General features: G+C 59.0%; 216 protein-coding genes and 1 pseudogene (2 of these 217 only partly in view). 131 read left to right on the top strand and 86 right to left on the bottom strand.

Features of this window, described 5'->3' with window-relative positions:
- Positions 1-271: the end of a helix-turn-helix domain-containing GNAT family N-acetyltransferase gene (locus tag L085_RS21465; RefSeq protein WP_015377082.1), read on the top strand. It extends 659 nt beyond the left edge of the window; the window shows 271 of its 930 coding nt (coding positions 660-930); its start codon lies beyond the left edge, outside the window; the stop codon is at positions 269-271.
- Between the two features lie 84 nt (positions 272-355).
- Positions 356-1,654 (top strand): SLC13 family permease, encoded by a 1,299-nt coding sequence (locus L085_RS21460; RefSeq protein WP_044031687.1) that lies wholly within the window; start codon positions 356-358, stop codon positions 1,652-1,654.
- On the opposite strand, the gene dapF is transcribed toward L085_RS21460, so the two are convergent.
- From dapF to L085_RS21445, 3 genes are all read right to left on the bottom strand, one after another.
- Positions 1,629-2,504 carry a diaminopimelate epimerase gene (gene dapF / locus L085_RS21455; RefSeq protein ID WP_044031686.1) on the bottom strand — a complete coding sequence of 292 codons (876 nt, stop codon included), beginning with the start codon at positions 2,502-2,504 and terminating at the stop codon, positions 1,629-1,631. The two genes, L085_RS21460 and dapF, sit on opposite strands and share 26 nt — an antisense overlap.
- A gap of 113 nt (positions 2,505-2,617) precedes the next feature.
- The gene (locus tag L085_RS21450) at positions 2,618-2,875 is read right to left on the bottom strand and encodes a YdgH/BhsA/McbA-like domain containing protein (protein WP_004939517.1); all 258 of its coding nucleotides are present in this window, start codon (positions 2,873-2,875) and stop codon (positions 2,618-2,620) included.
- A 192-nt stretch (positions 2,876-3,067) separates the two neighbouring features.
- Complete coding sequence (locus L085_RS21445; protein WP_015377085.1) at positions 3,068-3,325, bottom strand: DUF1471 domain-containing protein; 258 nt, start codon at positions 3,323-3,325, stop codon at positions 3,068-3,070.
- Between the two features lie 175 nt (positions 3,326-3,500).
- On the opposite strand from L085_RS21445, the gene L085_RS21440 reads away from it, so the two are divergent.
- Positions 3,501-4,145 (top strand): TetR/AcrR family transcriptional regulator, encoded by a 645-nt coding sequence (locus L085_RS21440; protein ID WP_004939509.1) that lies wholly within the window; start codon positions 3,501-3,503, stop codon positions 4,143-4,145.
- Between the two features lie 35 nt (positions 4,146-4,180).
- On the opposite strand, the gene L085_RS21435 is transcribed toward L085_RS21440, so the two are convergent.
- The 4 genes from L085_RS21435 to L085_RS21420 form a co-directional block, all read right to left on the bottom strand.
- Positions 4,181-4,999, bottom strand: a complete 819-nt coding sequence (locus L085_RS21435) for a MetQ/NlpA family ABC transporter substrate-binding protein (RefSeq protein WP_004939506.1) — start codon at positions 4,997-4,999, stop codon at positions 4,181-4,183.
- Positions 5,000-5,018: 19 nt separating this feature from the next.
- Positions 5,019-5,687, bottom strand: a complete 669-nt coding sequence (locus L085_RS21430) for a methionine ABC transporter permease (protein WP_004939505.1) — start codon at positions 5,685-5,687, stop codon at positions 5,019-5,021.
- The gene (locus L085_RS21425; protein WP_021503958.1) at positions 5,680-6,705 is read right to left on the bottom strand and encodes a methionine ABC transporter ATP-binding protein; all 1,026 of its coding nucleotides are present in this window, start codon (positions 6,703-6,705) and stop codon (positions 5,680-5,682) included. The genes L085_RS21430 and L085_RS21425 overlap by 8 nt, the downstream gene beginning before the upstream one ends.
- 401 nt (positions 6,706-7,106) lie before the next feature.
- Complete coding sequence (locus L085_RS21420; protein WP_004939500.1) at positions 7,107-7,550, bottom strand: acetyltransferase; 444 nt, start codon at positions 7,548-7,550, stop codon at positions 7,107-7,109.
- A 242-nt stretch (positions 7,551-7,792) separates the two neighbouring features.
- Here L085_RS21420 and L085_RS21415 point away from each other — a divergent pair, with 242 nt between their 5' ends.
- The 3 genes from L085_RS21415 (at position 7,793) to L085_RS21405 (ending at position 10,487) form a co-directional block, all read left to right on the top strand.
- Entirely contained in the window at positions 7,793-8,665 is an 873-nt protein-coding gene (locus L085_RS21415; RefSeq protein WP_044032117.1) for an oxygenase MpaB family protein, read from the top strand.
- A gap of 162 nt (positions 8,666-8,827) precedes the next feature.
- Complete coding sequence (locus L085_RS21410) at positions 8,828-9,931, top strand: suppressor of fused domain protein (RefSeq protein WP_044031685.1); 1,104 nt, start codon at positions 8,828-8,830, stop codon at positions 9,929-9,931.
- A 28-nt stretch (positions 9,932-9,959) separates the two neighbouring features.
- Positions 9,960-10,487 (top strand): cysteine hydrolase family protein, encoded by a 528-nt coding sequence (locus tag L085_RS21405; protein WP_044031684.1) that lies wholly within the window; start codon positions 9,960-9,962, stop codon positions 10,485-10,487.
- A gap of 32 nt (positions 10,488-10,519) precedes the next feature.
- Here L085_RS21405 and L085_RS21400 read toward each other — a convergent pair whose 3' ends face one another.
- The gene (locus L085_RS21400) at positions 10,520-11,395 is read right to left on the bottom strand and encodes an NAD(P)-dependent oxidoreductase (protein ID WP_044031683.1); all 876 of its coding nucleotides are present in this window, start codon (positions 11,393-11,395) and stop codon (positions 10,520-10,522) included.
- 290 nt (positions 11,396-11,685) lie between these two features.
- Between L085_RS21400 and trpS the strand changes: the two genes are divergently transcribed.
- The 16 genes from trpS to L085_RS21320 all read left to right on the top strand — a co-directional run bounded on the left by trpS (position 11,686) and on the right by L085_RS21320 (position 32,337).
- Entirely contained in the window at positions 11,686-12,693 is a 1,008-nt protein-coding gene (trpS, locus tag L085_RS21395; protein ID WP_044031682.1) for a tryptophan--tRNA ligase, read from the top strand.
- A 117-nt stretch (positions 12,694-12,810) separates the two neighbouring features.
- Positions 12,811-13,644: a phosphonate ABC transporter ATP-binding protein gene (gene phnC, locus L085_RS21390; RefSeq protein ID WP_044031681.1), complete on the top strand. Its 834-nt coding sequence runs from the start codon at positions 12,811-12,813 to the stop codon at positions 13,642-13,644.
- Between the two features lie 41 nt (positions 13,645-13,685).
- Entirely contained in the window at positions 13,686-14,618 is a 933-nt protein-coding gene (phnD, locus tag L085_RS21385) for a phosphonate ABC transporter substrate-binding protein (protein WP_004939482.1), read from the top strand.
- A 78-nt stretch (positions 14,619-14,696) separates the two neighbouring features.
- On the top strand, positions 14,697-15,560 hold the full coding sequence (gene phnE, locus L085_RS21380; protein WP_021503954.1) for a phosphonate ABC transporter, permease protein PhnE: 864 nt from the start codon (positions 14,697-14,699) through the stop codon (positions 15,558-15,560).
- A complete protein-coding gene (phnE, locus tag L085_RS21375; protein WP_033633798.1) occupies positions 15,557-16,456 on the top strand; it encodes a phosphonate ABC transporter, permease protein PhnE in 900 nt (299 codons plus the stop codon). The genes phnE (L085_RS21380) and phnE (L085_RS21375) overlap by 4 nt, the downstream gene beginning before the upstream one ends.
- A 108-nt stretch (positions 16,457-16,564) precedes the next feature.
- Positions 16,565-17,029, top strand: a complete 465-nt coding sequence (locus tag L085_RS21370) for a DUF1456 family protein (RefSeq protein WP_004939471.1) — start codon at positions 16,565-16,567, stop codon at positions 17,027-17,029.
- 177 nt (positions 17,030-17,206) lie between these two features.
- On the top strand, positions 17,207-19,774 hold the full coding sequence (locus L085_RS21365; protein ID WP_015377096.1) for a putative mucin/carbohydrate-binding domain-containing protein: 2,568 nt from the start codon (positions 17,207-17,209) through the stop codon (positions 19,772-19,774).
- 223 nt (positions 19,775-19,997) lie between these two features.
- Entirely contained in the window at positions 19,998-21,827 is a 1,830-nt protein-coding gene (gene atzF, locus L085_RS21360) for an allophanate hydrolase (protein ID WP_044031680.1), read from the top strand.
- A gap of 2 nt (positions 21,828-21,829) precedes the next feature.
- Positions 21,830-25,450, top strand: a complete 3,621-nt coding sequence (gene uca, locus L085_RS21355; RefSeq protein ID WP_044032116.1) for an urea carboxylase — start codon at positions 21,830-21,832, stop codon at positions 25,448-25,450.
- Between the two features lie 14 nt (positions 25,451-25,464).
- Positions 25,465-26,175 carry a GntR family transcriptional regulator gene (locus L085_RS21350; RefSeq protein WP_044032115.1) on the top strand — a complete coding sequence of 237 codons (711 nt, stop codon included), beginning with the start codon at positions 25,465-25,467 and terminating at the stop codon, positions 26,173-26,175.
- Positions 26,176-26,210: 35 nt separating this feature from the next.
- Positions 26,211-27,479 carry an urea ABC transporter substrate-binding protein gene (gene urtA / locus L085_RS21345; RefSeq protein ID WP_044031679.1) on the top strand — a complete coding sequence of 423 codons (1,269 nt, stop codon included), beginning with the start codon at positions 26,211-26,213 and terminating at the stop codon, positions 27,477-27,479.
- Positions 27,480-27,535: 56 nt separating this feature from the next.
- Complete coding sequence (urtB, locus tag L085_RS21340; RefSeq protein ID WP_044031678.1) at positions 27,536-29,116, top strand: urea ABC transporter permease subunit UrtB; 1,581 nt, start codon at positions 27,536-27,538, stop codon at positions 29,114-29,116.
- Positions 29,116-30,192, top strand: coding sequence for an urea ABC transporter permease subunit UrtC (gene urtC, locus L085_RS21335; protein WP_031299706.1), 1,077 nt, complete (start codon positions 29,116-29,118; stop codon positions 30,190-30,192). The genes urtB and urtC overlap by 1 nt, the downstream gene beginning before the upstream one ends.
- Entirely contained in the window at positions 30,189-30,995 is an 807-nt protein-coding gene (urtD, locus tag L085_RS21330) for an urea ABC transporter ATP-binding protein UrtD (protein ID WP_015377102.1), read from the top strand. Before urtC ends, urtD begins: the two co-directional genes overlap by 4 nt.
- Positions 30,996-31,007: 12 nt before the next feature.
- Positions 31,008-31,706 (top strand): urea ABC transporter ATP-binding subunit UrtE, encoded by a 699-nt coding sequence (gene urtE / locus L085_RS21325; RefSeq protein ID WP_044031677.1) that lies wholly within the window; start codon positions 31,008-31,010, stop codon positions 31,704-31,706.
- Between the two features lie 118 nt (positions 31,707-31,824).
- Positions 31,825-32,337 (top strand): DUF2165 family protein, encoded by a 513-nt coding sequence (locus L085_RS21320; protein ID WP_044031676.1) that lies wholly within the window; start codon positions 31,825-31,827, stop codon positions 32,335-32,337.
- A 21-nt stretch (positions 32,338-32,358) separates the two neighbouring features.
- Here L085_RS21320 and L085_RS21315 read toward each other — a convergent pair whose 3' ends face one another.
- The 3 genes from L085_RS21315 to L085_RS21305 all read right to left on the bottom strand — a co-directional run bounded on the left by L085_RS21315 (position 32,359) and on the right by L085_RS21305 (position 34,776).
- Positions 32,359-32,871 carry a GNAT family N-acetyltransferase gene (locus tag L085_RS21315; RefSeq protein ID WP_044031675.1) on the bottom strand — a complete coding sequence of 171 codons (513 nt, stop codon included), beginning with the start codon at positions 32,869-32,871 and terminating at the stop codon, positions 32,359-32,361.
- Positions 32,872-32,912: 41 nt separating this feature from the next.
- Entirely contained in the window at positions 32,913-34,130 is a 1,218-nt protein-coding gene (locus L085_RS21310) for an FAD-dependent oxidoreductase (protein WP_044031674.1), read from the bottom strand.
- Between the two features lie 82 nt (positions 34,131-34,212).
- On the bottom strand, positions 34,213-34,776 hold the full coding sequence (locus L085_RS21305) for a DUF4865 family protein (protein WP_044031673.1): 564 nt from the start codon (positions 34,774-34,776) through the stop codon (positions 34,213-34,215).
- Positions 34,777-34,881: 105 nt separating this feature from the next.
- Here L085_RS21305 and L085_RS21300 point away from each other — a divergent pair, with 105 nt between their 5' ends.
- Positions 34,882-35,751, top strand: coding sequence for a LysR substrate-binding domain-containing protein (locus tag L085_RS21300; RefSeq protein WP_015377109.1), 870 nt, complete (start codon positions 34,882-34,884; stop codon positions 35,749-35,751).
- Here the strand turns inward: L085_RS21300 and sseA are convergent.
- Positions 35,748-36,593 carry a 3-mercaptopyruvate sulfurtransferase gene (gene sseA / locus L085_RS21295; protein WP_044031672.1) on the bottom strand — a complete coding sequence of 282 codons (846 nt, stop codon included), beginning with the start codon at positions 36,591-36,593 and terminating at the stop codon, positions 35,748-35,750. The two genes, L085_RS21300 and sseA, sit on opposite strands and share 4 nt — an antisense overlap.
- A 106-nt stretch (positions 36,594-36,699) precedes the next feature.
- On the opposite strand from sseA, the gene L085_RS21290 reads away from it, so the two are divergent.
- Positions 36,700-37,122, top strand: coding sequence for an NUDIX hydrolase (locus L085_RS21290; protein ID WP_044031671.1), 423 nt, complete (start codon positions 36,700-36,702; stop codon positions 37,120-37,122).
- 9 nt (positions 37,123-37,131) lie between these two features.
- Here the strand turns inward: L085_RS21290 and L085_RS21285 are convergent, their stop codons facing one another.
- The 4 genes from L085_RS21285 to L085_RS21270 form a co-directional block, all read right to left on the bottom strand.
- A complete protein-coding gene (locus L085_RS21285; protein ID WP_044031670.1) occupies positions 37,132-37,797 on the bottom strand; it encodes an epimerase in 666 nt (221 codons plus the stop codon).
- Positions 37,794-38,819, bottom strand: a complete 1,026-nt coding sequence (locus tag L085_RS21280) for an AraC family transcriptional regulator (protein ID WP_044031669.1) — start codon at positions 38,817-38,819, stop codon at positions 37,794-37,796. The genes L085_RS21285 and L085_RS21280 overlap by 4 nt, the downstream gene beginning before the upstream one ends.
- Before the next feature lie 10 nt (positions 38,820-38,829).
- On the bottom strand, positions 38,830-39,717 hold the full coding sequence (locus L085_RS21275) for an oxidoreductase (RefSeq protein ID WP_226988556.1): 888 nt from the start codon (positions 39,715-39,717) through the stop codon (positions 38,830-38,832).
- An 87-nt stretch (positions 39,718-39,804) separates the two neighbouring features.
- The gene (locus tag L085_RS21270; protein WP_044031668.1) at positions 39,805-41,232 is read right to left on the bottom strand and encodes a PLP-dependent aminotransferase family protein; all 1,428 of its coding nucleotides are present in this window, start codon (positions 41,230-41,232) and stop codon (positions 39,805-39,807) included.
- A gap of 181 nt (positions 41,233-41,413) precedes the next feature.
- Here L085_RS21270 and L085_RS24895 point away from each other — a divergent pair, with 181 nt between their 5' ends.
- The 3 genes from L085_RS24895 (at position 41,414) to L085_RS21260 (ending at position 43,588) form a co-directional block, all read left to right on the top strand.
- The gene (locus tag L085_RS24895; protein WP_004939404.1) at positions 41,414-41,596 is read left to right on the top strand and encodes a DUF1127 domain-containing protein; all 183 of its coding nucleotides are present in this window, start codon (positions 41,414-41,416) and stop codon (positions 41,594-41,596) included.
- A 9-nt stretch (positions 41,597-41,605) separates the two neighbouring features.
- On the top strand, positions 41,606-42,229 hold the full coding sequence (locus L085_RS21265; RefSeq protein ID WP_004939402.1) for a glutathione S-transferase: 624 nt from the start codon (positions 41,606-41,608) through the stop codon (positions 42,227-42,229).
- 228 nt (positions 42,230-42,457) lie between these two features.
- Positions 42,458-43,588, top strand: a complete 1,131-nt coding sequence (locus L085_RS21260) for a Gfo/Idh/MocA family oxidoreductase (protein WP_033640958.1) — start codon at positions 42,458-42,460, stop codon at positions 43,586-43,588.
- 102 nt (positions 43,589-43,690) lie between these two features.
- Here L085_RS21260 and L085_RS21255 read toward each other — a convergent pair whose 3' ends face one another.
- Genes L085_RS21255 through L085_RS21245 form a run of 3 tightly spaced genes read right to left on the bottom strand, consistent with a single transcriptional unit; the run spans position 43,691 to position 46,822 of the window.
- Entirely contained in the window at positions 43,691-45,562 is a 1,872-nt protein-coding gene (locus tag L085_RS21255) for an amidohydrolase (protein WP_015377117.1), read from the bottom strand.
- Between the two features lie 21 nt (positions 45,563-45,583).
- Positions 45,584-46,129, bottom strand: coding sequence for an antibiotic biosynthesis monooxygenase (locus tag L085_RS21250; RefSeq protein ID WP_004939393.1), 546 nt, complete (start codon positions 46,127-46,129; stop codon positions 45,584-45,586).
- 48 nt (positions 46,130-46,177) lie between these two features.
- Complete coding sequence (locus tag L085_RS21245) at positions 46,178-46,822, bottom strand: isochorismatase family protein (protein ID WP_004939390.1); 645 nt, start codon at positions 46,820-46,822, stop codon at positions 46,178-46,180.
- A gap of 140 nt (positions 46,823-46,962) precedes the next feature.
- Between L085_RS21245 and L085_RS21240 the strand changes: the two genes are divergently transcribed.
- From L085_RS21240 to L085_RS21200, 9 genes are all read left to right on the top strand, one after another.
- On the top strand, positions 46,963-47,874 hold the full coding sequence (locus tag L085_RS21240; protein WP_044031667.1) for a LysR substrate-binding domain-containing protein: 912 nt from the start codon (positions 46,963-46,965) through the stop codon (positions 47,872-47,874).
- Positions 47,875-47,917: 43 nt separating this feature from the next.
- Complete coding sequence (locus tag L085_RS21235; protein ID WP_021503935.1) at positions 47,918-48,280, top strand: cell envelope integrity TolA C-terminal domain-containing protein; 363 nt, start codon at positions 47,918-47,920, stop codon at positions 48,278-48,280.
- A gap of 140 nt (positions 48,281-48,420) precedes the next feature.
- Entirely contained in the window at positions 48,421-48,897 is a 477-nt protein-coding gene (locus L085_RS21230; protein ID WP_044031666.1) for an OsmC family protein, read from the top strand.
- A gap of 89 nt (positions 48,898-48,986) precedes the next feature.
- Complete coding sequence (locus L085_RS21225) at positions 48,987-50,045, top strand: fatty acid desaturase (protein ID WP_044031665.1); 1,059 nt, start codon at positions 48,987-48,989, stop codon at positions 50,043-50,045.
- Positions 50,046-50,058: 13 nt separating this feature from the next.
- The gene (locus L085_RS21220) at positions 50,059-50,988 is read left to right on the top strand and encodes an ABC transporter substrate-binding protein (protein ID WP_004939374.1); all 930 of its coding nucleotides are present in this window, start codon (positions 50,059-50,061) and stop codon (positions 50,986-50,988) included.
- Positions 50,989-51,049: 61 nt separating this feature from the next.
- The gene (locus L085_RS21215; protein WP_015377121.1) at positions 51,050-52,210 is read left to right on the top strand and encodes an ABC transporter permease; all 1,161 of its coding nucleotides are present in this window, start codon (positions 51,050-51,052) and stop codon (positions 52,208-52,210) included.
- Positions 52,207-53,142, top strand: coding sequence for an ABC transporter ATP-binding protein (locus L085_RS21210; protein ID WP_016928556.1), 936 nt, complete (start codon positions 52,207-52,209; stop codon positions 53,140-53,142). Before L085_RS21215 ends, L085_RS21210 begins: the two co-directional genes overlap by 4 nt.
- Positions 53,139-53,912, top strand: coding sequence for an ABC transporter permease (locus L085_RS21205; protein ID WP_044031664.1), 774 nt, complete (start codon positions 53,139-53,141; stop codon positions 53,910-53,912). Before L085_RS21210 ends, L085_RS21205 begins: the two co-directional genes overlap by 4 nt.
- 28 nt (positions 53,913-53,940) lie before the next feature.
- Positions 53,941-54,702, top strand: a complete 762-nt coding sequence (locus tag L085_RS21200; RefSeq protein WP_081835540.1) for a PhnD/SsuA/transferrin family substrate-binding protein — start codon at positions 53,941-53,943, stop codon at positions 54,700-54,702.
- 6 nt (positions 54,703-54,708) lie between these two features.
- Here L085_RS21200 and L085_RS21195 read toward each other — a convergent pair whose 3' ends face one another.
- A complete protein-coding gene (locus L085_RS21195) occupies positions 54,709-55,428 on the bottom strand; it encodes an SDR family oxidoreductase (protein ID WP_044031662.1) in 720 nt (239 codons plus the stop codon).
- A gap of 134 nt (positions 55,429-55,562) precedes the next feature.
- Between L085_RS21195 and L085_RS21190 the strand changes: the two genes are divergently transcribed.
- Positions 55,563-56,474: a LysR family transcriptional regulator gene (locus L085_RS21190; protein ID WP_044031661.1), complete on the top strand. Its 912-nt coding sequence runs from the start codon at positions 55,563-55,565 to the stop codon at positions 56,472-56,474.
- On the opposite strand, the gene L085_RS25640 is transcribed toward L085_RS21190, so the two are convergent.
- The 4 genes from L085_RS25640 to L085_RS21175 all read right to left on the bottom strand — a co-directional run bounded on the left by L085_RS25640 (position 56,462) and on the right by L085_RS21175 (position 59,097).
- Positions 56,462-56,638, bottom strand: a complete 177-nt coding sequence (locus tag L085_RS25640) for a hypothetical protein (RefSeq protein WP_193378774.1) — start codon at positions 56,636-56,638, stop codon at positions 56,462-56,464. The two genes, L085_RS21190 and L085_RS25640, sit on opposite strands and share 13 nt — an antisense overlap.
- Positions 56,639-56,741: 103 nt before the next feature.
- A complete protein-coding gene (gene yedA, locus L085_RS21185) occupies positions 56,742-57,665 on the bottom strand; it encodes a drug/metabolite exporter YedA (protein WP_044031660.1) in 924 nt (307 codons plus the stop codon).
- A gap of 108 nt (positions 57,666-57,773) precedes the next feature.
- Entirely contained in the window at positions 57,774-58,268 is a 495-nt protein-coding gene (locus L085_RS21180) for a DUF2878 domain-containing protein (RefSeq protein WP_015377128.1), read from the bottom strand.
- A gap of 175 nt (positions 58,269-58,443) precedes the next feature.
- Entirely contained in the window at positions 58,444-59,097 is a 654-nt protein-coding gene (locus L085_RS21175) for a metalloregulator ArsR/SmtB family transcription factor (RefSeq protein WP_015377129.1), read from the bottom strand.
- A 103-nt stretch (positions 59,098-59,200) separates the two neighbouring features.
- Here L085_RS21175 and L085_RS21170 point away from each other — a divergent pair, with 103 nt between their 5' ends.
- The 3 genes from L085_RS21170 to L085_RS21160 all read left to right on the top strand — a co-directional run bounded on the left by L085_RS21170 (position 59,201) and on the right by L085_RS21160 (position 61,881).
- Entirely contained in the window at positions 59,201-60,655 is a 1,455-nt protein-coding gene (locus L085_RS21170) for an MFS transporter (protein ID WP_044031659.1), read from the top strand.
- A 135-nt stretch (positions 60,656-60,790) separates the two neighbouring features.
- Positions 60,791-61,360, top strand: a complete 570-nt coding sequence (locus L085_RS21165) for an XRE family transcriptional regulator (protein ID WP_015377131.1) — start codon at positions 60,791-60,793, stop codon at positions 61,358-61,360.
- 2 nt (positions 61,361-61,362) lie between these two features.
- Positions 61,363-61,881 (top strand): GNAT family N-acetyltransferase, encoded by a 519-nt coding sequence (locus tag L085_RS21160; RefSeq protein ID WP_044031658.1) that lies wholly within the window; start codon positions 61,363-61,365, stop codon positions 61,879-61,881.
- Between the two features lie 3 nt (positions 61,882-61,884).
- On the opposite strand, the gene L085_RS21155 is transcribed toward L085_RS21160, so the two are convergent.
- The 3 genes from L085_RS21155 to ompC form a co-directional block, all read right to left on the bottom strand.
- Positions 61,885-62,715: a 5'-nucleotidase, lipoprotein e(P4) family gene (locus L085_RS21155; RefSeq protein WP_015377132.1), complete on the bottom strand. Its 831-nt coding sequence runs from the start codon at positions 62,713-62,715 to the stop codon at positions 61,885-61,887.
- Between the two features lie 17 nt (positions 62,716-62,732).
- Positions 62,733-63,584 carry a GNAT family N-acetyltransferase gene (locus L085_RS21150; protein ID WP_044031657.1) on the bottom strand — a complete coding sequence of 284 codons (852 nt, stop codon included), beginning with the start codon at positions 63,582-63,584 and terminating at the stop codon, positions 62,733-62,735.
- A gap of 177 nt (positions 63,585-63,761) precedes the next feature.
- Positions 63,762-64,859 (bottom strand): porin OmpC, encoded by a 1,098-nt coding sequence (gene ompC, locus L085_RS21145; protein ID WP_004939326.1) that lies wholly within the window; start codon positions 64,857-64,859, stop codon positions 63,762-63,764.
- A 241-nt stretch (positions 64,860-65,100) separates the two neighbouring features.
- Here ompC and L085_RS21140 point away from each other — a divergent pair, with 241 nt between their 5' ends.
- From L085_RS21140 to dinG, 4 genes are all read left to right on the top strand, one after another.
- Complete coding sequence (locus L085_RS21140) at positions 65,101-65,757, top strand: glutathione S-transferase family protein (RefSeq protein WP_015377134.1); 657 nt, start codon at positions 65,101-65,103, stop codon at positions 65,755-65,757.
- Between the two features lie 124 nt (positions 65,758-65,881).
- The gene (locus tag L085_RS21135; RefSeq protein WP_044031656.1) at positions 65,882-66,214 is read left to right on the top strand and encodes a carboxymuconolactone decarboxylase family protein; all 333 of its coding nucleotides are present in this window, start codon (positions 65,882-65,884) and stop codon (positions 66,212-66,214) included.
- The gene (locus L085_RS21130; RefSeq protein WP_021503923.1) at positions 66,204-66,596 is read left to right on the top strand and encodes a tautomerase family protein; all 393 of its coding nucleotides are present in this window, start codon (positions 66,204-66,206) and stop codon (positions 66,594-66,596) included. The genes L085_RS21135 and L085_RS21130 overlap by 11 nt, the downstream gene beginning before the upstream one ends.
- Before the next feature lie 66 nt (positions 66,597-66,662).
- The gene (dinG, locus tag L085_RS21125; RefSeq protein ID WP_033642371.1) at positions 66,663-68,861 is read left to right on the top strand and encodes an ATP-dependent DNA helicase DinG; all 2,199 of its coding nucleotides are present in this window, start codon (positions 66,663-66,665) and stop codon (positions 68,859-68,861) included.
- Here the strand turns inward: dinG and L085_RS21120 are convergent, their stop codons facing one another.
- A complete protein-coding gene (locus tag L085_RS21120) occupies positions 68,862-69,296 on the bottom strand; it encodes an Lrp/AsnC family transcriptional regulator (RefSeq protein WP_004939311.1) in 435 nt (144 codons plus the stop codon).
- A 136-nt stretch (positions 69,297-69,432) separates the two neighbouring features.
- Between L085_RS21120 and L085_RS21115 the strand changes: the two genes are divergently transcribed.
- Positions 69,433-70,341 (top strand): DMT family transporter, encoded by a 909-nt coding sequence (locus L085_RS21115; protein ID WP_044031655.1) that lies wholly within the window; start codon positions 69,433-69,435, stop codon positions 70,339-70,341.
- Between the two features lie 3 nt (positions 70,342-70,344).
- Here the strand turns inward: L085_RS21115 and prpR are convergent, their stop codons facing one another.
- Positions 70,345-71,931 (bottom strand): propionate catabolism operon regulatory protein PrpR, encoded by a 1,587-nt coding sequence (gene prpR, locus L085_RS21110; RefSeq protein WP_044031654.1) that lies wholly within the window; start codon positions 71,929-71,931, stop codon positions 70,345-70,347.
- A gap of 244 nt (positions 71,932-72,175) precedes the next feature.
- Between prpR and prpB the strand changes: the two genes are divergently transcribed.
- From prpB to L085_RS21090, 4 genes are all read left to right on the top strand, one after another.
- Positions 72,176-73,066, top strand: coding sequence for a methylisocitrate lyase (gene prpB, locus L085_RS21105; RefSeq protein WP_016928535.1), 891 nt, complete (start codon positions 72,176-72,178; stop codon positions 73,064-73,066).
- A 33-nt stretch (positions 73,067-73,099) separates the two neighbouring features.
- Positions 73,100-74,263, top strand: coding sequence for a 2-methylcitrate synthase (prpC, locus tag L085_RS21100; protein WP_044031653.1), 1,164 nt, complete (start codon positions 73,100-73,102; stop codon positions 74,261-74,263).
- 50 nt (positions 74,264-74,313) lie between these two features.
- Positions 74,314-75,765, top strand: a complete 1,452-nt coding sequence (locus L085_RS21095) for a bifunctional 2-methylcitrate dehydratase/aconitate hydratase (RefSeq protein WP_041922316.1) — start codon at positions 74,314-74,316, stop codon at positions 75,763-75,765.
- A gap of 79 nt (positions 75,766-75,844) precedes the next feature.
- Positions 75,845-76,474 (top strand): LysE family translocator, encoded by a 630-nt coding sequence (locus L085_RS21090; protein ID WP_025302070.1) that lies wholly within the window; start codon positions 75,845-75,847, stop codon positions 76,472-76,474.
- Here the strand turns inward: L085_RS21090 and L085_RS21085 are convergent.
- Positions 76,471-77,310 (bottom strand): helix-turn-helix transcriptional regulator, encoded by an 840-nt coding sequence (locus tag L085_RS21085; RefSeq protein WP_044031652.1) that lies wholly within the window; start codon positions 77,308-77,310, stop codon positions 76,471-76,473. The two genes, L085_RS21090 and L085_RS21085, sit on opposite strands and share 4 nt — an antisense overlap.
- Positions 77,311-77,409: 99 nt before the next feature.
- Between L085_RS21085 and L085_RS21080 the strand changes: the two genes are divergently transcribed.
- The 4 genes from L085_RS21080 to L085_RS21065 are packed head-to-tail and all read left to right on the top strand — an operon-like array spanning position 77,410 to position 82,422.
- Complete coding sequence (locus L085_RS21080) at positions 77,410-78,834, top strand: MFS transporter (RefSeq protein WP_044031651.1); 1,425 nt, start codon at positions 77,410-77,412, stop codon at positions 78,832-78,834.
- Positions 78,835-78,891: 57 nt separating this feature from the next.
- Positions 78,892-79,521, top strand: coding sequence for an FMN-binding negative transcriptional regulator (locus L085_RS21075; RefSeq protein WP_015377145.1), 630 nt, complete (start codon positions 78,892-78,894; stop codon positions 79,519-79,521).
- Positions 79,522-79,559: 38 nt separating this feature from the next.
- Positions 79,560-80,519, top strand: coding sequence for a DNA-binding protein YbiB (gene ybiB, locus L085_RS21070; protein WP_015377146.1), 960 nt, complete (start codon positions 79,560-79,562; stop codon positions 80,517-80,519).
- A gap of 46 nt (positions 80,520-80,565) precedes the next feature.
- Positions 80,566-82,422, top strand: a complete 1,857-nt coding sequence (locus L085_RS21065) for a M3 family metallopeptidase (protein ID WP_004939273.1) — start codon at positions 80,566-80,568, stop codon at positions 82,420-82,422.
- Positions 82,423-82,485: 63 nt separating this feature from the next.
- On the opposite strand, the gene L085_RS21060 is transcribed toward L085_RS21065, so the two are convergent.
- Positions 82,486-83,121, bottom strand: coding sequence for a carbonic anhydrase (locus tag L085_RS21060; protein WP_004939270.1), 636 nt, complete (start codon positions 83,119-83,121; stop codon positions 82,486-82,488).
- A 366-nt stretch (positions 83,122-83,487) separates the two neighbouring features.
- On the opposite strand from L085_RS21060, the gene L085_RS21055 reads away from it, so the two are divergent.
- Positions 83,488-84,027, top strand: a complete 540-nt coding sequence (locus tag L085_RS21055; RefSeq protein ID WP_044031650.1) for a hypothetical protein — start codon at positions 83,488-83,490, stop codon at positions 84,025-84,027.
- Positions 84,024-84,440 (top strand): putative T6SS immunity periplasmic lipoprotein, encoded by a 417-nt coding sequence (locus L085_RS21050; protein WP_044031649.1) that lies wholly within the window; start codon positions 84,024-84,026, stop codon positions 84,438-84,440. The genes L085_RS21055 and L085_RS21050 overlap by 4 nt, the downstream gene beginning before the upstream one ends.
- Before the next feature lie 68 nt (positions 84,441-84,508).
- Here L085_RS21050 and L085_RS21045 read toward each other — a convergent pair whose 3' ends face one another.
- Together L085_RS21045 and L085_RS21040 are read right to left on the bottom strand one after the other, a co-directional pair.
- Positions 84,509-84,769 (bottom strand): YdgH/BhsA/McbA-like domain containing protein, encoded by a 261-nt coding sequence (locus L085_RS21045; RefSeq protein WP_015377148.1) that lies wholly within the window; start codon positions 84,767-84,769, stop codon positions 84,509-84,511.
- A gap of 168 nt (positions 84,770-84,937) precedes the next feature.
- Positions 84,938-85,567 (bottom strand): flavin reductase family protein, encoded by a 630-nt coding sequence (locus L085_RS21040; RefSeq protein WP_044031648.1) that lies wholly within the window; start codon positions 85,565-85,567, stop codon positions 84,938-84,940.
- Between the two features lie 118 nt (positions 85,568-85,685).
- On the opposite strand from L085_RS21040, the gene rlmF reads away from it, so the two are divergent.
- The 6 genes from rlmF to L085_RS21010 all read left to right on the top strand — a co-directional run bounded on the left by rlmF (position 85,686) and on the right by L085_RS21010 (position 93,873).
- On the top strand, positions 85,686-86,651 hold the full coding sequence (gene rlmF / locus L085_RS21035) for a 23S rRNA (adenine(1618)-N(6))-methyltransferase RlmF (protein ID WP_175628150.1): 966 nt from the start codon (positions 85,686-85,688) through the stop codon (positions 86,649-86,651).
- A gap of 210 nt (positions 86,652-86,861) precedes the next feature.
- Positions 86,862-89,864, top strand: coding sequence for a DUF4214 domain-containing protein (locus L085_RS21030; protein ID WP_044031647.1), 3,003 nt, complete (start codon positions 86,862-86,864; stop codon positions 89,862-89,864).
- 308 nt (positions 89,865-90,172) lie between these two features.
- On the top strand, positions 90,173-91,477 hold the full coding sequence (locus tag L085_RS21025) for a PAS domain-containing methyl-accepting chemotaxis protein (RefSeq protein WP_044031646.1): 1,305 nt from the start codon (positions 90,173-90,175) through the stop codon (positions 91,475-91,477).
- Positions 91,478-91,658: 181 nt separating this feature from the next.
- Positions 91,659-92,228 (top strand): TetR/AcrR family transcriptional regulator, encoded by a 570-nt coding sequence (locus L085_RS21020; protein WP_004939249.1) that lies wholly within the window; start codon positions 91,659-91,661, stop codon positions 92,226-92,228.
- An 11-nt stretch (positions 92,229-92,239) separates the two neighbouring features.
- Positions 92,240-92,878, top strand: a complete 639-nt coding sequence (locus L085_RS21015) for a GNAT family N-acetyltransferase (protein ID WP_015377152.1) — start codon at positions 92,240-92,242, stop codon at positions 92,876-92,878.
- Positions 92,866-93,873: a CocE/NonD family hydrolase gene (locus L085_RS21010; protein WP_044031645.1), complete on the top strand. Its 1,008-nt coding sequence runs from the start codon at positions 92,866-92,868 to the stop codon at positions 93,871-93,873. The genes L085_RS21015 and L085_RS21010 overlap by 13 nt, the downstream gene beginning before the upstream one ends.
- 2 nt (positions 93,874-93,875) lie before the next feature.
- Here L085_RS21010 and ybiO read toward each other — a convergent pair whose 3' ends face one another.
- The 6 genes from ybiO to dps form a co-directional block, all read right to left on the bottom strand.
- On the bottom strand, positions 93,876-96,092 hold the full coding sequence (ybiO, locus tag L085_RS21005) for a mechanosensitive channel protein (protein ID WP_044031644.1): 2,217 nt from the start codon (positions 96,090-96,092) through the stop codon (positions 93,876-93,878).
- A 154-nt stretch (positions 96,093-96,246) separates the two neighbouring features.
- A complete protein-coding gene (gene glnQ / locus L085_RS21000) occupies positions 96,247-96,969 on the bottom strand; it encodes a glutamine ABC transporter ATP-binding protein GlnQ (RefSeq protein ID WP_044031642.1) in 723 nt (240 codons plus the stop codon).
- A complete protein-coding gene (glnP, locus tag L085_RS20995) occupies positions 96,966-97,625 on the bottom strand; it encodes a glutamine ABC transporter permease GlnP (protein WP_004939229.1) in 660 nt (219 codons plus the stop codon). Before glnP ends, glnQ begins: the two co-directional genes overlap by 4 nt.
- 102 nt (positions 97,626-97,727) lie before the next feature.
- A complete protein-coding gene (glnH, locus tag L085_RS20990) occupies positions 97,728-98,471 on the bottom strand; it encodes a glutamine ABC transporter substrate-binding protein GlnH (RefSeq protein ID WP_004939223.1) in 744 nt (247 codons plus the stop codon).
- A gap of 338 nt (positions 98,472-98,809) precedes the next feature.
- Positions 98,810-99,076 carry a DksA/TraR family C4-type zinc finger protein gene (locus tag L085_RS20985; protein ID WP_015377155.1) on the bottom strand — a complete coding sequence of 89 codons (267 nt, stop codon included), beginning with the start codon at positions 99,074-99,076 and terminating at the stop codon, positions 98,810-98,812.
- A 140-nt stretch (positions 99,077-99,216) separates the two neighbouring features.
- On the bottom strand, positions 99,217-99,720 hold the full coding sequence (gene dps, locus L085_RS20980; RefSeq protein WP_004939215.1) for a DNA starvation/stationary phase protection protein Dps: 504 nt from the start codon (positions 99,718-99,720) through the stop codon (positions 99,217-99,219).
- 355 nt (positions 99,721-100,075) lie between these two features.
- On the opposite strand from dps, the gene L085_RS20975 reads away from it, so the two are divergent.
- Positions 100,076-100,627 (top strand): shikimate kinase, encoded by a 552-nt coding sequence (locus L085_RS20975; RefSeq protein WP_044031641.1) that lies wholly within the window; start codon positions 100,076-100,078, stop codon positions 100,625-100,627.
- Here L085_RS20975 and nanQ read toward each other — a convergent pair.
- Entirely contained in the window at positions 100,609-101,076 is a 468-nt protein-coding gene (nanQ, locus tag L085_RS20970; RefSeq protein ID WP_044031639.1) for an N-acetylneuraminate anomerase, read from the bottom strand. The genes L085_RS20975 and nanQ overlap by 19 nt on opposite strands.
- Positions 101,077-101,208: 132 nt before the next feature.
- Positions 101,209-102,096: a threonine/homoserine exporter RhtA gene (gene rhtA / locus L085_RS20965; RefSeq protein WP_004939202.1), complete on the bottom strand. Its 888-nt coding sequence runs from the start codon at positions 102,094-102,096 to the stop codon at positions 101,209-101,211.
- Positions 102,097-102,496: 400 nt separating this feature from the next.
- Between rhtA and ompX the strand changes: the two genes are divergently transcribed.
- A complete protein-coding gene (gene ompX / locus L085_RS20960) occupies positions 102,497-103,015 on the top strand; it encodes an outer membrane protein OmpX (RefSeq protein WP_004939201.1) in 519 nt (172 codons plus the stop codon).
- 90 nt (positions 103,016-103,105) lie between these two features.
- Here the strand turns inward: ompX and L085_RS20955 are convergent, their stop codons facing one another.
- The gene (locus tag L085_RS20955) at positions 103,106-104,086 is read right to left on the bottom strand and encodes a nitrilase family protein (RefSeq protein WP_044031638.1); all 981 of its coding nucleotides are present in this window, start codon (positions 104,084-104,086) and stop codon (positions 103,106-103,108) included.
- 91 nt (positions 104,087-104,177) lie between these two features.
- Here L085_RS20955 and L085_RS20950 point away from each other — a divergent pair, with 91 nt between their 5' ends.
- Positions 104,178-105,050 (top strand): LysR family transcriptional regulator, encoded by an 873-nt coding sequence (locus tag L085_RS20950; RefSeq protein ID WP_044031637.1) that lies wholly within the window; start codon positions 104,178-104,180, stop codon positions 105,048-105,050.
- 4 nt (positions 105,051-105,054) lie between these two features.
- Here L085_RS20950 and L085_RS20945 read toward each other — a convergent pair whose 3' ends face one another.
- The 6 genes from L085_RS20945 to ltnD all read right to left on the bottom strand — a co-directional run bounded on the left by L085_RS20945 (position 105,055) and on the right by ltnD (position 110,708).
- Positions 105,055-105,585 (bottom strand): GNAT family N-acetyltransferase, encoded by a 531-nt coding sequence (locus L085_RS20945; RefSeq protein ID WP_004939196.1) that lies wholly within the window; start codon positions 105,583-105,585, stop codon positions 105,055-105,057.
- A gap of 63 nt (positions 105,586-105,648) precedes the next feature.
- Positions 105,649-107,019, bottom strand: a complete 1,371-nt coding sequence (locus L085_RS20940) for a GntP family transporter (RefSeq protein WP_033633751.1) — start codon at positions 107,017-107,019, stop codon at positions 105,649-105,651.
- A 106-nt stretch (positions 107,020-107,125) separates the two neighbouring features.
- Entirely contained in the window at positions 107,126-107,902 is a 777-nt protein-coding gene (gene otnI / locus L085_RS20935; RefSeq protein ID WP_044031636.1) for a 2-oxo-tetronate isomerase, read from the bottom strand.
- A 3-nt stretch (positions 107,903-107,905) separates the two neighbouring features.
- Positions 107,906-108,538, bottom strand: coding sequence for an aldolase (locus tag L085_RS20930; RefSeq protein ID WP_015377162.1), 633 nt, complete (start codon positions 108,536-108,538; stop codon positions 107,906-107,908).
- Positions 108,535-109,794 carry a 3-oxo-tetronate kinase gene (otnK, locus tag L085_RS20925; RefSeq protein ID WP_081835539.1) on the bottom strand — a complete coding sequence of 420 codons (1,260 nt, stop codon included), beginning with the start codon at positions 109,792-109,794 and terminating at the stop codon, positions 108,535-108,537. The genes L085_RS20930 and otnK overlap by 4 nt, the downstream gene beginning before the upstream one ends.
- Positions 109,794-110,708 (bottom strand): L-threonate dehydrogenase, encoded by a 915-nt coding sequence (gene ltnD / locus L085_RS20920; protein WP_044031634.1) that lies wholly within the window; start codon positions 110,706-110,708, stop codon positions 109,794-109,796. The genes otnK and ltnD overlap by 1 nt, the downstream gene beginning before the upstream one ends.
- 283 nt (positions 110,709-110,991) lie before the next feature.
- Here ltnD and ygbI point away from each other — a divergent pair, with 283 nt between their 5' ends.
- On the top strand, positions 110,992-111,762 hold the full coding sequence (gene ygbI, locus L085_RS20915; protein ID WP_044031633.1) for a DNA-binding transcriptional repressor YgbI: 771 nt from the start codon (positions 110,992-110,994) through the stop codon (positions 111,760-111,762).
- A gap of 155 nt (positions 111,763-111,917) precedes the next feature.
- Here ygbI and L085_RS20910 read toward each other — a convergent pair whose 3' ends face one another.
- The 4 genes from L085_RS20910 to L085_RS20895 all read right to left on the bottom strand — a co-directional run bounded on the left by L085_RS20910 (position 111,918) and on the right by L085_RS20895 (position 114,573).
- Entirely contained in the window at positions 111,918-112,445 is a 528-nt protein-coding gene (locus L085_RS20910; RefSeq protein ID WP_049870698.1) for a hypothetical protein, read from the bottom strand.
- Positions 112,446-112,567: 122 nt separating this feature from the next.
- Positions 112,568-113,335 carry a molybdopterin-dependent oxidoreductase gene (locus L085_RS20905; protein ID WP_025302099.1) on the bottom strand — a complete coding sequence of 256 codons (768 nt, stop codon included), beginning with the start codon at positions 113,333-113,335 and terminating at the stop codon, positions 112,568-112,570.
- A complete protein-coding gene (locus tag L085_RS20900) occupies positions 113,328-113,933 on the bottom strand; it encodes a cytochrome b/b6 domain-containing protein (RefSeq protein ID WP_044031632.1) in 606 nt (201 codons plus the stop codon). The genes L085_RS20905 and L085_RS20900 overlap by 8 nt, the downstream gene beginning before the upstream one ends.
- Positions 113,934-113,946: 13 nt before the next feature.
- Positions 113,947-114,573 carry a hypothetical protein gene (locus L085_RS20895; RefSeq protein WP_004939163.1) on the bottom strand — a complete coding sequence of 209 codons (627 nt, stop codon included), beginning with the start codon at positions 114,571-114,573 and terminating at the stop codon, positions 113,947-113,949.
- A 140-nt stretch (positions 114,574-114,713) separates the two neighbouring features.
- On the opposite strand from L085_RS20895, the gene L085_RS20890 reads away from it, so the two are divergent.
- Positions 114,714-115,385: a heavy metal response regulator transcription factor gene (locus tag L085_RS20890; protein WP_021504273.1), complete on the top strand. Its 672-nt coding sequence runs from the start codon at positions 114,714-114,716 to the stop codon at positions 115,383-115,385.
- Positions 115,382-116,800 carry a heavy metal sensor histidine kinase gene (locus L085_RS20885; RefSeq protein WP_044031631.1) on the top strand — a complete coding sequence of 473 codons (1,419 nt, stop codon included), beginning with the start codon at positions 115,382-115,384 and terminating at the stop codon, positions 116,798-116,800. The genes L085_RS20890 and L085_RS20885 overlap by 4 nt, the downstream gene beginning before the upstream one ends.
- A gap of 13 nt (positions 116,801-116,813) precedes the next feature.
- On the opposite strand, the gene L085_RS20880 is transcribed toward L085_RS20885, so the two are convergent.
- Entirely contained in the window at positions 116,814-118,280 is a 1,467-nt protein-coding gene (locus tag L085_RS20880; protein WP_044031630.1) for an ATP-binding protein, read from the bottom strand.
- Positions 118,281-118,283: 3 nt separating this feature from the next.
- A complete protein-coding gene (locus tag L085_RS20875; protein ID WP_044031629.1) occupies positions 118,284-118,997 on the bottom strand; it encodes a response regulator transcription factor in 714 nt (237 codons plus the stop codon).
- Positions 118,998-119,148: 151 nt separating this feature from the next.
- Between L085_RS20875 and L085_RS20870 the strand changes: the two genes are divergently transcribed.
- The 4 genes from L085_RS20870 (at position 119,149) to L085_RS20855 (ending at position 121,432) form a co-directional block, all read left to right on the top strand.
- Entirely contained in the window at positions 119,149-119,760 is a 612-nt protein-coding gene (locus L085_RS20870; protein WP_033633742.1) for a cytochrome b/b6 domain-containing protein, read from the top strand.
- Positions 119,761-119,770: 10 nt separating this feature from the next.
- The gene (locus L085_RS20865; RefSeq protein ID WP_044031628.1) at positions 119,771-120,547 is read left to right on the top strand and encodes a molybdopterin-dependent oxidoreductase; all 777 of its coding nucleotides are present in this window, start codon (positions 119,771-119,773) and stop codon (positions 120,545-120,547) included.
- Positions 120,548-120,606: 59 nt separating this feature from the next.
- On the top strand, positions 120,607-120,897 hold the full coding sequence (locus L085_RS20860) for a pentapeptide MXKDX repeat protein (protein ID WP_015377176.1): 291 nt from the start codon (positions 120,607-120,609) through the stop codon (positions 120,895-120,897).
- 64 nt (positions 120,898-120,961) lie between these two features.
- The gene (locus L085_RS20855) at positions 120,962-121,432 is read left to right on the top strand and encodes a DUF417 family protein (protein WP_033637683.1); all 471 of its coding nucleotides are present in this window, start codon (positions 120,962-120,964) and stop codon (positions 121,430-121,432) included.
- A 44-nt stretch (positions 121,433-121,476) separates the two neighbouring features.
- On the opposite strand, the gene L085_RS20850 is transcribed toward L085_RS20855, so the two are convergent.
- Positions 121,477-123,516: a choline transporter gene (locus tag L085_RS20850; RefSeq protein ID WP_044032110.1), complete on the bottom strand. Its 2,040-nt coding sequence runs from the start codon at positions 123,514-123,516 to the stop codon at positions 121,477-121,479.
- Here L085_RS20850 and L085_RS25570 point away from each other — a divergent pair.
- The 4 genes from L085_RS25570 (at position 123,507) to betA (ending at position 127,808) form a co-directional block, all read left to right on the top strand.
- Positions 123,507-123,824, top strand: coding sequence for a hypothetical protein (locus L085_RS25570; RefSeq protein WP_162472521.1), 318 nt, complete (start codon positions 123,507-123,509; stop codon positions 123,822-123,824). The genes L085_RS20850 and L085_RS25570 overlap by 10 nt on opposite strands.
- Positions 123,825-123,915: 91 nt before the next feature.
- A complete protein-coding gene (gene betI / locus L085_RS20845) occupies positions 123,916-124,518 on the top strand; it encodes a transcriptional regulator BetI (RefSeq protein ID WP_004939107.1) in 603 nt (200 codons plus the stop codon).
- Positions 124,519-124,532: 14 nt separating this feature from the next.
- Entirely contained in the window at positions 124,533-126,005 is a 1,473-nt protein-coding gene (gene betB, locus L085_RS20840) for a betaine-aldehyde dehydrogenase (RefSeq protein WP_004939102.1), read from the top strand.
- Positions 126,006-126,140: 135 nt separating this feature from the next.
- Positions 126,141-127,808 carry a choline dehydrogenase gene (gene betA / locus L085_RS20835; RefSeq protein ID WP_015377181.1) on the top strand — a complete coding sequence of 556 codons (1,668 nt, stop codon included), beginning with the start codon at positions 126,141-126,143 and terminating at the stop codon, positions 127,806-127,808.
- A gap of 108 nt (positions 127,809-127,916) precedes the next feature.
- On the opposite strand, the gene L085_RS20830 is transcribed toward betA, so the two are convergent.
- The 3 genes from L085_RS20830 to L085_RS20820 all read right to left on the bottom strand — a co-directional run bounded on the left by L085_RS20830 (position 127,917) and on the right by L085_RS20820 (position 131,054).
- On the bottom strand, positions 127,917-129,542 hold the full coding sequence (locus L085_RS20830; RefSeq protein WP_044031627.1) for an FMN-binding glutamate synthase family protein: 1,626 nt from the start codon (positions 129,540-129,542) through the stop codon (positions 127,917-127,919).
- A 183-nt stretch (positions 129,543-129,725) separates the two neighbouring features.
- Complete coding sequence (locus L085_RS20825) at positions 129,726-130,316, bottom strand: LuxR family transcriptional regulator (protein ID WP_004939094.1); 591 nt, start codon at positions 130,314-130,316, stop codon at positions 129,726-129,728.
- A 21-nt stretch (positions 130,317-130,337) separates the two neighbouring features.
- Positions 130,338-131,054 carry an EAL domain-containing protein gene (locus tag L085_RS20820; RefSeq protein WP_004939091.1) on the bottom strand — a complete coding sequence of 239 codons (717 nt, stop codon included), beginning with the start codon at positions 131,052-131,054 and terminating at the stop codon, positions 130,338-130,340.
- 514 nt (positions 131,055-131,568) lie between these two features.
- Here L085_RS20820 and L085_RS20815 point away from each other — a divergent pair.
- From L085_RS20815 to L085_RS20800, 4 genes are all read left to right on the top strand, one after another.
- On the top strand, positions 131,569-132,096 hold the full coding sequence (locus L085_RS20815) for a fimbrial protein (protein ID WP_004939088.1): 528 nt from the start codon (positions 131,569-131,571) through the stop codon (positions 132,094-132,096).
- 66 nt (positions 132,097-132,162) lie between these two features.
- On the top strand, positions 132,163-132,846 hold the full coding sequence (locus L085_RS20810) for a molecular chaperone (RefSeq protein ID WP_004939085.1): 684 nt from the start codon (positions 132,163-132,165) through the stop codon (positions 132,844-132,846).
- A gap of 27 nt (positions 132,847-132,873) precedes the next feature.
- Positions 132,874-135,489 carry a fimbria/pilus outer membrane usher protein gene (locus L085_RS20805; protein ID WP_015377184.1) on the top strand — a complete coding sequence of 872 codons (2,616 nt, stop codon included), beginning with the start codon at positions 132,874-132,876 and terminating at the stop codon, positions 135,487-135,489.
- Between the two features lie 11 nt (positions 135,490-135,500).
- Positions 135,501-136,538, top strand: a complete 1,038-nt coding sequence (locus L085_RS20800) for a fimbrial protein (RefSeq protein WP_015377185.1) — start codon at positions 135,501-135,503, stop codon at positions 136,536-136,538.
- A gap of 75 nt (positions 136,539-136,613) precedes the next feature.
- Here the strand turns inward: L085_RS20800 and L085_RS20795 are convergent, their stop codons facing one another.
- The 5 genes from L085_RS20795 to L085_RS20775 all read right to left on the bottom strand — a co-directional run bounded on the left by L085_RS20795 (position 136,614) and on the right by L085_RS20775 (position 142,342).
- The gene (locus tag L085_RS20795; RefSeq protein WP_004939075.1) at positions 136,614-137,072 is read right to left on the bottom strand and encodes a helix-turn-helix domain-containing protein; all 459 of its coding nucleotides are present in this window, start codon (positions 137,070-137,072) and stop codon (positions 136,614-136,616) included.
- Positions 137,073-137,277: 205 nt separating this feature from the next.
- Positions 137,278-138,858, bottom strand: coding sequence for a malate:quinone oxidoreductase (locus L085_RS20790; RefSeq protein WP_015377186.1), 1,581 nt, complete (start codon positions 138,856-138,858; stop codon positions 137,278-137,280).
- A 459-nt stretch (positions 138,859-139,317) separates the two neighbouring features.
- A complete protein-coding gene (gene phoA, locus L085_RS20785; RefSeq protein ID WP_044031625.1) occupies positions 139,318-140,745 on the bottom strand; it encodes an alkaline phosphatase in 1,428 nt (475 codons plus the stop codon).
- A 131-nt stretch (positions 140,746-140,876) separates the two neighbouring features.
- Positions 140,877-141,584 (bottom strand): glutathione S-transferase N-terminal domain-containing protein, encoded by a 708-nt coding sequence (locus L085_RS20780; RefSeq protein WP_044031623.1) that lies wholly within the window; start codon positions 141,582-141,584, stop codon positions 140,877-140,879.
- Between the two features lie 74 nt (positions 141,585-141,658).
- Positions 141,659-142,342: a metalloregulator ArsR/SmtB family transcription factor gene (locus L085_RS20775; RefSeq protein WP_044031621.1), complete on the bottom strand. Its 684-nt coding sequence runs from the start codon at positions 142,340-142,342 to the stop codon at positions 141,659-141,661.
- Between the two features lie 175 nt (positions 142,343-142,517).
- Here L085_RS20775 and L085_RS20770 point away from each other — a divergent pair, with 175 nt between their 5' ends.
- On the top strand, positions 142,518-142,865 hold the full coding sequence (locus L085_RS20770) for an antibiotic biosynthesis monooxygenase (RefSeq protein WP_004939060.1): 348 nt from the start codon (positions 142,518-142,520) through the stop codon (positions 142,863-142,865).
- Between the two features lie 29 nt (positions 142,866-142,894).
- Here the strand turns inward: L085_RS20770 and L085_RS20765 are convergent, their stop codons facing one another.
- Positions 142,895-143,626, bottom strand: coding sequence for an isochorismatase family protein (locus L085_RS20765; RefSeq protein ID WP_044031620.1), 732 nt, complete (start codon positions 143,624-143,626; stop codon positions 142,895-142,897).
- Between the two features lie 132 nt (positions 143,627-143,758).
- Here L085_RS20765 and L085_RS20760 point away from each other — a divergent pair, with 132 nt between their 5' ends.
- Together L085_RS20760 and L085_RS20755 are read left to right on the top strand one after the other, a co-directional pair.
- Positions 143,759-144,655 carry a LysR family transcriptional regulator gene (locus tag L085_RS20760; RefSeq protein WP_044031618.1) on the top strand — a complete coding sequence of 299 codons (897 nt, stop codon included), beginning with the start codon at positions 143,759-143,761 and terminating at the stop codon, positions 144,653-144,655.
- A gap of 168 nt (positions 144,656-144,823) precedes the next feature.
- On the top strand, positions 144,824-145,321 hold the full coding sequence (locus L085_RS20755) for an ATP-binding protein (protein WP_015377192.1): 498 nt from the start codon (positions 144,824-144,826) through the stop codon (positions 145,319-145,321).
- A 32-nt stretch (positions 145,322-145,353) separates the two neighbouring features.
- On the opposite strand, the gene L085_RS20750 is transcribed toward L085_RS20755, so the two are convergent.
- The 4 genes from L085_RS20750 to L085_RS20735 form a co-directional block, all read right to left on the bottom strand.
- The gene (locus L085_RS20750; protein WP_044031617.1) at positions 145,354-145,860 is read right to left on the bottom strand and encodes an N-acetyltransferase; all 507 of its coding nucleotides are present in this window, start codon (positions 145,858-145,860) and stop codon (positions 145,354-145,356) included.
- Positions 145,861-145,922: 62 nt separating this feature from the next.
- Entirely contained in the window at positions 145,923-146,180 is a 258-nt protein-coding gene (locus tag L085_RS20745) for a YjhX family toxin (RefSeq protein ID WP_004939031.1), read from the bottom strand.
- Between the two features lie 233 nt (positions 146,181-146,413).
- Entirely contained in the window at positions 146,414-146,884 is a 471-nt protein-coding gene (gene cynS, locus L085_RS20740) for a cyanase (RefSeq protein WP_044031616.1), read from the bottom strand.
- 19 nt (positions 146,885-146,903) lie between these two features.
- Positions 146,904-147,557, bottom strand: coding sequence for a carbonic anhydrase (locus tag L085_RS20735; protein ID WP_044031615.1), 654 nt, complete (start codon positions 147,555-147,557; stop codon positions 146,904-146,906).
- A gap of 111 nt (positions 147,558-147,668) precedes the next feature.
- Between L085_RS20735 and cynR the strand changes: the two genes are divergently transcribed.
- Positions 147,669-148,619 carry a transcriptional regulator CynR gene (cynR, locus tag L085_RS20730; protein ID WP_044031614.1) on the top strand — a complete coding sequence of 317 codons (951 nt, stop codon included), beginning with the start codon at positions 147,669-147,671 and terminating at the stop codon, positions 148,617-148,619.
- Here the strand turns inward: cynR and L085_RS20725 are convergent.
- Both L085_RS20725 and L085_RS20720 read right to left on the bottom strand, forming a co-directional pair.
- Positions 148,543-148,974: a hypothetical protein gene (locus tag L085_RS20725; protein WP_044031613.1), complete on the bottom strand. Its 432-nt coding sequence runs from the start codon at positions 148,972-148,974 to the stop codon at positions 148,543-148,545. The genes cynR and L085_RS20725 overlap by 77 nt on opposite strands.
- Before the next feature lie 58 nt (positions 148,975-149,032).
- A complete protein-coding gene (locus L085_RS20720; RefSeq protein WP_004939017.1) occupies positions 149,033-149,500 on the bottom strand; it encodes a helix-turn-helix domain-containing protein in 468 nt (155 codons plus the stop codon).
- Between the two features lie 63 nt (positions 149,501-149,563).
- On the opposite strand from L085_RS20720, the gene L085_RS20715 reads away from it, so the two are divergent.
- Positions 149,564-149,791 (top strand): tautomerase family protein, encoded by a 228-nt coding sequence (locus tag L085_RS20715; RefSeq protein WP_004939015.1) that lies wholly within the window; start codon positions 149,564-149,566, stop codon positions 149,789-149,791.
- Between the two features lie 136 nt (positions 149,792-149,927).
- The gene (locus L085_RS20710; RefSeq protein WP_004939011.1) at positions 149,928-151,520 is read left to right on the top strand and encodes an ABC-F family ATPase; all 1,593 of its coding nucleotides are present in this window, start codon (positions 149,928-149,930) and stop codon (positions 151,518-151,520) included.
- A gap of 51 nt (positions 151,521-151,571) precedes the next feature.
- Here L085_RS20710 and moeB read toward each other — a convergent pair whose 3' ends face one another.
- On the bottom strand, positions 151,572-152,327 hold the full coding sequence (moeB, locus tag L085_RS20705; RefSeq protein ID WP_044031612.1) for a molybdopterin-synthase adenylyltransferase MoeB: 756 nt from the start codon (positions 152,325-152,327) through the stop codon (positions 151,572-151,574).
- Between the two features lie 2 nt (positions 152,328-152,329).
- Complete coding sequence (gene moeA, locus L085_RS20700; protein WP_044031611.1) at positions 152,330-153,568, bottom strand: molybdopterin molybdotransferase MoeA; 1,239 nt, start codon at positions 153,566-153,568, stop codon at positions 152,330-152,332.
- Positions 153,569-153,725: 157 nt separating this feature from the next.
- On the opposite strand from moeA, the gene L085_RS20695 reads away from it, so the two are divergent.
- The 8 genes from L085_RS20695 (at position 153,726) to L085_RS20660 (ending at position 161,585) form a co-directional block, all read left to right on the top strand.
- Entirely contained in the window at positions 153,726-154,262 is a 537-nt protein-coding gene (locus L085_RS20695) for a DUF924 family protein (protein WP_044031610.1), read from the top strand.
- Positions 154,263-154,620: 358 nt separating this feature from the next.
- On the top strand, positions 154,621-155,577 hold the full coding sequence (locus tag L085_RS20690; protein ID WP_044031609.1) for an isoaspartyl peptidase/L-asparaginase: 957 nt from the start codon (positions 154,621-154,623) through the stop codon (positions 155,575-155,577).
- 19 nt (positions 155,578-155,596) lie between these two features.
- Positions 155,597-157,474 (top strand): dipeptide ABC transporter ATP-binding protein, encoded by a 1,878-nt coding sequence (locus tag L085_RS20685; protein ID WP_044031608.1) that lies wholly within the window; start codon positions 155,597-155,599, stop codon positions 157,472-157,474.
- Positions 157,475-157,497: 23 nt separating this feature from the next.
- Complete coding sequence (gene gsiB, locus L085_RS20680) at positions 157,498-159,033, top strand: glutathione ABC transporter substrate-binding protein GsiB (protein WP_004938996.1); 1,536 nt, start codon at positions 157,498-157,500, stop codon at positions 159,031-159,033.
- Positions 159,034-159,085: 52 nt separating this feature from the next.
- Entirely contained in the window at positions 159,086-160,006 is a 921-nt protein-coding gene (gene gsiC, locus L085_RS20675; protein ID WP_004938995.1) for a glutathione ABC transporter permease GsiC, read from the top strand.
- 9 nt (positions 160,007-160,015) lie between these two features.
- Complete coding sequence (gene gsiD / locus L085_RS20670) at positions 160,016-160,924, top strand: glutathione ABC transporter permease GsiD (RefSeq protein WP_193378773.1); 909 nt, start codon at positions 160,016-160,018, stop codon at positions 160,922-160,924.
- A 107-nt stretch (positions 160,925-161,031) separates the two neighbouring features.
- Positions 161,032-161,268 (top strand): type II toxin-antitoxin system CcdA family antitoxin, encoded by a 237-nt coding sequence (locus tag L085_RS20665; RefSeq protein ID WP_044031607.1) that lies wholly within the window; start codon positions 161,032-161,034, stop codon positions 161,266-161,268.
- A 2-nt stretch (positions 161,269-161,270) separates the two neighbouring features.
- Positions 161,271-161,585 carry a CcdB family protein gene (locus L085_RS20660; protein WP_015377213.1) on the top strand — a complete coding sequence of 105 codons (315 nt, stop codon included), beginning with the start codon at positions 161,271-161,273 and terminating at the stop codon, positions 161,583-161,585.
- Positions 161,586-161,621: 36 nt separating this feature from the next.
- Here the strand turns inward: L085_RS20660 and fghA are convergent, their stop codons facing one another.
- Genes fghA through L085_RS20645 form a run of 3 tightly spaced genes read right to left on the bottom strand, consistent with a single transcriptional unit; the run spans position 161,622 to position 164,553 of the window.
- Positions 161,622-162,464: an S-formylglutathione hydrolase gene (gene fghA / locus L085_RS20655; protein ID WP_015377214.1), complete on the bottom strand. Its 843-nt coding sequence runs from the start codon at positions 162,462-162,464 to the stop codon at positions 161,622-161,624.
- A gap of 14 nt (positions 162,465-162,478) precedes the next feature.
- Entirely contained in the window at positions 162,479-163,603 is a 1,125-nt protein-coding gene (locus tag L085_RS20650; RefSeq protein ID WP_044031606.1) for an S-(hydroxymethyl)glutathione dehydrogenase/class III alcohol dehydrogenase, read from the bottom strand.
- A 29-nt stretch (positions 163,604-163,632) separates the two neighbouring features.
- Positions 163,633-164,553, bottom strand: a complete 921-nt coding sequence (locus tag L085_RS20645) for a LysR family transcriptional regulator (RefSeq protein WP_004938975.1) — start codon at positions 164,551-164,553, stop codon at positions 163,633-163,635.
- A gap of 105 nt (positions 164,554-164,658) precedes the next feature.
- Between L085_RS20645 and L085_RS20640 the strand changes: the two genes are divergently transcribed.
- From L085_RS20640 to mglC, 7 genes are all read left to right on the top strand, one after another.
- Positions 164,659-165,816, top strand: coding sequence for a YbfB/YjiJ family MFS transporter (locus L085_RS20640; RefSeq protein WP_044032108.1), 1,158 nt, complete (start codon positions 164,659-164,661; stop codon positions 165,814-165,816).
- Between the two features lie 244 nt (positions 165,817-166,060).
- The gene (gene folE / locus L085_RS20635) at positions 166,061-166,726 is read left to right on the top strand and encodes a GTP cyclohydrolase I FolE (RefSeq protein ID WP_004938969.1); all 666 of its coding nucleotides are present in this window, start codon (positions 166,061-166,063) and stop codon (positions 166,724-166,726) included.
- Positions 166,727-166,805: 79 nt separating this feature from the next.
- Positions 166,806-167,978, top strand: a complete 1,173-nt coding sequence (yeiB, locus tag L085_RS20630; RefSeq protein WP_044031605.1) for a DUF418 domain-containing protein YeiB — start codon at positions 166,806-166,808, stop codon at positions 167,976-167,978.
- Positions 167,979-168,105: 127 nt separating this feature from the next.
- A complete protein-coding gene (galS, locus tag L085_RS20625) occupies positions 168,106-169,143 on the top strand; it encodes an HTH-type transcriptional regulator GalS (RefSeq protein WP_044031604.1) in 1,038 nt (345 codons plus the stop codon).
- A gap of 264 nt (positions 169,144-169,407) precedes the next feature.
- Positions 169,408-170,400, top strand: coding sequence for a galactose/glucose ABC transporter substrate-binding protein MglB (mglB, locus tag L085_RS20620; protein WP_004938962.1), 993 nt, complete (start codon positions 169,408-169,410; stop codon positions 170,398-170,400).
- A 99-nt stretch (positions 170,401-170,499) separates the two neighbouring features.
- Positions 170,500-172,008, top strand: coding sequence for a galactose/methyl galactoside ABC transporter ATP-binding protein MglA (gene mglA / locus L085_RS20615; protein WP_004938959.1), 1,509 nt, complete (start codon positions 170,500-170,502; stop codon positions 172,006-172,008).
- Between the two features lie 67 nt (positions 172,009-172,075).
- Positions 172,076-173,029, top strand: coding sequence for a galactose/methyl galactoside ABC transporter permease MglC (gene mglC / locus L085_RS20610; RefSeq protein ID WP_044031602.1), 954 nt, complete (start codon positions 172,076-172,078; stop codon positions 173,027-173,029).
- Positions 173,030-173,096: 67 nt separating this feature from the next.
- Here mglC and sanA read toward each other — a convergent pair whose 3' ends face one another.
- The 8 genes from sanA to metG form a co-directional block, all read right to left on the bottom strand.
- On the bottom strand, positions 173,097-173,840 hold the full coding sequence (gene sanA, locus L085_RS20605) for an outer membrane permeability protein SanA (RefSeq protein WP_004938948.1): 744 nt from the start codon (positions 173,838-173,840) through the stop codon (positions 173,097-173,099).
- A gap of 169 nt (positions 173,841-174,009) precedes the next feature.
- Positions 174,010-175,707 (bottom strand): NAD-dependent malic enzyme, encoded by a 1,698-nt coding sequence (locus L085_RS20600; protein WP_004938945.1) that lies wholly within the window; start codon positions 175,705-175,707, stop codon positions 174,010-174,012.
- A gap of 219 nt (positions 175,708-175,926) precedes the next feature.
- On the bottom strand, positions 175,927-176,811 hold the full coding sequence (gene cdd, locus L085_RS20595) for a cytidine deaminase (protein ID WP_044031601.1): 885 nt from the start codon (positions 176,809-176,811) through the stop codon (positions 175,927-175,929).
- A 137-nt stretch (positions 176,812-176,948) separates the two neighbouring features.
- Positions 176,949-177,644, bottom strand: a complete 696-nt coding sequence (locus tag L085_RS20590; RefSeq protein WP_004938941.1) for a CidB/LrgB family autolysis modulator — start codon at positions 177,642-177,644, stop codon at positions 176,949-176,951.
- A complete protein-coding gene (locus tag L085_RS20585) occupies positions 177,641-178,048 on the bottom strand; it encodes a CidA/LrgA family protein (RefSeq protein ID WP_004938939.1) in 408 nt (135 codons plus the stop codon). Before L085_RS20585 ends, L085_RS20590 begins: the two co-directional genes overlap by 4 nt.
- A 138-nt stretch (positions 178,049-178,186) precedes the next feature.
- Positions 178,187-179,401, bottom strand: coding sequence for an MFS transporter (locus L085_RS20580; protein ID WP_044031600.1), 1,215 nt, complete (start codon positions 179,399-179,401; stop codon positions 178,187-178,189).
- Between the two features lie 131 nt (positions 179,402-179,532).
- Entirely contained in the window at positions 179,533-180,600 is a 1,068-nt protein-coding gene (locus L085_RS20575; RefSeq protein ID WP_044031599.1) for a sugar ABC transporter substrate-binding protein, read from the bottom strand.
- A 224-nt stretch (positions 180,601-180,824) separates the two neighbouring features.
- On the bottom strand, positions 180,825-182,852 hold the full coding sequence (metG, locus tag L085_RS20570; protein WP_044031598.1) for a methionine--tRNA ligase: 2,028 nt from the start codon (positions 182,850-182,852) through the stop codon (positions 180,825-180,827).
- A gap of 159 nt (positions 182,853-183,011) precedes the next feature.
- Between metG and apbC the strand changes: the two genes are divergently transcribed.
- A complete protein-coding gene (gene apbC / locus L085_RS20565) occupies positions 183,012-184,124 on the top strand; it encodes an iron-sulfur cluster carrier protein ApbC (RefSeq protein ID WP_033633709.1) in 1,113 nt (370 codons plus the stop codon).
- Between the two features lie 45 nt (positions 184,125-184,169).
- On the opposite strand, the gene L085_RS20560 is transcribed toward apbC, so the two are convergent.
- Complete coding sequence (locus L085_RS20560) at positions 184,170-184,799, bottom strand: phosphatase PAP2 family protein (protein WP_044031597.1); 630 nt, start codon at positions 184,797-184,799, stop codon at positions 184,170-184,172.
- A 237-nt stretch (positions 184,800-185,036) separates the two neighbouring features.
- Here L085_RS20560 and udk point away from each other — a divergent pair, with 237 nt between their 5' ends.
- From udk to dcuC, 4 genes are all read left to right on the top strand, one after another.
- A complete protein-coding gene (gene udk, locus L085_RS20555) occupies positions 185,037-185,678 on the top strand; it encodes a uridine kinase (RefSeq protein WP_004938922.1) in 642 nt (213 codons plus the stop codon).
- A gap of 125 nt (positions 185,679-185,803) precedes the next feature.
- A complete protein-coding gene (dcd, locus tag L085_RS20550) occupies positions 185,804-186,385 on the top strand; it encodes a dCTP deaminase (protein ID WP_004938917.1) in 582 nt (193 codons plus the stop codon).
- A gap of 44 nt (positions 186,386-186,429) precedes the next feature.
- Positions 186,430-188,262 (top strand): outer membrane assembly protein AsmA, encoded by a 1,833-nt coding sequence (asmA, locus tag L085_RS20545; protein WP_015377221.1) that lies wholly within the window; start codon positions 186,430-186,432, stop codon positions 188,260-188,262.
- Between the two features lie 175 nt (positions 188,263-188,437).
- Entirely contained in the window at positions 188,438-189,790 is a 1,353-nt protein-coding gene (dcuC, locus tag L085_RS20540) for an anaerobic C4-dicarboxylate transporter DcuC (protein ID WP_044031596.1), read from the top strand.
- A gap of 31 nt (positions 189,791-189,821) precedes the next feature.
- Here the strand turns inward: dcuC and L085_RS20535 are convergent, their stop codons facing one another.
- A complete protein-coding gene (locus tag L085_RS20535; protein WP_015377223.1) occupies positions 189,822-191,405 on the bottom strand; it encodes a TerC family protein in 1,584 nt (527 codons plus the stop codon).
- Between the two features lie 609 nt (positions 191,406-192,014).
- Between L085_RS20535 and galU (L085_RS20530) the strand changes: the two genes are divergently transcribed.
- The 13 genes from galU (L085_RS20530) (at position 192,015) to L085_RS20475 (ending at position 206,612) form a co-directional block, all read left to right on the top strand.
- On the top strand, positions 192,015-192,911 hold the full coding sequence (galU, locus tag L085_RS20530; protein ID WP_044032107.1) for a UTP--glucose-1-phosphate uridylyltransferase GalU: 897 nt from the start codon (positions 192,015-192,017) through the stop codon (positions 192,909-192,911).
- Positions 192,912-192,964: 53 nt separating this feature from the next.
- Positions 192,965-193,858, top strand: coding sequence for a UTP--glucose-1-phosphate uridylyltransferase GalU (gene galU, locus L085_RS20525; protein WP_033633704.1), 894 nt, complete (start codon positions 192,965-192,967; stop codon positions 193,856-193,858).
- A gap of 280 nt (positions 193,859-194,138) precedes the next feature.
- A complete protein-coding gene (locus tag L085_RS20520) occupies positions 194,139-195,272 on the top strand; it encodes a polysaccharide export protein (protein WP_025302165.1) in 1,134 nt (377 codons plus the stop codon).
- Positions 195,273-195,287: 15 nt separating this feature from the next.
- Positions 195,288-195,722, top strand: a complete 435-nt coding sequence (locus tag L085_RS20515) for a protein-tyrosine-phosphatase (protein ID WP_044032106.1) — start codon at positions 195,288-195,290, stop codon at positions 195,720-195,722.
- Positions 195,723-195,734: 12 nt separating this feature from the next.
- A complete protein-coding gene (gene wzc, locus L085_RS20510) occupies positions 195,735-197,909 on the top strand; it encodes a tyrosine-protein kinase Wzc (protein ID WP_033633703.1) in 2,175 nt (724 codons plus the stop codon).
- 213 nt (positions 197,910-198,122) lie between these two features.
- Positions 198,123-199,244 carry a glycosyltransferase family 4 protein gene (locus tag L085_RS20505; RefSeq protein ID WP_044031595.1) on the top strand — a complete coding sequence of 374 codons (1,122 nt, stop codon included), beginning with the start codon at positions 198,123-198,125 and terminating at the stop codon, positions 199,242-199,244.
- A gap of 507 nt (positions 199,245-199,751) precedes the next feature.
- Positions 199,752-200,573, top strand: coding sequence for a hypothetical protein (locus L085_RS25115; protein WP_144240707.1), 822 nt, complete (start codon positions 199,752-199,754; stop codon positions 200,571-200,573).
- Positions 200,574-200,578: 5 nt separating this feature from the next.
- The gene (locus L085_RS24885) at positions 200,579-201,640 is read left to right on the top strand and encodes a glycosyltransferase family 1 protein (RefSeq protein ID WP_071841653.1); all 1,062 of its coding nucleotides are present in this window, start codon (positions 200,579-200,581) and stop codon (positions 201,638-201,640) included.
- Positions 201,640-202,725 (top strand): glycosyltransferase, encoded by a 1,086-nt coding sequence (locus tag L085_RS20495; protein WP_044031594.1) that lies wholly within the window; start codon positions 201,640-201,642, stop codon positions 202,723-202,725. Before L085_RS24885 ends, L085_RS20495 begins: the two co-directional genes overlap by 1 nt.
- A 105-nt stretch (positions 202,726-202,830) precedes the next feature.
- Positions 202,831-204,264 carry an undecaprenyl-phosphate galactose phosphotransferase WbaP gene (wbaP, locus tag L085_RS20490; protein ID WP_044031593.1) on the top strand — a complete coding sequence of 478 codons (1,434 nt, stop codon included), beginning with the start codon at positions 202,831-202,833 and terminating at the stop codon, positions 204,262-204,264.
- A gap of 32 nt (positions 204,265-204,296) precedes the next feature.
- The gene (locus L085_RS20485) at positions 204,297-205,427 is read left to right on the top strand and encodes a glycosyltransferase family 1 protein (protein ID WP_081835538.1); all 1,131 of its coding nucleotides are present in this window, start codon (positions 204,297-204,299) and stop codon (positions 205,425-205,427) included.
- A 1-nt stretch (position 205,428) separates the two neighbouring features.
- Complete coding sequence (locus tag L085_RS20480; protein WP_044031591.1) at positions 205,429-206,013, top strand: phosphoribosyltransferase; 585 nt, start codon at positions 205,429-205,431, stop codon at positions 206,011-206,013.
- On the top strand, positions 206,010-206,612 hold the full coding sequence (locus L085_RS20475; RefSeq protein ID WP_044031590.1) for a haloacid dehalogenase-like hydrolase: 603 nt from the start codon (positions 206,010-206,012) through the stop codon (positions 206,610-206,612). Before L085_RS20480 ends, L085_RS20475 begins: the two co-directional genes overlap by 4 nt.
- Before the next feature lie 119 nt (positions 206,613-206,731).
- Here the strand turns inward: L085_RS20475 and L085_RS20470 are convergent, their stop codons facing one another.
- A complete protein-coding gene (locus L085_RS20470) occupies positions 206,732-208,033 on the bottom strand; it encodes a cellulase family glycosylhydrolase (protein ID WP_081835537.1) in 1,302 nt (433 codons plus the stop codon).
- A gap of 365 nt (positions 208,034-208,398) precedes the next feature.
- On the opposite strand from L085_RS20470, the gene L085_RS20465 reads away from it, so the two are divergent.
- The 13 genes and pseudogenes from L085_RS20465 to L085_RS20405 all read left to right on the top strand — a co-directional run.
- A complete protein-coding gene (locus L085_RS20465) occupies positions 208,399-211,407 on the top strand; it encodes a DUF4214 domain-containing protein (RefSeq protein WP_044031589.1) in 3,009 nt (1,002 codons plus the stop codon).
- Positions 211,408-211,799: 392 nt separating this feature from the next.
- Positions 211,800-213,572 (top strand): type I secretion system permease/ATPase, encoded by a 1,773-nt coding sequence (locus L085_RS20460; RefSeq protein WP_031299834.1) that lies wholly within the window; start codon positions 211,800-211,802, stop codon positions 213,570-213,572.
- A 52-nt stretch (positions 213,573-213,624) separates the two neighbouring features.
- The gene (locus L085_RS20455; RefSeq protein ID WP_015377237.1) at positions 213,625-214,956 is read left to right on the top strand and encodes an HlyD family type I secretion periplasmic adaptor subunit; all 1,332 of its coding nucleotides are present in this window, start codon (positions 213,625-213,627) and stop codon (positions 214,954-214,956) included.
- Positions 214,957-214,958: 2 nt separating this feature from the next.
- The gene (locus L085_RS20450) at positions 214,959-216,335 is read left to right on the top strand and encodes a TolC family outer membrane protein (RefSeq protein WP_044031588.1); all 1,377 of its coding nucleotides are present in this window, start codon (positions 214,959-214,961) and stop codon (positions 216,333-216,335) included.
- 271 nt (positions 216,336-216,606) lie between these two features.
- Positions 216,607-218,031, top strand: coding sequence for a mannose-1-phosphate guanylyltransferase/mannose-6-phosphate isomerase (locus L085_RS25465; RefSeq protein ID WP_044031587.1), 1,425 nt, complete (start codon positions 216,607-216,609; stop codon positions 218,029-218,031).
- A 12-nt stretch (positions 218,032-218,043) separates the two neighbouring features.
- Positions 218,044-219,417 (top strand): phosphomannomutase CpsG, encoded by a 1,374-nt coding sequence (gene cpsG, locus L085_RS25460; RefSeq protein ID WP_015377240.1) that lies wholly within the window; start codon positions 218,044-218,046, stop codon positions 219,415-219,417.
- A 143-nt stretch (positions 219,418-219,560) separates the two neighbouring features.
- Positions 219,561-220,577, top strand: coding sequence for a UDP-glucose 4-epimerase GalE (gene galE / locus L085_RS20435; protein ID WP_015377241.1), 1,017 nt, complete (start codon positions 219,561-219,563; stop codon positions 220,575-220,577).
- A gap of 610 nt (positions 220,578-221,187) precedes the next feature.
- On the top strand, positions 221,188-222,600 hold the full coding sequence (locus L085_RS20430) for a mannose-1-phosphate guanylyltransferase/mannose-6-phosphate isomerase (RefSeq protein WP_015377242.1): 1,413 nt from the start codon (positions 221,188-221,190) through the stop codon (positions 222,598-222,600).
- 14 nt (positions 222,601-222,614) lie between these two features.
- Positions 222,615-223,988 (top strand): phosphomannomutase CpsG, encoded by a 1,374-nt coding sequence (gene cpsG, locus L085_RS20425; RefSeq protein ID WP_025302181.1) that lies wholly within the window; start codon positions 222,615-222,617, stop codon positions 223,986-223,988.
- Positions 223,989-223,990: 2 nt separating this feature from the next.
- Positions 223,991-224,785 carry an ABC transporter permease gene (locus L085_RS20420; RefSeq protein ID WP_015377244.1) on the top strand — a complete coding sequence of 265 codons (795 nt, stop codon included), beginning with the start codon at positions 223,991-223,993 and terminating at the stop codon, positions 224,783-224,785.
- Positions 224,785-226,002, top strand: coding sequence for an ABC transporter ATP-binding protein (locus L085_RS20415; RefSeq protein WP_015377245.1), 1,218 nt, complete (start codon positions 224,785-224,787; stop codon positions 226,000-226,002). Before L085_RS20420 ends, L085_RS20415 begins: the two co-directional genes overlap by 1 nt.
- Positions 225,999-227,336 (top strand): class I SAM-dependent methyltransferase, encoded by a 1,338-nt coding sequence (locus L085_RS20410; RefSeq protein WP_044031586.1) that lies wholly within the window; start codon positions 225,999-226,001, stop codon positions 227,334-227,336. The genes L085_RS20415 and L085_RS20410 overlap by 4 nt, the downstream gene beginning before the upstream one ends.
- Positions 227,336-228,564, top strand: a pseudogene (locus L085_RS20405) (glycosyltransferase) (it continues 2,412 nt past the right edge of the window). The gene L085_RS20410 and the pseudogene L085_RS20405 overlap by 1 nt, the downstream one beginning before the upstream one ends.

Genomic DNA, 228,564 nt, shown 5'->3' with positions numbered 1-228,564 from the left:
AGAGCCCGGCTATTGCGAGCTGCAAAAACTGTTTTTCAAACCCGGCGCGCGCGGGCTGGGCATGGCGCGCCATATGGTGGTGCAGGCGCTGAAGGCGGCGCGGGCGGCGGGGTATCGCTACTGCTACCTGGAAACCACCGAACAGTTGAAAGAGGCGATCGGGTTGTACTATGCGCTGGGGTTCACGCTGTTGACGGAACGGCGCGGCAATACCGGCCACCACGGCTGCAACGTATGCATGCTGAAAAATCTCCAGAGCGACGATATGTGAGCGGTTTCAAGGTTAGCGCCCGCGCCTTGTGTCACCCTGTTAACCGTTTGATAACAATCACAACGTTTTATCAGGGAGGAAACTATGTTGGGGGATCCGATGGCGCTGCCCGCGCTGGTCACGCTGGTGGTCATCGCGCTATGGGCCAGCGCCCGCTTGCCGGAGTATGTGGTCGCGCTGCTGTTCTTTACGGCGGTGATGGTATTGCAGCTGGCGCCCGCCGCGGTGACCTTTTCCGGTTTCGCGTCTTCCGCTTTCTGGCTGGTGCTCAGCGGTTTCGTGCTGGGCTCCGCCATCCGCAGCACCGGTTTGGCGGATCGCCTGGCCAACCGACTCTTGCCGCATCTGGCCGGTTCCTGGCCCCGGCTGGTGGGCGGCGTGGTGGCGATAAGCTACGCGCTGGCGTTTGTCATGCCTTCCAATATGGGGCGGATTACGCTGCTGATGCCGATCGTTATGGCGTTGGCCAATCGCGCCGGTCTGGCGGAAGGCTCGCGCGGCCGCATCGGTTTGGCGCTGGCGGTGGGGTTCGGCACCTTCCAGCTCTCCGCCAGCATCCTGCCGGCCAACGTGCCCAATCTGGTGATGAGCGGCGCGGCGGAAAGCGCCTATGGCAGCCATTTCGCTTATCTTTCTTACCTGCTGTTGCACGCCCCGGTGCTCGGGGTCGCCAAAGGCGCGCTGCTGACGCTGTGCATCTGCGGCCTGTTCCGTGCGCGGCCGCAGCCGGTGGCGGCCGAGGCGGCGCAAACCCCGCTCAGCGCCGCCGAATGGCGGCTGATCGCGCTGTTGGGCGCCACGGTGTTGCTGTGGATGACCGACAGCTGGCACGGCATCGCTCCCGCCTGGGTGGGGTTGGCGGCAGCGTGTTTCTGCCTGTTGCCGCGTATCGGGTTTCTCAACGGCGAGCAGTTCGCCGTCGGGGTTAACGTGCGCACCTGTATCTACGTGGCGGGGATCCTGGGGCTGACCGCATTGGTCAGCCACTCGGGGCTCGGCGATCGGTTGGGCGGTGCGCTGCTGGCGATGATGCCGGATCTGCATGACAAACCGTTCGCTGCGTTCGGTTCGCTGGTGGGGATCACCGCGTTGCTGAATTTCGTGGTGACCGCCAATGGCGTACCGGCGCTGTTTACCCCGCTGGCGGAGGCGCTGTCGGCGGGCAGCGGTTTACCGCTGCTGACGGTGCTGATGACTCAGGTGATCGGCTATGCCACGCCGCTGCTGCCGTATCAGGCTGCGCCGATCGTGGTGGCGATGGGGATGGGCAAAGTGCCGGCGCGCGAGGGGCTGAAGCTATGCCTGCTGTTGGCCGCGCTCAGCTTTGCGCTGCTGGTGCCGTTGGATTATCTGTGGTTCAGACTGCTGGGGTGGATCCCGTAAATAGCCCTGCGCCGCCGGCAAAACAATCTTCGTCCAGCGTCAGAGTGGCGATTTTATGCACCGGTCCGCGCATGCTGACCTGAAAATCGCCGCTGAAGGCGATCTGCAGCTCGCCGCCCGGCATCCGCACGCTAACCCGATCGCCGACTCGTCCCAACTTGCGCATCACGCTGGCGGCGGCGCAGCTGCTGCTGCCGGAGGCGAGGGTAAAACCGGCGCCGCGCTCCCAGATGCCGATGCGTAGCGTCTGGCGATCGACCACTTCCACCAGTTGTACATTGGTGCGTTTCGGGAACAGCGGATGGCGTTCAATCTGCGGTCCGAGCCGATGCACCTGCGCCAGATCCAGTTTTTCCACCGGCACCACGCAGTGCGGGTTGCCCATCGACACCAGCGAAACGCTTAACGTCTCCTCCCTCAGGGGCAGCGGATAGTTCAGCGCCTCCGGCAAATCGATCAACGTCGGCAGCGCCGCCGGGCTGAAATTGGCGCGCCCCATTTCCACCGTTATCTGATGCGCGTCTTGCGCCACCTGGCAGCGCACGTCGCCGCCGGCGGTGTGCACCAAAAACGGTTGATGCCCCACGCGGCCGCTGTCAAACAGATAGCGCGCGTAGATGCGCAGGCCGTTGCCGCTCTTCTCCGCTTCGGAACCGTCCGGGTTGATGATGCGCAGGGTGGGATTGACGGCGTCGCCGCTGTCGATCAGCAGGCCGTCGGAACCGATGCCGTAATGCGGGTGGCACAGCAGGCGGATCTGTTCATGGCTCAGCCGATCGGCGACCGAACGGTGGCATACCAGGTAGTCGTTGCCCAGACCGTGATATTTGTGGAACAGCAGGGGAGTCATGGCGTTGCTCGGCTCAGCGGAAAAAGGTCGCTACAGCTTACAACAGAACGTTGGCGTTAAAGCAAGCAAAAGGCGGCCTGAGCCGCCCTTTTGCACGATTGCCGATCCAGCCATTAATTGTAGATGATCGCGGTGCCGTGCAGTTTATTGTCACCGGTGGTGGCGATGATCTGGAAGGATTTTGCGCCCGCCGCATCGGCTTTGGCCGCCAGTTTGTTTTCCAGGCTGCTCAGGTCGGACGCGCCGCTGACAGTGACGACGCCGGCTTTTTGCAGGTCGGCGGGTTGTGCGTTAACCAGTTCGGCGGCGAAGCTGCCGAAGGAGACGGAAGCCAGTGCGATGGCGGCGATGGTCATTTTCAGGTTTTTCATGGTCTTATTTCCTATCTTTGTTCTTTACGATGTTTGTTTTGTAAGGTCGTTAAATTAATTAACGATCGATAATTTAATGTTAGATGCCGGTTTGACGGATTGCAAGTATTTTTTTAATGCTCGTTAATTAATTTTTTTGACGCCCTGGCGTCGGGAGCAAAACTTATCGCGATCCGCTGGTTTAATTCATTGTTATTGATATATTTCTGCGGTGCCGTGCAGCTGGTTGTTACCGCCGGCGCCGATGATACGGAAGGATTTTGCACCGGCCTGATCGGCTTTGGCGGCCAGGCTGCTTTCCAGCGAGGTCAGATCGGATGCGCCGCTGACGGTAATGACGCCCACTTTCTGCTGGTCAGCCGGTTGGTTCTGGACCAAATCAGCGGCGAAGCTGCCGAAGGAAATGCTGGCCAGAGTGAGGGCTGCTAAGGTTAATTTTAAGTTTTTCATAATGTTAATTCCTTTCCGATAACGGTGAATAGAGGGGTTTAATCCGCTTCGCTAAATTATCTTAACGATCGATAACTAAATGCTAATCGGTTCTCGACGAGGGCGCAATATTTTTTTATAATGATCGTTAAGTTATTTGTGCTAACCCTGCTGTGGAGCGGGACAGGAGAGAATGATGAGCATCAATGAAGAGGTCTGCGGCAAAAAGAGCCGTGGCAGGCCGAAACAATTTGATCGCGATCGGGCGCTGGAAAGCGCGCTCGATCTGTTCTGGCGGCACGGCTATGAAGCCACCTCGCTGGCCGATCTGGTGGAAGTGACCGGCGCCAAAGCGCCAACGCTGTATGCGGAATTCGGCAACAAGGAAGGGATGTTCCGCGCGGCGGTGGAACGCTATCTGCAAAAATACACCACCTGCACCAACCAACTGTTGGAACAGGCGTTGCCGGTAGCCGAGATCGTCGAGGCCTACGTGCGTTCTTCCGTCGAAGTGTTTACCGATCCCGATACGCCGTCAGGTTGTTTTATGGTGTGCGCCTCCGCCGCGCTGTCGTCCGCGTCCGACGACGTCGCCCAGATGCTGCGCAAAAAACATCATGCCCAGGAAGCGGCGCTGAAAGCCTGTTTCGATCGCAAGGTGCAGCAGGGGGAACTGCTGGCGAAGACCGACACCGCGCTGCTGGCGAAATACGTCATTTGCACCATTGAAGGCATGTCGGTGCAGGCGCGCGAAGGGGCAAGCCGCAGCGATCTGCTGCGGTTGCTGGAGGCGTTGATGCTGGTGTGGCCGCGGCTCAGCCAGATTGGCAATAAGGTGTGACAACCGGCCCGGCTTTTACCGGGCCGCGTAACCCATTACTGATTGACCGGGATCACCGCGCCCTGGTACTTCTCGCGGATAAAGTCCTGAATCGGTTTGGAGTGCAGCACTTTGACCAGCGCCACGATCTCCGGCTTGTTCACGTCGGCTTTGTGCACGGTGATGATGTTGGCGTACGGGTTGTTTTCGCCGCTTTCGACCGCGATCGGATCCTTGGTCGGATTCAGCCCGGCGTCGATGGCGTAGTTGGCGTTGATCACCACCGCGTCGCCTTCGTTGTTGTTATACATCTGCGGCAGCAGGGCGCCCTCAACGTTGGCCTGGAACTTCAGGTGTTTCGGGTTTTCCACCACGTCGGTGATGCGCGCGTCCACTTTGCTCACCCCCGGCTTCAGCTTGATCACGCCTTCCCGTTCAAAAATAGACAGGATGCGGCCTTCTTCCGCCACCGCGTCGCGCATGATGATTTTGCCGTTTTCCGGCAGATCTTTCAGGCTCTTGTACTTCTTCGAGTAGATACCGATAGGCTCAATATGGATCGCACCGGCGCTGACGAAGTCGTAGCTCTTGTCGTCGGCGTGGTCTTTCAGCACTGAGTTCAGGTAAGGCACATGCTGGAAATAGTTGGCGTCAATGTCATGGCTGGCCAGCGCAGTGTTCGGCAGGATGTAGTCCTGGAAGCGCTTGATCTGCAGATCGATGCCTTCCTTTGCCAGTATCGGTTTAGCCTGTTCGAGGATCTCGGCGTGCGGCACGTTGGAGGCGCCGACCACCAGCTTGGTCGCCGCGGCGGCGCCAAAAGAAGCCAGAGTGGCGACGGAGGCGAAAGCCAACATCAATAGGTGCTTTTTCATCATCATTTTCCTTGGTTAATTAACGTTTATCGAGCGTTCTTGTCAGGGTGTCGCCAATGAACTGAATGACGAAAACGATCAGCAGGATCGTCAGCGTCGCCACCAGCGTCACGTCACTGTGGTTGCGTTGGAAGCCTTCCAGATAGGCCAGATTGCCCAGGCCGCCGGCGCCGATCACCCCGGCCATCGCGGTGTAGCTCACCAGCGCGATCAGGGTGACGGTGATGCCGGAAACCAGCGCCGGCGAGCTTTCCGGCAGCAATACGCGGAAAATCAGGGTGCGGTTTTTGGCGCCCATCGAGCGCGCCGCTTCGATCACTCCTTTGTCGACCTCGCGCAGCGCGATCTCCACCAGCCGGGCATAGAACGGCGCCGCGCCGACGATCAGCGCCGGCAGGGCCGCATCTGCGCCGAGAATGGTGCCGATAAGCGACTTGGTGAACGGGATCAGCAGCACGATCAGAATGATGAACGGAATGGAGCGGAAGACGTTGACCAACACGGAGATCAGCGAGTAGACCGCCCGGTTCTGCAACAGCTGGCCCTTCGAGGTTAAAAACAGCAGCACGCCGAGCACGATGCCCAGCACCAGCGTGGCCAAACCGGCGATGCCGGTCATGTACAGCGTTTCCCAGGTGGCGTCCCACAGTTGGTCCAGACGCAGGTGGGGGAACAGGGATTCAATCATGTTGGATAACCTCGACGGCGATGTTTCTTTCGTTCAGCAACTTGAGCATGTCGGCGACTTGTTGTTCGTTGCCTTCGGCGTGGATGTACAGTTCGCCGAACGAACCGTTGAGGGTGTGGCTGATCTTGCCGTGCAGAATGTTGATGGTCAGGGCGTAGCGCCGGATCACTTCAGAAATCACCGCCTGATGGGTTTGCACGCCGACGAAGGTCAACTTGAAAATCGCCCCCGGCAGGTGGGCGGTGAGCTGCGGGTTGAAGCTCTCTTCGGTGTCCGCATACTGCGACACCTGTTTGACGAACTGCCGGGTGATCGGCTGCTGCGGCCGGGTGAACACGTCGAGCACCGGGCCCTCTTCGACGATGCGGCCGTTTTCCATCACCGCCACGCGGTGGCAGATTTTGCGCACCACGTGCATCTCGTGGGTGATCAGCACGATGGTCAATTTCAGCTGACGGTTGATGTCCAACAGCAGGTCGAGAATGGCGTCGGTGGTCTGCGGATCGAGCGCCGAGGTGGCCTCGTCGCACAGCAGCACGCTCGGGTTATTGGCCAGCGCGCGGGCGATGCCAACGCGCTGCTTTTGGCCGCCGCTGAGCTGCGACGGGTAGGCGTTTTCGCGCCCCTGCAGGCCGACCAGCGCGATCAGTTCCGCCACGCGCGGCGCAATCTGCGCCTTGGGCACGCCGGCGATCTGCATGGAAAACGCGATGTTCTGGCTGACGGTGCGCGACCACAGCAGATTGAAGTGCTGAAACACCATGCTGATTTTCAGCCGCGCCTGGCGCAGATGGCTGCCTTTGGCGCGGGCGATATCGAAGCCGCCGACGTCGATGCGGCCGCTGGTGGGCGTTTCCAGGCCGTTGAGCAGGCGGATGAGGGTGCTTTTGCCGGCGCCGCTGTAGCCGATGATGCCGTAAATTTGCCCGGCCTCTACCGCCAGGCTGACGTTGTCTACCGCTACGACGCGGCCCTGTGTGCTGTCAAAAGTTTTGCAAACGTTCGAAAGAACGATCATAGCGAAGCGGATCCTTATCGATACATCACAGCATTCCGTCCAGAGCGCGGTGCGCCGGACAGAGATCGTTCGGCTTTTCGGCTGACGGAACCTCTGTTGCGGGTGAATACCGGGCAATCCTACCGAGGGTTGATAGTGACAGGAAGAATGTAAAATCTATTACTTATTCTGATTTGATATATAAGGCGGCGGGGGAGGCGGGGGAAGAAAACCGGCCGCAGGGCGGCCGGCGAGATTGATGACAAACCTTATACCCTTGCCGGGTTGGCAGAGAGCACCGAATAAAAAACAAGGAAAATCAATTTATTGATTTTCGGCTGCTCACCACAAAGAGGGGAAAAACCACGCTTTTTCCCCTCTTTGTCAATAGACTGACCGGCCGCAGGGCGGCCGGCGGAGGGCTAGCGTTTGTCCAGCTTCATGTGCAGCAGCGGAAACGGGTTGCCCTGGCCGTCGAGCGGCGAGCGGCCGGTGATGACAAACCCGTAGTGGCGGTAGAAGCCGCTGGCCTGCGGATTTTGCTCGTTCACGTCCAGCTGCAGCTCATCGTGCAGCGTTTCCGCGTGGGTCAACAGCGCTTTGCCCACGCCTTGGCCGCGCTGATCGGCGTCGATAAACAGCATCTCCACCTTGTTGCCGTTCAGGCCGATAAAGCCGCAGGGATGCCCCGGTCGGTCTTCGGCCACCCAAACGTTGACCGCCGGCAGGTAGTCGTTCAGCACCAGCGGGAACAGCTGCGCGATGTTGTCTTCGGTTAAAAAATGGTGGGTGGCGCGCACCGAACGCAGCCAGATATCTGCCAATTGCGCGTTGTCTTCCGCCGCGCGTGCTCTGATGGTAATCATCGAACTCTCTGCTATCTAAGTTGAAGGAAAAGAAACTAGATAGAGGTTTTGTGGGGTTAGTGCCGAATTAACGTGGGTTAACGCCCTGCAAAGCGCCTCTGCAGTGGATCGAATAGGCCCGCCTTCTCGCAAGCGGTATAACAACTGTAATTCAGCAAGTTAATGCTTTCAACCGCCGCAGGGCGCAATGAGGCGTTCGTCGCGTGATACACTGGCCGCTGAACCAGCAAGAGGGCGGCAGGATGGAAGCGGTACGCGCAGCGATAGAAAAACAGGTGCTCAGCCTGACCGGGCTGGCGCTCGGCGGCGTTGATTTTGAGAACCCGCCGGGCGATCCGGGCTTGTTCGGCCCGCAGTCTGTCATCTGGCAGGTACATCGCGACTTCACCCCGATGCTGTGCGGCGGCGTCAGCGCCTTGCTGCTGCAAATGCTGCACCCGCTGGCGCTGGCTGGGGTGTGGGATCACTCCAATTTTCGCGAAGATATGATCGGCCGCCTGCGCCGCACCAGCCAGTTCGTTTCGGTCACCACCTTCGGCCCGACCGCCGAGGCGCAGCGGCTGATCGCCAAAGTCAAAGCCATCCATCTGCGGGTGACCGGCATCGGCAGCGACGGCACGCCTTATGCCGCCAGCGATCCGGCGCTGCTGACCTGGGTGCACGTGGCGGAGAGCAGCCGTTTTCTGGCCAGCCACCTGCGCTACCGCAACCCGCACCTTTCCCGCGATTTGCAGGATCAATACTATCGTGAAGCGGCGCGCGTGGCCGCCGCGCTGGGGGCGACGGCAATTCCTCAGTCCTGCGCGGAGGTCGAAGAATACCTGCAGGCGATGCGGCCGCAGCTGGTGTGTGATGAACGCACGCAAGAGGTGGCGCGCATTCTGCTGAAGGCGCCGGCGCCGAGCGCATTGGCGCGCCCCCTCGGCGGGGTGGTGATGCAGGCGGGCATCGATCTGTTACCCGATTGGGCGCAGCGGCAGTTCGGTTTTCATCCGGGCGCGCTGCGGCGGCGGCTGGTGCGAACGGGCGCCGCCGGTTTGGGCAAGGTGCTGGGCGCGTCGATGCGCAACGGTTCCTATCAGCGTGCGGTGCGGCGCATCACTCAGCCGTCATGAGCCGCAGCCGCTATAATTAGCCTTTGTTTATCTTCGTTTACGGCCGTTTTTGAGACTTTTACGGGTGATCCGGCCAGTAATGCGTTTTACACTTGGGGCAAAGCCACATTCCATTTTTGGCGCGCAGCCGATTCTGCCGCGCCCTGACCCTATTGAGGTGATATGAACGAGTCATACGTACTTGCTGAAGTCAGCAATGAGAACCAGACGCTGGTCGCGGTGGTTCAGCAAGATCACCGGGCAGCCTATTTTTACATCTATCCCGCCGAAGCCTACAGCGATCGCTATCAGGTGCGCGCCTGCTGGCTGCGCAACCTGGCCGCCGCGCCGCTGCAGGAAGATCGCGCCGCGCTGGAACAAGGGCAGCCGCCGATGCTGGCGGCGGAGTATTGCCGCAACCTGGAAGGCGAAGCGCCGCTGAACCCGGAAGGGCTGATGGTGGTGTGGAGCGAAAGCGACGACGGCGCGGCCCTGTGGTATTACGGCCAACTGTTGGCGGTGATCCCCGGCTGGAGCCTGTATATCGATCATTCGGTGTGCTATTCGGCCAGCTGCATCAAGGAGAGCCCACTGGCCTATCCGCTCGGTTCGGCCTCGACCAACACCCAATATGCGCTGGCGGAAAGCACCCGCCAGTTTTGGCGCAGCTGGCAGCGTGAAGAGGGCAATCCGTGGCCGAAGATGCAGCGCGATTTTCAGGCGCGCTATGAGCCGCATTTCGGCCCTTCGGTAAAATACTACGCCATCGATCAGGGCAAGTGGCCGCCGATGGCCATCACCCAGCACGAACGCGACGGCATCTATTACTTCCTCACCATGGGGGTCAGCATCCGGCCGATGCCGTGGGTGGAGATCCTGTTCAACGACGAGGCTTCGCGCTATCGCCGCATGGAGATGGCGATCGCCATCGACAGTCAATACATGACCGAAGACAACGCGGTGCAGATGGCCAGCGCGCTGGCCGGTTTCGCTCATGCGCCGTGGGCGCGGCTGACCTGGATCGGCGAAGGGCATACGCTGGAGTCCGACGTGGCGCCGCTGGGCTATGAGGGCTATATTTTATCGTCGTCCTTCTACCCGCATCACGCGCACCTGGCTCTGCCGCAGCAGTATGGCGATCCGGTTAACCTGTTCTGGGCCAGCCCGGTGTTTACCGCCGAGCGCCAATTGGCGCACGCCACGCCGAATGGCGGGCACGATCTGGTGAACAGGCTGCGCGAGCAGGGCGTCGACCATATTTTCCGCCCGCGTCAGCCGGTGTGCTGACGCGCTTATCTTTTCTTCAGGAGCCGCCATGACCACCGCGCTGTTGATTATCGATGTGCAGGAAGGGTTGTTTACGCCGCCGCCGGCGGATGCCGCGGGCACCGTTGCGCGCATCAATCAGCTGAGCGAGCGCGCCCGCCGGGCCGGTGCGCCGGTTGTCGTCATTCAGCACCATACGCCGGACGATGAGTTGTCGCACGGCAGCGCCGCCTGGCAAGTGCTCGCGGCGCTGACGGTGGCGCCGGGCGACCATCGGGTGGAGAAAACCACGCCGGACTCGTTCCTGCGCACCTCGCTCGGCGCGTTACTGATCGCCAACGGCGTATCGCAGCTGGTGGTGTGCGGCTACTCCACGCCGTTTTGCATCGATACCACGGTGCGCAGCGCGGCGGCGCGCGGCTATCCGGTGACGCTGGCGGCGGATGCGCATACCTGCCACGACAAATCCTATGCCGATGGCCTGCTGATCCGCACCCACCATAACGAGACGCTGTCGAACATCGACAGCTTCGGCGTGCCGATCCGCGCGGTGCCCGCGGCGGACATCGTGTTCTGAGAACGGAAAACGGGGGCCAACGCCCCCGTTCGTTATTTCAGGCCCGCCCGCCGCGCCGCCACCTTGGCCAGCGCCGCCCAGTCCAGATCCGCATCCCCCTGCGCCATCGCGTCGAGGAAGTTGTCTTTCAGCACCCCGGCGAACGGCATCGGCGTATGGCTGTCGGCGCCGGCGGTCAGCGCCAGCCCGACGTCCTTCAGCCCCAGCGCCAGCCGGAATCCGGCGGGTGAATATTTCTCGGCGGCGATCAGCGCGCCATAGCCCTGATAGGCCGGGGCGGCGAAGACGGTGCTGCTCAGCATCTGCAGGTAGTCGGCGCCGGACACGCCGTAGTTGCGCACCAGCGCGCTGCCTTCCGCCATCGCTTCAATGGCGCTGGCCAGCGTAAAGTTGGTGGCGATCTTGACCACGTTGGCCTGCGCCGGATCGGCGCCGAAGTGCCAGGTTTTCTGGCCAAGGGCATCGAACAGCGGCTGCGCTTGCTTCAGCCGCTCGCTATCACCGGCCGCCAGAATATTCAGCTTGCCGGCGGCGGCCACGTCGACCCGGCCCAGCACCGGCGCGGCGAGATAGCCGATGCCGTGTTCCGCATGCAGCGTCGTCAGGCGTTTGGCGAGTTCGACCGAGATGGTCGCCATATTGATATGCAGCGCGCCCGGTTTCATCCGCTGCAGCAATCCGCTGTTCACCACCACCTGTTGCGTGGCGGCATCGTCGGCCAGCATAGTGATCAGCACGTCGGCATCGGCCAACTGTTCCGGCCGTTCGGCCTGCCGCGCGCCGGCGCTCACCAGCGGCTGCGCCGCCTGCGGCGAGCGGTTCCATACCGTTAAGGCGAAGCCCGCCTGCAACAGGTTGGCCGCCATGGCGCTGCCCATCCCACCCAGTCCGGCAAATCCGATCTTCATCATGCGCTCCTTTTTCAGGTTGAAGGTTTTACCCTAGCGCGCCGGGCCAGGAACGCAAATGCCGGAGTGTAACGTCGTCTTACGCATCGGCGGCGGGTTATTGACGCGCTGCCGCAGCGGGTATACCTTGATGCCATGAATATATCGATGCACTCCACCCACAATCAGTCATGGTGGCGCCTCTTCTGAGGCGGCACGAGTATTCACATCTCTTTTTAATGCCGCCGGTTTGGCGGCATTATCTTTTGTGGCGTTGATCCGGCGGTCTACAGACCTTCAGGAGCACTGTCATGAGTTACACCATTCTTACCGGCGATCGCGCCACCGGCCCACTGCATTTAGGTCACTTCGTCGGCTCGCTGCGCCAGCGCGTGGAACTGCAGCACCAGCATAACCAAACGGTGATGGTGGCGGATCTGCAGGGCCTGACCGACAACGGCAACAACCCGCAAAAAATCAGCGCCAACGTGCTCAACGTGGTGGCCGACTATCTGGCGGTCGGCATCGATCAGCACAAGACCACCATTTGCCTGCAGTCGGCGCTGCCGGCGTTGGCCGAGCTGACGATGTACTACCTCAACCTGGTCAGCGTGGCGCGGCTGGAACGCAACCCGACGGTGAAAAGCGAAATCGCCGAGAAGGATTTCGCCCGCAGCCTGCCGGCCGGCTTTTTGATCTATCCGGTCAGCCAGGCGGCGGACATCACCGCCTTCGGCGCCACCCACGTGCCGGTCGGCGAGGATCAGCTGCCGATGCTGGAGCAAACCAACGAGATCGTGCGGCGCTTCAACCACATCGTCGGCCAACCGGTGCTGACGGAGTGCCAGCCGCTGCTGAGCAACGTCGGGCGTCTGCCGGGGCTGGACGGGCAGGGCAAAATGTCGAAATCGTGCGGCAACGCCATCCCGCTTGGCGCCGGCGCCGACGAGGTGCACAAGGCGGTGATGAGCATGTTCACCGATCCCGGCCATCTCAACGTCAGCGATCCCGGCCGGGTGGAGGGCAACATGGTGTTCACCTATCTGGACGCCTTCTGCGAAGACGCCGCGCTGGTGGCGGAGCTGAAGGCGCACTACCGGCGCGGCGGATTGGGGGACGTGAAAATCAAACGGCTGCTGGAGGATTGCCTGCAGAGCCTGCTCGAGCCGATCCGCACCCGCCGCGCCGAATTCATCGCCGATAAAGGCGAGCTGACGCGCATCCTGCAGCACGGCACCCGCCGCGCGCATCAGGTCAGCCGGCAGACGCTGCAGCAGGTCAAGGCGGCGCTGGGGCTGGACTTCTTTAGCCTGGAATGATGCGCACGCCGGGGCGGCACGCGTCACGCCCCGGCCATAAAACCATCATCCCACTGTCATAAACTTATCCGTTAATAGGTGCCCATAATGATTAGCCACTGAAACCAGAGAAATCATATGGCTCAGGCACTGTTAAAATTGGCGCAGCACGAGTTCCCAGGGCAGCACGCCGCCGCATCCCGCAAAGTGTTATCGGTAAAGGGGCTCGGTAAGGCCTACAAAGCGCAGCAGCGCGTGCTGGATGACATCAATTTCGATCTGCACGCCGGCGAGTTCGTGGCGGTGATCGGCCGCTCCGGCGCAGGCAAGTCCACGCTGTTGCACACCCTCAACGGCACCATTCCTTCCAGCTGCGGCGAGATGCTGCACTTCGAAGACGATGGCGCAGCGCAGGATATCGCCCAGCTTGCCGGCCGCCAGATGCGCCAATGGCGCGCGCGCTGCGGCATGATCTTCCAGGACTTCTGCCTGGTGCCGCGGCTGGACGTGATGACCAACGTGCTGCTGGGGCGCCTGAGCCACACCTCCACCCTGAAATCCTTCTTCAAACTGTTCGATGACGCCGACCGCGCTCGCGCCATCGAGCTGTTGCAGTGGCTTAACATGCTGCCGCACGCGCTGCAGCGCGCCGAGCACCTCTCCGGCGGCCAGATGCAGCGCGTCGCCATCTGCCGCGCGCTGATGCAAAACCCGCAAATCCTGCTGGCCGATGAGCCGGTGGCGTCGCTCGATCCGAAAAACACCCGCCGCATCATGGACGCGCTGCAGAAAATCAGCGAAGACGGCATCGCGGTGATGGTGAACCTGCACTCGGTCGAACTGGTGAAAGAGTATTGCTCGCGGGTGATCGGCATCGCCCACGGGAAGATCGTGTTTGACGGGCATCCTTCGCAACTGAACGAGCGGATCCTGCACCAGCTGTATGGCGAAGAAGCCAATCAGATCCATTGAAGCACTTTTGACCTTTACCCTTTACACACAAGGCACACCTAATGAAAAAAGTATTGAGTCTGACCACCCTGATGGCCGGCGCGATGATGGTATTTAATGCTGCCGCAGCGGATGCGCCGAAAGAGCTGAACCTGGGCATTCTCGGCGGCCAGAACGCCACCCAGCAGATCGGCGATAACCAGTGCGTGAAGCAGTTCCTGGATAAAGAGTTGAACGTCGATACCAAGCTGCGCAACTCGTCCGACTATTCCGGCGTGATCCAGGGCCTGCTGGGCGGCAAGATTGACCTGGTGCTGAGCATGTCGCCGTCGTCGTTCGCCTCGGTCTACATCAAGGATCCGAAAGCGGTGGACATCGTCGGCATCGCGGTCGACGACGTCGACCAGTCGCGCGGCTACCACTCGGTGGTGGTGGTGAAGGCCGGCAGCCCATACCAGAAACTGGAAGACCTGAAGGGCAAGGCCATCGGCTTCGCCGATCCGGACTCCACCTCCGGCTTCCTGATCCCGAACCAGGCGTTTAAAAAGCTGTTCGGCGGCACGGTCGACAACAAATACAACAACACCTTCTCCAGCGTCACCTTCTCCGGCGGCCACGAGCAGGACATCCTCGGCGTGCTGAACGGCCAGTTCGAAGGCGCAGTGACCTGGGCGTCGATGATCGGCGACTACAACACCGGCTATACCAGCGGCGCGTTCACCCGCATGATCCGCATGGATCATCCGGACCTGATGAAACAGATCCGCATCATCTGGCAGTCGCCGCTGATCCCGAACGGCCCGATCCTGGTGAGCAACTCGCTGCCGGCCGACTTCAAGGCCAAAGTGGTCACCGCCATCAAGAAGCTGGATAAAGACGATCACGCGTGCTTTATCAAAGCGATGGGCGGCAAACAGCACATCGGCGACACCACCCTGGCGGAATACCAGACCATCATCGATATGAAGCGCGAGCTGACCAAAGGCGACCGTTGATTCCCGGCTGCCTTGGCCGCCCGAATGAAGGGGTTCAGCATGCTGAACCCCTTGTTCCATAACGATGGAAGACCTGTTTTGAATACCGATTTCGCACACTATTACCAACGGATCCGCAGCAAGCAAAAGCGCGAAGCGCTGCTGTGGTCGCTCGGGCTGGTGGTGCTGTACCTGGGCGCCGGCAACCTCGCCGAGTTCAACCTGCACACCGTCTGGGTGTCTATTCCGCACTTCTTCGACTATCTGGCCGAAACCGTTCCGACGCTGCACTGGCACCTGCTGTTCGCCGACGGGCGCACCGAAGGCTCGCTGGCCTATTGGGGCTATCGCCTGAACATCCAGTTGCCGCTGATCTGGGAGACCCTGCAGCTGGCGCTGGCGGCGACCATTTTTTCGGTGCTGGTGGCGACCGTGCTGGCGTTTCTGGCGGCCGGCAACACCTATACCCCGGCCTCGGTGCGGCTGGCGATCCGCACGCTGGTGGCGTTTCTGCGCACCATGCCGGAGCTGGCGTGGGCGGTGATGTTCGTGATGGCGTTCGGCATCGGAGCCATTCCCGGCTTCCTGGCGCTGGCGCTGCACACCATCGGCAGCCTGACCAAGCTGTTCTACGAATCGATCGAAACCGCCTCCAACAAACCGGTGCGCGGGCTGGCGGCCTGCGGCGCCACGCCGCTGCAGCGCATGCGCTTTGGCCTGTGGCCGCAGGTGAAGCCGGTGTTTCTCTCCTACAGCTTCATGCGGCTGGAGATCAACTTTCGCCAGTCGACCATTTTGGGGCTGGTGGGGGCGGGCGGCATCGGCCAGGAGCTGATGACCAACATTAAACTCGACCGCTACGATCAGGTCAGCATGACGCTGCTGCTGATCATCGTGGTGGTTTCCGTGCTCGACTATGTGTCGGGCGAGCTGCGCAAGCGCGTGGTGGAGGGGGCAAAATGACAGCGGGCACTCCGGCGTCGGCGGAAACGCTGCGCCAGCTAAAACAGCAGCATCCGGCGATCTTCGCGCAGCAGGGGCGTTACCTGCGCACCGTCGGCCTGATCGCCTTGGCGATCGTGCTGTACTACGTGTTCTTCTTCCTGGTCTTCGGCATTAGCTGGCCGCAGTTTATCAACGGCTGCCAGCAACTGGGGCGCTATTTCCTGCGCATGTTCGTCTGGCATGACTTCGCCAACTGGCCGTTCATGTACTACTTCCAGCAGATTGGCATCACCATCGCCATCGTGTTCGCCGGCACCATCACCGCGTCGCTGATCGCGCTGCCGCTGTCGTTCTTCGCCGCGCGCAACGTGATGTCGACGCCGCTGCTGCGGCCGATCTCCGTGCTGGTGCGCCGCTTGCTGGACGTGCTGCGCGGCATCGATATGGCGATCTGGGGGCTGATCTTCGTGCGCGCCGTCGGCATGGGGCCGCTGGCCGGGGTGTTGGCTATCGTGATGCAGGACGTCGGGCTGCTGGGCAAACTGTACGCCGAAGGGCACGAGGCGGTGGACAAGTCCCCGAGCCGCGGCCTGACGGCGGTAGGCGCCAACGGGTTGCAGAAGCACCGCTACGGCATTTTCACCCAGTCGTTCCCCACTTTCCTGGCGCTCAGCCTGTACCAGATCGAGTCCAACACCCGCTCTGCGGCGGTGCTGGGCTTTGTCGGCGCCGGCGGCATCGGCCTGGTGTACGCGGAGAACATGCGGCTGTGGAACTGGGACGTGGTGATGTTCATCACCCTGATCCTGGTGGTGGTGGTGATGATCATGGACAAGGTCTCGTCGCTGCTGCGCAACAAGTACATCATCGGCGAAGACATCCCGCTGTATCAGCAAAAAAGCCAAATCGATTGAGAAACCCCTTGCCGATCCCTATACTGCCGCACATTCAAGGTGTGTGGCAGCCATTTCGTTTCGCAATGTGCGCACGTCCCCGTTAGACAAATAAGGCAATGCAATCCCATGATGAACAACGACGTGCTGCGCAGCGTGCGCTATATGCTGAGCATTAACAACGCCAAAATGGTCGAGATTATCAAACTGGACGATTTCGAGGTGGCGGTGTCGGCGATGGACGCTTACGTGATCAAAGAAGGCGAGCCGGGCTACGAGAAGTGCCCGGACGAAGTGATGGCGCACTTCCTCAATGGCCTGGTGTTCTTCAAGCGCGGCAAGGACGACAAGTTCCCGGCGCCGGCGGTTGAGCTGCCAATCACCAACAACCTGGTGCTGAAAAAGCTGCGCGTGGCGTTCGAGCTGAAAGACACCGACATGCACCAGATTTTCACCGCGGTGGACTTCCGCATCTCCAAGCCGGAGCTGAGCGCGCTGTTCCGCAAAGAGGGCACCAAGAACTACCGCCCATGCGGCGATCAGATGCTGCGCTACTTCCTCAAAGGGCTGGCGCAGCGCGTTCGCGGCGAGTAACGCGCAGCGTTCACCGAACATCAGGCGCAATCGCAAGGTTGCGCCTTTTTTATTGCCGCTCTCCCGCCCGCCGTTGTTGTACAGGCCCTCAGCCATCCGTCATCGATGGAGGGCGTGCCGCCTATCCGGTTACTTTTTCATGGTCAATTCAATCACCCAAACCATGAGGAAAGCAGGATGCCAACCATCACGAAAACCCAATCACTTTACACGTTGACCCGGCCCGTCTGGCTGGATGCGGCAGGCATGAGCAAAGGCATCGATCACGATCGCCAGCACCTGGGCATTATTCTCGCCGCCGGGCAGGTGCTGCGAGTGCGCCAGACCAACGCGGCGTTTACCGGCAAGCTCACGCTGCGCTTGCTGAATGACGACAGCAAAACGGAGGCGGAATTCAGCGTTGGCGCGAGCTGGGTCGAGGCCCAGGTCAATGCCGTCTCGGTGCCGTTCATCGATACGCCGTATGGGCAGGGCGAGCCGGTGCTGGAGTTCGAGTACCCGGACACGGCGAAAGCGCTGCCGGTTTATCGCCGTGGCGAAAACGAAGCCGCGTTCTTTGCCCGCTGGGACGATCGGGACGCCGAGTTTGCCCTGGTCGATGCGGAGTACGCAGTGTTGCTGGTGCCGAAAATCAGTAAACCGGCGCTGAAGTCGCTGGGCGACGCGAAAAACATCGACGGGCTGATCGCCTACTACGATCGCATTTTCACTTTCTACAATGCGCTGACCGGCGTCTCGTTCGAGGCTGAACACGAATCCGATCGCAATATTCGCAACCGCTATTTTATGAAGGCCGATAAGCACGGCGCCGGCGCCGCGTATTACGGCGGCCGCTGGACGGCGGAAACCAGCAACTCGGTCAGCAGCTTCTGGCTGACGCCGAAAGACAGCAACTGGGGCAGCCTGCATGAGATCGCGCACGGCTATCAGGGGCACTTTATGGGCGACAAATATTTCTCCACCGGTGAGATGTGGAACAATATTTATGCCGCTTGCTATCAGGACGTGATGCTGGGGGAACGCAAATACCAGGAGGGGTGGCTGTATAACTACGGCAACGCGGCCGGCGTCGAGAAGAAAATCATCGATCTGATCGCTCAGGGCACGCCGCTCAACCAGTGGGATCTGCGCTCCAAGCTGTTCTTCGCGATGCTGATGGTCGACAAGGCAGGCAAGAACGCCTTCACGCACTTTAATCAGCAATATCGTCAAAGCTGCAACACGCCGGGCTTCGTGCCGTCGGAACATGCCTTGCTGGATCTGCTGTCGGCAAGCTTCGCCGCGGCCGGTGAGCAGATCGACGTGACGCCGTTCGTCGAGCTGACCGGCGGCGTGATCACCCAAGCGCAGCGCGATCGCAACGCGTTCAGCCACGCCAAGGCGGTGTATCCGCTGTATCAACTGGTGGACGCGCAGAGTCTGCCGGCGGTGCAGGCGCAGCTGAAACTGGATTCCTCGCTGCGGCTGGTCGACTCCTGCCAGCTCAAGGCCAGCGGGCTGAAAGGCGACGTCACCCTGAGTCTGGATATCGATGACTTTGCGCAGATCTACGGTGAAGACCTGATCCTGATGGAAGGGGCGCGCTATGCCCACAAAGTCCGTATCGACACGCCGACCTTGGCGCTGACCGCGCTGCCGGTCGGCGTGTATACCTTGCGGTTGCCGACCGGTAAAGATCGTAAATATCGGCCGACGGCGGAATACCTGACGGTGAAACAGGGGAAAAACGCGGTGACGCTTCGCTTTGAGCGCAAAGCCGCTTCGCCGATCGTTTCTCAGGAGATCAATCTGTTGGGCCTGAGCGATGCGGTCTTTGCCACCGTGGTCGTCGATCGCGCCAAAGGAGCGGTGGTGGTTGACGTGACCAGCACCACGCCGCACGCCTACTTCCCGGGTGAAACCTATGCACGGGTGACGCTGCGCGATCGGCAGGGCGCGGTGCGCTTCAGCAAGGAGATTCAGGGCACTCAGGCTACCTTAAGTCATGACGAGCTGCCGTTTGCCGAGGGCGATGACATCGAGATTTACCATGTGGAGCCGAGTCGGGTGCGCCTGAATCCGGCGGCGACCGGGGTTATCGATAATAAAAACAAAACCAACGTGCTGCGTATCGAAAAAAGCGGACTGAAAAACCCGGCGCTGTCCGGCGATCCTGAACAAGCGCTGCTGGCGCGCCTGGAACAGGCGGCGCAGCGTTTGCGCCATCTGCTGCCGGCTTACTATGCGCCATCATCGTCGTTCAAAGATGATATTTATCTGGCGATCGGCGCCTTTGCCGAGCCGCAGCGCGAGTCACTGTTGGCGACCTATCGGGATTGCCTGCCGGCCGACAATACGCCGCCGGGTGCCAACGTCGGCAATGCGTTTACCGTGGCTGCCAAAGGGATCGGCGATCGCCAGTTCCTGACCGGCGCCATCGATCTGGTGAAGAAAACCGTTACTGTCACGCTGGCGGCGGGGATTGCTCACCACTACTTTGCCGACAGCTACGCCTTCCTCAGCGTGACGGATGCGGACGGCAATGTCTTGCTCAGTTACGACGTCATCGGCAGCCAGAATCAACCGGCCAAAACCTGGGTGTTGCCGCTGTCGGGTTACGGCGGTGAAGTGATTCAACTGCGGCATGAAGAGCCGGACAACCGCTTGGCGATCGTCAACGAAATGCAGCACCTGCGGCTGACGGAGAAGGGCAAGCAACAGACCTACTGCATTACGCCGGTCGGTTTGAAACGCATCAACGACTGATCCCCATCGGCCTGCGGGGCGGCGAGTGTCGCCGCCCCGTTTTTTCCTCTGCGTCATCCCGCCATTGCACTCTTTTTGTTCTCCCGCTGCGCGCCGCTGGTGCAGCCCGTTTGCCGCTGCTGTCATAAGTTTTAATTATAATTTATTGAAATCATGAGATTAAAAATTGGCACGACGGTTGCTCTGTTGGATCCCATCTTGTGTACCAGATGGAATTCAGCCGATGAGCGAACCTGTTGAAGCGTGCGGTTTTACCCTCAGTGAATGGCAGCACCATTATCAAACCCGTCCGGCGGGCGAGCGCCTTGCCTGCGTCAGTGTGACGATCGAAACGCTGGTCGCCAGCCTGAACCCGGACGATAACGCCTGGCTGTATCTCGCCACGCCGGCGCAGCGCGAGCAGCAGTATCGGCAGCTGGCACAGAGGCTTGAGGCGGTCGCCGGCGATCTCAGCCGCCTGCCGCTGTTCGGCGTGCCCTTTGCCATCAAAGACAATATCGACGTCGGCGGCTGGCCGACCAGCGCCGCCTGCCCGGCGTTCACCTATCAGGCCGCGGCGGACGCCACCGTGGTCGCCCACCTGCGCGCCGCCGGGGCGATCGCCCTCGGTAAAACCAACCTCGACCAGTTCGCTACCGGGTTGGTGGGCACCCGCTCACCTTATGGCGCGGTGGTCAACAGCTTCGACAGCCGCTACGTCAGCGGTGGTTCCAGTTCCGGCTCCGCTTCGGTGGTGGCGCGCGGCCTGGTGCCGTTCGCGCTGGGTACCGATACCGCCGGTTCGGGGCGCGTGCCTGCCGGGTTCAACAACATCGTCGGGCTGAAGCCGACCAAAGGGCGGTTGTCCAACCGCGGCGTGGTGCCGGCCTGCCGGTTGAACGATACGGTGTCGGTCTTCGCGTTGACGGTGGCCGATGCCGCGCAGGTGGCGGAACTGGCGAGCGGCTTTGACGCGGCAGACCCGTATTCTCGTGCCGATCCGCATACAGCGCCGGCGGATATCCCCGCCGCGCCGCGTTTCGCCGTTCCCGCCCAGCTGGAGTTTTTCGGCGACGTGCAGGCCGAGCGGGCGTTTCACCGAGCGCTGGCGCAGCTGCAGGCGGGCGGCGCCACGCTGGAACCCCTCGATTTCGCGCCGTTTCGCACTCTGGCGGAACAGCTGTATTACGGCCCCTGGGTAGCGGAGCGCACGGTGGCCATTGAGCAGGTGCTGGAAGCGAGCCCGCAGGCCATCGATCCGGTGGTGCGCGGCATCGTTGGTAACGGCCTCGGCTACAGCGCCTGCGACGCCTACAAGGCGGAATACCTGCGCGCCGAGCTGGCGCGGCAGATCGCCCAGCGGCTGGCGCCGTTCGACGCGCTGGTGGTGCCGACCGCGCCCACTATCCGCACCCTGGCGGAGATGGCGCAAGAGCCGGTGCTGTTCAACTCGCAATTCGGCACTTACACCAATTTCACCAACCTGGCCGATCTGAGCGCGCTGGCGCTGCCGGGGCCGCTGCGCGAAGACGGGCTGCCGGCGGGCATCACCCTGATTGCACCCGCCTGGCATGACCGGGCGCTGGCGGCGTTTGGCCTGCGCTGGCAACGGCAATGCGCCTTGCCGCTCGGCGCTATCGGCCGGGCATTGCCGCCGCAGCCGGCACCGGCCCCGTCTTCGGGACACGTACGTTTGGCGGTAGTGGGCGCTCACCTTAGCGGTATGCCGCTCAACGTCCAGCTGACGCAGCGCGACGCGGTGCAGGTGGAGCAAACCGTCACCGCCCCCTGTTATCGCCTCTACGCGCTGGCCGATACCGATCCGCCGAAGCCAGGGTTGGCGCGCGTGGCGCAGGGCGCGGCGATCCGTCTTGAGCTGTGGGACATCCCGCTGGCGCGTTTCGGCGAGTTTGTGGCGGAAATTCCGGCGCCATTGGGCATCGGCACGCTGCTGCTGGCGGACGGCCGGCGGGTGAAGGGGTTTATCTGCGAAGCCTGGGCGCTGGAAGACGCGACGGATATCACTGAGTTTGGCGGCTGGCGCGACTATCTCGCCAGCGTTAAGGGGGCATGAACATGTTTACTACCGTACTGATCGCTAACCGCGGCGAAATCGCCTGCCGCGCCATTCGCACCCTGAAACGCCTGGGCGTAACCAGCGTGGCGGTCTACTCCGACGCCGACCGCAATGCGCCGCACGTCACCGAGGCCGACAGGGCGGTGGCGCTCGGCGGCGACAAGGCCGCCGACAGCTACCTGCGCATCGACAAGATCCTCGCGGCGGCAGCGGCCACCGGCGCGCAGGCGATCTACCCCGGCTACGGCTTTTTGTCCGAGAGCGCCGAGTTTGCCGACGCCTGCGAAGCGGCGGGCATCGCCTTTATCGGCCCGACGGCGGCGCAGATGCGCGAGTTCGGCCTCAAGCACCGGGCGCGCGAGCTGGCGGCGTTGGCCGGGGTGCCGATGACGCCGGGCACCGGCTTGCTGGAGAGCGTTGAGCAGGCGGTCGCCGCCGCTGCGCGCATCGGCTACCCGGTGATGCTGAAAAGCACCGCCGGCGGCGGCGGCATCGGCCTGACGCGCTGTGACGACGAGGCGGCGCTGCGCGACGCGTACGACAGCGTCAAACGGCTGGGGGAGCAGTTCTTCCGCGACGCCGGCGCCTTTATCGAACGCTTCGTCGATCGGGCGCGCCACGTCGAGGTGCAGATTTTCGGCGATGGCCAGGGGCAGGTGGCGGCGCTCGGCGAGCGCGACTGTTCACTGCAGCGCCGCAACCAAAAGGTGGTGGAGGAAACCCCGGCGCCGCATCTGCCGGCGGCGACCCGCCAGGCGCTGCATCGGGCGGCGGTGGCGCTGGGCGAGTCGGTGAATTACCGCAGCGCCGGCACGGTGGAGTTCATTTACGACGCCGCGCGCGACGAGTTTTATTTCCTGGAAGTGAACACCCGCTTACAGGTAGAGCACCCGGTTACCGAGATGGTCACCGGCCTGGATCTGATCGCATGCATGCTGCAGGTGGCGGCGGGCGACGCGTTGGATTGGGCAGCGTTGCGCCGCGCGCCGCAGGGCGCGGCGATCGAGGTGCGCCTCTACGCCGAAGATCCGCTGAAAAACTTCCAGCCCAGCCCCGGCGTGTTGACCGAGGTGCATTTCCCTGACGACGTGCGCCTCGACGGCTGGGTGGCGACCGGCAGCGAAGTTTCGGCGTTTTACGACCCGATGATCGCCAAGCTGATCGTACACGGCGCGGATCGGGCGCAGGCGCTGGAAAAACTGCGCGTGGCGCTGGCGGCGACCCGTTTGCACGGCATCGCCACCAACCTCGACTATCTGCGGCAGGTGATCGCCACGCCGCAATTTCAGCGCGGCGACGTCTGGACGCGCCTGCTGGACGATTTGCGTTTCCAGCCGCACTGCCTCGAAGTGCTGCAACCCGGCACCTACAGCAGCGTGCAGGATTATCCCGGCCGCCTCGGCTATTGGGACATCGGCGTGCCGCCGTCCGGCCCGATGGACGACTTCGCGTTTCGGCTGGCCAACCGCATCGTCGGCAACCACCCGGCGGCGGCCGGGCTGGAGTTTACCCTGCAGGGGCCGACGCTGCGCTTTCACTGCGACGCCACCATCGCGCTGACGGGCGCCAGCTGCCCGGCCGATCTGGACGGCGAGGCGGTTGCGTATTGGCGGCCGATTACGGTGCGGGCCGGGCAGGTGCTGACGCTGGGGCGCGCTACGCACGGCTGCCGTACCTATCTGGCGGTGCGTAACGGCTTCGACGTGCCGGTATATCTCGGCAGCCGCTCTACCTTCGCGCTCGGGCAGTTCGGCGGCCACGCCGGGCGCACCTTGCGCGTGGCGGACATGCTGGCGATCGCCCAACCGGCGCTGGCGGCCAGCACCACCCCGGCGCCGATCGCCGCGCCGCAGGCGATGGACGACAGCCTGATCCCGCACTACGGCGATCAATGGCACATCGGCGTGCTGTACGGGCCGCACGGCGCGCCGGACTTTTTCACCGCTGAATCGATAGAGGCCTTCTTCGCCACCGACTGGCAGGTGCATTACAACTCCAACCGCCTCGGCGTGCGCCTGGCGGGGCCGAAGCCCGAGTGGGCGCGGGAGGACGGCGGCGAAGCCGGTTTGCACCCTTCCAACGTGCACGACTGCGAGTACGCCATCGGCGCGATCAACTTCACCGGCGACTTCCCGGTGATCCTGACCCGCGATGGGCCGAGCCTCGGCGGCTTCGTCTGCCCGGTGACCATTGCCAAGGCCGAACTGTGGAAAGTGGGGCAGGTGAAGCCGGGCGACCGCATCCGTTTCCATCCGATCGGCTTCCGGCAGGCGCAGTCGCTGGAGCAGGCGCAGCTTGGCAGCATCGAAGCGCTGGCGGCGGTGAAGGCCATCACCCTGCCGCCGCCGGATCTGGCCCCGGCGGAGACCGTTTCCGCCGCGGTGCTGGCAGCGCTGCCGGCGGCGGAGGGGCGCCCGGCGGTGGCGTATCGCCAGGCGGGGGACGGCTACATCCTGATGGAGTACGGCGACAACGTGCTCGATCTGGCGCTGCGGCTGCGCATTCATCTGCTGATGCAGTCGCTGCGTGAGGAGGCGATACCGGGCGTGGCGGAGCTGGCTCCGGGCGTGCGTTCGCTGCAGATCCGCTACGATAGTCGGCAGATTAGCCAGGCCGACCTGCTGCAGCGCCTGCTGGCGCGCGAACGGGCGCTGGGGGACGTCAGCCGCCTGAAGGTGCCGACGCGCACCGTGTGGCTGCCGATGGCGTTTGAGGATTCGGCCACGCTGGGGGCGGTGGATCGCTATCAACAGACGGTGCGCGCCTCGGCGCCCTGGCTGCCGAACAACGTCGATTTCATTCAGCGCATCAACGGCCTGAGCCGACGCGAGCAGGTGCGCGACATTCTGTTCGACGCCAGCTACCTGATCCTCGGGCTGGGGGACGTGTACCTCGGTGCGCCCTGCGCGGTGCCGCTCGATCCGCGCCATCGCCTGCTGAGCTCCAAATACAACCCGGCGCGCACCCACACCGCCGAAGGGACGGTTGGCATCGGCGGCATGTACATGTGCATCTACGGCATGGATTCGCCGGGCGGTTACCAGCTGGTGGGGCGCACGCTGCCGATCTGGAACAAATTCCTCAAAAACCCGCAGTTCACCGCCGGTGAACCCTGGCTGCTGCGCTTTTTCGATCAGGTGCGCTTCTACCCGGTCAGCGAGCAAGAGTTGGACGAGCAGCGCGAAGCGTTCCGCGAAGGGCGCATGCAGGTGCGAATCGAAGAGAGCGAGTTCGACTTCGCCGCCTACACCCGTTTCCTGGCCGACAACGCCGGGGCGATCGCCGATTTCCAGCATCGTCAGCAGCAGGCGTTCAGCGCCGAAGTGGCGCGCTGGCGCAGCGATGACGACGAGGCCGAGGCGCAGCTGTTGCCGCCGGAGGAAGAAGACGCCATCGACGGCGATCTGGTCAGCGCCGATCTGAACGGCAGCGTGTGGAAGATCCTGGTGGAACCGGGGCAGGCGGTGGCGGCCGGGCAGCCGCTGATCGTGGTCGAGGCGATGAAAATGGAGCTGGCGGTCACCGCGCCGCGCGCCGGGATCGTTAAGCGCATCAGCTGCCGGCAGGGGCGGCCGGTCGGGCCGGGCGACGCCCTGCTGTGGCTGGAAAAGGCGGTCTGAACGGAGGAGCGATGATGCAAATCACCAACGGAGAGCACAAGGCGCGCCCGGAGGGGCTGGCGGAGCGCATTTATCTGCAGCTCAAGGCCGACATCTTCGAGTTTCGCCTGCTGCCGGGCGATCGCTTCAGCGAAAGCGAGGTGGCACAGCGCATGGCGGCCAGCCGCACGCCGGTGCGCCAGGCGCTGTTTCGGCTGGAGCGCGAAGGCTATGTCGAGGTGCTGTTTCGCAGCGGCTGGCAGGTGCGGCCGTTCGATTTCGCCTACTTCGAAGAGCTGTACGACCTGCGCATCGTGCTGGAACAAGAGGCGGTGAAACGGCTGTGCGAACGCCCGGCCGGGGAAACGCCAGGCGCGCTGGCGGCGCTGAGCCGTTTTTGGGCCGAAGCGCCGCGACTGGCGGACGGCAAGGCGGTGTCGCAGCACGATGAGCAGTTTCATCAGGCGTTGGTGGCCGCGGCGGGCAACGGCGAAATGGCGCGCATTCACCGCGAACTGACCGAAAAGATCCGCATCATTCGCCGGCTGGATTTCACCCAGCAGGCGCGGGTGGACGCCACCTACCGCGAACACGCCGCCATTTTGCAGGCGATCCTGCGGCGGCAAAGCGGGGCGGCGCAAACGCTGCTCGGCGAGCACATCGCCGTCAGCAAGGCAGAGGTACGAAAAATAACGCTGCACATGTTGCACCAGGCGCGGGCTCAGCAGCCTGCGCGCTCGGCGTAACGATTTTGATTTCACACACATCAGGAGTTTGAACTATGCAACGTCGTCGTTTTATCAAAGCTTTTGCGCTGTCCGCCGCTGCGATCGGCCTGGGCCTGGCCTGGAGCGCGCAGGCCGCCGACACCATCAAGGTCGGCATTCTGAGTTCGCTCTCCGGCACCATGGCGATTTCCGAGACGCCGCTGAAGGATGTGGCGCTGATGACCATCGACGAGATCAACGCCAAAGGCGGGGTGCTCGGCAAAAAGCTGGAGCCGGTGGTGGTGGATCCGGCCTCCAACTGGCCGCTGTTCGCCGAAAAGGCGCGCCAGCTGCTGAGCCAGGACAAGGTGGCGGCGGTGTTCGGCTGCTGGACTTCGGTGTCGCGCAAGTCGGTGCTGCCGGTGTTTGAGGAGCTGAACGGACTGTTGTTCTATCCGGTGCAATACGAAGGCGAAGAGATGTCGCCGAACGTGTTCTACACCGGTGCGGCGCCGAACCAGCAGGCGATCCCGGCGGTGGAATACCTGCTGAGCGAGGACGGCGGCGGCGCCAAGCGCTTCTTCCTGTTGGGCACCGATTACGTCTATCCGCGCACCACCAACAAGATCCTACGCGCCTTCCTGCACAGCAAAGGCGTGCAGGACAAGGATATCGAAGAGGTCTATACGCCGTTCGGCTACAGCGATTACCAGACCATCGTCGCCAACATCAAGAAGTTCGCCGCCGGCGGCAACACCGCGGTGATCTCCACCATCAACGGCGATTCCAACGTGCCGTTCTACAAAGAACTCGCCAACCAGGGCGTCAAGGCCACCGACGTGCCGGTGATCGCCTTCTCGGTCGGCGAGGAAGAACTGCGCGGCATCGACACCAAACCGCTGGTGGGCAACCTGGCGGCCTGGAACTACTTCGAATCGCTGGATAACCCGACCAACAAACAGTTTGTCAGCCAGTGGAAAGCCTACGCCAAGGCGCACAACCTGCCGAATTACGCCACTGCGGTGACCAACGATCCGATGGAAGCCACTTACGTCGGCCTGCACATGTGGGCGCAGGCGGTGGAAAAGGCCGGCACCACCGACGTCGATAAGGTGCGCGCGGCGATGGCCGGGCAAACCTTCGCCGCGCCGTCGGGCTTCACGCTGACCATGGACCAGACCAATCACCACCTGCACAAACCGGTGATGATCGGCGAGATCGAGGGCAACGGCCAGTTCAACGTGGTGTGGCAGACCGAGGCGCCGGTGCGCGCGCAGCCGTGGAGTCCGTATATCGCCGGCAACGACAAAAAGCCGGATTACCCGGTGAAAGGCGGCAAGTAACGTCACTCAGCGCCGGCGCGGCTCGACGCGCGCCGGCCCAACAGAAGAGGCAGCTGATGCAATCTCCGTTTTTATCCTCTCTGCGCGCCGGGCTGTGGCTATTGTGTGCCTGGCCCCTGCTGGCGCAGGCCGGGCCGGCCGATGAGTTCGCGGCGGCCACTCGCGCGCAGCAGGCCAAACTGCTGCAGGCGTGGGCGGCCGAGCCGGACGCCGCGCGCCTGCCGTTGCTGCAGGGGCTGCAGCAGGAAACCGTGGCGCTCGACGGGGCGAAACGCGCCTTTATCCGCCAGGGCGATCGCTATTTGCCGCTTGAAGGTGAGGCGGCCCCGGTTGGTGAACCGAAGAAGGTGTGGCTGAACAACCGGCTGCGCATTCTGATCGCCAACGCGTTGTCGGCGCAGCGGCTGGTCAGCGCGGATGCGGCGGTGCGGCTGCAGGCGGCGACCGCGCTGCAGCGCGAGGCGCAGGGCGAGCAGTTGCCGCTGTTGACCCGGCGGCTGGCGCAGGAGCAAGACCCGCAGGTACGCGACGCGCTGAGCATTGCGCTGGCGAACCTGCAATTGGCCGACGCCAGCCCGCAGGTGCGCTTCAATGCAGTGCGGCTGCTGGGGGAATCGGGCGAGCCGGAAACCCGCGCGCGGCTGCAAGCGTTGACCGACGCGGCCAATGAGCCGGACGCCGCGGTGCGCGCCGAGGCGCAACGCAGCCTGCAGCGCGTGCAGCATCGCCTGATGATCGGCGATATGCTCGGCCAGGCGTTCAGCGGCCTGTCGCTCGGTTCGATCCTGCTGCTGGCGGCGCTCGGTCTGGCGATCACCTACGGCCTGCTCGGCGTCATCAATATGGCGCACGGCGAAATGCTGATGCTCGGCGCCTATTCGGCCTATCTGGTGCAGGGGCTGTTTCAACAGTTTGCGCCGCAGTGGCTGGCGCTCTATCCGCTGGCGGCGCTGCCGGTGGCGTTCGCCATCACCGCCGGGATCGGCATGACGCTTGAGCGTACGGTGATCCGCCACCTGTACGGCCGGCCGCTGGAAACCCTGCTGGCCACCTGGGGCATCAGCCTGGTGCTGATCCAGCTGGTGCGGGTGTTGTTCGGCGCGCAGAACGTCGAGGTCGCCAACCCGGCGTGGCTGTCGGGTGGCGTGCAGCTGTTGCCGAACCTGGTGTTGCCGTGGAACCGCATCGCGGTGATCGCGTTCGTGCTGCTGGTGCTGGCGTTGACCTGGCTGTTGCTGAACAAGACCCGGCTCGGCATGAACGTGCGCGCGGTGACGCAAAACCGCGCGATGGCCGCCTGCTGCGGCGTGCCCACCGGCCGGGTGGACATGCTGGCCTTCGGGCTGGGATCCGGCATCGCCGGGCTCGGCGGGGTGGCGCTGTCGCAGTTGGGCAACGTCGGGCCGGAGCTGGGGCAAGGTTACATTATCGACTCGTTCCTGGTGGTGGTGCTCGGCGGCGTCGGCCAGCTGGCGGGGACGGTGGCGGCGGCCTTTGGCCTCGGCATCGTCAATAAGATCCTCGAGCCGCAGATCGGCGCCGTGCTGGGCAAGATCCTGATCCTGGTGCTGATCGTTCTGTTTATTCAAAAGCGTCCGCAGGGGCTGTTCGCCCTCAAGGGCAGGGTGATTGACTGATGAGCCAACCATTGACCGTAACCGGCGTGCAGAAAGCGCCCCGGCTGGCGTTGAGCATCGGCGCGCTGGCGTTGCTGGCGCTGCTGGTGATGCCGTTCTTGACGCTGTTGCCGGCGGATCATCCGCTGGCGGTGTCCACCTATACCCTGACGCTGGCGGGCAAGATCCTGTGCTACGCGGTGGTGGCGGTGGCGCTCGATCTGGTGTGGGGCTATGCCGGGCTGCTGTCGCTCGGCCACGGGCTATTCTTCGCGCTCGGCGGCTACGCCATGGGCATGTACCTGATGCGGCAGGCGGCGGGCGACGGGCTGCCGGCATTTATGGCGTTCCTCTCCTGGAATGAGCTGCCGTGGTTCTGGAGCGGCACCCAGCATTTCGCCTGGGCGCTGTGCCTGATCGTGCTGGTGCCGGGCCTGCTGGCCTTCCTGTTCGGCTACTTCGCCTTCCGCTCGAAAATCAAAGGGGTGTATTTCTCGATCATGACCCAGGCGCTGACCTATGCCGGCATGCTGCTGTTCTTTCGCAACGAAACCGGCTTCGGAGGCAATAACGGCTTTACCGGTTTCACCACGCTGCTCGGCTTTCCCATCACCGCCGCCGGCACGCGGGTGGCGCTGTTCCTGGCGACGGTGCTGCTGCTGGCCGCCAGCCTGGCCATCGGCTTTGCCCTGGCGCGCAGCAAGTTCGGCCGGGTGCTGACCGCGGTGCGCGATGCGGAAAACCGCCTGACCTTCTGCGGCTACGACCCGAAGGGCTTCAAGCTGTTCGTCTGGACGCTGTCGGCGGTGCTGTGCGGGCTGGCCGGCGCGCTCTATGTGCCGCAGGTCGGCATCATCAACCCTGGCGAAATGTCGCCGACCAACTCGATCGAGGCTGCCATCTGGGTGGCGCTCGGCGGGCGCGGCACGCTGGTGGGGCCGCTGCTCGGCGCCGGCATCGTCAACGGCGCCAAGAGCTGGTTCACCATGGCCATTCCCGAATACTGGCAGTTCTTCCTCGGCCTGATGTTTATCGTCGTCACGCTGTTTCTGCCCAAAGGAGTGATCGGCCTGCTGCGGCGGAGGAAAACCTCATGAAGGCGATGCAAGTGACCGACGAACTGTTTACCCATCCGCTGCCGGCGGACAAATACCGGCAGCAAACCGATCCGGTGCTGCAGCTCGACAACGTCAACGTCAGCTTCGACGGTTTTCGCGCGCTGACCGATCTGTCGCTGCGCATTGGCGTCGGCGAACTGCGCTGCGTGATTGGCCCCAACGGCGCCGGCAAGACCACGCTAATGGATGTGATCACCGGCAAAACCCGGCCGGACAGCGGCAGGGTGTTTTACGACCAGACCGTCGATCTGACTCGGCTGGCGCCGATGCAGATCGCCCACGCCGGCATTGGCCGCAAGTTTCAAAAACCGACGGTGTTCGAGGCGCTGACGGTGTTCGAAAATCTGGAGATCGCCCAGAAAACCCGCAAGTCGGTGTGGGCCTGCCTGCGCGCTCGCCTGAGCAGCGAGCAGCGCGACCGCATCGACGAGATGCTGAAGACCCTGCGGCTGGGGCATGAGCGCCACCGGCCCGCCGGGTTGTTGTCCCACGGGCAGAAACAGTTTCTCGAGATCGGCATGCTGCTGGTGCAGGAACCGCACCTGCTGCTGCTCGACGAGCCGGCGGCCGGCATGACCGACGCTGAAACCGACTACACCGCCGAACTGTTCCGCGAGCTGGCGGGCAAGCATTCGCTGATGGTGGTGGAGCACGACATGGGGTTTGTGGAAACCATTGCCGATCGCGTGACGGTGCTGCATCAGGGACAGGTGCTGGCGGAAGGATCGCTGGCGCAGGTTCAGGCCGATGAACGGGTGATTGAGGTATATCTGGGGCGCTGAGGAGGCGTAATCATGCTGCAGGTAGAGGAATTGAATCAGTATTACGGCGGCAGCCACATTCTGCGCGGCCTGTCGTTCGAGGCGCGCATCGGCGAGGTGACCTGCCTGCTGGGGCGCAACGGCGTGGGCAAGACCACGCTGCTGAAATGCCTGATGGGGCTGATCCCGGCGCGCAGCGGCAGCGTCCGTTGGCAGGGCGAAACCATCACCGGTAAAAAGCCGCACCAGCGGGTGCAGGCGGGCATCGCCTATGTGCCGCAGGGGCGGGAGATTTTTCCGCGCCTGACGGTGGAGGAAAATCTGCTGATGGGGCTGGCGCGCTTTTCCGGCGCCGACGCGCGCGCGGTGCCGGATCCGATCTATGACCTGTTTCCGGTGCTGCGGCAGATGAAGGATCGGCGCGGCGGCGATCTCTCCGGCGGGCAGCAACAGCAGCTGGCGATCGGCCGGGCGCTGGCCTGCCGGCCGCAGCTGTTGATCCTCGACGAACCGACGGAAGGGATCCAGCCTTCGGTGATCAAGGAGATCGGTGCGGTGATCAAACAGCTGGCGGCGCGGGGCGATATGGCGATCCTGCTGGTGGAGCAGTTCTATGACTTCGCCGCCGACCTGGCGGACAGCTATCTGGTGATGTCGCGCGGCAGCATCGTGCAGCGCGGCGCCGGCAGCGCTATGGAACAGGACGGCGTCCGCGCGCTGGTGGCGATTTGAACGAAAAAATGGGAGCCGCATGTCTGAAAGTCGTGCCGTTGTTTTTCCTTGCTGATGTTATGGATTAATCTAAAAGGCGTTCTTTATTAATCCCTTGCCATGGATAGCTAACATCATCATGAACGAAATCACTGTGTCACGCCTCGGTTGCATCGTCCTGTCCCTGTTTCCGGCCCTGTGGGGGCTGTTCAGCCTGTTGAACAATACGGCGGATTTCGCCGGCACCGCGCGCAATGCGGTGGGGCCGCTGCTCGCCATGCAGGATACTTATCAAACGCCGGGGCTGATGTGGCGCGCGATCAGCGCCGACTGGGCCTGCATGTTGGGGTTGGCGGTCATCACCGCGCTGGAAACGCTGGCCGGCCTATTCGCGGCGGCGGGCGTGGCGCTGATGATCGGGCGATTGAAAGGCTCTTACGCCGCTTTCGCCAAGGGCAAAGCCTGGGCGATGCTGGGGGCGCTTTGCGCGATAACGGTGTGGGGCGTCGGCTTTATGGTGGTCGCCGGCGACTGGTTCATGGCCTGGCAGGCCAAAGAGAACCCGCTGGCGGTGCAGCTGGGGGCGCTGATCTACCTGGCGCCCAATGCGTTTGCCTTGCTGTTCCTGATGCTGCAGCGGGAGCCGCGCTAACGAAGGCGGAGTGGGGCGCGGTTACAGCGCCTTGCTCATATACCAGATGCCTATCGAGCCCTGGGCGCTGGTGTAGCAGGTCTTGCCACACATGCTCAATCCCTGGCGCTGATAAAAACGTTGGGCGCGGGTGTTGCGTTGCAGCACCTCCAGCCACAGCGTTTTTTGCCGACGGTCGATAGCCCGCTGCTGCACCTGTTCGAACAGGTGCTGGCCATAGCCGTTGCCGGCATGGCCCGGCAGGAAATAGATTTTCTGCAGCTCTGCGCCGATTTGTTCGGTTGGTGCCAGCAGGCTGTCGAAGTTCACCCGCGCATAGCCGACCAGGGCGTCATTCTCATAGGCCAACAGCCAGCACACGTCCGGCTGGCGCAGCGTCTGTTCCAGCGCGGAGACGGAAAAATCCTCCGCCAGAAAGGCCTCCAGCTCGTGCGGGTAGCGCCACAGCTCACCGAAGTGGGCGTGATAGGTGCGGATGCCGATATCGCGCACCAGGGTTAAATCTTCCAGCAATGCCTGACGGACGGTGAACATGAGTGAACCTCATCGAAGCGAGAACCGATGAGTATAGCGGGTTAATTTTCAAGATGCCGCGGCGTTTCGCGGCGAAAGCCCAGGCCGATGATGCGGCCGAACAGGCGCGGCAGCCAGCGGCTGTTGCCGACGCGGGCGATCAGGCGCGAGCCGCCGGCGGCGCGGCGCTGACCCGGCTTACGCTGACTCATTTTGATCTGCAAAAACTGGATGGCGCGAGTGGGGAATTCGCGCCGGCGCTGCACGCTCAGCAGATGCTTCAGCTGCAGCCGATGCTGGCGCAGCGGCGGGATCAGGGCGTTGGCGGCGGCCACCGCGTCCTGAATCGCCAGGTTGACGCCCACGCCGCCGATCGGCGACATGGCGTGCGCGGCGTCGCCGATGCACAGCACCCCCGGTTTGGCCCAGCGATCCAGACGATCGATGCGAATGCTCAGCAGTTTGACCTGATCCCACTCGACGATCTCCTGCAGGCGATCGTCCTGGAACGGCGCCACCTCGGCGAGGTGCAGTAAAAATTTCTCCAGCCCGCTGCGGCGGATCGCATCGAAGCTGCCTTTGTCGATCGAGTAACCGCACTGCCAGTAGTCGCCGCGATCGATCATGATGAAGTTCTGTTTCGGCCCGGTATGGCCCATCGACCAGGCCGGATCGCCCGGCTGCTTGCTGAGCTTCATCCACAAGACGTCGCGCGGCGCGCCGAAGGATCGGCTGCTGAGCGCCGCCTGTTCGCGCACCACCGAGTTGCGGCCGTCGGTGCCGACCACCAACTGGCTGCGCACGCGGATCGGGCCTTCCGACGTATCGGCCAGCACGCCGCACACCTGGCCGCGGTCGTACAGCAGCTGGTGAACCTGCGTTGAGGTCAGCAGCCTGAAGTTGGGGAAGGCGGCGGCCTGCTGGGCCAAAAAGTTGAGGAACTCCCACTGCGGCATAAAGGCGATAAATTTGCAGCGCGTCGGCAGGCGGGTGAAATCCGCCAGTTTGATGTCGCGGCCGGCGACTTCGGCGTGCAGAGATTCCGCGCGCTGATGCGGCAGCGTCAGCAGTTCGTCGAGCAGGCCCAGTTGATGCATGACTTCCAGCGTCGACGGGTGAATGGTGTCACCGCGAAAATCGCGCAGGAAATCGGCGTGCTTCTCCAGCACCGTTACGTCGATCCCCGCCCGCGCCAGCAGATAGCCGAGCATCAGCCCGGCGGGGCCGCCTCCCACGATGCAGCAGGTGGTGGCGTAAGGTGTGATTGGTGATGACGACATGACGGTTGACCCCGGAGAGCGGCCCGCATCCCGCGAGCCGCAAGTGAATGTTTAATGTTGATAATGATTATCAATATCAAGTTTAACTGTCAACCCGCGGCGCAGTGTGGTCAAAGGGGGCGGACAGATGGCCGACGCGGAACAGCTGGCCGTTTTGCGGCCGTGCCTGCGGCGGTTCACGCCATAAATCCAGCCGCACTAACCGCCACTCTGCGGGGTCGAACGCCACGATGGAGGCCAGCGCGCCGGGCGCCGCCTGATGTTGCCGACGCAGCGCAGGCAGATCGCTGTAGGGGATGATGGCCTGTTCCTGACAGGTTGCCCAGGCGGCCTCGGCCAGATGAGGGCGATCGAAATGCGTCAGCCACGGCAGCCAATGATTGACGCGCGGCCAGCCGAACGCCTGGCTGAGGCCTCTGAAACCTTCGCCGGCCAGGAAATCGTTCATGCCGGCGCTGCTGTTCCACAGGTAGAAGGGAGCGTAGAGATTTTCGGCGCTGCCTTCGCTGCGCTGTGCGTACAGATAGGCTTTGACGATCAGCTGCGGGCAGGCGTCGAGCCGATGGCCGAAATCGGCGATGCGGCGGCGGACGATCGCCATGTCGTAATCGGCGGGCAGGGTGAAACGGTATTGCATCGCGAGCATAAGGATTCTCCGCAAAGACATTGACCGGGAGAGCGTGACACGCCATCTTTATCAGTAAAATCGGTATTATTTTGATTGATGGTTCAGAAAATCAGGATGGTCAGCATGGGGCGAATCACGTTCGATCTCGAGGATTTGCGCAGCTTCGTCACCGGCGTCGAGCTGGGCAGCTTCGCCAAGGCCGCTGAACGGCTGGGGCGTTCGACGTCGGCGGTCAGCGCTCACCTGAAAAAGCTGGAGCAGCAGGTCGGCGCGCCGATCCTGCGCAAGGCCGGGCGCGGCATGGTAATGACCGAGGCGGGGGAAACTCTGCTCGGTTACGCGCGCCGCCTGCTGGAGCTCAATGACGAAGCCGCCGCCGCGGTGCGCGGATTGGATCTGCAGGGCACGGTGCGGCTGGGGCTGCAGGAAGATTTCGGCGAGACGTTTCTGCCGCAGGTGTTGGGCAGCTTCGCGCGCGCCAATCCGAAGGTGCGCATCGAGGCGCGCATCGCCCGCAATGCTGAGCTGATCGACTGGGTGCTGAAAGGCCAGCTGGATCTGTCGCTGGCGTGGGACGGCGGTTTGAGCACGCCGTTTCATCAGGCGCTGGGGCAGCGGCAGTTGCACTGGATCGCCTCGCCCGGCTTCGCGCTGGCGCCGTGGCGAGAAGGGGATGAGCCGTTGCCGTTGGTGATGTTCGACGCGCCCTGCCTGATGCGCAGCGCGGCGACGCAGGCGCTGGATCGCGCCGGCATTCCCTGGCGCATCGCCTTTACCAGCCGCAGCCTGAACGGCGTTTGGGCGGCGGTGAGCGCCGGGTTGGGCGTCACGGTGCGCACGGCGGCGGGCTTGCCGCCCGGCTTGTCACCGTTGGCGCCCGAACTGCTGCCCGTTCTCGGCCAGCTCGGCGTGGTGCTGCACCGCGCCGAGGATCAGCCCTCGGCGGCCGTGCAGCGGCTGGCACAGATCGTGGTCGAGCGGATCGAAACCTAATCTTTGGCGATGGGCTGTTTGCCGCTCAGTTGGCCCCATTCGCTCCAGGCGCCGTCATACAGTTTGACCTGCGGGGCGCCGAGCGACAGCAGGCCGAACGCCAGCACCGCCGCCGTCACGCCGGAGCCGCAGCTGGTGATGATCGGGCCGTTGATATCCACGCCCTTGTCGCTAAAGGTTTGGCGCAGCGCCTCCAGCGATTTGAAGCGGCCGTTTTCCAGCAGCTCGCCGTACGGAATGTTGATGCTGCCGGGAATGTGGCCGCGGTGCAGGCCGGGGCGCGGCTCCGGCGCTTCGGCATAAAAGCGCGGCGCGGCGCGCGCGTCGAGAATTTGCACCGGCGTGCCTAACGCCTGTTCCACTTGCCGCATATCCACCACCGCGTCGGCGTTGAACCGGGCGTTGAACACCTGTGGTTCAGGCTGCGCCGGGCCGGTGGCCAGCGCCTGGCCCTGCGCTGTCCAGCCGTTCAGCCCTTCGTCCAGTACGTAAACATGCTGGGCGCCGAAATTGCGGAAGGTCCACCAGCCGCGCGGCGCGGAGAACTGGTTACCCTCATCATAAATCACCAGGGTATCGCGCTCGCTGATGCCCAGCTTGCCCACCGCCGCGCCAAACTCCGCCGCCGTCGGCAGCATGTGCGGCAGCGCGGTGTTTTTGTCCGCCACTTCGTCAATGTCGAAATAGACCGCGCCGGGGATATGGCCGCGTTCGAACTCGGCAAGCATGTCCTTTTTCGGCGTTAGCCCCACCGGCGACATCCGGACGTCGATCACCACCAGATTTTCATCGTTGATATGTTGCGCAAGCCATTGAGGGGTCACCAGAAACGGAGAGTTCATCGTTATTGTTCGCCTGTTGTGAAAACGGATTTTCACTATACACCAGGCCGCGCGGGGATGAAGTATGATGTTCAGTCAAAGGCAATGGGCAGGGAGCGGAGAAATCATGACGGACGAGGCGTTTGGCGGGGCCAAGATCGCGCTGCTGTGCGATGGTTTCCTGTTGGTTTACCAACGGGACGATAAACCGGGCATTCCGTGGCCCGGCCTGTGGGATCTGCCCGGCGGCGGGCGGGAGTACGGCGAAACGCCGCTGCAGTGCGTGCAGCGGGAGACGCAGGAAGAGTTCGGCGTGGCGATCGCCGAACGTCAGGTTGTCTGGCGGCGGCGCTACGACGGCATTTTGCCCGGCTATCCGCCGACCTGGTTCATGGCCGGGATGATCACTCCGGCGCAGATCGCCGCCATACGTTTCGGCGACGAGGGGCAGCGTTGGCGGATGATGCCGGTGGAGCAGTTTATTCACCATCCGCAGGGTATCGAACACCTGCGCCGCCGGGTGGCGGAGTATTGGCGGCAGGGCGGTTAACTCCGTTGTTCAGGATGCCGCCAGCCGGTTGATCTGCGCCGGTTCGATGATGCGCAGCGCGCTTTCCCGTCGCGCCACCGCCAGCATCGCCCGCCCGATTCGTTCGGTGCTGCTTACCCGGGCGGGAAACAGCCGCAATGCGCCGAGCCACAGCGGCTTGAACAGCCGATAGGCCAGATCGTAGAGGCGGGTTTTGGAGCGAATGCCGTGCAGCGGCACAATGGCGCCGGGACGGAACATCACCGCGTGGAACGGCAGCGCCAGCAGCGCGTTTTCGGTGGCGCCCTTGACCCTGGCCCACATGCTGCGGCCGCGTTCGCTGCTGTCGGTGCCGAGGCCGGAGACGTAGACGAAGACCATCGACGGATTCAGCGTCGCCAACGGGCGGGCGGCGGCTAGCGTCAGATCGTAAGTCACCGCGCGATATTCAGCTTCACTCAGGCCGGAGGACGAAATCCCCAGGCAGAAGAAGCAGGCGTCGTAGCCCGCGAGCTGCGGCTCCAGCGCCGACAGATCACGCAGATCGGGCACAGAAAGCTGGCGCAGTTTGGCGTGGCTCTGGGCCAACGGGCTTCGGCCGATGCTGAGCACTTCGCTGACGCGCGGATCGTGCAGGCATTCCCGCAGTGCGCCCTGGCCCACCATGCCGCTGGCGCCGAAAATAATCACTTTCATGCTCTGTTCTCCCACTGGCCGGCGGCGCGCTGCGTGCGCCAGCGGCTGGGCGTCAGCGTTTCCCACTGAATAAAGGCGCGGCTGAACGAATTCAGCTCTTCGAATCCCAGCACAAAGGCGATTTCGCCCGGTTCAAGGTCGGTTTCCGCCAACAGCCGGCAGGCGGTGCGGTGGCGGGTTTTGTCCAACAATTGCTGGTAGCTGTAGCCGTGCTGTTGCAAGCGGCGCTGCAGCGTGCGCGGGCTGAGATAGAGTTCAGCGGCCACGCTGTTGACGCTGGGGCGCTGGCCGCGCATGCTGCGGCTGAGGATCGCCATCACCTGCGTGGGCAGATCGTGCGCCGGCTGCGATTTGGCCAGTTCCGCCTCCAGCCCCGGCAGCAATACGGCCAGCATGTCCTGATTGTAAGTGATGAACGGTTGGTCTATCAGCGCGCGGTCAAACACCAGCACGTCCTGCGGGGCGTTGAATGTCACCGGGCAGCCGAAATAGCGCGCCAGCGGCGAGGCGGCGTCCGGCCGCCGGGTCAATTCGATCGCCTGCGGCTGCAGGGGCAAGCCGGTGCCGCGCCGACACAGGGCCGTGATGGCGGCGAACATGGCGTCGATCAGCAGCGCCGGCGCAGGGGCTTCGCTCATGGTCCAGCGCGTATGCAAGCGGATGCTGTCGCCGTCTTCTTCCAGCATCAGCTCTTCCGGGCAAACCAGTCGTTTATAGCGCGCCACCTTTTGCAACGCTTCGCCCAGCGTGGCGGAATGCAACGCGGCGACCAACGCAATGTCATAGTGTTCCGGCGGGACCTCGCCGCCCAGGCGCAGGCCGAAGGCGGGATCGTCAGTCAGCTGCGGCAGACTGCGCCAAAGAGAGAAGAATTGTTGCGTGGTGAGTTTAATCTTGTCGCGCCGCGCGCCGAACAGGCCGGCAGGTAGCCCGGCCAGGTGGCCGAGCTGCTCGATATCGACGCCCTGCGCCGCCAGGTGTACCGCCAGCGCGCCGGAAACCGGGATTTGATCGCTGCTCAATGCGGGCTCCTTAGGGTTTTCCCGTCACGACTGCCGCGATGGCGGCGTGATCCGGCGAGCTGTCGTCGTGGTCGGTGCTGAGACTGAGGGCGCGAAACGCGGCGTCCTCCGCCTGGCGTTCTGCCAACACCTGCGCCGCCATATGCACCGCGTCGCTGCCGAGCAGCAGGCGTAGCGGAGGGGCTTCCAGCGCCGCCAACTGCAGGATCGCCTGCGCCGCCTTGGCCGGATCGCCGGTTTGGCTGCCGTTATGCTGCTGCAGGAAGGCCAGCATCGGCCCCAGCGTCGGCTGATAGGCTTCGCCGATCGGCGCAATGGTCATTGAAGAACCGGCCCAGTCGGTGCGGAAGCCGCCGGGTTCGACCATCGTCACCTTGACGCCGAAGGGGGCCATCTCTTTGGCCAATGATTCGGAGAACCCTTCGACCGCCCACTTGGCGGTATGGTAGGCGCTGAGGCCGGCAATGCCGAGGCGAGCGCCGATGGTGGCGATCTGGATGATATGGCCGCTGCCCTGCCGGCGTAATATCGGCAGCGCCGCGCGGGTGACGTTGAACACGCCGAAGAAGTTGGTTTCGAGCTGCGCGCGAAAATCGGCTTCATCGGCTTCCTCCACCGGCGCGATATTGCCGTAGCCGGCGTTGTTGACCAGCACGTCCAGCCGACCAAAGCGTTCAATCGTCGTGCGCACCGCGCGTTCGGCGGCGGCGGCGTCGGTGACGTCGAGCGCGATCGTGGCGACCCGATCGCCGTAGCGTTCCACCAGCGGCTGCAGCTGTTGCGGCTGACGGGCGGTGGCGACCAGACGGTGCCCGGCGGCCAACACCGCCTGCGCCAGCTGTTGGCCCAGGCCGCGGGAACTGCCGGTGATTAACCATACCTGTGACTGAGACATCATGACCTTCCTGATTGCGAGTGGGTGTGATGCCACTTTAGAGCGACGGGCAGCGCAGCGATAATCCGATCGCGTCAAGATTTAATCCGATTACGCCAAACTGTCGGCCGGCATCAGCCGCTGGATGGTGGCGCCGACCTTCTGTACTGCCAGCTCGATCTCTGTCGTCAGCGTCGGCGCATAGTTGATGCGCAGGCAGTTGCGGTACTTGCCGGCGGCGGAAAAGATGCTGCCGACGGCGATTTGTACGCCTTGCTGTTCAAGATGGCGGTTCAGCCGCAGGGTGTCGAACGCTTCGTCCAGTTCGATCCACAGCATAAAACCGCCGCGCGGCCGGCTGACGCGGGTGCCGGCCGGGAAGTGTTTCAGGATAAGATCGGTCATGCGGTCGCGGTTCTGCTGGTAGCGTGCGCGCATGCGCCGCAGGTGCTGCAGGTAATGCCCGCCGCGGATAAATTCGGCGATCGCCAGCTGCGGCTGGGTGGCGGTGGCGCCGGAGCCGATGAACTTCATGTGCAGCACCCGTTCCAGGTAGCGGCCGGGCGCGATCCAGCCCACGCGCAGCCCCGGCGCCAGCGTTTTGGAAAACGAGCTGCACAGCAGTACGCGGCCGTCGTCGTCGAATGACTTGATGGTGCGCGGCCGCGGGTAGTGATAGGCGATGTCGCCGTAGACATCGTCTTCGATGATCGCCGCGTCGTGACGCTGCGCCAGCGTCAGCAGCCGCTGTTTGTGGGCGTCGGGCATGATGTAGCCCAGCGGATTATTGCAGTTGGGCGTCAGCAGGATAGCCTTGACCGGCCACTGTTCCAGCGCCATCTCCAGCGCCGCCAGGCTGACGCCGGTGAGCGGATCGGTGGGGATTTCCAGCGCCTTGATGCCCAGCCCCTTCAGCGTCTGCATGGTGCCGTGGAAGCAGGGCGAATCGACCGCCACGATGTCGCCGGGTTGGCAAACGGCGCGCAGCCCGGCGGAGATTGCTTCCTGACAACCGGTGGTGATCAGCAGCTGATCGGGGCCGATTTGGCAGCCGGAGTCCAGCAGCAGACGGGCGACCTGTTCGCGCAGCGCGGCCACGCCCTGAATGCTGTCGTAATACAGGCTGCGTAGGTCGCCGTGGCGGGCGGCGTTGCGCAGGGCGACGATCAGCGGCTTCATCGTCGGTTCTGCGATATCCGGCATGCCGCGCCCCAGCTGGATCAGGCCTTCGCGCGGCCGGCTGCGCACCAGTTCCAGCACCTGCTCCCATTGCGAAATGTCCACCGGCCGCTGCACCGGCGCCGTCATGGCGGGCAGCTCGGCCTGCGCGCGCCGCGTATGCACGAAGTAGCCCGACTTCGGCCGCGCTTCCACCAGGCGCTGTTCCTCGAGCAACCGGTAGGCTTGCTGCACCGTGCTGATGCTGACGCCGTGCTCCTGGCTCAACGCGCGCACCGAAGGCAGGCGATGGCCGGCCGGATACAACCCTTGCTGAATGCGTTGGCTGAGAATGGCGGCCAGCGTGGCGTAGCGTGTCATACAGAGGCCTCTCATCGGGGGTCAGGATTAAAAAAACCGGTACAGATACGTTCAAAATAAACCATTCAGCGGGTTTTTTGGCGCAGCTGTATGAAAAAAATAGCGCCAGCGTGAATCTGTATTGTTTTTTGCCTGGCGCGCATCATCACTGCCAGGCGAAAACATCAGGGGGGATAATAAGATGGCTCTGTTTGATGGCATGACGATGTGGCGACGGGTAGGCTGGTCACGCTGGCGTTGGTATTTGTTGCGTCGCAGAACGCGCAGAGAGTTACTGCTGCTGAACGACAGGCAGCTGGCGGATATCGGCCTGACGCGGGCGGAAGCCTGGAGGGAAGGGTATAAACCGTTCTGGAGAGAATAAGGAAAGTCAATGCTGAAATTATTGGGTAAAGCCTCATCGATCAACGTGCGCAAGGTGTTATGGACCTGTCAGGAGTTGGGGCTGACGCTGGAACGGGAGGACTGGGGCAGCGGTTATCGCTCCACGCAGGAGCCGGCGTTTTTGGCGCTGAATCCCAACGGCCTGGTGCCGGTGCTGATCGACGGCGAGCGGGTGCTGTGGGAGTCGAATACCATTTGCCGCTATCTGGCGGGGCGGGAAGGGCGGCAAGATCTGCTGCCGCAGGCACCCGGCGCGCGCGCGGCGGTGGAGATGTGGATGGACTGGCAGGCTACCGATCTGAACGGCGCCTGGCGCTACGTGTTTATGTCGCGGGTGCGTGGGCATGCGGATTATCAGGATGCCGCCAGCCTGGCAGCCGCCGAGCGCGAATGGAACCGGCTGATGGGCTTGTTGGACGCACATCTGGCGCAGCACGGCCCTTATGCCGCCGGCGCCGCCTTCACGCTGGCGGACGTGGTGCTGGGGCTGTCGCTGAACCGCTGGCTGATGACGCCGTTCGAGCGGCCGCATTATGCGGCGCTGGCGGCCTATCAGCAGCGCCTGTTGCAACGCCCTGGCTACGTGCAGCACGGTGCTAACGGTTTACCGTGATATGAAATAAACGGTTCATTTCATCTTGTCCGGATACGCCCCGCCGTGTCCGGACTTTCCTCATTACATCATCCCGTCAACGTTTCATGAACGGCATCACGAATATGAACTTTATTTTCCTGTGTGCTTATTATTGAAATTTATATTCCATATAAACCCGTTATCAACCGGCGCGTTTCATTGAGCGACGCCTGGTTCTACGCAGAATTTCGGTCACGGGAGAAAATGATGAAACAGGTACGCGTTGGGTTAATCGGCACCGGTTATATCGGGCGTTGTCACGCTATCGCCTATGCGCAGGCCGCCACGGTCTTTCCTCTGAAAGGGGAACTGGTGCTGGAGATGCTGGCGGAAGTGACGCCCGAGCTGGCGGCGCAGCGCGCGGCCGAATTCGGCTTTGCGCGCTCGACCGGCGACTGGCGGCAACTGGTGGCCGATCCGGCGATCGATGTGGTGGACATCTGCGCCCCCAACTTTTTGCATAAAGAGATGGCGCTGGCGGCGATCCGCCACGGCAAGCACGTGTATTCGGAAAAGCCGCTGGCGCTGGACGCCGCCGACGCGGCGGAGATGGTGCAGGCCGCGCGCGCCAAGGGGGTGAAAACGCTGGTCGGTTTTAACTACATGAAAAACCCCACCAGCCAACTGGCGCGCGAAATTATCGCCAACGGCGAAATCGGCGAGGTGGTGCATTTTTACGGCACCCACAATGAGGATTATCTGGCCGATCCGCGCACGCCGATCGACTGGCACTGCCGCCGCGCCAGCGCCGGATTAGGCGCGCTCGGGGATCTGGCGGCGCACATCGTCAATATGGCGCACTACCTGGTGGGCGATATCGTGGCGGTTTCCGGCGATATGCAGACCGTGATCAAACAGCGCCCGGATCCGCAGGACCCGACGCGCCTGCACCCGGTGGAAAACGAAGATCAGGCCAGTGCGTTGCTGCGTTTCGCCGGCGGCGCGATGGGCACTATCGAAACGTCGCGCATCGCCTGCGGGCGCAAGATGGGGTTGACCTATGTGGTCACCGGCACCAAAGGCACGCTGAGCTATACCCAGGAGCGGATGGCGGAGCTGAAGCTGTATCGGCACGATGAACCGGCGGAGCGGCAGGGGTTCAAGACGTTGCTGGTGGGGCCGAAGCACCCGGACTATGCGGCGTTTTGCATCAGCGCCGGGCACGGCATTGGTTTTAACGATCAGAAGACGGTGGAGATCCGCGATCTGGTCAACGGCATCGCCGCGGGCGATCGCATGTGGCCGGACTTTGAAGAGGGCTGGAAGGTGTCGTGCGTGCTGGACGCGATAGCCGCCTCCGCCGAACAGCGGCGCTGGCTGGAGATCAACCGCGATTGAAAATGAAATGGCGCTCTCCCGTGGACAGCGCCATTAATTTATTACGTTGCCAGCTCAATAGCTTATTAAGTTAACTTTATAATAAGTTATTGGCTTGATAACTTAGAACGAGAAACACGAACAGCCGAACGCGCCCCAGAAGGCATTCTCGTCCGACACCGGGATGCTGGAGCGGCGCGCGATGTCATGCTGGTGTGCATGCACGCCGCACGGGCCGCAGCATTGATGCGCCTGGCTCACTACCCCGACGCGGGCCGCCGCCGACGGCGGTGCGGAGCGGTAATGGCCCGGCACCTGGGTGACCGGCGACCACTCCGGCAGCACCGGCAGCGGCGGCGGCGCCAGCGGTGAGAAGCTGCCGGCGGCGTAGACCACTTTGCCGTCCACCACCGTCATCACCGACTCGATGCCTTTGATCTGCTCTTCCGGCACGCTGAAATAGTCCTGCGACAGCACCGCCAAATCAGCCAGCTGACCGACCTTGATCTGGCCTTTCTTGCCCTGCTCGGTGGAGAACCAGGCGCTGCCCTGCGTCCACAGCATCAGCGCCGTTTCGCGATCCAGCCGCGCGCTGTCGTCGTACATCGCCATGCCGCCGACGGTGCGGCCGGAAACCAGCCAGTACAGCGCCGTCCACGGGTTGTAGCTGGCGACGCGGGTGGCGTCGGTGCCCAGCCCGACCGGCAGCTCGGCCGCCAGCATTTTCGCCACCGGCGGCGTATGTTTGGTGGCTTCGATGCCGTAACGGTCGGCGAAATACTCCCCCTGGAACGCCATGCGGTGCTGCACCGCAATGCCGCCGCCCAGCGCCTTGACGCGCTCGATATTGCGCTCGGTAATGGTTTCGGCGTGGTCGAACAGCCAGTGCAGGCCGTTGAACGGAATGTCGCGGTTCACCTTCTCGAACACGTCCAGCATGCGGCTGATGGATTCGTCATAGGTGGCGTGCAGGCGGAACGGCCAGCGGTGCTCGACCAGATGGCGAACCACTCGCTCCAGTTCGTCTTCGGTGCCCGGCGGCAGATCCGGGCGCGGCTGCAGGAAGTCTTCGAAGTCGGCGGCGGAAAACACCAGCATCTCGCCGGCGCCGTTGTGGCGATAGAAGTCGGTGCCCTGGCCCGGTTTGAGCATATCGGTCCACAGCTCGAAGTCTTCCAGCTCCTGTTTAGGCCGCTGGGTGAACAGGTTATAGGCGATGCGGATGGTCAGCTGCTTTTTCTCGTGCAGCTCGGCGATCACCTGATAATCCTCCGGGTAGTTCTGGAAGCCGCCGCCGGCGTCGATGGCGCTGGTGAGACCGAGGCGGTTCAGCTCACGCATGAACTGGCGGGTGGAGTTGACCTGCTGCTCCAGCGGCAGCTTCGGCCCTTTCGCCAGCGTGGCGTACAGGATCATGGCGTTGGGTTTGGCGATCAGCATGCCGGTCGGGTTGCCGTTGGCGTCGCGCTGGATCTCGCCGCCCGGCGGGTTCGGCGTGTCTTTGGTGTAGCCGACCACCTTCAACGCCGCGCGGTTGAGCAGCGCGCGATCGTAGAGATGCAGAATAAATACCGGCGTGTCCGGCGCCGCCTGGTTGATTTCGTCCAGCGTCGGCATGCGGCGCTCGGCGAACTGGAATTCGGTCCAGCCGCCGACCACCCGCACCCATTGCGGGCTCGGGGTGCGCAGCGCCTGTTCTTTTAACATGCGCAGCGCGTCGGCCAGCGAGGGCACGCCTTCCCAGCGCAGCTCCAGGTTATAGTTCAGGCCGCCGCGGATCAGGTGCAGGTGCGAGTCGTTCAGGCCCGGAATGGCGGTGTGGCCGTGCAGATCGATCACCTGGGTTTCCGGCCCGGCGTGCTGCATGACTTCGCTTTCGCTGCCGACCGCCAGAAACTTGCCGTCGCGGATGGCGACCGCTTGCGCGGTGGGGTGTTGGCGATCGACGGTGTGAAACTTGCCGTTGGTGATGATCAATGAAGCGTGGTGGTTCATAACATTCTCCCGGCGAACCGCCTAACGGCGGGTCAGCCATTGATGAAAAACGCGAGTCACGATAGGCATCCACAGGTACACCACCAGGGCGACCACGGTGGCGTCATTGAGAAAATGGCCGAGCAGCGAGCCGTCCAGCTGCGGCAGCACCCGTCCCCAAAACCAGGGCACCAGATTGGTGGATGGAAAGATCACCAGCAGGGTGATGATGAACTGCTTCCACTGGGGCGGCTGGCGCACGCTGGGGTTGGGCGGGGTAAACCAGAACTCTGCGCCGGGGCGGATCTCGATATGGTCGTTCTCCAGCAACAGCGGAGTGACTTCTTCGATGTATTGCTTGCGCTGCGGCGAGTTGAGCCAGCGGTAGAGATTGTCGAGATTGTCGAAGCGGACCAGCACCGTATAGGCCTGTTCGTCGCCGGAAGGGCGAATCACGTTGACGCCTAAATGGCCGGTGAAGCCCGCGGCGTCGGGCATGATGCGGTTCAGCCAGGCCTCATAGGCCTGTTCGTTCCCCGGCGCCAAACGGTGGGTGATCACCAGCGTGACATGCTGCGGATGGGCCATAAAACCGACTCCTGAAAATACCCCGGCGCGAGGCCGGGGCAAGGGGAATTATTTCACCGTGCGGGCCGGTGCGTGGTGCACCATGGTGTAAGCGTAGTCGACGCCCATGCCGTACGCGCCGCTGTGTTCGCGCACCAGCGCCATCACCGCGTCGTAGGTATCTTTGCGCGCCCAGTCGCGTTGGTACTCCAGCAGCACCTGCTGCCAGGTCACCGGTACGGCGCCGGCCTGCACCATGCGGTCGATCGAACGTTCGTGCGCATCGACGGAGGTGCCGCCGGAGGTGTCGGTCACCACATACACTTCATAGCCGGCTTCCAGCGCCATCAGCGCCGGGAAGGTCAGGCACACCTCGGTCCACAGCGCGGAGATCACCAGCTTTTTACGGCCGGTGGCTTCCACGGCTTTAACGAAGGCCGCGTCTTCCCAGGAGTTCATCGAGGTGCGTTCAATCGGGGTGATTTCAGGGTGTACCGCCAGCAGTTCCGGCCAGATATAGCCGCTGAAGCTTTCGGTTTCGACCGAGGTGAAAAGGGTGGGAACGTTGAAAATCTTGCCTGCCTTCGCCAAACCAACAACGTTGTTTTTCAGTTGCTGACGATCAATATTAGCCACGCCGAAGGCCATTTGTGGTTGATGATCGATAAAAATCAGTGCGGAATTGTCTTTATCAAGCAGTTGAAACTTGGACATAATTTACCTTCCCAGTGATATTTCGGTTGAACATCTGATGAGTGTAACGCCGATAAAACCCATGGTAGGCAGAGGGCGATTTCAAAGATACCGCAGAATTTTTGCCGACTTGTTGAGTTTTTTTATACACGGGAGAAAACATGAGATTAAACCTGGAAGCGCTGCTGATTTTGGATGCGCTGGACCGGCACGGATCTTTCGCCGCCGCGGCCGCCGCACTGTTTAAAACCCCTTCGGCACTGAGCTATATGGTGCAAAAGCTCGAGAACGATCTCGACATCACCCTGCTCGATCGCTCCGGCCATCGGGCGAAGTTCACCGATACCGGCAAGCTGATGCTGGAAAAGGGGCGGGTGCTGCTGCGCGCGGCGCAGGATCTGGAACAGCAGGCGCGCTATGTCGAAAACGGCTGGGAAAGCGAGATCACGCTCGGGATTGACGCCTCCTTCCCGTTTGCCCGCCTGTTGCCGCTGATAGAAGAGTTCTACCAACAGCATCACCATACCCGGCTGCGCTTCAGCCACGAGGTGCTGGCCGGCTCCTGGGAGTCGCTGGTTTACGGCTGCGCCGACATTATCATCGGCGCCATCTGCGAGCCGCCGTCGCGTGTGGGTTATGCGTTCAGCCGCCTGGGGCAGCTGGACTACGTGTTCGCCGTCGCGCCGCAGCATCCGCTGGCGGCATTGCCGGAACCCTTGCCGAAGGACGAAATCCGTCAGCACCGGGCGGTGGTGGTGCGCGATACTTCGCGCGTCAACGCGCCGCAGAGCCTGAATCTGCTGGAAGAGCAGGATACGCTGACGGTCTTCGGTTTCGACGCCAAGCTGCAGGCGCAGCTGGCTGGGCTGGGCTGCGGCTATCTGCCGCGTTCTTTGGCGGAACCTTACCTGAACAGCGGCGAACTGGTGGCGAAACGCGTTGAATCGGAACGCTGCAGTGACATCGCCTATTTCGGTTGGCGGGAAAGCGCCAGCGGCCTGGCGGCCAAATGGTGGCGCGAACGGCTGCAGCGCTACGCGGACGACGGCGAGGCCTACCCGGCGGCGCAGTGAGGGTCGCTCGATAAGGATAAATCCCCCAATAAGGACATCGGGAATGAAAAAGACACTAAGCCTGTTGGCGTTGTTGCTGCTGAGCGGCTGCGGCGCCGGGCGTGAGGCCGGCATACCATTGCCGCAGGCCCCGGCATTGGCCGCAACGCAGCTCAGTTACCCGGAGAGGGTGCATAACGCGGTGAGCCGCGAGCTGCGCTTGCCGGAACATGCGCACGGTCAGCGTTGCACCCTCGCTATCCGTTTGCAGCCGGACGGCAAGCTGGCGAGCAGCAAGATCGTAAGAGGCGATGCGCCCCTGTGCGCAGCGGCGAGCGCTGCGGTGCAGCGCGCGCAGTTTCCGCCGATGGCCAGCGCTACCGAATACGCGCTGTTCAACGCCGTGGTGCTCGATTTCGTTCCCTGAAAGCATGTGAGCGACGGGCCGCTTGCGCGGCCCGTTTTTTCTCGTTTCGCCGTTTACATCTTCGCGCTTTTCCGCCAATAGTGTTCTCCGGGCATGCAGCAAGGCGATTTTTCATTGGCCGGCCAACGGGAGAAAAAGGTATGAAAGGTGAGCATCATTATCAGGTGGCGGTCACCTGGCAGGGGAATTTGGGGGCAGGCACCGAGGATTACCGCACCTATGGGCGCGATCACCTGATCGGCGCGGTGGGCAAGGCAGACATCGCCGGTTCAGCCGATCCGGCCTTTCGCGGCGACGCGACGCGTTGGAACCCGGAGGATTTGCTGGTGGCTTCGCTCAGCGCCTGTCACAAATTATGGTATCTGCATTTATGCGCTACCTCGGGCATTTCCGTACTGGCCTATCAGGACAACGCCGTCGGGGTGATGCGCGAAGATGCGGCGCGCGGTGGCTTTTTCACCTCGGTGACGCTGCGGCCGCAGGTCACGGTGCGCGACGGCGACGATCTGCAGCTGGCGCAACAGCTGCACGAGCAGGCGCATCACCTGTGCTTTATCGCCAACTCGGTGAATTTCCCGGTGGCGTGCGAACCGCAGACCGAGTACGCAACCCGCTGAATTTTCACTTAGCTTTGCCATTTTCGTTATTTTGAACGTCACTGCGGCTCACCGATACTGGGGGAAAATCCCCAACCGCGAGCCGCAGCATGTCCCACGCCCACTATTTGCACCCTGAACAACGCGACCGCATCCGGCGGCTTCATCGGCGCTGGCACTGGCGGCTGGAGTTGCCCACCTGGGGGATCATGGCGGCAGTGTACGGCGGCTGGTTCGGCGTGGCGCATTATTGGCAGGCGCTGGGCCCGTGGCTTGGCGCGCCGCTGCTGATCCTGCTGACCACCGGGTATATGTCGCTGCAACACGAGCTGATCCACGGCCATCCGACGCGCTGGCCGCGCGTCAATCAGCTGTTCGGCCTGTTGCCGCTGGCGGTGTGGTATCCCTATGGGCTGTATCGGGATTCGCATCTGCGCCACCACCGCAACGACCACCTGACCGATCCGCATGAAGATCCCGAAAGTTACTACTTCAGCGCCGCGCAGTGGCGGCGTTATCCCCGCCTGCTGCCGCTGTTGGCCGCGGTGCGCAATACGCTGATCGGCCGGGTGCTCCTCGGCCCGGCGCTGGATATCGTCACCACGCTGTTCGGCGCAGTGAAGACGCTTGCAGCGGGCGATCTGTGCGCCTGGGCGATGTGGCTGGCGCATCTGTCGCTGTTGGCGGCGTTGCTGCACTGGCTGCAGATGCAGGGCATCGGCGCGGCGTTTTACCTGTTGGCCATCAGCTACCCGGCGCTGGCGCTGACCAAGGTAAGATCGTTTTTTGAGCATCGCGCCGTGGACGCACCGCAGGCACGTTCTATTATTAATGAGGCGGGCTGGCCGTGGCGGCTGCTGTTTCTCAATCTGAACTACCATTTAGTGCATCACGATTTGCCCGGCTTGCCCTGGTATGGCCTGCGCGAAGTCTATCTGGCGGAACGCGAGGCGTATCAGCGCCGCAGCCAGGGATTCGTCGCGCAGGGTTATGGCGAGTGGCTGCGCGATTACGCGCTGACGCCGATCGACGTCGGCGTGCATCCGCTGAGCGCCGGCGAACGGCGGGAGGAACGCGATGTCTTGCCGAAGAAAAAACTTATTGCGCGCTGGAAGCGCGTTTCTCAGGATTTTCCAACCGAACTGGCCCATGAGCCGGAAAACATATAACCAGAGGAAAAGTATGGCAATCACCTTATCACGCGGACGTTCCTTTGCCGTCGCGCTGGCTCTGCTGGCCGTCGGCGGTCTGGCGCAGGCGGCCGACTCGGTGCGCGTCGGCTCCAAGATCGATACCGAAGGTTCGCTGCTCGGCAACATCATCGTGCAGGTGCTGGAAGCCAACGGCATCAAGACCACCAACAAGCTGCAGCTCGGCACCACCAAGGTGCTGCGTGGCGCCATCACTTCCGGCGAGATCGACATCTACCCGGAATACACCGGCAACGGCGCGTTTTTCTTCTCCGATGAGAAAGATCCGGCGTGGAAGAACGCCCAGGCCGGCTTCGAGAAGGTGAAGCAGCTCGACTACGACAAAAACAAAATCGTCTGGCTCGATGCGGCGCCGGCCAACAACACCTGGACCATCGCCATTCGTCAGGACGTGGCGGACGCCAACCATCTCAAAACGCTGGCGGATCTCGGCAAGTGGATCAACGGCGGCGGCAAGTTCAAGCTGGCGGCCTCGGCGGAATTTATCGAGCGGCCGGATGCGCTGCCGGCGTTCCAGAATGCCTACGGCTTCAAGCTGAATCAGGATCAGCTGCTGTCCCTGGCCGGCGGCGATACGGCGGTGACCATCAAGGCGGCGGCGGAGCAGACCTCCGGCGTCAACGCGGCGATGGCCTACGGCACCGATGGCCCGGTGGCGGCGCTGGGGCTGCAGACGCTGGCGGATCCGAAAGGCGTACAGCCGATCTACGCGCCGGCGCCGATCGTGCGTGAAGCGGCGCTGAAGGCGCACGCCAATCTGCCTGAGCTGCTGAAGCCGGTGTTCGCCTCGCTGGACGGGCCGACGCTGCAAAAACTCAACGCGCAGATCGCTGTGGAAGGCCAGGACGCCAAACAGGTGGCGGCCGCTTACCTGAAAGAGAAAGGGTTTGTTAAGGGATAATGCCGAGGTGCCCCCTTTGCCGTCGGGAGAGGGGGTAAACCGAGGGAGCCGGAGCGTTTCTTTGACTATCGCCGTAAAACATCGCGTCTTGTTGACGCTGTTCATGCTGTTGCTGCTGGCCGCGTTCGGCCTGCCGTTCCTCAGTTATGCCCCCAATCGCCTGTTGTCAGGCAAAAGCCTCTCCTTGTTCTCCCTGCTGCACGGCCCGGCGCTGTGGCTGCTGTTGCCGCTGGCGGCATTGGCGATCCTCAGCCTGTTGCCGCCGACGCGGGGGCGGGCGCTGCTGGCGGCGCTGGCCGCCTGCGGGGTGCTGACGCTGGCGTTCTGGATCAGCGGCCAGGCCGCCGGGCGTCTGGCGCAGGAGGGATCGCGCCTGGCACGCACTTCCTGGGGCAGCGGCTGCTGGTTGACGATGGCGCTGAGCCTGCTGATCGCCGCCGACGCCATGGCGCGTCTCACCGCGTCGCACCTGCGGCGGATGCTCGGCAACGCGCTGGTGCTGGTGCCGCCGGCGCTGCTGCTGTTCGGCCATCAGCTCGATCAGCTGTCGCTGCTGAAGGAGTACCACAATCGGCAGGAGGTGTTTGACGCCGCGCTGTTGCAGCACCTGACCATTCTGCTGGCGACGATGGCGCCGGCGCTGGCGATCGGTGTGCCGCTCGGGGTGCTGTGCTTTCGTTCCGAGCGCTGGCAGCGGCCGATCTTCTCCGTGTTGAACATTATCCAGACCGTGCCGTCGATCGCGCTGTTCGGCCTGCTGATCGCGCCGCTGGCGGGGTTGGCGGTGGCGGTGCCCTGGCTGGCGGAACACGGCGTCAGCGGTATCGGCATGGCGCCGGCGATCGTGGCGCTGGTGCTGTACGCGCTGTTGCCGCTGGTGCGCAGCGTGGTGGCGGGGCTGCAAAGCGTGCCGGCCGGCGTGATTGAGTCCGCCACCGGCATGGGGTTGACGCGCGGGCAGATCTTCCTGCGCGTGCAGCTGCCGTTGGCGCTGCCGCTGTTCCTGACCGGCGTGCGCATTCTGGCGGTGCAGACCGTCGGCATGGCGGTGGTGGCGGCGCTGATCGGCGCCGGAGGTTTTGGCGCCATCGTATTTCAGGGTCTGCTCAGCAGCGCGCTGGATCTGGTTCTGCTGGGGGTGATCCCGGTGGTCATGATGGCGGTCATCGTCGATTCGCTGTTTAAATTTTGGGTTTCAATCCTGGACGTATCGCGCCGATGATTCACTTTGAGCAAGTCAGCAAAATTTTTCAGGGCAAGCCGGCGGTGGACGATCTCACGCTGCACATCGCCGAGGGCGAATTCACCGTGTTGATCGGCACCTCGGGTTCCGGTAAGTCCACGACGTTAAAAATGATCAATCGCCTGATCGAACACGATCGGGGCAAGATTCTCTTTGCCGGCGAAGAGATCCAGTCGTTCAAACCGCAGGATCTGCGGCGGCGCATGGGCTATGCGATCCAATCGATCGGCCTGTTTCCGCACTGGACGGTGGAGGAGAACATCGCCACCGTGCCGCAGCTGCTGAAATGGCCGCGCGCGCGCATTCGCGATCGGGTGACCGAACTGTTGGAGCTGCTGCATCTGGAGCCGGATCTGTTTCGCCGCCGCTATCCGCACCAGCTGTCCGGCGGGCAGCAGCAGCGGGTGGGGGTGGCGCGCGCACTGGCTGCCGATCCCGAGGTGTTGCTGATGGACGAACCGTTCGGCGCGCTGGATCCGGTCACCCGCGCGGCGCTGCAGGCGGAGATCGCGCGCATCCATCAGCTCTCCGGCCGCACTATCGTGCTGGTGACGCACGACATCGACGAAGCGCTGGGCCTGGCGGATCGTCTGGTGCTGCTCGATCAGGGGCGGGTGGTGCAGCAGGGCACGCCGCTGACGCTGTTGACCGCCCCGGCCAACGATTTCGTGCGTGATTTCTTCGGGCGCAGCGATCGCGGCATCAAGCTGCTGTCGCTGGGGACGGTGGCGGAGCGGGTGCGGCCCGGTGTCGCCGGGGGCGAGCCGATCGCCGCCGCCATGAGCCTGCGCGAGGCGCTGTCGGTGTTTGTGGCGCGCGGCAGCGACTGTCTGCCGGTGGTGGATGAACGGGGCGAAGCGTTGGGGGTGTTGCACTTCAACGATCTGATCGCCGGGCAGGCGCTGTCATGAGCGGGCGCATCGGGCGCCTGCTGCGCGATCCTTTGCCCTGGACGCTGGCGCTGCTGTTGGCGCTGGTGTTCGGCATGGATCATCTGCGCGGCCTGTTCGCCGCCTGGTTCCCCGATCTGGAGCGGCCCATTTATCAGCAGGACAGCTTTATCGCGCTGGTGGGGGCGCACCTGTCGCTGGTGGCGATCTCCAGCCTGATCGCGGTGGCTCTCGGCGTGGCGGCAGGCGTGGCCGTGACCCGACGCAGCGGCCGGGAGTTTCGTTCGCTGGTGGAAACGGTGGTGGCGGTGGGGCAGACCTTCCCACCGGTGGCGGTGCTGGCGGTAGCGGTGCCGGTGATGGGCTTCAGCGAACAGCCGGCGATCATTGCGCTGGTATTGTACGGCCTGCTGCCGATCTTGCAGGGCACGCTGGCGGGCATCGAATCGGTGCCGCCCGCCACGCGCGAGATCGCTCGCGGCGTGGGGATGAGCGCCTGGCAAATTCTGTGGCGGGTTGAACTGCCGCTGGCGGCGCCGGTGATCGTCGCCGGGATCCGCACCTCGGTGATCATCAACATCGGCACGGCGGCCATCGCTTCCACCGTCGGCACCAAGACGCTCGGCTCGCCGATCATTATCGGCCTGAGCGGGTTTAACACCGCCTATGTGATCCAGGGCGCGGCGGTTGTGGCGTTGTTGGCTATTATCACCGATATGCTGTTCGAACGTTGGGTGCGTTATCTCACCGCCTGGCGTCAGCAGACGCTGGCGCCCACTTCGGCGGGGTAAGGGGGAAATGATGCAGGTGTCTCTACCGATGTACGGCGTTGGCCGGGAGCAGGCCGAATCCTTCTGGCAGGTGTTGCGCGACAAGCTGCTGCGGCTGGGGTTGCCGGCGGCGCCGGAACGGCTCAGCTGGCCGGACGATCTGGCGCAGCACTGGCGACGCGAGGATCTCTTGCTCAGCCAAACCTGCGGTTATCCGTTGGTCAGCAGTCTGCCGCAGATACAGTTGATCGGCACCTATCATTATCGGGTGGAAGGGTGCGACGGGCCGAATTACCGCAGCTGGCTGGTGGTGCGCGCGGACGACCCCGGCGAGCGGCTGGCGGATTTTCGCGGCCGAACGGCGGCGTATAACAGCACCGATTCCCAGTCCGGCTACAACGGCCTGCGCGCGCTGATCGCGCCGCTGGCGCAGGACGGGAAATTCTTCGGTGCGGCTATCACCTCCGGCGCGCATTATCAGTCGCTGCAGCTGATCCGCAGCGGGCAGGCGGATATCGCCGCCATCGATTCGATCAGCATGGAACTGCTGCGCCGCGCGCAACCGCAGGCGCTGGAGGGGCTAAAAATCATCGGCCGCACGGCGGCGGTGCCGGGCCTGCCGTTGATCACCGCAGCCGGCACGCCGCCGGAACAGGTGGACATCCTGCGCGCCGGCGCCCGAGCGATGCTGGATGAGGCGGTCAGCGACCGCCTGCTGATCGGCGATTTCAGCCTGGTGCCGCGTTCGGCCTACCAGATTATCACCGTGCTGGAACAGCAGGCCGCCGCGCAGGGCGTGACGGCGCTCTAGCCGCCGTTACAGCAGGCCGCCGCCGTCGATGTCGATCACGCTGCCGGTGACGAAGCCATTCTCCATCGCCAGCAGATACCCCGCCGCGACGTCAGCCGCCTGCCCGACCCTGCCGACCGGCAGGCTGACGCCAACCCGTTCGAACAGCGCCTGACGCTGTGCGGCGCCCATGCCGTCGTAGGCTTCGGTGGCGGTGATGCCGGGGCTGACCACGTTCACCCGCCGCGGCGCCAGTTCCTTCGCCAGCTGTTTGCCGACCGCCTCCAGCGCGGCGTTGATGGCGGTTTTGACCAACTGACCGTTGAGGTATTTGCGCGACAGCTGGCCGGAGGTCAGGGTGATCGAGCCCTGCGGCGCCAGCGTCGGCAGCGCCGCCTGCACCGCGCGCAAACTTCCCCAGAATTTGACGTTGAAGTCGGCCTGCGCCTGTTCAAGGGCGGTCTCCGCCAGCGGCTTCGCGTCCACCAACGGCCCGGCGGTGATCACCAAATGGTCGAAAGCGCCGACGGCGGCGAACAGCGCATGCAGCGACGCTTCATCGGTCAGATCGGCCTGCATCAGGCGCAGCGCGTCGTTCTTCTCCCCGGCGTGAGGGAGACGACGCGAAGCCAGCACCACTTCAGCGCCGCGCGCCGCCGCCGCGTAGGCCACCGCGGCGCCAATGCCGCTGGTGCCGCCCAGGATCACCAGCTTTTGTCGTTTCAGGGGGGAGTCGGGAATCGTCATGTCAAGGCCTCTTTTTAGGTAAGTTTCAACGGGATCTATCTTTCCTGATTGAAAATGAGGAAAAAAGCCCGCCTAATAGCAAACACTTGTAAATTAATATTAATAATTGATTGGGCTAAAAAGAGGGGGAGCAGATGACCTCATTTGTCGATCTCGAGGTGTTTGTCCGCACGGTGGACGGCGGCAGTTTTTCCGCCGCGGCGCGCGCGCTGGATATCACGCCGGCGGCGGCCAGCATTGCGGTGAAAAGGCTGGAGCAGCAGTTGGGCGCGCGGCTGCTGGTGCGCTCCACCCGCAGCCTGAGGTTAACGGAGGAGGGCGCGCGCTATCTCGACAGCGCGCGCCTGGCGCTGGGCGCGTTGGCCGAAGGAGAGCAGGCAATCCGCGAGAAGCATCAGGGGCTGTCCGGGGTGTTGCAGATTTCCGCGCCGTCGGATTTCGGCCGCAATCTGCTGCTCGGCTGGCTGGATGAGTTCCGCCTGCAGCATCCCCACATTCAGCTGCAGCTTCTGATCAACGATCGACAGGCGGATCTGTTCCGCGAACCGGTGGATGTGGCGTTGCGCTTCGGGCCGCTGGCCGACTCTTCGCTGGTGGCGCTGCCGATCCTGCCGCAGCATCGGCGGCTGATCTGCGCCAGCCCGGATTATCTGCGGCGGCATGGCGCGCCGCAAACGCCGGCCGATCTGGTTCGGCACAGCATTCTGGTGTATCAGCCCAGCGGCAAACGGCAGGTGGAATGGCGGCTGTGGCGCGGTGAGGAGCTGGTCGAGCTGCCGCTGAACGGCAGCTATTTTACCGATGACGGTGAGGTCGCGCGGCGCTGGGCGCTGGCCGGGCACGGCGTGGTGCGCAAGTCGGCGATCGACGTGGCGGCGGATATTCGCGCCGGGCGGTTGGTGCAACTGTTGCCGGAATGGCGCAGCGACGCGGTGCCGATCAATCTGGTCTGCCCGCATCGTTCGCAGGTGTCGGAGCGCGTCAGGCAACTGCAGCGCTTTTTACAGCAGCGCTGCCAGCGCTGGATGGACGATCACTTGGCCTGAAGGGTTTCGGTTTGCGCCGGCGTGGCGGTGTTATCCCCGGCAGGCGCGCTTTCTTCGTGCGGGGTGGTGGAACGGGTGTAGATGTTCAGCCCGGCGAGGAATACGCCGCCCAGAGAACCGAAGGCGCATAGGGCGATGACGATGACGAACGCTTTTTTCAGCATAGGAATAATTTCGCAGGTTGCTTGGAACAGCGGGAATTATAGCCCCTTCGCCGGGTGAAACAAGAATCGTTTTTAACGGCGGCCCGCAGACCGCCCTTTGTGATCACCGCCGTTCGCAGTCGATGGCCTGTACGTTGGCCGGGCGGGCGAACAAGTATTTTCCCAGCGTCACCAGCACCACCGCCGCCACGATGATCACCAGCGCCAGCCACTCGCGCGGCGCCAGCGATTCGCCGGCAAAACCGATGCCGAGCAGCACCGCCACCACCGGGTTTACGTAGGCATAGCTGGTGGCGACCGCCGGGCGCACGTTCTTCAACAAGAACATATAGGCGCTGATCGCCAGCATCGAACCGAAGACGATCAGATAGCCCAGCGCCAGAAAGCCGCCGGTGCTCGGCATCTGAGTGAGGCGCTCGCCGCTCAGCTGGCTGGCTGCCAATAACACCACGCCGGCGACCAGCATCTCCGCCGCGCCGGCCATCGGCCCGGCCGGCAGCGAGATGCGCGATCCCAACACCGACCCAAAGGCCCAGCTGGCCGAAGCCAGCAAAATCAGCAGCGCGCCGGTCGGGTTGCCCACCAGGTTGTTGCCGGTGTTGAGCAGCACGATGCCCACCAACCCGAGCGCGATGCCGGCCCATTCCAGTTTGGTGTTGCGCATGCCCCACAGCAGGCTGAAGCAGAGGGTGAACAGCGGCACCGTCGCCACCATCACCGCGGCAATGCCGGAGGGCACATGTTGGTGTTCCGCCACCGTCACCAGGCCGTTGCCCACCGCCAGCAGCAGAATGCCGATGGCGCCGGCGGCCAGCCACTGCTTCAGCGTCGGCAGGGCGTGGCCGCGCCAGGCCAGGAAACTGAACAGCACGATACCGGCTGTCAGAAAGCGAATGCCGGCCATCATCAGCGGCGGCCACTGCTCGACGCCGAGGCGAATGACGAAATAGGTGGAACCCCAAACGATATATAACGTGAACAACGCCCCGATCAACGGCAGGACGCTACGGCTTTGTTGGCTAAGCATAGGATTGTATTTTGCGGGAATGATTATTATTAGAACGCTCAGTAAACCCGATCGGGCAACCGATAAGCAATGGCCTTCGGCATTATTTTTCCGGCGGCTGAAAGCCGTTCAATGGCCTTGCTGTTTCCACTGCAACCAGCTGACGGCCGGCAGGTAAATCGACCAGCCGACGGCCAGCAGCAGCAGCATGAACTCGGGCGGCACGCCGGGCAACAAGGCGTCCAGCTTCCAGGACACGGCGTAGGCGAAGGGGCCGACGGCGGCGCCCAACACCGCCAGCGGCCAGGGGGCCGCTCTGACCACGTCCAGCAACCAATACCACCAGCAGCCGAAGCCGATCCACAGCGCGATGGTCCAGAGCGGCAGGCCGTGTTGCCCGCTGTAGTGCAGCACGCCGCTGTAGCTCCACAGCCCATCCATGCCGATACCGCCCAGGGCGGCCAGGGCCGCGCCTTTGCGGCGGGCTGCAGGGGTAAAGATCAGCGCCAGCGCCGCGCCGGCCAGCAGTATGCCGTTGAGCCGATCGCGAGTCAGCAGCGCCAGCAGCCAGCAAACGCCCAGTCCCAGCGTCGCCAGCCAGAATCCGGCATGCGGCTTCTTCATCGTTCAACTCCCGTGGGGTTACTCTGCCGCTGCGCTAAGCGCCGACGGATTTGCCAGAGCGGGCGCGAGGCCCGCTGTTTGCCTGAATGTTCGTTAGTTCAACCTTAGAAGGGAAGGTGCGGGGTGCACAAGCAGAATAATCTGTACCGGTTGAAAACGTGGGCAAAAACCGGTGTTACAGGCGGGAAATCCGGTAGGCGCAGCGGCGCGAGCCGGCCAGAATGTGTTCGGCGCGCTCCACCTGCGCCTGCAGCACTTCGGTGAAGATGCTTAATTCCGCCCGGCAGAAGCCCTGGCAGACGGTGGCGGCGGCGCAGATCGGGCAGTGGTTTTCCACCAGCAGATAGGAACCGTCCTCCTCCTGGCGCCATTCGGCCATATACCCTTCGCGGCAGCGGATCTCGGTCAGGCGCGCCACGCGTTCGCGCAGCTCGGTGGCGCCGATCATCGCCTGCTTGTAGTTGATGCGGTTTTCCTGCTCGCGGGTCTCGATCAGCACGTCGATCGCTTGTTCGCCCAACTTGTCGCGCACGGTGCGCAGCAGCTGCACCGTCAGATCCGCATGGGTATCGGGAAAGCGCGCGTTCCCGGCAGAGGTCAAATGCCACAGCTGCACCGGGCGGCCAACGCCGCGCGTTTCCGCCACCGCTTCGACCAACCCCTCTTTCGCCAGCTTGACGAACTGCTGGCGGGCCGCCTCACCGGTGGTGCCGAGCACTTTTCCTGCGTCAGAAGCTAGCTGCGGGCCGCGGGTTTTCAATAACGTCAGCAAGCGGTCACTGACCGATTGTGCGGTGCTGCCGCTATTTTCCAAGTTTATTCTTGACATATTTCTCCGCCTCGCCCTAACTTATTCCAAGATAACTCTTGTTAAATTTAACGCAATCTTATGACCAACTCAATGCCATTCCTCTGAAAACAGGACGACAACCGTGATAACCCATGACGATAGCCGCTGGAGCGACCTTTTCTCCGGCAAAAATGCGGCCAGTGCGATTGCGCTTTCGCTCGGCGTGGCGCTGCATGCCATCAATATTCTGGTCGCTACCACCATTCTGCCCTCGGTGGTGCAGGATATCGGCGGGCTGGATCTCTATGCCTGGAACACCACGCTGTTCGTGGTGGCGTCGATCCTCGGCTCCGCGCTGTCGGCCCGATTGCTCAGCGGCTATGGCGCACGCAGCGCCTATCTGGTGGCTTCGCTGTTCTTTATCGTCGGGGCGGCGCTGTGCGCGCTGGCGCCGAGCATGCCGGTGATGCTGATCGGTCGCACGGTGCAGGGCTTCGGCGGCGGGCTGATCTTTGCGCTCTCCTACGCGATGATCAACCTGGTGTTCGAGCAGCGATTGTGGCCGCGCGCCATGGCGCTTATCTCGGCGATGTGGGGCATCGCCACCCTGGTGGGGCCGGCGGTGGGCGGCATTTTTGCCGAGCTGCACGCCTGGCGTTGGGCCTTCGGCATTCTGCTGCCGATCATGGCGCTGTACGGTGCGTTTACCTTCCTGATCCTGCCCAAGGGCAAGGCGCAGCAGGCGGCCGCGCCGTTGCCGACTGCGCAACTGCTGTTGCTGACCGTGGCGGTGCTGGTGGTGTCCGCCGGCAGCCTGGCGCACAGCGTCTGGATCAATTTGGCGGGCATCGCGCTTTCGCTGGTGCTGATGGCCTGGCTGATGAAGCGCGAGGCGCACGCACGCGCGCGCCTGTTGCCGCATGGCTCGCTGCGGCGCGGCTCATCGCTGGCGGCGCTCTATATTACGGTCTCGTTGCTGGTGATCGGCATGACCAGCGAAATCTTCGTGCCCTATTTCCTGCAGCTGTTGCACGGCCAGTCGCCGCTGATCTCCGGCTATATCGCCGCCACCATGGCCGCCGGTTGGACGTTGTCCGAAATCCTTAGCTCCGGCTGGCGCGGGGCGGGCATTCGTCGGGCGATCGTCAGCGGGCCGCTGTTCGTGCTGGTGGGGCTGCTGGCGCTGGCGAGCCTGATGCCGACGCCCTCCGGCGGTGACTGGCAGGCGCTGACGCCGATCGTCATCGCGTTGTCGCTGGTGGGGTTCGGCATCGGCTTCGGTTGGCCGCATCTGCTGACGCGCATTTTGCAGGTGGCGCCTGAAGCGGACAAAGATATCGCCGGCGCTTCAATTACCACGGTGCAGCTGTTCGCCACCGCATTCGGCGCGGCGCTGGCCGGGATGACCGCCAATCTGGCGGGGCTGAACGATCCGGGCGGCGCGGCGGGCGCGGCATCGGCGGCGCGTTGGCTGTTCCTGGCGTTCGCGCTGGCGCCGCTGCTGGCGGCATTCAGCGCCTGGCGCTGCGCCGCGATCGCGCCGCCGGGCGCAGAGACGGGCAATTTTGTACAAACTCCGCCCTCGCGCGAGTGCTAGAACGCTTCTCCTCATTCGGCGATGTTTGCGGTGATCCTGGCGTTCTTCCTGCGCGATATTTTTTAAAATCCGCTTGCTATATCTCTTATTTGAGATTATTTCTCTTATATGGGATTTTTAAGCGGAGTGTGAGCGGTGGATAACGGTTTGGAGACTGCCGACCTGAGGTTGGCGCAGCGGCTGGCGGATTTGCGCCAGCAGCGGGCGTGGTCGCTGGAGGAATTGGCGCAGCGCACCGGTCTTAGCCGGGCGACGCTCTCGCGGGTGGAGCGCGCCGAGACCAGCCCGACGGCGTCGTTGCTGAACCGGCTGTGCGCCGCCTACGGGTTGACCATGTCGCGCCTGTTGAGCGAAATCGAAGACGAGCCGCCGGAGCTGCTGCGGCCGCAGCAGCAACCGGTGTGGGTCGATCGCGCCAGCGGTTTTCACCGTCGCTCCGTTTCTCCCCCCGCCGCGCTGTATAAGGCCGAGTTTATCGAAGCCCGGCTTGATGCCGGCGCGCAGATCGATTACGACCTGCCGTCGATTCCGGCGCTGGAACATCACCTCTGGTTGCTGTCCGGGCAGTTGGAATTGACCCTGGAAGGGCGCGTTTTCCGGCTGTCGGCCGGCGACTGCCTACGCTACCGCCTGTTCGGTGCCTCCCGTTTCCATGTCCCCGGCGATGAGCCGGCTCATTACACGCTCGTTATCTGTAGGCCATAGCCATGATTGAATTGCAACAGTGGGATGCCGCTGCGGCGCAAAGCGCCATTGCCGACTTGGCCGAGATGCTGCACGCCAGCGTGGCGCACGGCGCCAGCATCGGTTTTGTCATGCCCTTTACGCAGGAACAGGCGCAGGCATTTTGGCAGGGGGTGCTGCCGGCTCTGGCGCGGGGAGAGCGTGCGATGCTGGTGGCGCTCGCGAACGGCCGACCGGTCGGCACCGTGCAACTGCTGCTGGCGATGCCGGACAACGGCCGCCACCGCGCGGAAGTGGTCAAGCTGATGGTGCACCCGCAGGCGCGGCGGCAGGGCGTTGCCCGGCTGTTGATGCAGGAAGTGCAGGCGCTGGCGGCGCGTCATCGCCGCAGCCTGTTGGTGCTGGACACCCTGAGCGGCAGCGCGGCGCAGGGGCTGTACCGCCAATTGGGGTTCGAGGTGGCGGGCGACATCCCGCAATACGCCCGCGCCAGCGACGGCGGGGCGTTGGAGGCCACCTGCTATATGTACAAACTGCTGTGAGGCTTAGCGCCCGCGCCAGGCCTTGAGCGCCTGTTGGCGCACCTGCAGCTTCTGTTGCGGCGTCAGCTTGTTGTAGTCGCGAGCCAGGCCGCTCTCCCAATCGCCGTACAGCGGGTTGGGCAGCACGATGAATTCGGTGCCGAATTTGTTCTGGTTCTCGCTGACAAACGCCCGGCGCTGCGCATTATCCTGGTGGTAGGTCGCGGCGCCGAAGTCGTTCAGGTTGTCGCCCGCGTACACCACGATGTCATAGCCGGCTTGTTTGATGGCGTCGAAGCGCGCCTGCTTATTGGACGTGTCGGTACTGAGCAAGACGGTTTTTTCCGACATGCCGGTGAAACCGAGCTTCTGCATGTTGGCCACCGTGGCGGCATATTCGCTCTGTTTGCGGTTCGAGACGTAGAACATCGTCCCCTGGTGGGCGTTAACGTAACGGGCGAACGACACTGCCCCCGGCACCGCGCCGGCCTGTTCGGCCTGCGTCCATTGGGCCCAGGTGGCGCCGTCATACGGCTGGCCCTGCTGCGCCTGCCAGGCGGAGTAGGCGCTGTTGTCCAGCATGGTTTCATCCAGATCGACCACCACCGCCTTTTTGCGGCCCGGCGCGGCCTTGGCCCGATCGAAGGCGCGTTGCGCGCTGTTGAACGCTTGGTGGGCCAGCGCCTGGTATTCGCCGGACTGTTGGAACCAGTTCACCGCCAGCACCGACTGATCCGCCAGCCGCTGCTGGGCCTGGGCGTCGGTGTGCGGCGGCTGCGCGCAACTGGCCAACGTCAGCAGCGCGACGCCAACCGCCGCGCCGAGGGTGAGTTTCCTTGCCTGTTTTCCTGCCATCGTTATCTCTCTCGGTTTTATTTTTGTGGGCTGTCCAGCAGCATATCCATCTCGAACTGGCGCAGGGGATCCTGCCGCCAGCCAAGATGCGTAAAGAAGGGGGCGGCCACCTCGGGCACAAAAACGTTGGCGGTCAGCGGCAAAGGGGAGAACTGCGCTTGCAGGGCGGCCAGCAAGGCGCGGGCATGCCCCTGGCCGCGGTGCTGCGGCGGCACGTAGATCAGGCGCAGCCAGCAGTGCTCGGCGCCGGGCATCACCACGGCGTAGGCCTGACGATTGAGCGTATAGGCTTGCGGTGTGCCTGGCAGCTTGAACAGCGATTCGGGAGCGATCAACCAGGGCAGATCGGTGGCGCCTTCCGCCGTCAGGCGATGGCTGACGGTCAGCGGATCGACCGCCTGCAGCGCCGCCGTGCCTGGCGGCACTTCTGCCGGCGCCTGATGGCCGGTCAGGGTGCGCACGATGCGCAGCCCGGCGCGGTGGTACAGCGCCAGCGCGGCGTCGTTGCCTTCGATCACCTCCAACGACAGCCGCCGATCGCCGCGCTGGCGGGCATCCGCCACCAGCCGCTGCATCAGCGCCTTGCCCAGCCCCTGGCCGCGCATCTCCGGGCGCACGGAAAAGGCCGCCACCCGGCTGTGCCGGCCGCGGCGGGCGATCAGCGCCACCGCCACCGGTTCATGGTGGTGGGTGACGATCAGGCTGTCGTTCAGGCTGAGATCTTCGGCGCCGAAGCGGGCGGCGAAGGTTGAACCGTCGAGCACGAAACGCACGATGTAGTTTTCAAAACAGTGGTTGAGGATGTTGGCCAGTTCGTCGCTGCTGTAGCGCAAGGCGTTGTGGTAGTCGAAGCGTCCGTCGTTATGCATGGCTGATTCCGCTCGGGGGAAAGCTATACATGTAGACCCGTTTGTTTTGCAAGGCAAGCGGAGGGATTTGCCGGCGGGGAAAATAAAACAAAAAGCCGGACGCAGCCGCCCGGCGAAATAAAACTCTGGGTATCAAGTGACGCTAAAGTTTGCAGTGGTGGTTATTCATTCATCACATCAGAACTGGTAGGTCAGGGCGACAACAACGACGTCGTCGTTTTTCAGACCCAGCTTGTTGTCGTCATCAAGCTGGTTGATTTTATATTCGACATAAGTGGACATGTTTTTGTTGAAGTAATAGGTCGCCGCCACGTCGAAATATTTCACCAGATCGACGTCGCCGATGCCTTCAATATCTTTGCCTTTCTGCTGAACGTAACCCAGCGATGGGCGCAGGCCGAAGTCGAATTGATATTGCGCGACCAGTTCAATCCCTTCCGCTTTATTGGCGAAGCCGCTGACGGAGGTCGAGTTATTATTGATGGTGGCGGTGCCGGAAATAGGCGCGATATTGCGGCTCTGCGAATAAGTCGCGGCCAGGTAGACATTGTTGTTGTCGTATTTCAGACCGCCGGCCCAGATATCGGCCTTGTCGCCTTTACCGAAGGTGCCTGCCTTTTGCGTGGCGGTGCGGTTGGAAGATGCATAGGCGGCGCCCACGCTCAGGCCGTCGATGATTTCATAGCTGGAGGAGAGACCCCAGCCGTCGCCGTTTGCCTTGCTGGCGGAGCGGCCGTCGTTTTCGTTCTTGCCCTGGTACTGCACGGCAAATTTCAGGCCGTCAACCAGACCGAAGAAGTTGTTATTACGGTAGGTGGCGACGCCATTGGTACGGCCGTTCATAAAGTTGTCGGTCTTGATATAAGCATCGTCGCCGAATTCAGGGATCATATCCGTCCAGGCGCCTACGTCGTAAATGATACCGTAGTTGCGACCGTAGTCGAAGGAGCCGAGGTCCTTATATTTCAGACCGGCGAAGCCCAGACGCGTTTTGGTGTCTTTGGTGCCGTCGGATTCAGAATGGTTGGCGGCGATCTGATATTCCCACTGGCCATAGCCGGTCAGCATATCGTTAATCTGAGTCGCGCCTTTAAAGCCGATACGGACGTAGGTTTTATCACCATCATTGCCGGCATCATCAGAGAAATAATGCAGGGCTTTCACACGGCCGTAAAAATCGAGTTTGTTGCCGTCTTTATTGTAGATTTCTGCTGCCTGTGCCGCTTGCGCAAGTAAAAGTGCCGGAATAATAACGGCCAGAAGATTACGTTTCATGGGTTACCCTGCTTTATTCGATTGAAAGACGCTTATCATCAGTTGCATTGCTGTTTTACTGTGCCGCCTGATTGTTGGCGGCGGAGAATTTTTACCGTAGTAATGTGATCTATTTATGACAAAAAATTCATTTTCATGTCGAACGATTAAAAAAGTCGCGCAAAGGGTGAATTTTTTCTTCAGCCGATGGTCTGCGGCTGGTCTACAGTTACCGATACCTTGTTCCGCTGCGGGAGGAATCATGCACGATACTTATACTTTGTTCGGTACGCAGGGCTGCGGTTCGACCATCGTGGCCGCCGCGTTGGCGTTGACCGCTTTCCCCTGGGGCTATGAGGAGGTGGATTACACGCAGGACGGCCCGGAACGCGATCGCCTGTTGGCGCTGAACCCGCTGGGTCAGGTGCCCACCTTAGTGCTGCCCAATGACGAAGTGATGACGGAGAGTGCGGCGATTATCCTGCTGCTGCACGATCGCGCGCCGCATGCCGAGCTGGCGCCGCCCGGCGGTTCGCCGCTGTTGCCGCGTTTTCTGCGCTGGCTGCTGTTCATCAACGCGGAGATTTACCCCACCTTCACCTATGCCGACCATCCGCAGCGCTGGCAGCCGCAGGCGGCAGGGGCGGAACAGCTGAAAAACGCAGTAATGGATTATCGTGAGCGTTTATTGCGGCAGTTGAACGCCGCCGCAGGGGCGTCTGGCCCGTGGTTTCTCGGCAAGAGCTTCAGCGCGTTGGATCTGTACGTGGCGGTAATGTGCAACTGGCGGCCGGGCCGCGCGTGGTTCCGGCAACACTGCCCGCGGCTTTACGCCATTGCCGAACGGGTGGAGCGGCGGCCGGAGCTGAATGCGCTGCTGAGCGCCCATTTCGACGGCGTTGCCTCGCTGGAACCGTGAAATCGCCCCGCCGTCTGGCGGGGAACCATCCCGTTTTTCTGAACTGAGAGTGCCGAAAATCCCGATTTTCACTCGCCTCGGCGGCGGGTAGCGTAAGGCTATCCGCAACTGACAGGAGAGTGTGATGCCATCAAAATCCCAGGCCGGGCAACAGGCGTTCGGCGATATCGCCCCCAAGCTGGCGCAGCTCAGCGACAGCGCCTTGTTTGACGATGTCTGGCAGCGGCCAGAGCTGAGCCCGCGCGAGCGCAGCCTGATCACCGTCGCCGCGCTGGTGGCGCTCAACCGCCTGGAGCAACTGCCGTTTCATCTGCAGCTGGCGCAGCGCAACGGCGTCGATCGCCCGCAATTGGCGGAGCTCATCACCCACCTGGCGTTTTACGCCGGCTGGCCCGCGGCGGCGTCGGCCGTGGCGCGCCTGCGCGAGCTGGAACCGGAGGCGCCCCATGCCGTTTAGCCGCATCGCCCTGCATCAGGGCAAGTCCGCCGACTATCTGCAAACCTTGTCCGACAGCCTGCATCAGGCACTGGTGGAGGCCTTCGAGGTGCCGCCGGCGGACAGGTTTCAGGCGATCGATCAATACCGCCCCGGTGAGCTTATCTACGATCGCGACTATCTCGGCGGGCCGCGCAGCGCGGATTTCGTGCTGTTTTACATCACCGCCGGGCGGCCGCGCGACAGCGACACCAAGCGGCGCTTCTACGGGCGGCTGGCGGCGCTGCTGGCGGAAAACCTGCGGCTGAACCCCGAGGATGTGATGGTGGTGATCGCCACCACCCAGCGGGACGAGTGGTCATTCGGCGGCGGGCGCGCCTCAATGATCGATCCGCAGACGTAACTCGGGCTGACGTCGTCGGCGGTCTGTGGGACAATAGCGCCATCATTTCGTTTAGATAAGAGTTGAATGGCGCTCTCCTCCGCAGTTAAAGATCAGATTGGCCAGTGGTACAAAGCCCTGCAGCAGCAAATACCGGATTTTATTTCCCGCGCGCCCCAGCGCCAGATGATCGCCGAGGTGGCCAAGACGCTGGCCGGCGACTACCCGCGCCATCTGGCGATCGAGGCGCCGACCGGCGTCGGCAAAACGCTGTCTTACCTGATCCCGGGCATCGCCGTCGGGCGGGCGGAGAGCAAGCCGCTGGTGGTGAGCACCGCCAACGTGGCGCTGCAGGATCAGATTTACAGCAAGGATTTGCCGCTGCTGAAGAAGATTATCCCCGATCTGAAATTTACCGGCGCCTTTGGCCGCGGGCGTTACGTCTGCCCGCGCAACCTGGCGGCGATGAGCACCGACGTCAGTCAACAGGGCGATCTGACGCTGTTCCTCGACGACGAGCTGGCGCCGTCCAGCGGCGAAGAGCAGGCGCTGTGCCAGAAACTGACCAAGGCGCTGGCCCGCTTTGAGTGGGATGGGCTGCGCGATCACTATCAGCAGAGCATCGACGATCCGCTGTGGGCCAAGCTGAGCACCGACAAGGCCAACTGCCTGGGGCGCAACTGTCACTACATTCGCGAATGCCCGTTCTATATCGCCCGCAAAGAGATCGAGAGCGCCGACGTGGTGGTGGCCAACCACGCGCTGGTGATGGCGGCGCTGGAGACGGAATCGGTGCTGCCGAACCCGAAAGAGTTGCTGCTGGTGCTGGACGAAGGCCACCATTTGCCGGAGGTGGCGCGCGACGCGCTGGAGATCGACGGGGAAATCACCGCGCTGTCGACCAACCTGCAGTTGGACATGATCGTGCGCCAGGTCGAACAGTGCATGACGCAGTACCGGCCGAAGAATCCGCCGGGGCTGGCCAACAGCGAACGGCTGAAAAACCATTGCGAGGAGCTGCGCGAACTGGTGCAGATCTTCGAGCATCAGGTCAGCGCCTACCTGCCCGGCGACAGCGTGGCCGCCGAGCACCGTTTTGAAATGGGCGAGCTGCCGGCGGAGATGGTGGAGAGTTGCGCGCGGCTGTTTAAACTGACCGATGCATTGCGCGGGCTGGCGGAGTTCGTGCTTAACGATCTTACTGAGCAGACCGGCAAGCACGACATCATGCGTCTGCACCGCTCGATCATTCAGATGAGCCGCACGCTGGGCTATCTGGAAGCGATGAGCAAGCTGTGGCGGCTGGCGGCGCTCGACAAGTCGTCCAATGCGCCGATCTCCAAATGGGTCACGCGCGAACTGCGCGATAACGTCACCCATCTGTATTTGCACTGCGTCGGCATTCGCGTCAGCGATCAGCTGGAAAAGCTGCTGTGGCGCAAGGTGCCGCACGTGGTGGTCACCTCGGCCACGCTGCGTTCACTGAACAGCTTCGCGCGTTTGCAGGAGATGAGCGGGCTGAGCGAGAAGGCCGGCGATCGCTTCGAAACGCTCTCATCGCCGTTCAATCACGTCGAACAGGGCAAGATTGTCATTCCGCAGATGCGCTATGAACCGGCGCTCGCCAATGAGGCGGAGCACCTTGAGGAAATGGCGCGGTTTTTCCGCGCCGAGCAGGCGAGCGGCAAGCACAAAGGCATGCTGATCCTGTTCAGCAGCCACCGGGCGATGCAGACTTTCCTCAGCTACGTGACCGATCTGCGGCTGATGCTGCTGGTGCAGGGTGACCAGCCGCGCTACCGGCTGGTGGAAGAGCACCGCAAGCGGGTGGAGAAGGGCGTCGCCAGCGTGCTGGTGGGGCTGCAATCGTTCGCCGAAGGGCTGGATTTGAAAGGCGAACTGTTGACCCAGGTGCACATTCACAAAATCGCGTTCCCGCCGATCGACAGCCCGGTGATCATCACCGAAGGCGAGTGGCTGAAATCGCTGAAGCGCTATCCGTTCGAAGTGCAGAGCCTGCCGAGCGCCTCGTTCAACCTGATCCAGCAGGTCGGCCGTCTGATCCGCAGCAACCAATGCTACGGCGAGATCGTGATCTACGATCGCCGGTTGCTGACCAAAAATTACGGTTCGCGGCTGTTGGCGTCGCTGCCGGTGTTCCCGATCGAGCAGCGCGCGGTGCCGGAGGCCGACAAGGCGCATCTGGCGGCGCTGAAATCCGCCGCCGACGCGGCCAAAAAAGAGAAGAAGCGCGGCAACCCGTTCGCCCGCAAGCGGCGGCGTTAATCAGAGCAGCGGCGGCAGGCGGCGCTTGACCGGCGTGGTTTTCACGATCGAGGTGTTGCTCTGCGCATGCTCGGCCAGCCGATCGAGGGTGTGGTCGAGCTGTTCCATCGAGTGCGCCACCAGCCGCACGATAAAGCAGTCTTCGCCGGTCACCTTATCGCATTCGACCACTTCCGGGATCGCCTGAATCAGCTGCTCGACCTTCTTCAGCATGCCCGGCAGCGGCTTGATGCGCACCAGCGACTCGAAGGCGTAGCCCACCGCCTGCAGATTGACGTTCAGGGTATAGCCCTGGATCACGCCGCTTTCCTCCAGCCGCCGCAGTCTTTCCGACGTGCTTGGCGACGACAGGCCCACCTGCGCGCTCAGCGTCTTCAACGATGCGCGCGCATCGTCCGCCAGAATGGTCAGGATTTGGCGATCGATATCATCCATAACGCCTCCGTTAGGTATTTTATTTATTATAGCTGCGAGAAAAAGGCAGTTAAGCATATCTGCCTTTTTTATGCTATGGAAAGCCGCCCGGCGAAGCCGCAAGCTATGTCTCTGGGCAAGCTTCGAGGAACGCAGAATGAATGCAGAGATAAAACGCGGATCGCTGGAGATGGCGGCGGCGATGTTGATTTCCGGCTCCATCGGCTGGTTTGTGTTGATGTCCGGCCAGCCGGTTATCAACGTGGTGTTTTGGCGCTGCGCGGTAGGCGCGCTGGCGCTGCTGGCGGTGTGCGGCGTATTGGGGCAGCTGCGACGCGATGCGCTGACGCGCGCCACGCTGCTGCTGGCGATCGCCGGCGGCGTCGCGCTGGTGATCAACTGGCTGCTACTGTTCGCCGCCTATTCCTATGCGTCTATCTCCATCGCCACCGCGGTGTACAACACCCAGCCGTTTATGCTGGTAGGGCTGGGGGCGCTGTTTCTGGGGGAACGGCTGACCGCCCGCAAGCTGCTGTGGCTGGGGCTGGCGTTCGGCGGCATGATGCTGGTGGTGCTGGCGCAACCGCGGCAGGCGGGGGAGCAGAGTCATTATCTGGCGGGCATCGCGCTGGCGCTCGGCGCGGCGTTTTTCTACGCCCTGATGGCGCTGGCGGCCAAGCGGCTGAAGGGCACGCCGCCGCATCTTATTGCGCTGATCCAGGTGACGGTGGGGGCGGTGATGCTGTTGCCGCTGGTGGATTTCCACGTTTCGGCCAGCGTTGGGCAGTGGGGGATGCTGGCGACGCTCGGCGTGCTGCACACCGGCCTGATGTACGTGTTGATGTACGGCGCCCTGCAGAAGCTGCCCACCAATCTGATCGGCTCGCTGTCGTTCATTTACCCGATCGCCGCCATGCTGGTGGATCGCCTGGCGTTTGGCCACCGGCTGTCTGTGTGGCAGCTGCTGGGCGCGGCGATCATCCTGCTGGCGGCGGCGGGCATGAACCTGCTGGGCGAGCGGCGAGCGCGACTGCTGCCGGCCTCGGACGGCCGGCGCGCCGGCTGATGCTCAGCGCGGTTTTTTCAGCCGGCGCCATAAAGTGGTGCGGCTGATCCCAAGCAACCGGGCGGCGGCGGCGTGGTCGCCTCCGCACCGCGCCAGGGCTTCGTGGGCGGAGATGGGCGCCGCCGGCGTCTCGGGCGGCGGCGCCACCGCCAGCTCCGGCAGCAGCCACTGCAGGGTCTCGCCGCTCGGCGCAGCGCCGGTGCTCAGCATCAGCGCCACCCGCTCCATCATGTTGCGCAGCTCGCGCAGGTTGCCGGGCCAGGCGTAATGACTGAGCGCGGCGTAACAGCCGGCCAGGGCGGTGCGCAGCGGCTCCGTCAGCGGCACGTCGAGCGCCGCCAGCGACTGTTTCAGAAAGTGTTCCGCCAGCATCGTGATATCGTCGCCGCGCGCCCGCAACGGCGGCAGCTGCAGCCGCAGGGCGCTCAGGCGGTAGAACAGATCGGCGCGAAAATCGCCCTGTTGAATCGCCTGCTCCAGGCGATTGTGGGTGGCGCTGATAACGCGAAAATCGACCGCCACCGGCTGTTGCCCACCGACTCGGGTGATGGTTTTTTCTTCCAGCGCCCGCAGCAGCCGGGTTTGCAGGTGCAGCGGCATTTCGCCGATCTCATCCAGAAACAGGGTGCCGCCGTTGGCGGTTTCCAACAGCCCGCGTCGGCCGCCGCGCCGTGAGCCGGTAAAGGCGCCTTCCTCATAGCCGAAAAGTTCCGCCTCCAGCAGCGATTCGGCGATGGCGCCGCAGTTGATGGCGACGAACGGCGGCGTCGCGCCGCGCCGGGAAAAGTATTCGCGGTGGATCGCCTGCGCCGCCAGCTCTTTGCCGGTGCCGGTTTCGCCTTCGATCAACACCGCCGCCGGCGATCGGGCGTACAGCATGATGGTGCGCCGCGTCTGTTCCATCTGCGGGGAATCGCCCTGTAAATCGCTCAGCCCATAGCGCGGCTGCAGGGTATTGCGCGCGGCGTAGTCGCCGCCGCGTTTGGCGCCGCCCAGCATCAGGCGCGTCACGTCCAGCGCGTCGCTGAAGGCGGCGCGCAGGGTGGCGGCGGAATAGAGAAAAATGGCGGTGAGCCCGGCCTCTTCCGCCAGATCGCTGATGAGGCCGGCGCCGACCACCGCCTGAATGCCGGCGGCTTTCAGCTCGGCGATCTGGCCGCGCGCGTCCTCTTCGGTGACGTAGCTGCGCTGCTCCAGCGGCAGATCGAAGGTTTGCTGGAACTCCAGCAGCGCGGGCAGGGGCGTTTTGTAGGTGATGACGCCGATTCGATCGGCGGTTCTGCGCGCCTTGCTCAGCGCCTGCAGCAGGTCGAAGCCGCCGGGTTTGACCAAAATGACCGGCACCGACAGGCGGCTTTTCAGGTAGGCGCCGTTGGAGCCGGCGGCGATGATGGCGTCGCAAGGCTCGGTCGCCAGGCGAGCGCGGATATGCTGCACCGCCTCCTCAAAGCCGAGGCGGATCGGGGTGATGACCGCCAGATGGTCGAACTCGAGGCTGATATCCCGGAACAGATCGAACAGGCGGGTGATGGAGACGGTCCAGATCACCGGTTTGTCCGGCGTGCGGGACGGCGTGATGTGATCGCTCATGGTGGGTTACCGAATGAAAGTGGCTGCATTAGGTGTAGCCTTGTTTCAGTCATGTTTCAAATATGCCGAATGAAACCGCGATTGAAACGTTAACTGAAACGTTTTTTATCGCTTGGTCTGCCCAATGGCGACGCGAATTTTATAACTCACTTATTTTTATCGCTTTTAATTTTTTCCCCGCCAAAGTGCAACCTGGCCCGCCCCTTGCTCTGTCTGTTCCATCTAGCTAATCGGAGAGAACGTCATGACGCTGCGCTCACCCGGGCTCGCCTTTCGTCAGGCCCTGAGTAAAGAGAAACCCCTGCAAATCGCCGGCGCGATCAACGCCAACCATGCCCTGCTGGCCCAGCGGGCGGGGTTCCAGGCCATCTATCTTTCCGGCGGCGGCGTGGCGGCCGGTTCGCTGGGGCTGCCGGACCTGGGCATTTCGACGCTGGACGATGTGTTGACCGATATTCGCCGCATCACCGACGTCTGCCCGCTGCCGCTGCTGGTGGATGTCGACAGCGGTTTCGGCGCATCGGCGTTCAACGTCGCCCGCACGGTGCGCTCGGTGAGCAAGGCCGGGGCGGCGGCGCTGCATATCGAAGATCAGGTCGGCGCCAAGCGCTGCGGCCATCGGCCCAATAAGGCCATCGTTTCCACCGAAGAGATGGTGGATCGCATCAAGGCGGCGGTGGATGCGCGCAGCGATCCGGACTTCGTGATCATGGCGCGCACCGACGCGCTGGCGGTGGAGGGGCTGGAGGCGGCCATCGAGCGCGCTCAGGCTTACGTGGCGGCCGGGGCCGACATGCTGTTCCCGGAAGCGATCACCGAACTGGGCATGTACCGCCGCTTCGCCGAAGCGACGCAGGTGCCGATCCTCGCCAACATCACCGAATTCGGCGCGACGCCGCTGTTCACCACCGACGAGCTGCGCAGCGCCCGGGTGGATATGGCGCTGTATCCGCTGTCGGCCTTTCGGGCGATGAACCGGGCGGCGGAGCGGGTGTACCGCGCCCTGCGCGAGGAGGGCACGCAGAAAAGCGTCATCGACACCATGCAGACCCGCAACGAGCTGTACGAAAGCATCAACTACTATTTGTTCGAAGAGAAACTCGACGCTCTGTTCGCTCGCCAGCGCGACGAATAAGCGCCATTCACGCAGAAGCCAAATGAGGACAGTATGAGCCAAGCGATCCCCCCGCAAAGCCCGACTGGCGTTAAGCCGAAAAAATCCGTGGCGTTATCCGGCGTGCCCGCCGGGAATACCGCGCTGTGTTCCGTAGGACGCAGCGGCAACGATCTGCACTACCGCGGTTACGACATTCTCGACCTCGCGCGCCACTGCGAGTTTGAAGAGGTCGCCCATCTGCTGATCCACGGCAAGTTGCCCAACCGCGACGAACTTCATGCCTACAAGCAGCGGCTCAAAGCGCTGCGCGGCCTGCCCGCCAGCGTGCGCACGGTGCTGGAGGCGCTGCCGGCGGCATCTCACCCGATGGACGTGATGCGCACCGGCGTTTCGGCCCTCGGCTGCACGCTGCCGGAAAAAGAGCAGCACGGCGCGGCCGGCGCGCGCGACATCGCCGACCGGCTGCTGGCGTCGTTGGGATCGATGCTGCTCTACTGGTATCACTACAGCCACAACGGCGAGCGCATTCAGCCGGAGACCGACGACGACTCCATCGGCGGCCACTTCCTGCACCTGCTGCACGGCGCAGCGCCTTCCACCAGCTGGGAGCAGGCGATGCACGCGTCATTGATCCTGTACGCCGAGCATGAGTTCAACGCCTCGACCTTCGCCGGCCGGGTGATCGCCGGCACCGGATCCGACGTCTATTCGGCGATCGTCGGCGCCATTGGCGCGCTGCGCGGGCCGAAGCACGGCGGCGCCAACGAGGTGTCGCTGGAGATCCAGCAACGCTATGAAACGCCGGACGAAGCGGAAGCCGACATTCGCCGCCGCATCGACAACAAAGAGGTGGTGATCGGCTTCGGGCACCCGGTGTACACCGTCTCCGATCCGCGCCATCAGGTGATCAAAGAGATCGCGCGGCGCCTGTCGCAGGAAGCGGGCGCGATGAAGCTGTATGACATCGCCGACCGGCTGGAAAGCGTGATGCGCGACACCAAAAACATGTTCCCCAACCTCGACTGGTTCTCGGCGGTGTCTTACCACCAGCTGGGGGTGCCTACCGAAATGTTCACGCCGCTGTTTGTCATGGCGCGGGTGAGCGGCTGGTCGGCGCACATCATCGAGCAACGGCAGGACAACAAAATCATTCGCCCGTCCGCCAACTATACCGGGCCGGAAGCGCGGGCGTTCGTACCGCTGGATCAGCGCTGAGCGCCGATCGTTATCGTGTCGTTTTCACTATGGAGCCTTTGGGGATCATGATGCTTGAGTCTGCCAACACCGGCCGTCCGCCGTTCGATCGCGAGATGGTCGATATCGTCGATTATGTGATGAAAGAGGCCGTCGATACCCCGGCGGCGTACCGCACCGCCCACTATTGCCTGCTCGATACCCTCGGCTGCGGGCTGGAGGCGCTGAGCTACCCGGCCTGCAAGAAACTGATGGGGCCGGTGGTGCCGGGCGCCGAGGTGCTGAACGGCAGTCGGGTGCCGGGCACCCGTTTCCAGCTGGATCCGGTGCAGGCGGCGTTCAATATCGGCGCCATGATCCGCTGGCTCGATTTCAACGACACCTGGCTGGCGGCGGAGTGGGGCCACCCGTCGGACAACCTGGGCGGGATCCTGGCGGTGGCCGACTGGCTCTCGCGTCAGGCGGTGGCGGCGGGCAAAGCGCCGCTGACCATGCGGCAGGTGCTGATCGCCATGATTAAGGCGCACGAGATCCAGGGCTGCCTGGCGCTGGAAAACGCCTTCAACCGGGTGGGGTTGGATCACGTGCTGCTGGTTAAGGTGGCGTCCACCGCGGTGGTGGCGCAGCTGCTCGGCCTGAGCCGCGAGGCGATCCTGAACGCGGTGTCGCTGGCGTGGGTGGACGGGCAGTCGCTGCGCACTTATCGCCATGCGCCGAACGCCGGCACCCGCAAATCCTGGGCGGCGGGGGATGCGACCGCGCGCGCAGTGCGGCTGGCGCTGATGGCCGCCACCGGCGAGATGGGCTATCCCTCGGCGCTCACGGCGCCGACCTGGGGGTTCTACGACGTCTCGTTCAACGGCGAACCTTTCCGCTTCCAGCGGCCGTACGGCGCGTATGTGATGGAGAATGTGCTGTTTAAAATTTCGTTCCCGGCGGAGTTCCATGCCCAGACCGCCGTGGAGGCGGCCATGACGCTGCACCGCCAGATGCAGGCCGCCGGCAAAACCGCCGCCGATATCGCCAGGGTGAGCATCCGCACCCACGAGGCCTGCCTGCGCATTATCGACAAGCAAGGGCCGCTGGATAACCCGGCGGATCGCGATCACTGCATTCAGTATATGGTGGCGATCCCGCTGCTGTTCGGCCGGCTGACGGCGGCCGATTACGAGGATCGGGTGGCCGAGGATCCGCGCATCGACGCATTGCGCGGCAAGATCCACTGCCATGAAGATCCCGCCTTCACGCGCGATTATCACGATCCGGAAAAACGCTCGATCGCCAATGCGCTGACGGTGGAGTTCGCCGACGGCAGCCGTCTGGATGAGGTGGCGGTGGAGTATCCTATCGGCCATGCGCGGCGGCGCGAAGAGGGCATCCCGCTGCTGATCGAGAAGTTCAAAACCAACCTGGCGCGCCAGTTCCCGGCCCTGCAGCAGCAGCGCATTCTCGAGGTGTCGCTGGATCGGCAGCGGCTGGCGCAGATGCCGGTCAACGAGTACCTCGATTTGTGGGTGATCTGACGCGAGCGGCGCTGACAAGCCACGTCGGCGTCGCTATGATGGAGGCTCCATCCCCGTCCGTCTTCTTATCAGGTGATTCATGATTGATGCCGCAACGCTGTTGTTGTTTTCCGGCGCCTGCGTGGCGCTGGCGCTGACCCCCGGCCCGGATATGCTGCTGATCGCTTCGCGCAGCGTCAGCCAGGGGCGGCGCGCCGGTTTCGCTTCGCTGGCGGGCATCCAGCTCGGCACGTACTGCCACGCGCTGGCGGCGGCGCTGGGGTTGTCGCAACTGTTCGTCGCCGTACCCCTGGCTTACGACGCGGTGAGAATGTTGGGCGCGGCCTATCTGCTCTATCTGGCGTGGAAAACGCTGCGATCCGGCAGCAGTCTGCAGGCTTCCGCCGGGTTGCAGGCGGTGCCGACGGCGCGCATTTTCCGTCAGGGATTGTTCACCAACATCCTCAACCCGAAGATGGCGCTGTTCGTGCTGGCGCTGTTCCCGCAGTTTATCGATCCGCGCGCCGGCTCGGTGGTGGTGCAGATGCTGGCGCTGGCGACGGTGCTGAATCTGGTCGGCTTGCTGATTAACGGCGGGGTGATCCTGGCGGTCAGCGGCATGAAAAGCCGTTTCGCCGGCCGCCGCTTCAGCGCCCGCTGGCCGAACTACCTGCTGAGCGGCGTATTCGCCGGGCTGGCCTGCAAACTCATTTTCGACAGCCGTCGTTAATCTTCGCGCAGCAGCGCTTCAAACGCCGCGCTGGCCGGTTCGTCCGGCAGCGCGCTGTACATCACCAGCCGCAGGTGGTTCTCTTCGTCGACGATGAAAGAGGCGTGGTCAAAGGTGACCGGGCCGATCTCCGGGAGGGTGAAGCTGCGCCGCCCCTGGCAACGGCCGTGAATATCATGCTGCCGCCAGAGCTGGCGGAACTGCGGCGATACCTGCTCCAGCGCCTGTACCCGTTGGCGCATCACCTCATCCTCCGGCGCACGGGCGTAGTCGCGGCGGAAGCTGGCCAGGATTTGCGGCGCCTGCGCCCGCCACTCCAGCAGGCGCGCATTGAGCTGCGGATCGGCAAACAGCATCCACAACATGTTGCGCTCTTGCGCCGGGCGCTCGCCGATGGCGAACAGCCGCTGCGCCGCCGGATTCCAGGCGATGATGTCCCAACTGAGGTTCATGACGTAGGCCGGCCGCAGCGTCAGGTCGTCCAGCAGGCGCCGCACCAACGGCGAAACCTGGCACCACTGATGGCCGACCGGCACCGGCGGGCGCTGATGCGCCAATAAAAACAGGTGGTAGCGGCCGGTGGCATCGAGCTGCAGCACCCGCGCCAGATTTTCCAAAAACGTCACCGACGCATTGATTTCCCTGCCTTGCTCCAGCCAGGTGTACCAGGTGAGGCCGACGCCGGCCAGCGCCGCCACCTCCTCGCGCCGCAAGCCCGGCGTGCGGCGGCGGCTGCCGCTCGGCAAGCCGACTGCCTCCGGCGACAGTTGTTCTCGCTTTTGCCGCAGAAAATCCCCCAGTTCGTGGCGGGTGCGTTCGAGGGTGCGTGGGGGCATGTCGGCCGTCCTGTTGCTGTCAGTAATAGTATAAATGGCTATATAGTAACAGTTTAAACTCTATTCCATACTGCGACCATCATAATCTCTGGAGGTGGTATGGAACATTCATTATCTGTTGAACGGCGGGGATTACCCGGCCTGCCGGTGCTGCTGTTGGGCGGTTTCGTCACGGTGTTCGATCTGTTTGTGGTCAACGTGGCGGCGCCGGTGATCCAGCGGCAGTTCGCCGCCGATTTCGCCGGGGTCGGTTTGATCGTCGCCGGTTATGAACTGGCGTTTGGGGTGCTGTTGATCGCCGGTGGGCGTCTGGGCGATCGCTTCGGGCGTCGGCGTCTGTTCAGCCTCGGCATGCTGGGATTCACGCTGAGTTCCCTGTTGTGCGGACTGGCGGGATCGCTCAGCCTGCTGATCGCCGCGCGTATCCTGCAGGGGGCGGCGGCGGCGCTGTTGTTCCCGCAAATTTACGCCTTGATGCGGGTGCTGTACGCGCCGCAACAGCGGCGGCGCGCTTTCGCCTGGCTGGGCATGACACTGGGGTTGGCGGCAATCTTCGGCCAGATCCTCGGCGGATTTATCATTGAGGCCAACCTGTTCGGCAGCGGCTGGCGCATGATCTTTTTGATCAATTTGCCTATCGGCGCGCTGGCGCTGTGGGCGGCGCGGCGCATTCCCGAATCGCGGGTGGCGCAGACGCAGCGGCTGGACGGCGTCGGCCTGTGGCTGGCGGCGGCCGGCCTGTCGCTGTTGCTGCTGCCGTTGCTGGAAGGCCCGGCGCGCGGTTGGCCGTGGTGGATCGCGCCGATGTTGGCATTGGCGCTGCTGACGCTGTGGGGCTTCCTGCGTTGGGAACGCCGCCTGGCGCAGCGCGGTGATGATGCGGTGCTCGATCCGGCGCTGTTCCGCCAGGCGGGCTTCGCGCCGGGTATGGCGGTGGTGCTGGCGATTTATGCCACCGCTTCCTCGTTTTTCTTGTGCTTCGCGCTGCTGCTGCAGGCGGGGGCGGGGCTGACGCCTTTTCAGGCGGGTAGCCTGTTCGCCCCGGCCAGCGCGGCCTTTATGCTGGCCTCGATGCTGGCGCCCCGGCTGACGCTGCGTTGGGGCAACGGCGTGTTGAGCGTGGGCGTGGCGATTTACGCCGCCGGGTTGGCGCTATTGATGGCGCAGGCGCTGTGGGGGGCGGCGCTGGCGCATCCGCTGCGGCTGCTGCCGGGGTTGGTGGTGTTGGGATTCGGCCAGGCGCTGAGCATGACGCCGCTGCTGAATCTGGTGCTGGGTTTGGCGCAGGAGCGGCAGGCGGGCATGGCGGCGGGTCTGGTGGCCACCGTGCAGCAGGTGGGGGGCGCGCTGGGTATCGTGGTCAGCGGCGTCGGTTTTGTGCCGCTGTTGGCGAGCGGCGGCGCGGCGGAACGCTATGCCCAGGCCTTTGCCGGTGCGATGCTCTGTAATTTGGTGGCGATGGGCGTCGCCCTGATCTTGTTAAACCGGATCACTCGAAATACTCAGAAAGCGGATCTTAAGTAGGCCGCCGGCGGGTGCTTTACTGTCGTCATCATGAGAGCGCGATAAGGAGCCACACTGATGTTTCAACCCGCCGCATTTCGCGAAGACGATCTGGATGCCCAACTGGCGTTGGTGCGCGCCCACCCGCTGGGGCTGTTGGTCAGCCACGGCGAGCAGGGATTGACGGCCGATCCGCTGCCGTTTCTGGCCGATGTCGAACAGGGGCAGATCCGGCTGCGGGCGCACCTGTCGCGCGCCAACGAGCACTGGCGACGTTTGCAACAGGCGGCGGAATGTCTGGTGATTTTTCAGGGCCAGGAGGGCTATGTGTCGCCCGGCTGGTACCCGAGCAAGCGCCAGACCGGCAAGGTGGTGCCGACCTGGAATTACAGCGTGGTGCAACTGCATGGCGTGCCGACGGTGACGGACGACCCGGCCTGGCTGCGCCGCCAACTGATCGATCTCACCGCGCAGCAGGAAGGGCGGCGTCCTGAACCCTGGCGGCTCGAGGATGCGCCGGCCAACTACATCGCCGCACAGCTTAAAGGCATCGTCGGTATTGAGATCGCCGTCACCCGGCGCGAAGGCAAATGGAAAATGAGCCAAAACCGCAGCGCCGAGGATGCCGGCGGGGTGATCGCCGGGCTGCGCGATGGCGATGAAGCGCAGCGGCGACTGGCGGCGGAGGTTGAGCGGCGGCGCGGATAGGGTATGCTAACCGAAGAGTGAGCTGAGGGAACCTTCGGATGGATTACACCAAAATTATCAAAGAAATAGGCCGCGGCAAAAACCATGCGCGCGACCTGGACCGACAGACCGCCTTTGAGCTGTATCAGGCGATGCTGGCCGGGGAGGTCCCCGAGCTGGAGCTGGGCGGCATTCTGATCGCGTTGCGCATCAAGGGCGAAGCCGAAGAGGAGATGCTGGGGTTCTACCAGGCGATGCAGCAGCAGGTATTGTCGCTGCAGGCGCCGCAGGGGAGGCCATTGCCGGTAGTGCTGCCGAGCTACAACGGCGCGCGCAAGCAGGCCAACCTGACGCCGCTGCTGGCGCTGCTGCTGGCGAAAGTGGGCCTGCCGGTGGTGGTGCACGGCGTGCTGGACGACAGCACCCGCGTGACCAGCGCCGAGATTTTCCGCGCGCTTGGGCTGCCGTGGTCGGAACAGGCCGCTCACGCCCAACAGCGTCTCGATAACGGCGAGGCGGTATTCATGCCGGTTTCCACGCTGTCGGCGCCGCTGGCGCGGCAGCTCGGGTTGCGTTGGCGCATGGGGGTGCGCAACAGCGCCCATACGCTGGCCAAGCTGGCGACGCCGTTCGGCGAACAGGATGCGCTGCGCCTCGCCAGCGTTTCACACCCGGAGTATGTCGGCCGGGTGGCGTCGTTTTTCCGCCAGATTGGCGCCCGCGGGCTGCTGATGCACGGCACGGAAGGCGAAGCTTACGCCAACCCGCTGCGCTGCCCGCAAATTCACCACATCGTCGGCGGCGAACAGCGCATATTGCTGGAGCGCACCTTGCCGGATGAAACGCCGGCATTGCCGGCGGCGAAAGACGCGGAAACCACCGCGCGCTGGACTGAACGCTGTCTGGCGGGCGAGGTGGCGATACCGCAGGCCATCCAGCGGCAGGTCGCCTGTTGCCTGGTGGCCGCCGGCGAGAGCGAGACGCTGGAGCAGGGGCTGAAACGCCTGCATCAGGCCTAAGCGCGACTATACTGGGATATTTCCTCATCGGCTGAGAAGGACGGTTATGCAACAGGCTCTCGATTACTTCAATCAATTGAACCAGGATTACCTCGACGTACACCGCGCCAAAGAAGAGCTGTTCTGGCAAAACTACATGGGCACCGGCGGTGAAGACGTCTCGGCGCGCTTTTCCGCCGCGGAAAGCGCCTATAAGCGCTTTATCGCCGAACCGCGCCGGCTGGCGGAGATCCGCACTCTGCTGGCCGGATTGGAAGCGTTGCCGCAGGAGGCGCAGCGCGATGCGCTGATCCACGGCCTGCAAGGTTGGCTGCGTTTCTTCGACTGCAACGCCATTGAAGACTCGCAGGCGCAGGCGCTGTTGGATCAAATCATCCACGCCGAGTCCGATCTCTACTCGCGCCGCAAGGGCTATCAGGTCACGCACCTGAACGCCGACGGGCGGCGGGTGGCGGCCTCGCTCGGCGAGCTGTTGACCAACCAGGCGACCAACCCGAACGAAGACTATCGCCGCAGCTCGCAGCAGGCGCTGCGCGATCTGGAGCAATGGCTGCTGCATAACGGCCTGCCGGAGCTGATCGGCCTGCGCAACCGCTTTGCGCGCCAGATGGGCTATCGCAACTATTTCGACTACAAGGTGAACAAAACCGAGCGCATGACGCCGGAGCAGCTGTTCGCCATTCTGGATCGCTTCGAGCGGGAAACCCGCGAGGCCAACGCGCGCAGCCTGCAGCAGCTGGCGGCCGACAAGGGCGACCAGGCGCTGGAGCCATGGAACGTGCGCTTCGCCAGCGCCGGCGACGTCACCCGCCAACTGGATCCTTATTTCCCGTTTTCCCGTTCGTTGGAACGCTGGGTCGACAGCTTCAAACGTCTGCACATCGGTTTTGGCGGCGCCGAGATGAATCTCGATCTGCTGGTGCGCAAAGGCAAGTATGAGAATGGCTTTATGCACGGCCCGGTGCCGCCGTTTGTGCGCCAGGGGGAATGGGTGCCGGCGCGCATCAACTTCACCAGCCTGGCGCAGCCGGGGCAGGTGGGCAGCGGCGCTTACGGGCTCAACACCCTGTTCCACGAGGGCGGCCACGCGGCGCACTTCGCCAATATTCGCCAGAATGCGCCGTGCTTCTCGCAGGAGTTCCCGCCGACCTCGATGGCCTATGCCGAAACCCAGTCGATGTTCTGCGACAGCCTGCTGGACGATGCCGACTGGTTGAAGCGCTATGCGAAAAACGCCGCCGGCGAAGCGGTGCCCGATGCGCTGATTGAGGCCGGCATCGCGGCGCGCCAGCCGATGCGCGCGTTCAACGAACGCCATATCCTGCTGGTGCCGTACTTCGAGTGGGCGTTGTATCAGTGGGATGACGAGCAGCGCACGCCGGAAGCCATCACCGCGCTGGCGCGCGAGGTCGAGCAGAAGATCCTCGGCATCAGCGGCAGCCCGCGCCCGACGCTGGCGATCCCTCATCTGCTGTCGCTGGAGTCCGCCTGTTCCTACCAGGGCTATCTGCTGGCGATGATGGCGGTGGAGCAAACCCGTCATTTCTTCCTGCAGCGCGACGGTTACCTGACGGACAACCCGGCCATCGGCCCGGATCTGGCGCAACACTACTGGTTGCCGGGCAACAGCGTCAGCCATGACGACACGCTGCGCAGCCTGACCGGCGAAGGGTTTAATCCGGACTATCTGGCGCAGGCCTGCAACCAGACGGTGGCGCAGGCGTGGCATGAGGCGCAGCAGACGATGGCCGCCGCCGCCGCCCGCCCGCAGCCGCCGGCGGATTTCGATTTGCAGGCGCATATTCGGGTGGTGGATGGCGAGACGGTATTGGCAGACAATGCCGACGGTGACGAACGGATGTGCCGCGACTTCGCTGCGGCGATAGAGGCGCGTTTGGTTTAAGGCTGACAATAAAATCCACGCGGAAGCGTGGATTTTATTTAATGGTTAAAACCAGGCGTGATTTTATTCGAAATAGACGTCGGGATTATCGGCCAGAGACACGAAGCTCTTGGTGTTTCTATCCAGCGTGCGAATTTCGCCGCTTTCGATGTCGTACACCCAGCCGTGCAGGCGCAGCCCGCTGTTGCGCAGACCCACCGCCACAGAAGGATGGGTTTTGATATTATTTAGCTGAGCAATAACGTTCTCTTCCACCATAGCGTTAACTTTGTCTGTTTCGCTATTCCAGGTTTTCTTCTCGACCACCGCTTTTGCCGCATCGGCATAGTGCAGCCAGTGAGCTACCGCAGGCATAGGGTCGAGGCACTGGCAAGACGCGATAGCCTTCATGGCGCCGCAGTTCGAGTGGCCACAAATCACGATATCGGTAACTCCCAACGCCACCACTGCATACTCGATGGTCGCAGAAACCCCGCCCGGCTCCGGGCCGAAGGAAGGGACGATGTTGCCGGCGTTACGGATAACGAACAGTTGCCCTGGTTCTTGCTGTGTGACCAGCTCAGGCACTAAACGGCTGTCAGAGCATGAGATAAACAGCGCTTTAGGATTTTGGCTGGAGGCAAGGCTGCGAAACAGTTCCTTACGCTGTGGGAAAATCTCTTTCTGGAAACTGAGGAAACCTTCAATGATATGTTGCATACAACGCTCTCTGCATCTGTAGTCTGCGTAACATGATAATCATCCTCTCCCGTTAGTCCAGCCATGGGCAGGTAAAAAAATGTGTGTGCAAGCCCCACTGAATACAGGGTTTCTGCCTGTTGGCGACAGAATTTTCCGGCTCGTTGGCGCGTGGGGGATAATGCGGACGGCAAAAAACTCTTTGTTTTAGTTATTTAAAGAATAAATAGATTTTAGTGAGTACATCATAAATTAGAATTGGTGTCGCAATAACGAGAGGATACCATCAATTTTTCCGGGAGAATTATCCCAAACTATCAGGGCATTCCCGCACAAGGTGGCTATTTATGCTAGGGTATTCTTTCACTTGTTAATGGAACTGACGATATGACTACGGCTAAAGGAATGGCGCGAAAGCTCACCGTCGGTGAGATAGGAATAGCCCAGATCATTTTTAAGAATGCTATCGATTACTCGAGAGTGAGTGTGCATAACGCGGGTTATTTCCCTTTAGGTTTGCAAAATGATAATACGGCCGTTACACCGAACGGCGAAATTTATTTCACTCCAAAGAATTTTCGTGAAGATTATTCAAGAGAGGGCGCGGGTTTTCAACATTGGTTTATCCATGAAATGGCGCATGTTTGGCAGTATCAAATGAAAATGAATGTGTTGCTCCGAGGTACCATGAGCTGGGCGGCAACTTATGAATACTCTCTTCCCAACTATAACACTCTCGCTGATTACGGAATGGAGCAGCAGGCTTCCATCCTTGCTGATTACTTTTTACTTATTCGTTTTAGTCGAGAAGAGTGGCGTCGTAACAAACGGATGACTGGCTTGGAAGGGCCAGATCTTAAAACTCGCTATGAAACCGTGTTACGGTTGTTCCTTCGAGAGCCGCGTAATCCTAAGGCAATGAAATGAAAAAACTGACTTTTTTATTGGCGCTGGCATTGCTGAGCGGCTGTGTGCAGGAACGTCCCTGGTTCTATCCGGCAAACGTCAGCGTTAAAAACAATCGCGTATGCATTAGCGTGCCGGACGATATTGACGGAAAACGCGAGCTGGTGGGCATCGGAATTTATCAACCGGGGGCCGGAGGGAAGGCTGAATGGTCCACTTCGGTTGCGCCGGGCCAGCAACCGATAGCGGTCATGCCAGGCGAATGCCTAACGGAGGCTTTCGACGGGTTCCAGATTGGGCATAGCTATTCGGTTGAGATTGCGACGGTCGGCAACGCGTCAAATGAGGCGCCGCGCAAATATTGGACTGAATTTACATTAGTTGCTGACAAAGCGGACGGCAAGAAATTCGCTGTCGTACCCATTCAGCGCTGACGCACGCGAACATAAAAAAAGCCCGCCGGGGTGATAGCCGGCGGGCTTTTTGACGTCTGGGGCGGCGATTATTTGTAGATAACCGCGGTGGCGTGCATCAGGTTATTGCCGCTGGTGGAGGTGATGGTGAAAGCCTTGGCGCCCGCCGCATCGGCTTTGGCGGCCAGCTGAGACTTCAGGCTGCTCAGGTCGGTTGCGCCGCTGGCGACGATCACGCCGGCTTTTTCGAATTGGGCGGCATCCTGCGCGCTGACGTGTTCAGCGGCGAAAGTGGTGAAAGAAACGGTAGCCAGGGCGATAGCGGCAGCAAAAGTTTTGATGGTTTTCATGTGGGTCATTCCTGTCAAAGTGAATTAGGGAGAAAGGGGTTTGCCTTTCGATGGGAGGATTATTGCGCAGTGACAGGCGGGATGAAATCGGAGAGTGTTGACAGTTTTGTTCAAATTTTTTGATTGTTAATTCCCCCGTTCATCTTCTGCATAAACAGGGGGAGACGATCAGCGCGTTGGGCGCGCCAGATCGAAACGGTGCTGTTCGGAAATGCCGTAGTAGGCGCTCGGGCCGCCGGCGCGCAGGATAGGTTCGGCAGCGGCGGTCTGGTAGACGCCGTGTTCGTCCAGCAGCGCCGGATCGAGGTGCACCGCCACCACTTCGCCCAATATCAGCCAGGTCTCCACCTGTTCGCCGGCGGCGGTTTGCAACTGAATGCATTGGGTCAGCCGGCATTCGAAGTTCACCGGGCTTTCGGCCACGCGCTCGGCTTTGACCCGGCGCCCGGGCAGCGGCGTGACGCCGGCGAAGGCGAATTCGTCCTCACCGCGCGGCAGGTTGATGGAACTGTTGTTCATCGCTTCCGCCAGCGGGCGTGTCGCCAGGTTCCAGACGAACTCACCGGTTTCCACGATATTCGCCACGCTGTCTTTCCAGCCGGTGCTGGCGAAACCGATGATCGGCGGGCGATAGTTGAAGCAGTTGAAAAAGCTGTAGGGCGCCAGATTACGCAAGCCGGCGGCGCTGCGGGAAGAGATCCAGCCGATGGGGCGCGGGCCGACGATGGCGTTCAGCGGATCGTGCGGCAGGCCGTGGCCGGCGGCGGGTTCATAATAATAACGAGATTCACGGCTCATGGGGGCCCCTGTGGCAATCGATGAAGCTTTCATTGTGCCGGGTTTCCCGCCGCTGCGCCATTGCGGGCCGGATGTGTTATCTTACGCGCCGGAAATCCCTTCAAGAGAGCCCGTCACGGTGGAAAAAAAGAAAACCTTCCCGCAGCAGAAAAGCGGCCTGCATCCGCGCAACCGTCATCGTTCGCGCTACGACTTCCCGGCGCTGATCGCCAGTTGCCCGGCGCTGGCGCCGTTCGTAAAACCGAACGCCTGGGGCGATGTCTCGGTGGACTTCGCCGATCCGGCGGCGGTGAAAATGCTCAATCGTGCGTTGCTGCAACACTTTTACGGCATCGAACACTGGGATATTCCGGCTGATTATCTGTGCCCGCCGATCCCCGGCCGCGCCGACTATCTGCATCACCTGGCGGATCTGCTGGCGACCAGCAACGGCGGCGAGATCCCGCGCGGCAAGGGCGTGGCGATCCTCGACGTCGGCGTCGGCGCCAACTGCATTTACCCGATCGTCGGCCTGCGCGAATACGGTTGGCGTTTCACCGGCTCCGAAATCGATCCGGTGTCGCTCAACTCGGCCAAGATGATCGTCGAGATGAACCCGACGCTGCGCAACAGCGTGCGCCTGCGGCTGCAAAAACAGCCTGAGCTGATTTTCAGCGGCATTATCGGCGCGGCCGAGAAATTCGACGCCACCCTGTGCAACCCGCCGTTCCACGCGTCCGAGCAGGAAGCGCGCGCCAGCACCCGCCGCAAGCTGCATAAACTGGGCAAAGGGGAAGTGGCCGACAAGCCGGTGCAAAACTTCGGCGGCAAGAACAACGAGCTGTGGTGCGAAGGCGGCGAAGAAGCCTTTGTGCGCAAGATGGTGGCAGAGAGCGTCGGCAAGGCCAACAACTGCCTGTGGTTCACCTCGCTCATCTCGAAAAACACCACGTTGCCGGCCATTTATCATGCGTTGAAAGTGGCGGGCGCGGCCGAGGTGCGCACCATCGAGATGGCGCAAGGGCAGAAGATCAGCCGCTTCGTCGCCTGGACCTTCCATAACGCCGAGCAACAGGCCGCCTGGGCAGCCGAACGCTGGCGCTAGGTCTTCAGGTGCCTCGGTATGGGAGCAAAGTCCCATACCGAGAATCGGTTCTCCCCGTTTTATTGACTTATCGCATCAGCATTTCTTAACTGTAGTCATACCTATAAAAACCCCTCCAGGCAGTGTGCAATGTCTCTCTTCGCGATGTAGGAGACAGGCCGCGGCGCAGCCATGCCGCGAACTTAGTCCATTACACTGACGGGATTTATTATGATTCCTTTAGCTACGCAACAAGAGGTCGGCGCCTTAATCATCGGCATTTTCGGGCGTTTGCCGACGGCGGCGGAAATCGATTACTACGACAGCGCATTTGATATCGGCAGCCAGCCGCCCGCCTATATGGCCAGTATTTTAATGAGCCAACCCGATGCCGGTTGGATGAGCGGCCAAAGCGAATACGACATTCTCAGCCAGGTTTATTTCTCCGTTTACAATACCGCTCCCGATCCGGATTACATCAATGCCTTACTGCAACAGGGGCATTTCAACAGCGCTGTCGCCAGCGTTGTTATCGACCTCTTCAACTATCTGGGGGACGACCCGGTGATGCTGGCGCAGCGTGATGCGCTCGATCAGCGCATTGCTGAAGGTTTGTACCCCGGCACGGCCGCCGATGCCGCCGGCGGAAGCGGCGACGCGCAGGCGATGTTTTATCTGCTGCGAGCGCCCTGGCAGACCGATGAAATTGCGCATGACGGCAAGCTGCTCAATCAGGGGGGCGATCTGGCTGCGTTGGCGCAGAGCAAGATTGCCACCCTGCCGCTTAACGACCTTTCCGATCATGACTTCATTTTGCATCTGTTCGCTCAGGGATTCGAACGGCCGCCGACGGCACCTGAACTGGCCGCTTACCAGCAACGGCTGGCGGAAGGCGCGACGCGTGGCGATCTGCTGGTGGATATGATCGCGCAGTTGCGCGGGGTGGTGGCGCCGGAAGATGCGGCGGCTCAACAGCATTTCAATGCGGCGGGCCAGGAATATTCGCCGGGCGAACTGCCGGCGACCGAGTATCTGGAGCAGATAGCGGCGCTGTTCCGTGCATTGCCCGAGCGGGCGGTGGACAGCGTCTCGCTGGACAATTGGAGCAAGACGCTGGCCTCCGGTACGTTGAGCTATACCGAATTGGTCTCGGCCCTTCTGGCTACGCCGGAATTTCAGGCGCAGCTCGGTGGTTTGCAGGGGGACGACTTTATTCAGCACGTCTATCAGGCGGTGCATGGCCGGGCGGCGGATGAACAGCAGTTGGAACACTATCGGGCGTTGGGCGGCGACAAGGCACTGGTCACGCAGGCGGTGATCGCCGATCTGATCAATGCGCCGCCGGCAGGTGACGTTCAGTATGAACAGTGGATGTTCGCGCGTGATGTCGGCGCCAGCCTGGCGTATAAAACGACTGCTTCTCTCGCCACCAGCGAGGGCGGCGGCAACGCGTCGGGTACGGTGAATACGCATGCTCACCATACGCTGAGCAATGCGGAAACTGCCGTGCTGTTCAGGGTATTCCTGGATGCTGACGCGGACGTTACGGTTGACCTGAGCTATGCCTCGCAGCTTTCTTACCTGATCGTCAATGGCGACGCTGCGGCGGATATCCGGCTGCATAATAACCCTGCGGCTCGGTATGGGGTGGAGATGACGGTAAACAATGCCAATGTGACAGTGCATGGCACCTATGGCGACGATCGGGTGCAGCTCACTTCGCAGGCCGATCTCGCCGCCGCCCAAGGGCACTTTTATCTGAACAACGGCAATGACAGCCTGCTGTGGGGAGGCAATGCCGATGGCGGCGCCAATCATGTGGGGTGGATATTCAGCGCCGATGGCGGTGACGGGCACGATATTTTGTCCGCCAACCTGATCGTCAAAATGACCTCGACGCTCGATCTTTTTGGCGTGCGCATCAGTACGGTGAGCAGCAATGCCGCCAATTTCAGTCATTTCGAACAGATAGATATGGCGGGTTACATCGGTCAGGCGGAGGCTACGCTGACGCAAATCGGTTGGAACGGTTACAGCACGAAAGCGCTGGCGACGAGTGCTCATGTGTTTGACTACGGGGTGCTGAGCGGCAACGCCACCGTAGAGGGAACGGACGGAGGGACGGTCGTGCAGAGCCGGGCGGCGCAGGCGCTTGGCCGTGAGGGATTGTTGCTGTCCGGCCGGGCGGATAACGTCAAGGTGATCAACGCCAATGCCGATGCGGCGCGCCTTGAAATCAGCGGCATCGGTGATCATGCGGACAGCCGGCTGGAGATAGCCTTCCTTGAGAATGCCACCGATCGTTTCGACCTGTTGTTCTCCGGGCGCGGTAATGCCGGCTCGTTGGCGCTTGACTCGCATGGCGATGAAAATCCATTGACATTGGTTGCCATTAACACCGGCGGCTGGGGAAATGGCGCCTTGACGCTGACGGGGCAAAATGATCAGGTGCAAGACATTACGTTGTCCGGCGGCGCGAATTTCAACCTGACGCTAACGGAGGGGTACACTCAGGTCCGCCAGGTTGACGCTTCGGCCTTTGCCGGTAATGGGTTCACCCTGACGTCCTCTCATGGCGGCAGCGGTGACGGCACGATCATTCAAATGTTGGACTTGCTGCCGTTAAGTGGTGGCGCGCAGGCCAAATTGGCGCCGCTGCTGGAAGATCTTGGGCTACAGGGCGAACAGCTGTTGGTCAAAGGCGGAGGAGGCAGCGATCAATTTAACGTGCAGGGAGACACGACGATCGTCGCCGGCGCAGGGAAAAGCCACGTTACGCTGCAGAGCAGCACGGCGGCGTCAGGCGTGACGTTAAAAGACTTTTCGCTGACACAGGGCAGCATCGATGATGTGCTTTCAGGTCTGCGGATCGTTCAGGGGGCCGGCGGTGGGAAGCTGGCGGATTATGGCGTCAGCGATGCGCAAGGCGTGGAGGCGAGAATCGGTGCCCTGACGGCCGAACAGGGCAGCAGCGCCAGCCAGCTGTTGGCCGCGTTGCTCGATCTCGGTCAGCCTGGAGCATTGAGCGCCAAGGTCGGGGTCAGCAGCGTTCTCGGCGAGCAAAACAGCAGCTACCTCATTGTCGATAACAATGATGACCACCGTCTGGATGCCGCGGACAGCGTCATCCTGCTCTTGGGGCAGAACCATCAAAGTTTGCTCAATGAACTGCGCTATGTGCCGGAAATCATGCTCAACGGTACGGTGGTTGAGCCGGAGCCGCTGGTCGCGTAAGAGGCGATGTGTTAGCTCAACGGCGCCGGTTATCCTGCCGGCGCCGACAAAAATCCGCATTTTACCTTTCAATTTTCATCACTTACGTTATTCTCATTACGCATTTAATAATAAAAATCTTAGGTTGTTGGTTTATTTAAATTCGAATAATTACTTTACTGAATAAATAAATTTAATCCGGTTAATAGCAATAACCAGAAGGTTCGGCGCTGCCCGTTCCTTCCGCGATGGCACGTCTGCGTGTGGGCGCGGCATGTGGCCAGACAAAATAAGAAAAGCGCCATCATCTGCCACAAGGACTACACCTTATGCTGTTACGATTCAGTCAGTTAACTACCCACAAAGGCGCCGAGCTGGGCGCGATAGAACACGCCGTTCCCATGATCGTATTCTCGCCCGACGGCACGGTCTTGCGCGCCAACGATCTCTTCCTCAACACGCTGGGATTTCAACGCGATGACGTGATTGGCCGGCATCACCGTATTTTCTGCGATCCGAACTATGTCGCCAGCCCGTTGTACCGCAAGCATTGGGAGACGCTGAATAAGGGGCAACCCATCACGGACACCCTAAAACGCATTGCGAAAAACGGCGAGACGGTATGGCTGCAGGGCACCTACGCGCCGGTGCTGAATAAACAGGGTAAGGTGGTGGAAATCGTCAAGATCGCCAGCGAAGTGACCGAGCGAGCGATCCAGGCGCAGGAACACCGCAGCCTGCTGGCGGCGCTGAATCGATCGATGGCGATGATTTCTTTCACGCCGCAGGGCGACATTGTCAGCGCCAACGACAATATGCTGGCGCTGATGGGCTATCGGCTGGATGAGGCGTGCGGGCAGTCGCATGCGGTGCTGTGCCCGCCGGCGTTCGCCGCTTCCGACGACTATCGGCGGCACTGGCAGCGTCTGGCGCGCGGCGAGTTCATCACCGGGCGTTTTGAGCGCGTCAACCGGCGCGGCGAACGGGTATGGCTGGAGGCCAGTTACAACCCGATCCTCGATAATGAAGGCCAGGTGGTGAAAGTGGTGAAAATTGCCCAGGACATCACCCGATTGATGCAACAGCAGCAGCACGAAGAAGAAATGGTGCGCAACGCGCATCATCTGTCGCTGGATACTGACCGGCAGGCGGCGCAGGGCGCGGTCATCGTGCAGCAGGCGGTGAAGGGCATGCAGCAGGTCGAAGCGGCGGCGCGCGAAACCTCGGACGTGGTCACCGAGCTCGGCAAGTGCTCTCAGCAGATCGGCACCATCGTCGAAGCCATTCGTAAAATCGCCTCCCAAACCAACCTGCTGGCGATTAACGCCTCCATCGAAGCTGCCCACGCCGGTGAGCACGGGCGCGGTTTTGCGGTGGTGGCCAACGAGGTGCGCACGCTGGCGGAACAGTCGCGCAAGGCGGCGACCGAGATCGAACGCATGACCAAGTCTATCCAGCAAGGCGTGGCGGCGGCGATCGCCGGCATGGCGACCTGCGTGGAACAGGCCGGCGGCGGTGTGGCATTGACCCATGACGCCGGAGAAGTGATTAACCAGGTCAATATCGGCATGCATGACGTCGTGAAGCTGATGCAGGCCTTTACCTCGGTGAAGCAGGGGGATGCGCTGCACTGAGTCTGCCGGACGCCGCCTCTGAAAACGAGGCGGCGTTTGCCTCCCCCACCGATTCCTGCGCCGTTGAGCTGCGGTTCAATTTTACCGGTCTATGCTAGACTTGATGTGAACGAACGTTCGTTCATTAATTAATATCAATTTATGGCGCCAGGCGCCCCCTTCACCGTTTCGGGAACTGACGATGGGAAACCGAGAAAAGATTGTCGAGGCCGCGCTGCACAGCTTTACCCATCAGGGATTTCACCAGACCAGCATGCGGGATATCGCGCAGGCGGCGGGCGTCAGCGTGGGCAACCTCTATAACCATTTTTCCGGCAAGGAGGCGCTGATCGGCGAGATCGCGCTGCTGGAAAACGGCGTATTCGCCGAGTTCGCCGCCGGATTATTGGCCGACAGAAAGCGGCCGAAACAGGCGCTGTCGATTTTTTTCACCGCCTATCATGCCTTTGTCGCCGAACCGGCCAATGTTCAGCTGTCGGCGGAGATCGTGGCGGAGGTGGCGCGCAACCCGGCGTTGGCCGAGCCGTTCAGCGCCAACCAGCGGCAGCTGATTGAGGCGCTGGCGACGGTGATCGCCGAGGCTCAGCAAACCGGTGAAATTGCGGCGGCGATAGCGCCGTTACCGCTCGCGCAGCTGGTGCTGGACGTGATCGAAAGCCAGGCCTGGCGGCAGGCGATCTTTGCGTCGCCTGCACCGGAGGAGACCACGCCGGTGCGGCTGTTGGAACAACTGCTCTACCGGCATCCCTAGTCGAGGTGGATATGCTGCACATTGAGCCTTATCGCGACGCTGACCGCCTGCAAACGGCGGCGCTGATCTACGCCGCGTTCTGCGACAAGTTCCAGCGCGCGCGCCGTTTGAGCGCCCGCCGGCAGTGGCGTCTGTTTTATCGGCTGTGGAGTTGGCAGCAAAGCGGCAGCCGGGAGCGTAGCTTCGTAGTGAAACAGGATGAGCAGGTGGTGGCGGCTTTTGCCCTCAATGCGGCCGAGGCAGAGGGCGACGGCGGGCTGCGCCCGCGCGCCTTGCCGATTTGGCGGCTATGCCGCCGCTACGGTTGGCTGAACGTTTGGCGCATGTATCTGCAAATTGTGGTATTGCAGCATACTCCGGCGGCCGATGAGCTGTATCTTTCCTACCTGGCGGTGGCGGAAAACCAGCGCGGCAAAGGGATGGGCAGGCGGCTGTTGCAGTGGATGAACGACTACGCCGCCGAACAGGGCGCAGGCCGGCGCCTGAGTCTGCACGTCAGCCGGCGCAACGTCGATGCGCAGCGCCTGTACCGGCGCTGCGGTTTTCTGGTACGGCGCGAAGAGCACTACGCCTTGCTGGGGGTGCTGTTCGGCCAGGCCGATTGGGTATTGATGGAGAAACGCAACGGGGAGGCGATGTGCGCAAAATAGGGCTGTGCCTCGTGGCGCTGGTTTTGGCGGCGCTTGGCTGGGTGATTTACGTCAACGACTTTCGCTTTGTCACCGAACCGGTCACGGTGACCGCCGGCGGCAACCGGCTGAGCGGCACGCTGGTGCTGCCAGAGCATGCGCCGGTCAAACCCGGCGTGGTGGTGTTCATACACGGCGATGGGCCGGCCAACGCCAGCCGCGACGAAGGCTATTACGGCATTTGGGAGGCGATAGCGCAGCAGGGCTATGCGGTTTTATCCTTCGACAAGCCGGGCGTAGGCGGTTCCAGCGGCAACTGGCTGCATCAGACCATGGCGGATCGCGCGCGGGAAACCGCTGAGATCATCGACTGGGCCAGACGGGACGGGCGCTTCGATGCGCGCTGCGTGGGGCTGTGGGGCGCCAGCCAGGCGGGATGGGTGATGCCGGAGGTGGCGCGTTTACGGCCTGACATTGCTTTCACTCTTGCACTCTCGCCGGCGATCAACTGGCTGCGGCAAGGGCGCTATAACACCCGGGCGGCGATGGCGGCGGCAGGGGACGATGAAGCGCAGATCCTGGCGCGCGAGGCGCATTGGCGCCATATCCAGACCCTGCTCGAGCAACCGGACGGCTACGCGCAGTACCGTCGCGAGTCTGGCGCCGCCGCATTGAGCGCCGACCGCTGGCGTTTTATCCGCGCCAACATGGCCAGCGACGCGACGGCGGGATTGCGGCATTTCGCCACGCCGGTGCACCTGATCCTGGGCGGGCGCGACGTCAACGTGGACGCGGACGAAACCGAGCGCGTGTATCGGCAAACGATCCCGGCCTCGCTGCTGACGGTGACGCGCATCGACGAGGCCGATCATGTGATGGTCAAGCCGCTGTTCGCGCGCCATCCGTGGCTGATCAACGTGGTGGGCCTGTTTGCCCCGCGCTCGGTGCAATACGACGCCTACCGGCGGGACGTGGCGGCCTTCCTGGCCGCCCATCCTTGCGGCCAGGGGCGTTAGCCTCAGCTCGCGGCAGGCGGCGGCTCTTCATGCGGCTGCGGCGCGCGGGAGATCTGCATCGCCTGCTGCGGCATGCCGATGCCGGCCCGATCGAAATGGATTTTCACCAGCCGATCGAGGGCGTATTGCACCACCCACTGTTTCAGCGCCTGTGTGCGCACCGTCACGCGGGTGGTGAACGAGCGGTCTCCCAGCGCCACCACGCCGTTGAAGACCGGCTCGCCAATCAGGAAATGCTTCACCTGTTCATCTTGCTTCAGCGCCGCGATGGCCTGATGCAGCACCTCATTGACCCGATCGATGTCCTCGTCGCGGCTGACGGTGTAGTTGGCGCGGTATACCCCGAACTCACGCGCATAGTTGGCCAGCGTGGTGATCGAGGAGTACGGCACGATGTGGTAGACGCCGTAGTCGTCGCGCAGGCCGATCGAGCGGATGGTCATGCGCTCCACGGTGCCGGTGATGCCGCTGACGGTGACGTACTCGCCGGTGTTCATGCCGTTTTCGAACTGGATGAACACGCCGGTAATCACGTCTTTCACCAGCGTCTGGGCGCCGAAGCTGATGGCCAGCCCCAGCGCGCCGGCGCCCGCCAGCAGCGGCGCGATGTTCAATCCCACCTGCGACAGCACGATCATCACGGTAATGGTGCTGATAACGATAGCCAGCACGTTGCGAAACAGCGTCAGCAGCGTGCGTTCGCGCGCGCTCGGCCGCACGCCGTTGCTCAGCTCCAGCGCCAGACGGTGCTCGATGATGCTGGCCATCAGCGTCCAGCTGAACACGGCGATCAACAGGATCAGCAGGATATGCACCAGCCCGCCGAGCGTCCGCTGGCCATTTTCGCTGCCCGCCCACTGGTACAGGTTGATCAGGTGCCAGGCATCGAGCAGGAACAGCGTCACCGCCAGCACCACCATCACCCGCAGTATCTTCAGCCCGTTGGGGATGTAGGAGTTGATGCGCCGCTCGAGCATCGGGTAGCGCAGATTGACGTCGGTCGGCAGTGAAATGCGACGGAAAATCCAGCGGGTCAGCATGCCGGACAGCAGCGCGCCGACGCCGACCACCAACAGGCTTTTCACCGTGGCGCTCATCATAAAGCGCAGGCTGTTGCCGATGTCGAACTGGGACAGCACGAACAACACCAGAAAATAGGCGATCGCCAACAGATGCCAGATATGCCCCAGGCCGCGCAGGATCACGCTGAAAAACGCCATCGACCGCTCGGCCAGCAGGTTGATCTGTTGCTGTATCGGCTTGCGGTTGTGCAGGATCAGCCAAATGGCGTACAGCGTCAGCGCCAGCATCACCACCAGGTTGACGGTGGCGGCGGCCGGGTAGCTTATCTGTACCGCCACCACCGGCACCACCACCATCAGGCCGTAGCCGATCAGGCCGCTGAGCCAGGCGAGGCGGGTGTTCCAGTAGTGCGCGCTCCGGTCGCTGAAGGGGAAGGGGCGCAGATAGTCGAAGCGGGGGGCGAAAATCAGCCGCAGCACCGCCTTGAAAAATTCAATCACCGCGAAGGCGCTGAGAAACAGGGTCTGCAGCCGCAGAATGGTGGCGCTGTCGGCGTGGACGTGGCGGGCGAACAGATTGCCCGCCGCCAGCGCCAGCAGCAGCACCAGCAGATCGATGGCGAAAGCGCCGAGAATGGCGGCGGGGCGTTTATACCACGGGCCGTGCTGTAGCCGCGCATTGTGTCCCCAACTGCCCATGCGTTTGTACAGCGGCGCGATCAGCCGCCGGATCAGGTGGAACAGCGCAAAGGTGACCGCCACCGTCAGCAGAAAGTAGCCCAGCGCGCGGAAAAAGCCGGCGGGATTGAAAACGCGCTTCGGGCCGGAGTCGATCAGCTTTTGCAGCGCGCCGAGCTTTTGGTTAAAGGTGCCGATGCCTTCCTGCGCCAGCGAGTTCAGGCTGTCGCTCAGCGTAGCGGGCGTCGATTCCTCCGGCGTTGCCGGCGCGGCGGCGGGGGCGTCGCCGGCGGTCTGTTTCAGGTGGTTGATGAGTTCCGCGCGCGCTTTGTCGTCTTGCAGCAGATCGGCCAGCGCGGCGTAGGCGGCTTTCTGCTGCTCGCTCTTGTCGGCGGGCGCGGGCGGCGCATTTTGCGCCAGCGCCGGTGGTGCGAAGACGTTCAGGGTCAGCAACAGCAGCAGGAAAAGCAGGTGTTCTCGCAGATGAGAACCTCGTCGGGAGTCTGCGTTTGGCGGCATGGTTCCTCTCTTTGGCGTTCTGTGATCGGCGGATGTAAAAGCAATACGATGAAAAACAATGAATATAGTAGGAAAGGTGGCGCGACGGGGCGTGGGAGAGCGTGCGGAATGAAAGCGGCGGGCGCGTGGTGCGCCCGCCGTTAAACCGCCAGGATCAGGACACGTGCTGCAGGAACTCCTGCAGACGCGGGCTTGGCGGATGATTGATCAGATCGTGCGGGTTGCCGTCTTCGGCAATCCGGCCCTTGTCGATAAAGATCAGGCGCGACGCCACTTTTTCGGCAAAGCCGACTTCATGGGTAACGATGACCATCGTCATGCCTTCCTCGGCCAGATCCTGCATCACCTTCAGCACTTCATGGCGCAGCTCCGGATCGAGCGCGGAGGTCGGCTCGTCGAACAGCATCATTTTCGGCTTCACCGCCAGCGCGCGCGCGATCGCCACGCGCTGCTGCTGGCCGCCCGACAGTTCGGACGGGTAATGGTGGGCGCGCTCCGCCAGACCGACCTTGGCCAGCAGTTCGCGCGCCAGCTTTTCCGCATCGAACTTCTTCGCGCCGCGCACGCGGATCGGGCCGAAGGCGACGTTTTCCAGTGCCGTCAGGTGCGGGAACAGATAGAACTGCTGGAACACCATGCCGGCTTCCTGGCGGATCAGCCGATCGTCCACTTTCGGATCGTTGGCTTTCAGGCCGTCGACGATCAGATCGCCGCTGGTGACTTCTTCCAGCTTGTTGATGCAGCGCAGCAGGGTGGATTTGCCGGAGCCGGACGGCCCGATGATCACCACCACTTCGCCTTTGTCGATCTTCAAATCGATGTTGTGCAGCACCTGGGTTTGGCCAAAATGCTTGGAGACGTTTTTAAATTCAATCACAGGATTTTCATCCTTCTTTCCAGACGACGCAGCACGAAGCTCAGCACCAGGGTAATAATCAGATAGATAACCGCCACGGCGCTCCAGATTTCCAGCGCGCGGAAGTTACCGGCAATAATTTCCTGACCCTGACGGGTCAGCTCCGCCACGCCGATCACGATGAACAGCGAGGTGTCTTTGATGCTGATGATCCACTGGTTGCCCAGCGGCGGCAGCATGCGGCGCAGCGCCAGCGGCATAATGACGTAGCGGATGGTTTCGCGGCGCGACAGGCCGAGCGCCAGGCCGGCCTCGCGGAAACCGTTATGGATAGACAGCACCGCGCCGCGGGTGATTTCCGCGATGTAGGCGCCGGAGTTGATCATGATGGTCACCACCGCCGCGGTGAAAGGATCGATGCGCAAATCGGTGAACGCCATCGGCAAGGCGAAGTAGATGAACATCACCTGCACCACGATCGGCGTGCCGCGGATCACTTCGATAAACACCAACGCGATGTGGTTGGCTATCCATCCGCCGTAGGTGCGGGCAAAGCCGGCGACGAGGCCGATGATCAGGCCGCCAATCAGACCGAGGACCGAAATCCACAGGGTCATTTTGGCGCCCTCTAACAAGATAGGAATGGCGGGCCAGATGGCGCTCCAGTCGAACTGCATGATATTTCTCCCGGTGATCCCAAACGTGGGTATCAGATACAACAAAGCGCAGGGGGTTAAGCGCCCCCTGTGCTTAAGTTAATCGCTTGCCAAATTCACAGCTTACTTAGGTTCGGTGCCGAACCACTTCTTGTAAATCTCGTTATAGGTGCCGTTCTCGCGCAGCGTTTTCAGCGCGCCATTCACCTTCTCGCGCAGCTCGTCGCTGCCTTTAGGGAAGGCGATGCCATACTGCTGCGCTTCCAGCGAATCGCCGACGGTTTTGAACTTGCCGGCGCCGGCCGTCTTAATGAAGTATAGGATGTTTGGCGTGTCGTGCAGCACCGCGTCGGCGCGCTTGGTGCCCAGTTCCATGTAGGCGTTGTCGATGTTAGGGAACTGACGCAGATCCTTGGTTTTGATGTGCTGCTTGGCGTAATCCACCGAGCCGGTGCCGCTCTTCACCGCCACCACTTTGCCGTTCAGATCGTCGATGCTTTTCACGCTGTTGTTGTCGGCGTTGACCATCACCAGCAGGCCGCTCTTGTAGTAGCCGTCGGAGAAATCGATGGCTTTCTTGCGCTCATCGGTGATGGTGATGCCGGCCAGCGCCAGATCGACGTTTTTGGTCTGCAGCGCCGGAATGATGCCGCCGAAGTCCATTGGTTTCAGGGTGTAGTCCAGCTTCAGCTCTTTGGCGACGGCGGCCCACAGGTCGATGTCGAAGCCGACGTATTTGTCGCCTTGCTTGAACTCAAAAGGAACGAAAGCGGTGTCGGTGGCGACCACCAGTTTGTCTGCTGCGTGGGAACTTACGGCAAAGGCCAGGGAGAGTGCGGCCAGGGAGACTTTAAAAATCGACTTCATGAGAGGAATTCCTGTACAGGTTGCGGATTACCCATTTTTTATATTGCAGTTGGTGCCATGAAAAAATCGTGCCATGTTTTCAACTAATATAAAAACAAAGAGTTACTGCGTGATGTTGTGCCGTGACGGCGAATAGTTATGGTTATGCACCACAATGAGGCACCGAAATGGTGCGTAAGAATTATCTTGGTGCACGGGGCTATCATTAACCAAATTTTGGCTGTGAAACAACCGTTCTTTAACGTTTTTGCTTCAATATTGATAACTAACTCTAACTTTCATGATCCATTGACGGTGCAAGGGTGACTGCGAGAGGGGCAAAAAGGGAGCAGATAATGCTAACGCAACTGGCTGTCTTTGCTGCCGCGCCGGTTGTACAGGCTGGTGGCCGCGTGTTTTTTGTCTTGTTCGGCCTGGCAGGCGACGCAAAAACGCACGCCCTTCAGCGCCTTGCGGCGCGCCTCGGGGATCGGTTCTCCGCATTCCTGGCAATAGCGTTCGCTCTCGCCGTGCCCGAGCGCTTCACGCGCGCGCTGCACCGCATCGTCGACGGTGGAATCAATCTGATCTTGTACGGCGCCGTCCGCCGCCCAGCCGCTGGCCATCATCACCTCCTGACAAGGGAAACCTACCGTTTAATATGGGCCGTTTTTTGTACAATGCAACGGTCGCGCAAAAGAAAACAGGCCGGGCAAAGCCCAGCCTGCGCTGCCCGGAACGACGGGCGATCTGCAACGCTTTCGCGTTATTCGATATTGGATTCGATGAACCACAGGAATTTGTCCAGATCGCGCGAGGCGGCGGTGAACATATCGGCGGTGTCTTCGTCTTCCACTTCGGTAATGGCTTTGCGGATGTCATTCGCGACCGCGCCGTAGCGATCGGCCAGCGCTTTCAGGTGCTCTTGCACGCTGTGGATATTGGTCGGGTAGCTTTTCAGCGGCGTGCGGTCGTTGACCACCTGTACGGTGCCCAGCGCCACGCCGCCCAGCTGCACCACGCGCTCGGCGAAGGTGTCCTGATGCTCGATGATGGCGGTGCGGAAGCCGTCCAGCATTTCATGGACCGCGATGAAGTTCGCGCCGCGCATGTTCCAGTGCGCCTGTTTGGTGATCAACGAAAGATCGATGAATTGCACGACCTGATGGTTCAGCGCCTTGATGGCGGCCAGTTTAACTTTTTCGTCCAGATCGTTACGGGTATACAGCAGATCAGAAGATTTCGTTTTCACCAGTTTAGCGGTACTCATATCAGATATCCTCTTGATTAGTCGTTGTCCTATTTTCGTTACGGGATTAATTATAGCAGGGATGTTTATTTTTGCCGCACGAAAATGGCTATTGCACAAATAGGGGGGGCCTAATGACAATATTTTTATTTGGTTTTTGTCTATTGTGTAATTTTATGAATTTTATTGTTATTTTGTTTTTATTATTATTTTTGTCAGTGACAATTTATCCCCGTTATCTTATTTTCTGCGGGCGCGCAGGTTTGGTTAAATATCCACTTTGTTATCGTGGTGTTAATGCCAAGCCTATTCAGATTGATAGGCGTAATTGATACGGCTAAAGTATGGAAATTATCCCAGTCTTTATTGGCGAGTGATGAAAATTAACGTCGTCGGCACCAGCGGCAGCGGTAAAAGCACCCTGGCTCGTCAACTGGCGGAACGTCTTGACGTTCCCTATATCGAGATGGACAGACTCTATTGGCGGCCCGAGTGGCAGGGGACGCCCGATGGCGCGTTTCTGGCGCGGCTTGAGCAGACGCTGGCTGAAGCGGGAGGAGGCTGGGTGCTGGACGGCAACTACAGCCGCACGCAACCGATCAAGTGGCGCGAGGTCGATTATATCCTGTGGCTGGACTACGGTTTCTGCCGCACGCTGTGGCAGGCCGCGCGCCGCGCGTACCGCCGCGCGGCCGGCAAAAGCGAGCTGTGGCCGGGCACCGGCAATCGGGAAAGTTTCCGCCGTTCTTTCTTTAGCCGCGAGTCGATCGTGCTGTGGACGATCCGCACTTACTCGAAGAACCGGCGAAAATACCTGGCGGAGATGGCCCGTACCGATATAGGGGGCCGTTTCAAGCGCTTGCGCTCTCCCCGCCAGGCCGCCGATTTTCTACGGACGCTGCCGCAGGCTCACAGCAGCAGGCGGTGATGGATCCTCACCACCGCTTTCTTGATGTGCTGCGGCCGCTGCCACAGGCAGCCGGTCTTATGCGGTTCCATCTGGAAAAAGATCGCGAACATGCCGTGCGTCATGTGCAGGGTTTGCGGGTGGCGTTTGATGTCCAGCAGCAGCAGATCGCTATTTTCTGCATGCGGATGTTCGCGATGCCCGTCGCCCGCCAGGCCGTATTCGATGCGTTCTTCGCCGCTGATCAGCAGATGCAGCGCGATATACTCCTGATGCATTTCGGCGCGCTTCTCCGCCGCCGGCGCGGTGGTCAGCGTCATCACGTCCATAAAGATGTTGTCGCCGTCGATCGGGTGATGGCCCAGCGCCAGTTCGGGCAGGTCGCATCGGCGCAACTCGGTCAGGGTTGAAACCAGCGCCGGCGTGAGTCCGCGGCCGAAGCGTGGGTTGAACAGGCTGTTGTGAATCACTGTTATTCTCCATGTGAGCGAAAGTCCAAAGAGCCTGCGATACAGGCTAAGGGGAAGTATGCCGATTTGTCACGAGGAAAACAGTTAACCCGCCTGCATTCCGGCGTTGCGGACGGCAGGCGAGTCAGGCGATCAGGAAAGGCTTTCGAGGCGCGGTTTGGGGCGAATGGTCAGGGCGGAACCCATGGAGGCGGCGATAATCGCCGCCAGCGCCAACCATTGCACGCCGCTCAGGTGTTCGCCGAGGAACAGCATGCCGGACAGCGCCGCCATCGCCGGCTCCAGGCTCATTAAGGTGCCGAAAGTGCGCGCCGGAATTTTGGGCAGCGCGATGATCTCCAGCGAATAAGGCAGCGCGGTGGAGAGGATCGCCACCGCCAGCGCCACCGGCAGAATATCGAGGTTGAACAGCACGCTGCCGGTTTGCCAGGCGCCGATCGGGCAGAACACCAGCGCAGCGATCAACGAACCGAGCGCCACCGTGCCGGGGCCGTGATCGCCGCCGGCCTTTTGGCCGAAAATGATATAGACCGCCCAGCAGGCGCCGGCGCCGAGCGCACAGGCGGCGCCGAACGGATCGATCCCGCCTACGCCGTGGCCGAGCGGCAACAGGAACCACAACCCGGCGATCGCCAGCGCCACCCAGAGAAAGTCGATCGGCCGCCGCGACGAGAACATGGCCACCGCCAACGGGCCGGTAAACTCCAGTGCCACGGCGATGCCGAGCGGCACGGTGCGCAGCGAAAGGTAGAACAGGTAGTTCATCGCGCCGAGCGACAGGCCGTAAATCAGCAGCGGCAAGCGGCTGCCGGCGACGATGCGCATACGCCACGGGCGGAAGATAATGAACAGAATCAGGGTGCCGATGAAAAGACGCAGCGTCGTAATGCCTTCCGCGCCCACGATCGGGAACAGGCTTTTGGCCAACGAGGCACCGCTTTGGATAGACACCATGGCGATGATTAACAGACAGATGGGCAGCAGCGCGGAGGGCGCTCTGCCGGAAGTAGATAACGACATCCTTAACGGGCCTTTTTTGCGCCGTTCCTCAGCCTTGAGAAAACGGTCGAAACGGGGATGCGAGCAGTGTAAATGAAATGGCGAAAATCTGTCTGAGAAAAGCGCGCATCGCGGTGAAATCCGCCGATCCTCGGATGAGATGTGGCGGATTTGGTCAAAAAGTGCGCTTTTTCTTAAGAATTATCTGGATATTAAATTGGTGATTTTTGTCACAGAAAGCCGTAGAATACGGCCGAAAATAGAGCGAAAAGAAGCAGATACACTGTTCTTGAAATCTTCTGTTACACGATATAAAGCATTAGACACTCATTTCAAGGCAGAGTTTCACGCTAATTTTTGTTATATTTTCAAAGCATGAACAAATGGATGTACTTAATAATAAAACGCGTTTGAGGTGGTTATGAAAAAAATTGCATGTCTTTCCGCAGTAGCAGCTTGCGTATTAGCAGTTAGCGCAGGTACCGCATTCGCTGGTCAGAGCACCGTATCCGCTGGCTATGCGCAGGGTGATCTCCAAGGCGTTGCTAACAAGGCCAACGGTTTCAACCTGAAATACCGTTACGAGTTCGACAACAACCCACTGGGTGTGATCGGCTCCTTCACCCACCTGGAAAAAAATCGTTCTGAAAGCGGTTTCTACAAGAAATCTCAGTACGATTCCATCACCGCAGGTCCAGCTTACCGCTTCAACGACTGGGCGAGCATCTACGGTGTGATCGGTGTTGGCTACGGCAAAAACATCGACAACGCCCAGGCTGGCGGTAACAAAGGTGGCAACAGCGACTACGGCTTCACCTACGGTGCAGGTCTGCAGTTCAACCCAATCGAAAACGTTGCCCTGGACGTTGGCTACGAGCAGAGCCGCATCCGCAGCGTGGACGTTGGCAGCTGGAACGTTGGCGTAGGCTACCGCTTCTAAGATTTCTTCATGCCTGCGGGCGTGAATGCGCGGCACAGGTTGCCGCGCGGATAAAAAATCCGCCTTCGGGCGGATTTTTTTTATCTGTCATTAGCTGCTGCGCCCCGTCGGCTGCGTCGAAAAGCACGCGCTGCGGGCATCGCGCTCATAGCCTTGCGGTTCGGTCAGTAAACCGTACAGCTCGGGGCGGCGTCCGTAAATCCAGCGGCGTCCGGTACTGAGCGGGATCAGCGTCAGATCGAGCTCGGCGCTGACCATCCGGTCTTCCGCCGCCCAGGTCTCCGCTACGATGCGGCCGTAGGGATCGAGGATCATCGCATTGCCGGTGCGTACCTCATCGTCATCGCGGCCCACGCCGTTGCTGAATAACAAAAACAGCCCGTTGTCATGAGCGCGCGAGGGCAGCCAGCGCATCAGCCAGCCGCGGCCGTGTTCGCCGCGAAAGGCGGCCTCTATCGCCTGCGGATCTTCCGCTCGCCGCTGCCACAGCACCTGTGGGATCGGCTTCATGCCGTGCGGGCTGCGCGAATGGGTGCCGCCGGTCTGGTGCGGGGCCATCAACACCTCCGCGCCCAGCAGCGCCGTCGCGCGCACATTCTCCACCAGATTGTTGTCCCAACAGATCAATACGCCCACGCGCACGCCCCAGGGAGTGTCGAACACCGTATAGCGATCGCCGCTGGCGATAGCCGGGTGTTCGAAGGCGTGCAGTTTACGGTGCACATGCAGCGCGCCGTCCGGCAGGCATACGGCGTAGGCGTTGTAGCAACGGCCGTCGTCGCCCAGTTCGATCAGCCCGACGCCGATCGCCATATTGTAACGCTCAGCCAGCGGGCGAATGCGCGCCAGCGAAGGGCTGGACGCGATCGGTTCCGCCAGCGCCCGCACTTCGGCGTCGGACAGATGGCGCACGTGCCAATAGCCGGTGATACACATTTCCGGGAAGGCCAGCAGCTGTACCTGCTGCTCGGCCGCCTGAGCGATAAAGCGCTCGATAGTCGACAGGTTGTAATTCTTATCGTTGGCGCGATGCTGGAATTGCACCGTGGCGGCGCGTAATGAGATGGTCATGGTGTCTCTCCGATTAGGGTCTGCGTTGATTACAGCAGGTGGTTTGATTACTGTATAATCAATTAAATTCCCTATTCGATAATCTAATGGAATGGATATAAAACAACTGCGCGCCCTGGTGGCGCTGGCTGAACAGGGCAACTATCGGCAGGCGGCGAGCCGGCTATGCATCAGCCAACCGGCGCTGAGCAAGCAAATTCAGGCGCTGGAAACCCAGCTCGGCATTCGAGTGTTCGAGCGTGGTCGACAGGGGGCGGTGCTCACCGCCGGCGGGCAGCGGCTCTACCCGGAAGCGCAGGCGCTGGTGGAGCAGTACCAGCAGTTTCAGCGGCGCGCGCGGCGGGTGGCGCTCGGGGAAGCGGGGCGGCTGGCGCTGGGGTTTGGCCTTTCCAGCTTTCATCTGGCGCCGCAGCTGGTGGCAGCCTTTCGCCAACGGTTTCCCGAGGTGGCGATCGGCCTGGAGGACTTGCCGTCGGAACGCCAGTATCAGCTGTTGCTGCAGGGAGAGTTGCAGGCGGGGTTCGTGCGCTTGCCGGTCAATACGCCGCTGTGCGGCGTGGCATTGCTGAGCGATCGGTTGGTGCTGGCCGCGCCGGGCGCGCTGGCGCTGCGCGCCGACGATCTGATGGCGCGTTTCAATCAGCTGCCGCTGTTGCAGTTGACTCCCAAACGCGGGCGCGGGCTGAGCGATCAGTCGCTGCGGTTTATCGCCGCCCACCGGTTGACGCCGAACGTGGTGCAGCAGGCCGGCGATATCCAGACGTTGCTGGCGCTGGTTGCCGCCGGCGTCGGTGTCGCGCTGCTGCCGCACAGCATCACGCATATCGCGCCGGCCGGCATCGACATTTTACCGCTGAGCGGCGAGGAGACGGAGTGGCAGGTCGGTATCGCCTGGGATCCGCAGCGCGCCGATGCGCTGCGGGACAACTTCATTCAGACGGCGTTGGCGGCGCAACGCGCTTAGGCATTCAAAGCGGGCAATGCATCACGACGATCGGGCTCTGGTGATACTCGCTGCGGTGGCTTTCGCTAAAGCCGACTTTTTTCGCCAGCGCCAGCGAAGCCTGGTTTTCCGGTGAGATGATGCAGACGGTTTGCTTGCCGGGCAGGTGCGTTTTACCCCAGGCCAGCGCCGCCCGCAGCGCCTCGGTGGCGTAGCCTTTGCCGTGCGCCGAGCTCACCAGCGTCCAGCCCATTTCCGGCGCGTCGAGCGCCGGGGTGATGTCGCGCAGGAAGTTGGAGAAGCCGATGCTGCCGAGATACTCGCCGCTCTGTTTGTCACGCACCGCCCAATACCCGTATCCCAACAGCGCCCAGTGGCCGACGTAGCGCATCAGGCGCCCCCAGGAGTCTTCCCGGTCGCGCGGCGTGCCGCCGATATAGCGCACCACCAGCGGATCGGCCCACAGCGCGGCCAGCGAGTCGAAGTCGTCCAGCGTGTGCGCGTCCAGCCGCAGGCGTTCGGTGATAAGCGTTGGCGCGGTGTTGATTACGGTCATGTTGCTGCTCCTGCACAGGGTGAAAGGCGATGAAAAACAACGGCGTTCAGTATGCCAGAGAAATCACACCGCCAGCCACAACAGCCAGGTGAACAGAAAGCCGCTCAGGCCGAGCAGGGTGGTCAGCACCGTCCAGGTCTTCAGGCCATCGGCCACCGACAGCCCCAGATAGCGCGTGACGATCCAAAAACCGGAGTCGTTGACGTGAGAAAGCCCCAGCCCGCCAAAACAGGTCGCCAGCGTCACCAGCACCAGCTGCAGCTGATTCAACCCGCTGACCGCTTCCGACAACAGGCCGCCGGTGGTCAGGATCGCCACGGTGGCGGAACCCTGCGAAGCGCGCAGCGCCAGCGAAATGATAAACGCGGCGGGCACCAGCGGCAGGCCAATGGCCGTCAGCACTTCGGCCAGCGCCTTGCCGACGCCGGATTCCACCAGCACCTTGCCGAACACGCCGCCCGCGCCGGTCACCAGGATCACCACCGCGGCGGTCGGCAGCGCGGCGCCCATTACGTCACCGGTGTGTTGCAGGCTCCAGCCGCGGCGCAGCGCCAGGAAGTAGAAGGCCAGCAGCAGGGCTATCATCAGCGCCACCGCCGGCGACCCCAGCAGCGACAGCGCATCGCGCAGCGCCGAGCCTGCCGGCAACAGCGTGGCGGAGACGGTGCCGAGCATGATGATGGCGATCGGAATGACGATCAGCGCCGCCACCAGGCCGGCGCCGGGCGGGTTGATGCGATCGCTGAGCGGCGCTCGCCCTTCCGGCCGCGGCTCCGGCGCCGCCAGCTGCAGCTGTTCCAGCACCTCTATCGATAACGGATAGGTTTTGCGGTTGAGGTAGTTGGCGGCGAAATAGCCGATCGCGCCGACCGGAATACAGATCGCGAGGCCGATGATGGTCAGCCAACCGATGTCGGCGTTGAGCAGGCCGGCGGCGGCGACCGGGCCGGGGTGCGGCGGCAGCGCGACGTGTACCGTTAACATCACGCCGGCCATCGGCAGGCCGAACTTCAGCGGCGACACTTTGGCGACCTTGGCGAAGCCGTAAATAATCGGCGCCAGAATGATAAAGCCGACGTCGAAGAATACCGGAATGCCGAGGATAAATGCGGCGAGGGTCAGCGCGGCGACGGTATGTTTCGGCCCCAGCCCCTGGCTGAAACGTTGCGCCAGCGACTCGGCGCCGCCCGAGTGTTCGATCATGCGCCCGAGCATCGCCCCCAGACCGATGATGATGGTTACCGAGCCGAGCACGCCGCCCATCCCGGCGGTCATCACTTTCATCACTTCACCGGTCGGAATGCCGCTGGCCAACGCCACCAGCAGACTGACCACCAACAGCGCGACAAAGGGTTGCACCTTCGCCTTAATCACCATCAATAACAGCAGCACCACGCCGAGTACGGCAATCAGCAACAGCAGAGAGGTAGACATGAAAAAAGCCTTTCGTTGGGTAAGCGTTGGGCACCGCGATCGCCGCGTGGCGATACGGGTGCGTTTCATTGTTATAAAATCGTTTTCCTGGTGTCGGCGTGCGACGTTAGCGGTAAGGCTTCAGCCAGCCGAGCCCGGCGGCGGTGTCGCCGCGCGGCCGGTATTCGCAACCGATCCAGCCCTGATAGCCGAGCGCATCCAGCCTGTCGAACAGCCACGGGTAATTCAGTTCACCCTCGTCCGGTTCGTGACGATCCGGCACTGAGGCTATCTGGATATGCGCGTAGCGCCCGGCCAGCGTCTCCAGCAGCCCGCTGATATTGCCGTCCACTAACTGCGCGTGGAAAAAGTCGAACTGAATGAACACGTTCGGTCTCTCGATCGCCGCCACCACCTCCGCCGCCTGATGTTGACTGGCGAACAGGTAGTCGGGCTTGACCGGTGGGCTGAGCGCTTCGATCAGCACCTTGACGCCGTGCGGGGCGAAGGCGTCGGCGGCATAGCGCGCATTGGCGATAAAGGTGTCGAGATAACGTTGCCGATCCGCGCCCGCGGGCACCACGCCGGCCATCAGGTGCACGCAGGGACAGGCGATGGCGATGGCGTAGGCCAGCGCGCGGTCGATATCAGCGCGCGCATCCTGCTCGCGGCCCGGCAGCGCCGCCAGCCCCCATTCGCCGGCAGCGACATCGCCGGGCGCGGTATTGAACAGCACCTGTTGCAGGCCGTGCTCGCGCAGCTTTTCGGCCAACAGCTCAGCGGGATGCTCGTAAGGGAACAGGAATTCCACCGCGCTGAAGCCTTGTTCGGCAGCGGCAGCGAAGCGCTCTAGGAACGGCACTTCGTTAAACATCATCGATAAATTGGCGGCAAATTTAGGCATGGGTCAGCTCCGTAATTCGGCAATTTCATCATCGGTCAAATAGCGGATAGGACGATCGCCGAGGGTGAAGATCAGCCGCGCCGCATCTTCCATCTCTTCGGTATTGTCCGCCGCCGCTCGCAGGTCTTTACCGGTCACCACCGGCCCGTGGTTGGCCAGTAAAAAGGCGCGGTGGGCCGGCGCCAGGCGCGCCAGATCCTGCGCCAGCCTTTCGTCGCCAGGGCGATAGTAGGGCACCACCGGCACCTTGCCGACGCGCATCACCACATAGGGGGTGAACGGTTTGATGGCGTTGTCGACGTCCAGCCCTTGCAGGCAAGAGAGCGCCGTGAGGTAGGTGCAATGCAGGTGCACCACCGCTTTGCATTCCGGATTGTTCAGATACAGCGCTCGGTGAAAGCTGATCTCTTTCGACGGCTTGTCGCCGGACAGCCAATCGCCGTTCAGGCTCACTTTAGACAGGCGATCGGCCTGCAGCTCGCCCAGGCAAGAGCCGGTCGGCGTCGCCAGCAGCGCCCCGTCCGGCAGCAACAGCGAGAGGTTGCCGGCGGAACCGGTGGCGTAGCCGCGTTGGAAAAATGAGGCGCCGAGGCGCACCATCTCTTCGCGCGCTTGCTGTTCGGTCGTCATGCTCATACTGGAAACTCCGTTTGCGCGCGTGAGAAGAAGGCTTCATCGCCAAAATTGCCTGATTTCAGCGCCAGGGAAATCGCCCGATCGCTGGCGCGCACCCAGGGAACGCCGGGGGAAATGCCGGGGCCGATATGGAAGCCGCGAATGCCCAGCGCCTGCGTGACCACGCCGGAGGTTTCTCCGCCGGCGACGATAAAGCGGCTGAATCCCAACTGGCGCAGTTGCACCACCAATTCGGCGAACAGCGCTTCCACCGCTTCGCTGGCGGCGGCGCCGTGCTGCCGTTGCGTTTGCTGCAGCGCTTCCGGCGGCGCAGTGGCGTAGATCAGCGGGGCAAGCGCTTCCCCGGCGTGATGCTGCGCCCAGTGCGCCAACTCGGCGGCGTAGGCGGCGCGTGCCTGTGGTTCGAGGCAACGGCTGATATCGATGGCCTGCGCCGAAGCGCGCTCGCGGTAGTGCGCCACCTGCCGGTTAGTCATCACAGAACACGAGCCCGACAGCACTGCCGCCTTTTCCCCCTGCGGCGCGCCGGCTGCCTCAGCCGCACAATCGCCGCTTTGCGCCCATTGCCGCGCCAGGCCGATCGCCAGGCCCGAACCGCCGGTCACCAGCTTCATCGTTTTCAACGCTTCACCCTGGATGAGCAGATGCCGCTCGTTGAGCGTATCCAGCACCGCGTAGCGCACGCCTTCCTGCGCCAGTTGGCGCAGCTTCTCGCTGACTGCCTCGGCGCCGCGATCCATTTCCGCCGCCGTCACCAGCCCACAGCGTCCGGCGGCCTGGGATTCCATCAGGCGAAGCAGGTTGCTGTCGGCCATTGGCGTGACCGGGTGATGACGCATGCCGGACTCAGACAGCAGCTGTTCCCCGACGAACAGGTAGCCCTGATAGACCGTGCGGCCGTTTACCGGCAGCGCCGGGGAAACAACCGTGAAATTTTCCCCCAGCGCGGCGAGCAGGGCGTCGGTCACCGGGCCGATATTGCCCTGTGCGGTGCTGTCGAAGGTGGAGCAGTATTTGAAGTAGAACTGGCGGCAACCCTGTTTTTGCAGCCAGGCCAGCGCTTGCAATGCCTGTTCGATCGCCTGCTCTGCCGGGCAGGAGCGCGATTTCAGGCTGATGACCGCCGCCTGTGCGTTTACCTGCGTTTCGTCCTGCGGCACGCCGTTCAGCTGCACCGTCGGCAGGCCGTTTTGCACCAGAAAACTGGCGATGTCGGTCGCGCCGGTAAAGTCATCCGCGATTACGCCAAGCAGCATCAGAGCGCCTCCTTTTTTTGCGGCAGATCGATGCCGGCAAAGATTTTGATTACCGCACTGTCGTCTTCTTTACCGTAACCGGCGTTGCTGGCGGCGGTAAACATGGTGAAAGCGGTGGAGGCCAGCGGCAGCGGGAAGTGCAGCGCCCTGGCGGTATCCGCCACCAGCCCCAGATCCTTGACGAAGATATCCACCGCCGATTTGGGCGTATAGTCGCCGTCGACCACGTGGCGCATGCGATTTTCGAACATCCAGGAGTTGCCGGCGGCGTGGGTGACCACGTCGTACATCACGTCCAGCGGGATGCCGGCGCGGGCGGCCAGCGCCATGGCTTCCGCCCCGGCGGCGATGTGCACCCCGGCCAACAGCTGGTGGATGATTTTTACCGTCGCGCCCAGGCCGATGGTTTCGCCGATGCGGTAAACCTTGCCGGCGATGGCGTCCAGCACGGGTTGCAGGCGCGTGAAGGTGGCGTCGGCGCCGGCGGCCATCACCGTCATCTGGCCTTCTTCCGCCTTGGCCGCCCCGCCGGAAACCGGCGCATCCAGCATCGCCAGGCCGTAGTCCAGCAGCCGTTGCTCGATCTGTTTGGCGTCATCGGCGGAAATGGTCGAAGACACCATCACCGCCGTGCCCGGCTTGAGCTGCGGCGCCAGGCCTTGCTCGCCGAACAGGATTTGCTTCACCTGTGCGGCGTTCACCACCAGCAGCAACACGGCGTCCAGCTCGGCGGCGAAGTCGCAGGCGCTGGGGGCCGTTTGTTTCGCGCCGGCCTGTTGCAGCGCCGCCAGCGCCTGCGGATTGAGATCGGCGCCGTAGGTGGTCAATCCGGCGCGGAGGCATGAACGCGCGGCGCCCATGCCCATCGCCCCCAGCCCGATGACGCAAACGGCATAATTCCCTGGGTGTGTCATACTGCACTCCTGTTAATTTTAGTGATAATTTGTTTTGTTGTGTTAAATGTAAGCGCTTGCCGGCCGATTATCCGCGATCGTTATCACAATAATTAACAATGCGTGAAACGGATTTTTCGTGCGATTTCTGGCCTGAAGCAACATTACTATTATGTTTTTAAATAAGTTTGTGTTTGGCTGGCCTAACTGCGCTCGCCGTCACGCCGCGAGAAATTAGGGCTATCGGCGAACGAAAATTGACGTAAAATCACAATTATTATCACCGCAGCAACGAGAGGGAACCGTGATACCTGTAGAACGCCATCAACAAATTCTTGCGCTGGTATCCGAACGCGGCGTCGTCAGCATCGCCGAGCTGACCGAACGGCTGGGGGTGTCGCATATGACGATCCGCCGTGACGTGCAAAAACTGGAAGAGCAGGGGGCGGTGCAGTCGGTCTCGGGCGGCGTGCAGGCGCCGGAACGGGTGGCGAGCGAACCTTCGCACCAGGCCAAAGAGGGGATGTTCGGCCGGCAGAAAATCGCCATCGGTCGGCTGGCGGCGCGGCAAATTCCCGCCAATAGCTGTATCTATCTGGATGCCGGCACCACCACGCTGGCGCTGGCGAAACAGATCGGAGAACGTGACGATTTGACGGTAGTGACCAACGACTTTGTCATCGCCGGCTTCCTGATCGAACACAGCCAGTGCCGAATCATCCACACCGGCGGCACCGTGTGCCGGGAAAACCGCTCCTGCGTCGGCGAAGCGGCGGCGCAGGCGCTGCGCGGTCTGTTTATCGATCTGGCGTTCATCTCCGCCTCTTCGTGGGGCATGCGCGGCCTGTCGACGCCGAACGAAGATAAGGTGATGGTGAAGAAGGCCATCGTCGAGGCCAGCCGCCGCCGCATTCTGCTCAGCGATACGTCCAAATACGGCAAAGTCGCCACCTATCTGGCGCTGCCGATCGCCGCCTTTGACGCCATCATTACCGATGAGGGGTTGCCCGCCGCCGCGCGGGAGGCCATTGAGCAAGCGGGGATTGCATTGCTGACGGCGGAAGAAGAAGAATAAGAATAAGAACGAACCTGCATTAGGATGAAAGTTCGGTATCGATGCCAAGTGCGGGCGCTTCACTGGCTTCAACGCCGCCGCGTTCACGCCATTCGCGGCGCCTTTGTTCCCACCACTCTTCGTGGAAGGCTTGCATCTCTTTCAGGCGCTGTTCCTTAACGTGCTGTTGGTAAGTATGGGATGCTATGGGGGCTACGTGGGATTTCGATGACATAGAGGCCGTCCTTTATAAACTCTATTTTGTATAAATAATGCCCTTTGTGCGCATATTTTTTCAACAAAAAATCATAAATTTTAGCTAATGCTGGCCTTAACGGTGCACTTAAGATGATCCTGGCATGATACTGATAGGCAAATTTGAGAAGAGTTTCCCCGATGCCAACAACGAATAAGCGTTCGCGTTGGAGAAGGGTATAATGCATTGCGGTATAGGTATCGAAAGCTGAGCGCCGATGCCTGTTTACGTCGCTCAACGCCTTAACATCATAAAACTCCAGAGAGAAAGCCTTATTGAGGAGAGCAGTGTCCACATACACTGGGGCAAACCAATGGTGCATGTTTTGCCCAATTCTCTTGAAATCCAAATGATAGATGGCCGATTTACCATCACCTTTTCTGACGGCAATCTGATATCTGTATGTGTCTGCTATTCCAGTGTGTGACTCCCTCACATCAATATCCATGATAAAATCCTTTTTACTATTATTTTTCCTATAGTTATCCCCTTTATGACGAACAAATTATTAACCGCGGCGGAGACGATCCTCCAGCCGCCGATGAAGGTTGTGCGCAGCGCCGCGCAAAACTAAATGCCGCTGAACCAGTTGTAGCCCTGATCTTCCCAATACCCGCCTGGATTGACGTCGCTGACGAAGATGGCGGCGATATGTTTGGCGTTTTTGAACCCCAGCTTGGTCGGCACGCGCAGCCGCAGCGGATAGCCGTAGTCTGCCGGCAGCGCCTTGCCGCCGAAATCCAGCGCCAGGATGGTCTGCGGGTGCAGCGCGGTGGCCATATCGAGGCTGGCGTAGTAGCGATCGGCGCATTTGAAGCCGACGTAACCGGCATTCAGATCCGCGCCGACGTGCTGCAGAAAGGTGCGCAGCGGCACGCCTCCCCATTGGCCAATGGCGCTCCAGCCCTCAATGCAGATCAGGCGCGTGATCTGGCTTTGCTGCGGCAGCCGCTGCAGCTGTTCCAGCGTCCAGGGCGCTTTTTTCTCCACTTTCCCCGCGACCTCAAGCCGGTAGCCGGCGAGATCGATCTCGGGGACGTTGTATTCCGGGTAAAATGCGTTAAAGGGGAAAGGGTGGGTGATCTGGTCCGGCCGGTAAGTTTGCGCCAACCGCTGGCCGCTGAACAGCCAGGCCTGCACCCGGTCGTTCCAGCGCGACATAGCCCACAGCACTTTATCCACCCGATCGCCGTCTTGCAGGTTGCAACCGGTAAGCATGGCGATGCCGCCCAGCGTCAGGCCGGAACGCAGCATCAGGCGGCGCTGCAGATTGACCAACTGTTTTTTTTGGTCCGGTTCCAGTTTTGGCGCGGTTGCCCGCGGTTTTTTCTCATTCATGTTTGCCACCCGTTATCATCGCCCACAGCGTTTTGGGCACGACGATCACCATGAAGATGTGGATCGCCACAAACAGGCCGATGCCGGCCATGGAGAAGAAATGCACGTAGCGCGCGAAGTCGAAGCCGCCAAACAGCGCGACCAATCCCTGCAGCTGAACCGGTTTCCAAATCGCCAGGCCGGACAGCACCAGTAATAGCCCCAGCGCCAGTACGCCGAGGTACATCAGTTTCTGAATGGCGTTATAGTGGCCATGCCGGTGGCGCAGGCGCAGCGTCAACGCCAGCCAGATATCCTGCCGCAGCGCGCCGATGCGAAGCGGCAACAGATCGCGGCGAAAATGACCGCTGAACAGGCTCCACAGCAGATAGCAGACGGCGTTGAGCGCCAATAGCCACATCACCGCCAAATGCCAACCAATCGCGCCGCCCAGCCAACCGCCCAGCGTCATCTGCGGCGGAAAGCGGAAATCGAACAGCGGCGAGGCGTTGTAGATTTCCCAACCGCTCATGAACATGCACACCATGGCGAACAGGTTGATCCAATGAGTGATGCGAACCGGCCAGCGATGCACCGGCGGCGACGCGTTGGTCTTCATGGCATTCCTCCGGTTACATCGGCGGCACGGTGCCGTCTTTGCCGGCGGAAATGCGCGTGGCGACGCGCTCGCCCTTTTCGTTGGCGGCGGAGAACAGCACGATGTGCACGCCCGGTTTCAGCAGGCTCAGATCGCCCGGATCCAGCGTCACGATCGGCACGTCTTCCGGCACGACAACGGTTTTCTGCTGGTTGCCGTAGGTGACGGTCAGGGTACGGCCGTTGGATTTCACCAGTTTGCCGACGGTGCCGTTAGTCATGGTGTCCACTTTGCCGTCGGCGGATTCCCAGGCAGAGTGCCCTTCGCCGGTGCCGCGCAGGCTGGCGGCGAACACGTGCACCTCCAGCGCTTTGAGCGTGCCGTCCGGCTGCGGCACGGCGGCGGTGCCGATGAAGCTGTCCGGTTTGATGTCGTCCAGCGTGGCTTTGGAGACGCTGAGCACTTTGGTCTGATCGTTCAGCTTGACGCTGAGGGTCTCGCCCTTGCGATCGGTCAGCTGCAGATTGCCGTCGGCAACCTGGCTGATGGTGCCGCGCAGCGGCGCAATCACCTTGCCCGGCGGCTGGGCGGCGGCGGCCAAGCCGCTGGACAGCAGCAAGGTGGATAACAGTAAACCGGCTATACGATGACGGGTAATCATAACGTTCTCCTGAAATGAGTTTGCCGGTTAAGCATGGTTGAGCCATTGGGTCAGCGCCATGGCCGTTTGATGACATTAATGTCATCAAGTTTGTCCGCCGAAGCTGCTAGTATTTTTGCAGACGTAACGAGGTGGCGAGCATGCGAATACTGGTAGTTGAAGACGATATCGGCACAGGGGATTACCTGAAGAAAGGACTCGGGGAAGCGGGCTACGGCGTCGATTTGGCGCGCACCGGCACCGACGGGCTGTTTCGCGCGTTGGAGCAGGATTACGATGCGATCGTGCTCGACGTGATGCTGCCGGGGCTGGACGGCTGGCAGATCATCGAGGTGTTGCGCAAGAAAAGCGACGTGCCGATCCTGTTTCTCACCGCCCGCGACGGCGTACAGGATCGCATCCACGGTCTGGAGCTGGGCGCGGACGACTATCTTATCAAACCCTTTTCCTTTACCGAGCTGGTGCTGCGTTTGCGCACCTTGCTGCGCCGCGGGCCGGCGCGCGAAGCCGATCATTACGCCATCGCCGATCTGCAGTTGGACGTGCTGCGCCGCCGGGCGGTGCGCCAGGATCAGGTGATCCCGTTGACCAATAAAGAATTCATGTTGCTGCATCTGCTGGTGCGGCGCGAAGGTGAAGTGCTGTCGCGCACGCAGATCGCCTCCCAGGTGTGGGACATGAATTTCGACAGCGACACTAATGTGGTTGATGTGGCGATCAAACGCCTGCGCGCCAAAATCGACCGGCCGTTCGACGTCAAGCTGATCCACAGCGTGCGCGGCATCGGCTATGTTTGCGAGCCGCGCTCGTGAACGCCCGCGCTTCACGTCGGCCGGTGTCGCTGACGCTGCGCACCGCCATGCTGTTCGCGCTGGTGGCCGCCTGCGTGGTGAGCGGGGCGGGCTGGTATCTGTTCGGCGCCATGCGTCAGGAAATGACGCTCCGCAGCGATCTGCAGGTGACCGGGCGCGTAGAGTATTTCCGCCATTTACTGGGGCAGCGCTTTCCTTTGGCGCGCCTGACCGCCAATAACGGCCTGTTCGAAAACATGCTGGGCAATGAACAGGACGTGCTGATTTTCCAAATGCCGGGGCAAAAACCGCTCATCAATGTGAATCCGGCCAGGGTGGCCCTGCCGCCAATCGCGCCGACGCCGCCCGAACAGGCGCATACGCTGGCCGCCGTGCGCGGCGGGGAAACGGCGCAGGGGGTGCCGCTGCGTGCGGCATCGGCAATGGTGCGCCTGGAAGACGGCAGTTTGCTGCAGATCTCCGCCGCGCACGTGATGGTCAACGAACAGAAGATGCTGGCGCGCTACCTGTGGCGTATTGTCGCGGCGGTCGTTGTGGCTTTCCTGCTGATTGCGCTGCTGGGCTATGGGGTCATGCGCCGCGGATTGCGGCCGCTATGGCGCATGGCGGCGCAGGCGTCGGAGATCGCGCCCAATACATTGTCGACGCGCCTCAGTGAACAGGGGGCGCCGAAGGAGTTACAGCAATTGACCTGGGCGTTTAATGCGATGCTCGATCGGTTGAATGAAGGCTATCAGCGGCTGACGCAGTTTTCCGCCGATCTGGCCCATGAGATCCGCACCCCGGTGGGCGCGTTGATGGGCCAGTGTCAGGTGGCGCTGTATCAACCCCGCAGCGTGGAGGAGTACGAAACCCTATTGTCGAACAATATGGATGAGCTGGAGCGTATTTCGCGCATGGTGGAAAACATCCTGTTTCTGGCGCGCGCCGGTGAGGCGCAGTCCGCGCTGAACTACAGTCGTCTGGATGTGGCGGTCGAGCTGCGGCGGGTGGCTGATTACTTCGAAGGGCTGGCGGAAGAACGCGGCATCGCGCTGAACTGCGAAGGGGAAGGCGAGCTGAAGGCGGACGCGATGTTGTTCCAGCGGGCGCTGAGCAATCTGGTGGCCAACGCGGTGCGCTATGCCGATGAAAACAGCCTGATCGTATTGCGGGCTGAACGGCGCGCCGATGCCTGGTGGGTGCAGGTCATCAATCAGGGGCCGCCGATCGCGCCGGCACAGCTGGAAAAACTGTTCGATCGTTTCTACCGCGCCGATCCCGCGCGCAGCGCCGGCAGCCATGCCAGCGGTCTCGGGCTGTCTATCGTACGCGCCATCATGACGCTGCACGGCGGTGAGGCGCGCGCCGAATGTACCGGGCGCGCGTCTGCCGCCAGCCTCATTTTCAGCCTGCGGTTCCCGTTAGCGCAATAACCGTTAAGCCGGATTAACGCGGCGGAATGGCAAAGCGGAAGCAGGCGCCGCTTTGCGGTTGTTCGATCAGCTGAATATCGCTGTCGTGCAGCTGCAGAATGCGCCGCACGATCATTAACCCCAGCCCGCCCGCAGGGCGCCGGGCGCCGCTCAGGACAGACGGCCGCACGAACAGATCGGCGCGCAGCGTCTGCGGAATGCCGGGGCCGCTGTCGCTGACCTGCACCATCACCCGATCTTCCTGCCGCCACAGCCGCACGCCGATGTCGCCGCCGGGCGGCGTATGGCGAATGGCGTTGTCCAGCAGGTTGGTCAGCACCCGCTCAATCATGCTGAGATCGGCGAACACCGGCGGCACGCCGGGGGCGATGTCGGCATGCAGCCGCTGATTACGCGCCTCCGCCGCCAGCTCGAACTTTTGGAACACGTCCTGCAACAGCTCGCTGAGGGAGAAGGGCTCTTTCTGCGGTTTCACCACGCCGTACTCCAGCCGCGCCAGCTCGAACAGCTCCTGCGCCAGCTTGCCCACTTTGCGGCTCTGCGCCAGGGCGATCTCCAGATAGCGCCGCCGATCGGCGTCGCTCAGGGTGGCGGCCTTGACCGACAGCGTTTCCAGATAGCCGTGCAGCGAGGTGAGCGGGGTGCGCAGATCGTGCGAGACGTTGGCGATGAATTCGCGCCGCAGCCGATCCTGCTGCGCCAGCGTTTGCCACTGTTCGGCGAGGCGCTGCGCCATGCGGTGGAAGGCCTGTTGCAGCTGGCTCACCTCGTCGCGCCCGGCCGGCACCGCCGGCAGCGCCGCGTAGGCCTGCACCGCCTCAATGCCGCCGCTGTCCAGCGCATTGACCTGGCGGGTCAGGCGCCGGATGGGGCGAGTGACCCAGTAGAACGCGAAACCGCCGGCCAGCAGGCTGAACAGCACCATCACCCCGGAGGTCCACAGCGCCATGCTGACCGCCGAGTTGAACTGGGCGTTGCTGGCCAGCGCCGTGTACTCTTCACCGAGCAAGACCACATACAGGTAGCCTTCGAGCCGGCCGTCGACCTTCAGCGGCGCAACGCTGAACACCTTGCGCCCGTCCGCGCTGCGCGGATCGTCGCCGTACACCGGCATCTGCGCGCCATCGAGCAGCGCCTGCAGCGGCGCCAGCGCGACCCGCTGCCGCTTCAGATGCCCGGCCGGCGCGGCGTTGCCGATAATCGTGCCCTGTTTGTCGAGCAGGTAAACCTCAACGCTGGGGTTCACCGCCATCAGCTGATCGAACAGGGTATGCACCGCCTGCAGATCCGGCCCGTTCACCCCCAGCAGCGGATTGCTGTCGGCGATATGCTGCGCCAGGTTGCCGGACAGGCGCTGGATCACCGCCTGGCTGTACTGGGTATTGCTGCGCACCTGCATCCAGCCGGAAAAGGCGCAGCCGATGACGATCAGCAGCGCGAAGATAATCGTGAGGCGTTGCGCTAATGTAAGGTTTTTCATGGCTCACTCTTGCGGCGCGGCCGCGAATTTATAGCCCATGCCCCACACCGTGAGGATGCGCTCGGGTTCCGCCGGATTGCGCTCAATCTTGATGCGCAGCCGGTTGATATGGGTGTTGACGGTGTGCTCATACCCTTCGTGCTGATAGCCCCAGACCTGATTCAACAGGCTGAGGCGCGAGAATACCTGGCCCGGGTGGCGGGCGAAAAAGTACAGCAGGTCGAATTCGCGCGGCGTCAGCTCGATCGGCTGTTGGTGCAGGCGCACTTCGCGGGCGATGGGATCGATGGTCAGATCGTTGAAGCTGAGTGCGCCGGCGTCCATGCGCAGGTTGCGGCTCATCGCCTCCTGGCGGCGAAACAGCGCCTTGACCCGCGCCACCAGCTCCAGCATGGAAAAAGGTTTGGCCAGATAGTCGTCGGCGCCCAGTTCCAGCCCCAGCACGCGGTGCACCTCGCTGGAGCGCGCGCTGGTGATGATGATCGGCGTGTAGCGCGTCATGGTGCGCGCCCGGCGGCAAATCTCCAATCCGTCTACGCCCGGCAACATCAGATCGAGGATCAAGGCGTCCCAGCCGCCCTGTTCCAGCATCGCCATGCCCTGATTGCCGTCGGCGGCGTGGCTGATGGCGTAACCCTCGTCACGCAGATGCAGCTGCAGCAGATCGGCGATGTCGCCGTCGTCCTCGACGATCAAAATTCGTTTTGGCTTGTCCATTCTCATTACCGCTGATTAGCCCGATTCTCTCTGAAGTCTACACAACCGCCACCGGCGGAGTTATCACATTTTATTTAACTTTGCGTGAGGTCTTGGGGAACAAATCCGGGGAATACTGGGCTCATCGCATCGTTAGCTGGCAGGAATCGCTATGAGCTTCACCCTCACCCCGGAACAACGACAGACGGTACATCCTCTCTGGCTGCGGTTGACGCATTGGCTGAATGCGCTGGCGATGCTGATCATGGTCACCAGCGGCTGGCGCATCTATAACGCCTCGCCGCTGTTCAACTTCAGTTTTCTCAACGAGCTGACGCTTGGCGGCTGGCTGGGCGGCGCGCTGCAGTGGCACTTCGCCGGCATGTGGCTGTTTGGCGTCAACGGGCTGTGCTACCTGCTGCTTAACCTCGCCAGCGGGCGTTTCAAACGCAAATATTGGCCGCTCAGCCCGAAGCAGTTTCTCGCCGATGTCGGCGCGGCGCTGCGCGGCCGGCTGCAGCACGCCGATTTGCGCCATTACAACATGGTGCAGCGCGTGGCCTATCTGTCGGTGATGCTCCTCGGCGTGATAAGCGCGCTGTCCGGACTGGTGCTGTGGAAATCGGTGCAGTTTCCACTGCTGCGCACGCTGCTCGGCGGCTATGAAGCGGCGCGCTATATCCACTTTTTCGCCATGTCGGCGCTGGTGGCCTTCGTCGCGATCCATCTGGTGATGGTGGCGCTGGTGCCCCGCACGCTGCTGGCCATGCTGCGCGGACGTTAAGGAGTTCACGATGAAAAAGGATAAACAGACCATGACGATCGTTGAAGGGCAGGCGATCGTCAAAGAAGCGCAGCGCTTGTTGACCGCGTCGTCCCGCCGCCGCTTTCTGCGCAACGGTCTGACGCTGGGCGGCATCGCCATGCTCACCGGCTGCGATCTCAGCGGCAACGCCAACGTTGAACAGGCGCTGAGCCGCATTTCGCGCCTCAACGATCGGGTGCAGGGCTGGCTGTTCAACGGCGATCGCCTGGCGCCGGTCTACCCGGAATCGATGATCACCCGGCCATTCCCGTTCAACGCCTTTTACGCCGAGGAGGACGCGCCCGACATCAACGGCGACGACTATCGGCTGGAGGTGGCGGGGCTGGTGCAGGACAAGCGCGCCTGGAGCCTGCCGCAGCTGCATCGGATGGCGCAGGTCAGCCAGGTGACGCGTCATATTTGCGTCGAGGGTTGGAGCGCCATCGGCAAGTGGGGCGGCGTGCCGTTCGCCACCTTTCTTAAGGTAATCGGCGCGGATCTGAGCGCCCGCTACGTCAGCTTCAAATGCGCCGACGACTACTACACCAGCATCGATATGGCCACCGCGCTGCATCCGCAGACGATTATCGCGCTGACCTACGACGGCCAGATCTTGCCGCGCAAGTACGGCTACCCGATGAAGCTGCGCATGCCGACCAAGCTGGGCTACAAGAATCCGAAACACATTCAGGTGATCGAGGTCACCAACCGCTTCCCGGGCGGTTACTGGGAAGACCAGGGCTACAACTGGTTTGGCGGCAGCTGAGGCGGCCGCCGGCCATTCTCCGGCACTCCGGTGCCTTTGACATGACGGAAGGAAATACCATGAAAAAGTTATTCGCAATGATGATGTGCAGCGCGCTGATGCTGGGCGTGGCCGGCGCCAACGCCGCGGACGGCATGAGTAAAGACGCGATGAAAAAGGACGGCATGAGCCAGATGTCGCACGACGGCATGGCGAAAGATGGGATGAAGAAAGAGTGCATGGGCAAGGACTGCATGAAGAAAGACAAAATGGGCAAAGACGCCATGAAAAAGGATGGCATGGCGAAAGACAGTATGGCCAAAGACGGCATGAAGAAAGACGAGATGAAAAAGGATGCGATGGGGCACTAAGCCGCCTCACCCCGCGGCCGCAAGCGGCAAACCGCGGCGGCTGCGGGCAGCATAAGGAGAGAGGATGATGTTGGCGACATGGCTGCGGCGCTTTCAGCGCTCGAACGGGGACGTTATCTTTATGCGCGCGGCGTTGGTGGTGATTTTCGCCGCCTTCGGCTACGCCAAATGGTTTGATTACGAGGCACAGGGGCTGGTGCCGCTGATCGGCAACAGCCCGCTGCTGAGCTGGATGCATCAGGCGTTCGGCATTCGCGGCGCCAGTTATGCATTAGGCGTCGCTGAATGGAGCTTCGGTTTGCTGCTGTTGGCGGGATTCTGGTCGCGGCGGTTGGGGTTGCTGGGGGCGATCGGATCGACGGTGACCTACCTGACCACGCTGACGCTGATCTTTTCTACGCCGGGCGCCTGGGAGCCCTCCGCCGGCGGTTTTCCCGCCATGGCCGGCGCCACCAGCTTTTTAATCAAGGATCTGGTGTTGTTGGCCGGCTCCCTGGTGCTGCTGAAGGCCGATTTGCCGGCCGAGCAGGCATAAAAAAGGGCGTAGCCTGGCTACGCCCTCTGGTTATTGATTGACCGTCACATATCCGGGAAGGTCAGGGTGCCCCCCGGCGCTTCGCGATGAATGTGCAGGAAGTTCAGGTGCTTCTCGTACTGGTCGAGAATATCGCCAATCACCTGTTCCTTGCTGTAGTCCATCAGGTCGTTGCCCTGGGTGCCTTCCATCAGGAAGGTTTCCAGCCGGTAGTAGTGCGACTTGCCGGAGCGGGCGCGGTAGGTGAAGCCCGGCACCGAGTAGCGCATCGGCCAGATCTGATAGATGAAGTTCTGTTCCTCGCCCAGGTGTACCAGCAGCTCCAGGTGGTTCAGGCGTTCGTCTTCGGTCGGCGGCACTTCGCTGAACTCCACTTTCGCGCCGCGCAACTCCAGTTCGCGCGCCACGTCCTGCATCGCCGGGCGGCAAACCGTATCCAACATTTTCTGCGTGTACTGCGTGCCCGGGTAGTTCATCACCCGCGACAGGCGCTGTTTCCAGTTGAGCACGTCGTGGCTGGAAACCGGCACCGGCGCCAGGGTGCTGAGCGCGCTGGCCTTGCGGTAGTCCTCCACCCGCAGCGATTTATACAGCCCGGCCATCACGAAGAAGATCACGAAGCTGAACGGCAGGCCCATGATCACCGTGGTTTTCTGCAGCGCCGGCACGCCGTCGGTCATCAGCATGCCGATGGTCAGCAGGCCGATGGCCACCGACCAGAAAATCCGCAGCCAGTTCGGCGCATCATTATTGATGTCGGCCAGGCGCGAGGTGAAGTTACCCAGCACCAGCGAGCCGGAGTCCGCCGAGGTGACGTAGAACAGCAGGCCGGTGATGGTGGCGACCGAGGCGCTGAAGGTGAAGCCGGGGTATTGCGCCAGCAGGCTGTAGAAGCCGCGCTCCGGGAACTGCATCACTTCCTGAGCAAACTCGGCGTTGCCGTGGATGATCTGGTACAGCGCGCTGTTGCCGAAGATAGACAGCCACAGCAGGGTGAACACGAACGGTATGATCAGCGTGCCGACCACGAACTGACGAATGGTGCGCCCGCGCGAGATGCGCGCCAGGAACAGGCCGACGAACGGCGACCAGGCCACCCACCAGGCCCAGAAGAACAGCGTCCAGTTGTTCATCCACTCCACCGGCCGATCGAAGGCGAAGCTGTTGAGCGTCATGCCCATAAAGCGGTTGACGTAATCGCCGACGTTAAGCACCAGCGCGTTGAGCAGGAACTCGGTGTCGCCGAAGAACAGCACGAACAGGATCAGGCCCAGCGCCAGCAGCACGTTCAGCTCGGACAGGATGCGGATACCCTTGTTGACCCCCGAGGTGACCGAGATGGTGGCCATGATCACCGACAGCAGGATCAGCGAGCCCTGCACCGTCAGGTTTTCTGGGATCTCGAACAACACCTTGAGGCCGTAGTTGAGCTGCACCACGCCGATGCCCAGCGTGGTGGCGATGCCGAAGATGGTGCCGAGCACCGCGGCGATGTCCACGCTGTGGCCGATCGGGCCGTTGATGCGTTTACCGAAGATTGGGTACAGCGCCGAGCGGATGGTCAGCGGCAGATTGTAGCGATAGCTGAAGTAGCCGAGGGCGATGCCCATCAGCGCATACATCGACCAGCCGGTCAGGCCGTAGTGGAACAGCGTCCAGACCATTGCCTGGCGCGCGGCCTCCAGCGTTTGCGCGTCGCCTTCCGGCGGCATCATGTACTGGGTCACCGGCTCGGCGACCGAAAAGAACATCAGGTCGATGCCGATGCCGGCGGCGAACAGCATCGCCGCCCAGCTCATCAGGCTGAACTCCGGCTTGGACTGCTCCGGCCCGAGCTTGATGGAACCGAAGCGCGAGGCGGCGATAAACACCACGAACACGATGTACAGCGTCGCCGCCAGCAGGTAGTACCAACCGAAGGTGGTCGACACCCAATTCAGCGTGCGGGTGATCCACTGCCCGGAGAAGTCGGTGAAAAAGATGGTCATCAGCGAGAAGGCCAGGATCAGCCCCGCCGAGGTGAAGAAAACCACAGGGTTGAGGCGGTCCTGCTGCGGTTTGGAGGAGGTTTCGCGTGTTGTCATCGTCATCCTCTGAACTGAGTAAAATCGTGCCGCTCCGCATTTCGGGGCGCGCTGGCGCCGCCGGAAAACGGGCGAATGAAGGCGGCGACCATCCCCATGGGAATGGCCTGAGTAACGCCGCTTTCGCCTGTTGCCGAAGCACCGGAGCGCTTCGCGGTGGGAACCGCTTACAGCCACTGATTTTGGTCAGATTCGTTAATTACCTCACAAAAATCAGCCAGTTCCACAACCAGATAGTACAAATTTTTAACCAGGCGGCAATAAAATATATGCAATTTTTATTGAACGTTCAATCAAAAAAAGTTTAATAGTCCGCATGATGACCTGAATCACGGGCGAAACGGCAGTGAAATTTGCCCGCTGAGATAAGGCCGAAGTCGGTTTTGTGAGAGTCGAAATATGCCAAAGGTAGGAATGCAGCCAATCAGAAGGCAGCAGTTGATTGATGCCACGCTCGCCGCGGTAAACGAAGTGGGAATGCATGACGCCACCATCGCGCAGATCGCGCGGCGCGCCGGCGTTTCCAACGGCATCATCAGCCATTATTTCAAGGACAAGAACGGCCTGCTGGAAGCCACGATGCGCTATCTGATCAGCCACCTGGGCGAGGCGGTGAAGCTGCGGCTGCAGGCGCTGACCGATAACAGCCCGGCGGCGCGGCTGCAGGCGATCGTCGCCGGCAACTTCGACGACAGCCAGATCAACAGCGCGGCGATGAAGACCTGGCTGGCCTTTTGGGCCAGCAGCCTGCACCAGCCGCAGCTCAACCGGCTGCAACAGGTGAACGGCCGCCGGCTTTATTCCAACCTGTGCGCCGAGTTTCGCCGCGTTATGCCGCAGCCGCAGGCGCGGTTGGCGGCCAAGGGGCTGGCGGCGCTGATCGATGGGCTGTGGCTGCGCAGCGCGCTGCGCGGCTCCGCGTTCAATCAGGCGCAGGCGCTGGCGCTCACGACCGAATACATCACGTTCCAACTCCGGGGGCAGACGCCGCCCGGAGGATAACTCAAGGAGATCCTATGTCCCGTTTTGGCTTGCAGAAGCTCTATATTCATGGCGCCTATGTAGACAGCACCGCTGGAAAAACCTTCAACGCCATTAACCCGGCGAACGGCGAAGTTCTGGCTGAAGTCCAGTCCGCCGGCGCTGAAGACGTCGATCGTGCGGTGGCCAGCGCGGCCAGCGGGCAGAAGGTGTGGGCGGCGATGACGGCGATGGCGCGTTCGCGCATCCTGCGTCGCGCGGTGGATATTCTGCGCGAGCGCAACGATGAGCTGGCGGCGCTGGAAACGCTGGATACCGGCAAAGCGATGTCGGAAACCACCGCGGTGGACATCGTCACCGGCGCCGACGTGCTGGAGTATTACGCCGGCCTGATCCCGGCCATTGAAGGCGAACAGATCCCGCTGCGCGATACCTCGTTCGTCTACACCCGCCGCGAACCGCTGGGCGTGGTGGCCGGCATCGGCGCCTGGAACTACCCGATTCAGATCGCGCTGTGGAAGTCCGCGCCGGCGCTGGCGGCGGGCAATGCGATGATCTTCAAGCCAAGCGAAGTCACGTCATTGACGGCGCTGAAGCTGGCGGAAATCTACACCGAAGCCGGCCTGCCGGACGGCGTGTTCAACGTGGTGACCGGCAGCGGGGCGGAAGTGGGGCAATACCTGACCGACCATCCGGGCATTGCCAAAGTCTCTTTCACCGGCGGGGTGAAAACCGGCAAGAAGGTGATGGCCAACGCGTCGGGTTCGACGCTGAAGGAAGTCACCATGGAACTGGGCGGCAAGTCGCCGCTGATTATCTTCGACGACGCCGATCTGGATCGCGCCGCCGATATCGCCATGATGGCCAACTTCTACAGCTCCGGCCAGGTGTGTACCAACGGCACCCGCGTCTTTGTGCCGGCGGCGCTGCAGGCGCAGTTTGAGGCGAAAATTCTCGAGCGCGTGAAGCGCATTCGCCTCGGCGATCCGACCGATCCGCAAACCAACTTCGGGCCGCTGGTCAGCTTTGCGCACATGGAATCGGTGCTGCGCTTTATCGAGAGCGGCAAAAACAGCGGTGCGCGCCTGCTGTGCGGCGGCGAACGCGTCACCCACGGCGAATTCGGCAAGGGCGCTTACGTGGCGCCGACGGTATTCAGCGACTGCCGCGACGACATGGAAATCGTGCGCGAAGAGATCTTCGGGCCGGTGATGAGTATTCTCAGCTACCAGAGCGAAGAGGAAGTGGTGCGCCGTGCCAACGACACCACCTTCGGCCTGGCCGCGGGCGTGGTGACCCACGATCTGGCCCGCGCGCACCGCGTGATCCACCAGCTGGAAGCCGGCATTTGCTGGATCAACACCTGGGGCGAGTCGGCGGCGGAAATGCCGGTCGGTGGCTACAAGCAGTCCGGCGTCGGCCGCGAAAACGGCCTGACCACGCTGGAGCACTACACCCAGATCAAATCGGTGCAGGTTGAGCTGGGCGATTACGCCTCGGTATTTTAACTATCCCCGTCGTCTTTCGAGCCGCAGCCGGGTTGGCTGCGGCCGACACTCCCCGAGAGCCAAATACACCGCCTGTTGCGGATCCGCGTTTCGCGTTTTCGTCTCATGCAGGCCAATAAAGTAAGGAGATAATGAATGGAATTTGACTACATCATTATCGGTGCCGGTTCCGCCGGCAACGTGTTAGCCACCAGATTGACCGAAGACGCCGACGTCAGCGTCCTGCTGCTGGAAGCCGGCGGCCCGGATTACCGGATGGATTTCCGTACCCAGATGCCGGCCGCGCTGGCGTTTCCGCTGCAGGGCCGCCGCTATAACTGGGCGTATGAAACCGATCCTGAGCCGCACATGAACAACCGCCGGATGGAATGCGGCCGCGGCAAAGGGCTGGGCGGTTCATCCCTGATCAACGGCATGTGTTACATTCGCGGCAACGCGATGGATTTCGACAACTGGGCCAAGGCGCCGGGTCTGGAAGACTGGACCTATCTGGACTGCCTGCCGTATTTCCGCAAGGCGGAAACGCGCGATATCGGCCCGAACGATTACCACGGCGGTGAGGGCCCGGTGAGCGTCACCACGCCGAAGGCCGGTAACAACGAACTGTTCCACGCCATGGTGGAAGCCGGCGTGCAGGCGGGTTACCCGCGCACTGACGATCTGAACGGTTACCAACAAGAAGGCTTCGGCCCGATGGATCGCACCGTGACGCCGAAGGGACGCCGCGCCAGCACCGCCCGCGGTTATCTGGATCAGGCGCGTTCCCGGCCGAACCTGAAGATCGTCACCCATGCGCTGACCGACCATATCGTGTTCGACGGCAAGCGCGCAGTGGGTGTCAACTATCTGCAGGGCGACAGCAATCAGCTGACCCATGCCAAAGCGCGCCGCGAAGTGCTGCTGTGCGCCGGCGCCATCGCCTCGCCGCAAATTCTGCAGCGTTCGGGCGTCGGCCCGGCGGCGCTGCTGAAAAGTCTGGACATCAACGTGGTGCACGATCTGCCGGGGGTGGGGGAAAACCTGCAGGACCACCTGGAGATGTATCTGCAGTACGCCTGTAAGAAACCGGTGTCGCTGTACCCGGCGTTGCAATGGTTCAATCAGCCGAAAATCGGCGCGGAATGGCTGTTCAACGGCACCGGCGTCGGCGCCAGCAACCAGTTCGAGGCCGGCGGTTTCATCCGCAGCCGCGCAGAGTTCGCCTGGCCGAACATTCAGTATCACTTCCTGCCGGTGGCGATTAACTATAACGGCAGCAACGCGGTGAAAGAGCATGGCTTCCAGGCCCACGTCGGTTCGATGCGTTCGCCGAGCCGCGGCCGGGTGCAGGTGAAATCGAAAGATCCGCGTCAGCATCCGAGCATTCTGTTCAACTACATGTCGACCGAACAGGATTGGCAGGAGTTCCGCGACGCTATCCGCATCACGCGCGAAATCATGGCGCAGCCTGCCCTGGACGAATACCGCGGCCGCGAGATCAGCCCAGGGCCGGAGGTGCAGACCGACGAGCAGCTGGACGCCTTCGTGCGCGAGCACGCCGAAACCGCCTTCCACCCGTCCTGCTCGTGCAAGATGGGCGAAGACGAGATGGCGGTGGTCGACGGCCAGGGCCGGGTGCACGGCATGGAAGGATTGCGGGTGGTGGATGCGTCAATCATGCCGCTGATCATTACCGGCAACCTGAACGCCACCACCATCATGATCGCCGAAAAGATCGCCGACCGCATTCGCCAGCGCGCGCCGCTGCCGCGCAGCACCGCCGACTACTACGTCGCCGGCGATGCGCCGGTGCGCAAGCAGTAACCGACACGCCCTCTCGCCGTTGAGGGGGAGGGCCGCCGTAGCAAGCAACCCCTCTCCATATGCTCTTCCCCAAGGCGAGGGGGCAACTCTCTTTTATCCCTTATCCCATCATGCCGCCGGCAGCGAGATCGCCTGATCGAAACTGGTGGGCGTCGCCATGCGCCACATGCGGGCGTAGAACTCGCTTTTGATCTCCGGCTGCAGCAGCGCGCCCGGCTCCAGATAGTAATAGATATCGGCGTACACCTTGATCTCGGTCGGCGTGATGCGGCGCAGCATATGGTGCGAGGTCAGCTGCTCCGGGCGGCTGACGCCGGCCGCCGCCAGCATGTCTGCCAGCGCTTTCACCGTATTCTGATGGAAGTGGTAGACGCGTTCCGCCTTGTTCGGTACCACCAGCGCCTTTTGCCGCAGCGGATCTTGCGTCGCTACGCCGGTCGGGCAGTGGTTGGTGTGGCAGCTTTGCGACTGGATGCAGCCGACGGCGAACATAAAGCCGCGCGCCGAATTCACCCAGTCGGCGCCGAGCACCAGCACGCTGGCGATGTCAAAGGCGCTGATGATCTTGCCGCTGGCGCCAATCTTGATTTGGTCGCGCAGGCCGCAGCCCACCAGCGTGTTATGCACGAACAGCAGCCCTTCGCGCAGCGGCATGCCCATATAGTTGGAGAGTTCGAGCGGCGCGGCGCCGGTGCCGCCCTCCTTGCCGTCCACCACGATGAAGTCCGGCAGAATGCGGGTGTGCAGCATCGCCTTGACGATGGCGACGAACTCCCACGGGTGGCCGATGCACAGCTTGAAACCGACCGGTTTGCCGCCTGACAGCTCGCGCAGCTGTTGGATGAACTGCATCATTTCCAGCGGGGTGGTGAAGGCGCTGTGCGAGGCCGGCGAGATGCAATCCACGCCTTCCGGCACGCCGCGGGTGGCGGCGATTTCCGCATCTACCTTCTTCGCCGGCAGAATGCCGCCGTGGCCCGGCTTGGCGCCCTGGCTGAGCTTGATTTCAATCATTTTCACCTGCGGGCTTTGCGCCTGTTCGGCAAAGCGGCGCGGATCGAAATGGCCGTCGGCGGTGCGACAGCCGAAATAGCCGCTGCCCAGCTCCCACACCAGGTCGCCGTTGTTTTCGCGGTGATAGCGGCTGATGCTGCCCTCACCGGTGTCGTGGTAGAAGTTACCCTTGGCCGCGCCGAGGTTGAGCGCGCGGATGGCGTTGGCGGAGAGTGCGCCGAAGCTCATGGCCGAAATGTTGAAGATCGACGCGGAGTAGGGCTGGCGGCAGTCGGCGCCGCCGATGATGATGCGGAAACTGGTTGGGTCGGCGGCTTCCACCGGCCGCATGGAGTGGCCGATGCACTCATAGCCGGTTTGATACACGTCCAGCAGGGTGCCGAACGGTTTGTCACCCATCTCGTTTTTCGCCCGGCGATACACCAGCGTGCGCTGGGTGCGCGAAAACGGGATCTCTTCATTATCCTGCTCGAGGAAATACTGGCGCAGTTCCGGACGGATGAACTCGAAGAAGAAGCGCAGGCGGCCGATGATCGGGTAGTTGCGGCAGATGGCGTGGCGCTGCTGCGTGAGATCGTAGATACCCAGCACCATCAGGCAACCGCAGGCCAGGGCCGGCAGCCAGAACCACGGATGGTTGTGCATCATGATCAAGAAAACCAGGGTGAGCAAGATGCTCAGCACAAAGCAGGTATAGCGGCTGAATAAGGACGACTTCATAACATCTCCTGATGTTTATTTTAATCCACACGACATGACTCACGGATAATCCGTGTGCAAATCGTAACCAACAGGAGAGGATGTTGTGTGTCTGTTGCTGCTTTGTCGCCGGTTGTTACATTAATTTAACCTGGCGGAAGGGAGGGGTTGCCGCGCGGCGTGCCGCGCAACAAGCCAAGATGTTTATTTGCCGGCGACGAAGATGGTGCTCATGCTGCGCAGCCGCAGCTTTTTCATCGCGCTGTATTTCTGCGAGAAGATGGTTTTCGGGTGCGTGCCGCGTTTTTCCGCGATATGCAGCAGGCTGTCGCCGCGCAGCAGATTGAAGATCACGTCGCTTTCCGCCGGGCTGAGCTCGCGGGTTTTCTGCACCCGGATACCGCCCGGTTCTTTGCTTTCCAGCAGCCGCTGGATTTTTTCCTGCAGCGAATAAAGCGGAATGCGGGTAGAGACCAATTCAACGGAAATCCCCAGGATCGACAGCAGTTTCACCACGCGCTCGTCGTCATAGAACACCAACAGGCGCGTCTTGCTGTTGTATTGCTGGTGCAGGGACACCAGGCTTTCGATCACGTTGACGCTCTGTTCCAGGTTTTGCGAGGTGAAAATCAGCGCGATATCGTGCTTGGTGATCTTCTCTGCTTTGGCGCCGCCGTGCATGAAATCGGAAAACAGGCGGATATCGTACGCGCCGTAATGTTTCTTCAGCAGCACCGACAGGCCAACATAGCTGTACTTACACTCACTAATCACAAGAACGTTGTTTTTAGACATAGGGCAAACACCAATACCGAGTTAAAAGTATTCAGCTGTAAGAAGCGAGTTCAAATCCTTGATGCTGGATTCCTTCCACAGCTTTCCCTGCAGTGCGTAATATGGCATTTCATCCAGCCATTTCTTGTGTTCGGGAGTTTCAACTCCTTCGATAATTACCTTGTAATGATTAAGGTAAAAGAAGCGCAGTAACGCGCGCATCAAGCCCTCGCCGCCGGACTTTTTCATAAAGTCCCAGAGCAGAAAACGATCGAGCTTAACGAAGCGGAACTGGCTGTTGTACAACGCGGAAAAACCCGCATAGCCAGAACCAAAATCATCGAGCCAAAATGAATAACTATTCAATGACGGATCGCCGTGCACGCGATCTTTCACCAGCCGGGTTGAATTCTCGCTGATCTCAAAATGAATACAGCGCAGGGCATTAATTCTCTCGGCAAAGTGACTATTCGCCAGCGATTGCAGGGAATAATCGTCAACATTCAAAGTGGCTATCACTTGGTTTTCATGAAACCAGTGTTTGTATTTATCGATCAGATTGATCTGATCCATCAAAATCTCAATCCGGGTGGCGCTGTCGGCGTGACGAAAGAACTGTTCAGGAGAAAAATGGGCATATTCGCTATTAAACGTAAAGCGAGACAGACATTCAACGGCCAGCAATTGTCCCGACTTCGCGAACATTGGCTGAAAAACATAATTAATGCCGTTATTTTTCTCTCTGAAAGAACCGCTCATTTCCCAATCCTTGGATTGATATTTAACTTGTTGATTTTAAATGATTAAAAAGAAAGTTACTCCAGGTTTATTGGTAAATTTCTTATTTAAAGCGTCAGGATGGCCGAAACGTGTCGACAGACCATTAAACGCGTAATTCGTGCCAAAGTCCAAACGTCGCAATCTGTTACTAAATGTAAATATTCGGGATAATATTCTGATTTTCAGGCCTTAACGCAAAATCTTGAACTCTGCAGCTTTCCCAAACACAGATTATTCCTATTCATATGAATCGTCAACATCGATCGATAGGTATCCGCCGATAGTTTATTCCTATCAAGAGGGGGCTTATGAATGTTTTAAACGATTTAACATTAAGAATATGCTTAGTCTATATTTCGTCCGGCAATGAGTTCATCGAGGCAACGCTCCTTTTCAGCAAGGGAGTGCTATCGCTGAGTGTATGCTCAGTGGCGGCAATATATATATAAGCCCGCCACTGAATCGATTATTTTATTGTTCTATGGAGCTGGAAATGAAAAAAGTATTATTGCCTTTGGCTGCCCTGGTATTGTCTGCAACTGCTTCCAACGCAATGGCAGCAAACGGCAACGTTAAATTCACCGGTGAAATTGTACAGTCCACCTGTAAAGTTGTTGATAAAGACCAGAATAAAGAAGTTTACCTGGGTAAATATCCTACCACCGCTTTCCCAACTGCCGGTTCTACCAGCGGTGCTAAAGCTTTCGATATCAGCCTGGAGAAATGTGAAGCGGGTAACTACACCCTGCGTTTCGACGGTAACACCCCAGCTGGCCACCCAGAGCTGTTGGCTGTAACTGGCGGCGCGACTGGCGTTGGCGTTGAAATTCTGGATAACAACGGTTCTACTCTGCCAATCTCTCAGGAAGTGGCTACCCCAGCTACCGTAACTGTTGCTGCTGATGGCGATAACCCAGGCGCTGCGACTTTCAACCTGCGCGCTCGTTACAAATCCTTCCAGGATCTGGTAACTGCCGGTCAGGCAAACTCTAACGCTACCTTCACCATCGAATACAAATAATTCGCTGGCAGGATAGATAGAGTTATTGGCCAAGGATGGCTAAATTTTGAGAGTTGAGACATTCCGATGAAAAAAATTCTGACTGGTATTTTATTCGCATTCTCTGTTAATGCCTTTGCCGGCATTCAGGTTGATGCGACGCGTGTCATCTATAACAGCGCAAGTAAATCCGCATCGCTCTCAATCAGCAATGACAGCGACGATACCTACATGGTGCAAACCTGGCTGGATACTGGCGATGCAAGCCAGATGCCTAAGAATTTGCCGATCGTGGTGACGCCACCCATTTTGAAGCTGGCTGCCAAGAAAGACGCCATTTTGCGTTTTATCTATTCCGGCAGCGGTTTGCCGCAGGACAGAGAATCTCTGCTCTGGGTCAACGTACAGGAAATTCCGCCAACGCCTAAGCAAGATAACGTGCTGCAGGTGGCGATCCGTACTCGTATCAAACTGTTCTATCGCCCGGATTCGTTGAAAACCAACCTGCAACAGCAGGCGGAAGCGCTGAAGTGGAAGCGCCAGGGCGGCAATTTAGTCGTGACTAACGATGGCCCGCTGTTCGTCACGCTGGGCGTGTTGAACCTGAAGAGCGGCGGCAAGAGCTGGAAAGTGAACGCCGACATGGTCAAGCCACACGACAGCCTGCGTATTTCCCTGCCTCAGGGGGCGCAATCAGCCAACAATATGTCGTTTACCTATATCAACGACTATGGCGGTCACACCGAGATTAAAAACGTCGCACTGAATTGATTTGAAGCACTTCAAGGAATGAAAGAAATGGCACACAAAAGAATAACAACCCTCGCGCCAAAACGTTTGGTGAAGCTGATTAATGGTGTAATTTATTTTTCTGCTGTGCCTTTTTCATTCTCACATATGGCCATGGCGGAGGAGCAGTTCAACACCTCCTTCATCCATGGCGATGACAATATCGCCCAGGTGGCGTCGTTGGCCAGCGGGGATGACATTCTGCCGGGTAAATATCCGTTTGATATCTATCTCAACGGGCAGCGTATCGATCACCGCGAAATCGAGTTCAAGAAAGAATCCAAAGACTCTCCGGTAGCGCCGTGCCTGACCGCCGCGGACTATCAGGATTACGGCGTAAAGCTGCCCGGCGATCTGACCACCGCCGGTGCCGCGCAATGCTACGCATTGCCACAACAGATCTCCGGCGCCAAGCTGAGCTATGACGCCGCCGTACAGCGTATGGATCTGGAAGTGCCGCAGGTATTTCTGATCCCGCGCCCGCAAGGTGCCATTTCGCCGAAAGTTTACGATCGCGGCATCAATGCCGGCTTTGTTAACTATAACTTTAGCGGCACTCATAACCGCTACGGCAACAATCAGAACGACAAGACTTCCGACTATTACTTCCTGAGCCTTAACAATGGCCTCAATATTGGCGATTGGCGCCTGCGCAACAACTCGACGTTGAACCAACAGTCGGGCGCCGGTACGCATTGGAAGAACATTTCCAGCTGGGCGGAAACGGACATCGTTTCTCTGCGCAGCCGTCTGGTGATCGGCCAGACCAACACCAATAACAATGTTTTCGACAGCATTCAGTTCCGCGGTGTGCAGATGTCCAGCGCCGACGACATGCTGCCGGAAAGCCAGCGCGGCTATGCGCCGGTGGTGCGCGGTGTGGCGACGACCAACGCGCGCGTTGAAGTGCGTCAGAACGGCTATACCATTTACAGCACCAACGTGCCGCCAGGGCCGTTTGCACTGACGGACATTTTCCCAAGCACCCTGAGTGGTAACCTAGACGTGACGGTTATCGAAGCCAACGGTTCGAGAACCTCTTTCGTCGTGCCGTTCTCCTCGGTGCCGAACATGCTGCGCGAAGGGATTTGGAACTATCAGCTGACCGCCGGTAAATACCACGACGGCACCAGCCGCTATCAGCCCAAGTTTGTCCAAGGCACCTTGTCGCACGGTATGGCGTATGACATCACGCCTTACGGTGGCGTGCTGGTGGCGGAAAACTACCGTTCAGCGGTCGTAGGCCTCGGTAAAAACCTGGGGAACTGGGGGGCTGTCTCTTTTGATATGTCCTATTCCGACACCAACCTGGTGAACGGCGATGACAAGCAGGGGGAGAGTTTCCGTTTCCTGTATTCCAAGTCGCTCAACGATTGGGGGACGGAATTCCGCATTGCCGGTTACCGTTACTCGACCTCCGGCTATTATGATTTCTCCGATGCGGTTGCCGAGCGCGAACGCTATGAGAACGGTTATTACCGTAACGATTACTACGATCAAAACGATCGCAACCTGGGCGTGCCGGACTGGGCGGAATCTCGCCGTCGCAGCTATTACACCAGCCGTTTCAACAACAAACGCCAGCGCGTTGAGCTGTCTGTCAACCAGCGCATCGCCGGTAATTCGACGCTGTACGCCAACCTCAGCAACCAGTCTTACTGGGGCGGATCCGGTGAAGACCGTACCGTACAAACCGGTTTTAACAGCAGCTATAAAAATATCAGCTATGGCGTCTTTTATCAGGACAGCCGCAGCAACTACGGCTATAAAGACCGCAGCGTCAACCTGACCGTATCGATTCCGTTCAGCTTCTTCAGCAAGGATTCGTCGGACATGACTGCCAGCTTCAACGCCGGCCACAGCAAGCAGAGCGGCAACACCTACAGCGCCGGCCTGAGTGGCACCGCGCTGGATGACAACCGCTTGAACTATGCGGTGCAAAGTGGCCATGATCGTTATTCGGGCCAAACCAGCTCGGCCAACGTCGGTTATCAGGGCAGCATGGGGACCATCAATGCCGGTTATAGCTACAGCAAAGATTATCAGCAGTCTTCGTTGGGCGTGGCGGGCGGTATCGTCGCACACTCCGGCGGCGTGACGTTGACCCAGCCGCTGCAGAATACGTTTGTGCTGGTGGAAGCCAAAGACGCCAAGGGCGTTCGTATCGAAAACCAACCCGGCGTCGCCATCGACCGCTTCGGTTACGCGGTGATGACCTCTGCGTCGCCATACCGCCATAACCGCGTGGCGCTGCGCACCGAAGATATCGGCAACGGCCTGGATATCCCGATGGCGGCAAGAGACGTGGTGCCGACTTACGGCGCAATCACCCGCGTGAAGTTTGAAACGCACACGGGCCAAAGCCTGTTGGTACACAGCAAGATGACCGACGGCAGCGTACCGCCGATTGGTGCCAACGTCTTCAGTGCGGACGGCAAGAACAACGGTACTGTCGGTACCAACGGCGATATTTATATCTCAGGTGCCTCCGCAGGGGATCGTCTGCTGGTGAAATGGGGCAACGACGCGGGCGAAAGCTGCTCACTGGTGGTGCCGGAATTGAAAGCGGCGACCGAACAGTTGATGGGTTATCAGGAACTTTCGCTGACCTGCGGAAAACCGTAAAAGGAAAGGATATGTCTTCTTTGTTAAAGCATAAGAATCTCGGATTGGCGGCTGGGCTGCTGGTCACGCTGGGCGGGTTTTCGCAGAGCAGCTATGCGTTGTCGTGTAAGCAGAACGGCAGCATTCGCCAGGATATCGTGCTGGATAAGGCCATCAAGGTGTCGACGGCTAATACCGCTCCGGGGGCATTGCTGTGGCGTTCGCAGCCCTTTACCTCTACGTTCCAGTGCTCTGATACAGACAATATGCCGAAAGGCGAAGACGCATTTTTGTATTGGGATCCGCAGAATAAAATGCAAAACATCCACAATTCAATCGAAGTGGGTGTGACATTTAAAGGGATTGACGTCAAGCCGGTAAAGAATCAGCGTGAGAATGTTGGTCCGGGTACAGTATGTAGCAACCCGCCACGTTGTAGCAGGCCGGCGACGAGCCAAAGCGTCACCGTAACATACTCTATCTACATTAAAGCGACCGGCAAGGCACCGCCGGCGGGCGGAAAAATCACAGACAATAATGCCTATTCGGTGTTCCAGGTTGATGGCGTCGGCGGTTTGAACAGCCGTCCGAACAGCAACTTTAACGCCTACATTTCCGGGCTGGGTAATATTCAGTTTATCTCCTGCAACCCCAAAATCACCGTGGTGGCCAACAACGGTTCGACGGTGAACTTTGGCACCATTCCGCGTCAGAATGCGGTGGTGGGTAAAATCGAGAAGCAGGTGCCGTTCTCGGTCGCCGCCAATATGTCCGATCCAACGACCGGTCAAGACTGCAAAGGGGAAACGCTGCAGGCCAGCTTCAGCACCACCTACCCATTGCAGGATAACAGCGTGATCCTGCCGACCAGCGACAGCGGCTTCGGTATTTTGATCTCGCAGGCGGCGACGCCAAATACGCCGATCATGATGAACAGCCCGGTCGATCTGGGCCTGGTCAACGGCACCATCGTTGAAAAGAACTTTATGGCCAGCCTGAAATGGTTGAGCACCAACCCGAAGGTAGGGCCGTTCAGCGCATCGGCGAATATTGACGTCACCTTCAAATAATTCGGTGTCTCGTCAATAGAGAAAGGGTTCAGTTCTCGCGAACTGAACCCTTTTTTGTGCCTTATACCGCGCTGATTAACGCAGCCCCATCCAGCTGGTGCAAACGCCTTCCGGCGGCTTGCCGGCGTACCAGCGGGGCAGCGTGGGGGCATCGTGGCGCGGTTCGGCCTGCATTTCTATCGGCTGCGCCGGCCATTCTGCGACGTCCCAGCGGGTGGTGCGGCGATAGACCGCCGGGGTTTTGCCGAACTGTTTCTTGAAGGCACGCGAGAACGAAGGCTGAGAGTCGAAATGGTATTGCAGGGCGATATCCAGGATCGGTCGTGGAGTGGAGCGCAGCGCCTGCGCCGCCTGCGAAAGACGCCGCTCGCGGATATAGCTGCCGAGCGCGTGGCCGGTGGTGCTGCGGAACATGCGCTGCAGGTGCCATTTAGAGTAGCCCGACTTGGCGGCGACGTTGTCCAGCAGCAGCGGCTGATCCAGATGAGTTTCAATCCAGTCTAGTAAATCGTGAATGATATTGACGCGATCCATGGTTTTAGTTCTCCCGCAAAAACGACATTCAGGTCACAGTGACTTAGCTTAATTATCCAAGAATATGCTTTGATAATAGGCGTGACTACGCCGTTACGCAAGGGTAAGCCGGGGATAAAAAGGTGGCCAAAAATGCTCTTTGAACGGCAGGGGAATAAAAGAAAGGCCGCATAAAGCGGCCTTTTCAGTAGGAAGTGACGGAAAATCAGTTAGTTTCCGGTTTCACTTCAATGTAGTTCAGACCCAGCACGCTGCTGGTGTAACCGCGGATCTTGTTGGTCATCTCGATATCGCCGTTCAGCTTGTGGCCGTAGGACGGGATGATCTCTTTCAGCTTGCTCTGCCATTCCGGCGTCGCCACTTTGTCTTTGAACACGGTTTCCATCAGGTGCAGCATGATTGGCGCAGCGGTGGAAGCGCCCGGCGAAGCGCCCAGCAGAGCGGCGATGCTGCCGTCTTCAGAGCTGACGACTTCGGTGCCGAACTGCAGCACGCCGCCTTTATCCGCGTCTTTCTTGATGATCTGTACGCGCTGGCCTGCGGTCCACAGCTTCCAGTCTTCCTGCTTGGCGTCCGGGAAGTACTCTTTCAATGCGGCGAAGCGATCGTCGTCGTTCATCATCAGCTGGCCGACCAGGTATTTCACCAGATCGAAGTTATCCAGACCGACGTGGGTCATCGGCATCAGGTTCGAGGTGCTCAGCGAGTGCAGCAGATCAAACAGCGAACCGTTCTTCAGGAACTTGCTGGAGAAGGTGGCGAACGGCCCGAACAGCAGCACGCGCTTGCCGTCCAGCATGCGGGTATCCAGGTGAGGCACGGACATCGGCGGCGAACCTACGCTGGCCAGGCCATACACTTTGGCCAGGTGCTGGTTGGCGATCTCCGGGTTGGTCGTGACCAAGAACTGGCCGCCGACCGGGAAGCCGCCGTAACCGTCGGCCTCAGGGATGCCGGATTTCTGCAGCAGGGTCAGGGACGCGCCGCCTGCGCCGATGAACACGAACTTGGCGTTAACGGTGGTTTCTTTACCGTCGCGGTTCAGATCGGCAACGGTTACGCTCCAGGTCTGGTCGGCGTTGCGCTTGATGTCGCGCACTTCGTGGCTCAGGTTCAGCTTGAACTTGTCGCTGGCGCTCAGTGCGTCAACCAGCTGGTGGGTGATCACGCCGAAGTTAACGTCGGTGCCCAGCGGCATGCGGGTCGCGGCGATTTTCTGCGCCGGATCGCGGCCGTTCATCACCAGTGGCGCCCACTGTTTGATTTGCGCAGGGTCTTCGGAGTATTCCATGCCGCGGAACAGGGTGCTGTGCTGCAGCGCCGCGTAGCGTTTACGCAGGAAGTTGACGTTGTCGTCGCCCCACACGAAGCTCATGTGCGGCACGCTGTTAATGAAGGATTTCGGATCTTTCAGGACATTGTTTTTCACCTGATAAGACCAGAACTGACGGGAGATTTCGAAAGACTCGTTGACCTTCACCGCCTTGCTGATGTCGATGGTGCCATCGGCTTTTTCCGGCGTGTAGTTCATTTCGCTGAAGGCGGAGTGGCCGGTACCGGCGTTGTTCCAGCCGTTGGAGCTCTCTTCCGCCACGCCGTTCATGCGCTCGTACATGTCGATGGTCCAGGTCGGCTCCAGCTCATGCAGATAGGTACCCAAGGTGGCGCTCATGATGCCGCCGCCGATCAACACCACGTCGACGGTTTTATTCTTCTCTTCAGCCGCCGCCTGTTGCGTAACGCCAAACAGGCTGAGACTGAAAATCAGGACGAGTAATTTTCTCATTGAATTAAATCTCTTGTGTGTAAATTCTACTCATTGCAGGTGAAAGAATTTAGCGGGAGTTACCCTGGAAATAATGAAGCCGACCGCCCGGCGTGAGCCGATAGGCAGCAATAATGCCTTTTTGTTAATAGGGTTTTTAACGAAAAGTGAACTATTGCAGGCCGTCCGGGTGCAAATTGATCGGTTCACGTTACTGGCGGGGTATTATTGTTTGCGAGAATGTTAAAAACTACTTTTGTAACTAAAAAAATGAATATAAGCAAAAATAGGCCGGTTGCTGTCGCAGTAATAAACAAAGAGGGAAGAAAGGTCGTATAACCGCGTTATTTTCGGGGGTTAATTGTCGCGCAATTAAACGTTATTTCGTTATCACACAATAATTGCGGTTAAATTGCAAATGCCCATCGGTAACCAATAATAAATGGCCGCCGTTGCGGGCGGCCATCGTGCAGAAGGCGGTTACTTGATGCCCATCGCATCGCGCATGGTGAAGAACAGATCGGTCTGATCGGTCAATCCCACCACGTTGGCGGCGTGCGGGCCGTAGGCCGCGACGCGCAATTGGGTGCCGGTGTGCCCCTGCGACTCTTCTTCCGAGTTGCCGTAGCTGAGGGTCATCGGCGCGCCGTCTTTGGTGGTCAGCATCTGGGTCAGGCCCGGCGCTTTGGCGTCGGCGGCGACGATCTGACTGGAGTGCGCATGGTCGGCGGTAACGATCACCAGCGTGTTGCCGTCGGCGCGGGCGAAGGCCAGCGCTTTTTGCACCGCTTCGTCCAGATCGACGGTTTCGCCAATCTGCCCGCACGGGTTAGCGGCGTGATCCTGCTTATCGATCGACGCGCCCTCTACCTGCAGGAAGAAGCCGTTCGGGTTGTCTTTCAGCAGTGCGATCGCTTTTTCGGTCATCGCCGCCAGCGTTGGCGTGGCCGCGGTGCGCGCCGGGTTGTTTTCGCAGGTTACCGCCGGCTTGTCGAGGTTGCCGTGATAGCTGGCTTTCGGCCCCAGCCAGCGCACCGGCATGTTGCCGTCGGCGAACAGACCCAGCAGCGGTTTTTGCTGGTTGGCCAGCGTAACGGCCTGCAGCTCATCCGCGTTGCTCACCCACTGGTAACCCTGCGCCGCCGCCTGATCTTTCAGCGATTTTCCTTGCCATTCGCCGCTTTTCGCCAGCTGGTTGAAGGACTTCGCGCCGCCGCCCAGCGTGACGTCGGCGCGGGTTTTCAGCAACTGCTCGGTGATGGAGCCGCGGCCGCCGTTTTCCAGCGCGTTAGCGGCGCATTTCTCGCTGGTTTCCTCCGGGCCGTAGCATTTGCGCGAGGTGACGTGCGACACCAGCGCCGCCGGCGTAGCGTCTTGCAACTCGGCGGTGGAGACGTTGCCGGTGGCCTTGCCGGCCGCCTTGGCGATCTCCAGCAGCGTCGGCTGATCTTTGCCGTTCACGTCCACGCCGAGCGCGCCGTTATAGGTTTTCACCCCGGTGGTCCAGGCGGTGGCGGAGGCGGCGGAATCGGTCACGTAATCCGGCTTGTGGGTTTTCTTGTCCAGCGAGTAGTGGGTGTATTGCCCGGTCAGCGGCAGGGCGTCGATGCCCTTGAAGTAACCGCCTGCGCCTTCAGCGTAGTTGCGCGCGGCGGTGATCTCGGAATCCCCCATGCCGTCGCCGATCAGCAGAATCACGTTTTTCGCCGTTTTGTCCGACAGCGACGCCTTCAGCGCGGCGGTCTGATCGCCGGCCAGACGACGGGCGCCGCCCGGTTCGGCGAGGTTGCCGCGCGCGGCGCGTTCGGTCAGGCCATCGGCATTGGCCGAGGTTTCCGCCGCGATGGCGGAGGAACAGAGCAGGGCGGACAGCACGGCGCCGGCGATCAGGGATACAGCAGGTTGCATGGGGTAAGCTCCTTGTCGTAATACAACAATGTAAATAACATCAAATTGTTACGAAAGGAGAGTAGAGCAGAGGGATGACAATTTTATGACAATGAAAGACGGGATGGCCCGGCGGCCACCCCGTTTGACGATCAGGCCGCGCGCGCCGGAATAGCCAGCCCGCGCTGCACCGCCGGCCGCGCCAAACCGCGCTCCAGCCACTGCGCGACGCGCGGGAAACTGTCGAACGCCACCAGCTCGCGCGCCTCATAAAAGCCGATCAGGTTACGCACCCAGCCCAGCAGCGAGATATCGGCGATGGTGTAGTCCGCACCCATGATCCAGTCGTGGCCTTCAAGGCGCGTTTCCAATACGCCGAGCAGCCGTTTCGATTCGTTTTTGTAACGCTCCAGCGGCCGCTTGTCTTCATATTCGCGTCCGGCAAACTTGTGGAAGAAACCGAGCTGGCCGAACATTGGGCCGACGGCGGCCATCTGGAAGAACACCCACTGAATGGTCTCATAACGCTGCGCCGGATCCTGCGGCAGGAAACGGCCGCTCTTTTCCGCCAGGTAGAGCAGAATGGCGCCGGATTCGAACAGCGGCAGCGGCCGGCCGCCGGGGCCGTCGGGATCGATGATCGCCGGGATCTTGCCGTTCGGGTTCAGCGCCAGGAATTCCGGCGTCCAGGTCTCGTTGTTGCCGATGTCGATCAGGTGCGCTTCATAAGGCAGGCCGATCTCTTCCAGCATGATGGGCACTTTGACGCCGTTCGGCGTCGGCAGAGAGTAGAGCTGCAGCCGTTCCGGGTGCTGAGCCGGCCAGCGTTTGACGATCGGGAATTGAGTGGAATCGAGCATGGAAACTCCTCGGGTTGGCGGGGTCGCTTAAGCGTACCCCTTGAGTATTGCAGTAAAACTACCCCGCCGCCGGGTTACACCGTGAGGTCAAAATGTGCGGCCAGCGCTTTTTTACCGGCGGGGGGCAGCTGCAGTTCGCGGCTGTCGAGCCGGCGGACGATCCAGCCGCGTTGGATAAAGGCGGCTAACAGCGCGGCGCCCAGCGCGCCACCGAGGTGAGAGCGGCGTTCGCTCCAGTCCAGGCAGCCGCAGGCGAAGCGGCGGCGGGTGGGAGCGGGGGAGCAATCGACGCCCAGCCGCGCCAGCGCGGCCTGACCGATGTCGCTTAACCGGTAGTCTTCCTCGCCGGTCAGCCAGTTCAGCGCATGCAGCCGATCGTGCAGCTTCACCGCCACCTCGCCCGCCATATGGTCGTAACAGGTGCGAGCATATTGCAGCGAGGTGGGCGTGCTGCTTTTCACCGACGGGCGCGGCACGCCCGCCAGCGCCATCAGGCCTTCCAGCGCGGCGGCCACCGGTTGCCCGGCCAGCCGAAAATAGCGATAGCGCCCCTGTTTGAGGCAGGCAATCAGCCGCTGCTCCAGCAGCTTCGCCAGATGTGCGCTGGCGGTAGACGGGGCAACCTCGACCGCCGCGCTGAGCTCGGTGGCGGTGTAGGCGCGCCCGTCCATCAACAGGCACAGCATGCGCGCCCGGGTGCGGTCGGCGATGGCGGCGCTCAGCGCCGCTAAACGATCTTCTATCTCGATGTTATGCATACTTCGATGTTAGACGAAGTATGACGGCGCGTCCATCGTTAGCCTGTGGTTATCGCATTCTGGTGCTGTGCGTCCGTGTCCGTTGGATATTGATGAGCGGGCGTTGAAATCGGTGCAGTGGCGCCGTTCGCTGAATGCGCGCGTGCCGGAATTTTACCGTTGAGAGGAGACGAGGATGATTGCCGTGATGTTTGAACTGCAGGCCGCCGATGGGCAGCGCGATACCTACCTGACGTTGGCGGCGGAGCTGAAGCCGCTGCTGGCGCAGATCGACGGATTCATTTCCATCGAGCGCTTCCAAAGCCTGGCGGATCCTGCGCGCCTGCTGTCGCTCTCTTTCTGGCGCGACGAGGCGGCGGTGCAGCAGTGGCGCAATCTCGAACAGCACCGGGCGGCGCAGGCGCGCGGCCGTGGCGAGGTGCTGGCGCAGTATCGGCTGCGGGTGGCGGAGGTGGTGCGGGACTACGGGCTGGAAAGTCGCGACCAGGCGCCGCAGGATAGCCGTTGTTATCACCGTACCTGAGAAAAAGCCCGCCGGCGGGCTTTCACCCGCTATTTCGCCTCGCTGCCCACCTTCATCGCTCCGGCGTAGCTGGCGCCCATTCCCCAGGCGGCGCCGTGGTCGCGGGCGATCTGCAATACGCCTCCCGCCGTGGCCTTGCGGCTCCAGTCTTGCTGCCATTCCAGCATCAGCGCCACCCAATTGATGGGGGTAGCGCCCGCTTGCACCAGGCGCTGCATGGCGTTGTTTTGCGTGTCTGGCGTAATATCGCCGGTGACGTCCGACAGGATATAAACCTCATAACCCCCGCCCAGGGCGGACAGCGCCGGCAGCATCACGCAGCTGGCGGTCCACAGCCCGCCGATGATGGTTTTCTTGCGGCCGGATTGTTTGATCAGATCCACCACGCGCCGATCCTGCCAGACGTTGATGGCGGTGCGGTCGTACACCTGCAGGTCTGGGCGTGCCTGCGTCACCTGCTGGAATACCGGCCCGGCGAAGCTTTTGGCGTTGGCCGAGGCCAGAATGGTCGGCACGTTGAACACTTTGGCGGCCTTGGCGATGCCGGCGGCGTTATTCACCAGATTGGTTTGATCGATAGAGGAAATGGTCATGCCGAACATGTCCTGCAGATCGACCAACAGCAACAGGCTGTTGTCGGCGGTCAGCGGCTGCACATAACCCGCCTGGCGGCTATCGGCGGCGGGGGATTGCGCCAGCGCGGCGACGGGGGCGGTGGCGGCGCTCAGGCCGAGCATCAGGGCGAACAGGGTCTTTTTCATTATTAACTCCATTATTATCAGTAGATTAAATTCACTTACCACTCAGGGAAGCGGTTGGATAAAGCCTACTTAGGTTGTTGGGGTTAATAATCTGTGGTTTATTTAATTTATAATTAACCTCTAGGACATAATATGGACGTGCTACTGACGATGCGCGCCTTTCGCCGCGTGGTTGAGCGCAACAGTTTCTATAAGGCGGCGGAGGATCTGGCGATCACGCCGGCGGCGTTGAGCAAGCAGATTAAGCAGTTGGAAAGCCGGATGGGGACGCTGTTGCTCGTGCGCACCACCCGCAGCATGAGCCTGACCGAAGCCGGGCAGATCTATTACCAGGAAGCCTGTCGGTTGCTCGGCGAGTTCGACGCGCTGGAACAGACGGTTGCCGCCAGCGCGCAGCAGGTCTCCGGCACGCTGCGGGTCAATGCGCCGCTCTCATTCGGCCTGACGGTGCTGTCGCCGCTGTTGCCGCTGTTTATGCAACGTTACCCGCAGTTGCAGGTGGAACTGACGCTGGACGACAGGGTATTGGACGTAGTGGCGGCTGGTTTCGATATTTCCTTGCGCATTCGCCGACGGCTGCCGGACTCTTCCCTCAGCGCCCGGGCGCTGGGTGAAGTGCACCAGCGAATTTGCGCCGCGCCCGGCTATTTGGCGCAGCACGGCATGCCGCAAACGCCGAATGAATTACAGCGACACAGCTGTCTGGCCTATTCCCTGGCGGAAAGGCCGGGGCAGTGGCAGTTCACCGCCGGCGAGGAGAGCCTGAGCGTGGCGTTCACGCCCCGGTTGATCGCCAACAACAGCCTGATGCTGCGGGATATGTTGGTGGCGGGATTGGGCATCGGTTCGCTGCCGTCGTTCGTGGCGGATCCCGAGATCGCCGCCGGCAGGCTGGTGCGGCTGTTCCCTGAACAGATTGCCGACGTGCATCAGGTCTTCGCGGTTTACCCGACGCGCCGGCATGTGCAGCAGAAAGTGAGTTTATTCACCGAGTTTGTGCGAGAGCATGGATTGATGACGGCGAATTGACAACGGCGTACGGTTGTCATATTCATTAGCTATGAAAAAATCCTACCGCCCATTCGCGCAAATTATTATCACCCTTCTCCAAAGGGTGGGATAGCGCGTGTGTCGCCAATAAAAACCCGCCGGCAGGCGGGTTTTTTTATCCCCTTCCGGCAACGACCGGAGAACGTCATGAAAACCTACCCTGCAGTTTTACACCTGATGTGCGGCAAGGCCGGCGCAGGCAAATCGACGTTGGCGCAGCGTTTGGCCCAGCAGCCGCAAACGCTGTTGCTGAGCGAAGATGCGTGGCTGGCGACGCTGTATGAACAGGAGATGGCCAGCCTGCAAGACTACGCGCGCTGCTCCGACCGGTTGCGGCGGGCGCTGGGCGGGCACCTCGTTCAGCTGCTGCGCGGCGGTTGGTCCGTGGCGCTCGATTTCCCGATGAATACGCCGGACAGGCGGCGCTGGGCCAAAGCCTTGGCGGAGGAGGCCGGCGTCGCGCACTGCCTGCACTTTCTCGACGTCAGCCATGCGCAGTGCCTGAACCGGATAACGCTGAGAAATGCGCGCGGCGAACACCCGTTTACACTGAGCGAGGCGGAGTTTGAGCACCTGGCGCAGTATTTTGTTCCCCCGGCGGAAGAGGAAGGGATGACTATCTTGCGTTATGGCGAACGGGACTGAAAACCGGCGCCATGACGGCGCCGGCAACAGGGTTACGCTTTGGCGTTAAACGCAGCGTGGAATGCGACTTCCGCGCACGGCAGCGTGCCCTGGAAGGCGATGGCGCGGAAGTAGTCTTGCGGCACGCCCGGCAGGGTCAGCGCGTCCTGCGCCTGGAAGCCGAAACGGCCGTAATAGTTCGGCTCGCCCAGCACCACGCAGCCTGCGGCACCGCGTTCCTGCAGCTCGGCCAGCAGCCGGCGAATAAGCCGGCTGCCGATCCCCTGGTTCTGACAGGCCGGCAGCACCGATACCGGCGCCAGCCCGTACCAACCGACGGCGCCGTTGCTGAGTGCGACCGGCGAGACGGACGCGTGCCCGATCGGTGTGCCATTGCGTTCGGCGACCAGCGACAGGGTGAGTGCTCCCGCCGCGCGCAGCGCATTGACGATAAACTGCTCGGTGTGGCTGCTGTGTTCGGCGTGCAGGAATGCGGCGGCTGTCAGGGTGGCGATGGCGCCGACGTCGGCCGGCGTTTCGTGGCGTAACGTGATGTTCATGGTTGTATCCTGATTCAATAAGGCTGAGCCGACCGGGCTGCCTGCCCGGCCGGTATCGATGATTAACGGTTATCCAGCTGCGCCCGCACGGCCTTGAGCCCGGCGAAGGTGACGCGATAAGGGCGCCCCTGGCGAGAGAGGATCAGGCGTTTGGTTTTGAGCTTGGTGAAAACGGCCAGCGAGCAGTCGGCCAGGCCGAGCCCTTCGCGGGTGTAGCATTCGACGTGGGTGACGCGACCGGCGTCGTTGCGGGTGAAGGCGATATAGCCGCCTTTGGCCAACACGTGCAGCACGCGTTGTTCCGCTTTGGAAATGTTCATGTTGGGAGATCCTGTAATAACCCCAGATACGCGCATCCCCGCGCAAACGCGCGTCGGATACGTCAGAGTCCCTCGCCATGCGGCAAGGAAGCGACTATCGGGTGGTTACAATCTCCAACATACAGGCCTCGGGCAGTGAAAAACGCCAGGACGGCGTTTAAGCGCAGTTAATGTAGCCAATGGCCGGTTGGCTGTCAATTTGCCGGCGACGCGGGCCGCCGGCGCAAGGCCAATCAGAAAGGTTTGGTCGGCAGGTATTTGCCGTCCAGGGTGATCACCGCGCGTTCGCCGCCGTCCGGATCGGCGACCTTCTTGATATCCAGCTTGAAGTTGATGGCGCTGATGATGCCGTCGCCAAACTGCTCGTGCACCAGCGCTTTCAGCGTGGAGCCGTAGACCTGCAGCATTTCATAGAAACGATAAATGGTCGGGTCGGTCGGCACGCCGCCGGGAATGCTGCCGCGCAGCGGGATGGTTTGCAGCAGCTGTACCGCCTCTTCATCCAGCCCCAGCTTGGCCGCCACGGTGCGTGCCGCCGCCTCCGGCAGCGCATGCTGCCCCAGCAGCGCGGCGGTGACGAACGCCAGGCTGAGACCGGTGCCCTCGGCCAGCGCTTCGAACGTCAGGTTATGGCGGATCTTGGCGGCCATGATGGTGTCGGTGAGCGCTTCGCGCGGGGCGGCGTTGTGCAGAGAGTGTGTCATGTTGGCTCCTTTTGTGGGCTTAAAAACGGGCGATCGCCGGCGTGGCGGTCACCTCGGGATGGGTGGCGAGCGGCACGAAGCGGCGGGTTTCGCCGTCCAGCGCCTCGATAGCGCCGCTGGCGATGTCATAGACCCAGCCGTGCAGCGTCAGGCGGCCCTGTTCCAGCGCCAGGGCGACGGAAGGGTGCGTTTTGATGTTGTTGAGCTGGGCGATGACGTTTTCGCGCACCATCGACGCGACCCGCGCTTCGTCGCAGGCGTGCGGATAAGCCTGATTGACCGCCTTGGCGGAATCGGCGTAACGCAGCCAGCCGGCGACCGTTGGCAGGTGATCCAGACATTGGCAGGTGGCGATGGCGGTCATCGCGCCGCAGTCGGAATGGCCGCAGATCACGATATCTTCCACGCCCAGCGCGGCGACGGCGTACTCGACCGAGGCGGTCACCCCGCCGGGTTCGGGGCCGAAAGAAGGCACGATGTTACCGGCATTGCGGATAACGAACAGATCGCCCGGCTCGCGCTGGGTGACCAGCTCCGGCACCAGGCGGCTGTCGGAACACGAGATAAACAGCGTGCGCGGATTTTGGCGGGTGGCCAGCCGCTGAAACAGCGCCGTGCGTTCAACAAAGGCTTCGCGCTGGAACTTCAGGAAGCCCTCAATCACCTCTTTCATTGTTTTTCTCCCTGGGGGGTAAGCGATGACGGCATGATGAACGCTTCTGGCTATAGGGTCTAAGACCCATTTATAATGATGGCTATAGGTATTACTAATAGTTGGGGCGCTATGCTGCTGCGACATATCCGTTATTTTCTGGCCGTGGCCGAACAGGGCAATTTCACCCGTGCCGCCGAAGCGCTGCACGTCTCGCAACCGACCTTGTCGCAGCAGATCAAACAGCTGGAGGATGCGCTGGGAGCGCCGCTGTTCGATCGCAGCGGCAGAAGGGTGCAGCTGACCGACGCCGGTGAGGCCTGGATGCGCTATGCGCGCCTGGCGCTGCAGGATCTGGACGCCGGCGCGCGGGCGATCCATGACGTGGCGACGCTGGCGCGCGGCCATCTGCGGCTGGCGATGACGCCAACCTTCACCGCCTATCTGGTGGGGCCGACGATCGATGCGTTCTACCGCCGCTACCCGGGGATTACGCTGAGCATTGAGGAGATGGCGCAAGAGCGGATTGAGGCGCTGCTGGCGCAGGATCGGCTGGATCTGGGCATCGCCTTTGAGATGGCGCAGTCGGTGGAGGTGGAAGCGACGCCGTTGTTCAGTGAGACGCTGGAGCTGATGGTCGGCGCCGAACATCCCCTGGCGGCGCGGCGCCGGCCGCTGACGCTGGCGGAATGGCGGCATCTGCCGCTGGCCTTGCTGAGCGGCGATTTCGCCACGCGCCAGTTTATCGATCGCTACTGCACGCAGCTCGGTTTCCGGCCGCAGGTGGCGGTGGAGGCCAATGCGCTGGGCGCCATCGTCGAGATCGTGCGGCGCGGGCAGCTCGCCACGCTGCTGCCGGCCGCCATTGCGCGCGAGAACCGGCAGTTGAAAAAAGTGGCGTTGGCCAACGCCATGCCGGTGCGGCAGGCGGTATGGCTGCAGCGCCAAGGCGCTTACCGCAGCGCCGCCGCGCAGGCGTTTATCGCCGTCTTGCAGGAACAGGGCGTTACGCCAATGCACTCCAGCGCTGCGTCATCCCCAGCAGATGCACCAGCCCGAAGCCGAGGCAAATCAGCGAGCTGACGGCGATAAAGCGTTGGCTGCGGCCGGTGTCGCTCAGGGCGAAAGGGCCGGCGACGCCGCGCAGCAGGTAGATAAAGGTGATGATAAACAGCGCGGGCCGCAGCAGCGGCAGCGGCGCGATCAGCCCGGCGCCGGACAGCGCATACAGCGCCCAAATAAACAGCACCAGCGCGATACCGGCGGTGACGACGGCCGGGAACTTTTTACCCGCTTCCGCCGCCTTAATGAAGCGATCGCCGGCGCCGCACAGCCGATAGCCGCGCGGCCCGGCGGCGATCACCCAAATATGCAGCAGGGCGGCGATGGCGCTCAGCGCGGCACCGATCAGCAGCGCGGTGTTATAGAGGTGTGGCATGGTTCAGCATCCTTGTCCTAAATCAGTCTGGTATCAAGCGTAGACCAGAATGGGTAAGTCAGGCCGGGGGGAGCTCAACGGCCGACATTTGCAGCGCGTCTTCAGGCACCACGCGGGCCTGCGCATCGATAAATGCCAGCTGCACCGGCAGCCCGCTGCGTTTATCCACCAGTTGAACGTGGGGGTTGTCATGCAGAATATGCCGGTGGCCCCACGCCATCAGCGCAACCAGGATGGGCCCCAGGCTGCGCCCCTTGTCCGTCAAGACATATTCATGTCGTTCGCGCTCGCCCGGCTCCCGGTAAGCGCGTTTGGCCAACAGTTCTTGTTCTACCATGGCATTCAGACGGTTGCTCAACGCCTGGCGCGAAGCGCCGATATTCTCGCGCAGCTCTTCAAAACGGCGAACGCCGTAGAATGATTCGCGCAGGATCAGCAACGTCCAGCGATCGCCAAGCAGGTCCGCAGCCTGCGCCAGCCCGCACAGGGCAAGAGAAACGGTAGGGAGATCGGGAGATTTTGACATGGGCATTTTCCTTCGCTAGTCTAAGTCTTGTTTTTAGACTTATCCGTATTCAAGGAGAGTATAATGCCATTTGTTAATGTGCAAACGGTGAAAGGCATGCTGGATGAACGGCAAAAAAGCGAATTGCTGTCCCGCATTACCGATCTGTTGGTGGAGATAGAAGGGCGAGGCGATCCGGCGTTCAGACAGTCGGTTTGGGTCAGAATCGATGAACATGCGCCCGAACAATGGAGCCTGGGCGGTGTGCAGCCGACGGCGGCGATGATTGCCGCGAAGTTCCCGCCGCGTTAATTCAACTATGCCGCCTGCGAAAAGGATAGGATGCCGCAGGCGCTCAAAATATCACCGAAACTTCCCGCGATCTCTGCACCCCGTTGTGGCATAATGCGCGCCAAATCACATTCCCTATGTATAAAGAGCGAGCGCTGTGTTAAGCACTAACAACATCACCATGCAGTTCGGCAGTAAGCCGTTGTTTGAAAACATCTCTGTCAAATTCGGCGGCGGCAACCGTTACGGCCTGATCGGCGCCAACGGCTGCGGCAAGTCCACCTTTATGAAAATCCTCGGCGGCGATCTGGCGCCGAGCGGCGGCAACGTGTTCCTCGATCCGAACGAGCGCCTGGGTAAACTGCGTCAGGATCAGTTCGCCTTTGAGCAGTACAGCGTGCTGGATACCGTGATCATGGGCCACACCGAACTGTGGGCGGTGAAGGAAGAGCGCGACCGCATCTACGCATTGGCGGAGATGAGCGAAGAAGACGGCTATAAAGTGGCCGATCTGGAAGTGGCCTACGGCGAAATGGACGGCTACAGCGCCGAAGCGCGCGCCGGCGAACTGTTGCTCGGCGTGGGTATTCCGGTTGAGCAGCACTATGGCCCGATGAGCGAAATCGCGCCGGGCTGGAAGCTGCGCGTGTTGCTGGCGCAGGCGCTGTTCTCCGATCCGGAAATCCTGCTGCTCGACGAACCGACCAACAACCTGGACATCGACACCATCCGCTGGCTGGAAAACGTGCTCAACGAGCGCAACAGCACCATGATCATCATCTCGCACGACCGTCACTTCCTGAACATGGTCTGCACCCATATGGCGGATCTGGACTACGGCGAACTGCGCGTTTACCCGGGCAACTACGACGAATACATGACTGCCGCCACCCAGGCGCGCGAGCGTCTGCTGGCGGACAACGCCAAGAAGAAGGCGCAGATCAATGAGCTGCAATCGTTCGTCAGCCGCTTCAGCGCCAACGCCTCCAAATCCAAGCAGGCCACCTCACGCGCTCGCCAGATCGACAAGATCCAACTGGAAGAGGTGAAAGCCTCCAGCCGGCAGAACCCGTTCATCCGTTTCGAACAGGATAAGAAGCTGTTCCGTAACGCGCTGGAAGTGGAGGCGCTCACCAAGGGCTTCGACGAAGGCCCGTTGTTCAGCAAGCTGAACCTGATGGTGGAAGTGGGCGAGAAGGTCGCGGTGCTGGGCGCCAACGGCATCGGTAAAACCACCCTGCTGAAAACGCTGGTGGGCGACGCGCAGCCGGACAGCGGCACCGTCAAGTGGTCAGAAAATGCCCGTATCGGTTACTACGCGCAGGATCACGAATACGAGTTCGACGACACCCTGAGCGTGTTCGACTGGATGAGCCAATGGAAGCAGGAAAAAGACGACGAGCAGGCGGTGCGCAGCGTGCTGGGCCGTCTGCTGTTCAGCCAGGACGACATCAAGAAGAAAGTGAAGGTGCTGTCCGGTGGCGAGAAGGGCCGCATGCTGTTCGGCAAGCTGATGATGCAACGACCGAATATTCTGGTGATGGACGAACCGACCAACCACTTGGATATGGAATCCATCGAATCGCTGAACATGGCGCTGGAGATGTACGAAGGCACGCTGATCTTCGTCTCCCACGACCGTGAGTTCGTCAGCTCGCTGGCGACGCGCATTCTGGAAATCACCCCGAACAAGGTGATCGACTTTACCGGCAACTACGAAGACTATCTGCGCAGCCAGGGTATCGTGTAACCCTCGCGGCAACGCATCAGGGCGGGAATTATCCCGCCCTTTTTTTATCCGTCATTCCCCGCCGCACACCTCGCAGTGCGGATCCTTCGGCAGCTTCATCTCGCGGAACTGCAGGCTCATCGCATCGAACATCAACAGCTTGCCGCGCAGCGGCTGACCATAGTCGGCCAACAGCTTGATGGCTTCCATCGCCTGCAGGGTGCCGATAGTGCCGACCAGCGGCGCCATCACGCCCGCTTCGACGCAGGTGAGGGCGCTGTCGCCGAACAGCCGGCTCAGGCAGCGGTAGCAGGGCTCGCCCGGCTGATAGGTGAACACGCTGAGCTGGCCTTCCATGCGGATCGCCGCGCCGGAAACCAGCGGTTTGCGCTGTGCGTGGCACAGGCGGTTCAGCGCGTCGCGCGCCGCCACGTTGTCGGTGCAGTCCAGCACCAGATCGCAGGCGGCGATCTCTGCCGCGACCGCGTCATCTTCCAGACGACCGTCGATGGCATCGATGCGGATATGCGGATTGATGGCGCTCAGCTCCTGTCTGGCGGAGGCGACTTTGCTCTGGCCGATGCGATCGTCGCGGTGCAGGATCTGGCGCTGCAGATTGGAGAGCGAGACGGTGTCGAAATCCACCAGCACCAGATGGCCGACGCCGGCCGCCGCCAGATAAGGCGCGGCGGCGCAGCCCAGCCCGCCCAGCCCGGCGATCAGCACGCGGGCGGCCTTCAGCTTCTCCTGGCCGTCGAAGTCAAAGCCGCGCAGGACGATCTGGCGGTTGTAGCGCAGCGCTTCGGCGTCGGTCAATTCCGGCAGCATGCTCAGCTCCTCAGCAGGGCGTTGAACGGCTCAATCTCCACCGTTTCACCCGCCGCCACCGAACCGCGTTCGCGCTCCAGCACAATGAAACAGTTGCCCTGGCTGTAGGAGCTGAAGACGTGCGAGCCCTGGTGGCCGGTGGTGCTGACCTCCAGTTCGCCCGCGGCGTTGCTGCTGAACACGCCGCGCTGAAAATCGAGGCGGCCCGGCGATTTCTTCAGCGGCGTCAGCGCCCGCGCGCGCAGGCGCGGCGGCAGGCGCCAGTCGCTGTGGCCGGCCAGCTTCGCCAGCAGCGGTTGCACCAGCTGGTAGAAGGTCAGGGCGGCGGAAACCGGGTTGCCCGGCAGGCCGCAGAACCAGGCGTGGCCCAGTTTGCCGAAGGCGAACGGTTTGCCGGGTTTGATCGCCAGCTTCCAGAAGCTGACCTGGCCCAGTTCGTCGAGCATCTGTTTGGTGTAGTCGGCTTCGCCGACCGAGACGCCGCCGCTGCTGATCACCACGTCAGCCTGGCTGTCCGCCTGTGTAAAGGCGGCGCGCAGCGCGTCGCGATCGTCGCGGATAATGCCGAGATCGAGCACGTCACAGCCCATCTGCTCCAGCATCAGGCGCACCGCGAAGCGGTTGGTGTCGTAGATCTGGCCTGCCTGCAGCGGCTGGCCGACCGGCTGCAGTTCGTCGCCGGTGGAGAACACCGCAACCTTCAGCTTACGCATCACCTGCACTTCGGCGACGCCGAGCGAAGCCAGCAGCGGCAGCTGCGCGGCGCCCAGCTTCACGCCGGCCGGCAACACGCTCGCGCCCCGGCGAATGTCTTCGCCCGCCAGACGGATATTCTGGCCGGCTTCTACCGGGGCGGTAAAACGCACGCCCTGGTCGCTCACTTCGGCCTGCTCTTGCATGACAACCGCTTCCGCCCCGGCCGGGATCGGCGCGCCAGTCATGATACGCACGCAGCTGTTGGCCGGCCATTGGCCGTCGAACGGCGCGCCGGCGAAGGCTTTCCCGGCGATCGGCAATGGCGCATTGGCCGCCAGATCGGCGAGGCGTACCGCATAACCGTCCATCGCCGAGTTGGCGAATGGCGGCACGTCGAGCGGTGAGACCACCGGCGCGGCGGTGATGCGGCCGGCGGCGGCGGTCAGCGCGACGGATTCGGTTTGTTGCAGCGGTGCGATCTGCCCGAGCATTTTTTCCAGCGCTTGCTCCAGGGAGATGAGATCGGAAGTATGGCAATGATCCATAAGGGGAACTCCGTAATCAGGGTGCGCATTGATAGCGACAAAGTGCGGGTATTATGGCAGAGAACGCCGGGGGGGAGAACGGGTTATGCCCGCCATCTTTCGCACTGCGCCGGAAGCGCGAACGGGTATAAACTGGGTAAAACACAGGAGAATCATGATGCATAAACAGGTTATCGAGTTCTGGTTCGATGAGATCGAACCAATCATGTGGTTCAAAAAGGACGATGATTTCGATCGTCTGCTGCACAGCCGCTTCGGCGAAATCTGGCGGGCGGCGGCGGCGGGGGAGCTGGCGCACTGGCGCGACACCATCGAAGGGCGGCTGGCGGAGGTGATCGTGCTCGATCAGTTCAGCCGCAACCTGTTCCGCGGCACGCCGCAGTCGTTCGCCTGCGACGGCATGGCGTTGATTCTGGCGCAGGAGGCGATCCGCAGCGGCGAGTGCGAACGGCTGAGCCGCGAGCAGCGCGGCTTCCTTTATCTGCCGTTCATGCATTCGGAATCGCCGCTGATTCACCAACAGGCGCTGGTGTTGTATACCGAGCTCAATAACGGCGATCAGCTGGAATTCGAACTGCGTCATAAGGCGATCATCGATCGTTTCGGCCGTTACCCGCATCGCAATGCGATATTGGGGCGCATCAGCACGCCGGAAGAAGAGGCCTTTTTACAGCAACCCGGTTCCGGTTTTTAATCGCGGATTATCTTCGCCCGGCCGGGAAAAAAACGGCAGGCCGGGCGTCGAAATAATGATTATTCAGCGTGAACGTTTATTTCATTACCCCATGCCGCTATTTCCTCTCGCGAAATTATCAATAATCCCAGCCGCACTGTCAGCGGTTTGCTGCTTTTTATAACCTGCTGTTTTTATTCCAATAAGCTATTTCAAGGTGCGAAACGGTCTAAGCGGACTACGCTAAAAGTGGGGCGTGGACGTTATGCTGTACTTCCACAGTCGGGCTAAATAGCATCGAAAAAAGACTGAATAATAATGATACCGCGCTCAGCTTATTCGCTGTGCTACGGCGGGATTAACACAGGGTGTCAGGCAAATGAGCAAACCAGTGATTGCCATTCATGGCGGCGCGGGCGCAATTACCCGGGCGGCGCTGAGTGCGGAAAAGGAACGGCAGTATATTCAGGCGCTGTCCGAGATCGTGGCCGCCGGGCAGGCGGTACTGGCGCAGGGCGGCAGCGCGCTGGACGCGGTGACCGAAGCGGTGCGGCTGCTGGAGGAATGCCCGCTGTTCAACGCCGGTAAAGGCTCGGTGTTTACCCATCAGGGCACCCACGAACTGGACGCCTGCGTGATGGACGGCCGCACCTGCGACGCCGGCGCTGTCGCCGGCGTCAGCCATATCCGCAACCCGGTGCTGGCGGCGCGCGCGGTGCTGGAAAACAGTGAGCACGTGCTGTTTGCCGCCGAAGGCGCCGAGAAGTTTGCCGCCGCCCACGGCCTGGAAATGGTTACTCCCGACTTCTTCTTTACCCAGGAACGCTTTGATCAGCTGCACCGCGCCCAGGCGGAGCAGGGCCGGGTATGGCTCGATCACGACGGCGCGGCGCAGGCCGGCGATCCGCTCGATCCCGATCGCAAATTCGGCACCGTCGGCGCAGTGGCGCTGGATGCGCTGGGCAACCTCGCCGCCGCCACTTCCACCGGCGGCATGACCAACAAACAGGCCGGTCGGGTGGGCGACACGCCGATCATCGGCGCCGGCTGTTATGCCAACAACGCCACCGTGGCGGTCTCCAGCACCGGCACCGGCGAAATCTTCATGCGCAGCGTGGCGGCTTACGACGTCTCCGCGCTGATCGAATACGGCGGCCTCAGCCTGCAAGAGGCCGGCGATCGGGTGGTGATGGAGAAGCTGTCGGCGCTCGGCGGCAGCGGCGGCATGATCGCCGTCGATCGCCACGGCAATATCGCGCTGCCGTTCAACTGCGAGGGGATGTATCGCGGTTTTGGCTATGTCGGCGATGCGCCGTCCGTCGGGATTTATCGCTAATCGTTCACCGGGAGGGTGCATGACCGACGTTTCATTCCAGCCCACCGGCGGCGGCGGGCTGTCATTGCCGCCGCAGCGGGTGCTGTCGGTGCGCGATCTGAGCATCAGTTTTCCTCAAGCGGACGGCGCCGTGGAAGCGGTGCGTAACCTGTCGTTCGATCTCGATCGCGGCGAGACGCTGGCGATCGTCGGCGAGTCCGGCTCCGGTAAATCGGTGACTTCGCTGGGGTTGATGCGGTTGGTGGAGCAGGGCGGCGGGCGCATCGTCGGCGGCGCCATGACGCTGCGCCGGCGCGACGGCGCGCTGCTCGATCTGGCGCGCGCCTCGCCGCGCACGCTGCGCACGGTGCGCGGCGCCGATATGGCAATGATCTTCCAGGAGCCGATGACCTCGCTCAACCCGGTGTTTCCGGTCGGCGAGCAGATCGCCGAATCGCTGCGTTTGCATCAGGGCATGGATCACCGCAGCGCGCGCCAGGAGGCGCTGCGCATGCTCGATCTGGTGCGTATTCCGGAGGCTAAAGAGGTGCTGGGGCGCTACCCGCACCAGCTTTCCGGCGGCATGCGCCAGCGGGTGATGATCGCCATGGCGCTCTCCTGCAAGCCGGCGCTGTTGATCGCCGATGAGCCCACCACCGCCCTCGACGTCACCATTCAGGCGCAGATCCTGCAGCTGATCCGCGTGCTGCAACAGGAGATGCAGATGGGGGTGATTTTCATCACTCACGACATGGGGGTGGTGGCGGAGATTGCTGACCGGGTGCTGGTGATGCGCCGCGGTGAGCAGGTGGAGCAAAATCGGGTGCGCGAGCTGTTCGCCACGCCGCAGCAGGCCTATACCCGGGCGCTGCTGGCGGCGGTGCCGAAGCTGGGGGCGATGGCCGATCGGCCGCTGCCGGCGAAGTTTCCGCTGCCGGGGGGCGAGGAGGATGAAGCGCCGCAGGATACCGTGCCGCCAGGTGCCGCGCCGATCCTGCGGGTGGATCATCTGGTCACGCGTTTTGATCTGCGCGGCGGGCTGTTCAATCGGGTCACTCGCCGGGTGCACGCGGTGGAAAACGTCAGTTTCGATCTTTACCCCGGCGAGACGCTGGGGCTGGTGGGCGAGTCCGGCTGCGGCAAGTCCACCACCGGGCGTTCTTTGCTGAAACTGGTGGACAGCCAGAGCGGCACCATCACCTTCGCCGGGCGGCGAATCGATCGGTTGAAGGGGCCAGCGCTGCAGCACCTGCGGCGCGATATTCAGTTCATCTTTCAAGATCCTTACGCCTCGCTCGATCCGCGCCTGACGGTCGGTTTTTCCATCATGGAGCCGCTGCTGGTGCACAACGTGATGCGCGGCCGGGAGGCGGAACGGCGGGTGGCCTGGCTGTTGGAACGCGTCGGCCTGTTGCCGGAACACGCGCGCCGCTACCCGCACGAATTTTCCGGCGGCCAGCGACAGCGTATCTGCATCGCACGCGCGTTGGCGTTGAACCCGAAAGTGGTGATCGCCGACGAGGCGGTTTCGGCGCTGGACGTGTCGATTCAGGCGCAGATCGTCAATCTGTTGCTCGATCTGCAGTGCGAGTTCGGCATCGCTTTTCTGTTTATTTCACACGACATGGCGGTGGTGGAGCGGATCAGCCACCGGGTGGCGGTGATGTACCTCGGGCAGATCGTCGAGATCGGCCCGCGGCAGGCGGTGTTCGACAATCCGCAGCATCCCTACACCCGCAAGCTGATGGCGGCGGTGCCGGTGGCCGATCCCGCTCACGCCCACAAACGGCAGCCGCTGCCGGCCGATGAGATCCCGAGCCCGGTGCGCGCGCTGGGCGATGAACCCGTTACCGCACCGCTGGTGCAGGTTGGCGCCGGGCACTTTGTCGCCCGCCACCCGATCGCCGGTGCTTTTTAAAGACCTCAGGAGAGACAAGCGACATGAAGCACACATTCAAACGCAATGCGCTGTTGGCCGCCGTACTGCTGGCGGCGGGAACCGGCCCGGTCTGGGCGGCGAAGGACGCGGTGATCGCCGTGGCCTCCAATTTCACCACCCTCGATCCTTACGACGCCAACGACACGCTGTCGCAGGCGGTGGCCAAGTCTTTCTATCAGGGGCTGTTCGGCTTTGATAAGGACATGAAGCTGGTGAACGTACTGGCGGACAGCTATGAGGTCAGCAAAGACGGCCTGACCTACACCGTCAAACTGCGCCAGGGCATTAAATTCCACGACGGCACCGCGTTCAACGCCGAGGCGGTGAAGGTCAACCTCGATCGCGCCAGCAACCCGGACAGCCACCTCAAGCGCTACAACCTGTTCAAGATGATCGACAAAACCGAAGCGGTGGACGCCAATACGGTGAAGATCGTGCTGAAGGCGCCGTTCTCGGCGTTCGTCAACAATCTGGCGCACCCGGCGGCGGCGATTATCTCGCCGGCGGCGCTGAAGCAATACGGCAAGGAGATCGGTTTCCACCCGGTCGGCACCGGGCCGTATCAGTTCGTGACCTGGAACCAGACCGATTTCGTCAAGGTGAAGAAGTTCGACGGCTACTGGCAGCCGGGGCTGCCGAAGCTCGACAGCATCACCTGGCGCCCGGTGGTGGATAACAACACCCGCGCGGCGATGCTGCAGACCGGCGAGGCGACTTTCGCCTTCCCGATCCCTTACGAGCAGGCCAAGGTGCTGGAAGGCAACGCCAAGCTGGACGTGGTGGCCGCGCCGTCGATCCTGCAGCGTTACATCAGCATGAACGTCACCCAAAAGCCGTTCGACAACCCGAAGGTGCGCCAGGCGCTGAACTACGCCATCAACAAGGACGCGCTGATCAAGGTGGCGTTCGCCGGTTACGCGGTGCCGGCGGAAGGGCCGGTACCGCCGGCGATCGATTTCGCCGCCCGCTATAAGCCGTGGCCGTACGATCCGGCCAAGGCGCGCGAGCTGCTGAAAGAGGCCGGCTACCCGAACGGCTTCACCACCACGCTGTGGTCTTCCCACAACCACAGCACCGCGCAGAAAGTGCTGCAGTTCACCCAACAGCAGCTGGCGCAGGTGGGGGTGAAAGTGACGGTGACGGCGATGGATGCCGGGCAGCGCGCGGCGCAGGTGGAGAGCGTCGGGGTGAAAGACACCGGCGTGCGGCTGTTCTACACCGGCTGGTCGGCCTCGACCGGGGAAGCGGACTGGGCGCTGTCGCCGCTGTTCTCCACCCAGGCGGCGCCGCCGAAGCAGTTCAACACCGCGTTCTACAGCAATCCGCAGGTGGACAAGGATCTGACCGACGCGCTGGCGACCACCGATCGCGCCGAGAAGCAGAAACTGTATCAGGACGCGCAGGATCGTATCTGGGCCGACGCGCCCTGGATCTTCCTGGCGACCGAACGTCTGTTGTCGGCCAACAGCAAACAGCTGAGCGGTTTCTACGTGATGCCGGATACCTCGTTCAACTTTGATAACGCCGATCTGAAATAAGGCGCCCATCCCCGCCTGCGGCCAGACGGCGGCGGGCGGGGGAAGGAATGAGATGCTCAATTATTTTCTGAAACGACTGCTGGGCCTGATCCCGACGCTGCTGATCGTGGCGGTGCTGGTGTTCCTGTTCGTCCACCTGCTGCCGGGCGATCCGGCGCGGCTGGCGGCGGGGCCGGAGGCCGACGAGGCGGTGGTGCAGCTGGTGCGCAAGGATTTGGGGCTGGATAAGCCGCTGCCGCAGCAGTTCGCGCACTTTTTCGTTAACGCGCTGCGGGGTGACTTCGGCATCTCGATGGTGTCCAAGCGCCCGGTGAGCGAAGAGATCGCCTCGCGCTTTCTGCCGACCTTCTGGCTGACCGTCACCAGCATGCTGTGGGCGGTGGCGTTCGGCCTGGCGATCGGCGTGGTGTCTGCGGTGTGGCGCAATCGCTGGCCGGATCGCCTCGGCATGACGCTGGCGGTGTCGGGGATCTCGTTCCCGGCCTTTGCGCTCGGCATGCTGCTGATGCAGGTGTTCTCGGTCGAGCTGGGGTGGCTGCCGACGGTGGGCGCCGACAGCTGGCGGCACTACATTCTGCCTTCGGTAACCCTGGGGGCGGCGGTGGCGGCGGTGATGGCGCGCTTCACCCGCGCTTCGTTCGTCGAGGTGCTGCAGGAAGACTACATGCGCACCGCCCGAGCCAAGGGCGTGCGGGAAAGCGTGGTGGTGATGAAACACGGCCTGCGCAACGCGATGATCCCGGTGGTGACCATGATGGGGCTGCAGTTCGGCTTCCTGCTCGGCGGTTCGATCGTGGTGGAGAAGGTGTTCAACTGGCCGGGGCTGGGGCGCTTGCTGGTGGACTCGGTGGAGATGCGCGATTACCCGGTGATCCAGGCCGAGGTGCTGCTGTTCTCGCTGGAGTTCATCCTGATCAACCTGCTGGTGGATATGCTGTACGCGGCGATCAACCCGGCGATTCGTTACCAATGAGGACGCGGCATGATTAAGCATTGGCGGCGCAACGCCGCACTGAAGGCGATGCCGCTTATTGACCCCAACGCGGTACGCACGCCGTGGGGTGAGTTTTGGCGGCGTTTTCGCCGCCAGCGGGCGGCGCTGGTCGCCGGTCTGTTGGTGCTGCTGCTGATCGCGGCGGCGCTGCTGGCGCCTTATCTGGCGCCGTTCGATGCGGAAAATTACTTCGATTACGACCGGCTGAACGAGGGGCCTTCGCTGATGCACTGGCTGGGGGTGGATTCCCTCGGGCGCGATATCTTCAGCCGTATCCTGATGGGCGCGCGCATTTCGTTGGCGGCCGGGGTGTTCTCGGTGCTGGCGGGCGGGGCGATCGGCACCCTGCTGGGGCTGCTGGCCGGTTACTATGAAGGCTGGTGGGATCGCCTCACCATGCGCGTCTGCGACGTGCTGTTCGCGTTTCCCGGCATTCTGCTGGCGATCGGCGTGGTGGCGATCATGGGCAGCGGCATGGCCAACGTGATCGTCGCGGTGGCGATCTTCAGCATTCCGGCCTTCGCCCGCCTGGTGCGCGGCAATACGCTGGTGCTGAAGCGCCTGACCTATATCGAGTCGGCGCGCAGCATCGGCGCCTCGGACTGGACCATCATTCTGCGGCACATTCTGCCGGGCACGCTGTCGTCGATCGTAGTCTATTTCACCCTGCGCATCGGCACCTCGATCATCTCCGCCGCCAGCCTGTCGTTTTTGGGACTGGGCGCCCAGCCGCCGACGCCGGAGTGGGGGGCGATGCTCAACGAAGCGCGCGCCGATATGGTGATCGCGCCGCACGTGGCGATCTTCCCCAGCCTGGCGATATTCATCACCGTGCTGGCGTTCAACCTGTTGGGGGACGGATTGCGCGACGCGCTCGATCCGAAGCTGAAGGGGTGATGCTTTAACGTATGGCGCACATTTGAACGGGCTCACATGACCTCTCAGTGCTATTATCCGTTCAATAAGCCGTGTTGTTTGCACGAAGATGAGTGAGAGAGGTGCCGATGCCAGTAAAACAACGAACGACGCAAAGTGTGACCATGACGCTGGAACGCAGTTTGTTGAGCCGTGCGCGTGAGGTGGGGATTAATCTCAGCGCGACGCTGACTGCTGCTTTAGATGCTGAGTTGCGTCAGCATGAGAGGAGAAAATGGCAGGAAGAAAACCGAGAGGCACTTGAAGCGCTTAACCGATTTAATGATGAGCATGGTTGCTTTAGCGACGAATACAGGACGTTTTAGCGATGCAATTTACGGTGTATGCGAATAGCGGGAACAGCGCGGTTTACCCCCTGCTGCTTGATGTGACGAGCGATATCATTGGGCAATTAAATCGCCGAGTTGTGATCCCTTTGTTGCCCGTTGAAAAATACCCGGGGAGTACGCGACCGGAGCGCTTGATCCCGTTGATCAGATTGATTGATGACAACGAGTACGCCGTGATGACATATGAAATGGCCAGCATCCCGGTTCGGGCTTTGGGGGCCGAATTTTGTGATGTTTCCCAGTATCGGAGCAGGATAAAAGCCGCCATCGACTTTCTTCTTGACGGTATTTGAAGAAATCCGGGCGGTTTAACCGCCCGGATTTTTTTATCAGCGGAACAGGTGCTCGGCGTGGAAACGCAGGTGATCTTCCACGAAGGTGGCGATGGTGAAGTAGCTGTGATCGTACCCCGGCTGAATGCGCAGCGTCAGCGGCCAGTCGCGCTGGCGCGCCAGCTCGGCCAGCCGCGCCGGCTGCAGCTGATCGGCCAGGAACTGGTCGTCGTCGCCCTGATCGATAAGGACCGGCATTTTCTCCGCGCCGCTGGCCAGCAGATGGCAGCTGTCGTACTGCAGCCACTGGCTCTCGTCGCTGCCCAGATAGGCGGTGAACGCCTTGCGGCCCCACGGTACCTGGCACGGGTTGACGATCGGCGCGAAGGCCGATACCGAGCGGAAGCGCTGCGGGTTGCGAAACGCCATCATCAGCGCACCGTGGCCGCCCATCGAGTGGCCGAAGATCGACTGACGATCGCTGACGCTGAAGTGCTGTTCGATCAGCGCCGGCAGTTCGGCGCTGATGTAGTCGTACATGCGGAAGTGACGATCCCACGGCGCCTGGGTGGCGTTCAGGTAGAACCCGGCACCCTGGCCCAGGTCGTAGCCTTCGTCGTTCGGCACTTCGTCGCCGCGCGGGCTGGTGTCCGGCATCACCAGCACCAGGCCCAGTTCGGCGGCGATGCGCTGCGCGCCGGCTTTCAACGTGAAGTTCTCGTCGTTGCAGGTCAGCCCCGACAGCCAGTACAGCACCGGCGGCGGGTTGTCATCGCGCGGCGGCGGCAGGTAGATGCTGAATGTCATGTTGCAATTCAGGCTCTGCGCCGCGTGGCGATAGCGCTGTTGCCAGCCGCCGAACATGCGGTGCTCTTCGAGAAGTTCCAATGACAACGTCATCTCTGCCTCCTGGCTTATTTGTCGAAGTGGATGACGGAACGGATCGATTTGCCTTCGTGCATCAAATCGAACGCTTCGTTGATCTGCTCCAGCCCCATGGTGTGGGTGATAAAGTCGTTCAGCGCGAATTCGCCGTCCAGATAACGCTCGACGATGCCCGGCAGCTGCGAACGGCCCTTGACGCCGCCGAATGCCGAGCCGCGCCAGACGCGGCCGGTGACCAGCTGGAATGGCCGGGTCGAGATCTCTTCGCCGGCGCCCGCGACACCGATGATCACCGATTCCCCCCAGCCCTTGTGGCAGCATTCCAGCGCGGAACGCATCACGTTGACGTTGCCGATGCACTCGAAGGAGAAGTCGACGCCGCCGTCGGTCAGCTCGACGATCACCTCCTGAATCGGTTTGTCATAGTCTTTCGGGTTGATCAGATCGGTAGCGCCCAGCTTGCGCGCCAGATCGAACTTGCTGGTGTTGATGTCGATGCCGATGATGCGGCCCGCGCCGGCCATCTGCGCGCCGATGATCGCCGACAGGCCGATGCCGCCCAGGCCGAAGATCGCCACGGTGTCGCCCGGTTGCACTTTGGCGGTGTTGATCACCGCGCCCATGCCGGTAGTGACGCCGCAGCCCAGCAGGCACACTTCCTCCAACGGCGCTTCCTTGTTGATTTTCGCCAGTGAAATTTCCGGCACCACGGTGTATTCGGAGAAGGTGGACGTGCCCATGTAGTGGAAGATCGGTTTGCCGTCCTTGAAGAAGCGGGTGGTGCCGTCCGGCATCAGGCCTTTGCCCTGAGTGGTGCGGATCGCCTGGCACAGGTTGGTCTTGCCGGATTTACAGAATTTGCACTCGCCGCACTCCGGGGTGTAGAGCGGGATCACGTGGTCGCCGACCGCCACGCTGGTGACGCCTTCACCGACCGCTTCCACCACGCCGCCGCCCTCATGGCCGAGGATCGCCGGGAACACGCCTTCCGGATCTTTTCCGGACAGGGTGTAGGCGTCGGTGTGACAAACGCCGGTGGCGACGATCCGCACCAGCACTTCGCCTTTTTGCGGTGGCATCAGATCGACTTCTTCAATCTTCAGCGGCTGGTTCGGGCCCCAGGCAACGGCGGCGCGGGTTTTGATCATCTCCATCATAGTCTCCTCAGTGGTTTTCTTTTAAATCAGGCGATATCGCTAACGTCTGATAAATCGTTGGGGGTGCTTTCATCAACAGCGGCGGTTTCCGTCTGTTCAATAATCAATTCTTTCAGCGCGCGCACGTTCGGCCCGAACGCGTCGCGGCGCCACAGCAGCCAGGTGGCGGTGTCGGCCACGTCCGGCGGCAGGGTATGAACCCGAACCCGCTCATGGCCCGGCAGCAGGCTGAGCACCGAATGCGGGATCATCGCCAGCCCGGCGCCGCTGGCGACGCAGGCCAGCATGGCGTGATAGGACTGGATCTCCATGATCTGCCCCGGCCGCGCGCCTTCGCGCTTGAACCAGGCCTCCAGCCGCAGGCGGTAAGAGCAGCTGGCGCGAAAGGCGAACAGCGTCTCGCCGTTGGCGTCTTTGGCGCTGTGGATCGGCGCGTGATCGAGACAGGAGATCACCACCATATGTTCAGGATAGGCGATACAGCCGTTCAACTCGTCATAAGGCACCGGGCCGTCGACCAGCGCCGCCGCCAGCGTGCCGGCGCGCACCCGATCGGCGATTTCGCCGGAGGTGCCGGTGGTCAGCGACAGTGAAACCTGCGAGAAGCGCTGGTGATAAGCCGCCAACAGCGAGGGCAGGCGGGTGGCGGCGGTGCTCTCCATCGAGCCGAGGGCGAAGTTGCCCGCCGGTTCGCCGGCGTGGGTGATGCTCATCGCCTCGTCGCTCAGCGCCAGGATGCGGTTGGCGTAGCACAGAAAGTTATGGCCCATCGGCGACAGGCGCAGGCGCTGTTTTTCGCGGATAAACAGATCGGCGCCCAGCTCCTGCTCGAGCTGGCGCAGCCGGGTGGTCAGATTCGACGGCACGCGGTGCAGCTGCTCGGCGGCGCGGGCGACCGAGCCGGTTTCCGCTACGCAGCAGAACATGCGAAGCTGGGTCAGATCCATAATGTTCTCGTTTCGTGATGAACTTGATTAGTATTATTCAGTTTTTGTGAGTTTAATGCTGCGGCATGATACTGGCAACTTTCTTTTAACCTTTTGGATGCCGATATGGCTTTACGTATTGCCTTGAGCGGGTTTGCCGCGCTGATCGTGGCGATGGGCATTGGCCGCTTCGCTTTCACCCCTCAGGTGCCGCTGATGATCGCGGAACATCAGTTCAGCCTGACCGGTGCCGGGCTGGTGGCGGCGATCAACTATTTGGGCTACCTGTGCGGCGCCTACGACGCGATGCGCGCTACGCGCCACGTCGAGCGGCGCCTGTGGCTGGGCGTATGGGGCGCGATGGCGCTGACGCTACTGTCGGCGCTGGCGCAGGATGAATGGACGCACGGCGCGCTGCGCTTCGTCATCGGCTGGGCCAGCGGCTGGGCGATGGTGCTGGTGGCGGCCTGGACCAACGAGCGGTTGGCGCACTACGGCCGGCCGGCGCTGAGCGCGGCGGTGTTCGCCGGACCGGGCGCCGGCATCTTTCTCAGCGGCATGCTGGCGGTGGGTATCAACGCGCTGGGGCTGACGGCGGCGCAGGCCTGGTTGGTGTATGGCGGGCTGGCGCTGGTGCTGGTCGGGGGGATTAGCGCCTTTCTGCCGCGCAGCGGCGAGCTGCATCGCCCGGACGTGGCCCCGGAGCCGCTGCTGCTGACGCCGGCGCTCAAACGCCTGGTGTGGAGCTACAGCCTGGCCGGCTTCGGCTACATCCTGCCGGCGACCTTCTTGTCGCAGATGGCGGCGGCGCGCTTTCCCGCCAGCCTGTTCGCGCAGTTCGTCTGGCCGGTGTTCGGCGGCGCGGCGGTGCTGGGGATTGTCATCGGCATTCTGACCCGCCATCGGCTGACCACCCAGACCCGGCTGGCGATCACGCTGTGGATACAGGCGCTCGGCGTACTGAGCGCCGAAGTGGTGCCGGGCGTGGCCGGCCTGGCGCTCGGGGCGTTGCTGACCGGCGGCGGTTTCCTTTGCGTGGTGCAGCTTGCTCTTCAGCACGGCCGTGAGCTGGCGCCGCGTCATGCGCGTTACATGGCCGGATTGCTGACCACCGGTTATGCGATCGGCCAACTGGTCGGGCCGATGCTGTCGGCGCTGTCGACCGCCTTGACCCATCGGCTGGAGCCGGCGCTGTATGTGGCGGTGGTGGCGCTGTTGGCGGCCGGAGGGCTGGTGGTGAATACCCCGGCGCGGCGGTTGGCGCAAAAAACGGCGACTCGGTGATTAAAATCCATACAAAACGCATGGAAACCCGCAGCCGGCCTGATTGTGCTAAATGCGAATATTTCACCTGCGGATGAAGCACTATCGCTGGATAATCGCCGCGCTCTCATCTACAGTGGGGGCAAAATCTTGACCGGGTTCACGTTATCCACCACGAAAACTCTGCCGTCACGAGAGCAAGCAATTCGCCGGCCGCACGCCCTATCAGGCCGCCGGCGGGTTCCGTCCGCAGGAGAACAAATACATGACATCATTAAGTAAAGAAGCCGCGCTGGTGCATGCGGCACTGGAAGAGCGTGGTCTGGAGACACCGCTGCGCGGGGAAGTGCTGGATCGCGAAACGCGCAAGCGTCGCATCAAAGAGCACATGACCGAAATCATGCAGCTGCTGAATCTCGATCTGTCCGATGACAGCCTGGCGGAAACGCCGCATCGCATCGCCAAAATGTATGTCGACGAGATCTTCTCCGGGCTGGACTACGCCAACTTCCCGAAAATCACCGTCATCGAGAACAAGATGAAGGTGGATGAGATGGTGACGGTGCGTGATATCACGCTGACCAGCACCTGTGAACACCACTTCGTGACCATCGACGGCAAGGCTACCGTGGCCTATATCCCGAAAGACTCGGTGATCGGCCTGTCGAAGATCAACCGCATCGTGCAGTTCTTCTCCCAGCGTCCGCAGGTGCAAGAGCGCCTGACCCAGCAGATCCTGGTGGCGCTGCAGACCCTGCTCGGCACCAATAACGTGGCGGTATCGATCGATGCGGTCCATTATTGTGTCAAGGCGCGCGGTATCCGCGACGCGACCAGCGCCACCACCACTACCTCGCTGGGGGGGCTGTTCAAGTCCAGCCAGAATACCCGCCAGGAGTTCCTGCGTGCGGTGCGTCACCACCAGGGGTGATGGCGTTGCGGGGCGACCCGCAAGACGACAACAGGCGCCTGCGGGCGCCTTTTTCATGAGCGGAAGACAGCGATAAAAAATGAACAGTCATCCTCTGCCGCGCATTGCCACGCTGGACTGCGTGCGCGGCATCGCCATCCTCGGCATTTTATTGCTGAACATCAGCGCCTTCGGCTTGCCGAAGGCCGCCTACCTCAATCCGGCCTATCTGGGGATGCCGTCATCGCGCGATGCCTGGACCTGGGCGCTGCTGGATCTCTTCGCCCAGGCCAAGTTCCTGGCGATGTTCGCGCTGCTGTTCGGTGCCGGGCTGCAAATGCTGCTGCGGCGCGGCAAAAGCTGGATCCGCGCGCGGCTGTCGTGGCTGGTGTTGTTCGGCCTCGCGCACGCCATCTTCCTGTGGGACGGTGACATTCTGCTGGCCTACGGGCTGATCGGCCTGGTGTGCTGGCGCATGATCCGCGAGGCCAAAGAAACCTTCCAACTGCTGAAAACCGGCGTCGTGCTGTACCTGATCGGCGTGGCGGTGCTGCTGCTGCTCGGTTTTGTCTCGCACGGTGAGCCGGGCAGCTTCTGGCAGCCGGGCGTGGCGGAGTTGCAGTACGAGAAGTTCTGGAAGCTGCAGGGCGGTTTCGAAGCCTGGCGCAGCCGCGCCGATCTGCTCTCGTCCAGCCTGCTGGCCATCGGCGCGCAGTATGGCTGGGAGCTGGCGGGGCTGATGCTGTTCGGCGCCGGGCTGATGCGCAGCGGCTGGCTGCGCGGCAGCTATTCCTCCGGCTATTACCTGCGGCAGGCGGCGTGGCTGCTGCCGCTTTCGGTGCTGATCCAACTGCCGGCGGTGGCGCTGCAATGGCAGGTGCATTGGGATTATCGCTGGAGCGGTTTCCTGCTGCAGGTGCCGCGTGAGCTGGGCGCGCCGCTGCAGGCGATGGGCTATCTGGCGCTGTGTTACGGTTTCTGGCCCGCGCTGTCGCGCCTGCGCATCGCCCGTTGGCTGAGCCAGGTGGGGCGTATGGCGTTAAGCAACTACCTGCTGCAAACGCTGATCTGCACCACGCTGTTTTATCGCTTTGGCCTCTATGAGCAGTTTGACCGGCTGCAGCTGTTGGCGTTTGTGCCGCTGGTCTGGTTGGTCAACCTGGTCTTTTCCGCACTGTGGCTGCGTTACTTCGAACAGGGGCCGATGGAATGGCTGTGGCGCGAATTGACGCAGATGGCCGCCGGCGAAGCGGAATCCAAAGCGCTGAAGTGAGCGCCCGTCGGCAGGTTAAAAAAATGTATGTAAACGTTTTCTTTCCTGTGACGTAATTCACGCAGAGCAGCGGGCCAATCGGGGTAGGATAGCGCCACCGGCCACTACCCCGATTTCAGGATCCCGCATGCCTCCAGTTCATCCGATCACCATTCGCGACGTGGCGAAACGCGCCGGGGTCTCCGTGGCGACCGTCTCCCGCGTGCTGAACCACAGCGCGCTGACCAGCAAAGAGACGCGCGAGCAGGTGCTGCAGGCGGTGGCGGATCTGGGCTATCGCCCCAATGCCAACGCGCAGGCGTTGGCGACCCAAAGCAGCGATACGTTGGGCGTGGTGGTGATGGACGTCTCCGATCCGTTCTTCGGCGCGCTGGTGAAAGCGGTAGACACGGTGGCGCAGAAACACCACAAGTATCTGCTGATCGGCAACAGCTATCATCAGGCGGACAAAGAGCGCCACGCGATCGAAGTGCTGATCCGCCAGCGCTGTAACGCCCTGATTGTTCACGCCAAAGCCCTGAGCGACGCTGAGCTGATCGGTTTTCTGGAGCAGGTGCCGGGCATGGTGCTGATCAACCGGATTATCCCCGGCTATGAGCCGCGCTGCGTCGGGCTGGATAACGTCTGCGGCGCAGAAATGGCGATGCGTCTTTTGCTCTCGCAGGGCCATCGGCGCATCGGTTATCTGGGCTCCAATCACCCGATCGAGGACGGGCCGCTGCGTCAGCAAGGTTATGTTCAGGCGATGGCCGCCGCCGGGCTGGCCACGCCCGACAGCTGGCGTGCGTACGGTTCGCCGGATCTGCAGGGCGGCGAGGCGGCGATGGTCGAGCTGCTGGGGCGCAACTTACAGCTGAGCGCGGTGTTCGCCTACAACGACGCCATGGCCGCCGGCGCCATGGCGGTGCTGAAAGAAAACGGTATCACGGTGCCGCAGCATTTCTCGCTGATCGGCTTCGACGACATTCCCATCGCGCGCTACACCAGCCCCAAACTCACCACGGTGCGTTACCCGATCGTTTCGATGGCCACGTTGGCGACCGAGCTGGCATTGCAGGGCGCAGCAGGCCTGGCGGAGCCGCAGGCCGCTCATCTGTTCATGCCGACGCTGGTGCGGCGCCATTCTGTCGCCCCCTGGCAAAGTGAGGCGACGGTCACTCTCTGACGATTTAATCTTGTGTAACCGTTTTCAATCTGTGAGAAAATTCACAGAATATTAACATCGCGCCGTCTATGCTCTAGGCGTTTTCCGGCGCAAAGGCCCTTGCCGCTGCAACCTTTATCTCGCGCTGACACAGCATTTCTCGGAAATAACAAGATCCACGGACGACAGGTGTTGAGTGGAAATCGCCAGGCCTGGGGTGTACGCACTGCCGGTGACCATTGGCTCAAAGACGAGTAATACCCTACACAGAACCGGAGACTGACAATGAATAAGAAGGTTTTCACCCTGGCCGCCATGGCCGCAGCCATGATGTTTGGCGCCGCAGCCCATGCTGATACCCGTATTGGCGTCACAATTTATAAATACGACGACAACTTCATGTCGGTGGTGCGTAAGGCGATCGAGAAAGACGCCAAGGCTTCACCGGACGTTACCCTGTTGATGAATGACTCGCAGAACGACCAGTCCAAGCAGAACGATCAGATCGACGTGCTGCTGGCCAAGGGCGTGAAAGCGCTGGCGATCAACCTGGTCGACCCGGCCGCTGCGCCGGTGGTTATCGATAAGGCGCGCGCAAACGATATCCCGGTGGTGTTCTACAACAAAGAACCTTCCCGCAAGGCGCTGGACAGCTATGACAAGGCATATTACGTCGGCACCGACTCCAAAGAATCCGGCGTGATCCAGGGCGAACTGATCGCCAAACACTGGCAAGCCAACCCGGCCTGGGATCTGAATAAAGACGGCCAGATCCAGTTCGTGCTGCTGAAGGGCGAGCCGGGCCACCCGGACGCCGAAGCGCGCACCACCTACGTGGTGAAAACGCTGAACGAAAAAGGCATCAAGACCCAGCAGCTGCAGATGGATACCGCGATGTGGGATACCGCGCAGGCGAAAGACAAGATGGATGCCTGGCTCTCCGGCCCGAACGCCAACAAGATCGAAGTGGTGATCGCCAACAACGACGCCATGGCGATGGGCGCGGTGGAAGCGCTGAAAGCGCACAACAAGACCAGTATTCCGGTGTTCGGCGTCGATGCATTGCCTGAAGCGCTGGCGCTGGTGAAATCCGGCGCGATGGCGGGCACGGTGCTGAACGACGCCGACAACCAGGCGAAGGCCACCTTCGAGCTGGCGAAAAACCTGGCGGCGGGCAAGCCGGCCACCGAAGGCACCCAATATAAAATCGAAAATAAAGTCGTGCGTATTCCTTACGTCGGCGTAGATAAAGACAACCTGTCTCAGTTTGTTAAATAAGAATTGAGATCCCGCTAAGACCCCGCCTGCGGCGCCAACACCAGGGATACCGCCGGCGGGGATGTTTACGACTGCAAGATCGTTAAGCCAGGTGTATTTATGGCCGATAGCTCACGCGAATTTTTGCTAGAAATGACGGATATCTGTAAGTCATTTCCCGGCGTCAAAGCCTTGGACAATGTCAATTTACGCGTCCGTCCGCACTCGATTCACGCCCTGATGGGGGAGAACGGCGCGGGGAAATCGACGTTGTTGAAATGCCTGTTCGGCATTTACAAAAAAGACAGCGGCAGCATTGTATTTCAGGGCCGGGAAATCGATTTCAAGAGCTCGAAGGAAGCGCTGGAACACGGCGTTTCGATGGTGCATCAGGAGCTGAACCTGGTGCTGCAACGCACCGTGATGGACAACATGTGGCTGGGGCGCTACCCGACCAAAGGCCTGTTCGTCGATCAGGACAAGATGTTCAAAGACACTCAGGCGATCTTCGACGAGCTGGATATTGACATCAACCCGCGCGAAAAGGTGGGCAACCTGTCGGTGTCGCAGATGCAGATGATCGAGATTGCCAAGGCGTTCTCCTACGACGCCAAAATCGTCATCATGGATGAACCGACCTCTTCGCTGACGGAGAAAGAGGTCAATCACCTGTTCACCATCATCCGCAAGCTGAAAGAGCGCGGCTGCGGCATCGTCTATATCTCGCACAAGATGGAGGAGATCTTCCAGCTGTGCGACGAGATAACGGTGCTGCGCGACGGCCAGTGGATCGCCACCCAGCCGCTGGAAGGGCTGGATATGGACAAGATCATCGCCATGATGGTCGGCCGCTCGCTGAGCCAGCGTTTCCCCGACAGGCAGAACACGCCGGGTGAGGTGATCCTCGAGGTGAAGAACCTGACGTCGCTGCGCCAGCCTTCGATCCGCGATGTGTCCTTCGATCTGCACCAGGGCGAGATCCTCGGCATCGCCGGGCTGGTGGGCGCCAAACGCACCGATATCGTCGAGACGCTGTTCGGCATTCGCGAGAAGGTGGCGGGCACCATCAAGCTGCACGGCAAGGCGATCGACAACCACAGCGCCAACGAAGCGATCAACCACGGCTTTGCGCTGGTGACCGAAGAGCGGCGATCCACCGGGATTTACGCCTACCTCGACGTGGGTTTCAACTCGCTGATCTCCAATATCCGCAATTATAAAAACAAGCTCGGCCTGCTGGATAACGCGCGGATGAAGAGCGACACCCAGTGGGTGATCGACGCCATGCGGGTGAAAACGCCGGGGCATCACACCCATATCGGCTCGCTGTCCGGCGGCAATCAGCAGAAGGTGATCATCGGCCGCTGGCTGCTGACGCAGCCGGAGATCCTGATGCTGGATGAACCGACGCGCGGCATCGACGTGGGCGCCAAGTTCGAGATCTATCAGCTGATGACCGAGCTGGCGAAAAAGGGCAAGGGGATCATTATCGTCTCGTCCGAAATGCCGGAGCTTTTGGGGATCACCGACCGCATTTTGGTGATGAGCAACGGCCAGGTTGCGGGCATCGTTAATACCAAGCAGACCTCGCAGAATGAAATCTTACGTCTCGCCTCCCTGCACCTTTAAGGATTCGAATTATGAACGCGCTAAATAAAAAACCTTATTTACCTATTTCAAGGAAGGCGGCATTTACGTGGTGTTGCTGGTGCTGTTGGCCATCATCATCATTCAGGATCCTACCTTCCTCAGCCTGATGAACCTGAGCAACATCCTGACGCAGTCTTCGGTACGCATCATCATCGCGCTGGGCGTGGCGGGGCTGATCGTCACCCAGGGTACCGACCTGTCCGCCGGGCGGCAGGTGGGGTTGGCGGCGGTGGTGGCGGCCACGCTGCTGCAATCGATGGATAACGTCAACAAGGTGTTCCCGCATATGGAAACCTGGTCGATTCCCCTGGTCATCTTGCTGGTATGTGCGGTCGGCGCGGTGATCGGCCTGGTTAACGGCCTGATTATCGCCTATCTCAACGTGACGCCGTTCATCACCACCTTGGGCACCATGATCATCGTCTACGGCATCAACTCGCTGTATTACGATTCGGTCGGCGCGTCGCCGGTCGCGGGCTTTGATCCGAAGTTTTCCACCTTTGCCCAAGGCTTCTTGCGCTTCGGCGATTTTAAGCTGTCGTATATTACCTTCTACGCGCTGATTGCCATCATTTTCGTCTGGATCCTGTGGACCAAGACCCGCTTCGGCAAGAACATCTTCGCCATCGGCGGCAACCCGGAAGCGGCCAAGGTCTCCGGCGTTAACGTACCGCTGAACCTGATCATGATCTATGCGCTGTCCGGCGTGTTTTATGCCTTCGGCGGCCTGCTGGAAGCGGGGCGCATCGGCAGCGCCACCAATAACCTCGGCTTTATGTATGAGCTCGACGCCATCGCCGCCTGCGTGGTGGGGGGCGTCTCGTTCGCCGGCGGCGTGGGTACGGTGTGGGGCGTGGTGACCGGGGTGATCATCTTTACCGTCATCAACTACGGCCTGACCTATATCGGCATCAACCCGTACTGGCAGTACATCATCAAGGGCAGCATCATCATCTTCGCCGTGGCGCTGGATTCGTTGAAATACGCCAAGAAGAAGTAGGTTTACCGCAGCAGAGACGACAAGGCCGGCAAAATATGCCGGCCTTTCTTTTTGGGCGTTTGCCGCATCAGGGCTGTTTGGCTTTCTGCTTCTCTTCTTTCAGCTTGTGCTCCAGCTCCACCAACTGTTCCGGCGAGACGGCGGGATAACCCTGGGCGTCTTCCGGCACGGTGTGCATGGCGGAGATCGGGATCAGCGGGCCGAGGAAGCGCGGCTCGCGCTTGAGGATGTACAGATCGGTCAGCGCGCCCAGACGGGCGAAGATCTCGCGGGCGCGCACCGTCATCATGTCTTTCGGCGACGGCACCGCGTAACACTGCGCCTGAATGCCCATATGCAGGGCGATAAACAGCGCGCGCTCGCAGTGGAAGCGCTGGGTGATGATGATGAAATCGTTGGTGTCGAACACCTTGCGGGTGCGCACGATGGAATCCAGGGTGCGGAAGCCGGCGTAATCCAGCACGATATCGCTCGGCGCCACGCCGGCGGCGATCAGATCGCGGCGCATGGTCATCGGTTCGTTATAGCTTTGCTGGGCGTTGTCGCCGCTCAGCAGCAGGTATTTCACCTTGCCGCTGTTATAGGCGTTGATCGCTCCCTGAATGCGGTAACGGTAATACTGGTTGATCACGCCGGTGCGGTAATACTTGGCGGTGCCGAGCACCACGCCGACCTGGCGATGCGGCAATTCCTGCAGTTCGTCGTAGACGTAAGGCGCGGTTTTCCAACTGATCCAGCGATCGAGCGCAATAGCCGAACCCATCAACACCGCAATGATGATGAACAGGCTGATGATCAGGCGTTTCCACATGTTGTTGCCTTACGCGCGCCGGGCTGAAAAAGATGGATCAAGGCTACTTTACCTGACCGACCGACGCAAGACGCGAACCGCCTGAAGCACGCGCGCCGCCGCATTTTTCGGCGGTTTTGCCGTACAAAAAAGCCCGGCGGAGCCGGGCTGGGTCATTTCAGCTCACCATTCAGAACGAGGTGCGCTTGTAACTGCGGTACTGCGGCCGCCAGAAGTTGTGCTCGATGGCTTTCGACAGCGCATCTTCGGAGGTGACGATCGCCACCCCCTGCAGCTGGGCGGCTTTACCCACTTCCATGGCGATGCACTTCGACACACCCTGAATATCGTCGATATTTGGCAGCAGCGCGCCGTGGCCGTCGGTAGCCAGCGGCGAACAGTCCGCCAGTGCGCGGCTGGCGGCCATCAGCATGGCGTCGGTGACGCGAGTGGCGCCGGAGGCCAGCACGCCCAGACCGATCCCCGGGAAGATGTAGGAGTTATTGCACTGGGCGATCGGGTACAGCTGCTCTTTGTAGCTTACCGGCGCGAACGGGCTGCCGGTCGCCACCAGGGCGGCGCCGTCGGTCCAGTTGATGATGTCTTCCGGACGGGCTTCCACGCGCGAGGTCGGGTTGGACAGCGGCATCACGATAGGGCGTTCGCAGTGCTTGTGCATCTCGCGGATCAGCTCTTCGGTAAACAGCCCCGGCTGACCGGACACGCCGATCAGAATGGTCGGCTTGGCGTTGCGCACCACGTCCAGCAGCGAGATGGCGTCGCTGGCGGTTTCCCAGCCGGCCAGGTTGTCGCTCTTCTGCACCAGCTTGCTCTGGAAGTCGAGCAGGTTCGGCAGTTTGTCGGTCAGCAGGCCGAAGCGGTCAACCATGAACACGCGGGCGCGCGCTTCGTCTTCGCTCAACCCTTCGGACTTCATCTGCGCGATGATCTGCTCGGCGATGCCGCAGCCGGCGGAACCGGCACCGAGGAAGGTGACGGTCTGATCGCGCAGCTGGCTGCCGGCGGCGCGGCTGGCGGCGATCAGGCTGCCGAGGGTGACCGCGGCGGTGCCCTGGATGTCGTCGTTAAAGCAGCAGATCTCGTCGCGGTAGCGGTTCAGCAGCGGGGTGGCGTTGTTCTGCGCGAAGTCTTCGAACTGCAGCAGCACGTTCGGCCAGCGGCGTTTGACCGCCTGAATAAACTCTTCGACGAAGGCGTGGTACTCCTCGCCGGAGATGCGTGGATGGCGCCAGCCCATGTACAGCGGATCGTTGAGGCGCTGCGGGTTGTTGGTGCCGACGTCCAGCACCACCGGCAGCGTGTAGGCCGGGCTGATGCCGCCGCAGGCGGTGTACAGCGACAGCTTGCCAATTGGAATCCCCATGCCGCCGATGCCCTGATCGCCCAGGCCGAGAATGCGCTCGCCGTCGGTGACCACGATCACCTTAACGTTCTGCTTGGTGGCGTTTTGCAGCATGTCATCGATGCGATCGCGGTTCGGGTAGGAGATGAACAGCCCGCGCGCGCGGCGGTAGATATCGGAGAAGTGTTCGCAGGCCTCGCCGACGGTCGGGGTGTAGATGATCGGCATCATCTCGCTCAGGTGCGAGTCCAGCAGGCGATAGAACAGGGTTTCGTTGGTGTCCTGGATGTTGCGCAGATAGATGTGCTTATCGTTATCGTTCTTGAAATCCTGATACTGACGGTAGGCGCGTTCCACCTGTTCTTCGATGGTCTCCACCGCTTCCGGCAGCAGGCCGTGCAGGTTGAAGTGGCTACGTTCTTCCTCGGTGAAAGCGCTGCCTTTGTTCAGCAGCGGAAATTCCAGCAGAATCGGGCCGGCGTAAGGGATATAGAGCGGGCGTTTGCTTTCGTATTCTAGTTCCATCAGTTTTACTCTTCACGTATCAGATAACTTTATTGCCGACGATCCTAAGAGATAAAGAGAAGATGTACAGCATTTGTTGCCAGATGATGAACCAGGTTGGCGTAATTATCGACAATCAAATGATTTTTTAACTAAAGAAAGTGTCTCTGGCGGCGTCGGGGCATTGTATTTGGCGGGCGGGGCTGTTAACGGCGGAACCGGATGGCCCCGCCGTGGCGCTTAGAAGGCGGCGCGGCTGACGTTCTGGCAGCCCAGCGCCGCCAGGGTGGCGCGGGTGGCGTCCCACTGGCTGAGGATCGCCTTCTGCGGCTCGGCCAACACGGCGCGGCGGATGTTCAGGCAATCGCCGCCGGAGAGGTTCAGCAGGATCAGCGCAGCCTGCAGCGGCGGCAGGCTCGGGTTGAAAGCGGCGTTTTCCGCATAGCGGCCGGCGTAGAGGCTGCCGTCCTGCGTTTCCAGCGCTACGCCGCTGTGGGCGTTGCTGTACGGAGCATGGCTCTGATTGGCCGCCGCCAGCGCCGCCTGCGCCAGCGCATCGTCCAGCGCCAGCCGGTGGCCGTGATCGACCTTGTCCATCAGCAGCGAAGCGATATCCAGATCTTTCGGGCCGAAGGCGTCCGGCAGATAGTCCGCCAGCGTGGCCGGCGCGCGGCCCGGCAGACGGATCTGCAGCTCGCCACCGCTGTTCAGTTCATTCATAAACTGGCGGCAATGGCCGCACGGCGTGTAGTTGACGGTGACCGAGGCCAGCGCTGGCTCGCCGCGCAGCCAGGCATGGGTAACCGCGCACTGCTCTGCATGCACGGTTTGCTGCAGCGGCGCGCCGCTGAACTCCATATTGGCGCCGAAATAGAGGTTGCCGCTTTGCCCGCGCGCGATGGCGCCGACGTGAAAGTGCGATATCGGGGTTAACGAGCAGGCCGCCGCCAGCGGCAGCAGCGCGAATGCCAGCGCATCATCGTCCAGCCCGCAGCCTGTGCGGATCGCCGCCGCTTGCTCGGCCGTGAACATCGCCGGAAAGTCTGGCGCGTCCAGATAAGGCCGCAGGGCGGATTGCAGTGTCGCGGGCAGTGCGCTGAAAGCGGTGTGAAAACGCGGATGCATAGAAAGTCTCTCTACGGGTTAACGGGATAACATTCTAGGCAGGCCAGAGACATTAAAGTGTGATTTATGTCTCTTAATTGATGAAATTAATGCAATGAAATGCATAAATGCGAGATGTATCGCAAGTTTCACCCTGTTCAGCCGAACAGGCGCAGCAGCACCGGGAACAGGAACGGTGCCAGCAGCGAGGTGATGATGCCGCAGATCACCAACGCCAGCGAGCCGAAAGCGCCTTCCTGGTAGTCCATCTCGGCGCAGCGTGCGGTGCCCAGCGCGTGGGATGCCGTGCCCATCGCCAGGCCGCGCGCCGAGTGGGTGGTGATTTTCAACAGGTTGAACAACGTATGGCCGAACACGGCGCCGAGGATACCGACGAAAATAACGCAGACTGCGCTGATCGCCGGAATGCCGCCGAGCGAGTCCGCGACGGCCATGGCGATCGGCGTAGTGACCGATTTCGGCAGGATAGAGGCGGCGATTTCCGGCGTGGCGCCCAGCCACAGGGCGATGGCGCCGCCGCTGATCATGGCGGTCAGGCTGCCGATGAAGCACACCGCGATAATCGACTTCCAGCGCGCGCGGATCTGGTGCAGCTGCTCATAGAGCGGGAAGGCCAGCGCGACGACCGCCGGCTGCAGCAGATCGTTGAGGATTTTGCTGCCCTGAAAGTAGCGTTCATAGGGAATACCGGTGAGCAGCAGCAGCGGGATGATCACCGCCATGGACACCAGCAGCGGGTTGAGCAGCGGCATATTCAGCTTGCGCGCCAGCCAGCGCGCGGCGAAATAGACCGCCAGCGTCAGCGGCAACGACCACCAGATTTCATGGATCATGAATTGCCCTCCGTGTCGTCGGGCTTGCCGGCGATGCGGCGCTCGCGATGAAAATAGTGTGAGGTATAGCCGACCACCACCAACACCATCAGCGTGCTGATGAGGCAAGAGATAACCAGCGGGCCCAGATGCGCGACGATCTGGTCGTAGTATTTCATCACCCCGACGCCGATCGGCACGAACAGCAGCACCATATAGCGGATCAGCAAATGGCAGCCGGGTTTAACCCATTTGGCCGGCATAATCTGGGTAGAGAGCAGGGCGAACAGCAGCAGCATGCCAATGATGCTGCCGGGAATGGCGAACGGCAGCAGCGCCGCCACCGCGTTGCCGACGAACAGACACAGGTAGATAAGGAGCAGGGCCCTCAGGTATTTCCAGCACAGTGTGAGCACGTTGGCCATTGTCTTTTCCCGTTTAACTGATGTATTCATCATACAATTAAACTGTGAGCCATGCCACAGATCGCACCATGAATTCTCGCTATGGGTGCTATGCCCGAGCGGCGGGTTGACAGCCCGTATAGGCCGCTGCCTGCGGGATCAGCGCGCGTCTTCGGCCGTTGCCGCAGAACGTTCCGCCAGCCGGTGGCCGAGGAAGAAAAACAGCAGGCTGAGCAGGGCGGCGACGATCAGCATCACGAACATCAACGGCGGCGCGGCATAGCTGAGCAGCACCCCGCACAGCACCGGGTTGATGGCGCCGCCCAGCGCGCTGAGGTTTTGTACTCCATAGTAACTGCCTTTCAGGTGCGGCGGCGCAATAAAGTCGATGAACATGTATTCCACCGGGATAACGATGATCTCGCCTAAGGTAAACACCGCCATCGCCGCCAGCCACAGCCAGACCGCCTGGCCGGCCGCCATGAAACCGAGCAGCCCGACGATGAAAAACAGCGTGCCCAGCACCAGCCAGCGCAGCATGTTTTCCTGGCGCATGCCGCGGCTGAGCAGGTATTGCAGGGCGATGACGATGCCGGCGTTGACGATCATCACCAACCCAATGATTTTGTAGGCGAACTCGGCGCTGGAGACGGTGATCAGATACTGCGACAGATAGCCGGTGAACTGACCGAACACCACGGCGCCCAGGGTGCTGCCGAGGGTGAAGTAGATAAGCCGCCGATCGTTTCGCAAGATGGTCAGCGTCTGACGGAAGTTGGGGAGTGCCGCCGGTGCGGCGGCGGTTGTTGTCGGGCGCTGTTCCCGGCCGCGCAAGCGCAGGCTTAGCGCCGTCACCGTCGCCAGCGCCAATCCCCCCGACAGGTAAAACGGCAGCAGCGGGCTAAGCCCGGCCACCAGAACGCCGAGCGCAGAGCCGATCGCCCAGCCGACGTTGACCAGCGTGTAGTTGATTGAGAAAGCCTTGATGCGCTGCTCGACCGGCAGCCAGTCGGCGAAGCAGGCCTTTATGGTGATGCTTAACACCGAATAACAGGTATGCAGGATCGCCAGCACCACGATCACGCCGCCGGGGCGCGGGATCCAGGGAATGGCGAAGAAACTCAGCGCGAACAATAAAATCGACAGCAGGATCAGGCGGTTTTTGCTGAATTTGTCCACCAGATAGCCGCCGTACAGGCTGGCGATGATGCCGAGGGTCAGGCTGACGCCCAGGATCACGCCCACGCTCTTCGGCAGCAGATGGAAATGTTCGGTGAGGTAGATGGTGATGAACGGCAGCGTAACGCCGCGGCCGATGGTCAACACCAGCGAACTGGCCAGCAGTACGTTGATCAGCGAGGGGAATCCCTTCATTTGAGGCCTGTTTATGCATACAGTTATTGGGCGATGCAGATAACATAGCGCATTTTGGCGGGGACGGAAGGGGAAAGCCGATAATTAGTTTAAAAACAGAGGCTGCGTCGGCAGCCTCGTGAAAAACAGCATTATTTACCGTGTTTGGCCTGCAGCGTGGCGAACCATGGCTGAACGAAATCGCTGCTGGTGCCCCAGCCGGGGATGATCTTAGCCAGCCCGGCGACGTTGACCGGCCCCGGCTGCGCCAGCAGCAGCGCCTGCGGAATGACCGCCGCTTTGAACTGATAGTTGTCCGGCGTGCTTTCCCCGGCGATCTTGTTGGCCACCAGGCGCAGGTTGACCGCGCCGATCAGCTTCGGATCCACCGCCACGCTGACCTGCCACGGGCTGCCGGCCTCGCGCATCAGCTGCAAATCCTGGTTGGAGATATCGATGCTGTACAGTTTGATTTCGGTGCGGCCGTTCTCTTTCAACGCCTTGTAAGCCCCTTGGGTAAAGGCATCCCAGGTGCCCCAGATGGCGTCAATCTTGCCTTTCGGGTATTTCGCCAGCACCGCGCCCACTTTATTGGCGGTATCTCCCTGCACGTCGGATGAAACTGCGCCAATCGATTCCAGCTCGTGAATGCCCGGATGCTGTTTCAGCAACTGCTGGTAAGCGGCCTGGCGGCGCTCCATCGGCGGGAAGCCTGCCACCCAGAGTTTGATGATGTTGGCCTGGCCGTTGAAATCCTTCACCAACTGGCCGAACGAGGCGTTAGCCAGCGAAGCGTCGTCCTGCTGCGAGACGGTGACGCCGGGAACGCGGCCGCTGACGTCGGTATCGAAAGCCGCGACGGCGATGCCGGCCGCCGCGATGCGCTTGACCAGGTCGGTGGAATAGGGAGCCCGCCCCTGCGAGAGAATGATGCCGTCATATTTCTGGCTGATAGCCTGGTTGACGAAGTCCTGAAAACGCGCGTCGTCGCCGTTGCTGAGGAAGGTGTCCACCTTGAAGCCCAGCTTGCGCCCTTCCTGAATGGCGCCCGCCAAAAATTGCGTGGTGTTGTCGTCGGATCCTAGGTTGCGGATCACCGCGATGCGCACCGGCCCCTGATGTTGAGCGATGGCGGCCGGCACGGCGGCGTTTTCCGCCGCCTGCAGTGGCAGGGCAGCCAGCAGACTGAGGGCGAGCAGCGAAGTCTTGAGGTTTTTCATTATTATAGGCTCCAAAAAAGCAGGGAAACGATCCCGGTGAAGGTCTGTTATAGCAGTCTTTCTGTCTGGACGTCTATTTTGGGTTTCGGAGCATCATAGCTGGATGCGGCGGGCAGGGGAATCAGGGCGGTTATGACTTTTTCTTCATGCTTATAACGTGGGGGTTGGGGCAATAAAAAAGGGCCGAGCAAGCTCGACCCTCCCTATGCCACGCATCTGCGCGGTTACTTGACCTGCATGCCAGGCTGCGCGCCGCTGTCCGGGCTCAGCAGGAAGATTTCTTTCCCGCCTGGGCCCGCCGCCATCACCATGCCTTCTGACACGCCGAAGCGCATTTTACGCGGCGCCAGGTTGGCGACCATGATGGTCAGACGGCCTTCCAGCGCTTTCGGGTCCGGGTAAGCGGAGCGAATGCCGGAGAAGATTTGGCGCGATTCGCCGCCCAGATCCAGCTGCAGCTTCAGCAGCTTGTCGGAGCCCTCGACAAAGTCGGCGCTCTTGATCAGCGCGATACGCATGTCGACCTTGGCGAAGTCGTCGAAGGTGATGGTTTCCTGGATCGGATCGTCAGCCAGCGGGCCGGTCACCGGCTTGGCGGCGGCCATGTCTTCCTTCGAGGCATTGACCATCTCGTTGACCTTGTCCAGATCGATGCGGTTGAACAGCGCTTTGAACGCGTTCACCTGATGGCCCAGCAGCGGCTGCGGGATCGCGTCCCAGCTCAGCTCGGCATTGAGGAACGCTTCGGCGCGCTCGGTCAGCGAAGGCAGCACCGGCTTCAGGTAAGTCATCAGCACGCGGAACAGGTTGATGCCCATTGAACAGATGGCCTGCAGATCGGCGTCGCGGCCTTCTTCCTTCGCCACTACCCACGGCGCCTGCTCATCCACGTAACGGTTGGCCAGATCGGCCAGCGCCATGATTTCGCGGATCGCGCGGCTGAACTCGCGGCCGGCGTAGGCTTCGGCGATGCTCTGCGCCGCGTCGACGAAGGTCTGGTACAGCGCCGGATCGGCCAGGCTGTCGGCCAGCTTGCCGCCGAAGCGCTTGTTGATAAAGCCGGCGTTGCGTGACGCCAGGTTCACCACCTTGTTGACGATGTCGGCGTTCACGCGCTGCACGAAGTCTTCCAGATTGAGATCGATGTCATCAATGCGTGAAGAGAGCTTGGCGGCGTAGTAATAACGCAGGCAGTCGGCGTCCAGATGCTGCAGGTAGGTGCCGGCCTTGATGAAGGTGCCGCGCGATTTTGACATCTTGGCGCCGTTCACCGTCACGTAGCCGTGCACGAACAGGTTGGTCGGTTTGCGGAACTGGCTGCCTTCCAGCATCGCCGGCCAGAACAGGCTGTGGAAGTAGACGATGTCCTTGCCGATAAAGTGATACAGCTCGGTGGTGGAGTCTTTGCGCCAGAACTCGTCGAAGTCCAGATCGCCGCGCTTGTCGCACAGGTTCTTGAAGGAACCCATGTAGCCGATCGGCGCGTCCAGCCAGACGTAGAAGTATTTGCCCGGCGCATCCGGGATTTCGAAGCCGAAGTAAGGTGCATCACGGGAGATGTCCCATTGCTGCAGACCGGATTCGAACCACTCCTGCATCTTGTTCGCCACCTGCTCTTGCAGCGCGCCGGAGCGCGTCCACGCCTGCAGCATTTCGCTGAAGGCCGGCAGATCGAAGAAGAAGTGCTCCGAGTCGCGCATCACCGGCGTCGCGCCGGAAACGACGGACTTCGGATCGATCAGTTCCGTCGGGCTGTAGGTGGCGCCGCACACTTCGCAGTTGTCGCCGTACTGGTCCGGCGATTTGCATTTCGGGCAGGTGCCTTTCACGAAACGGTCCGGCAGGAACATGCCTTTCTCCGGATCGTACAGCTGAGAAATGGTGCGGTTCTTGATAAAACCGTTTTCTTTCAAGCGGCTGTAAATCAGGGTGGACAGCTCACGGTTTTCATCGCTATGGGTCGAATGATAGTTGTCATAGCTGATGCCAAAGCCGGCGAAATCCTGTTGGTGCTCCTGGCTCATCTCCGCGATCATTTCTTCCGGTTTAACGCCCAGTTGCTGCGCTTTCAGCATGATCGGCGTGCCGTGCGCGTCGTCCGCGCAGATGAAATGCACTTCGTGGCCGCGCATTCGTTGGTAACGCACCCAGATATCCGCCTGGATGTGCTCGAGCATGTGGCCGAGATGGATGGAACCATTTGCGTACGGTAGCGCGCACGTCACCAATAATTTTTTCGCGACTTGAGCCATAGTGAGAACTTGCTTTCTGTAATGAATAAAAGGGCCTTCGATGTTAACCGATCGCGCCCTTCGCTGCTAGGGCGGTTTCTTACAGGTTATACGCGCCAGCCGCCGCGCAGTTCTGGTATGCTTAGCCGGAAGCTACCCATTCAAAATCAAGGAGCCGGGATGAACGCAAAATCCCCTGAGCAGACCAACCCCGAAGTTCTGCGCGCCCTGGTGACCGGTGTACTGGCCGCCTTTGAACACCCGACGTTGAAAAACAACCTGACTGCGCTGAAGGCTATTCATCACTGCGCATTATTGGACGACGTACTGCATATCGAACTGACGATGCCGTTTGCCTGGCAGAGCGGTTTTGAAGCGCTGCAGGCGAGCGTCGGCCCTGAGCTGTTGCGCGTGACCGGCGCCGCCGCCATCGACTGGAAGCTGAAACACGATATCACGACGCTGAAACGCGCCAACGGCCAAGCCGGGATCAAAGGCGTGCGCAACATCATCGCCGTCAGCTCCGGCAAAGGCGGGGTGGGGAAATCCAGCACCGCCGTCAATCTGGCGCTGGCGCTGGCCGCCGAAGGCGCCAAGGTCGGTATTCTGGACGCCGACATTTACGGCCCGTCGATCCCCAATATGCTGGGCACCGAACATGAGCGGCCGACTTCGCCGGACGGGCAGCACATGGCGCCGATCATGGCGCACGGCCTGGCGACCAACTCCATCGGTTATCTGGTGACCGACGACAACGCCATGGTGTGGCGCGGCCCGATGGCCAGCAAGGCGTTGATGCAGCTGCTGCAGGATACGCTGTGGCCGGATCTGGATTACCTGGTGCTGGACATGCCGCCGGGCACCGGCGACATCCAGCTGACGCTGTCGCAGAACATTCCGGTGACCGGCGCGCTGGTAGTCACCACGCCGCAGGATATCGCCCTGCTGGATGCCGCCAAGGGCATCGTGATGTTCGAGAAAGTGCATGTGCCGGTGCTGGGCATCGTGGAAAACATGAGCGTGCACATCTGCAGTAACTGCGGCCACCATGAACCGATCTTTGGCACCGGCGGCGCCGAGAAGTTGGTGCAGAAATATAACAGCCGTCTGCTGGGGCAGATGCCGCTGCATATCTCGCTGCGCGAAGATCTGGATCGCGGTACGCCGACGGTGATCAGCCGCCCGGACAGCGAATTCGCCGACATGTATCGTCAACTGGCCGGCCGTGTGGCGGCGCAGATGTATTGGCAGGGAGAAGCGATCCCGACGGAGATTGCCTTCCGCGCGCTGTAATCTATTTGCGGCAGTGAAAGAACCCGGCTTAAGCGCCGGGTTTTTTTATCGGATGGGGGTAGGCTTGTGCAGGTCGGCACGGGTATAAGGGCGTTCGATCTGCGCCAGCGTTTTGGCGATATGCTCCAGCAATCCCTGGGTGGGGGCCGGCTGCCGCTGCCCCATCAGCGCCAACGGCAAGGCCAGCGCGATGGCGAAGTGTGGCCAGGAGAGATGCGGGCGCGTTTTGCTCCGCTGCAACCGTAGGAACAGGGCGCTGGCCAGGTAGCCTAGAATCAGCCCGCTGATCACCTCGGATACCGAGTGCACGCGAATTTCCAGCCGCGAAACGCCGATGGCGAAAGGCAATATCCACCCGGTCAGCAAAGCGATGCTACGTATCGGGTGGGAAAATCGGCCGGTCAACGTCCAGAGCAGAGGCGGCCAGATGCAGGCCGCGAGGGCGGAATGACCGCTGAATCCGGTGAAATCATAGCGCTCGCTGCCGATGCCCCAGCCCATAAAGGCCAGTTTAGACAGGCAGACTACCCCGCCGGTGAACCCGAAGAGCAGCGCCCACTGCCAACCCGCCGCGCGGGTGGCGGGAGACATGAGCAGCAATAAAAACAGAATCAGCGCGCAGGGCAGCAGCAACATGCTGTCGCCGAAAAAAGTCAGAAAATACCAATCCAACACATCAATCTCCGATGAAAGGGGGGCGGGGAGCAAAAGTCAGCGCCGGGGAGTGTAACCCGTTACGGTGCGTTGCCCTAGCTGCGAGATTCTTAAAATGCCGCGTGCCCGTGGCGTGGCAGCCCGAATTCGCCCGCCGCCGCGCAATATCAATATACAGTGGCGCAATCCCCGGCGACTCCCTATAATTGTCGCGTTTTAGTTCCCCCCTTCACACTATGAAATCAGGTCTTTAATTTTATGACTGACAATCCGCATCAGTGCGTCATTATTGGTATAGCTGGCGCATCTGCCTCCGGAAAAAGCCTTATCGCCAGCACGTTGTACCGCGAACTCCGCGAGCAAGTCGGCGATGAGCACATCGGCGTTATTCCAGAAGACAGTTACTATAAAGACCAGACTCACCTGACCATGGAAGAACGGGTCAAAACCAACTATGACCACCCGAGCGCCATGGATCACAACCTGCTGTTCCAGCATCTGCAGATGCTGAAGGCCGGTAAGGCGATCGAGCTGCCGCTGTACAGTTACACCGAACACACGCGCAAGAAAGAAACCGTCCACCTGGAACCTAAAAAAGTGATCATTCTGGAAGGGATCTTGCTGCTGACGGATATCCGTTTGCGCCAGGAGATGAACTTCTCGATCTTCGTCGACACGCCGCTGGATATCTGCCTGATGCGCCGCATGAAGCGCGACGTCAACGAGCGCGGCCGCTCGATGGATTCGGTGATGGCGCAATACCAGAAGACCGTGCGCCCGATGTTCCTGCAGTTTATCGAACCTTCCAAACAATACGCCGATATCATCGTTCCGCGCGGCGGCAAAAACCGCATCGCGATCGATATTCTGAAAGCCAAAATCAGCCAATTCTTTGAATAATGCCGCTTAATGGCCGGAAATGCGCATTTCCGGCCGACGGCCAACTATTTGCACCCCGGCGTAGACCTTTCGCCCGTTGTGTGGCAATTTTTGTTTAGTTACGCGTTTTGATGGAGAAGAAAGACATGAGACTGTGCGACCGCGATATAGAAGCCTGGCTGGATAGCGAGAAACTGGTGATTTCGCCGCGCCCGCCGCTCGAACGCATCAACGGGGCCACAGTAGATGTCCGTTTGGGCAATCAGTTCCGCGTGTTCCGCGGCCATACCGCGCCGTTTATCGATCTCAGCGGGCCGAAAGATGAAGTCAGCGCCGCGCTGGATCGCGTGATGAGCGACGAGATTGTCCTGCCAGAAGGCGAGGCGTTCTTCCTTCATCCCGGCGAACTGGCCCTGGCGGTGACGTTCGAATCCGTGACGCTGCCGAACGATCTCGTGGGTTGGCTCGACGGCCGTTCTTCTCTGGCGCGTCTGGGGCTGATGGTGCACGTGACCGCGCACCGGATCGATCCGGGCTGGCACGGGCGCATCGTGCTGGAGTTTTACAACTCCGGCAAGCTGCCGCTGGCGCTGCGGCCGGGGATGCTGATTGGCGCCTTGAGCTTTGAGCCGTTGTCCGGCCCGGCGGCCCGGCCATATAACAGCCGGCAGGACGCAAAATATCGCGATCAGCAGGGCGCAGTAGCCAGTCGAATCGACAAGGACTAACGGCGCGAGATGCACCGTCGGTGTGGCGCTGACAAGAGGGTGGCATGAGAAGATTACTGACGACATTGGCGATTTTACTGGTGGTCGTGGTGGCGGGAATGTCCGCGCTGGTACTGCTGGTCAATCCGAATGATTTTCGCGGTTACATGGTCAAAAAGGTCGAGCAGAAGAGCGGCTACCAGCTAACGCTTGAAGGCGACCTGCGTTGGCATATCTGGCCGCAGCTCAGTATTTTGGCCGGGCGCATGACGCTGACCGCGCCGGGCGCCAAGACGCCGGTGGTGAGCGCGGAAAACATGCGCCTTGACGTCAAACTGTTGCCGCTGCTGTCGCATCAGCTGTTTGTGAAACAGGTGATGTTGAAAAATGCCGTCATTCGCCTCACGCCCGACAGTGAAGAGCACTCGCAAGTGGACGCCCCGATTGCGCCGGCCGGCAGCGGCGCTGATGCTGCAGACACGGCCTGGAAGTTCGACATCGATAACTTGCGCGTCGTGGACAGCTTGCTGATTTGGCAGCGCGCCGACAACGCGCAAATCAATGTCCGGGACATCAATCTTACCCTGCAGCAAACGGAGAAACGGCAGGCGCAGCTGGACATTTCCAGCCGGGTCAACCGCGATCAGCGCGACCTGGCCTTCAGCATGGCGGCCGATATCGATCTGCAGCAGTTCCCGCACCAGATCGGCGCCAAGGTGACCCAGTTCAATTACCAATTGGTGGGAGCAGATATTCCGAACGGCGGTATTCAAGGCGAGGGGAATGCTCAGGTGGTCTATCAACAGACGCCGGCGCACATTGCCGTCACCCAGCTGAACGTCAGCGCCAATAACAGCCAGTTGACCGGCGATATCAGCGCCAGCCTGGGAGCGGTGCCCGGCTATGTGGTGAACCTGAATTCGGCTAATCTCGATCTCGACGCGCTTTCCGGTTGGCAATCCAGTACCAATACCGCCGAACAGCCCGCCGTGACCGCCGCGCCGGTGATCGCCAGCCAGGTCGACGATCGGCAGCAGAACCTGGAAGCGCTGCGCGATTTCAATGCACAGTTGAATCTGCAGGCGGCGCAGTTGACCTACCGCGGTATGAACGTTACCCAGTTAGCCGTCGCGGCAGATAATCAACGCGGCCTGCTGACGCTGCATAAACTTGCCGGGCAATTGGCCGGCGGTGATTTCTCTTTGCCGGGATCGCTCGACGCACGCGGCAATAAACCGGTGATAAACGTGCAGCCGACCCTGAACCAGGTTGAGCTCGGCGCGGTGCTCAAAGCCTTCGAGATGCCGCAGATGCTGACCGGAAAATTCAGCATGAAAGGGGATTTGACCGGCGATCGTCTTTCTTCAGAGTCATTTGAGCACCGTTGGAGCGGTACGGCGCAGCTGGCGATGCAGGATGCGCAGCTGCACGGCCTGAACATTCAGCAATTGATCCAACAGGCGGTGGCGCGTAACGATAACAGCGTGCGCGGGCAAGACAGCTATCAGCGCTATACCGAAGTCAAAAGCGTCTCGGCGCGGGCCAGCCTGAGCCAAGGCACTGTCAAGCTCAGCAGCCTGACGGCGGATTCGCCGTTGCTGGCGCTGACCGGCGCCGGCAGTATCGATATGCCAGGAAAACAGTGCGATATGGCGCTTAATGTGCGCGTCACTGGCGGTTGGCAAGGGCGTGGCGAACTGATCGAGCAACTGCAAAAAACGCCGATCCCGCTGCGGGTCTATGGGCCTTGGCAACAGCTGAATTACCAACTGCAGGTCGATCAGGTGCTGCGTAAAACGCTGCACGATCGGGCCAAAGATGCGCTGAACAAATGGGCTGAAAAGAACAAGGATTCACGCGAGGGTCAGGATCTGAAAAAGCTGCTCGACAAGCTGTAATCCCTCCTGACGCGGGCCGTCTTGCGGCCCGCGTCAGTATCGACGTTTCCCGCGATAATTTCCTTCCGTTACCTTGATGAAGGTCATGAAGACCCGCGCTCAATTTGTGCAGAGTAAGGGCGCATTCTGCTATGACTATGCGCCTGAGCGCGAAAAAATGACGAGTTGAGGAAACATGATAGAGCTTCTTATTGGCGCGGCGGTGGCGGCGGGCGTGGGCCGTTACATCATCAAAGGGTATTCCGCCACGGGCGTCTTGATGGTGGGAGGGCTGCTGCTGCTTGGCATCAGCGCCCTGATGGGAAAAACGCTGTTGCCGTCCGGCGCCGCATCTACCGGCTGGCGCGCGACCGATATGATCGAGTACGTCAAGATTTTGCTGATGAGCCGCGGCGGCGATCTGGGCATGATGATCATGATGCTGTGCGGTTTCGCCGCCTATATGACGCATATCGGCGCCAACGACGTGGTCGTCAAGCTGGCCTCGCGCCCATTGCAGATGATCAATTCGCCTTATCTGCTGATGGTGGCGGCCTATTTTGTCGCTTGCCTGATGTCATTGGCGGTCTCTTCCGCTACCGGGCTCGGCGTATTGCTGATGGCGACGCTGTTCCCATTGATGGTGAACGTTGGCATTAGCCGCGGCGCCGCGGCGGCCATTTGCGCTTCGCCGGCGGCGATTATCCTGGCGCCGACTTCCGGCGACGTGGTACTGGCAGCCAAGGCGGCGGAAATGCCGCTGGTGGACTTCGCGTTCAAAACCACGCTGCCTATCTCGATTGCCGCCATCGTCTGCATGGCCGTGGCGCACTTTTTCTGGCAGCGTTATCTCGATAAGAAGAGTGATGAACAGCACCACATTATGGACGTCAGCGAGATCAAAACCCATGCGCCGGGGTTCTACGCGATATTGCCGTTTACGCCGATCCTCGGCGTGCTGATCTTCGACGGCAAATGGGGCCCGGAGCTGCACATTATTACCGTGCTGGTAGGGTGCATACTGTTGGCGGCAGCGATCGAGTTTGTGCGCAGCTTCAGCGCCAAACAGGTATTCAGCGGCCTGGAAGTGGCGTATCGCGGTATGGCGGACGCTTTCGCCAGCGTGGTGATGCTGTTGGTGGCCGCGGGTGTCTTCGCGCAAGGGTTGAGCTCCGTCGGCTTTATCAGCGGCTTGATCGGGTTGGCGCAGTCGTTCGGTACCGGCGGTTTGATCATGATGCTGGTGTTGGTGGTGATCACCATGCTGGCGGCCATGACCACCGGCTCCGGCAATGCGCCGTTCTATGCGTTTGTCGAACTGATCCCGAAACTGGCGGCACAGATGGGCGTGAATCCTGCTTATCTGGTGATCCCGATGCTGCAGGCCTCGAATCTCGGCCGCACGCTGTCGCCGGTCTCCGGCGTGGTGGTGGCGGTCTCCGGTATGGCGAAAATCTCGCCGTTTGATGTGGTGAAGCGTACTTCAGTGCCGGTAATTGTCGGGTTGGTGGTGGTGATCGTGGCGACGGAGCTGCTGGTTCCCCAGTAAAAGGAAGGCCGGGCGATGCCCGGCCTCGATGTTAAACCTCGTACTCCTCCGGTGGAGGAGGCGGGGTGATCTTCACTTTCAGGATGCGGTGGCTGTTGACCTCCAATGGTTCGAACAGGTAGTCACCGATCTTGATCTGTTCTCCTTCTTGCGGCACGCGCTGACTGTGTTCCATCAACAGCCCCGCCAGCGTGTGGTATTCGCGCTTGTCTTCCAGCGGCATCGGCAGGTACAGCACCAGATCTTCCAGCGGCATATAGCCGTTGGCGATCCAGCTGCCGTCTTCGTTTTGCTGAATGTCATGGCGTGCGTCCACCTCTTCGCCGGCCTCCGGCAGGTTGCCGGCGATAGTTTCCATCACGTCCGTCAGGGTGACGACGCCTTCGACGGAGCCGAACTCATCGACCACGAAGGCGAAGTGCGTCTGCGCCTGGCGGAATTGCTCCAGGGCGCTTAACAGCGTGAGCTGCTCCGGGAAGATCAACGGTTGGCGTATCAGCGCACGCAGATCCAGCGGCGCCTGCGCCAGTTGCTGTTTGAGAACGTCGATGGTGTGGATCACGCCCAGCGGTTCGTCGCTGGCGCTGCTTTCCACCACCACGATGCGCGTGTGCTGATTACGTTCCAGCAACTGCGTCAGCTTTTCCTGCGGATCGTTCAGCTCAAGGTATTCGACGTCGTGACGCGAGGTCATGATGCTACTGACCGTGCGCTGCGCCATGCCGAGTACGCGTTCGATCATGCGCCGCTCTTGCTGATTGAAGATCTCGCCGTTTTCGCTGTCGCTGTCCGCCAGCAGGTTGGCGGAATGGCTGTCGACTTCCGCTTCTTCATGTTTGCCGCTCAGCATGCGCAGCACCGCTTCGGCGGTGCGTTCACGTAGTGGCCGGACCTTCGACAGAAAGCGACGGCGGTTGAACTGCGCCAGCTGGTTCAGCGCTTCGATCATGACCGAGAAGCCGATCGCCGCGTAGAGGTAGCCTTTAGGGATGTGATAGCCGAAGCCCTCCGCCACCAGGCTAAAGCCAATCATCAGCAGGAAGCTCAGGCACAGGATAACGATAGTCGGGTGCGCGTTGACGAAGCGCGTCAGCGGTTTGCTGGCCAGCAGCATCAGGCCGATGGCGATACAGACCGCGATCATCATCACCGCCAGGTGATCGACCATCCCCACCGCGGTGATCACCGAGTCGAGCGAGAAAACGGCGTCCAGCACCACGATCTGCGCCACGACCGGCCAGAAACGTGCGCCTTTGCGCGCGCCGTGCTGCTCTTCGTCCTTGCCTTCCAGCCGCTCATTGAGCTCCATGGTGGCTTTGAACAGCAGGAATATCCCGCCGACCAACATGATCAGATCGCGGCCGCTGAAGGGGTGCTCCGCGACGATGAACATCGGTTTGGTCAGCGTCGCCAGCCACGAGATGGAGGCGAGCAGCGCCAGACGCATGACCAGCGCCAGCAACAAACCGACGACACGGGCCTTATCTCTTTGTTGTTTTGGTAATTTGTCCGCCAGAATGGCGATGAAGACAAGGTTGTCTATACCCAGCACGATTTCCAGCACGACCAAAGTGGCCAGGCCGGCCCAAATTGTTGGATCAGCGATCCATTCCATACGCCCAATTTCACCTGTAAGTTCTACGGCTTATGCCGCACGGGAATGATGGGCGTTGAGGCGGCAAAATTCAACTTTAATCGGGAGGATGTGGTTCAGAACAGGAGGATTGCCGTAAACATCGATCGGCGCCGAGCGGCCAAAGGAATCAAGGGCCTGGGGAGAAAATATCTACCGGGATGCCATACGCTCAGAAAAGAAACGCCTTATTAAATTTATTTAAATCAAAACATTAAAACAATTTTCTTTGGCTATGATTCTTATCGGTATGTGGCACGAGTAGTCTTATTCTGAAAACGGCTGACTAGGGGGATCTAAGGCTTGTATCACTTAGACATTAGTATAAGAATCTTAGTCATATAACGGCAGTAACTAACATTGTTTGGTTATAAAGGCACCGTTTTTTTATTTTTTGTGAACAGCATGACAGTTCAAACGAAGAATGAGTGCCGCTTTGCATAAAAATTGCCTGGCTCATGCAATGACGTGGGGGGATACGCCATTAACAGTACTTTGGTAGCTGCAAGCCAAGGGCGGTAGCGTGCCCGATTGAATCCCCTTGTTCACGCTGCACAGATGAATGCAGCGCTACGATGAATTGGAATGAAAATGCAAACAAGACTTAAGGCAGTGATCCCCGTTGCGGGCTTGGGAACCCGTATGTTGCCGGCGACCAAGGCTATCCCTAAAGAAATGTTGCCCGTGGTCGATAAGCCCTTAATCCAGTACATTGTTGCTGAATGCGTGGCGGCGGGGATTAAAGATATCGTATTGGTCACGCATTCATCGAAAAACGCGATTGAAAACCATTTTGACACTTCGTTTGAGCTGGAGGCGATGCTTGAAGCGCGCGTGAAGCGCCAGCTCCTGGCTGAAGTGCAAAGCATTTGTCCGCCGGATGTCACCGTGATGCAGGTGCGTCAGGGACAGGCGAAAGGGTTGGGGCATGCGGTGCTGTGCGCCAAACCTATGGTAGGTGATTCTCCTTTCGTGGTGCTGCTTCCGGATGTTTTGCTGGATGATGCAACGGCGGATCTGCGCAAAGAAAATCTGGCTAAAATGATCCAACGTTTTGGCGATACGGGTTACAGCCAAATCATGGTTGAACCTGTGCCGGAACAAGATGTGTCCAAATACGGTGTGGTAGATTGCGCAGGCGCGACGATCGCAGCGGGAGAAAGCGCACCGATGACGGCGGTGGTTGAGAAGCCGGCCCGCGAGGATGCCCCTTCCAACCTGGCCGTCGTCGGCCGGTATGTGCTTGCCGCCGATATTTGGCCGCTACTTGAGAAAACCCCTCCCGGCGCGGGTGATGAGATTCAACTGACCGATGCGATTGCGATGCTGATGGATGAACAAACGGTGGAAGCGTTCCATATGAGCGGTAAGTCCCATGATTGCGGTGACAAGCTTGGCTATATGAAGGCGTTTGTGCAGTATGGGGTGCGTCACGGTTCCGAAGGCGAAAACTTCACCCGCTGGTTGAAGCAGACGTTGGGAAAGTAACAGGCTGTCGCCACTGCGGCTGAAAGCGATCACGAGATTGAATGAGGTCTACCATGACGAAGTTGAAAGCGGTTATTCCCGTTGCCGGATTGGGCATGCGTATGCTGCCGGCGACCAAAGCGATTCCGAAAGAGATGTTGCCAATCGTTGATAAACCGTTGATTCAATACATTGTCAACGAATGCGTCGCGGCGGGGATTAAAGAGATCATCCTGGTGACGCATTCTTCCAAGAACGCCATTGAAAACCATTTCGATACCTCATTCGAGCTGGAGGCGATGCTGGAGGCACGCGTGAAACGGCAACTGCTGGATGAGGTACAGTCGATAACGCCAAAAGGCGTAACGCTGATGCACATTCGCCAGGGGCAACCAAAAGGACTGGGACATGCCGTTCTCTGCGCTAAACCGTTGGTCGGTGATTCTCCGTTTGTCGTTCTGTTGCCGGACATCTTGCTGGATGACGCAAAGGCCGATTTGAAGAAAGACAACCTGTCACACATGATTGCGCGCTTTGAGCAGACCGGTCTGAGCCAGGTTTTGGTGCAAAAGGCAGACGAACACGTGCTGCATGATTATTCCGTGGTTGAGTGTGAGGCCAGCAATCTGAAACCTGGCGAAAGTGCCCGTATCACATCGATTATTGAAAAACCGGCACCGGAAACCAAGTTGGAATCCAACTACTCTGCGGTAGGGCGCTATGTCTTGTCCGCCGATATTTGGCCGCTGCTGGAGACCACGGAACCGGGAGCCTGGGGGCGTATTCAACTGACCGATGCGATTGCAGAATTGTTGAAACGCAAACCGGTCGAGGCGACAGAGCTGGTGGGTGAATCGTTCAACTGCGGTGAAAAACTGGGTTACCTTCGCGCTTTTGTCACTTATGGGTTGCGTCACCCAACCCAAGGCAAAGCTTTCCGTGAATGGGCAGAACGGCTTTCATTATAAATACGTTTGGCTGGAACGTTGTGCCCAGGCATAGCGCTTTCCAAAATCACCTCTCTCTGTGCGTATTGAGGTAATCGTGCGCTATTGCGAGGTAATTGTGTAATAATGCTTTTAGGCCATTTCCAGCATAGCGTATTGGGATTCAACGTGGGCTCAATGAAAGTTTAATCAGTATTGAAACCCATCGACAAATTCTTTTCCGAGTACAACGGCCTGTGCCAGGGTTGGCCGGGAGGGCTCAGTACAGCAAACTTTTTACTTTGATAGTGATGATAATTCGATGGCAAATAAACAGTGGAAACTGATACCGCTCTTGGTATCGATCAGTGTAATCAGCGGTTGTACAATCGTGCCTGGTTCTCACCTTTCAACTAGTGGGAAAGAGGTTGTAAAACAGCAAGATAGTGATTTCGATATCGACAATCTGGTTAATGTCTATCCAATGACGCCTGGTTTGGTTGAGAAAATGAGGCCTAAACCCGTTGTCGCGCAACCAAACTCGTCATTAGAGCGTGAATTGCAAAATTACGAATACCGGATTGGTATCGGCGACGTGTTAATGGTGACTGTCTGGGATCACCCGGAACTGACTACACCGGCGGGGCAATATCGCAGTGCCAGCGATACGGGTAACTGGGTGAATTCAGACGGTACAATTTTTTATCCGTATATCGGTAAGATAAAAGTTGCCGGTAAAACGATGAGCCAAGTCAGAAATGAGATCGCAGGACGATTGGCGCAATACATCGAAAGCCCGCAGGTTGATGTGAGTATCGCCGCTTTCCGCTCTCAAAAAGCGTATGTGACGGGGGAAGTAGCAAAGTCGGGACAGCAACCGATCACGAACGTTCCCCTTACTGTGATGGATGCAATCAATGCGGCTGGCGGGCTTTCAGAAAATGCAGACTGGCGTAATGTCATTCTGACACATAATGGGAAAGAACAGCGAATCTCCTTGCAAGCCTTGATGCAAAGGGGGGATTTGACGCAAAACCACCTACTTTATCCGGGCGACATCCTCTACATTCCCCGTAATGACGATTTGAAAGTTTTCGTTATGGGGGAAGTGAAAAAACAGACTACGTTGAAAATGGATCGCAGCGGTATGACACTAACGGAAGCATTAGGTAATGCTGAAGGAATGGATCAGAACTTTGCCGATGCGACGGGGGTGTTTGTCATTAGACCATTACGTGGTATGGAAGGTAAAAAGCTGGCCAATATCTACCAACTTAATGCGTCTGATGCTACTGCGATGGTAATGGGGACTGAGTTTCACCTTCAGCCATATGACATTGTATACGTAACTACCGTACCGATTGCTCGTTGGAACCGCGTCGTCAGCCAATTGTTACCGACTATCGTTGGTTTCAACAACCTGACCGAAGGTACACAGCGTATTCATAATTGGTAGTTAAGGTAAAAGATGATGTTTGATTCTATTCTGGTCGTTTGCGTCGGCAACATATGCCGTTCTCCTACAGGAGAACGGCTGTTGAAGGAAAAACTGCCACATAAGAAAATTGCCTCTGCCGGGATTTCTGCCTTGGTTGGCAAGCCTGCTGATGCTCAGGCTGCAGAAGTGGCTAGAAAGCATGATTTATCATTGGATAATCACCAAGCACAACAGCTGACAGCTGCATTGTGCCGTGAATATGATCTGATATTAGTCATGGAAAAGGGACATGTTGATGCTGTCTGCAGGCTAGCCCCTGAAGTCAGAGGCAAAACAATGCTATTTGCCCATTGGCTGGGTCAACAAGATATCCCAGATCCTTATCGCAAAAGTTCTGAGGCTTTTGAATTCGTCTATAGCCTACTAGCTGAAGGTGCTCAGAAGTGGGCGCTAGCATTAAATCGCTAAACAGAGATTACAATGATTGATAAAAACCGAACGAGTTCCTTGGCAAGTAAGGAAAATGACGAGATCGATTTTGGACGGCTGTTAGGGACGCTAGTCGATCACAAATGGTTAATTGTTAGCATTACATCGTTATTTGCCGTCATCGGCATTATATATAGTCTTTTTGCGACACCTATATACCAGGCTGATGCAACTGTTCAGGTCGAGCAAAACGAAGGTAACATGCTGGTAAGTAACCTGTCCCAAATGTTGCCTAACTCTTTGCCAGCATCATCTACAGAGATTGAACTGATTTCCTCTCGCATGATCGTGGGGAAAACTGTCGAAGATCTCCATTTAGATACTGTCGTCACTCAGAAATATTTTCCGATTTTTGGCCGCGGTTGGGCAAGGCTCATGGGTAATAAACCGGGGCAGGTTGCCTTATCCAGGCTCACTGTAGCTGAGCCTCTAGTCGAGAGTGCTATCGAGCTAGAAGTTATTGATGATCAAAACTACGTCGTTACCGTAGATAAAGATAAAATCTTTCAAGGCAAAGTTGGGCGCTTAGAGAATGCAAGCGGCGTTTCTATGTTGGTTAGCGAAATCTCAGCGAAGCCAGGAACAGTGTTTAATGTCAAAAAGCTCACAACGCTGGCAGCAACGGTACAACTTCTTGACGATCTTACAGTAGAAGACAAAGGTAAGGACACGGGGGTTCTTTCACTAACCCTGATGGGGGATGATCCTGTTCTAATCAAAAGAATTATTGAAAGTATCAGCAATAATTACTTGATCCAAAATGTTGAGCGAAAATCAGAAGAAGCGGCCAAAAGCCTTGCTTTTTTGAAGGAACAATTACCGCAGGTTCGCGATTCTTTAAATACGGCTGAAGACAAATTAAACAGTTTCCGCCAAGCGAACGATTCTGTTGATCTGTCTTTGGAAGCAAAGTCTGTTCTTGATACTATTGTCGGGGTTGAGGCTCAGCTTAATGAGTTGACTTTCAAAGAGTCTGAAATTTCGAAATTATACACAAAAGAGCACCCTGCTTATCGTGCTTTATTGGAAAAAAGAGCAACCCTGCAAAAGGAAAAAGATAAGTTAAACCAGCGAGTCAGTAAGATGCCGCAAACACAGCAGGAGATCTTACGCTTAACTCGTGATGTTGATGCTGGTAAAGAAATTTACATGCAGTTACTCAACCGTCAACAAGAGCTTTCGATAACGAAAGCGAGCACCGTGGGTAATGTCAGAATCATTGATACCGCTGTCACTCAACCGAAACCGGTTAAGCCGAAGAAGACGTTAATCGTTATCATCTTTACGTTGCTTGGTGGGATCGCTTCCGTTGCCGTAGTACTGCTGAAAAGCGTTCTGCATCGAGGTATTGAAAGCCCAGAACAGCTGGAAGACCAAGGCATCAACGTTTATGCAAGTATTCCGTTGTCTGAGTGGCAACAGAAAAAAGACATAGAGACGTTGATGCGCGGCAATAAAAAAACCAACACGCGTTCAAAAACGTTGTTGGCCGTTGGGAACCCTGCGGATTTGGCGATCGAGGCAGTACGAAGCTTAAGAACCAGTTTGCATTTCGCTATGCTCGAAGCTAAAAATAATGTTCTGATGGTCTGTGGTGCAAGCCCAAATATTGGTAAAACTTTCGTCAGCATCAACTTGGCCGCGGTCATTGCTCAGGCTGGGCAACGTGTTTTAGTCATTGATGCTGATATGCGTAAGGGCTATTCACACTCATTGTTGAATACCGATTGGCATAATGGTTTATCTGATATCTTATCTGCTCAGACCACGATGGCTAACAGTGTCCGCAAAACAGAAATTGAAAACCTGGATTTTATTCCGCGTGGACAGATACCGCCAAATCCTTCAGAGTTGCTCATGGGGGCACGTTTCAATGAGCTGATTGATTGGGCGAGTAAGAATTATGATATCGTGATGATTGATACGCCACCTATTCTAGCAGTTACTGATGCTGCTATTATAGGGCACAGGGCGGGGACTAGTCTGATGATCGCACGTTTCGCATCCAACACGGTCAAAGAAATAGAGGTGAGTATTCGCCGCTTTAATCAAAATGGCATCGATGTTAAAGGCGTTATTCTGAATGCTGTTGAGAAACGGGCCAGCAGCTACTATGGTGATTATGGCTACTATCAATATGAGTATCGTTCAAACGATAAAGCATAGTTGTTAGCAACACATCAGTGCCATACCGGGAAACCGGTATGGCATATGTTCATATATTTGCTATTTGTAATAAGAAAAATGGATGTAATCGGCAAATATATGCATTTATAAATACATTCGATTTTTTTAAATTTGTCTTCATTTTGAATGATTTTTGATTACCATTCAGACAACAGTCAAATGTAAATATAGAATATTTAAGGTGTATAAAAAATGAAGATAATGATGATCAATACACTTTATCATCCTTATAAGGTTGGAGGCGCAGAGGTATCTGTGCAGCTATTAGCTGAAAAACTCGCTAATATGGGGCATACAGTAAGTGTTGTTACATTGCATAACAAATCAGAACGAGAATGTAAAACCATTAATAATGTAATGGTCACTTATTTGCCTCTCAGTAATGTCTATTGGCCATATGGCGGAGAGAATGTGTCGCCATGGAAGAAAATAGTATGGCATGCAAAAGATCAGTACAATTTCTCAATGAAGCATGCGGTGAAAGAGGAAATAAAAAACTTTCTTCCAGACGTTGTGCATACTAATAACCTGGGCGGTTTTTCAATTTCTGCGTGGGATGCGGTGAAAGAGTGTAAGGTGAAACTGGTTCATACCGCGAGAGATTACTATCTCTTTCATCCTAACTCGACCTTGTTCAAACATGGCAAGGTGATGAGTACGTCAGAATTGAGTGTGAGGTTTTTCTCATTTTTTAAAAAGTGGAAGAGCAAAGCCGTTTTCAGTTTTGTTGGAATCAGTCGTTATATTTCTGATTTGCATACTACAAACGGATTTTTTAATGAAGATAGATGTTCGGTTATCTATAATCCGATAGAACCGCTTCGCTTTGAAGATAGAGAAAGTTCAACTTTTAGAGTCGGATTTATAGGTCGCCTTACTAGCGATAAAGGATTCGATGAATACTGTCGCCTTGCAGATGAATATAAGAATAGGGCAGATGTCAAGTTTTATGCGGCAGGTAGGTTTAATGGCGATGAAGGTAATGCCATGAAAATTTTGGCGGAAAAGTCAAATGTTGAACTGCTTGGTTTTATTGCGGTAGAAGAATTTATGGCAAATGTTGATGCAGTTATACTGCCAACAAAATGGAATGAACCATTTGGGCGTTCAGTTGCGGAGTGTGCGCTTTCTGGGAAGATTGTCTATACTAATTTCATGGGGGGGATTTCAGAAATAGCAGCCATGAGTAGTAATGTTAGGCCGCTAAACTCTTTCAAAGTTGAAGATACACGCACACGCAAAGAACGCAGCGTCGTGGAGAGTTTTGATATTGATAATATCGCGAAACGATATGTAGAGGTTTACAATAACTAAAATGAACACATCAACCTCAAAGATATTTATATTTTTTATTCTGACCTACCTGGCATTAGCTTCATTAAATGGGCTGGTTACAATTTTTGCTTATAATACTACTCGTTTGATATTGCTCTATAAAGATTTCTTCTCGATAGTATTTCCGTTGTTGATGATTTTCTTTTTTGTTGCAAATGGATATAAGGCAGGTAGGCAGTTCACCACATTGATGCTAACGCTTTTAGCGATTTGTTTTTTTATTCTTTCATATATTTTGGCGACCTTACTCTTTTCAAAATTTGATATGACAAGGATTGCTATACAGTTTCGAGTTGAACTCTTCGCAATTTCGGCAATATTGATCGCAGCGTTAGCTAGTATGTTTAGCACTGAAGAGAAAAAAACATAGTATCTGTTTTTATTAAGTTTTATATTATTTTTTGTTCGATTAATGCGTTAGCCACTATTGCTGAGTTCTTCTCGGCAGAGCTTATTTTCCAGGTTCTGGGGTTCAATCCTGGCCCGATGTTAACCGCGTTTGGTAAAGACAATGGCCTTGTTTTACGCACTACAGATGGTTATTTAAGAGCTCTGGGTCTATTGACAACACCTTTCAGCCTCAGTGAATATCTTTTCTTTGGCCTCGCTCTTGCCTCATTTGTTTCAGCCAAGCGAAGAACGCTATTTACATTCTTAATGATCGCAGGCATTCTTTGTTCTACATCAAAAACAGCTTTCGTGATGATGGTAATTTATGTTCTTTATATGAGTATTAATAGACTTGTCTCGAATCAGAGAGCGTTGAGATTCATTACTTGGATTACTGTTGTTGTTTCCATTGTTTTTTTCCTTTCCGTTACTAACACATTTATATATGAAGTGTTTTCTTCAAAGGAAAATACATACGCCGAAAACAGTATTTTCTTGCGTATTCTTTATATTGAGCAAGTGTTAGATTCAGCCTACTCTATTTACTTTGGCTCTGGTTATGCTGTGAACGGTAGTGGTATGGTTGGGGTTGAAGATAATACAACGGCGATTCCGCTAGACAGTTTGTACATTTACCTTCTCTCAAATTATGGATTTGTTGGTGTACTGGTATTTGCTTTCGGTGCTTTTTTACTGTTGGTTAGTTTGTATAAGAAGACATCTACCGTATTACCACACGGTGTCTATTTGTACTGGTTGATATCATTGCTAACAAACTTTGCCTATAATAATCCATTTACCAACTATCCTGGTTATATATTCCCGATAATAATAACTGCGCTTTTAGTTTCACTTAAACCGGAAGAATACTCCGATGAGGAGGGCAGTGCTAATCCAGTTTATACAAAAGTGAGTTAACGATCGTGATCTATGTTAATGGCCGTTTTTTAACGCAAGAGGTGACAGGCGTTCAACGCTTTGCTATTCAAATCTTACTTAATTTGATCAAGATCCGAGATGATATTGTTGTGCTTTGCCCTAAAACTACGCCAGATAATGAGATTACTAAGGCGTTTAATATAAAGAGAATCGGGTGCCTATCCGGACAGTTATGGGAGCAAACGGAGTTATTTCTCTTTATGGTGCGAAATGGAAATGTGCTTTTAAGTTTTTGTAATACCGCTCCAATAGGGTTCTTTAACAATATCATTGTTCATCATGATATAACTTATCGAGTTTATCCAAAAAGTTACTCACTAGGTTTTAGATTTTTTTATAGAATTTTTTCACCGTGGCTTTTAAAAAGAGGGAAAAAAATCATTACTGTCAGTGATTTTTCTCGAAATGAAATAGAGCGGGCCTACGGAATTGAGAATATTGATGTTGTCAATAATGCAGCTACTGAGGTTTTTTTTCCACGCAAAATTACTGAGCCAGACAATCCATATATTCTATGTGTATCTTCTCCAAGCGTTCATAAGAATTTTAAACTGATAATTGATAGTTTTCAAAAAATAAATAAGAGTTTAGGTTTGGAGTTAAAAATTGTCGGTGCATCGAATAGAAATTTTTCAACAGTTACCTATTCTGCAGTGAGTAATAATTCATATATAAAGTACTATGGCCGAGTTACTGATGAGGAACTGGCAGTGCTTTATTCAGGAGCCTTTGCTTTCGTTTTCCCATCCCTCTATGAAGGTTTCGGAATTCCATTGCTTGAGGCTCAATCTTGCGGTTGTCCTGTTATTGCATCTAATACAGCATCAATGCCGGAAGTGTTGAACGACAGTGCGCTTTATTTTTCGCCAACTTGTTCTGAAAGTTTAATTTCACAGATAGAGAAACTATACCATGATGGTGGTTTAAGGGATTCACTGATTAAACGAGGTTTTGAAAACGCTAAGCGATTTAATTGGTTGGCGTCGGCTAATAAAATAAATAATATACTTGAAGGCTACGCAAAAGATAAGCCCTGGAGTGATTAGTGAAAATATTGCATGTCGCCGAAACAATAAAGGGTGGTGTTGCGACAATCATGCGACAACTGGTTATGGAACAGCAAGATAATGAAGATGAGGTATTATGCATTGTTCCGAGACAACAGTTATCTGAACTGGTTGGTGTTAGAGAACATGTGCTTTCTCCATTCAATAGAACTGGAAGAAATACCATGTCATTATTTTTGCTTCTGTTTTGTTTTCTGCGAGTGGTTTTAAATAAAAAACCGGATGTAATTCATTTACACAGTAGTTTTGCTGGCTTTTTATGCCGTTTGGCTTTGCCTATAATATTTGTTTTTTATCACCCCAAAGTGATTTACTGTCCGCATGCCTTTGCTTTTTTAATGGATATTCCTGTTTATAAAAAGCGAGTCTACGCATTTATTGAGCGCATGCTAGAGAAAGTGACGGATAAAACTATTTGTGTCAGTGAATATGAATATAGGGAAGCCATAAAATGGGGGCTTAATCCAGAGCGTTTAGTCATTATCTATAATGGTGTTCAAGATCCTTTGATAGTAACGCAAAAAAGCCCTTATAAATACGCGAATAAAAAGAATATTCTCTTTGTTGGACGGACGGATCACCAGAAAGGTTTTGATCACGTTCTAAATATAACCAATTTGCTTTCTCAAAATGAGGATATACATATCACTGTGATCGGAGACTATGTTATAGAGTATAAGAGTCTTCCTGTATATGGTGAAAAAATAACGTACATAGGCTGGTTGAAGTATGAAGATATTGCACCTTATTTTTTCCATGCAACAGTCTTACTGATGCCAAGTCGTTGGGAGGCCTTCGGCCTTGTTGCCGTAGAGGCGCAAAGTTACGGTTTACCCGTTCTGGCTTTTGAACGAGGTTCACTGCCAGAAATTATTATAAATGGTGTCACAGGTTTTTTAGTTGAATATGGGGATATAAAAGGTTTTTCTACCGTTATTTGCGATAAAAATTTGGATTTTTGGAAAACGATGAGCGAAAGAAGTTATGATAATTACAGTAAAAACTTCAAAAGCTGTTTTATGACACAGAAAGTAAGTTCACTTTATCGTGAAGTTATAAAATAAATATCTAGCTTATCTAATTCATATGAAATTAATTTGACTCACTGTTCGGTAATTACCTGTCTCTATAACGTGTTGAATTTTATAAAATAGTATTCGGGATGCATAATGAAAAAAACAAATGTTTTTTTAGGCGATTTTACGACAAAACTAATGCTAGCATTGTCAGATATTTTCTTTTTTAACATATCGGTCTATCTTTCGTATTTCATTCTTTACAAGTTATTTGATGGGTTAAATAATTATATACCTCAGGATGAGTTTTTTATTCGTTCTGTTGCGCAGTTTGTTATATCTGTAGTGTGTGTTCTTTGGTTCTGGACAAGGCTTAGACACTACACATATAGAAAGCCATTTTGGTTTGAGCTCAAGGAAGTTCTCAGAACGCTAGTTATTTTTGCTGTTCTTGATTTAGCTCTAGTTGCATTTTCTAAGTGGAACTTTTCTCGTTCAGTTTGGGTGTTATCATGGATGTTGATAATTATTTTAGTGCCGTTGGGGAGAGCATTAACAAAAAAAATCCTTAACAAGATGGGGGTGTGGAAAAAACAAACCATAATCATTGGCTCGGGAAGAAATGCCTTTGAAGCCTATGCAGCATTGCAAAGTGAAGAAGTTCTTGGATTTGAAGTTGTTGCCTTTGTGTGTACGGATAAACCATGCGAAGATAATTATTTTGGCATCCCGGTCATTAATTCGGAAGAAGAGCTGTGGCGTTGTGTCAATGTTGAGAGTACGCAATTTATCGTCGCACTTGAATTTGAACAACATGCGTTACGTGATTGGTGGTTGAAAGATCTGGCTAAGCATAATTGTCGGTCGGTTTCTGTTATCCCAACTCTTCGTGGTGTTCCTCTTTATGGCACCGATATGTCATTTATTTTTAGTCATGAAGTAATGATTCTGCGGGTAAGCAATAATTTAGCCAAGCGTTCATCACGCTTCATTAAGCGCACATTTGATATTATTGGCTCATCTCTTATTTTGGTTGCACTTTCTCCCGTGCTGATTTTCTTGACTTACAAAGTTTCAAGAGATGGTGGTCGTCCTATTTATGGGCATGAGAGAGTGGGGCACAATGGAAAGAAATTTAAATGCTTAAAGTTCAGATCGATGGTTCTAAATTCTCAGGAAGTACTTGCAGATTTATTGGAGCGAGATCCTGAGGCCAGAGAAGAATGGAATAAAGACTTTAAATTGAAAAACGACCCACGTATTACAAAGATTGGCGCTTTTATTAGAAAGACAAGCCTGGATGAGTTACCTCAATTGTGGAATGTACTTCGTGGTGAAATGAGTCTAGTTGGCCCAAGACCGGTTATTGAAAAAGAATTGGAACGTTATGCAGGTGATGTCGATTACTACTTCATGGCGAAGCCAGGAATGACAGGATTGTGGCAGGTCAGTGGTCGTAATGATATTGATTATGACACGCGCGTGTATTTTGATGCATGGTACGTTAAGAATTGGGCGCTTTGGAATGACATTGCGATTCTATTTAAAACTATAGGTGTTGTATTAAAGCGTGATGGCGCATACTAACTTTATAATAGTTTATTTTATGGGAATGGATAATGAGAATCGCACTCGATAGCCGATTTATGCAAAAGGTTAGTCAAGGGACTGGAACGTACACAATAGAATTGGCGAATAACTTGATTTCGTGCATAAATCGCGATGATAAGTTATTGCTTCTGGCGGACGATCCTGCCATTGTTTTAACTAAGCAGGCTGGGCAACCTTTCTTAAATGATAATCGTGTAGAAATAAAGAAGTTGATATCAGGTTGGACGCCTATGAACCTTCTCGGCGGATTTGCACTTGCTGAATGGCGCAATAAATGCGATCTCTTGCATACAAATTATTTATCGCCCTTGGTTACAACCAGAAGTACGAAACATGTTGTGACTGTTCATGATGTCATGTTCCGTACGCACAAACAGTACTTCAATCCTAAGTTGACTAAAGGATTGGAAATTTTCACGCCGCCTAGTTTACAAAAAGCAGATCATATAATTGCAGTTTCTCATTATACGAAAGATGAGATAATCAAGAACTTCGGTGTTAATGAAAATAAAATTACGGTTGTGCACGAAGCTGCGAGCAAGCAGTTCCACGTGAAAGATAAAGTAAAATCTAATGATGTAATCGCTAGTCTGGGTGTGACTAAGCCATATTTTCTTTTCGTCGGGCGGTTTGCCGCGATTAAGAATATTGATAGTGTTATTGCTGCATTCGAGAGACTTGCCGATGCTGATGTGCAATTAGTTTTGGTTGGCGGGTTCGATCCGGCATTTCCTAATCCTGCCTTGGAAAATAAAATATTTAATAGCCCGGATAAAATAAAAGTTCTTCGAGGTGTCTCGAATGAGGACCTTGTTCATTTGTATAACAACACGCTTTGCCTGGTATTTCCAAGTTTTGCCGAGGGATTTGGTTTGCCTATTCTAGAAGCGATGTCTTGCGGGGCTCCTGTCATCACCTCTACCGCAGGTTCCTGCCCGGAAATAGCTGGTGATGCAGCATTATTGGTTAATCCAAATGACCTTTCTCAGTTAGTTAGTGCTATGGAGAATGTTTTTAATGATGCTCAGTTACGTGCCTCTTTGTCAGAAAAAGGTTTAAGAAGAGCTGATACTTTCAGTTGGCAGCGATGCGCAACGGAGACTTACTCTGTTTATGAAAATATCATAGGAAAGTTTTGATATGAAAGTTATTACGGCTATCGGCAAAGATTTCGATTCGTTATGTGATCGGTTGTCTAAAGAAATAATTAAAGAATTTTCCCCTGATGTTATTATTGGTGTTGCCACTGGTGGACGCTATGTCGCTGAGGAAATTGGGAAAAAAATTAATGTTCCGCTTGTTATAATAAAAAGGCAGCGAAATTCTACTAAGAAGAAGTCCAAGTTCAGAATGGCTTCTTTTTTGCCTTTCCTCCCAAGGCAGATAAATGACTTATTGAGAATAGCGGAAATAAAATTCAACGAACGTAAGTTCAGAAAATCCGGAAGAATATTGTCAGTAGGAGCTGTGGCACATATCTCCGGGGACTTGGAACACCTGCGAAAAGGTAAGAGAATTCTAATTGTTGATGATGCCGTTGATAGTGGTGGTACGTTTATTGATTGCATCAATTTTCTCCAACCGTTTCTTTCATCGGATTCGGTCGTTAAAACTGCTGCGTTAAATGTCACATTTGACGAGCCTGCTTTTATTCCAGATTTTTATCTTTATAAGGGCTATCTTATTCGTTATCCCTGGGCTAGTGATGTTAGGAGAAAAGGTTGAAATCCGTATATGATCTTGATGGCACACTTGTGCCATTTAACACTTTTAAAGTATGGGTTGTTCTGTCTTTTTTCATCTCTATTTTTTTCCTTAGATGGTATTTTTTATTTTCTATTATTAAATTCGCCATATGCAGGAAAATTGGGAGAATGGATCGCGTTGGATTTAAGGTGGCTTTATTAGCGATTCAGCAACGCACCAAGTTTTGGCCCTATGTCGGTAAGAAGTACGGAAAATGGTTGGCCCGCCATTCTCTCCGAAAGGATTTACTCATTCTAGGTGATAATTCGATTAAGTGCTTGGCAACTGCAGCGCCGGATATTTATGTGTCCTCTTTCTCTCAGGAAGTTAATGATTTTGATGTCACTATATGTGCACATTTTTGCCACTCAGGTGAATTTGTCGAAACATTAAATGTAGTGAAGCTTAAATTCGTTCGGGAGCAGTTTTCTGAGGAACCAGATCTTTTCTTTACTGATCATTATGATGATATCCCGTTAGCTATGGCTGCTAAGTTTACCTATATTGTTTCACCATCAATAAAGTCCGAGAGATTATTTTCCGACATGCTCAATGCAGGGCGTTATACGATAGTATAACGGTACTATTTTAAAAATGATAAAAGCGAGACTGTGTTTATCGTCTCGCTTTTTTTCGCCTTTAAACCACCTCCAAGGGAGTCCAAAGGAGGTGATTTTTCATTTGGTTTAATGCGGATTTACTCGTTGCCGAATGTTATCACTGGCGTGTCTGCACTAACCGCTGGTTGACTTTTTTGCGTTGGGTCTTCAATTACGAGAGCCGTAATTTTCTGCGAAGATGGTTTACTACTCGTCATGAGCGACATTATTCTTCCCGTTGTGGAATTCCTTCCCTCCTGCGTATCATTCTTTTTCCAACTAACCCTGGCTTCTTTTTTTCCATTGCTAAAGATTAAATTCACTTTACCATCGGTTGTCACATTGTAATTTTTTACCGAGTAATTTTTTATTAAATCGGCAATTTTCTCGTATGACTCCATGCTTGGCTTTTTACTCCCATTTTTCCTGAGCAATCCAAATCTATGCTCTATATTTTGGTTGTTATCACCATCATCGCTTAAGTCATACCACCAAACTCCTTTTATATATCCCCTGGCTTTTGCAAGAAGAGTATATTTGACAACATATTGGGCTACATAGTCCTCGCTGTATCCAAATTTCCCCGCATTGGTTGGTACGCCAATTTCAGTGATGTAAATAGGGACCTCTTTGCCTACGAGCCTCTTCAGTTCTTCTTGATACCCATCGATTTTTTCAATGTTTCCTTCCGGGGTAGTCAGCGATTTATCACTGGATTTAAAGCTATACGGATGTATTGATATCCCATCTATATAATTGAGCATGCCCAGCTTTATCAAGTCATCGGACCATTTTAATCCATCGTTTCCTAAAGGATCGAAGGAGCCCGCAAGCACGATAGCTCCGGGGTCCGCCCTCTTTATCGCCATAGAGGCCTGCTTGATGAGTTTGTAGTAGATCTGAGCTGGAGGAGGGGCTGGTGATTTATTATGCGTGCCGGTGCCAACACTCCACTCATTCCAGATCTCATAATACTTGACCTTTCCTTTAAATCTTTTTGCTGTCCAGTATGCATAATTTGCATAAGCTGCGATAGATTCATCGTTGCTGGCATATCCACTTTTATCATAGAGATCATTGCCATAGGCTAGAACGGCAATGGGGTTCATACCATAGTTTTTATTTGCAACTAAGAGAGACTTATCTACACGTATAAGTTTATCTACTGGTTGATAGGTGCCTTTCTGTTGTTCAACTAACCCCCAAAGGTAATCATCACGAAAGGAATTAAAACCATAGTTACTTATCAAGTTCAAATAATGATCTTGCTCTTCTGGATACCAGCGCAGGTGTGTGTTAATGCCAATCTCGAAGGCATAACCGATTTTCAGAGGCAGGGTAGCAAGAAGTGTGCCGAGTATAAATTTGAGAGAGAAGGGGGGCAGTTTCATGAACGTCATCGTCTTATCTCGCTGAGGTCAGTGTGAAAATAATAGATTGGTTTTACAGGTATTTTTACGCTTTCAAGCGCGAAAGTAACTAAGGTTATTCCTAATGTTAGCTAAGCAATCACTCGTTAACTAAATGCAGGAAAGATTAGTATCAATCTGCGCTATTAGGATTATTTTTATATTTTCTTTCTCATCTTGACATCATTGAATTTAGATACTTTCTTTGTATGTATCTACTGCTTTAACCATAGGAGTATTGAAACTGACGAATCATTGATTTTCATGCATTTTTGTTTTGCTTGTTCTTGCTTTGTTCTTCAGCGGCAAATTGCTGTCTGTAACGTTTTTTGAATGGCTTCTCTAGGAGAATACACATGTCATCTCTTGTCTCACAGCAGACTGGTGCTGCGCTTTACTATGCTGTTCTTGGTAAAGCAGCATCCGCGGCGACGTTCGATAGTGCCGGGCAACTTCTTGAAAATGGTGGAACTTCAGCGCAATATGTCGCTCAGATTCTCTCTTCCAGTGCAGGTCAGGCGTTATATAGCGGGAAGAGTACTAGCGATATCGTGAGTGCGATATATACCAACGTTTATGGCTCAGCACCTAGCGCCGGTGTTTTAGCTGCTTTGCTTGCTGGAGGGCAGCCCGCGGCAAATATCGTTGGCGGTTTAGTCAGTGATCTCTTAAATTACAATGGCTTTGATTCAACCATACTTTCTCAACAAACTGCATTTGATAATAAAATCGATGCCGTATTGTATCCTTCGGCGAATACTGCAGCCGCGGCCGGTAATGGCGCTTCTGATGTATTAGCGATCTACTATGTTCTTGGGTCCGTGCAATCAGCTGCGGGTGTCAACTATTGGGGGGCGGCAATTAATGATGGTTCCAGAACATTCTCCGTCGCCGCTCAGAGTTTTGTTAATGAGCGCAGTTATATTAACACTTTGAGTAATCAGGATTTTATTACCAAGCTCTTTACTCAAGGTTTTAAACGGCCGCCAGATAGCACCGAGTTAAATACTTACTTGACGGAACTGCAAGGCGGAGCAACGCGTGGTGATGTTATTGTTGATTTCATCAACTCGTTGCGTGGCAGTGTCAGCAGCTCTGATGCCGCCGCTAAACAGGCGTTTACACTGGCGACAACTGCTTACACTGCTGGCAGCTTACCTGGCTTGAATTACCAGGAACAGGCTGCTGCTGTGTTCCTGGCCGTGCCGGAGCGCGGCATTGACGCCGTAGGTTTGGATAGCTGGAGCAAGTATCTGGCATCTGGTGCGGCATATACTAAGTTTATTACCAGTGCATTAGCTTCTGATGAATTCCAGCGGAAAGGCGCACAGCTGACTGGTGATAACTTTATCCAACATGTTTACACCGCTGTTCACGGTACTGCAGCTACGCCGGCTCAGCTGGCGCTTTACAGTGCTTTGGGGACTGATAAATCGGTTATTACCCAAGCCATCATTAATGACCTGCGGACTTCAACGGCTACTGACGCGGTTACCGTCACTCAGCAGCACGCATTTGAGTTTGATATCGGTACCAGCCTGTTGTACAAAACCGCGGCTAGCCTGACGACTACAGCCGCCGGTGGTAACGCTACGGGTACTGTGAACACCGGTATTTCTCATCAAATCAGCAACGCCGAAACAGCGGTACTGACGAATGTCCAACTGAACGCCAATGCCGCCAGCACCGTGAACCTGAAGTTCGCCGACCATCTGGCGAATCTGACTATCAACGGCACCAGCGCAGCAACGGTCAACCTGTCTGACAACGGCGTTAATCCAGGCGTAGATATTACCGTCAATAACGGCAACGTCATCCTGAATGCCAGTTCGGGTGCGGATGACGTAGTCGTCACATCGACGGCAAACATTGCGGCCGGCACGGCGCAGTTTAACCTTGGTGCCGGCAATGATAGCCTGCACTGGGCAGGGAACGGCGTTTCCGGCGGAGCTAACACTGTCGCCAACACCGTCAAGGCTGACGGCGGCACGGGGACGGACTCCATTTCCGCCAACTTCATCACCAAAACCGTGGTGACCAACCAAAACGCCTTGGGCATTCGCTCCAGTACTGTTTCGAGTAATGCCAACAACTTCTCGAACTTCGAGAAGATTGACCTGACCGGTTATATCGGTAAGTCAGTCGGCACCCTGATCACTACGCCAGCAATTGGTTCACCGACCACCACTACCGTTACTACGCCAACCCACACCTTTGACTTTGGTCTGACCAACGGCACATCTACAGTTGAAGGCACCACGGGCGGCACGGTTACGCAGAACGCAGCTGCCACCAATCTGGGCACGCAAGGATTTGTGATCTCCGGTTTGGCTAACGTCAACGTCATCAACGCCGCCGGCGGCAACGCCGCGCAGCTGGAAGTGAAAGGGGACGCGACCTCCGCCAGTACGCTGAACTTCACCTTCGTGCAGAACGCTACCGATCACTTCAATATCAACTTCGATGCGGTGAGTTCCGCCAATGTGAATGCCGGTGCCATCACCCTGAACAGCAGCAGCAGCGTCCTGTTGGGTACCGCGCTGAGCACGGTGAACGTGGCTTCAGGCGGTACCGGCAGCTTTGACAACATTCTGTCATTGGCTGGCACCAATGCGCAGGTTCAGACCATCAACGTGACCGGTGATCACGCGCTGGATCTTACCGTTGGCAGCGGTTTCAGCAACGTACGTGATATCAATGCGTCCACCAATACCGCTGGTCTGAATCTCGACTCCAGCCATGGCGGTACCGGTGACGGTATCATCGTTCAGTTGCTGAACATTCTGCCGCTGAGCGTCGTCACCACCAACCTGTTGGCGCCGGTGCTGTCGGCGTTGGGCCTGAACGGCTACCAATTGACCGTGGAAGGTTCCAGTGCTGCCGATACCCTGGGCGTGATTGGCAACACCACGCTGACCGGTGGCGCAGGTGCCAACATCTATGACATCAAGGCGAGTAACACGCAGGCGGGTGTGACCATCAAGGACTTTAGCAGTCTCAAAGACAAGATTGTCGATGTTAACCATGGCGGCCTGACTATCTCCAATGACGCCAGCGGCACGGCGGTTGCGGACTACGGCACACGTTCCGCAGACACATTGGATGCGCTGTTGGGGACTCTGGTGGGCGGTTTGACCAACGGCGTTATCGGCCTGCTGGGCGGCATTCTCGGTCTGGACAGCAGCAACTCGCTGACGTCGAAAGTGGGTGTGGCATCCGTAGTATTCAGCGGTGGCGGTAATACTGCCAGCTCTTATGTGATTATCGACAACAACGATAACCATGCGCTGGATCTCAACGATACCGTGGTATACCTGACCGGGCAGAATCACCAGCAATTGGTGGATACTTTGCACTACGCGTAAGTACGGGTTCCAGTGGGAAATAATTCCCATTGAAACTGTTAGCCAATAAATAATACGGGGTGTGTGAACACCCCGTATTCTTTGAATTTTGTGAACCACGTCATTATCTCTGGTTTATTCCCTTTCGTACTAAACTCGCTTTGCCCTGTCTACTATTTACCCTACTGTTTTCATTTGTTTTTTTCTGTGGTTCGTGAGGCGATTTTTTTTGCTTACGGCCTTGCTGATATCCGCTTTCTCTACCTATAGTTAGAAAAAGTATCTGCAGTCTCGAGCATGTCTGGGGTGGGGGTTCTTTAGGATTTATTTTAGTTTTTTTCCTTTTTAGGATTTTCCTTATAAGAGTCCAATGCGGATTTTGACTGACAGTGCACATGATGTAAGGGCAGAAAGTGAATCAATTTATACCGCGCAATGAAATTGCGGATGTTATACGGACTCGCAGTAAGGTTTTTTGGACCGTTGGCATATTCACCGCATTTATTAATCTATTAATGTTAGTTCCTTCTATCTATATGCTCCAGGTTTATGACCGGGTGCTTCCTTCGCGTAATGAAATCACGTTGTTAATGCTGACGCTGATCATGCTGGGCATGTTCGGCATGATGTCGCTGTTGGAATACGTGCGCAGCATGGTGGTGATCCGTATCGGCAGTCAGCTGGATATGCGTCTCAACACGCGAGTCTACACTGCGGCCTACGAGGCGAATCTGAAAAACGGTTCGTCTGACGCCGGCCAGATGCTGAGCGACTTGACCAATCTGCGCCAATTCCTTACCGGCAGCGCGCTGTTCGCTTTCTTTGATGCGCCGTGGTTTCCGATCTATCTGTTGGTGATATTCCTCTTTAACCCTTGGTTGGGGCTTTTCGCCCTGGTCGGTGCGCTGTTGCTGATCGCATTGGCGGTGATCAACGAAATGGTGTCGAAAAAGCCGCTGGCGGAGGCCAGCAAGCTGTCGATTATGTCCGGTACGCTGGCCAGCACCAATCTGCGAAATGCCGAAGTGATCGAGGCTTTGGGGATGTTGCCTAACCTGAAACGCCGGTGGTTCGGTCTGCACCAGCGGTTTTTGAACAGTCAGCGCATCGCCAGCGAACGCGCATCGCGGGTTACATCGATCACCAAGTTTGTGCGCATGTCGCTGCAATCGCTGGTGCTGGGGCTGGGGGGCTGGCTGGCGATCGATGGGCACATTACGCCCGGTATGATGATCGCCGGCTCCATTCTGATGGGGCGAACGCTGGCGCCGATTGAGCAGGTTATTAACGTCTGGAAGAGCTACAGCGCGGCGAAGCTTTCTTATGGCCGGTTGGTCAAGCTGCTGGAAACGCACCCGCAACGTGGTACCGGTATGTCCTTGCCGCGTCCGGAAGGGGTACTCGCAGTAGAAGGCGTCACCGCCACGCCGCCGGGCTCCAAAGGCGATGCGGTATTGCATAACGTGAGTTTTGCCATCCAGCCCGGTGACGTGCTGGGGATCATTGGCCCGAGCGCGTCGGGGAAATCGACGCTGGCGCGTTTGCTGGTCGGCATTTGGCCGGTCAGTGAAGGGATTGTTCGGTTGGATAATGCCGACATCTATCAGTGGAACAAGGATGAATTGGGGCCGTATATCGGCTATCTGCCGCAGGACATTGAGCTGTTTGCCGGGACTATCGCCGAGAATATCGCTCGCTTTAACGATATCGACTCAGAGAAAGTCATTGAAGCCGCTAAGCTGGCCGGCGTGCACGAACTGATCCTGCGTTTCCCTAACGGCTACGATTCGGTGCTCGGCAACGGCGGCGCTGGGTTGTCCGGTGGACAGAAACAGCGTATCGGCCTGGCGCGCGCCTTGTACGGCGATCCTTCGCTGGTGGTATTGGATGAGCCTAACTCCAATCTGGATGATGCGGGCGAGAAAGCGTTGAACCAGGCGATTATGTTCCTCAAGCAACGTAATAAAACGGTGGTTCTGATTACCCATCGCACCAATTTGCTGTCGATGACCAGCAAGTTGTTGCTGTTGGTGAATGGCAACGTCAACGCGTTCGGCCCGACTCAACAAGTGCTCCAGGCGTTGGCCAATGCGCAAAAAGCCCAGACGCAACAGCCTCAGCAAGCGGTGAGGGCGGTAAATTCTGAGCCGGATGAAGGCAACATCCCAAAAACGCAAATTAATTAAGCCGTGAATTGCCTGATGGCTTTATTGCCATCCGCAGTTTAAAGGAGTTGGTATGTCGACGCATATTGGCGAGCCGCAAGACTCGTATATTGAAGAGATCCCGCAGGACGAACGGCGGTTTACCCGGATGGGCTGGCTGGTAGTGGGAATTGGTCTGTTCGGATTTTTGGTCTGGGCAGCGTTCGCGCCTCTGGATAAAGGGGTGGCATCACCGGGATCGGTAACCGTTTCCGGCAACCGCAAAACGGTGCAGGCCCCGGCCAGCGGCATCATCAAGAATATCGCGGTGAAAGACGGCGACAAGGTGAAAGCCGGTGAGGTTCTGGTGCAATTGAGCCAGGTGCAGGCACAGGCTCAGGTTGATTCGCTGCGCGATCAGTACTACACCACGCTGGCCACCGAAGGGCGTTTACTGGCTGAACGCGATGGTCTGAGCAAGGTCACTTTTTCCCCTGTTTTCACCCAGGTTAAGGATCAGCCGCGCGTGGCCGAAATCATCGCGTTGCAAACGCAGCTGTTCGCCTCTCGCCGCCAGGGGCTGCAAAGTGAAATTGACGGTTATAAGCAGTCGATGGATGGGATCCGCTTCCAGTTGAAAGGCCTGCAGGATTCGCGCGCCAACAAGCAGATCCAACTTTCCAGCCTGCGTGAGCAGATGAACAGCATGAAGCAACTGGCGGCGGACGGTTATTTGCCGCGCAACCGTTATCTGGAAGTCCAGCGCCAGTTCGCTGAGGTGAACAGCAGCATCGATGAAACCATCGGGCGGATTGGTCAATTGCAAAAGCAGCTGCAGGAATCTCAGCAGCGTATCGATCAGCGCTTCGCCGACTATCAGCGCGAGGTCAGGACGCAACTGGCGCAAACCCAAATGGACGCCAGCGAGTTCCGCAACAAGCTGCAAATGGCCGACTTCGATCTGGGCAACACTGCCATCACCTCTCCGGTGGATGGCACCGTGGTCGGATTGAATATTTTCACTCAGGGGGGCGTCGTGGGAGCGGGGGACCACCTGATGGACGTTGTACCCAGCCAGGCGACGCTGGTGGTGGATTCTCGCCTGAAAGTCGATTTGATCGACAAGGTGTACAACGGGTTGCCGGTGGATCTGATGTTTACCGCCTTCAACCAAAACAAAACCCCGAAAATTCCGGGGACGGTCACGCTGGTTTCCGCCGACCGCCTGGTCGACAAAGCCAATGGAGAACCTTACTACCAGATGCAGGTCACGGTTTCGCCGGAGGGCATGAAGATGCTCAGTGGCGAGGACATCAAGCCGGGGATGCCGGTCGAGGTGTTCGTGAAAACGGGCTCACGCTCGCTGCTGAGTTATCTGTTTAAACCTATTTTGGATCGCGCTCATACTTCATTAACCGAGGAATAATTTTGATTCAATCAAAACGACAGGCTGCCGGTCTGGTTATCGGCACCCTTTTGTTTGCGATATCTGCGCCGGTTTATTCGATAGGGATTTTAGACGCATATTCGCTGGCATTAGAAAAGGACCCGACCTACCGGGCGGCTATAAAAGAGAAAGAAGCGGGAGATGAGAACGAAAACATCGGCAGGGCGGGGCTGCTGCCGAAGGTATCGCTGAACTACCAGAATTCGCCGCGCAACTGGCAAACGCAAAAGTACCCGCAGAGCGACTTTTTCGGTAATGTTTCGGAGGTTACCCGGCGGCAGCAATATCGCAGTTATTCCAGTTCGATCACGCTGACGCAGCCGCTATTCGACTATGAAGCGTACGCCCGCTACAAAGCCGGCGTGGCACAGACGATGATGTCGGACGAGCGCTATCGCGGCAAGTTGCTGGATCTCGCTGTTAGGGTGATTAACGCCTATGTTGAAGTCGCCTATTCCAAGGATCAAATCGCGTTGGCCGAAGCGCAAAAGGCGGCTTACAAGGAACAGCTGACCTTGAACGATCGCCTGATGAGCGCGGGTGAAGGCACCATTACCGACGTATCGGAAACCCAGGCGCGCTACAGCCTGGCCGAAGCGCAGGTAATTGAAGCACGCGACGCGCTGGACGCCGCACAGCGCGAGCTGGAAGTGATTATCGGCATGCCGCTGAACCAACTGGATGAATTGCAGGTTTTGCGGCCGGGCAAGTTCAAGGTGGCACCGCTGATCCCGTCCAAGTTCGAAGATTGGCAGAAGATCGCGCTGGAGAACAACCCGGTGCTGGCCGCGTCGCGTCATGGCGTGGATGCCGCCAAGTATGATGTCGAAAGGAATCGTGCGGGCTTTATGCCGCAGGTTCAGCTGTATGCTTCGCATTCGGAAAACGATTCCAGCAGCGATAATACGGTTAACCAGAAATACCGTACCGACAGCATCGGCGTGCAGGTCAGCATGCCTATTTATTCCGGCGGCGGCGTTTCGGCGTCGACCCGGCAGGCGGCGGCGCGCTATGGCCAGGCGATGTATGAAATGGATGCACAGACGGGCACAACGCTCAACGATCTGCGCAAGCAATACAATTTGTGCATCAGCAGCCGCGCCAAGGTGGCGGCCTATGAGTTGGCGGTGCAATCGGCTACTACACAGGTGACGGCGACTCGGCAGAGCGTGCTGGCCGGGCAACGTGTCAACGTCGATGTGCTCAACGCCGAACAGCAGCTCTATAGCGCCCAGCGCGATCTGGCTTCCGCCAAGTACGCCTACATCAAATCATGGATCACCTTGCTGAGCGACTCCGGTACGTTGGATGAAAAAGATGTTATGCGGGTCGCGCAGTATTTTGCCCGCAGTCGCTAGCAACATATTCACTATGAGCATTAATCTGAAAGAGCAGCGCTATGCTGCTCTTTTTTTGTTAATACGTTATGTTATCGGCAGGTTGTTCCTCCTGTGTTTTTACTCGCCTGGTTTATTTCTGAACATAATTCCTGGCAAAGGGCGGTAGGTTAGGGGAATTTATACTTTAGCAAAATGTAGCGATTGGTCGACGATCGTACGAATTTTAGAATGATGCTGCTGATGAGTGGCGTCGTCCTTATAAGAACGATGACTGAGTAAAGGGTAGATAATGTCCAAACTAATCCCTGTGGTTATGGCCGGCGGTACTGGGAGCCGTCTGTGGCCGATGTCGCGAGAATCGTTCCCTAAACAGTTTCTTTCTATTGATGACAGTGGGATGAGCCTGCTGCAACAGACGTTACAGCGCTTGTCGGGGCTGGGCGGTATTGAAATTGCCGCTCCTTTGGTCATTTGCAATGAGGAACATCGTTTTTTGGTTGCCGAGCAATTGCGTGAAATCGGACAATTAGCGACCAATATCATTTTAGAGCCCGTAGGGCGCAATACCGCGCCGGCAGTGGCGTTAGCCGCTCATCTGGCAGCGGAAGAAGACGAAGACAGCATGCTCTTGGTGCTGGCTGCAGATCATCTGATCACGAAGGTCGATAATTTTCACGCGGCGATCCAGACGGCTATCTCGTTTGCAGGCAATAACCATCTGGTCACGTTTGGCATTATTCCGGAACATCCGGAAACCGGGTACGGCTACATCAAACGCGGCAGTCACCTGTCCAATGATTGTTTCAAGGTTGATTCATTCGTGGAAAAACCACGTTTGGAGAAAGCGATCGAATACCTCGCCAGCGGAGATTATAGCTGGAACAGCGGTATGTTCATGTTCAAGACCGCCAAGTTCCTGCAGGAACTGCGGCAGTTTAGTCCTGAAATTTTCAGCACAACCCAGCAGTCTGTGGGTAAGAGCCAACGCGACATGAATTTTATCCGGGTTGAGCAAGACATCTTCAAACACTGTCCAAGTGATTCCATCGACTATGCGGTGATGGAAAAAACGCGTGATGCCGTAGTGATTCCCATTGATGCCGGCTGGAGCGACGTCGGCTCCTGGTCTTCACTGTGGAACGTTTCCGAAAAAGATCCGTTGGGCAATGTCAACGTGGGTGACGTTATTTCGATCGACTCCAGTGACAATTACATTTCGTCGGAGTCTGCGTTGGTGGCAACCATTGGGTTGGAAAATCTTATCGTGGTCAACACCACTGACGCCTTGCTGATCGCTCACAAGGATAAAGTACAGGATGTAAAGAAAGTGGTTGATGAGCTTAAAAAGCGCAATCTTCATCACTTTCGCCAACATTCCACCGCCTACCGGCCCTGGGGCAAGATTTGCGACATCGACAGCGGCACGCACTTCCAGGTGAAGAAAATCATTGTGCGGCCAGGGGAGGGATTGTCGGTGCAACGCCATCTCCACCGTGCCGAACATTGGATCGTTGTGAGTGGGACAGCAAGAGTTAACGTTGATGATCAAGAGTTCTTCTTGTCGGAAAATCAGTCTACCTTCATTCCTGCGGGCAGTGTCCATACGCTAGAAAACCCGGGAAAAATCGATTTGGAAATGATCGAGGTCAGGTCGGGGCGCTATCTGGAAGAAGATGATATTGAGCGTTTGCAAGATCGCTATGGCAGAATTTAACAGGGTTTGGTAATGCAAAAATTGACGTGTTTTAAAGCTTATGACATCCGGGGAAAGTTGGGTGAAGAGCTGAATGAGGACATCGCGTATCGTATTGGACGTGCCTATGGCGAGTTTTTGAAGCCCAAACGGATCGTGTTGGGCTGCGATGTGCGGTTGACCAGTGAAAGCCTGAAACTGGCGCTGGCGAAAGGGTTACAGGATTCAGGCACTGATGTGATAGACATCGGTTTAACCGGTACCGAAGAAATCTATTTCGCCACAACCTATTTAAAAGCCGATGGTGGCGTGGAAGTGACCGCCAGCCATAATCCTATCGATTACAACGGCATGAAGTTAGTGCGCGAAGGCTCTCGCCCAATCAGCGGCGATACCGGGCTACGAGCGATTCAAGAACTGGCGGAGAAAAATCACTTTCAGGCGCCGGCAGCAACGCGCGGTAGCTATGTCCGCCAGGACGTATTGGGGGCTTATGTAGAGCACATACTGTCTTACGTCGACGTGAAAAACTTCAAGCCGTTGAAGCTGGTGCTCAACTCGGGCAACGGTGCGGCAGGGCATGTGATTGATGCCATCGAGGCGCAACTCAAGGCGCGGGGCGTGCCGTTGGAGTTTATCAAGGTGCATCACCAGCCGGACGGGGCTTTCCCTAACGGTATTCCCAACCCTTTGCTGCCTGAGTGTCGCGCGGATACCGCCGATGCGGTGCGTGAGCATGGCGCTGATATGGGGATCGCGTTCGACGGCGATTTCGATCGCTGCTTCCTGTTCGATGAAAAAGGCGATTTCATTGAGGGTTATTACATCGTCGGCTTGCTGGCGGAAGCCTTCCTGCAGAAACAGCCGGGAGCGAAGATCATCCACGATCCGCGTCTGAGTTGGAATACCGTCGATGTGGTCACCGATGCGGGTGGCGTGCCCGTGATGTCGAAAACCGGCCATGCTTTCATTAAGGAACGCATGCGTGCAGAAGACGCCATTTATGGCGGTGAGATGAGCGCCCACCACTATTTCCGTGATTTTGCTTATTGTGACAGCGGCATGATCCCGTGGCTGTTGGTTGCCGAACTGGTCAGTGTGAAAGGACAAACTCTGGGGCAACTGGTACAGGATCGCATTGCCGCCTACCCGTCTTCCGGTGAGATCAATATCAAACTGGCACAGCCGGCCGTGTCCATTGAAAGCGTCAAGCAATACTATTTGGCTCAAGCGGATGAGGTAGACTATACCGATGGCATCAGTATGTCGTTCGCAAACTGGCGTTTCAACCTGCGTTCCTCCAATACGGAACCTGTGGTGCGTCTTAATGTCGAATCGCGAGCCGATGTTGCGCTGATGCAAGCGAAGACCGACGAGATTTTGGCGTTGCTCGGTGCACAAATTTAACGCTTAATACATTGAATAGTCTAGGGTGAGAGCGGTTTTACCGCTCTCTCTTCATGGTACGCCCAGAAGGTTGTATGATGCGCTCAGTATCGATGAGGGCGTTTTTGTCGAATCAAGAATGTTGCGAAGTATAAGGGGGGGATATGGCAATTTTAGTTACCGGTGGTGCTGGTTACATCGGATCGCACACCGTGCTATCGCTCCTGGAGCGTGGCGAGGACGTCGTGGTGTTGGATAATTTGTCCAACTCATCTGCGGAGTCATTGCAGCGGGTGGAGAAACTGTCGGGGAAAGCCGCAGAGTTCCATCAGGGAGACGTTCAGGATGCCGAATGCCTGCAGCGCATCTTTGGCGCTCATGAGATCACTGCCGTGATCCATTTCGCCGGTCTTAAGGCGGTAGGGGAGTCAACGCGCAAGCCGCTGGAGTATTATCAGAATAACGTTACCGGCACGCTGGTGTTGTTGGATGCTATGCGTCGTGCCGGCGTGCACGACTTTATCTTTAGCTCTTCTGCCACTGTCTATGGTGCCAATTCGCCGGTACCTTATGTAGAGACGACACCGATCGGCGGGACAACCAGCCCTTATGGGACATCAAAGTTGATGGTGGAGCAGATCCTGCAAGATTTCGCTAAAGCAGAGCCTCAGTTCTCGATTATCGCCTTGCGTTATTTTAATCCGGTAGGTGCTCACGAGTCCGGTTTGATTGGTGAAGATCCCAATGGTATTCCCAATAACCTGCTGCCGTACATCTCGCAAGTGGCTATCGGCAAGCTGGAGAAGCTGGGTATTTTCGGTGGGGATTATCCGACAAACGATGGAACGGGAGAACGCGATTACATCCATGTCATGGATCTGGCCGAAGGCCACCTGAAGGCGATGGATCATCTGCCAAAGATCAATGGATTTAAGGCCTACAACCTTGGGGCTGGCGTAGGGCATTCGGTGCTGGCGATGGTTCAGGCGTTTGAGAAAGCGTCAGGCGTAACGATCCCCTATCAGATCTTGCCACGTCGCGATGGCGACCTGCCTGCTTTCTGGGCCAATGCCGATCTGGCTTATCAGGAGCTGGGATGGAAAGTCAGCCGAGGCATTGATGATATGATGCGCGATACTTGGAATTGGCAGCGCACTAATCCACAAGGTTACCAAAAGTAATACCTTACAGATAAGCTCCCTCTCTTTGTTAGATCATGATTGCGGTTTGCGATCGCAATCATGCATCCCACCAGGATACACATTCTTTAAATATTATAACGTATTTAACAATGCGATCGCGATTGTTACACGGGTTAAGCCCTTTTCGGGCGCTGAGTGAGCGTTCATCTCAGATAAGCCTGAAAAAGCGGATAATCTACAGGTGTTTTGATGGCTAAGGTGGTAGCATACGCAGCAAAAATATTTATTATATCCGTCCCCCTATACCTGACAGGGGGGGACACGAGTATGGCTTTTCGTGCCATATGCGAGGTACAACAGTGTGGCGAGTTTTGGCCATGGATAAAATTCAAAAGCAAGATCAGTCGGTTGGTAGCTGTTGAGCCAAGGGCGGTAGCGTGATTTTTGCAGGCCTTCGTCACCGTGAGAGGTTGAGTAATCTCCTGTATTATCACTGCCAGCGAAATGCCCTTCGTTGCTGTTTGGCCTTCATCTAAGCACTGCATAAGGCAACAGTAAGCGCGATAATTGAACGTTATGTATTGGTGTGACCTAACTTAACATATTGTATTTAAAGCTTTATATATTTTTAGCGTCATAAGGACAAAAAATGTTATTACCTGTAATTATGGCAGGCGGTACTGGTAGCCGTTTATGGCCGATGTCACGAGAACTCCACCCTAAGCAGTTTTTGCGCTTGCACAGCGTAAATTCAATGCTTCAGGAAACGTTGAAACGACTCGATGGCGTGGAGATCGGTGAGCCTGTTGTAATCTGCAACGAAGACCACCGTTTTATGGTGGCTGAACAGCTGCGTCAAATTGATATGTTGTCACACAACATTATCCTGGAGCCCATTGGCAGAAATACTGCGCCAGCGATTGCTTTGGCTGCATTGAATGCTACCGCAGCAGGTAACGATCCTATCATGCTGGTATTGGCAGCAGACCATATCATCAAGGATGTTAATGTTTTCCACCAGGCGATCGAAGCAGCATTGCCTTACGCAGCGGAAAAAAGCCTGGTTACGTTTGGTATTGTGCCGACAGGTCCAGAAACTGGTTATGGTTACATCCAGCGTGGAGAGTGCTGCGATGATAAAGCGGTGGCCGCTAACGTAAAACGTTTTGTTGAGAAACCTGATCTCGCAACCGCTCAGGCCTATGTCGACTCCGGTGAATATTTTTGGAACAGTGGTATGTTCATGTTCCGTGCCAAGCGTTACCTGGAGGAACTGGAGGCATTCCGTCCCGATATCCTGGCTGCCTGTCGCCGCTCGCTGGATGATACCGAATGTGACAAAAACTTTATCAATGTCAATCGCGACGCCTTTGCGAGTTGCCCAGACGAGTCGGTCGATTATGCGGTAATGGAAAAAACACAAGATGCGGTCATGATCCCGCTGGATGCCGGTTGGAGTGATGTCGGCTCATGGTCTGCATTATGGGAAGTCAGCCAGAAAGATGGGGCTGGTAATGCATTGACCGGCGACACTTTCCTGCATAATACCCGTGATTGCTATATCAATACTGATGAAAAATTAGTTGCGGCTGTTGGCGTAGATAATCTGGTTATTGTTAACACTAAAGATGCCGTTCTCGTGGTTGATAAGTCGAAAGTTCAGGACGTTAAAAAAGTTGTTGAGTATCTGAAAAAACATAAGCGGAGTGAATATCGAAGACACCGCGAGGTTTATCGACCATGGGGTATTTGCGATATTTTGGTTGCTGAAAAGCGTTTTAATGTCAATCGTATCACCGTTAATCCCGGGGAAGCATTTTCTCTGCAAATGCACCATCACCGCACGGAACACTGGGTGGTTCTTTCTGGTACGGCTAAAGTAACAACGGGGGATAAAACGTTCTTACTTACCGAAAATCAGTCGACATTCATTCCAATTGGGGTTGTCCACCGTTTAGAAAATCCCGGAAATATTCCTTTGGAGCTGATTGAGATTCAGTCAGGCTCTTATTTAGGTGATGATGACATTATCCGTATTAAAGATCATTACGGTCGTTGCTAATTTTTGAGGTTTTAATGAGTGCCTTAACTTGTTTTAAAGCGTATGATATCCGTGGTCAACTAGGTGAAGAGCTGAATGAGGATATTGCCTATCGTATCGGCCGAGCTTATGGCGAATACCTGAAACCTCAGCGCGTTATCGTAGGTGGCGATGTACGGCTGACCAGCGAGTCTCTTAAAGTGGCTCTCGCCAACGGATTGCAGGATGCTGGTGTTGACGTATATGACATTGGTATGAGTGGCACTGAAGAAGTCTATTTTGCTACTTTCCATTTGAATATGGATGGCGGCATTGAAGTTACTGCTAGCCACAATCCAATGAATTATAATGGTATGAAACTGGTTAAGGCAAATGCTCAGCCGATTAGTGGTGATACCGGTTTATTTGCGATTAAAAAATTAGCGGAAGAAAATACGTTTCCTGCGGTAGTGAAGGATAAACGTGGTAGTTATCAACAAATATCCATTCTCACCGATTATGTAGATCATTTGCTGAAGTATATTGATGCAACAGCATTGAAGCCAATGAAATTGGTCATTAACTCTGGAAATGGTGCTGCAGGCCATGTTATCGACGAAATAGAGCGACGTTTCCAGCAAGAAAATATTCCCGTTACCTTTGTAAAGGTTCATCATCAACCTGATGGGAATTTCCCTAACGGTATCCCTAACCCGTTATTACCTGAATGTCGGGATGACACAGCAAAAGCCGTGCTTGAGCATCAGGCGGATATGGGAATTGCTTTTGACGGTGATTTCGATCGTTGTTTCCTGTTTGATGAGAAGGGCGCTTTCATCGAGGGCTACTATATCGTTGGCCTATTGGCAGAAGCTTTCCTGCAAGCCAACCCTGGCTCCAAGATTATTCATGATCCTCGTCTGTCATGGAATACCATCGATATCGTTACCCAAGCTGGTGGCATCCCTGTTATGTCCAAAACGGGGCATGCCTTTATCAAGGAGCGCATGCGCAAAGAAGATGCTATCTATGGTGGCGAGATGAGTGCGCACCATTACTTCCGTGATTTCGCTTATTGTGACAGCGGTATGATTCCATGGCTATTGGTAGCGGGTTTACTTTCAGTTAAAGGCAGTGTGTTGAGTCAGCTAGTGAAGGATCGTATGGAAGCGTATCCAGCATCTGGTGAGATTAATCGCAAATTGCCTGATGCTAAAGCTGCCATTGAGCGTGTTTTAGGCGTTTACAAAGATGATGCCGTGGCTTTTGACATGACAGATGGTATCAGCCTTGAATTCAATGAATGGCGTTTTAATCTGCGGACATCGAATACTGAACCTGTTGTACGTTTGAATGTTGAGTCAAAAGGGGATGTTGAATTGATGCAGAAAAAAACTAAAGAGATTCTGGCGCTCTTAGGCGGAGAATAACGATGAAAGAAATGTTATTAGCCATCTATGGTTACCGGGGTTTTATTTGGAGCAGTATTAAGCGGGACTTTCAGTCCCGTTACCAAACCAGCATGTTGGGAGCTTTATGGCTGGTATTGCAGCCGTTAGCGATGATTTTGGTATATACACTGGTATTCTCAGAAGTGATGAAGGCACGGATGCCTGATAATTCAGGTCCTTTTGCCTATAGTATTTATCTTTGCTCTGGGGTGCTGACGTGGGGATTATTTACTGAAATTCTTGATAAAAGCCAAAGTGTCTTCATTACTAATGCTAACTTAATAAAAAAGCTCAGCTTCCCAAAAATTTGCTTACCGGTCATTGTGACCGCGTCTGCGATTTTAAACTTCGCCATTATATTTAGCCTGTTTTTAATTTTTCTTGTTTTTACCGGAAACTTTCCCGGGGTTTTATTCTTCTCCGTCTTACCCGTTTTGGCTCTGCAAGTTCTGTTCACCGTCGGTCTGGGTATGACATTGGGCGTGATGAACGTTTTCTTCCGGGACGTTGGGCAGTTTGTTGGCGTATTATTGCAATTCTGGTTCTGGTTCACACCCATCGTTTATGTATTAAATTCGCTGCCTGAATGGGCCAGAACATCGCTGATGTACAATCCAATGGCCCGAGTTATGCAAGCATACCAGTCAATATTTGCATACCAACAGCAACCTAACTGGTACTCATTATGGCCAGTATTGGTTCTGGCCATAATTTTCTGTGCGTTTGGTATGAGATTGTTCAGGAAACACGCTGCAGATATGGTGGACGAGTTATAATGAGTTACATAAAAGTACATAATGTTGGCAAGGCATACAAACAGTATGCCTCTAAGACAGGGCGTCTGCTTGAGTGGATTTCGCCATTTAACACCGTCAAACATAAACTAAAATGGATCCTGCAGAACATCAGTTTTCATGTTGAGCCTGGTGAGGCGTTAGGCATTATTGGTATTAACGGTGCCGGTAAAAGTACATTACTGAAATTGATTACTGGCACAGCGAAACCAACCTGCGGCGAAATTGCTCTCGACGGTCGAGTTGCGGCATTATTGGAGCTCGGCATGGGCTTTCACTCGGATTTTACCGGGCGCCAAAACGTTTATATGTCAGGGCAACTGCTGGGTATGTCCGTCGAAAAAATTACGGAACTTATGCCGGAAATCGAGGCGTTCGCTGAGATCGGTGATTATATCGATCAACCGGTTCGTGTTTACTCAAGCGGTATGCAAGTTCGATTGGCATTTAGCGTTGCAACAGCGATTCGCCCGGATATTTTGATTGTTGATGAGGCCTTATCTGTTGGTGACGCTTATTTTCAGCATAAGAGTTTCGAGCGGATACGTGAGTTTCGCAAGCTAGGAACCACCCTCTTGCTCGTGTCACATGACAAACAAGCGATCCAAAGCATATGTGATAGAGCTATTTTGCTTAACAAAGGCAGAGTAGAAATGGAGGGTGAGCCTGAAGCAGTAATGGATTACTATAATGCCCTACTCGCTGATAAGCAAAATGTGTCGATTCGTCAGGTTGAAAATAATGGAAAATTGCAGACGCTCTCTGGCTCAGGCGAGGCAACTATTACCGATATTAGTCTTCTTAGTACCGAAGGTGAAAGTATTGAGGTGGTAGCGGTAGGGCAACCTGTCAACCTTCAGGTGAAGGTGCATGTCAATGAGGCTGTTCCTGAACTTGTCGTGGGATATTTGATTAAAGACCGATTGGGACAGCCGGTTTTTGGTACCAATACTCATCATCTGAAACAGCCATTATTCGATTTGAAAGAGAATGAATCGAGAACCTTTTCATTTGCGTTCTCTGCCAATTTGGGGGTTGGGTCTTACTCGGTTGCCGTAGCGTTACATACGGCAGGAACTCATGTTGGAAAAAATTACGAATGGCGCGATCTGGCGGTTGTTTTCAACGTTGTTAATTCAAACGAGAAAGATTTTATTGGAGTAGCTTGGTTGCCCCCTAAGTTGGAGATTTTTGAATGAGTGGTAATTTTTATCGCGTTTTTGAGGAAAAACATCGGGGGAGCGTGCAAGATATCAAACAACGCTTATCTGTATATCTTCCTTTTATTATGGCGTTGGCAAAAATTTACCCTTCAGCTGAAGTTGTCGATGTTGGCTGTGGGCGTGGAGAATGGCTCGAGATCTTGCGAGATAATGCTATTCCTGCCATGGGGGTTGATCTCGATGATGGTATGCTCGAACGTGCTTTGCAGGTTGGGCTGAACGTGAAGAAAATGGACTGCCTGGATTTCCTCCAGCAGCAGGAGGACGGCAGTCTACTGGCCATCACCGGTTTTCATATCGCAGAACATCTGCCCTTCGAGTTTTTACAGTCTTTGGTGAAAGAGGCGTTGCGGGTGCTTAAACCCGGTGGTTTGCTGATTCTGGAGACGCCAAACCCCGAAAATGTAAGCGTTGGAACCTGTTCTTTTTATATGGATCCGACGCACAACCATCCGCTGCCTCCAGCGTTGCTCGAATTCATTCCGAACTATTACGGTTTTCTGAGAACTAAAATACTGCGTTTGCAGGAAAAAGCGGCACTGAGAGACGAAGGGACATCGGTATATTTGGTCGATGTGTTGAAAGGTGTCAGCCCAGACTATAGCATGATTGCCCAAAAAGAGGGTGAGGCATCGATTGTCGGTGAGTTGGACGCCTATTTTGATAAAGAATATGGGGTTACTCTCGACGGCTTAAGCGATCGCTATGACCTACGCTTGAATAACGAGTTTAAGCGAATGAACACGGCGTTGCGTGCGCAGACAGTGAAGTTCCACGAAGTGAGTAACCAATTGGAGCGTTTTCAGCACCAATTGGACAAGTCACATCAAGAGCTGATGGCTGTACATGCTAATAATCAAAGCCTACAGCAGCAGCTCATTGACGTACATGCTAACAATCAGAGTCTGCAACAACAGCTTTTTGATGCGCATACCAGCAATTCCTGGCGTGTGACCTCCCCATTGCGTTGGGTTTCATATCAATTTAAAGCGGTACGTGAGCAAGGCGTTAAAACTCGAGCTCGCAAAGCAGCCAAAAAGGTTTTGAGAAAGGGAATAAATACGGCTCTGGCTTTATTCCATGAACATCCTAAATTCAAAGCATTCATTCTTTCCAGCGCTAGAAAGCTGGGTGCTTACCGATTTCTGCAATCTGTTTTCAGACGGGTTTTAATTTCCGCACCTGACTATCACGCCGATCTTATGGTGAATGAACGTCATGTTGTGTATAAGGAAAATATGACGAGCAGAGCTATCGATATATATGAGCAGCTAAAGAGAATAAATAATAAGAAACACGGGGATTCATAATGCGTATTGTTATTGACCTGCAAGGAGCACAAACGGAAAGCCGTTTTCGGGGTATTGGCCGTTATACTCTTTCGATTGCAAAGGCAATCATCCGTAATAACAGTCAACACGAAATTTTTATTGCTTTGTCTGCGCTGTTTCCCGAAACCATCGCTGAACTTAAAGCGCAATTTGCTCGCTTAGTGCCGGCCGAAAATATCGTTATCTGGTATGCGCCTGGCCCTGTCAGAGCGATGGATAGAAACAATGCTTGGCGCAGTGAGTGTGCAGAATATGTGCGTGAAGCCTTCTTACATAATCTTAAACCTGATGTCGTTTTTATAACCAGTTTGTTCGAAGGGCATGTAGATAATGCGGTGACGTCGATCGCTAAATTAACGCCAAAAACTAAAGTGGCGGTGTTGCATCACGATCTAATCCCTTTGGTACAAGCGGATGTTTACCTGCAAGATGACGTTTATAAAGATTATTATTTAAAGAAAATCAATTGGTTGAAGAACGCGGATCTGCTGCTGACCAACTCGGACTATACTTCTTCGGAGGTGATTGAGTGGTTGGATATTCCCGAAAGCAAAGTGTGCACGATTTCGGCGGCGACCGAAGAACATTTTGATATCAGCGAGATTTCCGCTAATAATTTTTCTGAATTAAAAGAGAAATATGGCATTACCCGTGATGTCGTACTTTATGCTCCTGGCGGTTTTGACTCCCGTAAAAACTTCAAGAGGTTGATTGAGGCTTACAGCAAATTAACGCCTGAATTGCGTGAAAAAAATCAACTGGTTATCGTTAGTAAGCTATCGGACAGCGATCGCAGTTATCTGCATTCCATCGCGCGTAATCAACAACTGCGTGATGACGAGATGGTTCTGACTGGATATGTATCGGAACAGGATCTGGTCGTGTTTTATCAGTTGGCCAAGTTGTTTGTCTTTGCTTCGTTGCATGAAGGCTTTGGATTACCGATTCTGGAGGCCATGACGTGCGGTGCGGCGACAATCGGTTCTAACGTCACCAGTATCCCGGAAGTGATCGGTTATGCCGATGCGCTGTTTGATCCCTATTCTGTTGAGTCAATAAGCGACAAGCTTCAACAGGCTTTAAGCGATGACGTTTTCCTCGCTCAATTAAAGAAACACGCTTTGGAGCAATCCGCCAAGTTTTCGTGGGATAAGGCGGGAACTATCGCCTTGTCTCGTTTTGAGCGGTTAGTTGCTGAGGCCGGAGA

This window comes from Serratia sp. FS14 (assembly GCF_000695995.1).
Taxonomy (GTDB): domain Bacteria; phylum Pseudomonadota; class Gammaproteobacteria; order Enterobacterales; family Enterobacteriaceae; genus Serratia; species Serratia nematodiphila.
The sequence above is the reverse complement of the archived record's forward strand: the minus strand, read 5'-3'. Positions and strand labels throughout refer to the sequence as shown.

Bases quoted from the DNA above. Each gene is read 5' to 3' on its own strand.
- L085_RS21240 (WP_044031667.1), top strand. From the start codon at position 46,963: ATGAGATTAAACCTGGAAGCGCTGCTGATTTTGGATGCGCTGGACCGG.
- urtA (WP_044031679.1), top strand. From the start codon at position 26,211: ATGCAACGTCGTCGTTTTATCAAAGCTTTTGCGCTGTCCGCCGCTGCG.
- L085_RS20940 (WP_033633751.1), bottom strand. From the start codon at position 107,019: ATGTCTACCTCTCTGCTGTTGCTGATTGCCGTACTCGGCGTGGTGCTG.
- L085_RS21150 (WP_044031657.1), bottom strand. From the start codon at position 63,584: ATGCATAACGACGGACGCTTCGACTACCACAACGCCTTGCGCTACAGC.
- L085_RS20665 (WP_044031607.1), top strand. From the start codon at position 161,032: ATGCCAGTAAAACAACGAACGACGCAAAGTGTGACCATGACGCTGGAA.
- L085_RS20645 (WP_004938975.1), bottom strand. From the start codon at position 164,553: ATGGATCTGACCCAGCTTCGCATGTTCTGCTGCGTAGCGGAAACCGGC.
- L085_RS21435 (WP_004939506.1), bottom strand. From the start codon at position 4,999: ATGAAAAAGCACCTATTGATGTTGGCTTTCGCCTCCGTCGCCACTCTG.
- atzF (WP_044031680.1), top strand. From the start codon at position 19,998: ATGAGCGAACCTGTTGAAGCGTGCGGTTTTACCCTCAGTGAATGGCAG.
- L085_RS21120 (WP_004939311.1), bottom strand. From the start codon at position 69,296: ATGGATGATATCGATCGCCAAATCCTGACCATTCTGGCGGACGATGCG.
- L085_RS21020 (WP_004939249.1), top strand. From the start codon at position 91,659: ATGGGAAACCGAGAAAAGATTGTCGAGGCCGCGCTGCACAGCTTTACC.
- L085_RS21175 (WP_015377129.1), bottom strand. From the start codon at position 59,097: ATGTCAAGAATAAACTTGGAAAATAGCGGCAGCACCGCACAATCGGTC.
- L085_RS21235 (WP_021503935.1), top strand. From the start codon at position 47,918: ATGAAAAAGACACTAAGCCTGTTGGCGTTGTTGCTGCTGAGCGGCTGC.
- L085_RS21015 (WP_015377152.1), top strand. From the start codon at position 92,240: ATGCTGCACATTGAGCCTTATCGCGACGCTGACCGCCTGCAAACGGCG.
- prpC (WP_044031653.1), top strand. From the start codon at position 73,100: ATGAGCCAAGCGATCCCCCCGCAAAGCCCGACTGGCGTTAAGCCGAAA.
- apbC (WP_033633709.1), top strand. From the start codon at position 183,012: ATGAACGCAAAATCCCCTGAGCAGACCAACCCCGAAGTTCTGCGCGCC.
- L085_RS21300 (WP_015377109.1), top strand. From the start codon at position 34,882: ATGGGGCGAATCACGTTCGATCTCGAGGATTTGCGCAGCTTCGTCACC.
- L085_RS20825 (WP_004939094.1), bottom strand. From the start codon at position 130,316: ATGTCTAAAAACAACGTTCTTGTGATTAGTGAGTGTAAGTACAGCTAT.
- ybiO (WP_044031644.1), bottom strand. From the start codon at position 96,092: ATGCCGCCAAACGCAGACTCCCGACGAGGTTCTCATCTGCGAGAACAC.
- otnI (WP_044031636.1), bottom strand. From the start codon at position 107,902: ATGCCTAAATTTGCCGCCAATTTATCGATGATGTTTAACGAAGTGCCG.
- L085_RS20755 (WP_015377192.1), top strand. From the start codon at position 144,824: ATGAAAACCTACCCTGCAGTTTTACACCTGATGTGCGGCAAGGCCGGC.
- L085_RS21370 (WP_004939471.1), top strand. From the start codon at position 16,565: ATGATGAACAACGACGTGCTGCGCAGCGTGCGCTATATGCTGAGCATT.
- L085_RS20810 (WP_004939085.1), top strand. From the start codon at position 132,163: ATGAAAAAAATTCTGACTGGTATTTTATTCGCATTCTCTGTTAATGCC.
- mglA (WP_004938959.1), top strand. From the start codon at position 170,500: ATGGCCGATAGCTCACGCGAATTTTTGCTAGAAATGACGGATATCTGT.
- L085_RS20945 (WP_004939196.1), bottom strand. From the start codon at position 105,585: ATGACCGTAATCAACACCGCGCCAACGCTTATCACCGAACGCCTGCGG.
- L085_RS21245 (WP_004939390.1), bottom strand. From the start codon at position 46,822: ATGTCCAAGTTTCAACTGCTTGATAAAGACAATTCCGCACTGATTTTT.
- L085_RS21200 (WP_081835540.1), top strand. From the start codon at position 53,941: ATGTACGGCGTTGGCCGGGAGCAGGCCGAATCCTTCTGGCAGGTGTTG.
- L085_RS20455 (WP_015377237.1), top strand. From the start codon at position 213,625: ATGTCGACGCATATTGGCGAGCCGCAAGACTCGTATATTGAAGAGATC.
- L085_RS20535 (WP_015377223.1), bottom strand. From the start codon at position 191,405: ATGGAATGGATCGCTGATCCAACAATTTGGGCCGGCCTGGCCACTTTG.
- rhtA (WP_004939202.1), bottom strand. From the start codon at position 102,096: ATGTCGTTATCTACTTCCGGCAGAGCGCCCTCCGCGCTGCTGCCCATC.
- L085_RS21430 (WP_004939505.1), bottom strand. From the start codon at position 5,687: ATGATTGAATCCCTGTTCCCCCACCTGCGTCTGGACCAACTGTGGGAC.
- gsiC (WP_004938995.1), top strand. From the start codon at position 159,086: ATGCTCAATTATTTTCTGAAACGACTGCTGGGCCTGATCCCGACGCTG.
- galU (WP_044032107.1), top strand. From the start codon at position 192,015: ATGCAAACAAGACTTAAGGCAGTGATCCCCGTTGCGGGCTTGGGAACC.
- yedA (WP_044031660.1), bottom strand. From the start codon at position 57,665: ATGCTTAGCCAACAAAGCCGTAGCGTCCTGCCGTTGATCGGGGCGTTG.
- L085_RS21230 (WP_044031666.1), top strand. From the start codon at position 48,421: ATGAAAGGTGAGCATCATTATCAGGTGGCGGTCACCTGGCAGGGGAAT.
- sseA (WP_044031672.1), bottom strand. From the start codon at position 36,593: ATGAACTCTCCGTTTCTGGTGACCCCTCAATGGCTTGCGCAACATATC.
- L085_RS21420 (WP_004939500.1), bottom strand. From the start codon at position 7,550: ATGATTACCATCAGAGCACGCGCGGCGGAAGACAACGCGCAATTGGCA.
- L085_RS20975 (WP_044031641.1), top strand. From the start codon at position 100,076: ATGAAAATTAACGTCGTCGGCACCAGCGGCAGCGGTAAAAGCACCCTG.
- L085_RS21305 (WP_044031673.1), bottom strand. From the start codon at position 34,776: ATGCTCGCGATGCAATACCGTTTCACCCTGCCCGCCGATTACGACATG.
- L085_RS20950 (WP_044031637.1), top strand. From the start codon at position 104,178: ATGGATATAAAACAACTGCGCGCCCTGGTGGCGCTGGCTGAACAGGGC.
- L085_RS21030 (WP_044031647.1), top strand. From the start codon at position 86,862: ATGATTCCTTTAGCTACGCAACAAGAGGTCGGCGCCTTAATCATCGGC.
- mglB (WP_004938962.1), top strand. From the start codon at position 169,408: ATGAATAAGAAGGTTTTCACCCTGGCCGCCATGGCCGCAGCCATGATG.
- L085_RS21415 (WP_044032117.1), top strand. From the start codon at position 7,793: ATGGAAGCGGTACGCGCAGCGATAGAAAAACAGGTGCTCAGCCTGACC.
- phnC (WP_044031681.1), top strand. From the start codon at position 12,811: ATGGCTCAGGCACTGTTAAAATTGGCGCAGCACGAGTTCCCAGGGCAG.
- L085_RS21140 (WP_015377134.1), top strand. From the start codon at position 65,101: ATGCACGATACTTATACTTTGTTCGGTACGCAGGGCTGCGGTTCGACC.
- cpsG (WP_015377240.1), top strand. From the start codon at position 218,044: ATGCAAAAATTGACGTGTTTTAAAGCTTATGACATCCGGGGAAAGTTG.
- L085_RS21400 (WP_044031683.1), bottom strand. From the start codon at position 11,395: ATGAAGATCGGATTTGCCGGACTGGGTGGGATGGGCAGCGCCATGGCG.
- L085_RS20910 (WP_049870698.1), bottom strand. From the start codon at position 112,445: ATGGATATTGATGTGAGGGAGTCACACACTGGAATAGCAGACACATAC.
- L085_RS20790 (WP_015377186.1), bottom strand. From the start codon at position 138,858: ATGAGAAAATTACTCGTCCTGATTTTCAGTCTCAGCCTGTTTGGCGTT.
- ltnD (WP_044031634.1), bottom strand. From the start codon at position 110,708: ATGACACACCCAGGGAATTATGCCGTTTGCGTCATCGGGCTGGGGGCG.
- L085_RS20765 (WP_044031620.1), bottom strand. From the start codon at position 143,626: ATGAAAAAGACCCTGTTCGCCCTGATGCTCGGCCTGAGCGCCGCCACC.
- L085_RS20875 (WP_044031629.1), bottom strand. From the start codon at position 118,997: ATGGACAAGCCAAAACGAATTTTGATCGTCGAGGACGACGGCGACATC.
- L085_RS21190 (WP_044031661.1), top strand. From the start codon at position 55,563: ATGACCTCATTTGTCGATCTCGAGGTGTTTGTCCGCACGGTGGACGGC.
- cdd (WP_044031601.1), bottom strand. From the start codon at position 176,811: ATGCATCCGCGTTTTCACACCGCTTTCAGCGCACTGCCCGCGACACTG.
- L085_RS20855 (WP_033637683.1), top strand. From the start codon at position 120,962: ATGATGTTGGCGACATGGCTGCGGCGCTTTCAGCGCTCGAACGGGGAC.
- L085_RS21425 (WP_021503958.1), bottom strand. From the start codon at position 6,705: ATGATCGTTCTTTCGAACGTTTGCAAAACTTTTGACAGCACACAGGGC.
- L085_RS21275 (WP_226988556.1), bottom strand. From the start codon at position 39,717: ATGATGTCTCAGTCACAGGTATGGTTAATCACCGGCAGTTCCCGCGGC.
- L085_RS20520 (WP_025302165.1), top strand. From the start codon at position 194,139: ATGGCAAATAAACAGTGGAAACTGATACCGCTCTTGGTATCGATCAGT.
- L085_RS20850 (WP_044032110.1), bottom strand. From the start codon at position 123,516: ATGACAACACGCGAAACCTCCTCCAAACCGCAGCAGGACCGCCTCAAC.
- L085_RS20760 (WP_044031618.1), top strand. From the start codon at position 143,759: ATGGACGTGCTACTGACGATGCGCGCCTTTCGCCGCGTGGTTGAGCGC.
- udk (WP_004938922.1), top strand. From the start codon at position 185,037: ATGACTGACAATCCGCATCAGTGCGTCATTATTGGTATAGCTGGCGCA.
- L085_RS20905 (WP_025302099.1), bottom strand. From the start codon at position 113,335: ATGAATGAGAAAAAACCGCGGGCAACCGCGCCAAAACTGGAACCGGAC.
- urtC (WP_031299706.1), top strand. From the start codon at position 29,116: ATGAGCCAACCATTGACCGTAACCGGCGTGCAGAAAGCGCCCCGGCTG.
- L085_RS20420 (WP_015377244.1), top strand. From the start codon at position 223,991: ATGAAAGAAATGTTATTAGCCATCTATGGTTACCGGGGTTTTATTTGG.
- L085_RS20725 (WP_044031613.1), bottom strand. From the start codon at position 148,974: ATGCCACACCTCTATAACACCGCGCTGCTGATCGGTGCCGCGCTGAGC.
- L085_RS21060 (WP_004939270.1), bottom strand. From the start codon at position 83,121: ATGCAACATATCATTGAAGGTTTCCTCAGTTTCCAGAAAGAGATTTTC.
- L085_RS21050 (WP_044031649.1), top strand. From the start codon at position 84,024: ATGAAAAAACTGACTTTTTTATTGGCGCTGGCATTGCTGAGCGGCTGT.
- L085_RS20745 (WP_004939031.1), bottom strand. From the start codon at position 146,180: ATGAACATTTCCAAAGCGGAACAACGCGTGCTGCACGTGTTGGCCAAA.
- L085_RS20775 (WP_044031621.1), bottom strand. From the start codon at position 142,342: ATGCATAACATCGAGATAGAAGATCGTTTAGCGGCGCTGAGCGCCGCC.
- L085_RS20470 (WP_081835537.1), bottom strand. From the start codon at position 208,033: ATGACGTTCATGAAACTGCCCCCCTTCTCTCTCAAATTTATACTCGGC.
- L085_RS20820 (WP_004939091.1), bottom strand. From the start codon at position 131,054: ATGAGCGGTTCTTTCAGAGAGAAAAATAACGGCATTAATTATGTTTTT.
- L085_RS21045 (WP_015377148.1), bottom strand. From the start codon at position 84,769: ATGAAAACCATCAAAACTTTTGCTGCCGCTATCGCCCTGGCTACCGTT.
- L085_RS21135 (WP_044031656.1), top strand. From the start codon at position 65,882: ATGCCATCAAAATCCCAGGCCGGGCAACAGGCGTTCGGCGATATCGCC.
- L085_RS20720 (WP_004939017.1), bottom strand. From the start codon at position 149,500: ATGTCAAAATCTCCCGATCTCCCTACCGTTTCTCTTGCCCTGTGCGGG.
- betI (WP_004939107.1), top strand. From the start codon at position 123,916: ATGCCAAAGGTAGGAATGCAGCCAATCAGAAGGCAGCAGTTGATTGAT.
- L085_RS21160 (WP_044031658.1), top strand. From the start codon at position 61,363: ATGATTGAATTGCAACAGTGGGATGCCGCTGCGGCGCAAAGCGCCATT.
- L085_RS21350 (WP_044032115.1), top strand. From the start codon at position 25,465: ATGCAAATCACCAACGGAGAGCACAAGGCGCGCCCGGAGGGGCTGGCG.
- wzc (WP_033633703.1), top strand. From the start codon at position 195,735: ATGATTGATAAAAACCGAACGAGTTCCTTGGCAAGTAAGGAAAATGAC.
- L085_RS20485 (WP_081835538.1), top strand. From the start codon at position 204,297: ATGAGAATCGCACTCGATAGCCGATTTATGCAAAAGGTTAGTCAAGGG.
- betB (WP_004939102.1), top strand. From the start codon at position 124,533: ATGTCCCGTTTTGGCTTGCAGAAGCTCTATATTCATGGCGCCTATGTA.
- L085_RS21285 (WP_044031670.1), bottom strand. From the start codon at position 37,797: ATGAAAGTGATTATTTTCGGCGCCAGCGGCATGGTGGGCCAGGGCGCA.
- uca (WP_044032116.1), top strand. From the start codon at position 21,830: ATGTTTACTACCGTACTGATCGCTAACCGCGGCGAAATCGCCTGCCGC.
- L085_RS20895 (WP_004939163.1), bottom strand. From the start codon at position 114,573: ATGATTACCCGTCATCGTATAGCCGGTTTACTGTTATCCACCTTGCTG.
- L085_RS21410 (WP_044031685.1), top strand. From the start codon at position 8,828: ATGAACGAGTCATACGTACTTGCTGAAGTCAGCAATGAGAACCAGACG.
- L085_RS21040 (WP_044031648.1), bottom strand. From the start codon at position 85,567: ATGAGCCGTGAATCTCGTTATTATTATGAACCCGCCGCCGGCCACGGC.
- yeiB (WP_044031605.1), top strand. From the start codon at position 166,806: ATGAACAGTCATCCTCTGCCGCGCATTGCCACGCTGGACTGCGTGCGC.
- L085_RS21075 (WP_015377145.1), top strand. From the start codon at position 78,892: ATGTTTCAACCCGCCGCATTTCGCGAAGACGATCTGGATGCCCAACTG.
- L085_RS20590 (WP_004938941.1), bottom strand. From the start codon at position 177,644: ATGATCCATGAAATCTGGTGGTCGTTGCCGCTGACGCTGGCGGTCTAT.
- L085_RS20660 (WP_015377213.1), top strand. From the start codon at position 161,271: ATGCAATTTACGGTGTATGCGAATAGCGGGAACAGCGCGGTTTACCCC.
- prpR (WP_044031654.1), bottom strand. From the start codon at position 71,931: ATGAGCGATCACATCACGCCGTCCCGCACGCCGGACAAACCGGTGATC.
- L085_RS20690 (WP_044031609.1), top strand. From the start codon at position 154,621: ATGAGCAAACCAGTGATTGCCATTCATGGCGGCGCGGGCGCAATTACC.
- L085_RS21115 (WP_044031655.1), top strand. From the start codon at position 69,433: ATGAATGCAGAGATAAAACGCGGATCGCTGGAGATGGCGGCGGCGATG.
- L085_RS20955 (WP_044031638.1), bottom strand. From the start codon at position 104,086: ATGACCATCTCATTACGCGCCGCCACGGTGCAATTCCAGCATCGCGCC.
- L085_RS21265 (WP_004939402.1), top strand. From the start codon at position 41,606: ATGCTGAAATTATTGGGTAAAGCCTCATCGATCAACGTGCGCAAGGTG.
- cpsG (WP_025302181.1), top strand. From the start codon at position 222,615: ATGAGTGCCTTAACTTGTTTTAAAGCGTATGATATCCGTGGTCAACTA.
- dapF (WP_044031686.1), bottom strand. From the start codon at position 2,504: ATGACTCCCCTGCTGTTCCACAAATATCACGGTCTGGGCAACGACTAC.
- L085_RS21090 (WP_025302070.1), top strand. From the start codon at position 75,845: ATGATTGATGCCGCAACGCTGTTGTTGTTTTCCGGCGCCTGCGTGGCG.
- cynR (WP_044031614.1), top strand. From the start codon at position 147,669: ATGCTGCTGCGACATATCCGTTATTTTCTGGCCGTGGCCGAACAGGGC.
- L085_RS21195 (WP_044031662.1), bottom strand. From the start codon at position 55,428: ATGACGATTCCCGACTCCCCCCTGAAACGACAAAAGCTGGTGATCCTG.
- L085_RS20650 (WP_044031606.1), bottom strand. From the start codon at position 163,603: ATGGAGATGATCAAAACCCGCGCCGCCGTTGCCTGGGGCCCGAACCAG.
- L085_RS21255 (WP_015377117.1), bottom strand. From the start codon at position 45,562: ATGAACCACCACGCTTCATTGATCATCACCAACGGCAAGTTTCACACC.
- L085_RS20580 (WP_044031600.1), bottom strand. From the start codon at position 179,401: ATGAAGGGATTCCCCTCGCTGATCAACGTACTGCTGGCCAGTTCGCTG.
- L085_RS20465 (WP_044031589.1), top strand. From the start codon at position 208,399: ATGTCATCTCTTGTCTCACAGCAGACTGGTGCTGCGCTTTACTATGCT.
- dinG (WP_033642371.1), top strand. From the start codon at position 66,663: ATGGCGCTCTCCTCCGCAGTTAAAGATCAGATTGGCCAGTGGTACAAA.
- L085_RS20780 (WP_044031623.1), bottom strand. From the start codon at position 141,584: ATGCTCGATTCCACTCAATTCCCGATCGTCAAACGCTGGCCGGCTCAG.
- galU (WP_033633704.1), top strand. From the start codon at position 192,965: ATGACGAAGTTGAAAGCGGTTATTCCCGTTGCCGGATTGGGCATGCGT.
- L085_RS24895 (WP_004939404.1), top strand. From the start codon at position 41,414: ATGGCTCTGTTTGATGGCATGACGATGTGGCGACGGGTAGGCTGGTCA.
- phoA (WP_044031625.1), bottom strand. From the start codon at position 140,745: ATGCAACCTGCTGTATCCCTGATCGCCGGCGCCGTGCTGTCCGCCCTG.
- L085_RS20600 (WP_004938945.1), bottom strand. From the start codon at position 175,707: ATGGAACTAGAATACGAAAGCAAACGCCCGCTCTATATCCCTTACGCC.
- L085_RS25640 (WP_193378774.1), bottom strand. From the start codon at position 56,638: ATGCTGAAAAAAGCGTTCGTCATCGTCATCGCCCTATGCGCCTTCGGT.
- L085_RS21365 (WP_015377096.1), top strand. From the start codon at position 17,207: ATGCCAACCATCACGAAAACCCAATCACTTTACACGTTGACCCGGCCC.
- dcuC (WP_044031596.1), top strand. From the start codon at position 188,438: ATGATAGAGCTTCTTATTGGCGCGGCGGTGGCGGCGGGCGTGGGCCGT.
- folE (WP_004938969.1), top strand. From the start codon at position 166,061: ATGACATCATTAAGTAAAGAAGCCGCGCTGGTGCATGCGGCACTGGAA.
- L085_RS21085 (WP_044031652.1), bottom strand. From the start codon at position 77,310: ATGCCCCCACGCACCCTCGAACGCACCCGCCACGAACTGGGGGATTTT.
- L085_RS21270 (WP_044031668.1), bottom strand. From the start codon at position 41,232: ATGACACGCTACGCCACGCTGGCCGCCATTCTCAGCCAACGCATTCAG.
- sanA (WP_004938948.1), bottom strand. From the start codon at position 173,840: ATGTGGAAACGCCTGATCATCAGCCTGTTCATCATCATTGCGGTGTTG.
- ybiB (WP_015377146.1), top strand. From the start codon at position 79,560: ATGGATTACACCAAAATTATCAAAGAAATAGGCCGCGGCAAAAACCAT.
- L085_RS20865 (WP_044031628.1), top strand. From the start codon at position 119,771: ATGAAAAAGGATAAACAGACCATGACGATCGTTGAAGGGCAGGCGATC.
- dps (WP_004939215.1), bottom strand. From the start codon at position 99,720: ATGAGTACCGCTAAACTGGTGAAAACGAAATCTTCTGATCTGCTGTAT.
- wbaP (WP_044031593.1), top strand. From the start codon at position 202,831: ATGAAAAAAACAAATGTTTTTTTAGGCGATTTTACGACAAAACTAATG.
- urtE (WP_044031677.1), top strand. From the start codon at position 31,008: ATGCTGCAGGTAGAGGAATTGAATCAGTATTACGGCGGCAGCCACATT.
- L085_RS21225 (WP_044031665.1), top strand. From the start codon at position 48,987: ATGTCCCACGCCCACTATTTGCACCCTGAACAACGCGACCGCATCCGG.
- asmA (WP_015377221.1), top strand. From the start codon at position 186,430: ATGAGAAGATTACTGACGACATTGGCGATTTTACTGGTGGTCGTGGTG.
- L085_RS20985 (WP_015377155.1), bottom strand. From the start codon at position 99,076: ATGGCCAGCGGCTGGGCGGCGGACGGCGCCGTACAAGATCAGATTGAT.
- L085_RS21080 (WP_044031651.1), top strand. From the start codon at position 77,410: ATGGAACATTCATTATCTGTTGAACGGCGGGGATTACCCGGCCTGCCG.
- L085_RS20800 (WP_015377185.1), top strand. From the start codon at position 135,501: ATGTCTTCTTTGTTAAAGCATAAGAATCTCGGATTGGCGGCTGGGCTG.
- L085_RS20735 (WP_044031615.1), bottom strand. From the start codon at position 147,557: ATGAAAGAGGTGATTGAGGGCTTCCTGAAGTTCCAGCGCGAAGCCTTT.
- L085_RS20860 (WP_015377176.1), top strand. From the start codon at position 120,607: ATGAAAAAGTTATTCGCAATGATGATGTGCAGCGCGCTGATGCTGGGC.
- L085_RS20480 (WP_044031591.1), top strand. From the start codon at position 205,429: ATGAAAGTTATTACGGCTATCGGCAAAGATTTCGATTCGTTATGTGAT.
- urtD (WP_015377102.1), top strand. From the start codon at position 30,189: ATGAAGGCGATGCAAGTGACCGACGAACTGTTTACCCATCCGCTGCCG.
- fghA (WP_015377214.1), bottom strand. From the start codon at position 162,464: ATGACGTTGTCATTGGAACTTCTCGAAGAGCACCGCATGTTCGGCGGC.
- L085_RS20900 (WP_044031632.1), bottom strand. From the start codon at position 113,933: ATGAAGACCAACGCGTCGCCGCCGGTGCATCGCTGGCCGGTTCGCATC.
- L085_RS20870 (WP_033633742.1), top strand. From the start codon at position 119,149: ATGAGCTTCACCCTCACCCCGGAACAACGACAGACGGTACATCCTCTC.
- cynS (WP_044031616.1), bottom strand. From the start codon at position 146,884: ATGACACACTCTCTGCACAACGCCGCCCCGCGCGAAGCGCTCACCGAC.
- L085_RS20415 (WP_015377245.1), top strand. From the start codon at position 224,785: ATGAGTTACATAAAAGTACATAATGTTGGCAAGGCATACAAACAGTAT.
- L085_RS20505 (WP_044031595.1), top strand. From the start codon at position 198,123: ATGAAGATAATGATGATCAATACACTTTATCATCCTTATAAGGTTGGA.
- L085_RS21260 (WP_033640958.1), top strand. From the start codon at position 42,458: ATGAAACAGGTACGCGTTGGGTTAATCGGCACCGGTTATATCGGGCGT.
- L085_RS20830 (WP_044031627.1), bottom strand. From the start codon at position 129,542: ATGAAGTCGTCCTTATTCAGCCGCTATACCTGCTTTGTGCTGAGCATC.
- glnH (WP_004939223.1), bottom strand. From the start codon at position 98,471: ATGAAGTCGATTTTTAAAGTCTCCCTGGCCGCACTCTCCCTGGCCTTT.
- glnP (WP_004939229.1), bottom strand. From the start codon at position 97,625: ATGCAGTTCGACTGGAGCGCCATCTGGCCCGCCATTCCTATCTTGTTA.
- L085_RS20815 (WP_004939088.1), top strand. From the start codon at position 131,569: ATGAAAAAAGTATTATTGCCTTTGGCTGCCCTGGTATTGTCTGCAACT.
- L085_RS20795 (WP_004939075.1), bottom strand. From the start codon at position 137,072: ATGGATCGCGTCAATATCATTCACGATTTACTAGACTGGATTGAAACT.
- betA (WP_015377181.1), top strand. From the start codon at position 126,141: ATGGAATTTGACTACATCATTATCGGTGCCGGTTCCGCCGGCAACGTG.
- L085_RS21310 (WP_044031674.1), bottom strand. From the start codon at position 34,130: ATGTCGTCATCACCAATCACACCTTACGCCACCACCTGCTGCATCGTG.
- L085_RS21320 (WP_044031676.1), top strand. From the start codon at position 31,825: ATGAACGAAATCACTGTGTCACGCCTCGGTTGCATCGTCCTGTCCCTG.
- moeA (WP_044031611.1), bottom strand. From the start codon at position 153,568: ATGGATCATTGCCATACTTCCGATCTCATCTCCCTGGAGCAAGCGCTG.
- L085_RS25465 (WP_044031587.1), top strand. From the start codon at position 216,607: ATGTCCAAACTAATCCCTGTGGTTATGGCCGGCGGTACTGGGAGCCGT.
- L085_RS20410 (WP_044031586.1), top strand. From the start codon at position 225,999: ATGAGTGGTAATTTTTATCGCGTTTTTGAGGAAAAACATCGGGGGAGC.
- L085_RS21065 (WP_004939273.1), top strand. From the start codon at position 80,566: ATGCAACAGGCTCTCGATTACTTCAATCAATTGAACCAGGATTACCTC.
- L085_RS21055 (WP_044031650.1), top strand. From the start codon at position 83,488: ATGACTACGGCTAAAGGAATGGCGCGAAAGCTCACCGTCGGTGAGATA.
- L085_RS21315 (WP_044031675.1), bottom strand. From the start codon at position 32,871: ATGTTCACCGTCCGTCAGGCATTGCTGGAAGATTTAACCCTGGTGCGC.
- L085_RS21440 (WP_004939509.1), top strand. From the start codon at position 3,501: ATGAGCATCAATGAAGAGGTCTGCGGCAAAAAGAGCCGTGGCAGGCCG.
- L085_RS21290 (WP_044031671.1), top strand. From the start codon at position 36,700: ATGACGGACGAGGCGTTTGGCGGGGCCAAGATCGCGCTGCTGTGCGAT.
- urtB (WP_044031678.1), top strand. From the start codon at position 27,536: ATGCAATCTCCGTTTTTATCCTCTCTGCGCGCCGGGCTGTGGCTATTG.
- L085_RS20880 (WP_044031630.1), bottom strand. From the start codon at position 118,280: ATGAAAAACCTTACATTAGCGCAACGCCTCACGATTATCTTCGCGCTG.
- galS (WP_044031604.1), top strand. From the start codon at position 168,106: ATGCCTCCAGTTCATCCGATCACCATTCGCGACGTGGCGAAACGCGCC.
- L085_RS21450 (WP_004939517.1), bottom strand. From the start codon at position 2,875: ATGAAAAACCTGAAAATGACCATCGCCGCCATCGCACTGGCTTCCGTC.
- L085_RS20585 (WP_004938939.1), bottom strand. From the start codon at position 178,048: ATGGCCAACGTGCTCACACTGTGCTGGAAATACCTGAGGGCCCTGCTC.
- L085_RS21445 (WP_015377085.1), bottom strand. From the start codon at position 3,325: ATGAAAAACTTAAAATTAACCTTAGCAGCCCTCACTCTGGCCAGCATT.
- L085_RS21205 (WP_044031664.1), top strand. From the start codon at position 53,139: ATGAGCGGGCGCATCGGGCGCCTGCTGCGCGATCCTTTGCCCTGGACG.
- L085_RS20715 (WP_004939015.1), top strand. From the start codon at position 149,564: ATGCCATTTGTTAATGTGCAAACGGTGAAAGGCATGCTGGATGAACGG.
- phnD (WP_004939482.1), top strand. From the start codon at position 13,686: ATGAAAAAAGTATTGAGTCTGACCACCCTGATGGCCGGCGCGATGATG.
- L085_RS21180 (WP_015377128.1), bottom strand. From the start codon at position 58,268: ATGAAGAAGCCGCATGCCGGATTCTGGCTGGCGACGCTGGGACTGGGC.
- galE (WP_015377241.1), top strand. From the start codon at position 219,561: ATGGCAATTTTAGTTACCGGTGGTGCTGGTTACATCGGATCGCACACC.
- gsiB (WP_004938996.1), top strand. From the start codon at position 157,498: ATGAAGCACACATTCAAACGCAATGCGCTGTTGGCCGCCGTACTGCTG.
- prpB (WP_016928535.1), top strand. From the start codon at position 72,176: ATGACGCTGCGCTCACCCGGGCTCGCCTTTCGTCAGGCCCTGAGTAAA.
- dcd (WP_004938917.1), top strand. From the start codon at position 185,804: ATGAGACTGTGCGACCGCGATATAGAAGCCTGGCTGGATAGCGAGAAA.
- L085_RS20640 (WP_044032108.1), top strand. From the start codon at position 164,659: ATGGCTTTACGTATTGCCTTGAGCGGGTTTGCCGCGCTGATCGTGGCG.
- ompX (WP_004939201.1), top strand. From the start codon at position 102,497: ATGAAAAAAATTGCATGTCTTTCCGCAGTAGCAGCTTGCGTATTAGCA.
- L085_RS20575 (WP_044031599.1), bottom strand. From the start codon at position 180,600: ATGAAAAACCTCAAGACTTCGCTGCTCGCCCTCAGTCTGCTGGCTGCC.
- L085_RS21405 (WP_044031684.1), top strand. From the start codon at position 9,960: ATGACCACCGCGCTGTTGATTATCGATGTGCAGGAAGGGTTGTTTACG.
- moeB (WP_044031612.1), bottom strand. From the start codon at position 152,327: ATGCTGCCGGAATTGACCGACGCCGAAGCGCTGCGCTACAACCGCCAG.
- L085_RS25115 (WP_144240707.1), top strand. From the start codon at position 199,752: ATGTTAACCGCGTTTGGTAAAGACAATGGCCTTGTTTTACGCACTACA.
- L085_RS20930 (WP_015377162.1), bottom strand. From the start codon at position 108,538: ATGAGCATGACGACCGAACAGCAAGCGCGCGAAGAGATGGTGCGCCTC.
- L085_RS20515 (WP_044032106.1), top strand. From the start codon at position 195,288: ATGTTTGATTCTATTCTGGTCGTTTGCGTCGGCAACATATGCCGTTCT.
- ompC (WP_004939326.1), bottom strand. From the start codon at position 64,859: ATGAAACGTAATCTTCTGGCCGTTATTATTCCGGCACTTTTACTTGCG.
- L085_RS21210 (WP_016928556.1), top strand. From the start codon at position 52,207: ATGATTCACTTTGAGCAAGTCAGCAAAATTTTTCAGGGCAAGCCGGCG.
- L085_RS20685 (WP_044031608.1), top strand. From the start codon at position 155,597: ATGACCGACGTTTCATTCCAGCCCACCGGCGGCGGCGGGCTGTCATTG.
- L085_RS20805 (WP_015377184.1), top strand. From the start codon at position 132,874: ATGGCACACAAAAGAATAACAACCCTCGCGCCAAAACGTTTGGTGAAG.
- L085_RS20695 (WP_044031610.1), top strand. From the start codon at position 153,726: ATGCATAAACAGGTTATCGAGTTCTGGTTCGATGAGATCGAACCAATC.
- L085_RS20890 (WP_021504273.1), top strand. From the start codon at position 114,714: ATGCGAATACTGGTAGTTGAAGACGATATCGGCACAGGGGATTACCTG.
- L085_RS20750 (WP_044031617.1), bottom strand. From the start codon at position 145,860: ATGAACATCACGTTACGCCACGAAACGCCGGCCGACGTCGGCGCCATC.
- phnE (WP_033633798.1), top strand. From the start codon at position 15,557: ATGACAGCGGGCACTCCGGCGTCGGCGGAAACGCTGCGCCAGCTAAAA.
- gsiD (WP_193378773.1), top strand. From the start codon at position 160,016: ATGATTAAGCATTGGCGGCGCAACGCCGCACTGAAGGCGATGCCGCTT.
- L085_RS20770 (WP_004939060.1), top strand. From the start codon at position 142,518: ATGATTGCCGTGATGTTTGAACTGCAGGCCGCCGATGGGCAGCGCGAT.
- L085_RS21250 (WP_004939393.1), bottom strand. From the start codon at position 46,129: ATGGCCCATCCGCAGCATGTCACGCTGGTGATCACCCACCGTTTGGCG.
- L085_RS21460 (WP_044031687.1), top strand. From the start codon at position 356: ATGTTGGGGGATCCGATGGCGCTGCCCGCGCTGGTCACGCTGGTGGTC.
- L085_RS21095 (WP_041922316.1), top strand. From the start codon at position 74,314: ATGCTTGAGTCTGCCAACACCGGCCGTCCGCCGTTCGATCGCGAGATG.
- metG (WP_044031598.1), bottom strand. From the start codon at position 182,852: ATGGCTCAAGTCGCGAAAAAATTATTGGTGACGTGCGCGCTACCGTAC.
- L085_RS21025 (WP_044031646.1), top strand. From the start codon at position 90,173: ATGCTGTTACGATTCAGTCAGTTAACTACCCACAAAGGCGCCGAGCTG.
- L085_RS21130 (WP_021503923.1), top strand. From the start codon at position 66,204: ATGCCGTTTAGCCGCATCGCCCTGCATCAGGGCAAGTCCGCCGACTAT.
- otnK (WP_081835539.1), bottom strand. From the start codon at position 109,794: ATGCTGCTTGGCGTAATCGCGGATGACTTTACCGGCGCGACCGACATC.
- L085_RS21220 (WP_004939374.1), top strand. From the start codon at position 50,059: ATGGCAATCACCTTATCACGCGGACGTTCCTTTGCCGTCGCGCTGGCT.
- trpS (WP_044031682.1), top strand. From the start codon at position 11,686: ATGAGTTACACCATTCTTACCGGCGATCGCGCCACCGGCCCACTGCAT.
- L085_RS20430 (WP_015377242.1), top strand. From the start codon at position 221,188: ATGTTATTACCTGTAATTATGGCAGGCGGTACTGGTAGCCGTTTATGG.
- L085_RS21155 (WP_015377132.1), bottom strand. From the start codon at position 62,715: ATGGCAGGAAAACAGGCAAGGAAACTCACCCTCGGCGCGGCGGTTGGC.